The sequence below is a fragment of the Thalassolituus oleivorans MIL-1 genome, from assembly GCF_000355675.1.
Taxonomy (GTDB): Bacteria; Pseudomonadota; Gammaproteobacteria; order Pseudomonadales; family Oceanobacteraceae; genus Thalassolituus; species Thalassolituus oleivorans.
The window spans coordinates 2,702,649-2,933,334 of the sequence record NC_020888.1 but is presented as its reverse complement, the minus strand read 5'-3'; the positions used below and the strand labels follow the sequence as shown (position 1 = coordinate 2,933,334).

204 protein-coding genes, 2 tRNA genes and 1 other RNA gene (1 of these 207 running past the window's edge) are annotated in these 230,686 nt (G+C 46.3%); 126 read left to right on the top strand and 81 right to left on the bottom strand.

The window, feature by feature from the left end; all coding sequences use genetic code 11:
- Positions 1-1,166, bottom strand: the 5' portion of a protein-coding gene (locus TOL_RS13425) for a protein adenylyltransferase SelO (protein ID WP_015487894.1). The gene continues 352 nt to the left of window position 1, outside the view; only the first 1,166 of its 1,518 coding nucleotides appear in the window; the start codon lies at positions 1,164-1,166; its stop codon lies beyond the left edge, outside the window.
- A 152-nt stretch (positions 1,167-1,318) separates the two neighbouring features.
- Between TOL_RS13425 and TOL_RS13420 the strand changes: the two genes are divergently transcribed.
- From TOL_RS13420 to modC, 4 genes are all read left to right on the top strand, one after another.
- Entirely contained in the window at positions 1,319-1,834 is a 516-nt protein-coding gene (locus tag TOL_RS13420; RefSeq protein ID WP_015487893.1) for a hypothetical protein, read from the top strand.
- Between the two features lie 113 nt (positions 1,835-1,947).
- Positions 1,948-2,739 (top strand): molybdate ABC transporter substrate-binding protein, encoded by a 792-nt coding sequence (gene modA, locus TOL_RS13415; protein WP_231847989.1) that lies wholly within the window; start codon positions 1,948-1,950, stop codon positions 2,737-2,739.
- Between the two features lie 3 nt (positions 2,740-2,742).
- Positions 2,743-3,426 (top strand): molybdate ABC transporter permease subunit, encoded by a 684-nt coding sequence (gene modB / locus TOL_RS13410; RefSeq protein ID WP_015487891.1) that lies wholly within the window; start codon positions 2,743-2,745, stop codon positions 3,424-3,426.
- Positions 3,416-4,516 carry a molybdenum ABC transporter ATP-binding protein gene (modC, locus tag TOL_RS13405; protein WP_015487890.1) on the top strand — a complete coding sequence of 367 codons (1,101 nt, stop codon included), beginning with the start codon at positions 3,416-3,418 and terminating at the stop codon, positions 4,514-4,516. Before modB ends, modC begins: the two co-directional genes overlap by 11 nt.
- On the opposite strand, the gene TOL_RS13400 is transcribed toward modC, so the two are convergent.
- The 4 genes from TOL_RS13400 to TOL_RS13390 are packed head-to-tail and all read right to left on the bottom strand — an operon-like array spanning position 4,491 to position 7,974.
- On the bottom strand, positions 4,491-5,885 hold the full coding sequence (locus TOL_RS13400; RefSeq protein ID WP_015487889.1) for a DASH family cryptochrome: 1,395 nt from the start codon (positions 5,883-5,885) through the stop codon (positions 4,491-4,493). The genes modC and TOL_RS13400 overlap by 26 nt on opposite strands.
- Positions 5,886-6,092, bottom strand: coding sequence for a DUF2256 domain-containing protein (locus tag TOL_RS18810; protein ID WP_015487888.1), 207 nt, complete (start codon positions 6,090-6,092; stop codon positions 5,886-5,888). It lies immediately after the preceding gene.
- Between the two features lie 10 nt (positions 6,093-6,102).
- Entirely contained in the window at positions 6,103-7,632 is a 1,530-nt protein-coding gene (locus tag TOL_RS13395) for a cryptochrome/photolyase family protein (protein ID WP_015487887.1), read from the bottom strand.
- A gap of 57 nt (positions 7,633-7,689) precedes the next feature.
- Positions 7,690-7,974, bottom strand: a complete 285-nt coding sequence (locus TOL_RS13390) for a hypothetical protein (protein WP_015487886.1) — start codon at positions 7,972-7,974, stop codon at positions 7,690-7,692.
- A 101-nt stretch (positions 7,975-8,075) separates the two neighbouring features.
- Here TOL_RS13390 and TOL_RS13385 point away from each other — a divergent pair, with 101 nt between their 5' ends.
- The 5 genes from TOL_RS13385 (at position 8,076) to TOL_RS13365 (ending at position 14,325) form a co-directional block, all read left to right on the top strand.
- Positions 8,076-9,353 (top strand): 3-hydroxyacyl-CoA dehydrogenase, encoded by a 1,278-nt coding sequence (locus TOL_RS13385; RefSeq protein ID WP_015487885.1) that lies wholly within the window; start codon positions 8,076-8,078, stop codon positions 9,351-9,353.
- Complete coding sequence (locus TOL_RS13380; RefSeq protein ID WP_015487884.1) at positions 9,353-11,149, top strand: acyl-CoA dehydrogenase C-terminal domain-containing protein; 1,797 nt, start codon at positions 9,353-9,355, stop codon at positions 11,147-11,149. The genes TOL_RS13385 and TOL_RS13380 overlap by 1 nt, the downstream gene beginning before the upstream one ends.
- 76 nt (positions 11,150-11,225) lie before the next feature.
- Complete coding sequence (locus TOL_RS13375) at positions 11,226-12,389, top strand: iron-containing alcohol dehydrogenase (protein WP_015487883.1); 1,164 nt, start codon at positions 11,226-11,228, stop codon at positions 12,387-12,389.
- 44 nt (positions 12,390-12,433) lie between these two features.
- Positions 12,434-12,874: an acyl-CoA thioesterase gene (locus tag TOL_RS13370; RefSeq protein WP_015487882.1), complete on the top strand. Its 441-nt coding sequence runs from the start codon at positions 12,434-12,436 to the stop codon at positions 12,872-12,874.
- A 23-nt stretch (positions 12,875-12,897) separates the two neighbouring features.
- The gene (locus tag TOL_RS13365; RefSeq protein ID WP_015487881.1) at positions 12,898-14,325 is read left to right on the top strand and encodes an aldehyde dehydrogenase family protein; all 1,428 of its coding nucleotides are present in this window, start codon (positions 12,898-12,900) and stop codon (positions 14,323-14,325) included.
- A 166-nt stretch (positions 14,326-14,491) separates the two neighbouring features.
- On the opposite strand, the gene TOL_RS13360 is transcribed toward TOL_RS13365, so the two are convergent.
- Together TOL_RS13360 and TOL_RS13355 are read right to left on the bottom strand one after the other, a co-directional pair.
- The gene (locus TOL_RS13360; RefSeq protein ID WP_015487880.1) at positions 14,492-15,451 is read right to left on the bottom strand and encodes a methylenetetrahydrofolate reductase; all 960 of its coding nucleotides are present in this window, start codon (positions 15,449-15,451) and stop codon (positions 14,492-14,494) included.
- A 176-nt stretch (positions 15,452-15,627) separates the two neighbouring features.
- Positions 15,628-16,746, bottom strand: coding sequence for a fatty acid desaturase (locus TOL_RS13355; protein ID WP_015487879.1), 1,119 nt, complete (start codon positions 16,744-16,746; stop codon positions 15,628-15,630).
- A gap of 91 nt (positions 16,747-16,837) precedes the next feature.
- Between TOL_RS13355 and TOL_RS13350 the strand changes: the two genes are divergently transcribed.
- A complete protein-coding gene (locus tag TOL_RS13350) occupies positions 16,838-17,839 on the top strand; it encodes a helix-turn-helix transcriptional regulator (protein WP_015487878.1) in 1,002 nt (333 codons plus the stop codon).
- Between the two features lie 14 nt (positions 17,840-17,853).
- Here TOL_RS13350 and TOL_RS13345 read toward each other — a convergent pair whose 3' ends face one another.
- The 9 genes from TOL_RS13345 to TOL_RS18475 all read right to left on the bottom strand — a co-directional run bounded on the left by TOL_RS13345 (position 17,854) and on the right by TOL_RS18475 (position 28,168).
- On the bottom strand, positions 17,854-18,534 hold the full coding sequence (locus tag TOL_RS13345; RefSeq protein WP_015487877.1) for a Fe2+-dependent dioxygenase: 681 nt from the start codon (positions 18,532-18,534) through the stop codon (positions 17,854-17,856).
- Positions 18,535-18,551: 17 nt separating this feature from the next.
- Complete coding sequence (locus TOL_RS13340; RefSeq protein ID WP_015487876.1) at positions 18,552-19,667, bottom strand: alpha-hydroxy acid oxidase; 1,116 nt, start codon at positions 19,665-19,667, stop codon at positions 18,552-18,554.
- Positions 19,668-19,743: 76 nt separating this feature from the next.
- Positions 19,744-22,074 (bottom strand): TonB-dependent receptor, encoded by a 2,331-nt coding sequence (locus TOL_RS13335; RefSeq protein WP_015487875.1) that lies wholly within the window; start codon positions 22,072-22,074, stop codon positions 19,744-19,746.
- Positions 22,075-22,076: 2 nt separating this feature from the next.
- Positions 22,077-22,868 carry a TonB family protein gene (locus TOL_RS13330; RefSeq protein ID WP_015487874.1) on the bottom strand — a complete coding sequence of 264 codons (792 nt, stop codon included), beginning with the start codon at positions 22,866-22,868 and terminating at the stop codon, positions 22,077-22,079.
- Positions 22,865-23,305 carry an ExbD/TolR family protein gene (locus tag TOL_RS13325; protein WP_015487873.1) on the bottom strand — a complete coding sequence of 147 codons (441 nt, stop codon included), beginning with the start codon at positions 23,303-23,305 and terminating at the stop codon, positions 22,865-22,867. The genes TOL_RS13330 and TOL_RS13325 overlap by 4 nt, the downstream gene beginning before the upstream one ends.
- Positions 23,295-23,732 (bottom strand): ExbD/TolR family protein, encoded by a 438-nt coding sequence (locus tag TOL_RS13320; RefSeq protein ID WP_041588505.1) that lies wholly within the window; start codon positions 23,730-23,732, stop codon positions 23,295-23,297. Before TOL_RS13320 ends, TOL_RS13325 begins: the two co-directional genes overlap by 11 nt.
- The gene (locus tag TOL_RS13315) at positions 23,729-24,403 is read right to left on the bottom strand and encodes a MotA/TolQ/ExbB proton channel family protein (RefSeq protein ID WP_015487871.1); all 675 of its coding nucleotides are present in this window, start codon (positions 24,401-24,403) and stop codon (positions 23,729-23,731) included. Before TOL_RS13315 ends, TOL_RS13320 begins: the two co-directional genes overlap by 4 nt.
- Positions 24,404-24,475: 72 nt before the next feature.
- A complete protein-coding gene (locus tag TOL_RS13310) occupies positions 24,476-26,260 on the bottom strand; it encodes a sensor domain-containing diguanylate cyclase (protein ID WP_015487870.1) in 1,785 nt (594 codons plus the stop codon).
- A gap of 174 nt (positions 26,261-26,434) precedes the next feature.
- Entirely contained in the window at positions 26,435-28,168 is a 1,734-nt protein-coding gene (locus TOL_RS18475) for a sensor domain-containing diguanylate cyclase (RefSeq protein WP_158505924.1), read from the bottom strand.
- A gap of 580 nt (positions 28,169-28,748) precedes the next feature.
- On the opposite strand from TOL_RS18475, the gene TOL_RS13300 reads away from it, so the two are divergent.
- The 8 genes from TOL_RS13300 (at position 28,749) to TOL_RS13265 (ending at position 42,732) form a co-directional block, all read left to right on the top strand.
- A complete protein-coding gene (locus TOL_RS13300; RefSeq protein ID WP_041588504.1) occupies positions 28,749-30,653 on the top strand; it encodes a sensor domain-containing diguanylate cyclase in 1,905 nt (634 codons plus the stop codon).
- Positions 30,654-30,962: 309 nt separating this feature from the next.
- Positions 30,963-33,332, top strand: a complete 2,370-nt coding sequence (locus TOL_RS13295; protein ID WP_015487866.1) for a type I restriction-modification system subunit M — start codon at positions 30,963-30,965, stop codon at positions 33,330-33,332.
- A gap of 207 nt (positions 33,333-33,539) precedes the next feature.
- Positions 33,540-34,919 carry a restriction endonuclease subunit S gene (locus tag TOL_RS13290; protein ID WP_015487865.1) on the top strand — a complete coding sequence of 460 codons (1,380 nt, stop codon included), beginning with the start codon at positions 33,540-33,542 and terminating at the stop codon, positions 34,917-34,919.
- Positions 34,916-35,608 carry a hypothetical protein gene (locus tag TOL_RS13285; RefSeq protein WP_015487864.1) on the top strand — a complete coding sequence of 231 codons (693 nt, stop codon included), beginning with the start codon at positions 34,916-34,918 and terminating at the stop codon, positions 35,606-35,608. Before TOL_RS13290 ends, TOL_RS13285 begins: the two co-directional genes overlap by 4 nt.
- Before the next feature lie 17 nt (positions 35,609-35,625).
- Positions 35,626-37,311 carry a DUF262 domain-containing protein gene (locus TOL_RS13280; RefSeq protein WP_015487863.1) on the top strand — a complete coding sequence of 562 codons (1,686 nt, stop codon included), beginning with the start codon at positions 35,626-35,628 and terminating at the stop codon, positions 37,309-37,311.
- Between the two features lie 380 nt (positions 37,312-37,691).
- The gene (locus TOL_RS13275) at positions 37,692-38,297 is read left to right on the top strand and encodes a type IV toxin-antitoxin system AbiEi family antitoxin domain-containing protein (protein WP_015487862.1); all 606 of its coding nucleotides are present in this window, start codon (positions 37,692-37,694) and stop codon (positions 38,295-38,297) included.
- A gap of 49 nt (positions 38,298-38,346) precedes the next feature.
- The gene (locus TOL_RS13270) at positions 38,347-39,294 is read left to right on the top strand and encodes a nucleotidyl transferase AbiEii/AbiGii toxin family protein (RefSeq protein ID WP_015487861.1); all 948 of its coding nucleotides are present in this window, start codon (positions 38,347-38,349) and stop codon (positions 39,292-39,294) included.
- Between the two features lie 141 nt (positions 39,295-39,435).
- A complete protein-coding gene (locus TOL_RS13265; protein ID WP_015487860.1) occupies positions 39,436-42,732 on the top strand; it encodes a type I restriction endonuclease subunit R in 3,297 nt (1,098 codons plus the stop codon).
- A 71-nt stretch (positions 42,733-42,803) separates the two neighbouring features.
- On the opposite strand, the gene ssrA is transcribed toward TOL_RS13265, so the two are convergent.
- Positions 42,804-43,159: a transfer-messenger RNA gene (gene ssrA, locus TOL_RS18805) on the bottom strand.
- Positions 43,160-43,280: 121 nt separating this feature from the next.
- A complete protein-coding gene (smpB, locus tag TOL_RS13260) occupies positions 43,281-43,763 on the bottom strand; it encodes an SsrA-binding protein SmpB (protein ID WP_025264886.1) in 483 nt (160 codons plus the stop codon).
- 109 nt (positions 43,764-43,872) lie between these two features.
- Here smpB and TOL_RS13255 point away from each other — a divergent pair, with 109 nt between their 5' ends.
- Genes TOL_RS13255 through TOL_RS13245 form a run of 3 tightly spaced genes read left to right on the top strand, consistent with a single transcriptional unit; the run spans position 43,873 to position 46,114 of the window.
- Positions 43,873-45,366, top strand: coding sequence for a sodium-dependent transporter (locus TOL_RS13255; protein ID WP_015487858.1), 1,494 nt, complete (start codon positions 43,873-43,875; stop codon positions 45,364-45,366).
- Positions 45,367-45,393: 27 nt separating this feature from the next.
- On the top strand, positions 45,394-45,825 hold the full coding sequence (locus TOL_RS13250; RefSeq protein WP_015487857.1) for a type II toxin-antitoxin system RatA family toxin: 432 nt from the start codon (positions 45,394-45,396) through the stop codon (positions 45,823-45,825).
- Entirely contained in the window at positions 45,818-46,114 is a 297-nt protein-coding gene (locus TOL_RS13245) for an RnfH family protein (RefSeq protein WP_015487856.1), read from the top strand. Before TOL_RS13250 ends, TOL_RS13245 begins: the two co-directional genes overlap by 8 nt.
- Positions 46,115-46,176: 62 nt before the next feature.
- Here the strand turns inward: TOL_RS13245 and TOL_RS13240 are convergent, their stop codons facing one another.
- The gene (locus TOL_RS13240) at positions 46,177-46,575 is read right to left on the bottom strand and encodes an outer membrane protein assembly factor BamE (protein WP_015487855.1); all 399 of its coding nucleotides are present in this window, start codon (positions 46,573-46,575) and stop codon (positions 46,177-46,179) included.
- Positions 46,576-46,664: 89 nt separating this feature from the next.
- Here TOL_RS13240 and fur point away from each other — a divergent pair, with 89 nt between their 5' ends.
- Positions 46,665-47,069, top strand: coding sequence for a ferric iron uptake transcriptional regulator (gene fur / locus TOL_RS13235; protein ID WP_015487854.1), 405 nt, complete (start codon positions 46,665-46,667; stop codon positions 47,067-47,069).
- Positions 47,070-47,159: 90 nt separating this feature from the next.
- Here fur and recN read toward each other — a convergent pair whose 3' ends face one another.
- Positions 47,160-48,833: a DNA repair protein RecN gene (gene recN / locus TOL_RS13230; protein WP_015487853.1), complete on the bottom strand. Its 1,674-nt coding sequence runs from the start codon at positions 48,831-48,833 to the stop codon at positions 47,160-47,162.
- A 150-nt stretch (positions 48,834-48,983) separates the two neighbouring features.
- Here recN and grpE point away from each other — a divergent pair, with 150 nt between their 5' ends.
- From grpE to dapB, 4 genes are all read left to right on the top strand, one after another.
- On the top strand, positions 48,984-49,556 hold the full coding sequence (gene grpE, locus TOL_RS13225; RefSeq protein ID WP_025264889.1) for a nucleotide exchange factor GrpE: 573 nt from the start codon (positions 48,984-48,986) through the stop codon (positions 49,554-49,556).
- Between the two features lie 119 nt (positions 49,557-49,675).
- The gene (dnaK, locus tag TOL_RS13220; protein ID WP_015487851.1) at positions 49,676-51,586 is read left to right on the top strand and encodes a molecular chaperone DnaK; all 1,911 of its coding nucleotides are present in this window, start codon (positions 49,676-49,678) and stop codon (positions 51,584-51,586) included.
- A gap of 213 nt (positions 51,587-51,799) precedes the next feature.
- Complete coding sequence (gene dnaJ / locus TOL_RS13215; RefSeq protein WP_015487850.1) at positions 51,800-52,936, top strand: molecular chaperone DnaJ; 1,137 nt, start codon at positions 51,800-51,802, stop codon at positions 52,934-52,936.
- A 138-nt stretch (positions 52,937-53,074) separates the two neighbouring features.
- Positions 53,075-53,878, top strand: coding sequence for a 4-hydroxy-tetrahydrodipicolinate reductase (gene dapB, locus TOL_RS13210; protein WP_015487849.1), 804 nt, complete (start codon positions 53,075-53,077; stop codon positions 53,876-53,878).
- 59 nt (positions 53,879-53,937) lie between these two features.
- Here the strand turns inward: dapB and TOL_RS13205 are convergent, their stop codons facing one another.
- Positions 53,938-54,675 (bottom strand): SRPBCC family protein, encoded by a 738-nt coding sequence (locus tag TOL_RS13205; protein WP_015487848.1) that lies wholly within the window; start codon positions 54,673-54,675, stop codon positions 53,938-53,940.
- Positions 54,676-54,815: 140 nt separating this feature from the next.
- Positions 54,816-55,427, bottom strand: coding sequence for a TetR/AcrR family transcriptional regulator (locus TOL_RS13200; RefSeq protein ID WP_015487847.1), 612 nt, complete (start codon positions 55,425-55,427; stop codon positions 54,816-54,818).
- A gap of 562 nt (positions 55,428-55,989) precedes the next feature.
- On the opposite strand from TOL_RS13200, the gene carA reads away from it, so the two are divergent.
- Genes carA through greA form a run of 3 tightly spaced genes read left to right on the top strand, consistent with a single transcriptional unit; the run spans position 55,990 to position 60,882 of the window.
- Complete coding sequence (carA, locus tag TOL_RS13195; RefSeq protein WP_015487845.1) at positions 55,990-57,138, top strand: glutamine-hydrolyzing carbamoyl-phosphate synthase small subunit; 1,149 nt, start codon at positions 55,990-55,992, stop codon at positions 57,136-57,138.
- A gap of 16 nt (positions 57,139-57,154) precedes the next feature.
- Positions 57,155-60,373, top strand: a complete 3,219-nt coding sequence (gene carB, locus TOL_RS13190; RefSeq protein ID WP_015487844.1) for a carbamoyl-phosphate synthase large subunit — start codon at positions 57,155-57,157, stop codon at positions 60,371-60,373.
- Positions 60,374-60,405: 32 nt separating this feature from the next.
- Entirely contained in the window at positions 60,406-60,882 is a 477-nt protein-coding gene (greA, locus tag TOL_RS13185) for a transcription elongation factor GreA (RefSeq protein WP_015487843.1), read from the top strand.
- Between the two features lie 80 nt (positions 60,883-60,962).
- On the opposite strand, the gene TOL_RS13180 is transcribed toward greA, so the two are convergent.
- Positions 60,963-61,982, bottom strand: coding sequence for a fatty acid desaturase family protein (locus TOL_RS13180; RefSeq protein WP_015487842.1), 1,020 nt, complete (start codon positions 61,980-61,982; stop codon positions 60,963-60,965).
- Positions 61,983-62,102: 120 nt separating this feature from the next.
- Here TOL_RS13180 and TOL_RS13175 point away from each other — a divergent pair, with 120 nt between their 5' ends.
- Positions 62,103-62,906 (top strand): PaaX family transcriptional regulator C-terminal domain-containing protein, encoded by an 804-nt coding sequence (locus TOL_RS13175; protein ID WP_015487841.1) that lies wholly within the window; start codon positions 62,103-62,105, stop codon positions 62,904-62,906.
- Between the two features lie 14 nt (positions 62,907-62,920).
- Here the strand turns inward: TOL_RS13175 and TOL_RS13170 are convergent, their stop codons facing one another.
- From TOL_RS13170 to TOL_RS13160, 3 genes are all read right to left on the bottom strand, one after another.
- Positions 62,921-63,439, bottom strand: a complete 519-nt coding sequence (locus tag TOL_RS13170; RefSeq protein WP_015487840.1) for an acyl-CoA thioesterase — start codon at positions 63,437-63,439, stop codon at positions 62,921-62,923.
- Positions 63,440-63,570: 131 nt separating this feature from the next.
- On the bottom strand, positions 63,571-64,689 hold the full coding sequence (locus TOL_RS13165; RefSeq protein ID WP_015487839.1) for a beta-ketoacyl-ACP synthase III: 1,119 nt from the start codon (positions 64,687-64,689) through the stop codon (positions 63,571-63,573).
- Between the two features lie 153 nt (positions 64,690-64,842).
- Positions 64,843-65,148: a YhbY family RNA-binding protein gene (locus tag TOL_RS13160; protein WP_015487838.1), complete on the bottom strand. Its 306-nt coding sequence runs from the start codon at positions 65,146-65,148 to the stop codon at positions 64,843-64,845.
- A gap of 98 nt (positions 65,149-65,246) precedes the next feature.
- On the opposite strand from TOL_RS13160, the gene rlmE reads away from it, so the two are divergent.
- The 14 genes from rlmE (at position 65,247) to pnp (ending at position 80,486) form a co-directional block, all read left to right on the top strand.
- The gene (rlmE, locus tag TOL_RS13155) at positions 65,247-65,867 is read left to right on the top strand and encodes a 23S rRNA (uridine(2552)-2'-O)-methyltransferase RlmE (protein WP_015487837.1); all 621 of its coding nucleotides are present in this window, start codon (positions 65,247-65,249) and stop codon (positions 65,865-65,867) included.
- A 72-nt stretch (positions 65,868-65,939) separates the two neighbouring features.
- Positions 65,940-67,862 (top strand): ATP-dependent zinc metalloprotease FtsH, encoded by a 1,923-nt coding sequence (gene ftsH, locus TOL_RS13150; protein WP_015487836.1) that lies wholly within the window; start codon positions 65,940-65,942, stop codon positions 67,860-67,862.
- Between the two features lie 119 nt (positions 67,863-67,981).
- A complete protein-coding gene (folP, locus tag TOL_RS13145) occupies positions 67,982-68,824 on the top strand; it encodes a dihydropteroate synthase (RefSeq protein WP_015487835.1) in 843 nt (280 codons plus the stop codon).
- Positions 68,817-70,151 carry a phosphoglucosamine mutase gene (glmM, locus tag TOL_RS13140; RefSeq protein ID WP_015487834.1) on the top strand — a complete coding sequence of 445 codons (1,335 nt, stop codon included), beginning with the start codon at positions 68,817-68,819 and terminating at the stop codon, positions 70,149-70,151. Before folP ends, glmM begins: the two co-directional genes overlap by 8 nt.
- A gap of 97 nt (positions 70,152-70,248) precedes the next feature.
- Entirely contained in the window at positions 70,249-70,992 is a 744-nt protein-coding gene (gene tpiA / locus TOL_RS13135) for a triose-phosphate isomerase (protein WP_015487833.1), read from the top strand.
- A 27-nt stretch (positions 70,993-71,019) separates the two neighbouring features.
- The gene (gene secG / locus TOL_RS13130) at positions 71,020-71,418 is read left to right on the top strand and encodes a preprotein translocase subunit SecG (protein WP_015487832.1); all 399 of its coding nucleotides are present in this window, start codon (positions 71,020-71,022) and stop codon (positions 71,416-71,418) included.
- Between the two features lie 21 nt (positions 71,419-71,439).
- A tRNA-Leu gene (locus TOL_RS13125) sits at positions 71,440-71,525 on the top strand.
- A gap of 267 nt (positions 71,526-71,792) precedes the next feature.
- Positions 71,793-72,251 carry a ribosome maturation factor RimP gene (rimP, locus tag TOL_RS13120; protein ID WP_015487831.1) on the top strand — a complete coding sequence of 153 codons (459 nt, stop codon included), beginning with the start codon at positions 71,793-71,795 and terminating at the stop codon, positions 72,249-72,251.
- 22 nt (positions 72,252-72,273) lie between these two features.
- Complete coding sequence (nusA, locus tag TOL_RS13115; protein ID WP_015487830.1) at positions 72,274-73,770, top strand: transcription termination factor NusA; 1,497 nt, start codon at positions 72,274-72,276, stop codon at positions 73,768-73,770.
- A gap of 26 nt (positions 73,771-73,796) precedes the next feature.
- Positions 73,797-76,346: a translation initiation factor IF-2 gene (infB, locus tag TOL_RS13110; RefSeq protein WP_015487829.1), complete on the top strand. Its 2,550-nt coding sequence runs from the start codon at positions 73,797-73,799 to the stop codon at positions 76,344-76,346.
- A gap of 88 nt (positions 76,347-76,434) precedes the next feature.
- A complete protein-coding gene (gene rbfA / locus TOL_RS13105; RefSeq protein ID WP_015487828.1) occupies positions 76,435-76,833 on the top strand; it encodes a 30S ribosome-binding factor RbfA in 399 nt (132 codons plus the stop codon).
- Between the two features lie 21 nt (positions 76,834-76,854).
- Positions 76,855-77,829, top strand: coding sequence for a tRNA pseudouridine(55) synthase TruB (truB, locus tag TOL_RS13100; protein ID WP_015487827.1), 975 nt, complete (start codon positions 76,855-76,857; stop codon positions 77,827-77,829).
- Between the two features lie 84 nt (positions 77,830-77,913).
- Positions 77,914-78,183: a 30S ribosomal protein S15 gene (rpsO, locus tag TOL_RS13095; protein ID WP_015487826.1), complete on the top strand. Its 270-nt coding sequence runs from the start codon at positions 77,914-77,916 to the stop codon at positions 78,181-78,183.
- Between the two features lie 200 nt (positions 78,184-78,383).
- Complete coding sequence (gene pnp, locus TOL_RS13090) at positions 78,384-80,486, top strand: polyribonucleotide nucleotidyltransferase (RefSeq protein ID WP_015487824.1); 2,103 nt, start codon at positions 78,384-78,386, stop codon at positions 80,484-80,486.
- 70 nt (positions 80,487-80,556) lie between these two features.
- On the opposite strand, the gene TOL_RS13085 is transcribed toward pnp, so the two are convergent.
- Positions 80,557-81,654, bottom strand: a complete 1,098-nt coding sequence (locus TOL_RS13085; RefSeq protein WP_015487823.1) for a TauD/TfdA family dioxygenase — start codon at positions 81,652-81,654, stop codon at positions 80,557-80,559.
- Positions 81,655-81,768: 114 nt separating this feature from the next.
- The gene (locus TOL_RS18470) at positions 81,769-83,457 is read right to left on the bottom strand and encodes a S8 family serine peptidase (RefSeq protein ID WP_015487822.1); all 1,689 of its coding nucleotides are present in this window, start codon (positions 83,455-83,457) and stop codon (positions 81,769-81,771) included.
- A 461-nt stretch (positions 83,458-83,918) separates the two neighbouring features.
- On the opposite strand from TOL_RS18470, the gene TOL_RS13075 reads away from it, so the two are divergent.
- On the top strand, positions 83,919-84,857 hold the full coding sequence (locus TOL_RS13075; RefSeq protein WP_015487821.1) for a hypothetical protein: 939 nt from the start codon (positions 83,919-83,921) through the stop codon (positions 84,855-84,857).
- Between the two features lie 11 nt (positions 84,858-84,868).
- On the opposite strand, the gene TOL_RS13070 is transcribed toward TOL_RS13075, so the two are convergent.
- The 3 genes from TOL_RS13070 to TOL_RS13060 all read right to left on the bottom strand — a co-directional run bounded on the left by TOL_RS13070 (position 84,869) and on the right by TOL_RS13060 (position 87,529).
- A complete protein-coding gene (locus TOL_RS13070) occupies positions 84,869-85,165 on the bottom strand; it encodes a hypothetical protein (RefSeq protein WP_015487820.1) in 297 nt (98 codons plus the stop codon).
- A 66-nt stretch (positions 85,166-85,231) separates the two neighbouring features.
- The gene (locus tag TOL_RS13065) at positions 85,232-86,053 is read right to left on the bottom strand and encodes a PhzF family phenazine biosynthesis protein (RefSeq protein ID WP_015487819.1); all 822 of its coding nucleotides are present in this window, start codon (positions 86,051-86,053) and stop codon (positions 85,232-85,234) included.
- A 105-nt stretch (positions 86,054-86,158) separates the two neighbouring features.
- Positions 86,159-87,529: an MBL fold metallo-hydrolase gene (locus tag TOL_RS13060; RefSeq protein ID WP_015487818.1), complete on the bottom strand. Its 1,371-nt coding sequence runs from the start codon at positions 87,527-87,529 to the stop codon at positions 86,159-86,161.
- A 143-nt stretch (positions 87,530-87,672) separates the two neighbouring features.
- Here TOL_RS13060 and TOL_RS13055 point away from each other — a divergent pair, with 143 nt between their 5' ends.
- From TOL_RS13055 to TOL_RS13045, 3 genes are read left to right on the top strand one after another with little or no spacing between them, the layout of a single operon-like run.
- The gene (locus TOL_RS13055) at positions 87,673-89,190 is read left to right on the top strand and encodes a thymidine phosphorylase family protein (RefSeq protein WP_041588502.1); all 1,518 of its coding nucleotides are present in this window, start codon (positions 87,673-87,675) and stop codon (positions 89,188-89,190) included.
- The gene (locus tag TOL_RS13050; RefSeq protein WP_015487816.1) at positions 89,190-90,083 is read left to right on the top strand and encodes a ribose-phosphate diphosphokinase; all 894 of its coding nucleotides are present in this window, start codon (positions 89,190-89,192) and stop codon (positions 90,081-90,083) included. Before TOL_RS13055 ends, TOL_RS13050 begins: the two co-directional genes overlap by 1 nt.
- Positions 90,080-92,524: a phosphoketolase family protein gene (locus tag TOL_RS13045; protein ID WP_015487815.1), complete on the top strand. Its 2,445-nt coding sequence runs from the start codon at positions 90,080-90,082 to the stop codon at positions 92,522-92,524. The genes TOL_RS13050 and TOL_RS13045 overlap by 4 nt, the downstream gene beginning before the upstream one ends.
- Positions 92,525-92,557: 33 nt before the next feature.
- Here TOL_RS13045 and TOL_RS13040 read toward each other — a convergent pair whose 3' ends face one another.
- From TOL_RS13040 to TOL_RS13030, 3 genes are all read right to left on the bottom strand, one after another.
- Positions 92,558-93,295 carry an oxygen-binding di-iron domain-containing protein gene (locus tag TOL_RS13040; protein WP_015487814.1) on the bottom strand — a complete coding sequence of 246 codons (738 nt, stop codon included), beginning with the start codon at positions 93,293-93,295 and terminating at the stop codon, positions 92,558-92,560.
- On the bottom strand, positions 93,295-93,897 hold the full coding sequence (locus TOL_RS13035; protein WP_015487813.1) for a hypothetical protein: 603 nt from the start codon (positions 93,895-93,897) through the stop codon (positions 93,295-93,297). Before TOL_RS13035 ends, TOL_RS13040 begins: the two co-directional genes overlap by 1 nt.
- Positions 93,898-93,963: 66 nt before the next feature.
- Positions 93,964-95,208: an alpha/beta hydrolase family protein gene (locus TOL_RS13030; protein WP_269450313.1), complete on the bottom strand. Its 1,245-nt coding sequence runs from the start codon at positions 95,206-95,208 to the stop codon at positions 93,964-93,966.
- 141 nt (positions 95,209-95,349) lie between these two features.
- Here TOL_RS13030 and rpe point away from each other — a divergent pair, with 141 nt between their 5' ends.
- From rpe to cmoB, 6 genes are all read left to right on the top strand, one after another.
- A complete protein-coding gene (gene rpe / locus TOL_RS13025; RefSeq protein WP_025264907.1) occupies positions 95,350-96,024 on the top strand; it encodes a ribulose-phosphate 3-epimerase in 675 nt (224 codons plus the stop codon).
- Positions 96,017-96,742 (top strand): phosphoglycolate phosphatase, encoded by a 726-nt coding sequence (gene gph, locus TOL_RS13020; RefSeq protein ID WP_015487810.1) that lies wholly within the window; start codon positions 96,017-96,019, stop codon positions 96,740-96,742. The genes rpe and gph overlap by 8 nt, the downstream gene beginning before the upstream one ends.
- Entirely contained in the window at positions 96,735-98,261 is a 1,527-nt protein-coding gene (locus TOL_RS13015) for a DNA recombination protein RmuC (RefSeq protein ID WP_015487809.1), read from the top strand. Before gph ends, TOL_RS13015 begins: the two co-directional genes overlap by 8 nt.
- Before the next feature lie 248 nt (positions 98,262-98,509).
- On the top strand, positions 98,510-100,303 hold the full coding sequence (locus TOL_RS13010) for a sensor domain-containing diguanylate cyclase (protein ID WP_015487808.1): 1,794 nt from the start codon (positions 98,510-98,512) through the stop codon (positions 100,301-100,303).
- Between the two features lie 79 nt (positions 100,304-100,382).
- Positions 100,383-101,108: a carboxy-S-adenosyl-L-methionine synthase CmoA gene (gene cmoA, locus TOL_RS13005; RefSeq protein WP_015487807.1), complete on the top strand. Its 726-nt coding sequence runs from the start codon at positions 100,383-100,385 to the stop codon at positions 101,106-101,108.
- A 6-nt stretch (positions 101,109-101,114) separates the two neighbouring features.
- Complete coding sequence (gene cmoB, locus TOL_RS13000; RefSeq protein ID WP_015487806.1) at positions 101,115-102,143, top strand: tRNA 5-methoxyuridine(34)/uridine 5-oxyacetic acid(34) synthase CmoB; 1,029 nt, start codon at positions 101,115-101,117, stop codon at positions 102,141-102,143.
- Here cmoB and TOL_RS12995 read toward each other — a convergent pair whose 3' ends face one another.
- Positions 102,144-103,187, bottom strand: coding sequence for a tRNA dihydrouridine synthase (locus TOL_RS12995; RefSeq protein WP_015487805.1), 1,044 nt, complete (start codon positions 103,185-103,187; stop codon positions 102,144-102,146).
- Between the two features lie 167 nt (positions 103,188-103,354).
- Here TOL_RS12995 and TOL_RS12990 point away from each other — a divergent pair, with 167 nt between their 5' ends.
- From TOL_RS12990 to TOL_RS12980, 3 genes are read left to right on the top strand one after another with little or no spacing between them, the layout of a single operon-like run.
- A complete protein-coding gene (locus tag TOL_RS12990) occupies positions 103,355-103,600 on the top strand; it encodes an OadG family protein (RefSeq protein ID WP_015487804.1) in 246 nt (81 codons plus the stop codon).
- A 59-nt stretch (positions 103,601-103,659) separates the two neighbouring features.
- Positions 103,660-105,426 carry a sodium-extruding oxaloacetate decarboxylase subunit alpha gene (oadA, locus tag TOL_RS12985; RefSeq protein ID WP_015487803.1) on the top strand — a complete coding sequence of 589 codons (1,767 nt, stop codon included), beginning with the start codon at positions 103,660-103,662 and terminating at the stop codon, positions 105,424-105,426.
- A gap of 9 nt (positions 105,427-105,435) precedes the next feature.
- Positions 105,436-106,608, top strand: a complete 1,173-nt coding sequence (locus TOL_RS12980) for a sodium ion-translocating decarboxylase subunit beta (RefSeq protein WP_015487802.1) — start codon at positions 105,436-105,438, stop codon at positions 106,606-106,608.
- Positions 106,609-106,743: 135 nt separating this feature from the next.
- Here the strand turns inward: TOL_RS12980 and TOL_RS12975 are convergent, their stop codons facing one another.
- Positions 106,744-107,025, bottom strand: coding sequence for a peptidylprolyl isomerase (locus TOL_RS12975; protein ID WP_015487801.1), 282 nt, complete (start codon positions 107,023-107,025; stop codon positions 106,744-106,746).
- Positions 107,026-107,140: 115 nt separating this feature from the next.
- Between TOL_RS12975 and TOL_RS12970 the strand changes: the two genes are divergently transcribed.
- The gene (locus tag TOL_RS12970) at positions 107,141-107,452 is read left to right on the top strand and encodes a DUF3301 domain-containing protein (RefSeq protein WP_015487800.1); all 312 of its coding nucleotides are present in this window, start codon (positions 107,141-107,143) and stop codon (positions 107,450-107,452) included.
- A 28-nt stretch (positions 107,453-107,480) separates the two neighbouring features.
- Positions 107,481-107,723 (top strand): GNAT family N-acetyltransferase, encoded by a 243-nt coding sequence (locus TOL_RS12965; RefSeq protein WP_041588501.1) that lies wholly within the window; start codon positions 107,481-107,483, stop codon positions 107,721-107,723.
- Positions 107,724-107,791: 68 nt separating this feature from the next.
- Here the strand turns inward: TOL_RS12965 and TOL_RS12960 are convergent, their stop codons facing one another.
- A complete protein-coding gene (locus TOL_RS12960) occupies positions 107,792-108,517 on the bottom strand; it encodes a glutamine amidotransferase-related protein (RefSeq protein ID WP_051052416.1) in 726 nt (241 codons plus the stop codon).
- Complete coding sequence (locus TOL_RS12955; protein WP_025264918.1) at positions 108,517-108,774, bottom strand: DUF3820 family protein; 258 nt, start codon at positions 108,772-108,774, stop codon at positions 108,517-108,519. The genes TOL_RS12960 and TOL_RS12955 overlap by 1 nt, the downstream gene beginning before the upstream one ends.
- Positions 108,775-109,075: 301 nt before the next feature.
- Here TOL_RS12955 and TOL_RS12950 point away from each other — a divergent pair, with 301 nt between their 5' ends.
- Positions 109,076-111,748, top strand: coding sequence for a bifunctional diguanylate cyclase/phosphodiesterase (locus TOL_RS12950; RefSeq protein WP_015487796.1), 2,673 nt, complete (start codon positions 109,076-109,078; stop codon positions 111,746-111,748).
- A gap of 26 nt (positions 111,749-111,774) precedes the next feature.
- Here the strand turns inward: TOL_RS12950 and ppnP are convergent, their stop codons facing one another.
- Positions 111,775-112,056, bottom strand: a complete 282-nt coding sequence (gene ppnP / locus TOL_RS12945; RefSeq protein ID WP_015487795.1) for a pyrimidine/purine nucleoside phosphorylase — start codon at positions 112,054-112,056, stop codon at positions 111,775-111,777.
- A 247-nt stretch (positions 112,057-112,303) separates the two neighbouring features.
- Between ppnP and TOL_RS12940 the strand changes: the two genes are divergently transcribed.
- Positions 112,304-114,187 carry a DEAD/DEAH box helicase gene (locus TOL_RS12940; RefSeq protein ID WP_015487794.1) on the top strand — a complete coding sequence of 628 codons (1,884 nt, stop codon included), beginning with the start codon at positions 112,304-112,306 and terminating at the stop codon, positions 114,185-114,187.
- Between the two features lie 366 nt (positions 114,188-114,553).
- Here TOL_RS12940 and TOL_RS12935 read toward each other — a convergent pair whose 3' ends face one another.
- The 9 genes from TOL_RS12935 to urtA form a co-directional block, all read right to left on the bottom strand.
- Entirely contained in the window at positions 114,554-114,928 is a 375-nt protein-coding gene (locus tag TOL_RS12935; protein WP_015487793.1) for an FmdB family zinc ribbon protein, read from the bottom strand.
- 15 nt (positions 114,929-114,943) lie between these two features.
- Positions 114,944-116,176, bottom strand: a complete 1,233-nt coding sequence (gene fmdA, locus TOL_RS12930; protein ID WP_015487792.1) for a formamidase — start codon at positions 116,174-116,176, stop codon at positions 114,944-114,946.
- The gene (locus TOL_RS12925; RefSeq protein ID WP_015487791.1) at positions 116,169-117,242 is read right to left on the bottom strand and encodes an AAA family ATPase; all 1,074 of its coding nucleotides are present in this window, start codon (positions 117,240-117,242) and stop codon (positions 116,169-116,171) included. Before TOL_RS12925 ends, fmdA begins: the two co-directional genes overlap by 8 nt.
- A 16-nt stretch (positions 117,243-117,258) precedes the next feature.
- A complete protein-coding gene (locus TOL_RS12920) occupies positions 117,259-118,305 on the bottom strand; it encodes an aliphatic amidase (RefSeq protein ID WP_015487790.1) in 1,047 nt (348 codons plus the stop codon).
- A gap of 23 nt (positions 118,306-118,328) precedes the next feature.
- Entirely contained in the window at positions 118,329-119,018 is a 690-nt protein-coding gene (urtE, locus tag TOL_RS12915; protein WP_015487789.1) for an urea ABC transporter ATP-binding subunit UrtE, read from the bottom strand.
- Positions 119,019-119,028: 10 nt separating this feature from the next.
- Complete coding sequence (urtD, locus tag TOL_RS12910) at positions 119,029-119,793, bottom strand: urea ABC transporter ATP-binding protein UrtD (protein WP_015487788.1); 765 nt, start codon at positions 119,791-119,793, stop codon at positions 119,029-119,031.
- Positions 119,780-120,964, bottom strand: a complete 1,185-nt coding sequence (gene urtC / locus TOL_RS12905) for an urea ABC transporter permease subunit UrtC (RefSeq protein ID WP_015487787.1) — start codon at positions 120,962-120,964, stop codon at positions 119,780-119,782. Before urtC ends, urtD begins: the two co-directional genes overlap by 14 nt.
- Before the next feature lie 13 nt (positions 120,965-120,977).
- The gene (urtB, locus tag TOL_RS12900; RefSeq protein WP_015487786.1) at positions 120,978-121,904 is read right to left on the bottom strand and encodes an urea ABC transporter permease subunit UrtB; all 927 of its coding nucleotides are present in this window, start codon (positions 121,902-121,904) and stop codon (positions 120,978-120,980) included.
- A 73-nt stretch (positions 121,905-121,977) separates the two neighbouring features.
- On the bottom strand, positions 121,978-123,231 hold the full coding sequence (urtA, locus tag TOL_RS12895) for an urea ABC transporter substrate-binding protein (RefSeq protein WP_015487785.1): 1,254 nt from the start codon (positions 123,229-123,231) through the stop codon (positions 121,978-121,980).
- A gap of 274 nt (positions 123,232-123,505) precedes the next feature.
- Here urtA and TOL_RS12890 point away from each other — a divergent pair, with 274 nt between their 5' ends.
- Together TOL_RS12890 and TOL_RS12885 are read left to right on the top strand one after the other, a co-directional pair.
- Positions 123,506-126,919 (top strand): ATP-binding protein, encoded by a 3,414-nt coding sequence (locus TOL_RS12890; protein ID WP_041588500.1) that lies wholly within the window; start codon positions 123,506-123,508, stop codon positions 126,917-126,919.
- Complete coding sequence (locus tag TOL_RS12885; RefSeq protein ID WP_015487783.1) at positions 126,906-127,814, top strand: response regulator transcription factor; 909 nt, start codon at positions 126,906-126,908, stop codon at positions 127,812-127,814. Before TOL_RS12890 ends, TOL_RS12885 begins: the two co-directional genes overlap by 14 nt.
- Before the next feature lie 15 nt (positions 127,815-127,829).
- On the opposite strand, the gene TOL_RS18465 is transcribed toward TOL_RS12885, so the two are convergent.
- Entirely contained in the window at positions 127,830-128,411 is a 582-nt protein-coding gene (locus TOL_RS18465; protein WP_015487782.1) for a TetR/AcrR family transcriptional regulator, read from the bottom strand.
- Between the two features lie 196 nt (positions 128,412-128,607).
- On the opposite strand from TOL_RS18465, the gene TOL_RS12875 reads away from it, so the two are divergent.
- From TOL_RS12875 to TOL_RS12865, 3 genes are read left to right on the top strand one after another with little or no spacing between them, the layout of a single operon-like run.
- Positions 128,608-129,219, top strand: coding sequence for a glutathione S-transferase family protein (locus tag TOL_RS12875; protein WP_015487781.1), 612 nt, complete (start codon positions 128,608-128,610; stop codon positions 129,217-129,219).
- Between the two features lie 52 nt (positions 129,220-129,271).
- Entirely contained in the window at positions 129,272-129,943 is a 672-nt protein-coding gene (locus TOL_RS12870; RefSeq protein WP_015487780.1) for a glutathione S-transferase family protein, read from the top strand.
- A gap of 45 nt (positions 129,944-129,988) precedes the next feature.
- Positions 129,989-130,567 (top strand): NADPH-dependent FMN reductase, encoded by a 579-nt coding sequence (locus TOL_RS12865; protein WP_015487779.1) that lies wholly within the window; start codon positions 129,989-129,991, stop codon positions 130,565-130,567.
- Positions 130,568-130,635: 68 nt separating this feature from the next.
- Here TOL_RS12865 and TOL_RS12860 read toward each other — a convergent pair whose 3' ends face one another.
- Positions 130,636-131,589 carry a helix-turn-helix domain-containing protein gene (locus TOL_RS12860; protein WP_015487778.1) on the bottom strand — a complete coding sequence of 318 codons (954 nt, stop codon included), beginning with the start codon at positions 131,587-131,589 and terminating at the stop codon, positions 130,636-130,638.
- A 199-nt stretch (positions 131,590-131,788) separates the two neighbouring features.
- Between TOL_RS12860 and TOL_RS12855 the strand changes: the two genes are divergently transcribed.
- From TOL_RS12855 to TOL_RS12840, 4 genes are all read left to right on the top strand, one after another.
- On the top strand, positions 131,789-133,195 hold the full coding sequence (locus tag TOL_RS12855; RefSeq protein WP_015487777.1) for an ethanolamine ammonia-lyase subunit EutB: 1,407 nt from the start codon (positions 131,789-131,791) through the stop codon (positions 133,193-133,195).
- Positions 133,192-134,067 (top strand): ethanolamine ammonia-lyase subunit EutC, encoded by an 876-nt coding sequence (gene eutC, locus TOL_RS12850; protein WP_015487776.1) that lies wholly within the window; start codon positions 133,192-133,194, stop codon positions 134,065-134,067. The genes TOL_RS12855 and eutC overlap by 4 nt, the downstream gene beginning before the upstream one ends.
- Before the next feature lie 64 nt (positions 134,068-134,131).
- Positions 134,132-135,535 carry an ethanolamine permease gene (gene eat / locus TOL_RS12845; RefSeq protein ID WP_015487775.1) on the top strand — a complete coding sequence of 468 codons (1,404 nt, stop codon included), beginning with the start codon at positions 134,132-134,134 and terminating at the stop codon, positions 135,533-135,535.
- A 123-nt stretch (positions 135,536-135,658) separates the two neighbouring features.
- The gene (locus TOL_RS12840) at positions 135,659-136,141 is read left to right on the top strand and encodes a LabA-like NYN domain-containing protein (protein WP_015487774.1); all 483 of its coding nucleotides are present in this window, start codon (positions 135,659-135,661) and stop codon (positions 136,139-136,141) included.
- Positions 136,142-136,186: 45 nt separating this feature from the next.
- Here the strand turns inward: TOL_RS12840 and TOL_RS12835 are convergent, their stop codons facing one another.
- A complete protein-coding gene (locus tag TOL_RS12835; RefSeq protein WP_015487773.1) occupies positions 136,187-136,603 on the bottom strand; it encodes a GFA family protein in 417 nt (138 codons plus the stop codon).
- 352 nt (positions 136,604-136,955) lie between these two features.
- On the opposite strand from TOL_RS12835, the gene TOL_RS12830 reads away from it, so the two are divergent.
- The 6 genes from TOL_RS12830 to TOL_RS12805 all read left to right on the top strand — a co-directional run bounded on the left by TOL_RS12830 (position 136,956) and on the right by TOL_RS12805 (position 144,966).
- On the top strand, positions 136,956-138,005 hold the full coding sequence (locus TOL_RS12830) for a 2Fe-2S iron-sulfur cluster-binding protein (RefSeq protein ID WP_015487772.1): 1,050 nt from the start codon (positions 136,956-136,958) through the stop codon (positions 138,003-138,005).
- 26 nt (positions 138,006-138,031) lie between these two features.
- Positions 138,032-139,192 (top strand): alkane 1-monooxygenase, encoded by a 1,161-nt coding sequence (locus tag TOL_RS12825; RefSeq protein ID WP_015487771.1) that lies wholly within the window; start codon positions 138,032-138,034, stop codon positions 139,190-139,192.
- A 123-nt stretch (positions 139,193-139,315) separates the two neighbouring features.
- Positions 139,316-141,664 (top strand): ATP-dependent helicase, encoded by a 2,349-nt coding sequence (locus TOL_RS12820; RefSeq protein ID WP_015487770.1) that lies wholly within the window; start codon positions 139,316-139,318, stop codon positions 141,662-141,664.
- A gap of 193 nt (positions 141,665-141,857) precedes the next feature.
- Positions 141,858-142,343, top strand: a complete 486-nt coding sequence (locus tag TOL_RS12815; RefSeq protein ID WP_015487769.1) for an FKBP-type peptidyl-prolyl cis-trans isomerase — start codon at positions 141,858-141,860, stop codon at positions 142,341-142,343.
- 432 nt (positions 142,344-142,775) lie between these two features.
- Positions 142,776-142,988 carry a glycine zipper family protein gene (locus TOL_RS12810; RefSeq protein ID WP_015487768.1) on the top strand — a complete coding sequence of 71 codons (213 nt, stop codon included), beginning with the start codon at positions 142,776-142,778 and terminating at the stop codon, positions 142,986-142,988.
- A gap of 202 nt (positions 142,989-143,190) precedes the next feature.
- Positions 143,191-144,966 carry a VRR-NUC domain-containing protein gene (locus TOL_RS12805; RefSeq protein WP_051052414.1) on the top strand — a complete coding sequence of 592 codons (1,776 nt, stop codon included), beginning with the start codon at positions 143,191-143,193 and terminating at the stop codon, positions 144,964-144,966.
- A gap of 7 nt (positions 144,967-144,973) precedes the next feature.
- Here TOL_RS12805 and TOL_RS12800 read toward each other — a convergent pair whose 3' ends face one another.
- Both TOL_RS12800 and leuA read right to left on the bottom strand, forming a co-directional pair.
- Complete coding sequence (locus TOL_RS12800; protein WP_015487766.1) at positions 144,974-145,351, bottom strand: cyclophilin-like fold protein; 378 nt, start codon at positions 145,349-145,351, stop codon at positions 144,974-144,976.
- A 91-nt stretch (positions 145,352-145,442) separates the two neighbouring features.
- Positions 145,443-147,140, bottom strand: a complete 1,698-nt coding sequence (gene leuA, locus TOL_RS12795; protein ID WP_015487765.1) for a 2-isopropylmalate synthase — start codon at positions 147,138-147,140, stop codon at positions 145,443-145,445.
- Positions 147,141-147,450: 310 nt separating this feature from the next.
- Here leuA and TOL_RS12790 point away from each other — a divergent pair, with 310 nt between their 5' ends.
- From TOL_RS12790 to TOL_RS12770, 5 genes are all read left to right on the top strand, one after another.
- Complete coding sequence (locus TOL_RS12790; protein WP_015487764.1) at positions 147,451-147,954, top strand: Lrp/AsnC family transcriptional regulator; 504 nt, start codon at positions 147,451-147,453, stop codon at positions 147,952-147,954.
- 118 nt (positions 147,955-148,072) lie between these two features.
- Positions 148,073-149,701 carry a sensor histidine kinase gene (locus TOL_RS12785; protein WP_015487763.1) on the top strand — a complete coding sequence of 543 codons (1,629 nt, stop codon included), beginning with the start codon at positions 148,073-148,075 and terminating at the stop codon, positions 149,699-149,701.
- A 100-nt stretch (positions 149,702-149,801) separates the two neighbouring features.
- Positions 149,802-150,161, top strand: a complete 360-nt coding sequence (locus tag TOL_RS12780) for a translation initiation factor Sui1 (RefSeq protein ID WP_015487762.1) — start codon at positions 149,802-149,804, stop codon at positions 150,159-150,161.
- The gene (locus tag TOL_RS12775; RefSeq protein ID WP_144055375.1) at positions 150,161-150,709 is read left to right on the top strand and encodes an NAD(P)H-dependent oxidoreductase; all 549 of its coding nucleotides are present in this window, start codon (positions 150,161-150,163) and stop codon (positions 150,707-150,709) included. Before TOL_RS12780 ends, TOL_RS12775 begins: the two co-directional genes overlap by 1 nt.
- Positions 150,702-152,540 (top strand): monovalent cation:proton antiporter-2 (CPA2) family protein, encoded by a 1,839-nt coding sequence (locus tag TOL_RS12770; protein WP_015487760.1) that lies wholly within the window; start codon positions 150,702-150,704, stop codon positions 152,538-152,540. The genes TOL_RS12775 and TOL_RS12770 overlap by 8 nt, the downstream gene beginning before the upstream one ends.
- A 34-nt stretch (positions 152,541-152,574) precedes the next feature.
- Here the strand turns inward: TOL_RS12770 and TOL_RS12765 are convergent, their stop codons facing one another.
- Positions 152,575-152,970: an acyl-CoA thioesterase gene (locus tag TOL_RS12765; protein ID WP_015487759.1), complete on the bottom strand. Its 396-nt coding sequence runs from the start codon at positions 152,968-152,970 to the stop codon at positions 152,575-152,577.
- A 108-nt stretch (positions 152,971-153,078) separates the two neighbouring features.
- Here TOL_RS12765 and tadA point away from each other — a divergent pair, with 108 nt between their 5' ends.
- Entirely contained in the window at positions 153,079-153,600 is a 522-nt protein-coding gene (tadA, locus tag TOL_RS12760) for a tRNA adenosine(34) deaminase TadA (RefSeq protein ID WP_015487758.1), read from the top strand.
- Positions 153,601-153,617: 17 nt separating this feature from the next.
- Here tadA and mltF read toward each other — a convergent pair whose 3' ends face one another.
- Entirely contained in the window at positions 153,618-155,057 is a 1,440-nt protein-coding gene (mltF, locus tag TOL_RS12755) for a membrane-bound lytic murein transglycosylase MltF (protein ID WP_015487757.1), read from the bottom strand.
- 328 nt (positions 155,058-155,385) lie between these two features.
- On the opposite strand from mltF, the gene purL reads away from it, so the two are divergent.
- From purL to TOL_RS19440, 3 genes are all read left to right on the top strand, one after another.
- Complete coding sequence (gene purL, locus TOL_RS12750; protein WP_015487756.1) at positions 155,386-159,261, top strand: phosphoribosylformylglycinamidine synthase; 3,876 nt, start codon at positions 155,386-155,388, stop codon at positions 159,259-159,261.
- Positions 159,262-159,447: 186 nt separating this feature from the next.
- A complete protein-coding gene (locus tag TOL_RS12745; RefSeq protein WP_015487755.1) occupies positions 159,448-159,669 on the top strand; it encodes a hypothetical protein in 222 nt (73 codons plus the stop codon).
- 39 nt (positions 159,670-159,708) lie between these two features.
- On the top strand, positions 159,709-159,834 hold the full coding sequence (locus tag TOL_RS19440; RefSeq protein ID WP_015487754.1) for a hypothetical protein: 126 nt from the start codon (positions 159,709-159,711) through the stop codon (positions 159,832-159,834).
- Positions 159,835-159,902: 68 nt separating this feature from the next.
- On the opposite strand, the gene TOL_RS12740 is transcribed toward TOL_RS19440, so the two are convergent.
- A complete protein-coding gene (locus tag TOL_RS12740) occupies positions 159,903-160,628 on the bottom strand; it encodes a phosphoadenylyl-sulfate reductase (protein ID WP_015487753.1) in 726 nt (241 codons plus the stop codon).
- A 600-nt stretch (positions 160,629-161,228) separates the two neighbouring features.
- Here TOL_RS12740 and TOL_RS12735 point away from each other — a divergent pair.
- From TOL_RS12735 to tnpC, 4 genes are read left to right on the top strand one after another with little or no spacing between them, the layout of a single operon-like run.
- Positions 161,229-161,447, top strand: coding sequence for a hypothetical protein (locus TOL_RS12735; protein ID WP_015487752.1), 219 nt, complete (start codon positions 161,229-161,231; stop codon positions 161,445-161,447).
- 11 nt (positions 161,448-161,458) lie between these two features.
- Positions 161,459-161,758 carry an IS66 family insertion sequence element accessory protein TnpA gene (gene tnpA / locus TOL_RS12730; protein WP_015487751.1) on the top strand — a complete coding sequence of 100 codons (300 nt, stop codon included), beginning with the start codon at positions 161,459-161,461 and terminating at the stop codon, positions 161,756-161,758.
- Positions 161,745-162,101, top strand: coding sequence for an IS66 family insertion sequence element accessory protein TnpB (gene tnpB / locus TOL_RS12725; protein ID WP_015485607.1), 357 nt, complete (start codon positions 161,745-161,747; stop codon positions 162,099-162,101). Before tnpA ends, tnpB begins: the two co-directional genes overlap by 14 nt.
- Positions 162,102-162,124: 23 nt before the next feature.
- On the top strand, positions 162,125-163,756 hold the full coding sequence (gene tnpC / locus TOL_RS12720; RefSeq protein ID WP_015487750.1) for an IS66 family transposase: 1,632 nt from the start codon (positions 162,125-162,127) through the stop codon (positions 163,754-163,756).
- A gap of 26 nt (positions 163,757-163,782) precedes the next feature.
- Here the strand turns inward: tnpC and TOL_RS12715 are convergent, their stop codons facing one another.
- The gene (locus TOL_RS12715) at positions 163,783-164,007 is read right to left on the bottom strand and encodes an adenine nucleotide alpha hydrolase family protein (RefSeq protein ID WP_015487749.1); all 225 of its coding nucleotides are present in this window, start codon (positions 164,005-164,007) and stop codon (positions 163,783-163,785) included.
- A 600-nt stretch (positions 164,008-164,607) separates the two neighbouring features.
- On the opposite strand from TOL_RS12715, the gene TOL_RS12710 reads away from it, so the two are divergent.
- Complete coding sequence (locus TOL_RS12710) at positions 164,608-165,138, top strand: hypothetical protein (protein WP_015487748.1); 531 nt, start codon at positions 164,608-164,610, stop codon at positions 165,136-165,138.
- Positions 165,139-165,234: 96 nt separating this feature from the next.
- On the opposite strand, the gene TOL_RS12705 is transcribed toward TOL_RS12710, so the two are convergent.
- Entirely contained in the window at positions 165,235-166,041 is an 807-nt protein-coding gene (locus tag TOL_RS12705; protein WP_015487747.1) for an ion transporter, read from the bottom strand.
- A 126-nt stretch (positions 166,042-166,167) separates the two neighbouring features.
- On the opposite strand from TOL_RS12705, the gene TOL_RS12700 reads away from it, so the two are divergent.
- Complete coding sequence (locus tag TOL_RS12700; protein ID WP_015487746.1) at positions 166,168-167,340, top strand: APC family permease; 1,173 nt, start codon at positions 166,168-166,170, stop codon at positions 167,338-167,340.
- 49 nt (positions 167,341-167,389) lie between these two features.
- Here TOL_RS12700 and TOL_RS12695 read toward each other — a convergent pair whose 3' ends face one another.
- Positions 167,390-169,129 (bottom strand): Na/Pi cotransporter family protein, encoded by a 1,740-nt coding sequence (locus TOL_RS12695; protein WP_041588499.1) that lies wholly within the window; start codon positions 169,127-169,129, stop codon positions 167,390-167,392.
- Positions 169,130-169,347: 218 nt separating this feature from the next.
- Here TOL_RS12695 and TOL_RS19180 point away from each other — a divergent pair, with 218 nt between their 5' ends.
- From TOL_RS19180 to TOL_RS18455, 7 genes are all read left to right on the top strand, one after another.
- Entirely contained in the window at positions 169,348-169,869 is a 522-nt protein-coding gene (locus tag TOL_RS19180) for an MFS transporter (protein ID WP_025264957.1), read from the top strand.
- Positions 169,870-169,915: 46 nt separating this feature from the next.
- Positions 169,916-170,254 carry a hypothetical protein gene (locus TOL_RS19175; protein WP_015487743.1) on the top strand — a complete coding sequence of 113 codons (339 nt, stop codon included), beginning with the start codon at positions 169,916-169,918 and terminating at the stop codon, positions 170,252-170,254.
- 168 nt (positions 170,255-170,422) lie between these two features.
- Complete coding sequence (rpsP, locus tag TOL_RS12685) at positions 170,423-170,674, top strand: 30S ribosomal protein S16 (protein WP_015487742.1); 252 nt, start codon at positions 170,423-170,425, stop codon at positions 170,672-170,674.
- Positions 170,675-170,698: 24 nt separating this feature from the next.
- The gene (gene rimM / locus TOL_RS12680) at positions 170,699-171,223 is read left to right on the top strand and encodes a ribosome maturation factor RimM (protein ID WP_015487741.1); all 525 of its coding nucleotides are present in this window, start codon (positions 170,699-170,701) and stop codon (positions 171,221-171,223) included.
- A 41-nt stretch (positions 171,224-171,264) separates the two neighbouring features.
- Positions 171,265-172,020 (top strand): tRNA (guanosine(37)-N1)-methyltransferase TrmD, encoded by a 756-nt coding sequence (gene trmD / locus TOL_RS12675; RefSeq protein ID WP_015487740.1) that lies wholly within the window; start codon positions 171,265-171,267, stop codon positions 172,018-172,020.
- 11 nt (positions 172,021-172,031) lie between these two features.
- A complete protein-coding gene (gene rplS / locus TOL_RS12670; protein WP_015487739.1) occupies positions 172,032-172,385 on the top strand; it encodes a 50S ribosomal protein L19 in 354 nt (117 codons plus the stop codon).
- Between the two features lie 146 nt (positions 172,386-172,531).
- A complete protein-coding gene (locus TOL_RS18455; protein ID WP_015487738.1) occupies positions 172,532-173,392 on the top strand; it encodes a DsbC family protein in 861 nt (286 codons plus the stop codon).
- 855 nt (positions 173,393-174,247) lie between these two features.
- Here TOL_RS18455 and TOL_RS12660 read toward each other — a convergent pair.
- Positions 174,248-175,054, bottom strand: a complete 807-nt coding sequence (locus tag TOL_RS12660; RefSeq protein WP_015487737.1) for a pseudouridine synthase — start codon at positions 175,052-175,054, stop codon at positions 174,248-174,250.
- A 30-nt stretch (positions 175,055-175,084) separates the two neighbouring features.
- Positions 175,085-175,948 carry an alpha/beta fold hydrolase gene (locus tag TOL_RS12655; RefSeq protein WP_015487736.1) on the bottom strand — a complete coding sequence of 288 codons (864 nt, stop codon included), beginning with the start codon at positions 175,946-175,948 and terminating at the stop codon, positions 175,085-175,087.
- Between the two features lie 190 nt (positions 175,949-176,138).
- Here TOL_RS12655 and TOL_RS12650 point away from each other — a divergent pair, with 190 nt between their 5' ends.
- Both TOL_RS12650 and TOL_RS12645 read left to right on the top strand, forming a co-directional pair.
- The gene (locus TOL_RS12650; protein WP_015487735.1) at positions 176,139-178,949 is read left to right on the top strand and encodes a WD40 repeat domain-containing protein; all 2,811 of its coding nucleotides are present in this window, start codon (positions 176,139-176,141) and stop codon (positions 178,947-178,949) included.
- A gap of 22 nt (positions 178,950-178,971) precedes the next feature.
- Positions 178,972-180,537 (top strand): cation:proton antiporter family protein, encoded by a 1,566-nt coding sequence (locus tag TOL_RS12645; protein ID WP_015487734.1) that lies wholly within the window; start codon positions 178,972-178,974, stop codon positions 180,535-180,537.
- Between the two features lie 52 nt (positions 180,538-180,589).
- Here the strand turns inward: TOL_RS12645 and TOL_RS12640 are convergent, their stop codons facing one another.
- The gene (locus TOL_RS12640; RefSeq protein ID WP_015487733.1) at positions 180,590-181,006 is read right to left on the bottom strand and encodes a hypothetical protein; all 417 of its coding nucleotides are present in this window, start codon (positions 181,004-181,006) and stop codon (positions 180,590-180,592) included.
- Positions 181,007-181,106: 100 nt separating this feature from the next.
- A complete protein-coding gene (locus TOL_RS12635) occupies positions 181,107-182,486 on the bottom strand; it encodes a PhoH family protein (protein WP_015487732.1) in 1,380 nt (459 codons plus the stop codon).
- 1,190 nt (positions 182,487-183,676) lie between these two features.
- On the opposite strand from TOL_RS12635, the gene TOL_RS12630 reads away from it, so the two are divergent.
- The 3 genes from TOL_RS12630 to TOL_RS12620 all read left to right on the top strand — a co-directional run bounded on the left by TOL_RS12630 (position 183,677) and on the right by TOL_RS12620 (position 187,925).
- Positions 183,677-184,693 (top strand): hypothetical protein, encoded by a 1,017-nt coding sequence (locus TOL_RS12630; RefSeq protein ID WP_041588498.1) that lies wholly within the window; start codon positions 183,677-183,679, stop codon positions 184,691-184,693.
- A gap of 1 nt (position 184,694) precedes the next feature.
- The gene (locus tag TOL_RS12625) at positions 184,695-185,690 is read left to right on the top strand and encodes a putative solute-binding protein (RefSeq protein ID WP_015487730.1); all 996 of its coding nucleotides are present in this window, start codon (positions 184,695-184,697) and stop codon (positions 185,688-185,690) included.
- 120 nt (positions 185,691-185,810) lie between these two features.
- Positions 185,811-187,925, top strand: coding sequence for a TRAP transporter large permease subunit (locus TOL_RS12620; protein ID WP_015487729.1), 2,115 nt, complete (start codon positions 185,811-185,813; stop codon positions 187,923-187,925).
- 405 nt (positions 187,926-188,330) lie between these two features.
- Here TOL_RS12620 and TOL_RS12615 read toward each other — a convergent pair whose 3' ends face one another.
- A complete protein-coding gene (locus tag TOL_RS12615; protein ID WP_015487728.1) occupies positions 188,331-189,050 on the bottom strand; it encodes a cyclic di-GMP-binding domain-containing protein, MshE-related in 720 nt (239 codons plus the stop codon).
- Positions 189,051-189,471: 421 nt separating this feature from the next.
- Between TOL_RS12615 and trxB the strand changes: the two genes are divergently transcribed.
- Positions 189,472-190,428, top strand: a complete 957-nt coding sequence (gene trxB, locus TOL_RS12610) for a thioredoxin-disulfide reductase (RefSeq protein ID WP_015487727.1) — start codon at positions 189,472-189,474, stop codon at positions 190,426-190,428.
- Here the strand turns inward: trxB and TOL_RS12605 are convergent.
- The 4 genes from TOL_RS12605 to TOL_RS12590 all read right to left on the bottom strand — a co-directional run bounded on the left by TOL_RS12605 (position 190,425) and on the right by TOL_RS12590 (position 194,671).
- A complete protein-coding gene (locus tag TOL_RS12605) occupies positions 190,425-191,261 on the bottom strand; it encodes a M48 family metallopeptidase (RefSeq protein ID WP_015487726.1) in 837 nt (278 codons plus the stop codon). The two genes, trxB and TOL_RS12605, sit on opposite strands and share 4 nt — an antisense overlap.
- On the bottom strand, positions 191,258-191,710 hold the full coding sequence (locus tag TOL_RS12600; protein WP_015487725.1) for a YbjQ family protein: 453 nt from the start codon (positions 191,708-191,710) through the stop codon (positions 191,258-191,260). The genes TOL_RS12605 and TOL_RS12600 overlap by 4 nt, the downstream gene beginning before the upstream one ends.
- Positions 191,710-192,030: a YbjQ family protein gene (locus tag TOL_RS12595; RefSeq protein WP_015487724.1), complete on the bottom strand. Its 321-nt coding sequence runs from the start codon at positions 192,028-192,030 to the stop codon at positions 191,710-191,712. The genes TOL_RS12600 and TOL_RS12595 overlap by 1 nt, the downstream gene beginning before the upstream one ends.
- A gap of 124 nt (positions 192,031-192,154) precedes the next feature.
- Positions 192,155-194,671 (bottom strand): acyl-CoA dehydrogenase, encoded by a 2,517-nt coding sequence (locus TOL_RS12590; protein WP_015487723.1) that lies wholly within the window; start codon positions 194,669-194,671, stop codon positions 192,155-192,157.
- 360 nt (positions 194,672-195,031) lie between these two features.
- Between TOL_RS12590 and TOL_RS12585 the strand changes: the two genes are divergently transcribed.
- From TOL_RS12585 to TOL_RS12575, 3 genes are read left to right on the top strand one after another with little or no spacing between them, the layout of a single operon-like run.
- Positions 195,032-196,270, top strand: a complete 1,239-nt coding sequence (locus TOL_RS12585) for a hypothetical protein (protein WP_015487722.1) — start codon at positions 195,032-195,034, stop codon at positions 196,268-196,270.
- Positions 196,263-196,973 carry an OmpA/MotB family protein gene (locus TOL_RS12580; protein ID WP_015487721.1) on the top strand — a complete coding sequence of 237 codons (711 nt, stop codon included), beginning with the start codon at positions 196,263-196,265 and terminating at the stop codon, positions 196,971-196,973. Before TOL_RS12585 ends, TOL_RS12580 begins: the two co-directional genes overlap by 8 nt.
- Positions 196,970-197,431 (top strand): hypothetical protein, encoded by a 462-nt coding sequence (locus tag TOL_RS12575; protein WP_015487720.1) that lies wholly within the window; start codon positions 196,970-196,972, stop codon positions 197,429-197,431. The genes TOL_RS12580 and TOL_RS12575 overlap by 4 nt, the downstream gene beginning before the upstream one ends.
- Before the next feature lie 19 nt (positions 197,432-197,450).
- Here TOL_RS12575 and TOL_RS12570 read toward each other — a convergent pair whose 3' ends face one another.
- From TOL_RS12570 to TOL_RS12560, 3 genes are read right to left on the bottom strand one after another with little or no spacing between them, the layout of a single operon-like run.
- Positions 197,451-198,068, bottom strand: coding sequence for a carboxymuconolactone decarboxylase family protein (locus tag TOL_RS12570; protein WP_015487719.1), 618 nt, complete (start codon positions 198,066-198,068; stop codon positions 197,451-197,453).
- A 5-nt stretch (positions 198,069-198,073) separates the two neighbouring features.
- Entirely contained in the window at positions 198,074-198,964 is an 891-nt protein-coding gene (locus tag TOL_RS12565; protein ID WP_015487718.1) for an alpha/beta hydrolase, read from the bottom strand.
- An 11-nt stretch (positions 198,965-198,975) separates the two neighbouring features.
- Positions 198,976-200,064, bottom strand: a complete 1,089-nt coding sequence (locus tag TOL_RS12560) for an MBL fold metallo-hydrolase (RefSeq protein WP_015487717.1) — start codon at positions 200,062-200,064, stop codon at positions 198,976-198,978.
- 95 nt (positions 200,065-200,159) lie between these two features.
- On the opposite strand from TOL_RS12560, the gene TOL_RS12555 reads away from it, so the two are divergent.
- On the top strand, positions 200,160-200,831 hold the full coding sequence (locus TOL_RS12555) for a TetR/AcrR family transcriptional regulator (protein ID WP_015487716.1): 672 nt from the start codon (positions 200,160-200,162) through the stop codon (positions 200,829-200,831).
- A 30-nt stretch (positions 200,832-200,861) separates the two neighbouring features.
- Here TOL_RS12555 and TOL_RS12550 read toward each other — a convergent pair.
- The 5 genes from TOL_RS12550 to flgA form a co-directional block, all read right to left on the bottom strand.
- A tRNA-Arg gene (locus TOL_RS12550) sits at positions 200,862-200,937 on the bottom strand.
- A 41-nt stretch (positions 200,938-200,978) separates the two neighbouring features.
- Positions 200,979-201,713, bottom strand: a complete 735-nt coding sequence (locus tag TOL_RS12545; RefSeq protein ID WP_015487715.1) for a flagellar brake protein — start codon at positions 201,711-201,713, stop codon at positions 200,979-200,981.
- A 23-nt stretch (positions 201,714-201,736) separates the two neighbouring features.
- Positions 201,737-202,207: a flagella synthesis protein FlgN gene (locus TOL_RS12540; protein WP_015487714.1), complete on the bottom strand. Its 471-nt coding sequence runs from the start codon at positions 202,205-202,207 to the stop codon at positions 201,737-201,739.
- Positions 202,208-202,220: 13 nt separating this feature from the next.
- Complete coding sequence (gene flgM / locus TOL_RS12535; RefSeq protein ID WP_223248714.1) at positions 202,221-202,553, bottom strand: flagellar biosynthesis anti-sigma factor FlgM; 333 nt, start codon at positions 202,551-202,553, stop codon at positions 202,221-202,223.
- Positions 202,554-202,616: 63 nt separating this feature from the next.
- Positions 202,617-203,312, bottom strand: coding sequence for a flagellar basal body P-ring formation chaperone FlgA (flgA, locus tag TOL_RS12530; RefSeq protein WP_015487712.1), 696 nt, complete (start codon positions 203,310-203,312; stop codon positions 202,617-202,619).
- A gap of 122 nt (positions 203,313-203,434) precedes the next feature.
- On the opposite strand from flgA, the gene TOL_RS12525 reads away from it, so the two are divergent.
- The 10 genes from TOL_RS12525 to TOL_RS12480 all read left to right on the top strand — a co-directional run bounded on the left by TOL_RS12525 (position 203,435) and on the right by TOL_RS12480 (position 214,220).
- Positions 203,435-204,364, top strand: coding sequence for a chemotaxis protein CheV (locus TOL_RS12525; protein ID WP_015487711.1), 930 nt, complete (start codon positions 203,435-203,437; stop codon positions 204,362-204,364).
- A gap of 27 nt (positions 204,365-204,391) precedes the next feature.
- Positions 204,392-205,210, top strand: a complete 819-nt coding sequence (locus TOL_RS12520; RefSeq protein WP_015487710.1) for a CheR family methyltransferase — start codon at positions 204,392-204,394, stop codon at positions 205,208-205,210.
- A 179-nt stretch (positions 205,211-205,389) separates the two neighbouring features.
- The gene (gene flgB / locus TOL_RS12515) at positions 205,390-205,797 is read left to right on the top strand and encodes a flagellar basal body rod protein FlgB (protein ID WP_015487709.1); all 408 of its coding nucleotides are present in this window, start codon (positions 205,390-205,392) and stop codon (positions 205,795-205,797) included.
- 2 nt (positions 205,798-205,799) lie between these two features.
- Entirely contained in the window at positions 205,800-206,249 is a 450-nt protein-coding gene (gene flgC, locus TOL_RS12510) for a flagellar basal body rod protein FlgC (protein ID WP_015487708.1), read from the top strand.
- A 10-nt stretch (positions 206,250-206,259) separates the two neighbouring features.
- The gene (locus tag TOL_RS12505) at positions 206,260-207,048 is read left to right on the top strand and encodes a flagellar hook assembly protein FlgD (protein WP_015487707.1); all 789 of its coding nucleotides are present in this window, start codon (positions 206,260-206,262) and stop codon (positions 207,046-207,048) included.
- A gap of 21 nt (positions 207,049-207,069) precedes the next feature.
- Positions 207,070-210,690 (top strand): flagellar hook-basal body complex protein, encoded by a 3,621-nt coding sequence (locus tag TOL_RS12500; protein WP_015487706.1) that lies wholly within the window; start codon positions 207,070-207,072, stop codon positions 210,688-210,690.
- A 380-nt stretch (positions 210,691-211,070) separates the two neighbouring features.
- Positions 211,071-211,817: a flagellar basal body rod protein FlgF gene (locus TOL_RS12495; protein ID WP_015487704.1), complete on the top strand. Its 747-nt coding sequence runs from the start codon at positions 211,071-211,073 to the stop codon at positions 211,815-211,817.
- A gap of 13 nt (positions 211,818-211,830) precedes the next feature.
- Complete coding sequence (flgG, locus tag TOL_RS12490; protein ID WP_015487703.1) at positions 211,831-212,616, top strand: flagellar basal-body rod protein FlgG; 786 nt, start codon at positions 211,831-211,833, stop codon at positions 212,614-212,616.
- Between the two features lie 18 nt (positions 212,617-212,634).
- A complete protein-coding gene (gene flgH / locus TOL_RS12485; RefSeq protein WP_015487702.1) occupies positions 212,635-213,312 on the top strand; it encodes a flagellar basal body L-ring protein FlgH in 678 nt (225 codons plus the stop codon).
- Between the two features lie 455 nt (positions 213,313-213,767).
- Positions 213,768-214,220, top strand: coding sequence for an REP-associated tyrosine transposase (locus tag TOL_RS12480; protein WP_015487701.1), 453 nt, complete (start codon positions 213,768-213,770; stop codon positions 214,218-214,220).
- A gap of 431 nt (positions 214,221-214,651) precedes the next feature.
- Here the strand turns inward: TOL_RS12480 and TOL_RS12475 are convergent, their stop codons facing one another.
- Together TOL_RS12475 and TOL_RS12470 are read right to left on the bottom strand one after the other, a co-directional pair.
- Positions 214,652-214,954, bottom strand: a complete 303-nt coding sequence (locus TOL_RS12475; RefSeq protein ID WP_015487699.1) for a hypothetical protein — start codon at positions 214,952-214,954, stop codon at positions 214,652-214,654.
- Entirely contained in the window at positions 214,951-216,048 is a 1,098-nt protein-coding gene (locus tag TOL_RS12470) for a flagellar basal body P-ring protein FlgI (protein ID WP_015487698.1), read from the bottom strand. The genes TOL_RS12475 and TOL_RS12470 overlap by 4 nt, the downstream gene beginning before the upstream one ends.
- 516 nt (positions 216,049-216,564) lie before the next feature.
- On the opposite strand from TOL_RS12470, the gene flgJ reads away from it, so the two are divergent.
- Genes flgJ through flgL form a run of 3 tightly spaced genes read left to right on the top strand, consistent with a single transcriptional unit; the run spans position 216,565 to position 221,858 of the window.
- On the top strand, positions 216,565-217,626 hold the full coding sequence (gene flgJ, locus TOL_RS12465) for a flagellar assembly peptidoglycan hydrolase FlgJ (protein ID WP_015487697.1): 1,062 nt from the start codon (positions 216,565-216,567) through the stop codon (positions 217,624-217,626).
- 2 nt (positions 217,627-217,628) lie between these two features.
- A complete protein-coding gene (gene flgK / locus TOL_RS12460; RefSeq protein ID WP_015487696.1) occupies positions 217,629-220,610 on the top strand; it encodes a flagellar hook-associated protein FlgK in 2,982 nt (993 codons plus the stop codon).
- Between the two features lie 9 nt (positions 220,611-220,619).
- Positions 220,620-221,858: a flagellar hook-associated protein FlgL gene (gene flgL / locus TOL_RS12455; protein WP_015487695.1), complete on the top strand. Its 1,239-nt coding sequence runs from the start codon at positions 220,620-220,622 to the stop codon at positions 221,856-221,858.
- Between the two features lie 485 nt (positions 221,859-222,343).
- On the opposite strand, the gene TOL_RS12450 is transcribed toward flgL, so the two are convergent.
- The 3 genes from TOL_RS12450 to TOL_RS12440 form a co-directional block, all read right to left on the bottom strand.
- The gene (locus TOL_RS12450; protein WP_015487694.1) at positions 222,344-223,003 is read right to left on the bottom strand and encodes a metallophosphoesterase; all 660 of its coding nucleotides are present in this window, start codon (positions 223,001-223,003) and stop codon (positions 222,344-222,346) included.
- Complete coding sequence (locus TOL_RS12445) at positions 223,000-224,355, bottom strand: O-antigen ligase family protein (RefSeq protein ID WP_015487693.1); 1,356 nt, start codon at positions 224,353-224,355, stop codon at positions 223,000-223,002. The genes TOL_RS12450 and TOL_RS12445 overlap by 4 nt, the downstream gene beginning before the upstream one ends.
- A 534-nt stretch (positions 224,356-224,889) precedes the next feature.
- Entirely contained in the window at positions 224,890-225,582 is a 693-nt protein-coding gene (locus TOL_RS12440) for a hypothetical protein (protein WP_015487692.1), read from the bottom strand.
- Between the two features lie 803 nt (positions 225,583-226,385).
- Between TOL_RS12440 and cysC the strand changes: the two genes are divergently transcribed.
- From cysC to TOL_RS12415, 5 genes are all read left to right on the top strand, one after another.
- Entirely contained in the window at positions 226,386-227,000 is a 615-nt protein-coding gene (gene cysC, locus TOL_RS12435) for an adenylyl-sulfate kinase (protein WP_015487690.1), read from the top strand.
- 31 nt (positions 227,001-227,031) lie between these two features.
- Positions 227,032-228,018, top strand: a complete 987-nt coding sequence (locus tag TOL_RS12430; protein ID WP_015487689.1) for a hypothetical protein — start codon at positions 227,032-227,034, stop codon at positions 228,016-228,018.
- A gap of 219 nt (positions 228,019-228,237) precedes the next feature.
- Positions 228,238-228,531, top strand: coding sequence for a hypothetical protein (locus TOL_RS12425; RefSeq protein WP_015487688.1), 294 nt, complete (start codon positions 228,238-228,240; stop codon positions 228,529-228,531).
- Between the two features lie 120 nt (positions 228,532-228,651).
- Positions 228,652-229,389: a putative capsular polysaccharide synthesis family protein gene (locus TOL_RS12420; protein ID WP_015487687.1), complete on the top strand. Its 738-nt coding sequence runs from the start codon at positions 228,652-228,654 to the stop codon at positions 229,387-229,389.
- Positions 229,374-230,630 (top strand): hypothetical protein, encoded by a 1,257-nt coding sequence (locus TOL_RS12415; RefSeq protein ID WP_015487686.1) that lies wholly within the window; start codon positions 229,374-229,376, stop codon positions 230,628-230,630. The genes TOL_RS12420 and TOL_RS12415 overlap by 16 nt, the downstream gene beginning before the upstream one ends.
- The last annotated feature ends 56 nt before the right edge of the window (positions 230,631-230,686 follow it).

Genomic DNA, 230,686 nt, shown 5'->3' with positions numbered 1-230,686 from the left:
GCGTCAGGGTTTTCAGCCAAATCGCATAAGCGGCGGAAGAATAGGGTGTAGTCCATTTCAGCTTCTGTGAGGGCAGATAAGAGTGACTCAATGAGCGCTTGATCGGTTTCTTGTTCCGTCGCTAAGCCTAATTTTTTACGCATAGCCTGTAGCCACGCCTGTTGTTGCCATACTGCAAAGTCTTGCAGTACCTCGGTAACTTGAGCAATGGCTGTTTTTTCATCGTCATTGATCAAGCTAAGTAAGGTCTCGGCTAAGCGAGCCAGATTCCACTGACCTATGGCGGGCTGGTTCTGATAAGCGTAACGGCCGTTACGATCAATATAGCTATAAACGGTATTGGCCTTGTAGGTATCCATAAAAGCACATGGGCCGTAGTCAATCGTCTCGCCGCTCACCGTCATGTTGTCGGTGTTCATGACGCCGTGGATAAAGCCTAGCTGCATCCAGTTAGCGATAAGCTCAGCCTGCTTATGACAAATTGCGGTAAAAAGTTGCAAGTAACGGTCGTCGGCTTGGTTATTAATTTCAGGATAATGGCGCGCTAATACGTGATCAGCCAAGGTACGAAGGCCATCGATATCGCGGCGTACGGCAAAATATTGAAAGGTGCCAACGCGGATATGGCTAGAGGCAACGCGGGTGAATACTCCACCAGGTTCGCGTTGTTCGCGTATGACATGCTCGCCGCTGCTAATCGCGGCCAAAGCACGGGTAGTCGGTACGCCCAGAGCGTGCATGGCTTCACACATGACGTATTCACGTAGCACAGGACCAATCGGTGAGCGACCATCGCCACCACGCGAGTAGGGAGTGCGTCCTGCGCCTTTAAGCTGAATATCACGGCGTTGCCCGTCGCGGTTGATGACATCACCGAGTAATAAGGCGCGTCCATCGCCTAGCTGAGGATTTAACTGACCAAATTGATGGCCGCTGTACGCCATCGCTAACGGATCTGCCCCGTCCGGTAGCTGGTTGCCACTGAATAGTAGCGCCAATTCGTCGTTGCTTTTACCGTTGAGTTCGATGCCAAGCTCAGTCGCTAAGTCATGGTTGAATAGAATGAGCGCAGGGTTGGCTACCGGCGTAGGCATTGCCCTGCTGTAAAATTGGCTGGGCAATGTGGCGTAGATGTTAACAAACGGAATAGTCAAAGAAGCAGACACAGGCAAGTCCCGAAAAAGGGTGTAGCGACGAGAATAAAGACGAACACCGGCAGCGTCCAGTCTTCATCTTGTCTTAGGGAGGGGAAGGTCTGGACTTTACAGCTAAACCGAAACTTGCCAATGTGAATAAGCATTCGTGGTGGATCGTGGGTATGACGCAGCAGCAAAATAGTGAAGCAGAAAAAATTGAACTCGAACATCAAGCCGCCAAGCTATTTATGCGCTGGTATGAGCATGATACGGGTAAGCAAATTCGTCATTTGTGGCATAACAAACCCATTAAACCGGATGTTTCTTGTCGATTTGAAGGAGCACGTTTAGATATCGAAGTTGCGCATTTATATGGCAGCGAACAAGAAGCGATGCAGATATTAGGACGAGAACTGAGTGAGCAGACTCGTTACGAATTACACCAATTGCAGGCCGTTAGCGACCCTCATTCACGTTTATTGAGCGCGCTGAATCGAATTTTGGCGAGCAAGGCGAGTAAACATTACAAAACCAAGCGCGTATGGCTGTTAATTCGTAATGCACACCCAGCCTGGAGCACCGATGAGATTCGCGCTCTTCAGCATAATATTGAAGTACCAGTTGATCATCCATTCGAACAAATTTGGATACTCGGAGATTTCCAAGGTCACACCGGCATTGTCCAATTATATCCTTAGTCTTTTATTCGCGGCTGCATCTCGGACGCACAAGCGTGTATAGTTATTTCACTCCTTTTTTGTGACCAATATATTTGATGTTAAAGATATTTTCTTCTTTAGGTTTGCGCACTGTGAGCGGTCTGTTACTGGTGCTAGGTTTAACCTTGAGTGCTGTTGCCTTAGCCGAATCTCAGGTCGATAATTCTGCTCCTCTCACTATTGCAGTTGCAGCAAATTTTTCTGCCCCGATGAAGCTCTTAGCCTCAGAATTTGAACAGCAAACAGGGCGTCCCGTGCGTTTAAGTATTGCGTCTTCCGGGAAGTTATTCGCGCAAATTCAGCATGGCGCTCCATTTGATGTCTTTCTTTCTGCGGATCAAGATAAGCCGCAACGCTTAGTCGAACAGGGGTTAGCTGTCAGTGGTAGCCAATTTACTTATGCGGTAGGTGAGTTGGCTTTATGGAGTTCGCAGCAGCACATAGATCCAGAACAAACGCTACGCCAAGGCAATTTTCGTAAGTTAGCGATAGCTAATCCTAAACTCGCGCCCTATGGCCTAGCGGCGGAACAAGCATTGGTTTCGCTGGACTTAACAGAGGCGAGCAAAAGTAAAATCATTTTCGGCGAAAGCATTGGTCAGGCATTTCAGTTCGTTGCCTCAGGCAGTGCTGAATTAGGTTTTGTTGCGCGTGCTCAAGTGATTGCGGCGGGTTCAAGTGATTCACTTTCTAAGGGGAGCGTGTGGTTTTTGCCCAATAACCATTATGCTCCAATTCGACAAGATGCCGTACTCTTGGTTAGAGCAAAGACAGACAGCGGAGCAGGACAGTTTTTAGAATTTCTGCAGTCAGAATATGCAAAAAATACGATTCAGAATTTTGGTTATGGAAGTATTAGTGTCGATGCAAAAGGTAGTCAATAATCTATGTTGTTAGCGCCCAGTGACGTAGATGCGATTGTGTTAACGGCGAAATTAGCCAGCGTTGTCACGTTTCTGCTACTGCTGATCGGTACGCCATTGGCATGGTGGTTGGCACGGACGTCGTCGATATTCAAAACGCCAGTGTCGGCCTTAGTGACCTTGCCATTGATTTTACCGCCCACGGTATTAGGATTTTATTTATTAATTGCTATGGGGCCAGAAGGTCCTTTAGGCCAATTAACCACGGCTCTTGGTATTGGCTTATTGCCTTTTACGTTTTCTGGTTTAGTCATTGCCTCCGTGTTGTATTCGCTTCCTTTCGTTGTGCAGCCGATTCAAAATGCAATGGAGGCGATTGGAGAACGTCCTTTAGAAGTTGCTAAAACATTGGGGGCGGGAGCATGGGATAGATTTTTTACCATTGTATTGCCTTTGTCGCGCCGCGGTATCATCACCGCTACTGTTTTAGGTTTTGCACACACAGTAGGGGAGTTTGGCGTTGTGCTTATGATCGGCGGGAATATTCCCGCCGAGACTCAAGTGCTATCGGTGCAGATTTATGATCACGTAGAGTCTCTACAATATGGGCAAGCGCATTGGTTATCGGCATTAATGTTGGCTTTCTCGTTCATCGTATTAATGACCATGATGTTATTTAATCGCAAGGGGTTAGCACTTGGACGCTAATATTCGTGTGCGCATAAAACACACCTTAGGTCATTTTACATTGGATGTAGATCTGAGCTTACCGGCCTCGGGAATTATTGCGATTACTGGGCCATCGGGTTCTGGTAAAACAACCTTATTACGCTGTATTGCCGGTTTAGAGCAGGCCCAAGGTGACGATAATTGTATCTCCTTCGCTGATCAAATATGGCTGCAAGGTTCTAAACAGAGTATCAAAACTGAACAGCGACCGCTGGCTTATGTTTTTCAAGAGTCGAGCTTACTGCCGCATTTAACCGTTGCTGAAAACATAGATTACGCCGCTAAACGCAGTCGTCGTCGTAACTGCGAACCGTTGGGTGCGCAAGCGCGAGCTCATATTATTAAGTTATTGGATATAACCGCATTATTAGCGCAATCTCCTGAGCAATTATCGGGTGGTGAACGTCAGCGAGTCGCCTTAGCTCGAGCATTAATTGCCAATCCGCAGGTGCTATTACTCGACGAGCCATTATCAGCCCTCGATATGGAACGTAAGCAAGAAATTCTGCCGTATTTAGAGGAAGTCGGTAAGGTATTTTCAGGACCTATTTTATATGTCAGTCATGCCATGGATGAAATAGCGCGACTGGCGGATCACCTTGTGATTTTGCAAGCCGGTCGGGTTTTAGATGAAGGCCCATTAGCATCAACTTTAATGCGAGTTCATAAGCCTATTATTTGGGGCGATGATGTTATGAGCGTATTGCAAGGGCAAGTTGCACTGCGCGACGAAGATTTTTATCTAACCCGTATTGACGTTGATGGCTCTCCTTTTTGGTTACGTGGTTTAGATAAAAATTTAGCAACCGAACAGCGTATTCAGGTTCTGGCGCGGGATATCAGTGTCGCTGTAGCCGAACCTGGGCCGAGTAGCATCGTTAATTGCATTGTTTGTGAGCTAGAAAGTATTTTCCCACCCGAGCGCGGTGAAGTGCTTTTGCGTTTACGTTTACCGCGCAGCGAGCAGCGCCTACTGGCGAGCATTACGGCTAAATCCTTACAGCAACTTGCACTCATTGAAGGCCAAACGCTATGGGCACAAATTAAGTCTGTGGCGTTATTGAAATAGAACGAGTCGCCACGACAGGGCTAGGGTAATAAGGTATGAGTTTCGTTTTTGTTTGATGGTTAAGAATATCGTCTAACGACTGTTGCGATAGCTCGGGTAGCCAGTGTTGAATATGCTGCAGCTCGGGGTCATATTCTTGCAGTTGCTTATTGATATTAAATTGGCGTTGCGGTCTTGCATCGTGGCCAACACCGGCTAGGTACGCCCAATTCCCCCAGTTGCTAGCGACATCAAAATCAATAAGATGCTGTTCAAACCAACGCGCTCCCCAGCGCCAATCAAGTTGTAATTGGTGAATAAAGTAACTCGCCATATTCTGGCGTAAACGATTCGAGACAAAACCAGTTGTGCGTAATTCAACGAGCCCAGCGTCAATCATAGGAATGCCTGTACTTGCCGCACACCAAGCTTGCCAATGTTTTTGTACTATATGCTCGGGTATTTTTTTAGGGGTTACCGTGTCAGTGCGTAAGCCATTTTTTTGAAACAAGCGGTCGCCATGGTGACGCATCGACCAATGAAAATATTCACGCCACAGCAGTTCTAACTTTAGCCACTGGCTATGTTCATCGGCTTGGTAGGCCGCTTCGTATTGTAGAATTTGATGCCAAATATGCCTAGGTGATAGGCATCCCCATGCTAAATATGGACTTAACTGGCTGCTAAAGTAATCGCCAATAAGTGCATTACGAGTGGCTTTATAGTGCTGAATTGATTTATTTTCCCATAGGTAGTCTTTTAAATGCTGCTTACCACTGCGTTCGCCGCCATTTCGTTTTAGTTGAATACCCGTATCGCTGTGTTCTTCAGGCCATTGCGCGGGTGCCCATATAGGCAGCACAGTATCTCGAAGTTTTAGGGGGAGCGCCTTGATATCTTCGGCCACTTTAAACTGCTGCGGATGCTTTTCTATCGTTCTTCGAAATTGACTAAAAGTTGTCGGCCAGTGACTTAGAAAGTCCGTCATTTGCGCAGGTGAGAACAGTGTGTAGGGTTCATAGCACTCAATCTGGATGCCAAGCTCTGCGATACGTGCTAGCCAGCCGGCTTCTTCTGGCGCTTGGGCGGAAGCCGTAATTAAAGTAAATGCTTGCTCTAGATATATTTTTTGCAGTAGCTCAACCGGATCGCCAAATAGAATAGTTAAATCAAATGTGTGCTCATCGAGAGTGCGGTGTAAATCGATTAAGCTGCTGCGTAAAAAACGAGCTTTTGCCGCGCCTAGTCTTGTCATGCCTTGAGCATCTATATCCAGCCATTCTTTGGGCATAATATAAATAATGCTTAACGGCTCATTTTTGGCTCGCGCGAGGTAAAAGCCGGGATGATCGTGCAAGCGTAAATCGTTACGTAGCCATAATATTTGCATTTAAAATTCCTCCTCAACCTGAGCGGCAGCGCATAGATTAGGTGGTGTGATAGCAGCTTTGTGCAAAGTACTCTTCGCGCTGCGTTTACAGCGCTCGCTACAATATTTTACTTCGTCCCAGCTGCGTGCCCATTTACGTCGCCAGCAAAAGGGTTGTTGGCAGTGCGCGCAATCTTTTTTGGGTAACAGAAGTTTATGATGAGTCATAGGGTATTTATTAAAGTTCGTCTATATGGCTGAGAAGGTATTCTGCGCGATTGAGTATTGCCTGCTGTTTTCCCGAGTCCATTTTCTCAAAGCTACGATAAATCATGGTCATGCGCGGATTGCCATTAAATTGCTCTTTATGGCGTTGAATGAAATGCCAGTACAAGCTGTTAAACGGGCAGCTATCGTGCTCTGTCGACGTTTTTATCGAGTAGTGACAGCCGCTACAGTAGTTCGACATTTTATGAATATAATTACCTGAAGCCGCATAAGGCTTACTGCCTAAGTAGCCGCCGTCTGCATGCATTACCATTCCCAATGTGTTGGGTAGCTCTACCCAATCGTAGGCATCGGCATATACTGCTAAATACCAGTCACAAACGTCTTCTGGTTTGATCCCTGCAATAAGTGCGAAATTACCGGTTACCATTAAACGCTGAATATGATGGGCATACGCATGGTTAAATGTGGTCTTGAAGGCATCGCTCATGCACGCCATTTTGGTATCACCATCCCAATAATAGCGTGGTAAATCGCGCGTATTACCGAGTTTATTTAAGTGCGCGTACTGGGGCATATTTAGCCAGTAAATACCGCGAACATATTCGCGCCAGCCAATAATTTGGCGAATAAACCCTTCTGCCGCGTTCAGTGGTACATGATTGTCTTCGTAGGCTTTTAGCGCGGCTTGGCATACTTCCAATGGCAGCAACAAACCACAGTTGATATAGGGTGATAGCAAACTGTGGAATAGCTGGTGTTGATCTTTCGCCATGGCATCTTGATAGTCACCAAAATACGGTAAGCGAAAACGCACAAAATGCGCTAATGCTTCGAGTGCTTGCTGGCGAGTCGTTGCCCACTCAAAGGTATCTATGTTGCCGGGGTGATGGGAGAACTCCTCAGTTACGAGTTTGATCACCGCTTTATCGATGTCGTCCCGAGCGAATGCTATTGGGTCGGGTAACGAGGGATCACCATTCCAGCGCTTGCGATTGTCGGCGTCGTAATTCCAGTCACCGCCTTCCGGCTTATCGCCTTGCATGAGCAAGCCTGTTTTACGGCGCATGTCGCGATAGAAATATTCCATCCGTAACTGCTTACGACCCTGTGCCCACTGTGCGAATTCTGCCTGAGAGCAAATGAAGCGATCATCAATATAACATTCTACCGGGATGCCTAATTGTTGTTGCCAAGCATTACTTATAGCGTGTTGTAGGCGGTATTCACCGCATTCGGTGGTGATAATGGCGCTTGCACTAAATTCTGTGGCGTACGATTGCACCACGCTAAGCAAGGTAGAGCAGGATGACTGCGCGTCGTACTCGTGGTAGTCGACTTGCCAACCTTGGTTGCGTAATTCTGCAGCGAAGTGGCGCATAGCACTGAAAATGAGTGCAATTTTTTGCGGATGATGCGGCACATAGCTGGCCTCCGCTGCGACTTCCGCCATGAGGATACGGTCACAGGTAGGATCAAGCACGCGCAGACTGGCCAGCGAGTGTGTTAGTTGGTCACCAAGAATAAGGCCGATACGCATAATTATACAAATACACAGTTATTGTACAATTACTGTATAACTAAATGGGCTGAGATGCTAGTACAAGGCAGATTCTGCTGCCTGTCTTTGCCACTGAGAAGTCAGATTCGGATCAATTGCCTCGCGTAATGGCTGTTCTGGCTCTAGTGCCTGTGCGGTTGGTTGCATACCCTGAGTAGTACGAACCATTGCTGATCGTCTGATATTGCACTCTAGAGGTTGGAGTATTACTAATGTGTGTTGGCTTAGTAATGGCTGCTCAGCCATACGTACTGCAGCGCATTCTTGCAGGAGTGCAGCGAATACCGGCAATAAAATCAAATCAGAGTTGCATATATTCATAGACACAATAAGTTATAGCACTAACTTTGATTTCAACCGACCAGAGGGTTGCGCCCGAGTGTCGGGTCGTTAATTTTAATTACGGAAAAAGTGAGCCAGACATGACCCAGAATTTTCAAGCCGCCACAGTCGAACAAGTTGCGGTAATTGGTGCCGGTACCATGGGGCGCGGTATTGCCATATCTTTCGCTAACGCCGGCATTAACGTAACGCTCCTCGACTTGAATGACGATGTGCGTGCCCAAGCAATGGATTATATCGGTAAGATTTACGCACAAATGGTTGAGCGTGAACGCATCACCCAAGAACAGATGGATGCGCGCTTGGCGTGCTTCAGTGATACCGGCAGCTATGCGGATATCGCTCATGTGCAATTAGTGGTTGAAGCCGTGTATGAAAACTTGGCTCTGAAGCAAACTATTTTTCGTGAGCTCGATCGCGTGGTAAATGCCGACGCCATCTTGGCGACCAATACCTCCTACCTTGATATTGATGCCATCGCGGCCGAGACCTCGCGTCCAGAAAAAGTGTTGGGTATGCATTTCTTCAGCCCTGCTCACATCATGAAACTACTGGAAATTGTGCGCGGTGCTAAAACCGATCCTGCCGTATTAGATTTAGTGGAAGCTCTGGGGGCTCGTATCGGTAAAGTGGCCGTCGTGGCTGGCAACTGTCATGGGTTTATCGGTAATCGTATGTTGGAACCGTATGTCTTCCAATCTCGGCGCTTATTGCTTGAAGGTGCGTTGCCGCAGCAAGTCGATCAGGCGCTAGAGGCGTTTGGTATGGCCATGGGGCCCTTCCGTATGTACGACGTTGTTGGTATCGACTTGGAGTGGCGTTCGCGCCAAATGGCCGAAGTGAAGTTCGAGCAAGGTTCCGCTGACGAGTTAAACGTCCGTGTTGATGATCGTTTATGTGAGATGGAGCGCTTTGGCCAAAAGAATGGCAAAGGTTACTACCGCTATGAAGCTGGCAGTCGCCAAGCCTTGCGTGATGAAGACGTTGAGGCTCTGGTGATCAGCACCTCAATTGAAGCGGGTTTTGAGCGTCGCAGTATTAGCGACAATGAAATTGTAGAGCGTTGCCTCTTAGGCTTAATTAACGAAGGTGCGCGTATTTTGCAGGAAGGCATTGCTAGCAGCAGTGCAGATATCGACAAGGTATATCTTAATGGCTACGGCTTCCCAGCGGAGCGCGGTGGTCCTATGGCATACGCCGATGAACGTGGTATTGCCAATGTGTATAACGCATTAAAAGCATTGGAAGCTGAGCATGGTGAATTCTTTAAACCGGCCGCTTTGCTACAACGGCTTGCAGAACAACAGCGTTGCTTCGCCGATGTGAATTCTTCTGACATAAATACGGAGAGCAAATAATGACAGCATTTAAAGCCCCATTGCGTGATATGCGTTTTGCCCTGCACGAAGTGCTGGATGTTTCTTCGCACTATGCCGCCATTGGCCGTAGTGATTTAAACGCAGAATTGGTTGATGCCGTATTGGAAGAAGGCGGGCGCTTTACCGCTGGCGTTTTAGCTCCGTTAAATCGTTCTGGCGATGAAGAAGGTGTGACGTTTAATAATGGTGAAGTAAAAACCCCTGATGGTTTTCCTGAAGCTTATCGCCAGTTTTGCGAGAATGGCTGGGCCTCAATGACAGGGCCAGAAGAATACGGTGGTCAGGGTCTACCTGTGTCGATGGCTGCGCCCTTTCACGAAATGATGATGGCCGCCAACTTGTCGTTCCGTGTTTATTCGGGTCTGACCGAAGGCGCTGTATTAGCGCTAACAAAGCACGGCAGTGAAGCATTAAAGGATGAGTACTTACCGAAACTTGTGTCGGGCGAGTGGTTGGGCACTATGTGTTTAACCGAACCTCACGCCGGTACTGATTTAGCCCTACTGCGAACCAAAGCTGAACCGCAAGCGGATGGCAGTTATGCGGTGAGTGGTACTAAGATTTTTATTAGCGGCGGCGAACAGGATATGTCGTCGAATATTATTCACTTGGTATTGGCTCGTCTGCCCGATGCACCCGCCGGTGTAAAAGGGATTAGTTTATTTTTAGTGCCTAAATTTTTACCAACCGAAGCGGGCGAACCGGGTGAGCGTAACCCGGCGGTGTGTGGCTCGGTTGAACATAAAATGGGCATTAAAGCCGCCGCTACTTGTGTGATGAATTTCGATAGCGCGAAAGGCTGGTTGATTGGTGACGAAAATAAAGGCTTAGCCTGTATGTTCACTATGATGAATGACGCGCGCTTTCAGGTAGGCTTACAAGGCCTTGGTATCGGCGAAATGGCGTATCAAGGGGCGGTAGAATACGCTCTTGAGCGCTTGCAGTCGCGTGCCTTAAGCGGCCCGCAGCATCCAGAATTAGCCGCCGATCCTATTATTGTTCATCCTGATGTTCGCCGTATGTTACTCACGCAAAAAACCTTAGTAGAAGGCTGCCGTGTATTAGCGTATGACGCTGCTTTGGCTTTGGATATTGAACATTTTCACGACGATGCTGCAGAACGTAAATTAGCCGGTACTCGTGCTGCCTTGCTGATACCTATTGTTAAATCCTTTTTAACTGACATGAGTGCCGAAGCCGCTAATATCGGTATGCAGGTATACGGTGGGCATGGCTTTATTCGCGAATGGGGTATGGAGCAATTAGTGCGTGATGGCCGTATTACCCAAATTTACGAAGGCACCAACGGCATTCAGTCGCTGGATTTATTACGTCGTAAAGTGATGGGTGATCAAGGCGCAGAATTGACGCGCTTGCAGGATGAAATTGATGCTTTCTGTCAGCAACAGGAGAGTAATGTGGCGCTAGCCAGCTTGTTAACTCCTTTGCTATCCGTCAATGCTCATTGGCGCTCATTGGCCGCGGATATTATGCAACGCTCAGCTCAAAATCCCGAAGAAATTGGCGGTTGTGCTACTGATTTTATGCAATTTTCTGCGTATGCACTGCTAGCCTATGCATGGGCGAGAATGGCAACCGTGGCGGCGAAACGTGCGCAAGAAAACCCAGAAGATGTGGAATTTTATCAGGCTAAAATTGCCTCAGCACGTTTTTATGCCGAGCGTATTTTACCGCGTGCTGATATGCATCGTCAGGTATTGAAAACACCGCTTGATAGTCTATTTGGCTTAACCGCTGAGCAATTTGTACGTTAAATCACGTGGCCTAAATTAAGCGCAATTATGCGTTTAATTTAGGCTTAGTAATTTCTAGGTGAGGTATAACAATAATATGACCAATTTTACCTTTTCAACGACCCGAACCATTATTAACGAAGCAGGCGCAGCTCGTCGTTTAGCGACGATCTGCGAAGAGCAGGGCGCGCGCAGTGTGATGTTGGTAACCGATGAGGGCATTATCGGTGCTGGTTTGTTGGAACGTATTCTCCCGAGTTTTCAGCAATCTGCTCTACAGTTAACCGTCTTTAAAGATGTGGAAGCTGATCCGTCAGATACAACTGTTATGGCCGCTACAGAGGCAGCTCGTCGCGCTAACGTCGATTATGTTGTAGGTTTTGGCGGTGGTAGTTCTATGGATGTCGCTAAGCTGGTGGCTTTACTTGCTCATCCGCAATGCAAACAACCATTATCTGACATGTACGGCGTGGGTAATGCTCGTGGTGTACGCCTGCCGTTATTGCAAGTTCCAACAACGGCGGGTACTGGTTCAGAAGTCACGCCAATTGCGATTGTCACTACGGGCGCAACGACAAAAGCCGGTGTGGTATCAGCCGTATTGCAACCGGATATTGCGTTACTTGATGCGGAATTAACCACAGGTCTGCCGCCACATGTGACAGCAGCCACGGGCATTGATGCCATGGTGCATGCCATTGAGGCCTATACTTCGGCGGTGAAGAAAAACCCAGTATCTGATTTGCTTGCGAAAGAAGCATTACGTCTACTTTCTAGCAATTTAATGGTGGCAGTTAAAGACGGCAATAATATTCAAGCGCGTAGCAATATGCTGTTAGGCGCGTTGTACGCTGGCCAAGCCTTTGCCAATGCGCCGGTTGCTGCGGTACATGCCTTAGCCTATCCGTTAGGTGGACACTTTCATATTCCGCATGGTTTAAGTAACTCGCTGGTTTTGCCTCATGTTATGCGCTTTAACGCGCCTAAAGCTGCGCAGTTGTATGCAGAATTAGCCCCGGTTGTTATGGGCGACGCAGCCAATGTTGGCAGCAATGAAGAAAAAACCGCAGCACTTATTACTTGGTTAGAGCAGCAGACCATCAATACCGGATTACCAACGCGATTGCGGGACTGTGGTATTCGTGAAGACGCGGTTGCTATGCTTGCCAGTGAAGCCATGTTGCAAACTCGGTTGTTAGGGAATAACCCGCGTGAAGTTACCGAGGCCGATGCGTTAGCGATTTATCAAGCAGCGTACTAATACGGGTGCTAACCAATAATAGGATTTTAGCAATAGGATGATTAATGACTACTGAAACTAAACCGCTTAAACGCAGCGATTATCGTGAGTTTTATCCGATTGTGACGCGCTGGATGGATAATGATATTTATGGTCATGTGAATAATGTGACGTACTATTCCTATTTCGATAGTGCAGTAAATCGTTATTTAATTGAGCATGGTGGATTAAATATTCATGATGCACCAATCGTTGGTTTTGTGGTGAATTCACACTGTAATTACCTAGCACCTATTGCTTATCCTGATGCCATAGACGTTGGCTTGCGAGTTAATAAATTAGGTAATAGTTCGGTCACCTACGGTGTTGCTATTTTTAAGCAAGGAGACGAACAAGCCTGTGCATACGGCGATTTTATTCACGTATTTGTTGAACGTGCGGCTAATAAAGCAGTCCCAATCCCTGAATCCATTCGTACAGCGCTAGCAGCCTTGGTTGTTTCTTAAACGGGCTAATAGAGGAGAAAATTATGCAAAAGATCTATCCGTACTATTTAGCGAATGAAGCGGTTTATGCTAATACCGATTTAAAAGTCACCGATAAATATAGTGGTGAAGTTGCCTGTGAAGTTGCATTGGCAACGCCAGATGTTCTCGATCAGGCTATTACAGCCGCAGTTGCCGCTACCGAAGCTATGCGCAAAATGACGGTATATGAACGTCAAGCGGTACTCGAACATTGCGTAAAACGTTTTACCGAACGCAAAGACGAGCTAGCACATGCCTTGTGTATCGAAGCGGGTAAGCCTATCAATGACGCTATTGGTGAAGTCACTCGTTTAATCGACACCTTCAAAATTGCGGCTGAAGAAACGCCGCGCATGTTAGGTGAGACGCTGCCGCTGGATATTAGTCCTCGGGCTAAAGGCTATCGTGGTATGACCCAGCGAGTGCCCATTGGGCCTTGTGCATTTATTAGCCCATTTAACTTCCCACTTAATTTGGCGGCACATAAGGTTGCACCTGCTATTGCGACGGGTTGTCCGTTTGTTTTAAAGCCAGCCAGTATGACGCCAGTAGGCGCCTTGTTAATTGGCGAAATTCTAGCGGAAACGAATTTACCTAAAGGCGCATTCTCTATTCTGCCGTGTCGTCGTGACAGTGCGGATTTGTTAACCGAAGACGACCGTTTAAAGTTATTAAGCTTTACGGGCTCGCCAGATGTGGGTTGGAAGCTGAAAGCTCGTGCTGGTAAAAAGCCTGTTATTTTAGAGCTTGGTGGTAATGCGGCCTGTGTTGTTGATAAGGACTGGGATCTGGATGATGCCGTTGCTCGCGTCATTATCGGTGCGTTTTATCAGTCGGGTCAGAGCTGTATTGGAGTTCAACGCTTATTTGTCCATAGTGACGTTTACGCTACTTTTAAAGAAAAGCTAGTGGCGAAAACTAAAGCGCTTAAGAGCGGAGATCCTAAAGATAAAGAAACTTTTATCGGCCCTATGATCAGTGAAGGCGAAGCTAAGCGTTTGCATGGCTGGATTGAGTCGGCAATAGATAAGGGCGCAACCTTGCTTTGCGGTGGTCAGCGCAATGGCAATATGTTGCAAGCGACGCTGTTAGAAAATGTTGATGCTAATTGCGAGCTGAGCGCAGAAGAAGCGTTTGGCCCAGTGGCCATATTAGAACCGTTTGATGATTTTGATGCGGTATTAAAACGTGTTAACGACAGTCGCTTTGGTTTGCAGGCTGGTATTTTTACTCGTGATTTATACAAGGCTCAGCAAGCTTGGGATGAGCTTGAGGTGGGTGGCGTAGTGATCGGCGATGTACCAAGCTGGCGGGTTGATCACATGCCGTATGGCGGCGTTAAAGACTCAGGTCTGGGTCGCGAGGGTATTCGTTGGGCAATGGAAGATATGACCGAATTGCGTTTGATGGTGATTCGCACTCCGCAATAAGTGTTTGCACATGGAAAAATTGAGCCGCTTCAGCAATGAAGCGGCTTTTTTATACCTATCAATATAAAAAAATATGTCATTTTTATTAAAGTATAAACGCTCTGTTTTATATCGAAGCGCTGAAATTATAATGGCTAGAAATAACGTCGTTGAAGACTCAAATTAATTACAACGCTTTGCGGCGTTCTTCTAAGCCAGTATCGAGTGTTTTCTTAAGTAGCGTAAACAGTTCAATAGATGCATCTATTTCCGTTTTACGATTTGTCAGGCTTTCGATGTTTAGACCTAACGGCAAGTTAAGTGGTAAACATTCGGCCAAAATATGTTGCAAATTGTTGTGACAAATCTTGATCGATTCTGCCAATGGATCTTCTGCTGCCATCATTTCTTGGCGAGTGCTCTCAGGTACTGAGATTCCCAGCCATTCCATAAATTCTAACGTCTTCAAGCTACCGCATGGGGTAAAGGTCAGAATAATACGTTGAGGCTCGACACCTTGCTCAGCACATGATTTTGCATAGCTCGTAAGCAAATCAATGGTAGCGTTGGCATCATAAACGGCTTGCGAGATAAAAAAGGTACAGCCTTGCTTACCTTTATTGAGCAAACGGGTGTGCTCATTGCCTTTGGCTGCATGACGTTCGGCAATGGTAACACCGCCAAGGTGGTAAGGCGCTTCATGGGTCGCTAGCACTTTATAGGCTTCTGGTAGTGATAGGCGTATATCTCCTTCAGAGGATGGCGCGCCAACCAATACGATATCGCGCACGCCAAATTCATTCCAGGCACGCGTTAACCAGTCTGAGAAATCACTGGCGTTGCGTTGCGCAACACTCTTATAGGTGATCACAGGATGGCCTGATTTTTCGCGGATAATACGTGAATAGGCGCAAGGATCGAATGTTTGCATAAATGGAAATGGACGCGGTTTATTCGTACGACTGCTTTCATCTTGAATGTCATAAACGATCATGCCGTCGTAATCTAGTGCTGATAAGCGCTCTAATAGTTTCTCTGCTATCTCATCAACACGTTCGTTTGTAGTGCTGTCTTTTGGCGGAGTTGTGCCGACAAAGTACACACCTTGATGGATATTCTGGAAATCTTCTTGTAAACGGGAGCCCATGAGCGACCTTCTTTCTAAATACGATAACGATGCAGCATTCTAACAGTGAATGGCCTAGATGTGACCGTCGTGGTCTTGAATGTTTCGAGGTTGAACGTGAGTGGCGCTAATAGTGCAGAGCAAAATCCATAAAAAAGCCGCACCAGAGGGTGCGGCTTAGTTCAGCAGCGGGGCTATCAGGCGTTAGCAGCCTCGTTGATGCCGGCATAATGTTCTTTAGTATGCATGCGATTAGCACGGCTGAAGGTGCCCATGTCATTGAAGCGAATACCTTGTTTGCGTAGCACTTCGTGTGATTCTTTTGTCGCCAGATGACGAATATAGAATGGGTCACGTACCACGAAGTGGTGAATCGCATGGGTACTGCCAAAGTTGAAGCAGAAAGCTTGAAGTGGCAGTAGATACCAAGGATTCATAACCTGGCACTGCTCGTGAATAATGCCAGAGCGGTTATCGCCATAGTAATGCATGTTGGATGAAATAAAGTGCAGGCAGAAGGTACGCAGTACGTTCGGTGCAATCAGAACAACCACCAAACCGGTTACCCAATCTTGTTGCGCCAGCAGCCATTGCGGCCATGCAATCTGTGCATCCAGTGTCCAAGCAATGCCATTAGCCAAGTGAAACAACACGAACAGGTGCCAAATCAAATACAGGGTGGTGCCTAGTGGTGTAAAAGAAGCGGCTGCAATGAGGCGCAAATTCTTTAGATCTTTATGGTTCACCTTGCCTTCCTTCAGCAAGCGACGAGGCTCAATGAAGTACTTAGGGATGCGCAAGTAGAACGCCAGCATGTTATCGCCAACCATAAGGAGACGACGGATTCCCCAGCTTTCGCCATTGGTAATCCCGCGTTCCTCTAAGTCTGTCTCAGTCCCAGACACTTTATGATGATGTAAATGCGTGTGACGGCGTACCCATGGATTTTGGGTCAGCGGACGCGCTAAGTAAACACCCGCCATCATGACATGATGCCAAAATGGGGTTTTACGGAAGTACATGTAGTGGATCAGGTCATGTTCCAGCTCATGTAAAAGAGATGTCCAGAAGGCGCTCAGTACGATCACCATCCAAACTGGCATAATGCCTTCAAAATAGAGCCAGCCGTTGAGCACCATGCCCAATATGCTGGTTAAAAAGATACCCATTCCTACCGCATTTTGATGCTTTACTAGGCTCGGGTGGTTATTACGAACGCGATCACTCACCGCCATCAGTTCACTTTGAATTTGACGGTCTTTTTGTTTGGCTGCCTTTAACGAATCGGCGGAATTGAGGCCAGTTGTCGATGACATAGGTATACTCCTGTTAATCACAATAACAATGTACCGTGCAGAATCGGGTGCTGCCTTGCCCATGCTGCCAATCATTTGACCGGAGATGCCAATGTCGATGGAAGGCAAAGCCGTTGCCATGTTCTTGCGCCCACTTGCCAGCTTGCTGGTAGCGCGCAACATAGCCCCTGAGCCGATATTTAGCCAGTTTGGGATTAGCTTGGCGGATACCCGCAATACTGAAGCTATGGTCGATACCACTAAGTCTTATGCCTTGTTGGATGAGGTTGAGCGCTTACTCGATGACCCGTCGCTGGGAATTAATATGGCGCGTGAGAGCGAATACTCGACCTTTGGTGGTTTGGGCTTAGCATTATCTGCCGGTGGCAGTTTGTTGAGTGTGTTGCAGCGTATTGTGCGTTTTCATCGTTTAATCAGTAATGTCGTTAATCTTGAATTGGATATTGAGGACGACCGAGTGGCTATTCGATTTGTGCCGAATGAAGGGTTTGAGCCGCATCACCAAGGTATTCAATTTGTTATGGCCAGTCTTGTCCGTATGGTGCGTATTCGAATTGACGCAAAATTAAATCCAATTGAAGTGCATGCTCCAGCGATTAATGAATTATTTTTAGATCGTATGAGCCGCTATTTTCGCGTTAAGGTGCAAGCGGCGGATCATTTTACATTGGTATTTGCACGCCACGCTGTTAATGCGGAACTGCAATCGAGCGAGCCTCAAATGGCGGCGATGTTAGATGCAACACTGAGTGAGCGATTAGCCCAGCAAGAAAAGGGTTCATTGGTTATTCAGTTATCTCTATGGGTAGAAGGGCAGTTGCCCGAAGGAGAGCCGTCATTAACGGATGCTGCAGAACAATTTCATATGAGTGTACGTAGTTTACAGCGGCGCTTAACGGAAGAAGACTTAACATGGCAGAAGTTATTAGAACGTACGCGCAGAACATTGGTTGAACGGCACTTACGTATTCCTGGTACGAGTGTTACGCAATTAGCGTTTTTACTCGGATTTTCTGATGTTAGTGCTTTTTCTCGGGCATTTAAAAAATGGTATGGCGTATCGCCGAGTCAATTTAATAAGCCGTCTGAATAGGTGGCTTATACTTTTTACACGCTGGCCCAGCCGCGCAATAAGTTGTGGTAAAGGCCACTCAAACGTCGTACTTCATTATCGGCACTGCCCCGGTCTTGGGTTAATACCTGAATAGATTGGTCTAATTCAAATAATTGCTCACGTTGAATGGCATTCGCGACCATGCTTTGTATCCAAAAGAAAGCCGCTAAGCGCTTACCTCGGATTACAGGTTTGACTTCATGCAAGCTGGTGGAGGGATATAAGATTAAATCACCAGCGTTTAATTTCACCTCTTGCGCACCGTATTGAGTTTCTATGGTCAATTCGCCGCCATCGTATTCATCGGCATCACTTAAAAATAACGTTGCGGAAATATCGGTACGCATTGCTTGACCGTCGGGCAGTGTCATTATGGCGCTATCAATATGCAAGCCGTAATGACCACTATTCTGATAACAATTAAAACGAGGCGGAAAGATTTTTTGCGGTAACGTCGCAGAAATAAACAAAGGATGTTGCCGTACTGCATCCAGTACCGCTTGAGCTAATTGCTGGGCTAGAGCACTGGTTTCATCAAGCTGCAGGTTGGCTTTAACATTCGCCGCTATACCGCCAGCGGTGCGTATTCCCTCGACCCAAGGCGCTTGTTCGAGCGCTTGGTGTAAGGCTAACGCATCGTCGCGGCGAATGATGTTTTCGATTGGCAACAACATGTCTAGCTCCTTAATTATTAAGCTTGACGCGTAAAAAGTGATTCGGCATTAATGTTTTCGATGTTACTACAGCCTGCCAATGCCATAGTAATTTCAAACTCATCACGCAGTAATTTCAGCATATGAGCGACGCCGAGTGCCCCCGCTGTTGCCAATGCCCATAATTGTGGGCGACCAATCAGTACGGCGTTAGCACCCAGAGCCATGGCTTTGAAAATATCACTGCCGCGTCGAATGCCGCTATCCAACAATACGGTGAAATCATCTCCAACGGCAGCTCGAATAGCGGGAAGTAATTCAATGCTGGCGGGTAAGGTATCAAGTGTACGGCCACCATGATTCGATACCACAACACCATCGAACCCTAACTTTTTTAACAGGATTGCATCTTGCGGATGGCTAATTCCCTTAGCTATTAAAGGCAATTTAACCTGCTGCCGTAACCAGACTAAATCGTTTTGGTTGGGTGCATCGCTCATAAAACCGTTAAGAATAATGCTATCGCTTGGATTTAACGTTTTAGTGGCGGCTTGCGGCAAGTCGCGGAGATTAATATTGATATCGTTAGGCAATAAAAATCCGGCTCTTTGAGGGCGATTTCGTAAGCCGTTAACCGGTGCATCGAGAGTAATAACAATAGCGCTGTAACCGCTATCAATAGCGCGATTTATTAATTCTAGATTGGCGTCTCGGCAAGGCTGCCAATACAGTTGAAACCAGTGTGGCCCGGCATGTTGGGCGATATCTTCTAGCCGTTTACTGGCAAGTGTACTCACAATCATAGGTATATTCAGCGCGGCGGCTGCTTGTGCTGTGGCTATTTCGCCATCAGCATGAATCAGAGTTTGATGAGCGACGGGCGCCAATAATATTGGATGGGATAAGGTTTGTTTTAGACGGCCTGAAAATAATTCAACCTGTGTGCTGCTATGAGAAAAATCATTCAGTACACGGTTGTAGATCGACATTGCATCAAACGCTATACGATTACGGTCGAGCGTAATATCGTCGGCTACGCCAGCATTGATATATTCCAGCACATCGTAAGCTAATGCCTCGCGAGCGTAACGCTCGTAGTCGCTCACACTAACGATATCAGTAGGGATATAATTGAGCGACGCTGTGTGGTTCATATCTCACCGTATTAATCGTAAAATAAAAAACACCGAGCACTGAATGCTCGGTGTTTCGCTTGCTATCGCTTATGAATTAAAACTCATAGGCTACCGTTAGTTGCGCATTGCGTGCATCACCAATGTAGGCAAAGGCGCCACTACGATAGGCCGTTAAGTAGTAATCTTTATCCGTGAGGTTTGCCACGTTAACGCGGGCATTCAGTTGCTCGTTAAATTCATAACTCGCGAACGCATCAAAGATGGTATAAGACGGAACACGAAGATCTTCACTGGCCGTGCTGTCTGGCTGGCCAACATACACTTCACTCGAATGATTCGCGGCTGCACCAAAACTGAATTTATCGGTTAGCTGATAACGCACTTGAGCAAAGGCAGAACGGTTTGCAAAATTGGCTAAGCGGCCACCAGGTTCTACAGGTTCGCCACCTGACGTTGCAGCGGTTTTTAGAATTTCCGACTTCATTAATGCCATACCTAACTGAGTGCTCAAGCGTTCGGTAATGTTACCGACTAGTGAGAATTCAACCCCTTTAACTCGGTTCTTACCGGTATTATAGGTGCCTGCGGTATCGTAATCAGTGCCTTCCATTACGTCGTCTTTGGTTACTTGGAATAAGGCAGCCGTTGCTAGTAGTTTTTCATTGAGTAAGTTCCACTTGGTACCTAGTTCAATATTCTCTACTTTTTCTGGTTTTGCTTTGTCGACGCTTTCTGCGCTTGAACACAAACCGCCGTAACCGCAGTTACCACCCACATCAGACTCACCACCATTAATGTTGGCCGACGTACTGTACGTTAGGTAAACATTACCGTTATCGGTAATGTCATACATGGTGCCTATGTGACCGTTCCATAGGGTATCGTCGTATTCATAAGTGGTATCTGAGCCATCTCGACCGGTAACAATATTCTTGTATTCAAAGGTATCAGCGCGCACGCCAGCAAATACGGAAAATTCATCGGTGATATCAATAGTGTCCATAACATAAAGTGAAATGGTATCAATTTGGTAGTCGGAGTCGGCAGCACCCTTATTGATATTACGACCCATTAAGGTATCGATGTTATCAATGTAGTTGCCATTTTCATCCTGTAAACAATAACCATTGGAAACACCACCGCGACCAGAAACCAGACAGTTAGAGTCGCCTTCATTAGTAACGCTATAAACACCATTTAATACATCGTGTTTAGAGTATTCACCACCCACAACAAATTGATGAGCCATCCCAGCAATTTCAGTATCAATGAAAAGGTTTAATTGATTGGCAAAGTATTCTACTTCTTGCCAGCCTTGGTGCGTGCTTAGTGAAATGGTGGCTATGTCACCTGCAGGATCGGTAACATCGCGACTAGTTCCACGAGCACCGGTAACGACGTAGCCGTTATTGGTGGTGCCATGACGCATAGAGTTTTCTATACGCAGGTTATCATTGAGCTCGTATTCAGCACGTAAAGTAACGGTATCAACGCGAGATTTAATAAAATCCTGTTTTTGTGCGTAGGCAGGAATATCGTCATTCACTTTTCCTGTCGTTCTATCAATGTAACTACCAATATCATTATTTTCGAACGCACTTAAGTGGTAGTAGTCAGCGATGATTTTTAGTTTATCAGTCGCTTGGTAAGCGCCAGATAATGCTAGACCATTGCGTTCTTTATCGTTTGGATCACGATCAGGAATCTCCTCATAGCTATGTAATACGTTGGCACGTACGGCTAAGTCGTCGTTAATACTTCGGTTGGTATCTAAAGTAATACGACGGTAATTATCCGTACCTAATCCAGCTTCCACTTTGTTGAAGTCGTATTCGCTGCTGGCTTGTTTGGTAATGCTATTCACTGCACCACCTGTTGAGCCACGGCCTGCAAACGTTGAACTTGGCCCTTTGGTGATTTCAACTTGTTCTACCGCAAAGCTCTCGCGTGTTGTCATACCAGGATCGCGCAGGCCATCGACAAACACATCAGAACGAGCTTCGTGGCCACGAATAACGTAGCGATCACCGAAGGCATTACCGTTTTCTCCAGTACCTAAAGTAATACCCGGCTGCGCGTCCAGTATGTCCTTTAGGTCACTCCGACCAGATTCTTGAATTTGAGTCTGGGTCAGTACGGTCATTGTTTGTGGTGTCTCAGCAATATCTTTGACATGACGGCTATCGCCAGAGACTTTAGCTTTATATGGAGCGCCAGGCTCGGCGTATGGATTGGTATCCACGGTGCGCTCTTCAACCTGCATGGTATCAAGCATGATGGTATCGTCAGCCATTGCCATATTCGCAAGAGGCAGAGATCCCAATAGTAATGCTGGCAACCCTATGCTCAATGTAGTGGCGCCGGGTGCAAGTCGGGTGGTGCGCAGCGTCAGCTTACCGCTGCTCTTTGCTGTTTTCTTATCCATGATTAGTCCCCAAATGATGTGTTGGTAATAAGCGTGAAATCGATCGGCATAACGAGTGGTAGCTCCATCCGTCCCGGTGCAAAGTTATCCGGCACCGGCGGTAGAGGATTCGCGTCGTCGAACATTTTTAATGCTGCGGCATCGAGGTAGGGATATCCGCTAGAGGTATCCACCTGACGATTTAGCACATTGCCTTGTCGATCCATGGTGAAAGCAATACGGACTATGCCTTCTTGCTTTTCTTTTTTAGCCGCAGACGGATAGCGCTTATATTTTGCTAACCAACGATTAAGTTGGTTTTTGTAGTTTTTTGCGCTGCCGCGTACACCGCCGCTTTGACTCTGCTCGGCTTTCCCCGTTGCTTTAACGGCAGCTTGTACTGGTGCCGCTTTTACTTCCGGTTCTGGCAGAGTTTCTTCTCTCTCATCATTTGGTTGCTCAACAGGAATTTCTTCTGCTGGTGATTTTTCTTTCGGTTTTATTTCTTCAACTTTAAAGCTGTTATTAGCTAAATCTTTTGCTTCGATTATGGGTTTCTTTTGTATAAGTTTTTTAATTTCTATCGGTTTTTCAGGTATTTTTTTCACGACCGGAGTCGGGCGTTCTAATTGTGTTAAACGCTCTTGAATATCGGCATAAGAGCCAAGTTGGCCAACGCCTAAGTCGATGCCCATCTCACCGGTATCCATCGCATCACCTTCAGATGTGTTGGCGTTTACCGAGATGGCATACCAAACGGCACCGTGCAAAATAAGCGCTGTAGAACCCGCTAAAACCCAACGCAAAGCACTCATTGTTGGGTCGCCATAGTGAAAAGCTTTATCTCGATATTGCTACTGTCACCCAAGGCGTTTAGTAAAATATCCAGCTGCTTGGCAGTTGCTCTACCATCGGCAAAAAGTGCAATCTTGGCAGTTGCGTTGTCGCTAACTAAGCTGGTTAGTTGCGATGGCAGAACGGTTTCACCATTGAGCTTGAGTTCACCATTAGCGTGCAACTCTAAGCGCATGGGCAAGGCATCGGCGGTTGTTAGTTGCGTGCTCTTAGGTAATTCAATTTCTTTGTTGGGCTGAGCTTTTATTTGCCCTGCTACCATAAAAAATATAAGCAATAAAAACACAATATTAATCAGTGGAATCATATTGTCGTCGGATTGCTGCTTACTGTTGGTAAACGAAAATAATGAAAGATCCCTCGCAGATGTTTCGGATGGCGCTAAGTTAACCTTCATTTTCATCACCTTGGGTCGTGCTTTTGATCGCCTGACTAGTATGAATAGTGTTAAAACCGAGTTGTTTTAACTGTTCGTACGTTGCAATTATTTGACTGAGTGATACAGCCTCTTCAGCGCTTAAAATGATAGGTTTAGTTAACGCTTCGCCTGTGAGTTGCATCGGTAAATCGCTTATATTAATAGGTCGTTTTAGCGTGTCCGTAAGTAATCCGATATCATCGCTGTATACAATAATTACCGGCGGTACATCGTCCTTAGCAGCTTGATGCGTACTCGGTATGGTTAGGTCAAGCATCTGCCACTGACTAAAACTCGATGTCAGCATAAAAAACATGAGTAAAATAAATACCACATCAATGAGCGCGGTTAAGCTAATCGGTCTAGCACGCCGCGCTGAGGTACTTAAAGAAAACATATTATTCATGACGCGCTACGCTGACTCACAGAAGTTGTAGCGGTTTCGCTGGCTGTGTGACGGGCGAAGTAGGTGAATACTTGGCCAATATCATCCTGCAAATTATGTACTTGTTGCTCTGCTCGACGTTCAAATAGGCTGTGAATAAGTGATACGGGAATCGCCACACCAAGACCAACCGCTGTGGTCAGTAAAGCTTGCCAAATACCACCAGATAGAACCGCCGGATCAACTTGAGCGCCGGCAAGTTCCATTGCCTTAAACGCTTCAATCATGCCGAGTACCGTGCCAAATAGACCGAGTAGGGGTGCTAACGTAGCGATGACCTCAAGCGGGCGTAGGTAGTTACTGTATGCATGTGCCACATCACGAGCTTTGCGGATAACTTCGGATTGGGTATCGTTTTTCGACAGAGTTTGCTCTTGAAGTAGCTCTACGGCATCGCCGATAAGCTGGCTATGCGGGTTGCGTTGACGCTGTGCAAGTAGACGTAATTGTTTCAGTTCCCCCATTTGCAAGTGAGCCAGCAAGCGCTTTGGCGTGCTATTGCGTGCGGGCAATTGCACAAGCGTTGCTGCCAACTTGAGCAGAATTAGAGTGGTGGCAGCGATCGAGAATAGAATGAGAATGGCAACCACTGGGCCGCCGATAGAATCAATGAAATTAAGTAATGTGATCATAGTATGCCTCCCGAGCTAACTGGAATGCATACTAATGCTAATGAGAATCTATATCAATAGCATTCGTAAATATTATGAAGCGATTGCAACCTGGTTGCGGCCATTGTTCTTAGCTTGATATAGCAGGTCGTCGGCGTCTTTTAACAGCTTTTCCCAATTCTCTCTGTCGATAGGTATTTCGGCATGTACTCCGATACTAACCGTCATGGCTTCGGAATGTCGGCCCTCGGATACTATCGTCGATACGAATGCTTTACGTATACTTTCGGCAATATTAAGCGCATCGGTGATGACGGTATCGGGCAGCATGACAATGAATTCTTCGCCACCGTAGCGTGCAACTAGATCGGTAGGGCGGTGAATATTGCCGCGTATGAGTTGTGCCGCTTTTATTAAACATAGGTCGCCAAAGGCATGGCCATTGAGATCATTTAGACGTTTAAAGTGATCAATATCTATCATCAAAATCGCGATCGACTTTTTGTATCGAAAGGCTTCGTAGTAGTTATCGATGTAAACTTTATCGAAATGGCGGCGGTTATAAAGGCTGGTTAGTGGATCGGTAATGCTTAACCGTGCCAACTGTTCATTCACAGCCTCTAATTCTTGAGTTCTCTCACGTACTTTGTTGTCTAGTTTTATATTGGTATCAAGCTGAACTTCTAACAATTCTTGCTGAGTAGAAATACGTAATTCTTTTTCTTGGTTGATCTTGTCGGCGAAAGCAATAGACAATAAAGCAAGCTCAACAATAGAGCCAATGGCAATACCTTGCCCACCAATCACTGTGGCATTTACCATTCCCGTAATATCGAATAGATACCATGCAATAAAAATCAAATTGGCGAGCCAAGCAATTGTAAAAATTCGGGCAGCTTTTACGCCTCTCATCCAGCCCTTGATGCCTATGTAAATACCGGCGGTGACCGCACTTAAGCCAATAATATGACCTAAGGTTAAGACGGTGGCGTAAGGTAGTGACAGACTAACTATTGTTAATAAGGTGACTAAAATAAAGAGAGTGACGCCAATTGCCTTATCTAATTTTGTTCCCGTATTTTCTATATCGACAAATTTCAATACGAAAATAACCGCGGTGAGTTGCATAAATGGTGTTAGAAATATAATCACTTCATTGTTAAAGCCAGGATTATCAGGCCATAGATACTTAAATCCGAAGCCAAATAAAGCAAACTGTAGTGCGCCTGCTGCGGTTAGGTAGACAAGGTATAGAAAGTAAGTGAAATCCCTCGTGGCAACCCAGATGAAGGTATTGTAAATCAACATGATGGCCATGATGCCGAAGTAAGCACCTCCCCATAAATACATGGATCGCTCATCATCCGCCGCTTTCGGATAGGTGATGATATCCAAGGGCATCATAAGAGGCCCAGGGGAAGCGACTCGAATGTATACATCAATACTTGCCGGATTGGCCGCTGTAGCTGTTATCGGAAAAAGATAAATTCGTAAATCAATTGGCCGCTCAGAGAATATTCTTTGATCTCCGCCTTGAAAGTGTTTTATGACGTTATCTTGTTGTAAATAGTAAACGTCAATGTAGTCGTGATGAGGATAATTCAGACGAATGTAAGTTTGTTCTTTGAGTTTATCCAGCCCTGTTAGGGTTATTCTGAACCATGCGGGGTTGTCAGAATGACCTAAGTTACCTTTAACACCTTGCGGTGCTAGCCATCTCTCATCGGCTAACTCTGTTTGGGCGTAGATATCGTCATTCTCGGCGATTGTGTGGTATTCGAGATGGGATAACAGATCAATTTTGTCTTTGATATTGGATATATCGAGTACTTCGGTGCTGTGGGCATTAATACTTAAGCAGAGAATGACCACGCTCATTATTAGCGAGCGGAATAGTTGCCAAAATGACGCTACTACTTGGCGTCGATTAGACTTGTCATCATGAGGGCGGATATCGGCATTCCTTTTGATCTAGTGCCATGTAACGATAGTTGAGAGTGGTGTAGTGTCAATCCTGTTTCGAGCTTATGAGAGGTATCCGCGTTCTGGTATTCAATATGTTTCGACAACCTGATTGCGGCCATTCTCCTTAGCTTGATAAAGATAGTTATCAGCGTCTTTGAGCAACGCTTCGTGTTGGTTTATGTTGGTCGGCATGGTAAAGGCTAAGCCTATGCTAACGGTCATGCTAGCAGCCACTCGACCATCTCTGACAATTGTATTGGCAAAGGCGTGGCGCAGTGATTCGGCTACCTGTTTTGCTTGGTTGTATTTCACGTTTGGAAGAACAACGATAAATTCTTCGCCGCCGTAACGTGCACAAATGTCTGGCGGAGAATTTAATGCCTGACGGATTAATTCTCCCGCACGAATTAAGCAGCGATCACCGAATACATGGCCATATTCGTCATTTAGACGTTTGAAGTGATCGACATCTATCATGAGTACTGCGAGTGATTGTTTGTTTTTAATCGACTCTTTGTAGAGACGTTCGTACTCTTGATCAAAATGACGTCGATTAAACAGCCCTGTTAGGCCATCCGTGGTACTGAGATATTCTAATTTACGATTCGCTTGTTCTAGTGCTTTGGTGCGTTGCTTTACTTTATGATCAAGATCTTCATTCATGGCCCGCTGCACATTAATTAATGTGGCTTGGGTATGTAGGCGCAATTCTTTCTCTTGATTCATGCGGTCAGCAAAGGCGAAAGATAATAGCGATAGCTCAATAACAGAGCCTATTGCTATGGCATAGTTTCCATAGGTGGTGGAATCAATCACAGCCATTAGGTCAAGTAAGTACCAGCCGATAAACATTAAGTAGATTAACCAAGCGGTAGCAAATAGCCGTGCCGCTTTGAAACCCATAAGCCAGCCTTTAACCCCAATGTATAGTCCGCAACCAACGCCAACCAACCCGACTATATTGACGACGGAAATAAAGGTCGAAAAGCTCATAAAGAAGCTTGCAAATAGCATGCTGACGCAACATGCCAGTAAGGAGTATCCAGCAAAACGGTCGAGCCGTGATCGCATACGTCGTAAGCGAATAAACTTTATAACAAATAATACGGCAGAGGTTTCCATTAACCCTGAGGTGAGCATAATCATAAAGTTATTACTCAATATTTCAGGATTTTTCCAAAGGTACTGGAAGCCAAAACCAAATAAGGTGAACTGCTGCGCTGCTACTGCAGCCATGTACATGAGGTAGTAGAGGTAAGTGCTGTCGCGCAGCGAAGTATAAATAAATGCATTGTAGACCAGCATGATAATAATCACGCCGAAGTATAAGCCAACGAATAAAAGTAATACTGACTCATCCTTTACCGCTTCCACTTGAGTGAGTAACTCAATTGGAACCATCATAGGCCCTTGAGTCTCTATGCGTAGATAGACATCCACCACCTCACCCATTGGAATTTTGACCGGCGCTAAAAATGTACGGTGATCTACGGGACGGCTTGCAAATGTGCGTTCATCTCCACCTTCAAAGTGACCAATATTTTGCTCGCCATGCTGTAAATAAAGATCGATATAGTCGTGGTGGGGGTAGTTTACTCTTAGAAATATGGGTGTAGAGAGAAGATGGTTCTTAATGATTTGGGTATGGAACCAAATCACGCGTTGGCTATGCCCGAAGTTACGATGCTCTTGCTTTGATACTTGCCAGTCTTCATCACTTAGGGATTGAATGTCGGCCAAGGTTTGCTCAGGTGACGCAGCGGTATAGCGCAAAGTAGGGATTAAGTTGAGGCGTGTATCAACCGCCGCAATATCTGTCACGGCAGCTACGGGTGATGCTCCCACCAATTGGCAGGCCAGAACGAGCAACAGCCCAAAAATGAACTGAAGTCTAACTTTTGTGTATTCGTTCACCCAGTGGCTAGCAGCGGGATCAACTCTAATTCTTGCTCTATGCATTGGCGTATAATGTCTTGTTGTCGATCACTATTATTATTCTTATTACAAACCTAGTTTAATCAGTAGAGCCACTGTTTTCTGTAGTGTATCGAGCGATCTAGGTAAGTATTTGTAACTGGACATAGGTAAAGTAAGATCACGATCAGAGAAAAAATCTAACTTCAATGGCGCATCTTGTGTACTTATAGAATATGCCATGTATTGGCGTAATAATGCACATTAAGTCACATTCTGCGGAGTTAAATTCGGGCTTACTTTCCCTTTACTTACTACCTGTGAGCTGTGTCACGAACGGCACAAAAGCAACGATAGGCAGCATTAGGAATGGCTTGAGTAAAGTGTGCGATGCTTCCGGTTCGGCGTTAATTCCTCAACTATACTTAGAGCCTTTCTGCCTTTTGTACTAAAGAGGGCGACGTTATAGCGACGACTTGGAATTTTAATGCGCTACTTACTCACAATGTTGGTTGTATGGATGATGTCGACCACTTCTATCGCCGCTACTAGGATTGAGGTCGATAGGCTGAGCGATAACTTAGCGTTAGGGCAATATGTCGATACCGTGCGCCTTGAACGGGATGATTCGGGGTTAACAGATTATGTACGTAATGCTGATTTTGTAGCGGGAGAGTATGAAGCGCTTAACTTTGGGTACACCCAGCAGCGGGTATGGCTCAAGTTTGAACTTTCAAACGCCTCTGATCATGATATTGAACGTATTTTAAATATTCGTTATCCCTTAATCGATCGTCTGTATCTATATAATGACAGCACGACGACTCCGCTCTATACCCTTGGTCGGTTTTACGCAAATGAATTCGACCAAGCACTCCATATTCCGGCTTCCTATTTTGTTATGCCGTTGGTCATTAAAGCGCATAGCACCGAAACCTATTATCTTAGTGTCGATAGTGACAATTCTATTGCACTACCGATTTATCTGACGACGACACCAGCGCTCGAACGGCAGGCATTTCAGTATGCCGTTAATATTGTTTTTTATTTTGGTTTGGTCGTTACCAATATCTTATTTGCATTTTTCATGACCTTGCTGTTAAGAGACCGCGAGCAGCTCTATTACAGTTTATTTATGGTGAGTTATCATTTTCTTTTCTTTGCCGTATTGGAAGGTATGCCACATACCCTTTTCGGTATTGATTCGTTATTCATAAGTCGAGATATCATTCCTTATATTTTAAGTATCTCAATGACTATATTTACAGTGTTTGCCGCGTCATATTTAAAGCTACGTAAATACGCTCCTAAAGCTTATAAAATGGCGAAAGCTCTAACCGGAATTATGCTGCTTTCCTTAGTTTTGTGCTTTATTTTGCCTTCTTATTACGCCATTAAATTGACAACTCTTACGTCTATTTTGGTTGGTGTTTTTTATGCATCGGTCGTCAGTAATTTTATTCTGCGTGGGCGTCCAGGTGTTAGATCATTTCTACTGGCTTGGGGGACGGGTGTTGCCGGTGCAATAGTGTATGGAATGAAAGTATGGAACTTGGTTCCGGTTAATTTCATCACCAGTTACGGTTGGCATATAGGAACATTAATCGAAGCGGCCGTATTCTCCTCTATGATGGCCTATCGTGCAGCCCGAGACCGAAAGGAACGCTTGGAGTTTTTGCATCAGCTCAATAAAAAAGAACGTGATTTACGTCATACACAAGAGCGCTTATTGGAATCTGAAAGTGCTGCAAAAGCGGATCTAGAGCTACAAGTAAAACAACGTACCCGAGACTTATCGAATATCTTGGCTCAGTTAGAAACCGAGAATCGTTCGCTGGCCGAATTATCCATTAACGATGGCTTAACCAAGGTACGCAATCGCAGATACTTTAACGATATCTTTCCACAAATGTGGAGTGATGCGATAGCCGATCAAACCCCAATTAGCGTTATATTGCTGGATATCGACCACTTCAAAAAGGTGAATGACGACTATGGTCATATCAGTGGTGATGATTGCCTTGTTAAAGTAGCCGGTATCATGCGCCAGTCGGTTAATCACCCGATAGATGTTGTATGTCGTTATGGTGGTGAAGAATTTGTTATTATCTTGCCGGATACTACCCAACAACAAGCCTTTGCTCTTGCCGAAAACATGCGTAAAAATATCGCCAACACCATTATTTCCAATAACGAACGCGCCTTTAGAGTAACCTCCAGTTTCGGTGTTGGTGGGTTAATTCCGACAGAAGAAATAGCGCCCGAAGACCTGATTGCTCAATGCGATGCCGCGCTCTATACCTCCAAGCGCAACGGCCGCAACCGCGTTACTGTGGCCGATGATATTGCTACAAGTGGAAAAGCCGAAGCGGCTGATTTTACAAAGCTTTAACCTCAAAGGCGATTGGAACACCGCTTGGGAAAACCCAATATTTCAAGGGGAAGTTCAAACGGCAGTGAATGCCATGTTTGAGTGATATTTAAATGATCTAGGCGAAGCCCTAGCGCGCAAGTGTTAGGGCTTTTTTGTTAGAGCCTTTGAGGAATGCTGCTTTAGGCAATCGACCAGAGTCCAAAAAGCAATGCTTATATTACTTCTGGTGCCAAAGCCTGTTGGCCTAGCCCCTACATTGCAGTAAATTACAGGCTATTTGTCAGGCGGCTCATCAAGCGGCCACATTGCCACGGAACTGCACACCTAATGTCAGAGCAAACACAAACCCCGAACAACCTCGCCGCCTACTGCTGGTCGATCGCCGATTTACTGCGTGGCGATTTCAAACAAAGCCAGTATGGCCGCATCATTCTGCCATTTACCTTATTACGCCGCCTTGAAGGCGTGTTAGAAGCCAGCAAAGACGCCGTACTCGCGGAATATGAGCGGGTAAAAAATCTCAACTTGCCCGAGGAAGCACAAGAAAAACTGATACTTAGGGCCACTCAAATCGACGGCCAAGGCCTTAGCTTTTTTAACACCTCCAAGATGGATCTGTCCAAACTGGGCGAAGCCGGCATTAAGGCCAACCTAGAAAGCTATATTCAAGGTTTCTCGAAAGATGCGCGCGAGATATTCGAATACTTCAACTTTGCCGAGTTCATCGGCCAGCTCAACGACGCAGACTTGCTCTACAAGGTGGTGCAAAAAGTCCGTGCCACCGATTTAAGCCCCAAGGCCATCTCGAATCACGACATGGGCCTCACCTTCGAAGAGTTGATACGTCGGTTTGCTGAAGGCTCAAACGAAACCGCCGGGGAGCACTTCACCCCGCGCGACATCGTGCGCCTCACTACGGCCTTAGTATTTATGGAAGACGACGATGCCTTATCTAAGCAAGGCATCATCCGCACTATCTATGACCCCACCGCAGGCACCGGCGGATTTTTATCCTCAGGTATGGAATACGTGCTCGAATTAAACAGCGGCGCAAAAATGATTGCCTATGGCCAAGAGCTAAACCCAGAAAGCTACGCCATTTGCAAAGCCGACATGCTGATCAAAGGGCAAGAAGTCGATAACATCAAACTTGGCAACACCCTCTCTAACGATCAGCTTTACGCCAATAAGTTTGACTACATGCTGTCTAATCCACCCTTTGGTGTCGATTGGAAAAAAATCGAGTCCACCATCAAAGACGAAAATACTCTTAAGGGCTTTGATGGGCGTTTTGGCCCCGGCTTACCGCGCGTATCGGACGGCTCGCTACTCTTCTTAATGCACTTAATCAGCAAGCTGCGTGATAGCAGTGACGGCGGCGGTCGCATTGGTATTATTCTGAATGGTTCGCCGTTATTTACTGGCGGTGCAGGCTCGGGCGAAAGCGAAATTCGCCGTTACATATTAGAGGCCGACCTACTCGAAACCATCGTGGCTCTGCCAACGGATATGTTCTACAACACCGGCATCGCCACCTATGTGTGGGTGCTGTCGAATAAAAAATCGCAAGAACGTAAAGGCAAAGTCCAACTTATTAACGGCGTAAACCTGTGCGGCAAAATGCGTAAATCGTTAGGGTCGAAACGCAACGAAATGAGCGCCGACGACATCGCCACCATTATTCGTACCTTTGGTGCCTTTGAGGTGGTGGACGCTCGCCCAGTATCGGACTTTGTGGGCGAAAAACCCGCCGACGTGAAAAGCAGCCGTGGCCGCCAAGCCGCGAATCCAAAGGCCGAGGTAGTTAAAACCTTCGCCAGTAAAATTTTTGCCAACCACGAATTTGGCTATCGCCGTATTACCATCGAGCGCCCACTGCGCGAAAGCTATCAGTTTAGCGACGAGCGCCTTGCTGAGCTGCGGTTTGCCAACAAGCCGTTAAATGCGCCAATGAAATGGATTTACGAAACCTACGGAGATCCTTGGACTGATGAGGTTCAAGGTGAAGGGTATGGCCAGCTAACAGAACACGCAGTAGAAATACGCGCCTACCTCAAAAGCCATTACAGCGAGCTAAAAGAGAAGCAAATAAAAGACCTGCTCGACAGCAAGCTCTGGCTCGATTGCCTACAAACCTTTTTATTGGGCAAGTCGCTCCAATCCATCATCGGCACTGAACAGTGCGATGATATGAATGGCTATGATGCGGTGCTGAATAAAGCCTGCAAAACGCTGAATATTAAACTCGACGCGAAAGAAAAAAAGGCGATCACCGACGCGGTAAGTTGGAAGAATCCAGCGGCAGAAAAAGTCATCAAAAAGATTCACAAAGCAAAAGCGAACCCGCTTTATGGTTTATTTGAAGTAGAGCGTGATGGCAAAAAGCAGACGGTAGAATACAAACCTGACGGCGATTTACGCGATAACGAAAACGTAAGCCTAGACCCAACACAAACAGTTAATGCATTAAACGAAGCCTATTTTATTAAAGAGGTACAACCCCATGTGCCGGATGCCTGGATAGACGCCAGCAAAATCGATGCGAAAGATCAGCAGGTCGGCATAGTGGGTTATGAAATTCCGTTTAATCGCCATTTTTATCAGTATCAACCGCCAAGGGATTTGGCCGAGATCGACGCGGATTTGGATGCGGTGAGTGCAGAGATAATGGAATTATTGCGGGAGGTGCACTCCTGATGGTTCTTCACCGCGATACCCTATGTTATTTCCGCGAAATCGACTTTACAACAAGGGTCAGCCTTCGGGCATCGACTTGCTCGACACGCCGTGAATGCGTCCCTGCAGGCTTGACGCCAGCATCCATGCTGGCGACAGCCGTGCAAGCCTTCACCCGAATGCAGACCTGCCTATTCGCCAGCCTCGAAACCGAGATGGAGAAGGTGTATGGATAAGGTGGGTTTGAGCGACAAGTATAAGACGTATCCTGAGTACAAAAACATCAACTTGGGATGGTTGAGTCAGATACCGATTCACTGGGATGTAAAAAAGCTAAAATATCTAGGTGAATCAATAATAGGGTTAACATATGCTCCTGAAAATGTTGTTGGAGAGGGGGATGGAATTTTAGTTTTAAGATCCTCAAACATACAAAATAAGAAATTAGAATTTGAAGATAATGTTTATGTTAATAAAAAAATTCCGGGAAAGTTAATTACACGTGAAGGAGATATATTGATTTGTGCTCGAAATGGTAGTCGTGCACTAATCGGAAAGAATGCTCAGATTACTAAAGATGTTGCAGGGGTTAGTTTTGGTGCCTTCATGTCGATATTCAGAAGCCCATACAATAACTATTTATCAAATGTATTTAACTCACCTTTATTTGAATATCAATCGGGTTCATTCCTTACGGCAACGATAAATCAGCTAACGACGGGGAATTTGAATAGTTTTGAAATTCCTTTGCCTACAGAATTGGAAAGGGAAAAAATCGCCAACTTCCTCGACCACGAAACCGCCAAAATCGACACCCTGATCGACAAGCAGCAACAACTCATTAAACTGCTCAAAGAAAAGCGCCAAGCCGTCATCAGCCACGCCGTCACCAAAGGCCTCAACTCCAATGTCCCTATGCGCGACTCGGGAGTGGAGTGGTTAGGAGAAGTGCCAGAGCATTGGGATTTCGTCCCTATTAAACACATAGTAGAAATTCCGGTTACTGATGGACCTCATGAAACTCCAAATTTTATTGATGAGGGTGTACCTTTTATCTCTGCAGAAGCGGTATCTGCCGGTAAAATCGATTTTAAAAAAATCAGAGCTCATATTTCAGAAGAAGATAATGAACGATATTCTTTAAAATACTCACCAAAAATACATGATATTTACATGGTTAAATCAGGAGCAACAACTGGTGTAACTGCTATTGTTGAGACTCATGTGAATTTTAATATATGGTCTCCTTTAGCTGTGATTAGATGTAAAGAAGATTCTTCCCCATATTTTGTTCTTAATTTTATGCGTTCAATAAATTTTCAAGAGGCCGTTGAGCTAAATTGGAGTTTTGGGACACAGCAAAATATAGGTATGGGGGTGATTGAAAACCTAATTGTTACAAAACCTCCGCTTGTTGAAGCTATTGAAATAGTTGAAAATTTAAAAATTAAATGTAGCTTATATGACTCTGTTATTGGAAAAGCATTGAATCAAATTGATTTAATGAAAGAACGCCGCACCGCTCTAATCTCCGCCGCTGTCACCGGCAAAATCGACGTTCGGGAATGGATCGATTTGGATGTTAGTGTAGGCAAGGAGGAAGTATGACTTCAACACTTATTTTCGATAAAATTGAGCAACTTAAAATAGATATCGATTCCGATGATGGATTGAAAGTAAAAAGGAAATACGTGTTTGGCGCTTCTTTTATGCTCGTTATATTGGGCGTGTTAGGTGGGAAGGTTACAGAAGTTAATATTGGTATAGCAAAGTTCGAATCCTTAAATTTGAAGGCGCTAGAATTTTTTTTGATTTTTTGGGTTTTTGCTTGTTTGATTCGCTATTACGGATATGCCAAAAATCATCAACGAAAGATCAAAAATATTCTTCATATGAGGTTGTTAAAAGACCCTTACTTTCTTAAGGTGTGCCAGTATTCTGATGAGGCTTCAGGCCTGATCTATGATTATGCACCTAGTGATTTCTACTCTCTTGAAATCGGATGTAATAATAATGGCTATTCTGAGTCGACATACATATCCAGATTCCCTATGTGTCGAGAAATATCATACATTTGGTCAATTGATGGAATTTTTGAGCCTGATGCTAAGGTGGTGAATATATGGTTAGATATAGGAAAGAGAGAATATATTAAAGTCATTTTTCTTGAGTTGAAGTACAAGTTTTTTAGATTTCTTGATCGTGAGTATCTAGATATATATGGGGCATATATATTCTCCATTGTAGCTTTGATGGCTTACGTTTTTCGTGATTTTATCAGTGCATTTATAAATTAAAAAGGTGAAGGAATACTATGAAAAAGCAAACATTAGAAGCACATGAGTATGCGCTAGCAGACGTTTTTTGCGATAAGTACGAATTTGAGATCCCGGGATATCAACGCCCTTATTCTTGGCAGGTGGAGCAGGCTACTACACTTGTTGATGATCTTTTATTGTTTTTGGAAGATCAGCCCGAGAATATTAAAGATGCTGATCCATATTTTTTAGGCAGCCTTGTATTAATTAAGCCCGATGGCCCTTCTTCTCAAGTAGTTGATGGTCAGCAACGTTTGACAACACTTACTATTCTCATGTCTGTTTTGAGAACAATAATGACAGATGGCTTTTCAAATAGTCTAGATATGAGAATATTTCAAAAAGGTGATGAAGCTTTAATGACTGATGATAAACCAAGATTAAAGACCAGATCACAAGATCAAGATTTTTTCTTCAAGTATATACAAGAATCTAATCGTTTGGATGAACTTTTTTCCCTAAATAAAAAATTAAGTGATAGTCAAAGTAATATTTTAAAGAATGCATTGGCTATGCATAGATTGCTTGAGAAAAATGACGAAAAAGTTTTACAGAGGCTTACTAAGTTTCTTATGACGGGTTGTTTCGTGGTGGTGGTAACTACGCCTAATGTTGAATCTGCTTATCGCATATTCTCGGTTATGAATGATCGTGGGCTTGATTTAAGTCCAACGGATATTCTGAAAAATCACATTACTAGTAAAATATCTGGGAAAGACGGAAAGCAGGAAAACTATACTAAAAAATGGGAAGATATTGAAGAACGAATAGGAAGAGATAATTTTAACTTTTTGTTTAGTCATATCAGAATGATTGAAATGCGCACTAAATCACGGTCAAATGTTGTGGCTGACTTTAAAAATGAAATAAAACCTGAAAAAAACCCTGAAAATTTTATTGATAAAAAACTAGTTCCATATTCTGAAGCTTATTCTGATATTTTGGATGAAAATTATTCGGGTACATTATATGTGGAGGATATCAATAACTCTTTCAGGTGGTTAAATAGGATCGATAATAATGATTGGGTTCCCGCTGCTATTTATTATCTTTCCAAGTATAGCAATGATGCTGAAAGGCTATTGAAGTTTTTTAGACTTTTAGAGCGGTTGGCTTCAATTTTGATGATTAATCGTGTTGCGATAAATAATAGGATTTCGCGTTATGCAAAGTTAATTGCTGTAATTGATGCAGGTACTGAATTTTCAGAATCATCACCATTGCATTTAGTTGATTCTGAAAAAAAATCTGCTTTACAGCAAATTAATGGGCCTATTTATGAAGTCGGACAAATAAGAGTGATGGTTTTATTACGTTTGGATTCTGAAATTAGCGATGGTATGGCTGTATATGACCATCCAAGGATAACGGTAGAGCATGTGATGCCTCAACACCCTAATAAAGATAGTCAATGGAAAAAGTGGTGTCCAAGTGTACTTGATCACGAAAATTTGGTTCATTGTCTTGGAAATCTAGCGTTGCTTTCTCGCACTAAAAACAGTGCAGCAAATAACTATGAATTTGAAAAGAAAAAAACAGCTTATTTCAATCCTAGAAATGGTCACTCGGCATTTGTATTAACTAACGAGATAATTAAGGAAAAAGAATGGACGCCGACAGTGATTGAAGCTCGGCAAAAGCGTTTGGTGAACAAATTGATTGAAGTTTGGGATCTAAACTAGCTGTTATATTTAAGCAATAGTATCGTTTTTAGTAATTTTTTTAATGAAAAAGGATGTCAGTCAATTCTGATTCTCTCTTGTTTTTGTATTAAATATTTTATCTATCTGGTAATGCTAAATAGATGTTTTGGGAGCACTCTACTAATGTGCTCTAAGAAGTGAAACGATAAGAGTAACTTCTACCCATCTTCTAGATGCCGATGATAGCGGGTAATGAATAGATAATACCCAAATTGGGTTTGATCACACCCAAATGGGTCTCTTCTTATTTGTTCATGGATGTCGATAGTACAAACACTGTTAGTTGTCGTTATGCGGTTGCATAAATTAAAGTGTCGGCATATATTTACAAGTGCCGACATTTTAAGAATTTATGCCTTATGTCTAAAACCTCAAAACGCCAACAAGTGATCAATCTCGCCATACAGCGAGGGGTTATACGTCCGCGCGATTTGCTGGCTCACGGCTTGCCCAAAGACTACTTAAACATTTTAGCGCGTGAAGGCGTGTTGTTTAAGCTGGGCCGTGGTTTGTATCAATGGCCAGATCGTGAAGCCAGCCGCCACAAGTCTTTGATTGAGGTCGCTAAACTGGCACCTAATGGTGTGGTGGCGCTGCTGTCTGCTTTGAGTTTTCATGGCTTGGGTACACAAAATCCTTTTGAAGTTTGGTTGGCAATTGACCGCAAGTCGCGCCGTCCTCGTATTCATTATCCGCCGGTGCGCTTTGTCACTATGTCTCATGAAGGTTTGGTTGAAGGTGTTGAGCAGCATGAAATCGATGGCGTAATGGTTTCGGTTTTTTGTCCGGCGAAAACCGTAGCCGATTGTTTTAAGTACCGTAATAAGATTGGGTTAGACGTCGCCCTAGAAGCGCTAAAGGATGGTTGGCGTGCACAAATGTTCACGATGGATGATCTGCTTAGGTACGCCAAGGTGTGTCGTGTGGCGAAGGTTATGCAACCTTATATGGAGTCTTTGGGTTGACTCTTTGCGCGATATTTATAAGCAAGGTACATAAGGAGAATGGCCTTTGGTGACTAATAAAGCGGCGTCGATACGCCAAAAACTGCTGAACTTATCGCGCGAACGCGGTGAGTCATTTGATTTCGTGTTACAGCAGTATGCGATTCAGCGGCTATTGTATCGTTTGAGTGTGTCGGAGTATCACGATCAGTTTCTTTTGAAAGGGGCGATGTTATTTTCGGTTTGGACGGGAGATCTGCATCGTCCTACTAAAGATATTGATTTGTTGGGTTTTGGATCAAACGATACTGATGTACTAGTAAATGATTTCAAAGTCATTTGTGCTATAGAAGCCGATGATGGTTTGATCTTTGATATTGAATCCATTCAAGGTGTTCGAATTAAGGAAGACTCACTTTATCAAGGTGTGAGAGTCACAGGGTTTGCTCATTTAGAAAAAGCGAAAATAGGTTTGCAAGTTGATATTGGTTTTGGCGATGCTGTCACGCCTAATGCTAGGCTGGCAACTATTCCGTCATTTTTAGATTTTCCTGCTCCTATAATGAAGATCTATCCGGTTTATACGGTGATCGCTGAGAAGTTTCACGCGATGGTGGCGCTGGGTCTGTTCAATAGTCGTATTAAAGATTTTTATGATATTTGGATGATTGCTATTCATGGCTTACAGGAAGGTGATTTTTTACTCGGCGGGGATGCTCTCGATGGGACTGCTCTTGATGGTACTCTACTAGTCTCTGCCATTAGATCGACGTTCAATCGGCGGAATACGGTGATGAGCACAGAGATGCTGTCTGTTTTTACGGCTGAATTTATGCAAGATACGAACAAACATAAACAGTGGAATGCCTTCTTGAATAAAAATCGAATCGTCAGTGATCAGTCTTTTGAAAATATACAGCAAGGGTTACGACGTTTTTTAGAGCCCGCTTATCAAGCAGCCGCCCTAGGCGCTGAATATCCTTTCAAGTGGGATGTCAGTGAAGGGAAATGGAAATAAGTCGACGTTAGTTCCGCTATGTATTTCGTTCATTTTGCTTAGTTTTATCATTAGGGTAGGTGGATGCAGCAAACGAAAGACCGTACGATTAGGTGATGTCGCATTAAGTAACGTGAACTAAAAACAATAAGGGATTAAAGAATGGCCAGTGCCAGTGAATTCGCATTTCAAAACGAAATGATTCAGCAGTTGGTGGCGAATGGTTGGTTGCTGGGTAAGCCCGAGCACTACAATCGTGAGTTGGCACTATATTCAGAGGATTTGCTGGGGTTTGTGAAAGACACCCAAGATGAGCAATGGCAAAAATTCTGTGCCTTATACCCTAATGATCCCGATACTAAGTTTTTAGAGCGTGTTGCTGCTCAGCTAAACAAGGCTGACCCCAATGCAGCTGCGTCGTTTTCGAATAAAGAGCTGCGCTCCTTTGGTACGTTAGGGGTGTTGCGTCACGAGCTGCGTGATCGCGGTACGCGTTTTAGCCTGTGCCAATTTAAGCCCGAGCACGACCTAAACCCCGATACGCTAGCCCGTTATCAGCAAAACCGTTTACGCGTGGTGCCAGAGCTGGTCTACAGCCCTTGGGCGACGGATGAGCATGAAGCCGAGGAAGGCACTCGTTCTAAGCGGTGGCGCATCGACTTAGTCCTGTTTGTGAATGGCTTGCCAGTGGCGACGCTAGAGCTGAAATCTGAGTTTAAGCAAGCCGTGCAAAACGCCATCAAACAGTACAAAACCACCCGCTTTGCCATTGACCCCACCACAAAAAAGCCCGAGCCGCTATTAACCTTTAAACGCGGTGCTTTGGTGCATTTTGCTGTGAGCCAATACGAAGTGTATATGGCGACTCGTTTAGAGGGCGATACGACTTTCTTTTTGCCTTTTAACAAAGGGACGTCAACGGGTGGCGCGGGTAACGACGTGCCTGCGGATGTAAACCAGTATGCCACCGAATACTTGTGGAATGAGGTATTACAGCCCGATAACTTGCTGAATATTCTCGCCCGTTTTGTGCATTTACAAATTGAAGAAAAAGAAGACTGGGAAGGGCGCAAGTACAAAAAAGAGGCGCTGATATTCCCGCGTTATCACCAGTGGGATGTGGTCACTAAGTTGGTGAATGCCGCACGCACGGAAGGGCCGGGCAATAAGTATTTAATTCAGCACAGTGCCGGTTCGGGCAAGTCGAATTCTATCGCGTGGTCGGCGCACCAGTTATCGGCGATTCACACTGGGGAGGGCAATAAGCTGTTTGATTCGGTGATTGTGGTGACAGATCGAACGGTACTGGACGATCAGCTGCAAGAAACGATTTCGCAGTTTACCTCGGTCGAGGGCACGGTGGGGCGCATTAACCGCAATGAGGGCGATGGCTCTAAATCGGAAAAACTCGCCAAAGCACTCGAAACCTCGCAGCCGATTATTATCGTCACCATTCAAACCTTCCCTTATGTGTTAAAAGCCATCGAAAACAGCGTCAGCTTAAAAGAGCGCAATTATGTGGTGATTGCCGATGAAGCGCACAGTTCGCAAACCGGCAGTACCGCGCGCCAGTTAAAAGAAGTGCTGATGATGGACGCCACAAGCGACGAAGAAGAACTCTCGACCGAGGATATTCTCGATGCTGCTGTGGCTTCACGTCGTGCGTCTAAAAATCTCAGTTATTTAGCCTTTACCGCCACGCCTAAAACTAAAACGCTTGAGCAGTTTGGTCGTTTACCTAAGCCGAATGAAGCACCATCTAAAACCAACAAGCCCGAAGCCTACCATGTGTATTCGATGCGCCAAGCCATCGAAGAAGGCTTTATTTTAGATGTGCTGAAAAACTACACCAATTATAAAGTTGCCTATAACTTAGCCATGAAAATGGCAGGCAGCGATCAAGAGGTTGAAAGCAAAAAGGCCAAGGTCAAACTGAACCAGTGGGTGCGTTTGCACGATTACAACATTAGCCAAAAAGTGCAGGTCATTGTCGAGCATTTTAAAGATAACGTGATGGGTTTATTGGGCGGACAAGCGAAAGCTATGGTCGTGACCAGCTCGCGCAAAGAAGCCGTGCGCTACAAGCTCGCTTTTGATAAGTACATTGCTGAGAAGGGCGCTGCTGGCTTAGGTTCAGGAGCAGGAGCAGAAAAACGTTATGCCAATATTCACGCAATGGTGGCCTTCTCTGGTGAGGTGGAATACAACGAGAAAGACCCCAATGCTACGGCATTACTGGGCGAGAAATTCACCGAAGCCAATATGAACACTAATCTCAAAGGTCGTGATATGCGCAAAGCCTTTGATAGCGACGATTACCAAGTAATGATTGTTGCCAACAAGTTTCAAACTGGCTTTGATCAGCCCAAACTCTGCGCTATGTACGTTGATAAAAAACTGGGTGGGGTTGAGTGTGTACAAACACTGTCGCGGTTAAATCGTACTTTCCCGAGTAAGGCAGAAACTGGCACTTTCATTTTGGACTTTTTTAATGAGCCAGACGATATTCTGTCTGCCTTTCAGCCGTATTATCAAACTGCTGAATTGGCCGATGTATCCAACCCTGATTTGATCTTTGATTTATCCGACAAGCTGCGCGCTTCGGGTATTTTCTTGTGGCAAGAAGTCGAGCAGTTTTGTAACGCCTTTTATGTAAAAAGCAAAAGCAATGCGGCCATCGCGAACATCTGCAAGCCTGCGGTTGAGCGTTGGCAAAAACGCTATAAGTCAGCCATTGAGGCATTTAAACAAGCGAAAGAGATGTTTGAGCGCACTAAGCGCACGAATGATCCGGTGTTAATTGCGAATGCCGAGAATAGTTTTAAAGAATGTAAGCAAGAAAAAGACGCGCTAGAAATCTTCAAGAAAGACTTGGGCACGTTTGTGCGCTTTTACGAGTTTATGTCTCAGATTGTGGACTACAACGATAAAGATTTAGAAAAACTCTGTTTGTATGCACGTAATTTGCGCCCTATGTTGCGTGAGGTCGTTGAAGAAGACGATGACATTAACCTGAATGATGTCGTGTTAAGTCACTATCGTTTGTCGGTAATTCGTCAACAAGATTTAAAGTTAAAAGAAGACTCAGCAGATTATAAATTAGTGCCGGGCGAAGGTTTGGGGTCAGCCAAAGCAAAAGACAAAAAAGAAGAGTTTTTGTCGCAAATAATTGAGCGTTTAAACGAACTCTTTATTACCGATCAGTTAACTGAAAACGACATGGTGAACTATGCCTACACCGTGCGCGATAAACTCAGTGAGAATATTCAGGTCATGCAACAGATTGCCAACAACAGCCCAGAGCAAGCGATGTTAGGCGATTTTGCGAAAGCGATTGATGATGCCATTTTGGATAGTAGCGCAGCGCATCAAAACCAGATGATGCAGTTACTGTCAGACCCAATCAAAGCGAAAGGATTTTCTAAGTTAATTTATGATTTGCTGACTTTGGCGGTGTGAGGTGTCTCGTTCGATGGAGTAATAAAAAAGGCCCGATACCAAAATACGGTATCGAGCCTTTTTCTTTAATATGGTGGAGATGGCGGGATTTGAACCCGCGTCCGCCAATCCTCCACTAGAGGATCTACATGCTTAGCCGTCTCTATTAATTTAGTTCGTCACGGGCCGAGGGGCAGGCCGTTCAGAACGAGCTCGATTAAGTTTAACTCTTTGGCTACGAGCGAAGCCTCCAAGCGATCCTATAAGACGTCGCCCTCGTCCCCCGGCTATAGGAACCCGAGTTCGGAGGTAAGCGGGCTTAAGCCGCTAGTGCGTAAGTTTCGTCGTTTGCGACTATAACTATGTATAACGTTTATTTACGAGATCGCTATACACTCTCGGCATGCACCCATAGCTTTGTAATCAACGTCGAATCCTAATCATCCCCAGATTCTTCGCCTAATCAATCGCCTTAGGTCGTAGTGTTTAATGTGGGGGCGGAGTTTGATTTTTCAACCTTGCCCTGTATTCACATTAGTCGTGCAGCGTATCACAAGCCTTGCTCGCTGTCAGCGAACAGAGTGCTTCATGATGCGTTCTTTTTGTTTGGCCCAGTCGCGATCTTTTGAGCTATCGCGTTTGTCGTGGCTTTGTTTCCCTTTGGCTAGGGCAATCTCGGCTTTGATGTTTGGACCTTTCCAATAAATCGCGGTACAGACGCAGGTGTAACCCTTGGCCTGAATTTTTTGTACCAATCGATCAATTTCACGGCGGTGCATCAGCAACTTACGCTCGCGTCGCGGCTCGGTCACAATGTGCGTTGAGGCCTGCTGCAGCGGCGAAATCAATGCACCGTGTAGCCAAGCTTCACCGTTGTGAATTTGGACAAAAGAGTCGACGAGTTGGCATTTGCCTTCACGCAGGGATTTTACTTCCCAGCCGGTAAGAACCAGACCTACTTCGAGTTTGTCTTCGAGAAAGTAGTCGTGACGGGCTTTTTTGTTCTGTGCGATGGTGCCGCCACCGGACTTAGGTTTTTTGTTTGTGCTCATGGCGCTGATTATAACTGACACTGTGGTGAAAGGGCAGTAGGTAGCCTGCGCCCTTGAGCGTAGGGGGTAAATCCCTGACAATACGCGCATTACAAGAAAGGATAAGAATATGACGGCAGATAAGCGCGGTATGCACGGCATCTGGAGCAGTCGCTGGACGTTTATTTTGGCTGCGACAGGATCGGCAGTGGGTTTAGGGAATATTTGGAAGTTCCCCTACATTGCTGGTGAGAACGGCGGCGGCGCATTTGTATTGGTGTATTTACTATGCATTTTAACCGCAGGCATTCCGATCATGATGGCGGAAGTGCTACTTGGTCGTAAAGCGCGCATGAGTCCGATTCATACCATGGAGCGCCTCACAGCGACGGCAAAAGCGCCGCGTATGTTTGCCGGCATTGGTTGGATGGGGGCTGTGGCTGGGTTTTGTATTCTGTCATTTTACAGTGTGATTGCAGGCTGGACTGTGTATTACACAGTAAAGATGGCGACCGGCACATTTACTGGCATTAGCGGTGAGAATGCAGGGGCTGTATTTAGTGACCTGCTCGCTGATCCTCAGTCGTTAATGCTTTATCACACAATTTTTATGGTATTAGTCGGGGTTGTGATTGCGCGTGGTGTGCATCGCGGCTTGGAAAATGCAGTGCGTATTATGATGCCGCTGTTGTTCATTATGTTGATACTGCTTTTAGGCTACAGCTTGACGACACCGGGTTTTAGCCAAGGGTTTAACTTCTTATTTAGCTTTGATTTCAGCAAGTTGTCGCAAGAAAGCGTCGTCGTAGCTTTAGGACACGCGTTTTTCACTTTGAGCTTAGGTATGGGCGCGATCATGGCCTACGGTGCTTATATGCCAGCAGATGCATCACTGGGTAAGACTGTTTTGGCTGTGGGTATTCTGGATACAATAGTGGCATTAGCCGCAGGTTTAGTGATATTCCCGATTGTATTCACTAACGGTTTAGAGCCGGGTGCTGGCCCAGGGCTGATGTTTCAGACCTTGCCTATCGCCTTTGGTGGATTGCCTGGCGGCGTACTGATTGGCACAACGTTCTTTGTTCTTGTCGTGATCGCGGCGTGGAGTTCTGCTATTTCTATTGCTGAGCCTGCGGTCGCTTGGTGTGTCGAGAAGGGTGTTGGTCGCGGCCGTTCAACCTTCATTGTCTGTGCGCTGGCTTGGTTTTTAGGTATCGGCACGGTTTTCTCGTTTAATGATTGGTCGAATAATCAATTTTTCGTCCATGTGACACCAACAGTAGCGGAGCAGGCTGATGCAACGAGTGTCCAGTTGCCCGAGGCTGAGTGGTTTGCCTATGCCGATGTCTCTGAGTTAGAACGGCTATACCCGCCGACCGAAAGCGTTAACTTTCAAATTACAGGCAAGACATTCTTCGACGTACTCGACTTTTTAACCGCCAACATTCTGTTACCACTAGGTGGTGTGTTGATTTCGCTGTTTGGGGGTTGGTTTTTGAGCCGTCGCAGCGTTGCGGATGAAGCTCGGGTTAATAACACCGCGATTTTTGAAATCTGGCGTTTTATGATTCGGTTTGTATCGCCTGCAGCGGTGCTGTTTGTATTTATCCACGGCATCTTATGATGCTTCTGGCAACCAAAAGGTAAGCGAATGACGACTATTACGCGCAGTGCATTAGTGATGCATACCGCGGAAGAAATGTTTGATCTAGTAAATGATGTGCGCCGCTATCCCGAGTTTTTGCCGGGTTGCCAAGCGACAGAGGTGCTGGATGAAGATGACAACTTTATTGAGGCGCGTCTGACAATCAGTAAGGCTGGATTGCAACATAGCTTCAGTACTCACAATGACCTTGTACGCCCGGAGCGTATGGATATTCGATTACTGGAAGGACCTTTTAGTCGTTTTACGGGTACTTGGCGCTTTCAAAAACTATCGGATGAGGCTTGTAAGGTGTCGTTGGATATGGAATTTGAAATGGGCAATTTTATCACTGGGGCTGCTATGGGGGCCCTGTTTAAACAAGTTGCTGGGGCTATGGTTGACTCTTTTGTAAAACGAGCGAATGAGATTTATGGCTGAGAAAATTCAGGTCGAGGTAGCCTACGCCTTACCTCATAAGCAAAAAATTGTTGCAGTTGAAGTGCCTGAGGGCACGACCTTGTTAGATGCGGTACGTCTGTCGGGTATTGAAGCCGAATTTCCCGAGTTGGTATTAGCGGATGCTAAGTTTGGTATTTTTGGTAAGGCTGTACGTGATGCGGAAGGCGAGGTGTTGCGCGCTGGCGACCGTGTAGAGATTTATCGCCCGCTGATTATTGACCCTAAGCAAGCGCGCGCTAACCGCGCAGCAAAGGCGGCGAAAGGCTAAGGCTGGTGGTGAGTGCGGCACAAAAAAGCCCACTCACCGTGGGCTTGATTTGCAGCTAGTACCTAGAGGTCGGTAGGTACGGTATTAAGATTTCGTTCTTCTTCTGGTAGTGAGTTGAGCTGGTTCGTTTCATTGAAATCTTCAGCAGGTAAGTCGCCAGAATAGTGGGTATAAAGACCTTGGTCATTGAAGTGAATGACTACATGGTAGTCTTTCACTACCTTATCGCGTTGCTCTAAGGTATAGATGTAATCCCACTGTTTTTGCTCAAAAGGGTTACGCATTACAGGGTTGCCCATTACGTAACTTACTTGGCGTTGATTCATGCCAGGCTTGAGTTGGCTTAGCATCTCAGGGGTAACAATATTGCCCTGTTGGACGTTGAGCTTGTACACACCGGGAAAAGTGCAGCCGGAAAGGGTTGCAAAACCAAGTAAACCGGTCAGAATTAGGGCTCGCATGATCAGGGTACTGTCTCTTTGGTTGCTTTCAGCTAGGACCACGATGATACCTGATAATTCAACTTGCTGTGAAATATTCGAGGAAGGCAATGTCCGATCAAAACGTGGAATTGCGCAAGGCAGGCCTGAAAGTCACGCTGCCACGTGTCAAAATTCTTAGTATCTTGGAGAGTGATCCAGATGCTCACATGAGTGCAGAAGATGTTTATCGCGCGTTAATTGAAGCGGGCGAAGATGTCGGTTTGGCGACGGTATACCGTGTATTAACCCAGTTCGAAAGCGCTGGGTTGGTTACTCGTCATAACTTTGATGGTGGTCACTCGGTGTTTGAGTTGGCGCGAGGCGAACACCATGATCATATGGTTAACGTCGATGATGGTACTGTTATCGAGTTTACCAATACGCAAATCGAACGCTTACAGCACGAAATCGCTGAACAGCATGGGTTCGATTTGGTTGATCACAGCTTAGTGCTTTACGTTCGTAAAAAATAAGCTGGCTGTCATTTTAAAAAACCGCACTGCATTACTGCAGTGCGGTTTTTTTTATGGGCGCTACTTTTATGTTAAAGGTCACAGTGCCGATTACGAGCGCACCAACGCGAGCATCTCTGAGGCATGCGCCAATGTCTGGCTGGTAATTTCGATCCCGCCTAACATACGAGCGAGTTCTTCCGCTCTTTGTTTGCTACTTAGCTCCCGAATACGCGTATGAGTGGCTTCATCACCACTGACCTTACTGACTTGGAAGTGCTGATGCGCTTGGGCGGCCACTTGCGGCTGGTGAGTGACGCACATAACTTGGCTATTGTTACCGAGTTTACGCATTAGTCGACCAACACGTTCCGCAGTGCCGCCACCTATACCAACATCGACTTCGTCGAAAATTAGGCTTGGCACTTTACTGGTAGCAGCGGTGACGACCTGAATCGCTAAGCTAATACGCGATAATTCACCGCCAGATGCTACTTTTGCCAATGGGCCTGCAGGCATTCCCGGATTGGTCTGCACGATGAAGTGAATGTCGTCGATGCCATGGCTTTGTGCTTGCTTAATATCTTGGGGAATTACTTGGGTGATAAACCGTGCTCGCCCGAGAGATAACGCCTCAAAGTGGGCTTCAATATCTTTATCCATTTGTGTTGCGGCATGGATGCGAGCATTGCTTAAGGCTTGAGCTTCGCTTAAGAAGGCTTGGTAGAGCGATTCTACTTCAGCTCGTAATTCTGCTAAATCCTCATCTGACAACGACAAAGCAGCGAGCGCTTGTTCCTGTTCTTGCCAATGTGCATACACTTGTTGAGCATTAATGTGATGCTTGCGCGCCATCGTGTAGATATCGCTTAAACGACTTTCGATTTGCTGTAAGCGATGCGGATTGATATCGACACCATCTAGATAGCGCTGTAATGAATTACCGGCTTCTTCTAATTGGATATGCGCTTGCTGTAAGAGATCACGGGCTTCTTCTAAGTGCGGATGGCGATCATCAATTTGTTGCAGCTGATGAATCGCTTGATAGACCATCTGAGTGGCGGCTTGCTCGCTGTTATCGTCACCTAGGCAGGCAATAACCGCAGATTGACCGCTTAATAGCGTGTTTTCGGCATTGGCTAAACGTTTGTGTTCGGCTTCAAGTTCATCCAGTTCAAGTTCACCAATTGCCAGTTCACGTAACTCTTCAACTTGATAGGTTAATAGCTGACGTTGAGCTTGAAGCTCGGCGCTTTCTTCCTGCAGGCTTTTGAGTTGGCGATATTGCGTTTGCCATTGGCGATATAACCCACTGACTTTGGTCGTTTGTTCCGATAGCCCAGCATAGCTGTCGAGCAGCTGTCTCGGGGTGTCTTTTTCTAGCAAGCGTTGGTGAGCATGCTGTGAATGCACATCAATTAAGTGGCTAGCGATTTCTTTTAAGTCGTTAGCAGGCACAGGGCGGCCATTTATGTAGCCGCGTGAACGACCTTCAGCCGAAATTATTCGGCGTAAAATAACTTCGTCATCGCTAGGGAAATCATAGCTTTTTAACCAAGCTTGGGCGTTGCTATTGGTCTTAAATGTGGCGCATACCTCGGCTTTGCTTGCGCCTTTGCGCACGCATCCTGCTTCTGCTCGTTGGCCTAAGGCTAAACCTAAGGCATCGAGCAAAATGGACTTACCGGCACCCGTCTCGCCAGTAATAACCGACATTCCTGCACCGAACTCTAATTCCATGTGTTCGACGAGGGCGAATTGATGAATGGACAGATTTGCTAGCATGGTATGCGCTCCAGTATCTGAATGGATATACAGTGTTTTTATATACAGTGGTGCTTATTGTCAAGTGAAGTTTTGAACAGCGCCCTTGAAACACAATTTGTGACCCCCATATAGGAGTCAGATTTCTTGTATGTGAATGAGGATAGATACATGTCAGACGAGCAAAAGGTTCAAGACGAGACCCTGGAACAGGTAGCCCCTGAGGTTGCTGCTGAAACCGAGGACGCAGCGGACGCTTCGCCTGAATCAACGGCTCTGGCGGATGCTCAGAAAGAGATAGCTGAGCTCAAAGAGCAAATGTTGCGTACCCAAGCGGAAATGCAAAACGTACGTCGCCGTGCTGAGCTTGATGTCGAAAAAGCACATAAGTTTGGTTTGGAAAAATTCGCCGCTGAGATGGTGGGCGTCGTTGATAATTTAGAGCGCGGCCTAGCTGCAGCGCCAGAAGAGGAAGCGACGAAGGCAATTCGAGATGGCATTGAAATGACCCTAAGCGGTTTTATTTCATCGCTGGCTCGCTTCAATGTTGATGTGGTTAATCCCGAAGGTGAAACCTTTAATCCTGAGTTTCATCAAGCAATGTCAATGATTGAAAATCCGGATTTGGCCCCAAATACTGTGATTGCAGTGATGCAGAAGGGCTACACATTGCACGGTCGTTTATTGCGTCCAGCGATGGTGATGGTCAGTAAGGGCGCGGCACAAATAGACGAAAAAGCTTAATTTTTGTACTGGTATAGCCTTGAAATAGAAATTCCAGCACCAATATAGAAGTCATCGAACAACACAATTAATCATTACAATATTTGGGCTTTGCGCCCAGAGATTTGGAGAGTAATAGTATGGGTAGAATTATCGGTATTGACCTCGGAACCACCAACTCATGTGTGGCAATCCTTGATGGCGACAAACCAAAAGTTATTGAAAACGCAGAAGGCGATCGTACCACTCCTTCCATCGTTGCGTATGCCGACGAAGAAGTTTTAGTAGGTCAATCGGCTAAGCGTCAGGCGGTTACTAACCCGCACAACACTTTATTCGCAGTTAAGCGTCTAATTGGCCGTAAATTTAAAGATGACGTTGTACAGAAAGACATCTCTATGGTGCCGTACAAAATCATTGAAGCCGATAACGGCGATGCATGGGTTGCTGTACGCGATCAAAAATTCGCACCGCCACAAATTTCGGCAGAAATTCTGAAGAAAATGAAGAAAACCGCCGAAGATTATCTTGGCGAAAAGGTAACTGAAGCGGTGATTACTGTTCCTGCTTACTTTAACGATTCACAACGTCAAGCAACTAAAGATGCGGGTAAAATCGCAGGCCTAGACGTTAAGCGTATTATCAACGAGCCAACCGCGGCTGCTTTAGCGTACGGTATGGATAAAACCGGTGGTGACCGTACTATCGCGGTTTACGACTTAGGTGGTGGTACATTCGATATTTCTATTATCGAAGTTGCTGATGTTGATGGCGAAAAGCAATTCGAAGTATTGGCGACTAACGGTGATACTTTCTTAGGTGGTGAAGATTTCGACTTACGTTTGATCGAATATTTAGCAGCCGAATTTAAGAAAGACACGGGCATTGATTTGCACAACGATCCTTTGGCCTTGCAACGTCTGAAAGAAGGTGCGGAAAAAGCCAAGGTTGAGTTGTCTTCGTCACAACAAACTGATGTGAACTTGCCATACATCACGGCTGATGCGTCAGGTCCTAAGCATTTAAATGTGAAAGTGACTCGCGCGAAATTAGAAAGCTTGGTTGAAGAGCTGGTTAAGCGCTCTATGGATCCTTGTGCCATGGCATTGAAAGATGCTGGCCTGAGTGCTTCTGAGATTGATGAAGTAATCTTGGTTGGTGGCCAGACCCGTATGCCTATGGTGCAGAAAGCGGTTGCTGATTTCTTTGGTAAAGAGCCACGTAAAGACGTAAACCCTGATGAAGCGGTTGCCGTAGGCGCAGCAATTCAAGGTGCGGTTCTTTCAGGCGACGTGAAAGACGTATTACTGTTAGACGTAACACCGCTGACTCTGGGTATTGAAACCATGGGTGGCGTTGCTACGCCAGTGATTGATAAGAACACCACGATTCCTACTAAGAAATCACAAGTGTTCTCAACCGCTGAAGATAACCAAACAGCAGTGACGATTCACGTTGTGCAGGGTGAGCGTAAGCAAGCGGCACAGAATAAGTCTCTTGGTCGTTTTGATTTGGCTGATATTCCGCCAGCACAGCGTGGTATGCCACAAATTGAAGTGACGTTCGACATTGATGCCAACGGTATCTTGAACGTAAGTGCGAAAGATAAGGCAACGGGCAAAGTTCAGTCTATCGTGATCAAGGCGTCTTCAGGTTTGAGTGATGAAGAAATCGAGAAAATGGTAGCCGATGCTGAAGCTAACGCTGAAGCGGATAAAAAGTTTGAAAGCCTAGTGCAAGCTCGTAATACAGCGGATGGTTTGATTCACGCAACTCGCAAAACTCTAGAAGAAGCTGGCGACAAAGCCACTGCTGAAGAGAAATCTGCGATTGAAGCGGCTATTACAGATCTTGAAGCTGTATTTAAAGGCGATGACATCGCTGAGATCGAAGCGAAAACCAATGCGCTAACAGAAGCCTCTGCTTCTTTGGCTCAGAAGTTGTACGCAGAACAAGCTCAAGCAGCCGAAGGCGCTAAACAAGGTGATGACCAATCAGCTCAAGATGATGATGTGGTTGATGCCGAGTTTGAAGAAGTGAAAGACAAGTAATCGGGGCCGCAGGCCACTGATTGACAGGGGCGCGGCAGTCTTCATTGAGGGCTGTCGCGTTTTTTTGCTTCATTAGTTTGAGTAAAAAGTTTCCTAGTTATTACGTGCCGGTACTCTGTGTATTGGGCAAAACCGAACACAAAACTGCACTGAATAATCCCCCCTTAAGGCGTAAATCGCGGTCGTCTGGGTGGCAGTACAACAGGTGATGACATGTCGAAGCGAGATTATTACGAAATATTAGGCGTCAGTCGCGACGTTGAAGGTAAAGACCTGAAAAAGGCTTACCGTAAGTTGGCCATGAAATATCATCCGGATCGTAATCCTGATGACAAAGATGCCGACGCAAAATTTAAAGAAGCTACCGAAGCTTATGAAATTTTAGGCGACGAGAAAAAGCGCGCTGCTTATGATCAATATGGTCATGCCGGTGTAGATCCAAATGCCGCTGGTGGCGGTGGTTTTGGCGGCGGTAGCGGTAACTTCAGCGATATCTTCGGTGATGTTTTCGGTGATATTTTTGGTGGCGGTGGCCGCGGAGGTCGCGGTGGCCCACAGCGTGGTTCAGATCTACGTTACACGATGGATTTATCACTAGAAGAAGCGGTTCGTGGCGTTGAGAAAAAGATTCGTGTTCCAACGTTAACGGCTTGTAGCACTTGTGATGGTAGCGGCGCTAAGCCGGGTACTAAGCCAAAAGTGTGTGGCACTTGTCATGGTCAAGGCCAAGTGCGTATGCAACAGGGCTTTTTCTCTGTTCAGCAAACTTGTCCGAGTTGCCGTGGTCAAGGCACCATGATTGAAGATCCATGTACTAGCTGTCATGGTCGTGGTGTTAAAGAAGAAACCAAAACACTGTCGGTTAAGATTCCGCCAGGTGTGGATACCGGTGATCGTATTCGTTTGTCTGGAGAGGGCGAAGCGGGTGCCATGGGCGGGCCTGCTGGCGACCTATATGTACAGGTCAGTGTGCGTGAGCATGAGTTGTTCCATCGTGATGGTCGTAACCTATACTGTGATGTCCCTATCAGCATTGTTGATGCGGCGTTGGGTGGTGAGTTAGAAGTACCAACACTTGATGGTCGAGTGAAGCTTAAGATTCCAGCCGAAACTCAAAGCGGTAAGTTGTTCCGTTTGCGTGGCAAGGGCGTTGTTCCTGTGCGTGGTGGTACGGCGGGCGATTTACTTTGCCGCGTACAGGTAGAAACGCCGGTGAATCTAACATCAGAGCAGAAAGATCTGTTGTTGAAATTCCAAGCGTCTCTTAATGGCGAAAAGGGTGGTGATAAGCACTCTCCGCAAAAGAAAACGTGGTTTGAAGGCGTGAAGCGTTTCTTTGAAGAAATCTAACGCCTGATTGACTGAGGTGCTAGCTCGATTGATAGGCATCAATCGAGGTCAACTAGCGCCTCTGTCTCGCATCACTGTTAAATTCCCGATATCCTTACACCTTTTCATAATTCCTATTTTCAATTCTGGAACCCTGTCATGACACGTATTGCTATTACCGGTGCCGCCGGACGTATGGGGCGAGTGCTGATCGAAGCAGTCAACGCCGATGAACAAGCGCAAGTAGGCGCAGCTATTGTACTAGCGGGTGATCCAATGGCAGGGGTTGATGTTGGCGCTATCGCTGGTTTGGGATCAGTGCTAAATGTTGCGGCTACTACGGATCTAAGTTCGGTGATAGACCAATTTGATGTGTTGATTGATTTCACTTCGCCGGAAGCCACTATGGCGAATGTTGAACTTTGCCGCCAAGCAGGCAAGTGCATTGTTATCGGTACAACGGGATTAACCGAAGCTCAGAAGGCTGGTTTAAAAGAAGCTGCGGGTGATATGGGCATTGTCTTTGCCCCTAACTATTCGGTTGGCGTCAATCTCTGTTTGAATCTCCTGCGTATGGCAGCCTCTGTTATGGGTGATGATAGCGACATAGAGGTGATCGAGATGCATCACCGTCACAAGGTTGATGCCCCGTCAGGTACTGCTTTGCGTATGGGAGAAGTGGTTGCAGAAACCATGGGATGGGATTTAAACGAAGTGGCTTGCTATGGGCGTGAAGGTCAAACTGGCGCGCGTCCACATAAGCAAATTGGTTTTGAAACCATTCGTGGTGGCGACGTTGTCGGTGATCATACGGTGATGTTTGCAACTGAAGGCGAGCGTGTTGAGATTACTCATAAAGCGCAAAGCCGTATGACCTTTGCTAAAGGTGCGGTACGTGCCGCTAAGTGGATTGGTACTCAGCCAGCTGGTTTATACGATATGCAGGATGTACTTGGCTTTTAATGTTAAGTGTAAGAATAAAAAAACGCCGGCTTAGCCGGCGTTTTTGTTTAAAGCATAAGTTATTCAGCTGCTGTTGGCTTGCTTAGCAAGTTCTTTAGTTCGTCGCGAATGGGATCAAAAGAGGAAGTTAAATCGTCAATAGAGGCATTGCTGTAATCCCAATGCTTATCTTCAAGTAAATCGCGCATATTGCGTAGCGTTACCTTAGGTGCACTTTTGGATACCATATTGGCTATCCAACTTGGTAAGCCGCCTGATAAGTCTACGAATGTGGTGAAGCGAATTTTAGTATTGCCATTCGGTAGGGGAGTAACTTCGAATAAATTATTAAATTCGCTGATTTGCACCATGCCCTTTGGAGCTGGAACCACATCTGGAACATTCGTGCTTTGTATATTAATCACGCCATCTTTGATCGACATCTTATTGATAAGGGTGACATAACGATCAGCTACCGGCCAAATGCCAGAATATTCCATGTATACATATTGATTCAGTGCTCGATCACTTTTTTGACAGTGAAACACCCAGTCAGATAAATCATCGGAATTCTCTAATGTCAGTAAAACGTGCAAAGCAGGTTGCGGGATGATGATTTCTCCACGGAACTGTTGAACATCTGCTCCTTCTACTTTACGACGCCAAGTGCTGACTTCGCCAATATCATCACCAACCTTGCCGGCTTTCCAAGGAATATTATCATTAATGATGGTGGTTTTAACGTCACTAGAACTTGCTGTGAGTGAAAAAGTGAGGGCGGTAATTAACGTAATGGTGGTTAAAAACAAAGAGCGCACAGTGATTTTCTCGATAATGTGATGGACACAAGTAGGTGCCGTTACTATTTGCGGCCATCCTAACTAACGCGCGGGGAGTCGTCTATAGAAGGAGGCTAACATGGCGCGAACCATGTCAGCCTAAGGAGTGGATGAGTACTTTATGACTCGCGGATGCCTATGATGTGGTTAAATCCACGCTCTACCATTTCTTCCATGCCGTCGGGTTTGCCCATAGGGCTAAACACCATAGATACCAACATGTGAGCGTTGCCAATTGCCCATCTGGCACGTTCAATTGGTGCTAAACCATCAATGAGTAGGCCTTCTTTAATCGCGAGCTCTACTTGAGCTGTGATGATTTCGAGTAGGCGAGTTTGAAACTCGATATAGCGCGGCCACGTGTCCTCTCGTACAGAAGCACTCCACTCTAGCCATACTTTGATGTAATTTGAGTTTTCTTCGCAGGCCCTAAGAAACGCTTGGATGTGGTTCTTTATGCCATCCACTGGATTTTCTGCATCCTCGTACACGCGTTCTGCTAAGTTTAATAAAAAGCTTTCAACTTCATCGAGTACCGCACCAACAAGTGCTTCACGAGTGTTGAAGTAGTTAAAAACCGTTGCGACGGATACCCCGGCTTGTTGGGCAATTTCGGTATGGCCACCACGTCCAATGCCGCGGCGAGCAAAGACTTCAATCGCATCGTTTAGTAATAATTTCTTTCGTTCGTCTGGTTGTAAGCGTCGACGACCTTCGACAGCAGCAGGCATGCAGCATCCTCTTTCCTTGTTAATTACTAACTATGCAAAAAGCTCACCTAGGAGAATTGAGCCTTTGGTAACTCGACCGTCTAGCTATCGGCCTGAATCGATGGCTAGATCTTTGGGTCATCCTATTTTGTCGGTACGTAAAGTCATAGTTTATATAGGGTCATAGTGGCTTGGCCCGAACTTAGTTGGAAGTACGAACTACCATTTCTGATAACTAAGTATGAATTTTTTCTGGTAATGGCTTGTTAAGCATTGTCCTGATGCGACAAGTTACATATTTCAACGAAACAAGTGGTCATAAGGTGCTAATTCGGTGCAGTTTGGACTAATGTCCTAAGTGCCATTTTAAATGGACACAAGCGCCCCTTTTTAGTATCATTTAGGGTTAGTTCTAGTGTGTATCACGGCAGTCGAAAAGACGCCGAAAAAATCAGTGAAAAGCGGGATGGAGTCAGTTGATGTCGCCATTCCGCTTTTTTACGACTGATGGTTTTGCCACGTCCAGTCTGGGCCTGCCTGATGCAGACGCACGCCAGTTTATTTACAGTTCGGGGAATGAGTCTTGTCTACGCCAGCGATTCTAGCTCTTGAAGATGGCAGTATCTTCAAAGGCATCAGCATTGGTGCTGAAGGTCAATCTGTGGGGGAAGTGGTATTTAACACTTCCATGACCGGTTATCAGGAGATCCTTACCGATCCTTCCTATGCCAACCAGATGGTTACGTTAACCTATCCTCATATTGGTAGCTACGGCACCAATGATGAAGATGAAGAGTCATCCGCAGTCCATGCTAAAGGTTTGATTATTCGTGATTTGCCTTTGATCGCATCTAGCTTTCGCAGCCAGCAGCCGCTGGATCAATATTTGAAATCGCACAATGTGTGTGGCATTTCTGACATCGATACTCGTCGTTTAACACGCATCCTACGAGAAAAAGGGTCACTAAGTGGTTGTATCTTAGTGGCAGACGATTCGCACAGTGACGCTGGCATCGCTCGCGCCATTGAAGCCGCTAAAGCCTTCCCTGGCTTAAAAGGCATGGATCTAGCGAAAGAAGTGACGGTGAAAGAAGCTTATCGTTGGACGCAAGGCGACTGGACACTAGGCCAAGGTTTTAGTGAACAAACAGCCCCTAAGTACAAGGTTGTTGCTTTCGATTATGGTGTTAAGCGCAATATTTTACGCCTTCTAGCAGAGCGTGGCTGTGACCTAACGGTTGTACCAGCGCAAACCTCTGCAGCTGACGTGCTAGCCATGAATCCGGATGGTGTATTTCTATCTAACGGCCCTGGTGACCCAGAGCCATGTGATTACGCGATCAAAGCGATTCAAGAAATCTTAGAAACCAATATTCCTGTTTTCGGTATCTGTTTAGGTCACCAGTTGCTGGCTCTGGCATCAGGTGCGAAAACTGTAAAAATGGGTCATGGTCACCACGGTGGTAACCATCCAGTTCAAGATATTGATACTGGCCGAGTGATGATTACCAGCCAGAACCATGGTTTCGCAGTGGATGAAGCAACGTTGCCGGCGAACTTAGTAGCAACTCACAAGTCATTGTTTGACGGTACGTTGCAAGGTATTCGCCGCACTGATAAGCCAGCGTTTAGCTTCCAAGGTCACCCAGAAGCGAGCCCAGGTCCGCGTGACGTGGCGCCGCTGTTTGACCACTTCATCGAATTGATTAAAACCGCCAAAGCCGCGCAATAACAGGATTGACTGAGTAATGCCAAAACGTACTGACATACAAAGTATTTTGATCATCGGCGCGGGCCCGATTGTAATCGGCCAGGCGTGTGAGTTTGACTATTCTGGGGCGCAGGCTTGTAAAGCACTGCGTGAAGAGGGTTACCGTGTAATTTTGGTGAACTCTAACCCTGCAACGATTATGACCGATCCGTCGATGGCGGATGCAACCTATATCGAACCGATTACGGTTGAAGCGGTTACTAAAATCATCGAAAAAGAGCGTCCAGATGCTTTGCTACCAACAATGGGTGGCCAAACGGCGCTGAACTGCGCGCTCGGTTTAGAAGCGGCAGGCGTTCTGGAAAAATTCGGCGTTGAGATGATCGGTGCTAATGCCGATACCATCGACAAGGCCGAAGATCGTAGCCGTTTCGATAAAGCGATGAAGAAGATTGGTTTGGAATGTCCGCGTGCGGGCATTGCTCACAGCATGGAAGAAGCACGCGAAGTGCAAAAAGAGCTAGGCTTCCCATGCATCATTCGTCCGTCATTCACCATGGGTGGAACGGGCGGCGGTATTGCCTACAACAAAGAAGAGTTCGAAGAGATCTGTACTCGCGGTTTGGATTTGTCGCCAACCAATGAGCTGCTGATCGACGAATCTCTGATCGGTTGGAAAGAATATGAGATGGAAGTTGTGCGTGATAAAAACGACAACTGCATCATCATTTGTTCTATCGAAAACTTCGATGCAATGGGTGTTCACACCGGTGATTCGATCACAGTGGCTCCTGCGCAAACACTGACGGATAAAGAATACCAAATCATGCGTGATGCCTCTTTGGCAGTGCTACGCGAGATTGGTGTTGAGACCGGCGGTTCTAACGTGCAGTTTGGTTTGAATCCAAAAGATGGCCGTATGGTCGTGATTGAGATGAACCCACGTGTATCTCGCTCTTCTGCCTTGGCATCGAAAGCAACGGGTTTCCCGATTGCAAAAGTAGCCGCCAAGTTAGCGATTGGTTACACCTTAGATGAACTGCAAAACGATATTACCGGTGGTCGTACGCCAGCATCGTTTGAGCCGTCAATCGACTATGTGGTCACTAAGATCCCACGTTTTACTTTCGAAAAATTTCCACAAGCTGATGGTCGTCTAACTACTCAGATGAAATCTGTAGGCGAAGTGATGGCGATTGGTCGTACGCAGCAAGAATCTTTGCAAAAAGCGCTGCGCGGTTTAGAAGTGGGTGCGACGGGCTTTGATCCGAAAGTGGATTTAAACGATCCCGTATCGCGCGACAAAATTGTTTCTGAATTACGTACTCCTGGTGCTGATCGTATTTGGTACGTTGGTGATGCTTTCCGTGCTGGCATGAGTGTTGACGAAGTTTACGAACACTCATTTATCGACCCTTGGTTCTTAGTTCAGATTGAAGATCTGATCAAAGAAGAAACGGCCGTTGCTCAGAGCAGCTTACAGTCGTTAGATGCGGCTCGTATGTTTAAGCTGAAACGTAAAGGTTTCTCTGATGCACGCTTAGCTGCTTTGATGGGGATTTCTGAGAAATCACTGCGCAAGCATCGCCAAAAAATGGGTATTCGCCCAGTTTATAAGCGCGTAGATACTTGTGCGGCAGAATTCGCCACTGACACTGCTTACATGTACTCAACGTACGAAGAAGAGTGTGAATCGAATCCAACGGATCGCGAAAAAATCATCGTATTAGGCGGTGGTCCTAACCGTATCGGTCAAGGTATTGAATTCGACTATTGCTGTGTGCACGCAGCATTGGCAGCGAAGGAAGAAGGGTACGAAGCCATCATGGTGAACTGTAACCCTGAAACCGTATCAACCGATTACGATACCTCTGATCGTCTGTATTTTGAGCCTGTTACCTTAGAAGACGTGCTTGAAATTGTTGATAAAGAAAAACCTAAAGGCGTTATTGTTCAGTACGGTGGTCAAACGCCGCTGAAATTAGCCGAAGAATTAGAAGCTGCTGGTGTACCTATTATTGGTACTTCACCAGAGGCGATTGACCGTGCAGAAGATCGTGAACGCTTCCAGCAAATGATTCAACGCTTAGGCTTGAAGCAGCCGGTTAACGCGACGGTAACGTCGGCAGATCAAGCTGTTATAAAGGCTGCTGAGATCGGCTATCCATTGGTTGTTCGTCCGTCCTATGTATTGGGTGGCCGGGCTATGGAAATCGTTAATAACGAAGCATCGTTGCGTCGTTATATGACCGAAGCTGTGAAAGTATCCAACGAATCGCCAGTGCTGTTGGATTACTTTTTGAATCGCGCGGTGGAGGTCGATATCGACGCCATTTGCGACGGTGAACAAGTCGTTATCGGCGGTATCATGCAGCATATCGAACAAGCCGGCATTCACTCTGGTGACTCTGCGTGTTCTCTGCCTCCGTACAGTTTGCCTGCCGACGTTCAAGATGAAATGCGCAAGCAGGTAGCTGCAATGGCATTAGAATTGGGTGTAGTTGGTTTGATGAACACTCAGTTGGCTTGGCAAGATGGTGAGATTTATGTGATTGAGGTTAACCCTCGTGCATCACGTACTGTTCCGTTCGTGTCGAAGTGTATCGGTCTTTCATTGGCAGCTATCGCTGCGAAAGTCATGATGGGCAAGAGCCTGAAGGAATTGGGCTTCACCAAAGAAATCGTTCCGCCTTACTTCTCAGTAAAAGAAGCGGTGTTCCCGTTCAATAAATTCCAAGGCGTGGATCCAATTCTCGGCCCTGAAATGAAATCGACCGGTGAAGTAATGGGCGTAGGTAAAACCTTCGGCGAAGCCTTCTTTAAAGCACAGCTGGGTGCTAGCGCAAGTTTGCCGAACACTGGCCGCGTCTTTATATCGGTGCGTGATGCTGATAAAGCGGGTGTTGTTGAAGTTGCTAAAGGCTTTGTCGAACGTGGTTTCTCATTAATCTGCACCGATGGTACATGTCGTGTACTTAAGGCAGCTGGTGTCGAATGTAGCCGTGTGAATAAAGTGACCGAAGGTCGCCCACATATCGTCGACATGATTAAAAATGATGAAATTGCGTTAATTGTGAATACGACTGATGGTTCTCAAGCCATTGCAGATTCTGCGGATATTCGCCGCAGTGCACTACAACATAAGGTTTACTACACCACTACTTTGGCTGGTGCAGAGGCGGTTGTAGAAGGTCTGCGTTCTGATGGCTTGAAAGAAGTCCATCGTTTACAAGAGCTGCACGCAACCATCGTTTGATGGTTGCTGCGATATTTTAAAGGGAGAGCATAATGCAGAAATATCCCATGACTGTTGAAGGCGAAGCAACATTGCGTGCCGAGCTACAACGTCTAAAGACGATTGATCGTCCGCGGGTTATCGCTTCAATTGCTGAAGCTCGTGAACATGGTGATTTAAAAGAAAACGCCGAATATCATGCTGCGCGTGAACAGCAGGGTTTTATCGAGGGGCGTATTCAAGATATCGAAGGCAAGCTGTCGAACTCTCAAGTAATTGATATTAAATCGATTCCTCATAGTGGTAAGGTTTTGTTTGGTACTACGGTAACTATCATTAACTGTGCGACTGATGCCTCTGTGGTGTATCGCATTGTTGGTGAAGATGAAGCAGATATTAAAGCGAATCGTATTTCTATTTCTTCACCAATTGCGCGTGCCTTGATTGGTAAAGAGGAAGGTGATGTTGTCATCGTGACCATTCCTAGTGGAACCGTTGAATACGAAATCGAAGAAGTGCAGCACATCTAATATTGATGGTGTTGAATAAAAAAGCCCGCTAAGCGGGCTTTTTTATTGGATTTTTCACGTATTGCTTGTCAACTCAGCGTTTATTTATTGGATGCTGCTAAGCGTATAACTTGCCAATAAGTTGGTGGGGTAGGTATCGCTTGTTTTTCCCGCAATAAACGATGCAGTTTAGGCAGTTGCCAGTAGGGGACAGAAACTAGCGCATGATGCTCAATGTGGAAATTCACATTAAAGGGAGCAAACAAAGCTCTGCCTATAATGCCTGCCTTTGTCGTACGGGTATTTTTTAGCATATTGCCACTGCGTTCGGTCATAGCATGTTCCGCGATCGACCGAACTCTGATGCACAACGGGTACGCAAATAGATACCCAGCCCACCATATAAAGAACAGTTCAGTTAGATTTGAAAAATACATTGTGAGAAAAAATATACTGTGGAATATCAGTGTTCTTCGGCTCTCTTTAACAAATGTCCATAAATAATCTGCTCTTGATTGGCCATTGCTAGGCAATTTTTCCACGGTACCTGCGACATTCCATTTGAGGATGCCTGCATTCATCATGCCTAGGCCAATGAGTGATTTGATACCTGTGATTCCTGATATATCGCGCAAAAATTTACGCATCATGGATGCAGGACTGGTTGGAAAGCCATCACAGAGGGGAAGGTCTACATCCAGTTCTGTACCTGTGTGTACATGGTGCAGCGCGTGATGACGGCGGTATTTTGCGATATCCAGAAATATAGGAGCAGCGCATAGCCAATTACAAACGGAGTCATTGAACTTCTGCGTTTCGAATAAACTGCGATGTGAGCCTTCATGGCTGAGAATGGCGAGCCCGAGTATTCGTCCGCCAATCAAGGTTATGGAGACAATCAGTAACGGCAGGCTCCACCAAGTGAATGCATCAATAGCTAACTCGGACATAAAGAGTGCCAAGGCGATAGTGGCCCAGCAGCCTGCTATGCCAAACCAGCCCCAAGCATCAGAACGTCGATGTAGGGATGCAATCACCTCTGGTCCGAGCAGTTGGGTTAGGGTGTCGCGTGCAGACTTGCGTTCTAAGCCTGTTTCAAAATCGTCGTGTGTATTGGTCATAGTATTTGTTCCAGTGTTATCCGTTTAAATTACACTCAATAAAACAATGTGTCAAATTCTGTAATGATAAGGGTTTGAGTCATTGTGGTAACATGTGAGTATCTTAATTAGGCCGATTCTATGTCTGTTCGAGCACAGCCTCATTCCGCTAAAAAACTCATTCTCAATCTTGTTAAAGCAGCTGATCAGCCTATTTCAGCGCCTACTCTTGTGCGCATGGGTGCCTTGTTCGAGTTAGAAGCGAATAATATTCGAGTGACCCTAAATCGCTTGGTGGCTCAGGGCTTACTTATTTTGAGTGACCAAGGTGGCTATATCTTTGGTCAAGAGGCGCAGGTTTTTGCGGATCAGCAGAAGCGATGGCATGCGTTAGAGCAAAGCCTCAAACAATGGGATGGTAGTTGGTTAGCAATTTATGTGGCCAATCTTGGGCGGCGTGACCGCAAGCAACTACGCAAGCGTGAGCGCGCAACTACGCTTTGGGGCTTTCGCGAATTCGAGCAGGGATTATTGATTCGACCAGATAATCTTAAGATTGATATCGCGATATTGAAGCAGAATCTCGTTGAGCTAGGGCTGGAACCCCAAGCTTGTTTATTTCGTGCATCAGAACTTCAGTGTGAGCAGCTGCCGAGTGATTTGGCGCTTTGGCCGTTACAGCAGCTGAATGATAAGTATCTAGAACTCACCGCAGAAATGCAGTTGTGGCTTACCGATTATGCGTCGAAAAGTCTGCAGGATGCAGCGCGAGAGTCATTTTTAATCGGTGATAAAGTATTGCATGAAATTGCTTATGACCCCCGACTACCGGGGGAGATGATCAATAGTGCTAGTCGCCAAAATATGGTCGAAACCATGATTCAATTTAACGCCGTTGGCCGAGCTATTTGGTCGGAACTTATCGCGACAGTTGGTAACGACTAGCCTCTTAGGTTGTTTTAAGGGCAGCGTACCGTCGGTAGATCATTTAAGTCTGGATCATCGTCGCGCTCAATGGCTTTCATCATTTCTTGTAAACGCTGACGTGCTTGGCGACGTTTCACCGCTTTGTTGTAACGGCGAATTTGAGTTTCGTCTTTAAGTTCTAATTCGGGCACCGGCGTTGGCTGGTTGTTCTCGTCCATCGCCACCATAGTGAAATAGCAGGTATGCGTATGCTTTACTGTTTTCCGGCGAATGTCTTCTGCAATCACTTTAATACCAATTTCCATCGAAGTACGACCGGTATAGTTGATGGTCGCAAGGCAGGTGATCATCTCACCGATGTGAATTGGTTGTTTGAATAGAACGTTATCGACCGACAGAGTTACAGCGTATTGACCGCTGAAACGCATTGCGCAGGTATAGGCAACTTTATCGAGGAGCTTAAGTAATTCGCCACCATGCATATTGCCAGAAAAGTTGGCCATACCAGGTGTGACCAGTTCGGTCATTTCAGTTTGGATAATTTGCCCCACAGCGACATCTCCTGAGGTGATTAAGAGCGCGGATTTTGACAAATTTTTAGCAGGTTGAAAGGTTTATTTTGCTTATGTCTAGAATGTCCTCGAAAAATGCCCCGAAAACGGGGCATTGATCTATTCGTTGGTCAAACTTTCTCTACCAGTAAACTACCGATGGAATAACCAGCACCGAATGAGCAGATCAAACCTTTCTCGCCTTTTTGGATATCGGCTTTATTGCGATGGAAAGCAATCACAGAACCTGACGAGGCTGTATTAGCAAATTCGTCTAGTACGATTGGTGTTTCTTCTGGCTCGGGCATGCGTCCCAATAGTTTCTTAGCTGCAAACATGTTCATTGTTAGGTTGGCTTGATGCAACCACATGCGTTTGAGTTGACTAGCTTCTAAGTGATTCTCAGCTAATTGCTCAGAAATAAAGTTAGTGACTAGAGGTAATAATTCTTTAAATACACGTTTGCCTTGCTGGCTGAAAAACGCACGATCTTCAGGCAAATTATCGAAGCAATGGTCAGTGTAGTTACCGTCGCAACGAATATTGTCTGAAAACTGAGTAAATTGCTTAGTATTCAAAATACGGAAAGCGCTATCAGAAGTGCAGGTTTCTTCCGGCTCAATAATCACAGCTGTAGCAACATCGCCGAAAATAAAGTGGCTATCGCGCGACTTTAGATTGACTTGCGGTGTGGTGAATTCGGGGTTCACTACGATGGCGCACTTTGCTAACCCTGCTTTTACAGAAGCGTAAGCCGAGATTAAACCAAAGGTTGCTGAGGAGCATGCAATGCCCATGTCGTAAGCAAAGCCTTTAATCCCCAGCTTTTCTTGAATTTCAACGGCAATTGAAGGATAAGCGCGCTGGTGATTGGTTGTCGCCACAATCAGCATATCGATGTCGGCTGCAGTTTTACCCGCTTGTGCCATCGCTTCTTTCGCTGCTGCAATACCCATGGTCACACATTCTGGCTCATCGCCTTCGTAGCTTGGTTTAAAGCGTGGATGCATCACGGTTGGATCTAGCATGCCTTCTTTATGCATGGCATAGCGTGATTTGATACCAGACGCTTTTTCAATAAATTCGCTACTTGATGTTGGCAAGGCTTCTACTTTGCCCATCTCGATTTGTCCAGCGTGCTCATCATTAAAACGATGTACATAACTATTGTATGCATCAACTAATTCATCGTTGGTGACAGTGTGAGGCGGAATGAATAGGCCTGAGCCGGAAATAACAATCTGAGACATGACGATAGGAAACCTTTATTTTTAATGCATTATCCCCCGAACTGAACGGGGTTCCAACACTCATAGCCGTCAGTGCTGGAAGTTGTCCTAAAATGAGGGATGCGCCGCGCCAGCGCTCACCTCGTTAATGCTGACAATTGTAACAGCAAAATTTTATAAGCGTTTTAGATTCGAAAGATTCGGCTTTGCCTTTGGATTACGGCGTATTAATAGTGCCGTATTACCAATTTGTTGTACCAATTCTGCTTTCGAGATTTTCAGTACTTCGGCAATAACTTCTTTCTTTAATTCACGGTCACCGACAGAAACTTTGATTTTAATCAGTTCGTGGTCGTCTAGAGCACGATTAAGTTCCTCGATGACACCTTCCGTCAGACCATTACTGGCGATGGTCACAATCGGGTTTAACTGGTGGCCAATGGCCCGGTATGCTTTACGTTGTTCGTTGCTTATAGCCATATCGATTCGGTCGCTATGTGGTTCGGTGTTAGAATCCTGTGGCGACGTCGGGGCCGCTACGGCCCGATAGTATACCTGACCCTGGAGCAAACACCGCTATGGCGCGATCAAAAACGAGTGCAGACTGGCTAAAAGAGCATATAGACGACATTTATGTGCAAAAAGCTCAGCAAGATGGTTACCGCACGCGTGCCAGTTATAAGTTAATAGAATTAGACGAACGCGATCAGTTGTTGCGTTCTGGGATGACCGTAATTGACCTAGGGTCGGCTCCTGGCGGTTGGTCGCAGGTAGTTGCACAACGCCTTGGTGATAAAGGGTTGGTGATCGCATCCGATATCCTACCGATGGATGCTATCGCTGATGTAACCTTTATTCAGGGCGATTTCACCACGGATGAGGTTTTTGATGAGTTATTAACGGCGATTAATGACCGTCCAGTGGACCTTGTAATTTCCGATATGGCACCCAATATGAGTGGTATGGCCTCCATTGACCAACCAGGCGCTATGTATTTAGTAGAGCTTGCGCTTGATATGGCGCGTCAGGTTTTGAAACCCAATGGCACTTTTGTTGCCAAAGTGTTTCAAGGTGAGGGTTTTGATGAATACCTTACGGATGTTCGCTCTTCTTTTACAAAAGTGTTGATTCGTAAACCAAAAGCATCGCGCCCACGTTCGCGTGAGGTGTACATTGTGGGTAAAGGTTTCCGTCCTTAGCGAATGCTTGCTAAGCTAAGGGCAATAAATCGGCTGGGACGTTCCAGCCAGACTAAAGAGGTGGTGCCGCGCATGGCAAAGAATTTCATATTGTGGGTAGTTATAGCTGCCGTCTTGATGATGGTATTTCAAAGCTTTAACCCAACGACTCGCGGAACCGAGCTGTCGTATTCTGATTTCATGAAAGCCGTCCAAAATGGTCAGGTTCAATCTGTCACCATTTCTGGTCAGTCCATCACAGGTAAACAAAAATCAACGGATCAGCGTTTTGAGACCGTTTTACCAGCCTTTGATGACAAATTGATGGATACCTTGTTGGCAAATAATGTCGATGTGGTAGGCGAAAAGCCTGAGAAACAAGGTTTCTTGTCGCAACTATTATTAGCGTCCTTGCCGATTCTGATCATCATCGCCGTGTTCATGATCTTCATGCGTCAAATGCAAGGTGGTGGTTCTGGGCGTGGCGGCCCAATGGCATTTGGTAAGAGCAAGGCTAAGTTGCTGAGCGAAGATCAAATCAAAACGACATTTGATGATGTAGCTGGCTGTGATGAAGCCAAAGAAGATGTAAAAGAGTTGGTCGAATTTTTACGTGATCCGGGCAAGTACCAGCGTTTGGGTGGTCGAATTCCCCGTGGCGTATTAATGGCGGGACAACCGGGTACCGGTAAAACACTGTTGGCGAAAGCGATTGCTGGTGAAGCACGTGTTCCTTTCTTCTCCATCTCTGGTTCAGATTTCGTAGAGATGTTCGTTGGTGTCGGTGCATCTCGTGTGCGCGACATGTTTGAGCAAGCGAAGAAGCAAGCACCTTGCATTATCTTTATCGACGAAATTGATGCCGTAGGCCGTTCTCGTGGTGTGGGCATGGGTGGTGGTAACGACGAGCGCGAACAAACTCTGAACCAATTATTGGTTGAGATGGATGGCTTTGAAGTGAACGACGGCATTATTGTTATCGCCGCGACTAACCGTCCAGATGTTCTTGATCCTGCGCTATTACGTCCAGGACGTTTCGACCGTCAGGTCGTTGTGGGTTTACCCGATATTCGTGGTCGTGAGCAAATCCTCAAAGTACACATGCGCAAAGTACCGATTGGTGATGATGTTAATGCGTCTGTGTTGGCTCGCGGTACGCCGGGTTTCTCTGGTGCTGACCTTGCCAACTTAGTTAACGAAGCCTCTTTGTTTGCTGCGCGTGCGAATCGCAATACCGTTGGTATGGAAGAATTTGAACAAGCGAAAGATAAGATCCTCATGGGTGCCGAGCGCAAAACCATGGTCATGTCAGAAAAAGAGAAAACCAACACGGCGTACCACGAAGCAGGTCATGCCATTGTTGGTCGTATCGTGCCTGAGCATGATCCGGTTTATAAAGTGTCGATTATTCCTCGTGGCCGCGCCCTTGGTGTAACTATGTTCTTACCAGAAGAAGATCGTCACTCAATCAGCAAGCGCGGTATCGAAAGCAATATTTGTTCTCTGTACGGTGGTCGTATCGCCGAAGAGATGACGTTAGGTAAAGACGGTGTTACTACCGGCGCTTCTAACGATATTGAACGCGCAACCAAATACGCTCGTAACTACGTCACTAAGTGGGGCCTGTCCGATAAATTAGGTGCTCAGCTGTATAGCGAAGACGAGCAAAATAGTTATTTGGGTAGTGCTGGTGGCGGTCAGATGTCTCATCTATCTGACGAAACTGCGCGAGTGATTGATGCAGAAGTCAGACACCTACTTGATACTTGCTATCAGCGCTCGGTTAAGATTCTTGAAGAAAATCGCGAGAAGCTTGAAATGATGAAAGATGCACTGATGGAATATGAAACCATTGATGCCGATCAGATCGACGACATTATGGAAGGTCGCAAACCGCGCCCACCTAAGTCGTGGACAGATACGGGCTCAGGTCCATCTGCTCCTGCGGAAGCGAGCCGTGATATGGCCAAAGATGATGACGACTCGGTCGGTGATCCGGCGAGTGAGCAAAGCTAAGCATTGGTTGGCTGAAGAAGGCGGCTTTTAAGCCGCCTTTTTTGTTGGCTAGAAATGCATGAATTACCGAAAGTATTCGAGAAAGTATTCGAGTTAGCTAAATCAAGAAGGACGAAACATTGCGTTTACAGTGTGGTCAGCGGCAGCTGGATTTATCAGAGCCTAGAATTATGGGGATATTAAATGTCACCCCAGATTCGTTTTCTGATGGTGGTTTGTTTGTTCGCCCTGAGCAAGCGTTACGACATGTTGAGCAAATGATCGCTGATGGTGCGGCGATTATCGATGTCGGTGGCGAATCCACTCGTCCGGGAGCCGAGCCGGTTGCGACGGCGGAGGAATTGCAGCGCGTAATCCCTGTGATTGAAGCGATTGCTCGTGAATTTGATGTTGCCATATCTGTTGATACCAGTAGCGCCGCCGTGATGCGTGAAAGCGCAGCAGCGGGCGCGCATATCATTAATGATGTGCGTTCTTTGCGTCGTGAGGGGGCCTTAGCAGCGGCTGTCGCTAGTCGTTTACCTGTGTGTTTAATGCATATGGTGGGCGAGCCAACGAATATGCAAAATAATCCCCATTACGATGACGTAGTGAGTGATGTTGCTGATTTTTTGCAGCAACGCGCTGATGAATGTGAGCAGGCTGGGATGAGTAAGGATCGTATTTTAATAGATCCCGGTTTTGGCTTTGCTAAGACCTATGAGCATAATTACCAGCTGCTTAATCAATTAGAAAAGATTACAGCGCTTGGTTATCCCCTGCTTACTGGATTGTCGCGCAAGCGCATGATTGCTGCAGCTATTGGTGGACATTCTAGTCCGGAAGATCGGGATGTTGGTAGTGCAGCAGCAGCGTTGTTGTGTGTATTAAAAGGTGCGCGGATTATTCGTGTGCACAACGTAAAAGCGACAGCCGATGCTGTCAGTGTATTGCAAGCCACTCTAGGAGAGGGCAATGAGTAGAAAGTATTTTGGTACCGATGGCGTGCGCGGTCGAGTGGGCGTTGCGCCGATTACTCCGCAATTTATTATGCATCTGGGATGGGCTGCGGGTAAGGTGTTTGCGCAGCAAGGCAAAAGCCGCATTTTAATCGGTAAAGATACGCGAATTTCCGGCTATATGTTTGAGTCTGCTTTAGAAGCAGGGCTTTCGGCGGCTGGCGTTGATGTCGGTTTATTGGGGCCTATTCCAACGCCAGGTATTGCCTATTTAACCCGGACTTTCCGTGCGCAAGCCGGCATTGTGATCAGTGCCTCGCACAATCCTTATTACGATAATGGTATTAAGTTTTTTTCGGGTGACGGCACTAAATTACCAGACGAAACTGAATTACAGATTGAGTCCTACCTTGATTTGCCGATGGATTGTGTGGAATCAGATCGGTTAGGTAAAGCGGTGCGCATTAATGATGCGGCGGGTCGATATATCGAATTTTGCAAAGGCACAGTGAACTCCTTGAATTTACGCGGCCTACGCGTGGTGCTGGATTGCAGCCATGGTGCTACTTATCAAATTGCACCGGCGGTATTCTCTGAATTAGGGGCTACGGTTATCACGATTGGTAATCAGCCCAATGGTATGAATATCAACGATGGTGTCGGTTCAACGTCGCCAGAAGGATTGCGCGCTAAGGTATTGGAAGAAAAAGCCGACCTTGGTATTGCCTTCGATGGCGATGGCGATCGCGTTATGATGGTCGATCATTTGGGTGAGTTAGTTGATGGCGATCAATTGCTGTTTATTGTCGCTACTCATGCTCAAGAGCAAGGTCGTTTAAAAGGCGGCGTTGTTGGTACGCAAATGAGTAACCTAGGTCTTGAATTAGCTCTAAAAGAGCAAGGTGTTGAGTTCTTGCGTGCCAAAGTCGGCGATCGTTACGTCATGCAAATGCTAGCAGAAAATGGTTGGCGTTATGGCGGCGAATCATCCGGTCACTTATTGTGCTTGGATTCGAACAGTACGGGTGATGGTATTGTTTCAGCATTGCAGGTGTTGCTGGCATTACGTGATACCGGTGTTGGTTTGCACGAGTGGCAAAAGCGCATGAGTAAAATGCCACAAACTATGATTAACGTTCATCGTAGTCGTAATATCGATGTGATGAGCGACGCAACGATTCAAGCAGCGATTGCCGCAACGGAAAAAAAGTTGGCCAATCGCGGGCGCGTATTATTGCGCCCTTCGGGTACTGAGCCTTTGGTGCGGGTTATGGTTGAAGGTGAAGATCCTGTGGTAACTCAATTGTTAGCCCAAGAATTAGCAGAAGTGGTTGAGCGGGCATTGGCGTAACTTCTTTTACTCTAAGATGCTTCAATTAGCGGCTCTGGCTTGTCTATGAGGGGCATCTTAGATAGTATCTGCGCTCTTTGAATTTTGAGGGGACCCCATGCGTCGTTTACTGGTAGCCGGTAACTGGAAAATGAATGCTTCCGTCGCTATGACCGAGCATTTACTGTCCGCGATCCGGGATGCTGAGATCGATACATGTGATGTGGCTGTTTTTCCACCATTCCCTTACCTAGCATTGGCACACAGTACTATCGCAGATGCGCCCATTCGCTTGGGTGCACAGACGTGTAGTCTTGAGCAAAGCGGCGCGTTTACCGGCGAAGTAGCAGTGTCTATGCTATCTGAGTTTCAGGTGGCTTTGGTCTTGGTTGGTCATTCTGAACGACGCAGCCTGTATGGCGAAACAGATAAAATTGTTTTGTTGAAGACATTGCGTGTGCTTGAGCAAGGTATGACTGCAGTTGTGTGTATCGGTGAGACGCTAGAAGAGCGCCAAGCTGGTAATGAGCGTGAAGTAGTTGAGACTCAGCTGAGATTATTGCTTGATGAATTGTCAGACCAGCAATGGCAGTCGGTTGTTTTAGCGTATGAGCCAGTATGGGCAATCGGTACGGGTGAGACAGCAACGCCAGAGCAAGCACAAGCGATGCATCGCTATATTCGTAGCTTGTTGCAGCAGCGTAGTGCTGATATTGCGAATACTACACAGATTTTGTACGGCGGCAGCGTAAAGGCTGCTAATGCGGCGGAGTTATTCTCCCAGCCGGATATTGATGGTGGATTGGTCGGCGGTGCCTCGTTGGATGCCAATGAATTTCTTGGAATTTGTCGAGCTAAATAAAACTCGATAACGATAAATAGGTAGGTTATGGAACAAATTATTTTAATCGTTCACATTGTATTGGCGCTTGGTATCGTCTTTTTTGTGATGATTCAGCAAGGTAAAGGTGCGGATGCAGGTGCTTCTTTCGGCAGTGGTGCATCGCAAACTGTATTCGGCAGCCAAGGTTCTGGTAACTTTTTAAGCCGTTCAACGGCTATTTTGGCAACTGCTTTCTTTGTGACCAGCCTAGGTTTGGCGGTATTCGCTAAGCAGCACGCGACAAAAGCATCGGATTTAGGTATTCCAAGCCAAGAAGTGATAGAAACACTTGAGCAAGATACCCCTGTTGTGGAAGAATACGCGCCGTCTGTTGATGCGCCGGAATTAGACGCATCAGTATCTGGCGAAGCGCCAGAAGTAGAGACGCCTGAACAGACGAAGTAATTCGTTTAGCAGGATTGCAGTGCGGATGTGGTGGAATTGGTAGACACGCCATCTTGAGGGGGTGGTGAGCATAGCTTGTGCGAGTTCGAGTCTCGCCATCCGCACCAATTATTCTAAAAAGGCGAACCTAGTTCGCTTTTTTCGTTTAATACGCCTATAATGCGCGAGCTTTGAAGAGCATATCAAAGAGCCCCTCCAGTCAGGGGCTTTTTAGTAATTGCACTTCCCGGTGACTCAAAAAACCGGATAGCGGTGAAACGTCACAGAAGTCTGCGTAAGCGGGCTTCAGTCTGCGTAAAAGCAGTAGCGGACTGGGCACATGTTGCCCAGTTTTTGTTTGTGTTGGGAGAGAATTTCTCCCGCAGGAGTTAGGCTTGTCAAAAGATACACAGTTAACAGAAATGATTGGCCCAGTGGTCGAATCTATGGGTTTTGTCTACTGGGGACTTGAGTTTTCAGCTCAAGGACGTCATTCGCTGTTGCGTGTTTTTATTGATCACGAAGATGGCATTAACGTTGATCATTGCGCGAGCGTCAGTCGGCAAATTAGTAGCGTCTTGGATGTTGAAGATCCTATCTCTCAGGAATATACCCTAGAGGTATCTTCTCCTGGTATGGATCGTCCACTGTTCACATTAGAGCAGTACGTTGCTTATACAGGTCACATTATAGATGTGCGCCTGCGTATGCCGTTTGATGGCCGTCGCAAATTTAAAGGTCAGCTGGTTGGTATCGAAGAGCAAGATATCGTGATGCGTGTAGACGATCACGAATATTTGCTACCTATCGAACTAATCGATAAAGCTAATGTTGTTCCACAATTCAAGGACTAAGGTTGCAGAGCGAGGCTAGAAGATGAGCAAAGAAATTCTCCTGGTCGCGGAAGCGGTATCCAATGAGAAGGGCGTTTCAAAAGAAATTATTTTTGAAGCAATTGAATCGGCCCTGGCAGCGGCTGCCAAGAAGCGTTATGACGATGAAGACGCTACCATCCGCGTTGATATTGACCGTAAAACCGGCGATTACGAAACATTCCGTAGTTGGTTGGTGGTTAGTAATGATGTAGTTCCTGGATTGGGTGACGAACTAACCCTGCAGGAAGCACACGAAATTGATACAAATCTGCAACCTGGTGATACCTACGAAACTGTTGTGGATAATCCAGATTTCGGTCGTATTGCTGCCCAAGCGGCAAAGCAAATTATCGTACAAAAAGTACGTGAAGCTGAACGTGCGCAAATTGTTGAGCAATACCAACATCGCGAAGGCGAACTGATTCACGGCACCGTGAAAAAAGTAACACGCGATAACGTGATTGTTGATTTGGGTAATAATGCCGAAGGTTTACTACCGAAAGAGCATTTAATTGGTCGTGAAATTATGCGTATGGGCGATCGTGTTCGCACCATTTTGCATTCTGTTCGCCCAGAAAATCGTGGTCCGCAATTAATGTTGAGCCGCACTGTGCCGGCCATGTTAATTGAACTGTTCCGTATTGAAGTGCCTGAGATCGCTGAAGAAGTGATTGAAATTAAAGGTGCTGCTCGTGATCCAGGTTCACGTGCGAAAATCGCGGTTAAGTCAAACGACAAGCGCATTGATCCTGTCGGTGCTTGCGTTGGTATGCGCGGTGGTCGTGTGCAAGCGGTTACCAACGAACTTGGTGGTAATGAGCGTATTGATATTGTTCTTTGGGACGACAACCCAGCGCAGTTGGTTATCAATGCTATGGCACCGGCTGATGTTGCTTCCATCATTATGGATGAAGAAACGAACAGTATGGACGTCGCAGTGGCTGCCGATAACTTGGCGCAAGCGATCGGTCGTGGCGGTCAGAACGTACGTTTGGCATCCGAGCTGACTGGCTGGGAAATCAACGTCATGACCGAAGAACAAGCCTCTGAGAAACAAAACGAAGAAGCCTCTGGTTTCATCGATAACTTCATCAATGTGCTGGATTTGGATGAAGACTTCGCCACTTTGTTGGTTGAAGAAGGCTTCACCACTTTAGAAGAAATAGCATACGTACCAATGGAAGAAATGCTGTCCATTGACGGTTTAGATGAAGACGTTGTTACTGAACTGCGTAATCGCGCAAAAGACGTACTGCTGACTCAAGCAATTGCTTCTGAAGAGAAATTGGAATCTGCAGAGCCTGCAGAAGACCTTCTTACAATGGAAGGTATGGATAAGCATTTAGCGTTGGTACTTGCCAGTAAAGGCATTTGTACGATGGAAGATCTTGCCGAGCAATCCATCGATGACCTGCTGGATATTGAGGCGATGACTGAAGAACAGGCTGCGAAGCTGATCATGACAGCACGCGCGCCTTGGTTCGAAGGCAACGACTAATCACTCGCTCGGCATAGGAGATACGTATGGCTGAAGTAACGGTAAAAGAACTCGCCGACGTGGTAGGGACCAGCGCAGAGCGCTTGTTGTCCCAGATGAAAGAAGCGGGGTTGCCACAGACGGCTGAAAACCAACAGGTTTCAGACGAGCAGAAGCAGTCACTGTTGCTGTTTCTGAAAAAGAGCCACGGCGAAGAATCAGGTGAACCTAAAAAAATCACTTTGAAGCGTAAAGTAACGACCACGTTGAAAACGGGTCAGGGCGGCAAAAAGGCGGTCTCTATTGAGGTTCGCAAAAAGCGCACTTACGTGAAGCGTGATGAAGTCGATCCTGCTGTTGAAAAAGCACGCTTAGAAGAAGAAGCGCGTTTAGCGGCAGAAGCACAAGCAGCCGAGGCGGCGAAGGCCGCGGCATTAGCTGCCGAAAAAGCAGCTGAAGAAGCTAAAGTAGCGGCAGCGCCTGTCGTGGCTGATAAGCCGGCGGCGGCAGAGCCAGCGACGAAAGCATCAGAGCCTGTAGCGAAAGCGAAAGTTAAAGCCAAAGAAAAAGCACCTGCCCCTGAAACTGAAGATGCAGCGCAGAAACGTGCCGAAGCCGAACTTGCTCAACAGCGTTTGGAAGAGTCACGTAAGAAAGCGAAGGGCGGCGAAAAGAAACGTGTTGATGATAAGCCAGAAAGTCGTTTCAACGACGGTGGCAGCCAAGACAAGAATCGTCCGCGTCGTGCTAAAACTAAGCTTAAGAGCAATCGTAGTTCGTCTTCACGTCATAACCAAAATGCGAATAACGAGCACGCGTTTACGCGTCCTACCGCACCGGTTGTGAAAGAAGTTGAATTACCAGAAGCAATTACGGTTGGCGATCTGGCATCTAAGATGTCGGTTAAAGCTGGTGAAGTGATTAAGGTTCTGATGAAAATGGGCGTTATGGCGACCATCAACCAGACGCTTGATCAAGACACTGCAACCTTAGTGGTTGAAGAAATGGGTCACACCGTTTCTAAGTTAATTGCTGATAACGCATTAGAAGTAGCCGTAACTGAATCGGTTAATTACAGCGGTGATGAGTTACCTCGCGCTCCTGTCGTAACGGTAATGGGTCACGTTGACCATGGTAAAACATCTTTACTGGATTACATTCGTCGCACCCGTGTTGTACACGGCGAAGCGGGCGGTATTACCCAGCATATTGGTGCTTACCACGTTGAAACTGACCACGGTATGGTGTCGTTCTTGGATACTCCAGGACACGCGGCGTTTACCTCTATGCGTGCTCGTGGTGCTCAATCCACAGACGTTGTTATTCTTGTTGTTGCCGCCGATGACGGCGTGATGCCACAAACAGAAGAAGCCGTTCAGCACGCGAAAGCGGCTGGTGTGCCGATTGTGGTTGCGATCAACAAAATGGATAAAGAAAGCGCCGATCCAGAACGTGTTAAGAGCGAACTGGCTGGTCGCGATGTATTGCCAGAAGATTGGGGCGGTACAGTGCCATTCATACCAGTATCAGCGCATACCGGTATGGGCATCGATGAATTATTAGAAGCCGTTCTGCTGCAAGCTGAAATTCTAGAATTGAAAGCGCACTTCACCGGCCCTGGCCAAGGTGTTGTTGTTGAATCGCGTCTTGATAAAGGCCGCGGTCCAGTAGCGACTCTATTAGTACAGAACGGCATGCTGAAGAAAGGCGACATCGTTTTAGCGGGTACTTGCTATGGTCGCGCTCGTGCATTGTTGGACGAGAATGGCGAGCAAACTGCTGAAGCTGGCCCATCAATCCCTGTAGAAATTTTGGGCTTGAATGGTACGCCAGATGCGGGCGACAACTTTATGGTTGTTGAAAGCGAGAAGAAGGCACGTGAAGTGGCTGAATTCCGCGAATCTCGTATGAAAGAGATCGTTCAACAGCGCCAGCAGGCTGCTAAGTTGGATGCCTTGTTCAGTGGTATGGGTGCTGACAAAGTTGAAAACCTGAACGTGGTGCTGAAAGCAGACGTTCGTGGTTCGCTAGAAGCCTTGATTAGTTCCTTGCAGAAGTTAGGTACTAGTGAAGTTAAAGTGAATGTTGTTTCGTCTGGTGTCGGTGGTATCACTGAAACTGACGTAACCCTCGCGGTTGCTTCGAGTGCAGTGGTGTTTGGTTTCAACGTACGTGCTGATAATGCAGCTAAGCGTATCGTTGAAAACAGCGGCATTGATATGCGTTATTACAGCGTAATTTACGATCTGCTTGATGATGTTAAACAAGCCATGGCTGGTTTGTTGGCACCTGAGTTGCGTGAAGAAATTACCGGTATTGCGGAAGTACGTGATGTATTTAACTCACCTAAGTTCGGTCAGATTGCTGGCTGTATGGTGACGGATGGTACTATCTATCGTAATAAGAAAATCCGTGTTCTACGTGACAACGTAGTTGTGTATGAAGGCGAATTGGAATCGCTACGTCGTTATAAAGACGATGTACAAGAAGTACGCAACGGCATGGAATGTGGTATCGGCGTGAAGAACTACCAAGACGTTCGCCCTGGCGATCAGATCGAAGTGTTCGATGTGCGTGAAATCGCACGTACGCTATAACACTCGGTTGTTGTAAACCAAAGCCCGGCCATGCCGGGCTTTGGTGTCTCTGAATGACAGAGTTAAAGCTCTGCAAGGAAAACCAAAAATGCCAAAAGACTTCAGTCGTACCTCGCGTCTGGGTGAACAGATTCAACGCGAAGTAGCGCGTATGATTCAATTTGATATGAAAGATCCACGCCTTGGCTTGGTGACTTTAAACTATGTGAAAGTTGCAAAAGATCTAGGGTATGCCGATTTGTATTTCACGGTAATGGGTGCGCGTGGCGAATCAGATGCCGAAATTCGTACTCAAACCTCACGTATTTTAAATGATGCCGCCGGTTATTTGCGCAGCGAGCTAGCGCGTATTTTAACTACGCGTGTCACACCGCAATTACGCTTCCATTACGATGAAAGTATGGATCGTGGTCACCATTTAACGGGTCTGATTAAACGTGCAATGGCAGAAGATGCGCTGCATGAAAAAGACAGCGATAAAGATTAACGAAATACGTTTAGGATAGGCATGGGCAGAAATAGCTCTCGACGCAAAAAAGGCCGTGATATTAGCGGTATCATCGTGGTGAACAAACCTTATGGGGCGAGTTCAAACCACGTACTACAGCAAGTTAAAACTCTGTTCAACGCCAATAAAGCTGGTCATACGGGGGCACTTGATCCGTTAGCAACAGGGTTATTGCCCATCTGTTTAGGTGAGGCAACTAAGTTTTCGCAGCTGTTATTGGAATCCGATAAAGCGTACGACACGACCGCGACCTTAGGCGAAATCCGTAGCACCGGCGATGCTGAAGGCGAGGTGCTAAAACAAGCCCCAATTCCCGTGTTAGCTGAAGATGATATTGAAGAGATATTGACCAAATTCCGTGGCAATGTTGAACAAGTTCCTCCGATGTTTTCGGCACTCAAATTGGACGGTAAGCCGTTATATAAGCTGGCCCGTAAAGGCGTGATGAGTGATGAGGAAATGCGTGCCGTTGCTGAAAAGAAACGCCGCACGATTCAGATTAACTCCCTAGTCTTAAATGAGTTCGGCACGGATACGATTCAGCTATCGGTGCAGTGCTCAAAGGGTACTTATATACGCACCCTAGTTGAAGATATCGGTGAAGCTATTGGCTCTGGTGCATATGTGAGCCGCTTACATCGCACTCAATCTGGCCCCTATCATGCTGAGCAAATGGTGACGTTGGAAGAGTTAGAACGTATCGCTGAAGAAGGTGGCCAAGCCGCTTTAGATGCGTTACTTCTACCAGCTTACACAGCATTGCCAGAAAGTTGGCCGAAAATTGAACTAAATGAAGCCGATGCTACGAAAATCCTGCATGGACAAGCCGTCAGTACTGGCTTAAAGGACACGCCTTCAGTACAATTATGGGCCGTTGGATCTGGTGTTTCTGAATTGCTTGGCATTGGCCGCATCAAAAACAAAGGGATACGTCCGCAACGCTTGTTGCAGGAGCGAATTCCTAAACTAGACTGACCGCTGCCGTAGGCAGACTGCATACCACTGTTAATGTGCACGGTGGTGATGTAATAAAACGCACATTCTTAGGAGTTATGACAGATGGCATTATCTGCTGAAAAGAAAGCTGAAATCGTAAAAGAGTATCAAACTGCTGAAGGTGATACTGGTTCTCCAGAAGTTCAAGTTGCTTTGTTGACTTTCAACATCAACGGCCTGCAAGGTCACTTCAAAGACCACAAGAAAGATCACCACTCAAAGCGCGGTTTGATCCGCATGGTAAACCAACGTCGTAAGTTGTTGGATTACTTGAAAGGTAAAGATGCGAACCGTTACTTAGAGCTGATCAAGCGCCTAGGTCTGCGTCGCTAAGATGCCTTCAGCAAAAGCCCCTCGGGGCTTTTGTTGTTTCTGGCTAGTCACGACTCAACTATTTATTTAATCGCGTAGACTGTGGTGCCAACCCCACAAATGATTGTGGTGGTGCTTCTACCCATAATTTTTTCTTAGAAATTATGGGTAGAAGTACCGGCAGTAGCGCAAAGACTTTAATCCAAAGGAAGCCTTTATTAATGAGCAACAAACCTGTCGCAAACATTAAAACATTTGAATTCGGCGGTCAGACCGTCACGCTAGAAACTGGTCGTATCGCCCGTCAAGCAGATGGCGCAGTATTGGCAAGCATCGGTAAGACCCAAGTATTAGCTGCTGTTGTTGCAGCAAAATCGACCAAACCTGGTCAAGATTTTTTCCCTCTTTCTGTTCACTACCAAGAAAAAATGTACGCCGCTGGCCGTATTCCTGGTGGTTACCTCAAGCGTGAAGCGCGTCCATCAGAAAAAGAAACTCTGACTTCTCGTTTGATCGACCGTCCAATTCGTCCACTGTTCCCAGACGGTTTCATGAACGAAGTTCAGGTTATCCTGACTGTTATGGCCTCTGAAAAAGACGTTGATCCAGATATCTGTGCCATGATTGCTGCGTCTGCCGCACTGTCTATTTCTGGTGTACCTTTCAATGGTCCTATCGCTGGTGCGCGTGTTGGCTTCGTTGAAGATCAAGGCTACATGTTGAACCCAACATACAGCCAGCTAGAAGATTCATTGTTAGACATGGTTGTAGCCGGTACTAAAGACGCCGTATTGATGGTGGAATCTGAAGCCGACGAACTGACTGAAGACGAAATGCTAGGCGCAGTATTGTTCGCTCATAATGCATTCCAGCCTGCCATTACAGCGATTGCTGAGTGGACTGCTGAATTGAATGTACAGCGTTGGGATTGGACTGCAGAAGCTAAAAACATACCGTTGTATGACGCTGTTAAAGCGCAAACTGCTGCTGCAATCAGCGAAGCCTATACTATCTCTGACAAGATGGCGCGTTACGGCAAGCTAGATGAAATTAAGAAAGAAGCCGTTGCTAAATTAGCAGCAGCTGAAGGCGAAGAAGGTTTCTCTGCGGATGAAATCGCTGACATGATTGGCGAATTAAAGTACGAAATCGTACGTCAACGTAGCGTTGATGGTCACCCACGTATCGACGGTCGTGACAACGATACTGTTCGTGGTTTAACCATCGAGACCGGTGTTCTTAACACCACTCACGGTTCTGCTTTGTTCACTCGTGGTGAAACTCAAGCGATCGTTACGACGACTCTTGGCTCTTCACGTGATGCGCAGATGATCGACTTCTTGCATGGCACTAAGACAGATCCATTCTTGTTCCACTACAACTTCCCTTCTTACTCAGTGGGTGAGTGTGGTCGTATGAGCCCTCCGGGTCGTCGTGAAATTGGTCACGGTCGTTTGGCTCGTCGTGGTATTCAAGCCATGATGCCGTCACATGATGAGTTCCCGTACACCATTCGCGTGGTATCTGAGATCACTGAGTCGAACGGTTCGTCTTCAATGGCGTCTGTTTGTGGTGCATCTTTGGCGCTGATGGATGCTGGTGTTCCAATCAAAGCCCCTGTTGCTGGTATCGCTATGGGTCTGATCAAAGAAGGCGAGAAGTTCGCTGTTCTTACCGACATCTTGGGTGACGAAGATCACCTTGGTGATATGGACTTTAAAGTTGCCGGTACAGATGAAGGTATCACTGCATTGCAGATGGATATCAAGATTGAAGGTATCACTGAGCAGATTATGGAAATCGCTCTAGAAAAAGCAAAAGCTGCGCGTTTGACCATCCTTGAGCAAATGAATGCGGTTATTGCTGAGCCTCGCACAGAATTGTCTGCCAACGCACCGACGATGTCGGCAATGCGTGTACCATCAGACAAAATCCGTGACGTGATCGGTAAAGGTGGTGCGACTATTCGTGATATCACCGAGAAAACCGGTGCATCAGTTGATATCAGCGATGACGGCTCTATTAAAATCTTCGCAGCGGATAAAGCTAGCGCAGACGCCGCTATTGCTATGATCCAAGCGATCACGGCTGAAATCGAAGTCGGCGTTACTTACGAAGGTAAAGTAAGCAAGATCGTTGATTTCGGTGCTTTCATTACCGTACTTCCTGGCAAAGATGGTTTGCTGCACATCTCTCAGATCAGCGAAGATCGCGTAGAGAACGTGGCTGACTTCTTAACTGAAGGCCAAATGGTAAAAGTCCATGTAATGGACGTTGATCCAAAAGGTCGTGTTAAGTTGACCATGAAAGGTGTTGAACAATAAGTTTAACGCTGACATAAAAAAACCGCCCTAGTGGCGGTTTTTTTATGTCTACTTCATATGGCTGAGTGTTTTACGCTACGGCTTGGCCATTTAATGTTTGCTCAACCATGTGCTCAGTGGAGTTGAATGGGTTCGCTTGAATTTGTACAAGCTTACGATTGCCTTGCTCGCCGTTCATACGCCAGTGGCCAACACGAACATTGTCAATAAAGGCGACATCGCCTTTTTCCCATTCCATCAGCGTTGCGCGATTAAAGATGCTGGCAAAGAACTCGTATTGTTCTGCTTCTGTCCAATTGAGTGAGTCGCCTGCTTCGTTAGCTAAATCCCAAGTGAGATTCATGCTTTCAGCAACGTTATCTTTCTTGAAGTCGCCGCGGTTAGTAAATATTTCTTTTGCTGCAGCATGTACTTGGGTATTCGTGTTGCGCGCAAACGCCCAAGGTTGAACACAAATAGTTTCTGTATTGGGTATTTTACACGCGGCAGGGCAGGGCTTTGATGTCATCACAGCATAACCATCCGAGCGCAGCGTTACTTTTAACGGGCTTTGCTTTAATAGCTGGCGATCAAACCAATTTAATTTACGCGCGCTGACATAGGAAAATGTATTCCAGCCCTGACGAAATTTTTGCTTTAGTGGCTCTGACAAACTCTCATACACTGAAGCTAGATCGACCATGCCAGTTTCCGCTAAGTAGGGTGAAGGCTCGAAGCAGCACAGGGCAAGATAACGTGAGCGTTCGACTAAGCCACCGCCTTCAACATGTGGACCTTGAATCGTGTCCTGAACTGGCCCAAGTTGGACGGTTGCAGTGCCTAAATAACGACGGTAGTCGCCAGCACCAAGCAGTTTTTCGGAATATTTTCTCAACCAATTGGCAATGAATTTTGGCGTGCCTTTAGAATTAAAAGCATTCCATGCTTCGAATCCCATTCCTTGGGTTACTAAATTGTGAAAATCTTCATCGAGTAATTCTTTCGAAAAACCACGAAACAAGATGCCACCACGTTCAGTGATCTTTGCCTCAAAATACGCTTTGTGATTCTGTAAGATAGTTAATAGCTGATCTTTATAATCGGCGCTTTGTGGCGTAAATATGGTTAAAAACTCGTGACTATTGTCTTCTTTTACCAAGGATTGAAGTGGCAAGTCAGTAGAGCTCATATTGGTTTCCTATGGGTGATCATATTTTTATTAGTATTTTGGGTTCACTGCGACTGATCTTAGTCGCAAGTAAACTTACATGGGTAGAGTATTTCATCTACCCAAGTGTTCATTTTATTGCAGCTCTTCTTGCTGCAGTGTCGCGCGAATCATTGCACCGCGATTCCCCGCGACGCTATCAATAACGGTTAATGTCCATATCCCAGCAGATGCAGTGGCACTCGTCATACGATATACGGCGGTAGTACCGTTTTGCCCCATACGAGTTAAAGCCATCTGGGTATTATCAGGAGTTTGCGCAACCACAGATAACTCTGAGTGATTAGGATGATCAATGATGACCACTAACTCAATATTCTGACCGTCGTTATTAGTCGTAATATTAACGTTAGTCACGCCGTCAATGTTCCGTCTTGGCGTACTGCGAGCGTCGGCCAAAACAGTTACACCAGATGTTCTATAGCTTACCGTTTCCCATGTTTCGACTGGAGTGGTTCCACCCGAGACATAATTTACAGCGGCTTCTGCATCTACAATGCCTGCGCCACAACCAGAACAGGTGCCAGGAAATGCTCGTGCTGTTGCTTGTAGTGCATCTGTAATTTCTGTAACAGTTGCGTTCGGATTGGCTGAGCGCATCAGAGCGACAACACCAGCGACATGCGGAGTTGCCATCGAGGTGCCTTGATATTCAGCGTAAGTAGCGCCTGTGCTAGCGCGAGTGCCGCTATCAATGGTGCTTAAAATACCATAGTTGCCACTACCGCCGGGTGCGGCGATATCAACAATGTCACCGTAGTTTGAGTAACTTGCGCGAGCGCCGTCACGCCCCACCGCCGCGACTGTGATCACATTATTGCAGTTAGCTGGTGTGGAACCGCTGGCGTTCACATTTTCGTTACCTGCCGCAACGACGACGACCGCGCCTGCATTAACGGCCTCATTGACGGCATCTTGCATGTAGGTTGAACACGTACCTGCACCACCCAGACTCAGGTTGATCACGTCCGCTGGGTTATTGTTGGCTGTGGTGCCAGAAACGGCTGCACCGGATGCCCAAATAACAGCATCGGCGATATCGGAAAGATAACCACCACACGCACCTAAGGCACGTACGGGTACGAATTTAGCACCGGGAGCAACACCGCTAATACCGGTTGCATTATCGTTAATGGCGGCAGCGATGCCTGCGACATGAGACCCATGCCAAGAGGAATCGCTAGCATAACCACACATCCAGTAGGTCGAGTAATCACCTTCATCACGAGCATCATCATCGCGACCGTCACCATCACGAGCGGTATTCGCCGTGGATATCATGTCGTAACCGGGTAGGCGATTAGCGTCTAAATCTGGGTGATCAATGTAGCCTGTATCAACGACGGCAATAACGGCACCGCTGCCCGTTGTAATATCTTGTGCAGCCTGCGCATTGATCCCGGCAGCGTCTTCAAATAAAGCCCACTGCTGACTGTAATACGTGTCGTTTGGTACTAAGGAGGCGTATACGCGAATGTCATTTTCTACATAGTCAATGAACGGCAACTCTTGCAGACGAGTGATTAAATTATTTAATTTGGCATCGCCATCGGGGACATTGATTACCCAGCGTCGGGCATCAAGCATTTGGCGCTTAACCGTTAGGGTTGGAAAATCAGCTATCAGTCGATCAGCAAGTTGGCTTTCACCGTGTTTAGTGGTGATGATCAATTGACCAGCATTACTCGTGGCTGACAAGCCCGTAGCTGCGATTACGAGTGCTGCGCATAGCAGTTTACGTGAAGACTTCATTGTATTTTGCATTAAAACATCCCTATACGTAGAAAATAGACTATGAAGATTCAACATAAGCGCTGAATTTTCGGTGGTAATAACACGTGCTCTAAGCCTTTAAGTACATATTTATTGCGAGTCAATCAGGCCTGAAATAGCGTTTTGCGGACTGGTTCATCGTTTGTAATGTACGATTTTGTTTAGAATCTAAGCCATAGATTGTAATTCAGTATTCTAACGGAATAGGTGAATAGTTTGGCTGAAAAAGTAGGTGATTTGGCTTAGATTACATATTGGCCGCTCATGTCCTATGCTATAATCGGCAGAATGAAGCGGTTGGGACTATGATTGATAGGCACCGCTGCATTATTAGATATTACTTCCGTAAGAAGAGCGTAGTGGTTACGCAGTAGTGATGCCTCAGGGGATCGAGTACGACGCTAAATTTGACGCCCCGGCGGACAAGATAAAAACAATAAAAGGCGTTTATTATGTTTTCAATCCGCAACAGTCCTTTGCTTGTTGCATTATTGGTTTTTCCCGCTTTGTTAGTGTGGTTAGGCCAGTATTTATGGCAACAAACTACCCCCTCTTCCGACATGCTGCAGCTTCCGGCGACTTCAGCAGGGTCAACCATTGTTGGCGCCGAGGGGAGCGAGTCCTTTGATCCTTCCGATATTCCCAGTTGGAGTGGTGATGCTAGCGAGCGTAATTTAGCGAGCAGCGATAGCCGTTTAATTATTGATAAAGATTTTATTGTTGCTGGTGAATCGGTACAACTTCGATTACAAATCCCGCAGTTCCGTTTCCGTCGCAGTGAACCCGTTGCCGCCTTTTTGCAAATAAGCAGTGCTTCCCCTGATGCTATCGCTGCCATCCAAGATGTCTCCTTGCGCTTAACGACAGAGCAAGGCAATACGTTACGCGATATCACGCCGCCTTGGACACACGACACTACTCGTTTGCATGGCATGGTATCTGTGTTACCTGATGATTCTTGGCCGGATCGCTTACAAATCGTTGCTACTGTAATCACTGGCGGACAACAAGCGTTACGCCAAAAAGCAGATATCGAGCTGTTCAGTCCGGCGGCAACGATTACTGGCACCGAACCTGCGTATTTGAAGGATGATGAGTGGTTAATCCCTGTCACTTTGCTTGTGAATCAGCGCGGAGTGGTTAGTTTGTCGTCTAGCCTTACAGAGGAAACGGGAGCCTTAATTACGCACTTGAACAGTCGTGAGCATATGGCCGCATCAGGTACTATGCTGATTCACGTACGATCTTCCTTGATAACCCCTAGTCATCTGAAAACCAATTTGGTCTTGCGTGATCTACAGGTTCGTTTGATTCCTGATCGCCAGTCGGCGCCGTTAGGAATTGGTGATTCAGTGCAACCTTATTTCGTCTTAGCGCCATTCCAGCCTTGAGGTAACACGCCTTAAACTTGAGTGTCGACGAAGCGCCCGCGGCGAGATTCACTACCTTGGGCTGCTGTTTGCATAAAGGCATCGGTTGGAGAGCGACGACCATCATTGCTGCTGCGTTGTTGATATAGAGCTTCTAGTGTTTCATTGTCGGGCCGAGCTGGTAAATATTCTGCTTCGGCTGACGGTGCTTTCGGAGTGTTGCGATTACTGGGTTGCTCAATCGGACGCGAGCGATCCTCTGGGAGGATTCCAGAACGATTAATCGTAGAAGGGCTACTGAAGGGTAGCGAAATAATACTGTCGCTCATGCAATCACTATAGCTGGCTCTTATCAGGGCGCAAAGTGTCTCTACCTAAATGTTTTACTTGATATGCTAGCTTGGCAGGCGAATAACACCCTGAAGGTAGTGGTACGTTTGGCCGCTAATCAATACGCGTTCATCAATGACTTCTAGGCTAACTTCGCCGCCGCGTTTGGATAGCTGACGGGCTTTCAGTACATCGCTGTTTAAGCGCTCGGCCCAATACGGAGCTAAGGTACAATAAGAAGAGCCGGTAACAGGATCTTCATTCACTCCTTGGCGCGGCGCAAAGAATCGGCAGACAAAATCCAATGCTTCGTCATCTGCTGGCGCGGTCACCATCACGGCAAAGCTATCTATCTTGGCCAATAAGGCGAAGTCAGGAGCACAAGCGGCTACGGCAGCTTCATTCTCAAGTTGTACTAAAGTATCGCGCGAGGCACTTACGCTGATGATGGTTTGGCCTAGCGCTTGCTCTAGTAGATCAATAAGCGCTTGGTCGGTTACTAGGGTGGCGTCGCGTCGCGGAAAATCGAGTTCAAAAGTTGGTTCGACGTCATCAATCACATTAACCACTAGCTCTCCGGCTAAACAGCGGAAGGGGATTTGATCACGCTCATCACCTAAGGCCAGTGCAATCACATGTGCTGCTGCTAATGTCGCATGTCCACACAAGTCCACTTCCGTTGTCGGCGTAAACCAACGTATGTGATAGACATCGTCTTGATCCAGCACGAAGAACGCGGTTTCAGCCAAATTATTCTCGGCGGCAATGTCCTGCATAGCGGCGTCGCTTATCCATTCGCGCAGGGGCACAACTGCCGCAGGGTTGCCACTGAAGCGGTTCACGTCGGGAAGAATAAAGGCATCGACCTGATAGAGAGGTAAATCCATGTGCGACCATCCGATCGGCTAAGAAAGTAGGCCGCATGCTACCAGATTTAGCCGCTTAGGTACGTTTGAATAGGTACGTTTGAACGTCCTTATTGTATTGCTTACTTAATCCAGAAGAGCGACATCTAAATATTCTGGAACGTCAACCTGCCAGCCAAACCTATCTTTCAAGTGACGGCGGAAGCAATCCGATGCGCTGGCTTCTCCATGGGTAATAAATACCTGTTTTGGTTTACTGGGCATTTTTTCTAACCAGCGTGTCATTTCGGCATAATCAGCATGGCTAGAGAGCGCATCTAAGTTATGGATTTCAGCTTTCACGCCGACGTATTGGCCATGAATTTTTACGCTCGTAGCACCGTGAGTTAGGCTGTCGCCGCGAGTTCCCGCCGCTTGATAACCTAAAAATAAAATGCTGTTTTTATGGTCACCTAATAGGGTTTTTAAATGGTGAAGTACTCGTCCGCCGCTTGCCATACCACTGGCAGAGATAATAACGGCAGGGTATTTACGTTGATTTAAAGCAATCGATTCTTCGACCGTTTTTACGTAGTGAGTCATTTCGTCGATGCGATGACAGTCATCTTCGGATAATTTATGCAAATCGTGGAAGTTGTAAAATAATTCGGTAGCACGAATAGCCATCGGACTATTTAAATAAATAGGCACATCAGGAATCCGATGCTGATGTTTTAATCGTTCAATAATGTGAAGCGCCAATTGGGCACGGCCTACGGCGAAGGCGGGCATTAATACGATACCGCCGCGCGACATCGTTTTATTTATCACGTCGGCAATGGCTTGCTCGGCATCAACTTGTTCATGCAAACGATCACCGTAGGTGGATTCTAGAACCAAGTAATCGGTTGCTGGTAGCGGTTGTGGCGGGTATTGGATGAGATCGTTTTCACGCCCAACATCACCACTAAAGGTTATGCTCTTGCCTTGATATTCAAGGCGAATAGCGGATGCGCCTAAAATGTGGCCTACCGGAATTAATTGTGCGGTCATGCCACCAGGAAGACTAAGAATTTCATCAGCGGCAACATCTTTAATCTGTTTTAAAACTTTACGCGCATCTTCTTCAGTATATAAAGGCTCGGCTGGTTCATGTTTAGAGAAATGCTTGTAGTTAGCATAACGTGCATCTTCTTCTTGCAAATAGCCGGCGTCTGGCAGTAATACCTTGCATAAGGCTTTAGTCGCGACACTGCAATAGATAGGGCCGTGAAAGCCGCGCTTCATAAGTGCCGGTAAATACCCAGAGTGATCAATATGGGCATGGGTTAGCAGTACTGCATCAATGGCCGACGCTTCAAACGGGAGTTCGCTCCAGTTACGCCGACGAACGTTTTTGATGCCTTGAAATAAGCCGCAATCAATCAGAATCTTATAGCGATCATACTTCACCAAGTATTTCGATCCGGTAACGGTACCCGTTGCGCCAATAAATTGTACTTGAAAGGGAGATTGCATAAGCATCCTTATCGATTCGCTAATAAGTCAGAAACCCCACCATAGAATGATTTGCTGAACCGTTCGTTGATACAGGGCAATGCTTGCTCGGATTCTACTCGTTAGACTGAGTTGCTATTCATATAGATCATTGGCAAGCGGTTATGGAAACACAATTCGATTTTTTACAATTGCATCGGATGGGGATTGATACGCATCAGGAGCCTGTCGTTTACATGCGCCGCGACTGTCATGTCGCAACCTCAGAAGGCTTTAATGCGATGAGTCGTATCCGTGTGAACACGGCGCAGACTAGTATTATTGCAACGCTGGTTCTTGTTTGCTCGGATTTGTTATCGCATCAGCAAGCGGGATTGTCGGAGGCGGCCTGGCGTTTATTGCACTGCCCAGTCGACGGCGAGTCGGCATGGTTTCATCATGCCCAGCCTGTGGATTCTATGTCTCAGGTACGCGGCAAACTTTATGGTCATCGGCTAACCGCCGCCAGTGCGAAAAATATTATTACTGATATTCGCGCAGGTCGTTACAGCGATATTCAGCTTGCAGCGTACGTGACGGCTTGCGCTGGCGATCGTTTAAATTTAGATGAAACCATCGCGATTACCCAAGCAATGGTGGCCAGTGGTGAGCATTTCGATTGGGGTATTGACCAGGTGTTAGATAAACACTGCGTTGGCGGTTTACCCGGTAATCGTACCACTCCGATTGTTGTCGCTATTGTTGCCGCCAATGGCTTAGTGATGCCAAAAACCTCAAGTCGCGCGATTACGTCGCCTGCGGGAACCGCCGATACGATGGAGGTTCTGACCAACGTCAATTTAAGCTTCGATCTGATGCGCGAGGTCGTGCAAAAAGAAGGCGCCTGTTTGGCTTGGGGTGGTTCTGTGAGTTTGAGCCCAGCGGACGACATGATTATTCGTGTTGAGCGGGCTCTGGATTTGGATAGCGAAGGTCAGTTAGTCGCCTCGGTTATTTCGAAAAAAGTCGCCGCAGGTGCTAAGCAAGTGCTGCTTGATATTCCTGTCGGGCCTACCGCTAAAGTGCGTTCTGCCGAAAAAGCTCAGCGTTTACGCCAACTACTGGAAAGTACCGGTCGGGCGTTAGGTTTGGATGTGCGTACTATTATTACGGATGGGTCGCAGCCAGTAGGGCGAGGTATAGGCCCAGCACTAGAGGCTCGCGATGTTCTGCAAGTATTGCAAAATGATGGTCATGCTCCACAAGATTTACGTGATAAATCGCTGTTATTGGCTGCGCACTTATTAGAAATGGGTGGCAAAGCAGAGGTCGGTCATGGTTTAGCTTTGGCACAAAGCACTCTGATTAGTGGCCAAGCATGGGATAAATTTCGCGCGATTTGTGCGGCTCAGGGTGGCTTAAAATTGATCGAGAGCGCCGATTTTAGTCATTGTGTGCGCGCCACATCAAGTGGGGTAGTGGCCTATATTAATAATCGTTTTATTGCGCGTTTAGCGTCGTTGGCGGGAGCACCCAATGCTCCGACAGCTGGCATGGATCTGCATGTGAGGCTCGGTGACGATATTAATCAAGGTGATCCATTATTTACCTTATATGCCGAAGCGCCGGGTGAACTTGCGTATGCTTTAGACTTTTTAGACGGGCATACCGATGTTATTCGCATTGAGCGGGAGATGGTGTAATGAAGCTTATATGCGCTGATGGCCATTTAGAGTTAGCTAATTCGTTAGGCAAATTATTGAACGCGGAAGTGATTACTCCAGAGCATCGTTTATTCCCTGATGGTGAACATTATTACCGATTAGATGGCGATTTTTTTAATGAAGATGTGGTGTTGCTTTCACACTTACATCAACCAAATGAAAAAGCGATAGGCCTATTGTTTTTAGCGGGGCATTTGCGTGATGTCGGCGCGAGGAGTGTAGGTTTAGTCGCTCCTTATTTAGCTTACATGCGACAGGATATTCGCTTTAAAGAAGGAGAGTGTATTACCTCGCGTTATTTTGCTGGCTTGATAAGCAATGCATTTAATTATCTAGTAACGATTGATCCACATTTGCATCGTTATCATAGCCTAAATGAAATTTATCGTATTCCGAATCGTGCATTACACGCGACGAATCTTATCGGCGAGTACATTAAAAGAATGATTCCTAACGCTTTAATTATTGGTCCTGATGCTGAAAGTGCACAATGGGCAGAAGGCGTTGCGGAAGCAGCTCAGTGTGAGTTTTTAGTGTTTGAAAAAACGCGTAAAGGTGATCGCGATGTCAGTGTCGCTATGCCCGATCTTAGCTGCTACGCCGATGCGCAGCCAGTACTGGTGGATGATATTATTTCAACCGGAAGAACCTTAGTTGAAACCGCTGAAGGTTTAGTCGAGGCCGGTTTACGCCCTGCGATTTGTATTGGCGTTCATCCGGTATTAGCCGAAGGTGCAGAAATAACATTAAATAATCCCGCCATCGCTAATTGGTTAAGTTGCAATACTATTCCACATGCAAGTAATGCTATTGATGTTTCGTACTTACTAGCGCCCGCAATAGCAGCCATGATGGCGGAGATAATTCTATGATGCATATTTCTAATTCAGGGTCTCTGCAACAAAGTGCCGACGGCTATCAACACCATGCGGATATGATGCGAGTACAGCAGCATCGCCGCCATGATGCCGTGTTCGATCAATGGGCTCAAGGTTGTGGTGTTATCGAGCATACCGCGGCGACGCAATTAGCCGTTTTCGAATTGGCCGCTAATTTAGAAGAAACAGGAAAGATAAATAATAGACAAGAATGCTACGAAACCTTAATTGCCCTCGATGAAATTGTAAATCAAGGCTTGTGGTTAGTGGTGCACATGACCTATGCAAAAAATATTTATTTAGATGGTCGTGATTTGCAAGCCGATGATTTTAAACGCGACCCACAAGGACATACCGGCGGATCACTAAATATGGTGCCCGCTTATGCTGCAATGATGGCCTTAAATAGCTTAACTGGCCAACATCGAGATTGGTTAATGGGGCAAGGTCACTGTATTGCTGCAGTAGACGCCTTGCAGCTATTAACAGCAACCGCATTACCCGAACGCCGTCGTCGTTATCCATTAACGGATGATGGTTTGTCGGCATTTGTGCAGGATTTTTATAATTATCGCGTAGCGCCAGACGGTAAGCCTGCGTCGCCTTTGGGAAGTCATGTCAATGTGAATACCGCTGGTGCACGCATGGAAGGTGGATATTTAGGCTTTGCCGGTTTGCAATATGTGCATCAGCCATTACCGGGTGAACGTTTAGTTGCGTTTTTAAGTGATGGTGCGTTTGAGGAGCAGCGCGGTAGTGATTGGGCTGCTCGTTGGTGGCGCGCTGAAGATAGTGGCTTAGTGTCGCCCATAATGATTGCTAATGGACGTCGTATTGATCAACGTACGACGGTTGATCAACAAGGCGGAAGTGATTGGCTATGCGAACATTTACGTCACCAAGGATTTGCGCCTTTTGTTATTGATGGTCGCGATCCTGCCGCGTTTGTTTGCGCTATTTATAATATGGAGCAGGCGTTAGAACAGGCGGGAGATGCAGTAAAGGCGGGCGATGCTGTTTATCCCGTGCCACTGCCGTATTGCATTGCTGAAACCATCAAAGGATTTGGCTTTCCGGGAGCGGGAACCAATGCTGCTCATGGTCTGCCGTTGGGTAGTAATCCACGCCGTGACCGCGATGCATTACGTTTTTTTCAGCAAGGTGCGCGCGCATTATTTCAACCAAGAGAGACGTGGGAACTAGCAGCCGCACGTTTGGCCCAGCCTCGGCGACCAATACGTCCTGTAGCGGTTACGGTTAATCGCAACGACCCGCACTGGCATCACGACGCTATTTCGCCCATGGCGGCGTTAGACAGCTATTTTGTTGACTTGGTGGAAGTGAATCCGCAATTGCGTGTGCGCGTTGGTAATCCGGATGAATTATCATCGAATCGCATGAACCAAACGCTCGATTTATTAAAGCATCGCGTGACTACCCCCGAGGTTGGCAATCCAGAAGCAATCGACGGTTGTGTTATTACCGCACTCAACGAAGAAGCTGTTGTCAGCGCCTGTTTAGCGAACCAAGGCGGCTTAAATTTAGTGGTGTCGTACGAAGCGTTTGCGGCAAAAATGCTAGGAGCATTGCGCCAAGCATTAATTTTTTCCCGACATCAAAAAGAACAGGGCGATCCTGCGGGTTGGCTAGGACTGCCGGTAATCAGCACGTCCCATGTTTGGGAAAATGGTAAAAATGAACAGTCGCATCAAGATCCGGTATTGGCTGAGGCTTTGCTGGGAGAAATGACGGACATGGCCCGCGTGGTATTTCCCGCGGATGCGAATAGTGCCATGACCTGTTTAAAAGCGTGTTATGGCGATCTTGGTAGTGTTTGGAATTTGGTTGTGCCTAAGTCCGTTATGCCGGCGGTATTCAGTGCGCAGCAATCAGCGCAACTGGTCAGAGACGGCGCTTTATGTGTTGTTGGTCATTGTGGTGCTCCCTTGCAGTTAGTCGCTTGTGGTGCTTTTCAATTGCAACAGGCCTTGCGTGCGAGTGAGCGCTTACAAGAGCGCGGAGTCTCTCATTCACTGGTGTATGTATTAGAACCAGGACGTTTTCGTTTACCGCGTGATGGTTATGAAGCCGAGGTTATGGCCGACGAGGAAGTCACCACATCTCTTTTCCCTCACACGGTTCAGGCACGGATTATTTTGTCGCATATTCGCCCAGAAGTATTTTTGGGGCATGCGCGCTCTTTAGATTTAGGGCCACGTCGTTGTGTTGCATTAGGTTATGTTAATCAAGGCGGAACTTTAGATTCCGACGGATTATTATTTGCTAATCGTTGCACTTGGGCTGATGCATTAATGACGTTGGCGAGAATTTCTAATCATAAGGCAGATGATTGGTTAAGCCATGAAGAGCAAGCAGCTATACGAGGTGAAGGTGATCCATATGCCGTTATTCGTGATCCGTATCCAGCTCAGTAATGGCTGGATATGAATAACGAGGAGGCTAACGCTTTACCCCCGAATGGCTGTGCCAACGGGCAACGCTTCAAACCAGTCCAAAAATTCATGGACAAAAGGCGGCTTAAATAAGCGCCCATGCTGTGGTGCCATAATATTAATATCAAGACCGCGCACCCGACGAATCCAATCTAACTTAGCTTCGTTAGAGGGCATCCAGCGTTGGTGAAATTTACGCATTTTCGGTGCGTGACGCTCCATTGAATCTACCCATAAAGGCGCATCATTTTCTTCGAGTGCTGCGCCGACATCGCCACTCATTAAAATTTGCGCTTTCGGATCCCATACATGGAAGTTTCCCGATGAATGTAAATAATGAGCAGGTATAAATTGTAGTTGAATATTGCCCAAGGTGATCGTCATTCCCTCATCAGGAATACCGCAATATTCAATGCGCTCCATGCCAAAATGACGAATAAATCCTTCCCATAACCACGGCGAATATAGTTTTGCATCCGGCAGAGCTTGATCCCATAAACCCAGCGACGAAATAATATCGGGGTCTTGGTGCGAGGCGAATAAATGCGTTATTTGATCGGCAGGAGCGAACTTCAATACCGACGACAGCATAGGCGCGAATAACTCAATACCGCCGGGATCAAGCAGCATAGTGTGTTTGCCGCTTTGAATTAAATATTGGTTGGTATCAATAATCCCTTGGGGCTTTTTGGGATCTCGGCCAAACATGATCCAGCGGTGGTCGCCATCTTCATATAGTGTGGTTGCAAGCATTAGGCTCTCCTTCCTTTGTTGCTTTGGCTGAGTAGTGCATTTGCCTTGGTTAAGTGAGCGCCAATTTGTCCGGCAGTTGCGCGAATAGTATCGGCTATCACCTCCAGTTGACGGCGAAATTCGCCCGCTGAAGATGCCTCAACGTGACTAGACGTCGCGATGAGGTTGGCCGTGCGAATTTGTTTACGGCTTTCTTCCAGTTGATCCGTTAGTAAGCTAATGCCTTTTTGTAGCTCAATTGAAAGCGCAAGCTGCTTCGCTTTGCATTCATTAATACTGACGGTCAGTGAGTTTTGATAACGGCTGTTTTGGGTACATACCCAATCGAAATGCTTGCTAGCCATATCGGCGCGCCAAGCGTTGACGGCTTGCTGCGACAAGTGTTCGGCCAGTACATTAATATTTTGCGATTGGCGAATAATAGTGCTGGCCAATTCTTCAATAAAATCTGTGATTGCACGGAATCCGACCGTACGAGAACCCGCTCGTACGGCAAGTGCACGGGCATTTTTGGCGGTTAGCGCCAATCCTCGCGCTTCCAGCATGGCCTGATGCAATTCTGCTGAAATTGCTGCGGCAGTAATAAAAACAGGTGCGGACACAGTCCCTCCTTTGACAAGCGTCTTGCTGTCGGTGGTAGCAGTATAGGAGTCATTTCAAGGTTGCGCTTAGCGTGACGAAATTTCTGTACCCGCAGCATGGGTTTTTAGCCAACCACGAATGCGACGTGTCGCAAGATCACTATTGTTGGCCGATGTCGGCAAGATGATCTGTTGATACTTGCGCATGTGTTTATGGGCCATAGCGCCGGCGCGTTGTTGTAACTGAAATGGCGTTTCGCGATTGTCGGCAGTTACTAGGTCAAGCATAGGAATGTCTAAGCCTTCGAGACGCTGGTTTAGCTGGATACGGCTTAAACGATGCTCGCGCGCATCCACCATAATGAGGGTGATGCCTTTGGCATTGTTCGAATCACGTTGCTGTTGCTGCACATAATCAGCCGCCCAAGGTGCGCTTTCACCCGAAGCAATAACGACAATATTCAGTTGACCGCGTTGATTTAAAAAATTAATTCCGGCTTGGATTTGTTCGCGCACTTGCTGTCGATAGCGGTCATCGGCGCTGGGTTCTGTTGTCACATCATCTTCAACTGGCGTTGCCGACTGTGGTAAGGCCGGCAGACGTTCTAGCCGGGGCAGTGGCGCATTGTTCTCAGCCGCTAAGTCTTGCGGTGTGGTATCCAGTTCATCGCTTTTACTGATCCCTGCTGAATCTATGGGATCGGGTTTTATTTGTGGATTTGCCGTTGTGTCAGTTGCGCTGGTGGCTGGGGATTCGCTGGCTCCAGCGTCGCTATTCTCATCCTCTACAACAGCAGTCGTTTCGCTACTAGTTGCAGAGTACTCACTACGGGACGGTATGGCGGGGTTGGGTGTCATCGGCATTTCAATGGCTAAGGTATTCCAGCCGTAGTCAGGTAACTGCTCTCGCAAGGGTGTAATTAGGGTGGGCCATTGGCCGTGCTGATCGATATCGTGAAGTATCAGTATGCCACCCTGAGCTTTGCCGTTGCGTTCGGGTAAATAGAGTCCATAAAAGGATCGCTCGCCAGCTACTAGCATGACGGCTTCGTTATCTCGTTGGTATAAGGATAAGTATGAAAGAACACTGCGATGCCGGTTGGCATCGGGATAGGGAATGACGCGCATGCTGGCAGGTGTTGCCGCTGTTTCGTCTTCTTTCGGCAATGTTTCACCGTCGCTAGTCGAGTCATTATTGGTTGCGTCTGTTGTGGTATCGCTCGCAGCGGCTTCCGCCGCGTAACTTTGTTGAGACACGCAGGCTCCCGCTATTAGCAGGGCGAATAGGGCTGCTAACACCAAACAAGTAGGCTTTCGGTTGACATTATTCATCGCAGACATAGGGCGATATTCCACTTAAAACTGAGCTAGATGTTTGTACTCAGCAAGAAGTGTTCCTACGACGGCGGTAGTGTGTCTGACGTCAAGGCATTACAATGCCCCCAACGCTCAGTTATCGAAAGGTTTGCCCTCATGAAGGAATGCTTGATTGCTCCGTCTATTTTATCTGCGGATTTTGCGCGCTTAGGCGAAGAAGTAGAAAACGTATTAGCCGCGGGTGCGGATGTGGTTCATTTCGACGTTATGGATAACCATTATGTCCCTAACCTTACCATCGGACCTATGGTCTGTAAGGCGTTGCGGAATCATGGTATTACCGCACCGATTGATGTGCATTTGATGGTCAAGCCAGTCGATCAGATGATTGGCGATTTTGCCGAAGCCGGCGCGACCTATATTACTTTCCACCCTGAAGCCTCAGAGCATATTGATCGTAGCTTGCAGTTGATTAAAGCGGCGGGTTGTAAGGCGGGCTTAGTATTTAATCCAGCAACGCCGCTGCATTATATGGACTACGTCATGGATAAGCTCGATGTGGTGCTGCTGATGTCGGTTAACCCGGGCTTTGGTGGTCAGTCATTTATCCCTAATACGTTAGATAAATTACGTGAAGCGCGTGCGAAAATTGATGCGTCGGGTTTCGATATTCGTTTAGAAATTGATGGTGGTGTTAAGGTAGATAATATCGCCGAAATTTATGCGGCCGGTGCCGATATGTTTGTTGCCGGTTCTGCGATTTTTAATGCGCCGGATTATAAAACCGTGATTGATAAAATGCGCTCCGAGATCGCCAGCGTTAATGCCTGATCGCGATTTTTCCGTCCAATGGAATAGCGCTGTTCGTCAGCGCTTTGGCGATACTGGCCCTGAACTAGTGCTGCTGGATCTGGATGGCACCTTAATTGATAGCGTGCCTGACTTAGCGGCGGCGGTGGATACTATGCTGGCGGCTTTGGGGCGAGAGCCTGCAGGTCAACAACAAGTAAGCCATTGGATTGGTAACGGTGCTGATATGCTGATTCGACGTGCACTCAGTTGTGGTGACGAAGATGCCGCTAATGCATTGACGGCCAGTGAACTACAGACCCCACGTCAGTTATTTGATACAGCCTATTTATCCACCCTGCATCAAGCTACGGGTGTTTTTCCTGGTGTCTCGGACTGGTTAGAGCGTGTTACGACGCCGAAGATTTTAATCACCAATAAACCGCGTTTATTTACCGTACCACTCATTGATTCACTGGGTTGGACGGGGCATTTTTTGAGGCTGATTTGTGGTGATGACTTCAGCGAAAAAAAACCTTCACCAATGCCGCTATTCAAAGCCTGTGAATTTGCTAATGTGACCCCGAGCAATGCACTGATGATTGGCGACTCACGCCATGATATTGGAGCGGCTAAAGCCGCAGCTATTTGTTCTGCTGCCGTCACTTATGGTTACAACCACGGCGATGATATTGCGCTTAGCCACCCTGATTATTTACTGAATAGCCTGTTCGATTTAATGGAGCCAAAGAATGCCTGAATGGTTTAATCAGTACCCAAGTCAGATCGTTATTGCCTTGCTGGCGTTAGGATTTATTGCGGCTGGTGGCTTAGGTTATCTGCTGCGTGGTCGCAAGGTTGCGCGCCTGAGTGAAGAATTTCAGAGGGTGCAGCAAGCTTTAATGCAAACTCAGCAAGAATATCAACAAGAACAAGAAAGATATCAAGTATTACAGCAAGCGTCGCAGCAACAATTGGCGCAACTGCAAAGTTATCAAGTGGAAGAAGCGCGTCAGCAAGAGCGAGTAATAGCCCAGCAGCAGCAATTAGCACAGCAACAAGCGAAATTAGAGCAGTTAGAGCACACTCTGCGTGACAGTCAGCAGCAGTTGCAGCAAAGCCAAACGCAATTGGCGACCGAACAAGAAACTCGTCTGCAACAACAACAGCATGCCGAAGAAAAGTTAGCCCTGCTGCAAAGTAATAAAGAAGAGATGTTGAAAGAGTTCGAATTGCTTAGCCAAAAAATCTTCGAGCAAAAAACCAAACAATTCACCGAGCAAAATCGCGTCGGTTTGGATACGGTATTAACACCGTTTAAAGAGCAGCTCGAAGGGCTAAAAAAGAAAGTCGAAGATGTACATATAGACGACGTACGTGATCGCACGACGTTAAAAGCACAAATTACCGAGCTGCATCAGCTTAATAAGCAGATGACTACAGAAGCTCATGCATTGACGACGGCTCTACGTGGCGAGAAAAAGACTCAAGGTAATTGGGGGGAGATGGTACTTGAACGAGTACTAGAGCGTTCTGGTTTACGCGCGGGCGAAGAGTATCAGCGTGAGCAGAGTATGCAAAATGATGAAGGCCAACGCTTTCGCCCGGATGTGATTATTAACTTACCAGAAGGTAAGCACATCGTTATCGACTCTAAAGTCTCGCTGAATGCCTACACCGATTATGTCGCCGCAGAAACTGATGAGGCGCGAACACTTGCGGCGCGCCGTCATACTGATGCCATTCGCAACCATATTCGTAGTTTGAGTGAAAAAGCCTATCAACAGCTGGAAGGTATCAACTCGCCAGACTTTGTCTTCTTATTTATGCCGATTGAACCCGCCTTTATGTTGGCGTTTCAGCATGATGAAAGTCTATTCAATGATGCGTTTGAACGTCGTATCGTGGTCGTTACACCAACGACCTTGTTAGCGACGTTGCGCACAGTTGCCAGTATTTGGGCAATAGAACGCCGTAACAAGAGTACCGAGAAACTGGCAGAGCAAGCGGGCAAGATATATGACAAGCTAACCATTGTTGTTGATCGCATGGAAACCTTAGGTAAACAGCTGAATACGGCACAAGGCACTTGGGATAGCGCTTGGAATTCTTTAAAAACGGGACGTGGTAATCTGTTTAGCCAAGCGGATCAGTTTTTGAAGTTGGGGGTTCGGGTTAAAAAAGAGTTGGCCAAGAACCTCGTAGAAGAAGCGAATGACGAGCATGATTTACACGAATCTATGCGTCTTAAGCCTCTTGTCGTCGACAGTGACGACTGATCAACGACAGTTAAACGGTTTTTTATTACCAGCAACGGCCTCCAATAAGTCATGTCCTAGTTGGCATGATCCCCCATTGTCCTAGTAGGCCTTTTGTAGCCATTTGTAACCTTACACTAGCAGGGCTGGCGCTCTTTCAGTAAGCGACTAGAATCAAAAAGCATACATATTCTCACATTTGTGCAGTTTGAGATGAGAAGGTCTGTTACATGCTGTCTCACTACTGGATCTAATTCGCACACATTCATATGGATATATCGCCCCCATCACAGCAGGCTTTAAAGTTAAATTGGCAAGCGTTCCAGAATCTAGGCGCTAGAGCTTTGGCTTTGCTGGTGCTGGCGGTTGCTGCTGCGGTATTACTCGGCTGGATTGCTGCTATTCCGACGATTACTCGATTTGCTGATGATTTTCCCGCCATGGTGTTCAATACCGCGCTGTTTTTTGCTTTATTGAGCTTAGGTTTGATATGCGATCGCCATGTCGTCTTTGGTTTTTGTAGCAAAATAACGGGGACTATTGTTTTCGTTTTATCCGCGCTGACCCTGCTGCAATACTGGCTTGATATGTCACTCGGTATTGATGAATGGTTTTGGTCGGATGACTCAGCCGATCCTTTGTCTTTACGCTCGTCTCCGTCGACCTGCTGGACCTTCATGCTGTTATCAGGGTTGATGATGGTCGGGAGTATTCTTAGACGTCATTCTCACAATCTGGTCATCGCCTTAATTATTTTGGGTGCTCTTACCCCAACCACTGGGGTCGTTATATATATTTATGATTATTCTGACTTAGCCAAAGTTGACGCCTTTTCGACCATGGCGATCCACACGAGTGTGTCGTTCATCTTGTTGTATATGGCGGTTGCTATGGGAGTAGGGCGCCGTAATGGAGCCGATCATTATCCCGATGATGGTCCGGGTTTTCGCCAGTTTAGACGTCTCATCTTGCCAACCTTATTTATCCCATTAGGTACGGGAGCTGTCTTGCATCAACTGGTTAACCAAGAGTATTTAACAGCATCATTTGGTTTGGCCATCATGGCGTCTGGTTTTTGCCTGACCATTGTTTCTGTTCTTTTATGGAACTCGCGGCGCGAAGACGAGTGGTTTGATTCCATTAATCAAGAAATTGAAGCGCGCGTGGGGGCGCAATCTCAATTAACTATGCTGCTAGATACTATATCTAAAGGCGTATTATTCGTGGGGAGAGACGGCAAAATTAAGTTAGCTAACGACGGTGCCTCGCAATTATTTGAATTCCCTGTTGAGTATTTGCAAGGGCGACACATACGTGAGCTACTTGCATCATCCGCCCATGAAAGTTTTGATAAACATTTCGATCATTTTATAAATTGCCAAAATCGTACGCATTACACCCATCAGCCTTTTCGTATCAGCGCCCGCAATGCCAGTGGTGATGAATTTCCTGTTCTTGCCAGTGTTGGTTATCTCTCTGAAGCGAAAGACAATGGTTTTGGTGTTTTGCTCCTCAATGGCGAGATGATTGAGCGACAAATGGAACAGCTGCGTCATAAAGTTCGTACCGACCATCTTACTCTTGTGGGTAATCGCAGTAGCTTTGATGCTCGAATGGATGAACTAAATGCTTATGGTTCAAGGTCTGAACAAGCGGTAGCATTAATCATGGTTGATATCGATCATTTTAAGAAAGTGAATGATCGTTTTGGTCATGCTGCTGGTGATTCTATCCTCAGTGATTTTGCCCGAGAGGTTGAGGATAGCTTACGTTATTCCGACTCCTTATACCGCTACGGCGGTGAAGAGTTCGTGATCGTTACCATTGGTGCGTCTTTGCCTCATGTTCGCATGCTGGCAGAACGTATCCGCATGCGCGTAGAAAGCTATCCATTCCCATACAAGACCAAAACAATTCATATTACGTGTAGCTTAGGTGTGGCTGTCCGCTTGCCTGAAGAAACGTTAGAGCATTGTTTAGAGCGTGCCGACAATAGCTTATTTGTGGCTAAAAATACCGGTCGCAATCGTGTCGTTGTTAATGAACGCCATGATATGAATTGAGTGGCATCCGTTCGCCAGTTCTGGTTGTCGCACTGTGCTTGGGCTAGAATGTCGCACTTTTGTACAGCTAGGCTGACCTATGAGCGAACGCGATAACATCTATCAAGCACCGCACGGCAAAGTAGCAGACTTTGCCTTTGATGCCGCGGTCGCGCGCGTGTTTCCCGATATGATTCGTCGTTCTGTGCCCGGTTATGCCGAAACCGTTGCTATGTCTGGGGTTATCGCCGGTCAATATGCGCAAGCTAACTCCAACTTGTATGATCTAGGCTGCTCTCTTGGCGCCGTTACATTGGCGATGCGTCATGGTGTGCGAGCCACAAATTGCCAGATCATAGGTATTGATAATTCGGCATCCATGTTAGAGCGTGCCGAGCATTATTTAGCCTTAGATGACGCGCATGTACCGGTCCATTTTGTTTGTGCGGATATTTGTAATTATCCACTCGAAAATGCCTCGGTTACCGCATTAAATTTCGTCTTGCAATTTATTCCGTTAGAGCACCGCCTAGAATTATTAAAAGATATCGCCGCTGCAACTTTACCTGGCGGTGCATTAATCTTGTCTGAAAAACTGGCTTTTGACGTCAATGAACAACCGGTGCAGGATGCTCTGCATTTAGATTTTAAACGCGCCAATGGTTATTCTGATCTGGAAATTGCGCAGAAACGCAGTGCCATTGATAACGTATTGATTCCGGAAACCGAAGATGTGCATATTCAGCGTTTAAAAGCCGCTGGTTTTTCTCAGGTCATTCGTTGGTATCAGTGTTTTAATTTTGCCTCATTTTTAGCGATTAAATAATTTATTATGAACACCGATGTATTGACAGCTGATATAGCGAGCTCCGAGTCTTTATTGCCTTGGTTTGACGAATTACGTTCCTTTTTAAATGAAGGTAAGTTTGCGCCTTGGGGGGCTGTTGTTGAACAACAATTGCAAGGTGTATTGCACGACAATGAACACGGTGATCAGCGTCGTTGGTTAGATGCCTTGTACTCCCTGCCTGACTTGGAACAAGTGAATTGCGATTTAACGGCGCATGATTTGGCTCTGACGAGTACTAATATTTCCAATGAACAACAAGCGGCGGTTTTAGCCGCGGTGCAAGGGCTGATTCCTTGGCGCAAAGGCCCATTTCAATTCTTTGATACACACATAGAAACTGAATGGCGCTCCGATTGGAAATGGGATCGTGTAGCACCACATTTATCGCCATTGCATGGACGTGTGGTGCTCGACGTGGGTTGTGGTTCGGGTTACCACATGTGGCGCATGTTAGGTGACGGCGCTGCGCGCGTGATTGGTGTTGACCCATCGCGGTTATTTTTAATGCAGTTCCAAGCGGTAAAAAAATACGCTGAAGTGGCATTGGGTAAACTTCCCGCTGACTTATTGCCGTTAAAAATGGAAGATGTGCCGCCACGATTAAAAGCCTTTGATACGGTATTTTCGATGGGTGTTTTATATCATCGTAAATCGCCGATTGATCATCTGCAGGAGCTGCGCGATACCTTGCGTCCCGGTGGTGAGTTGGTATTGGAAACGTTAGTCATTGATGGTCCTTTAGGTGAAGTACTAATGCCCGAAGACCGTTATGCCATGATGCGTAATGTTTGGTTTTTACCTTCGCCTGAAACTCTGCTGTTGTGGTGTCGTCGAGTAGGTTTCAAGAATGCGCGCATCGTCGATTTGAACCAAACATCGCTGCAGGAACAACGTTCCACTGATTGGATGACGTTTAATTCGCTAAAGGATTTTCTCGATCCTAGTGATATCAACAAGACTGCTGAAGGCTATCCGGCACCGCTGCGTGCAGTGGTGATTGCGGAAGCTTAGCTAGCTATCGATTCTTTCCTGCAAGGCTGCAAAAAACGCAGCTCTGTCGCGCTCACGTTTCACATCCTCGAATACCTGAGCTAGCTCCGCAGATTGGATCGAAAAGTAATGCAGCCATTGCTTCATTCGATCCACTAACTGCTTATCGGTAATATCCGGTAGTTTGGTTGCCAATAAAGGCAGTAGCGCTAAATGTTGCTGCCATGTCATAGGCACATGATCTGGCTGTTTAATGCGCAGGGCCAAATCGGGTGTCGAAACTAACCCACGGCCAATCATGAGTACATCGGAGCCACTTTCCTGTTGGCACTGTGCGGCTTGGGCGGGTGTCCATATTTCGCCATTGGCGAGCACAGGGATGGTAACTACATCTTTTATCTGTTTAATCCAATCCCAGTAGGCCGGTGGTTTGTAGCCTTCGGTTTTGGTGCGCGCATGTACGGTGAGCCACTGGATGCCGCCACTAGCGAGAGCCTGAGCATTTTCTATTGCTAAGGTTTTGTCGTTAAAGCCTAAGCGCATTTTGGCACTGACAGGGATGTGGTTAGGAACCGCTGCACGGACTTGGGTTGCAATGCGGTGCAGCAAATCGGGGAATTGCAGTAATACTGCGCCACCCATGCTGCGATTGACGGTTTTAGCAGGGCAACCAAAATTTAAATCAATGGCGGGAGCGCCCAAGCTTGCTGCAACGGCAGCATTCGCTGCCATCATTTCGGGATCGCTGCCCAATAGCTGCACATGTACCGGAGTTCCCGCCAATGTCTTACCGCTATTGTGCAGTTCCGGGCACAGACGATAGTAAACTTTTGCTGGTAGCACTTGTGTCGTAATGCGAATGAATTCAGTTACGCAGTGATCTATGCCGCCAACAGCGGTTAATAACTCACGAAATTCGCCATCCATTAGGCCTTCCATCGGCGCTAGCGCAATGTAAGGTCGATCTTGTATGGAAAAGGGAAGCGTGCCAGTAAACATGGGGATACGTATTGCAACTGAAGGCGCGCGAGTATACGCATCTAGGCCTTTTTCTGCTAGCCACATACGCTCTAGCCTGCATAACCAAGCCTTTTGGCTTCTTTATGGCAGTTGCTTTAAATTGGTCTTTTCAGTAATCTACGTCGGCTTGTCAAACCTATTGGCAGGGTTTTTTCTGCTCTAACGAAAAGCCTAGTACAAGTATAAATACGACATTACAAGGAGCCCCCTGCATGTCTGAGCCTAGTCTCGTATCTCAGGGTTTGGAGTTAATGATCTTCGGTATGGGCGTAGTATTCGTGTTTTTGACGATGCTAGTGTTCGTAACCGGCTTCATGTCCAAGCTGGTAACTAAACTGACGCCTGAGCCTGTAATCGTTCCCGCTAAAGTGGTAACTAAAAAACAGCCAGGTGTAGATCCGCAATTGTTGAAAGTACTTTCAGCTGCGGTAAAAGAGCATCGCGCGCGCCAAAAGTAGCATGCGGTATATAACAACCCATACGTTTACAACGTTAACGGAAGAAAAGGCCATCATCCATGTCCGATTCTAAGAAACCTTTAGGTATCACAGACGTCGTTCTTCGCGACGCACACCAGTCTATTCTGGCCACCCGCATGCGCATTGATGACATGCTTCCTATCGCTGCCAAACTCGATCAAGTCGGCTACTGGTCACTTGAATCTTGGGGCGGTGCAACGTTTGACTCTTGCATCCGCTACCTCGGTGAAGATCCATGGGATCGTATCCGTGAGTTCAAAAAGGCAATGCCAAAAACTAAGCAACAAATGTTGCTTCGTGGTCAGAACTTGCTGGGCTATCGTCACTACGCTGACGATGTTGTGGAGAAATTCGTAGAACGTGCTGCTACCAATGGTGTAGACGTATTCCGCGTGTTCGATGCAATGAACGATCCGCGCAATCTTGCGACTGCTCTAAAAGCAGTTAAAAAGAACGGCGGTCATGCACAAGCGACCTTGTCTTATACCACTAGCCCAGTTCATACACTGGAAGCATGGGTAAGCTTGGCAAAACAAATTGAAGATATGGGTGCAGACTCCATTGCTATTAAAGATATGGCTGGTGTACTGACTCCATATAATGCATATGAATTGGTTTCTCGCCTTAAGGCTCAGACCGACCTTGAAGTTCAGTTGCACGCACATGCGACGGCTGGCTTGTCTGATATGACTATTCTGAAAGCCGTTGAAGCCGGTATTGACCGTGTTGATACTGCCATCTCCTCAATGTCGATGACTTATGGTCACACGGCAACGGAATCGGTTGTTGCTGCTTTGGCTGGTACTGATCGCGACACAGGGATCGACCTGTTATTGCTAGAGGAAATTGCTGCTTACTTCCGTGAAGTTCGTAAGAAGTATTCTAAGTTTGAAGGTGCTCTACGCGGCACTGATTCTCGTATCTTGGTTGCTCAAGTACCAGGCGGTATGTTGACCAACATGGAAAACCAACTGCGCGAGCAGGGTGCTTCTGACAAGTTCGACGAAGTATTGAAAGAAATCCCGCGCGTGCGTGAAGATCTTGGTTTTATTCCTCTAGTAACGCCTACTTCTCAGATCGTTGGTACTCAAGCAGTACTGAACGTTTTGACGGGTGAGCGTTACAAGTCGATCTCAAAAGAAACTCAAGGCATCCTGAAAGGTGAATACGGTGCGGCTCCTGCGCCTATGAATGCCGAGTTACAAGCTCGCGTTCTGGATGGGAAAGAAGCCATCACGTGTCGTCCAGCCGATTTGATCGATGCTGAAATGGATCAAGTGTTAGCAGACGTTAAGAAACTGGCTGAAGAGAAAGGCTTCAAGTTGGCTGAAAATGCCATCGATGACGCGCTGACTCTGGCTATGTTCCCGCAGGTTGCGCCAAAGTTCTTGGCCAATCGTGGTAATCCAGATGCGTTCGAACCAGCACCAAGTGCTGCAGGTGCTGATACCTACACGATCAACATTGATGGCAACGAGTACGTTGTTAAAGTTAATGAAGGTGGTGATGTTACAAATCTTGCTCCGGTGAATGGCGCACCTATGTCTATAGGTGGTGCTTCTTCAACGGCTGCACCTGTTGCTGCGGGTGGCGGTGATCCAATTACTTCGCCATTGGCAGGTAATATTTGGAAGGTATTGGTTCAGCCAGGTGATGAAGTTGCAGAAGGCGACGTCGTACTGATTCTGGAAGCCATGAAAATGGAAACTGAGATTCGCGCACCGAAAGACGGCACCATTGGCAGTGTTTCTGCCAAAGAAGGTACGGCCGTTAAAGTGGGCGACACTCTGTATACCCTAGGTTAAGGAGCTGTCATGCATAGTTTGATTAACCTTTGGCACGACACTGGTTTATACCAGATGGAGCTAGGGCAACTAGCAATGCTTTGCATTGGTTGTGTGCTGCTGTTTTTAGCTATCCATCCTAAGTTCCAGTTCGAGCCTTTGCTGTTGTTGCCGATTGCGATTGGTACCATTTTCGTAAACATCCCTGGTGCTGACTTTTATGCTGGCCCAGTGATCGCTGCGGATGGTCACCTCGATACTCCGGCAGGTTTGTTGTATTACATTTACCACGCAGGTATTGAAACCGGTTTATTCCCACTGCTCATTTTCATGGGTGTTGGTGCAATGACGGATTTTGGTCCTTTGCTGGCTAATCCAAAAACCTTATTGCTCGGCGCTGCTGCACAGTTTGGTATTTTCGGTACCTTGTTTGGTGCGGCCTTCTTCACTGATATTGGTGTGATGGACTTCTCCCTGCAGCAAGCGTCCGCTATCGGTATTATCGGTGGTGCTGACGGCCCAACCTCGATCTTTATTGCATCTAAGTTGGCTCCTGAGCTATTGGGTGCAATTGCGGTTGCTGCATACTCTTACATGGCATTGGTGCCTATGATTCAGCCACCAATCATGAAAGCGTTGACGACCGAATCTGAACGTAAGATCAAAATGAGTCAGCTGCGCGAAGTGAGTAAGGGTGAGAAAATTATCTTCCCGATTACTTTGCTGGTACTAGTTGCCTTGTTGTTACCATCAGCTGCGCCCCTTTTGGGTATGTTCTGTTTTGGTAACTTGATGAAAGAGTCGGGTGTTGTTGATCGTTTGAGCGATACAGCGCAAAACGCCTTGATCAACATTGTGACTATTTTCTTAGGCTTGGGTGTTGGTTCGAAAATGAGCGCTGATAAGTTCTTAAACTTCGATACCTTAAGCATCTTGATTCTAGGCATGGTTGCCTTCTGCATGGGTACTGCCGCAGGCGTTATCATGGCGAAGATCATGAACAAGTTCTCGAAAGATCCTATCAACCCATTGATTGGTTCTGCGGGTGTATCGGCGGTGCCGATGGCGGCTCGTGTATCCAACAAAGTGGGCTTGGAAGCGAATCCACAGAACTTCCTGCTGATGCATGCTATGGGCCCTAACGTGGCTGGTGTGATTGGTTCGGCGGTTGCTGCGGGTGTGATGATTAGCTATTTCGGTTAATCGTTAGCGCGATGAGAAAACGGCTCACTTAGTGGGCCGTTTTTTATTCTCCCATGATATCGTGAGCTTGGATTTTGCTCGTAGGAGCGGGTGTAGTGAACAGAACCCGCGGTAAAATCTAAACACAAATCAAAATCACTGCCGATAAATCGTCTCAATCAAATGCCAGCCAAACCGTGTTTTGATAGGCCCTTGTACTTTCAAGACGGGTCCTTCAAACACGGCTTCATCAAACGCTCGTACCATATCGCCGCGGCTAAACTCGCCTAGCGAGCCGCCGTTCTTTTTAGAAGGGCAGGTTGAATACTTGCGTGCTAGCTTGTCGAAGTCTTCGCCTTCTTTAAGTCGCTTAAGTAAGGCGTTTGCTTCATCTACCGTTTTAACCAGAATGTGACGAGCACAGGCACGACGAGCCATAGTAATCTCCGAGTCAGTTTAATTGAGGTATTATACCTGCCAATGGCTTGTATCGTGTCTTGAAAATACGCCGCTTCATACCGATATAGTCTATACCCCTTGCAGGAGTTGCTTCATGTTATTGCTGATCGCTGTTTGTGCAGTATTTGCCGTTCTCTATTTAGGTTGGAGTCGGCAGCAGCGAGCACGTTCGTTAGCGTTGACCCGAGTAAAGCGCCAGTGCGAAACGGATGCTTTGCAGTTACTGGACGATACGTTAATTCTAGAAAGTATGCGGTTTAAATGGCGCAAAGATAATACGCCAGTGTTATGTCGCTGCTATGCGTTTGAGTTTACTTCTACCGGTGACGAACGTTACGCCGGTTACATCCAGCTAGAGGGATACCGCGTTGCTTCGTTACAGCTTATGCCACATCGAGTTCAATAGAAGTGAACGCGACTAATTACCGGAGAATATGATGGTAGTACATCAGCCAGAGCAGACTCGTTTCATTATCGAACAAGATGGGCATACCTGTTTACTTGAGTATGCGCTCGAGGGGCAGAATATTAATTTTACCCACACGTATGTACCTTTCCGTTTGCGCGGCAAGGGTTTAGCAGAGCAACTAGTTGAAGTAGGACTGGCTTGGGCTAATGCAGAACAATTAAACGTTAAAGCAAGTTGCTGGTACGTTGCTAAGTTTTTACCTCAATAGAATTAATCGGAATCTTTTATTTTATGCCGATTAAAATATTGCAGGGTATGTTATTACTGGATCAATTATTAACGTTGTAACTGTATAAATTCTAAAATCCAGGCACCGATATCATCAGCGTCTGTCGGCTGATCTAAACTCGAAAATCCCGCATCTAAAATCTCATCGCCGATAGCTGCGCGCCGGCGTTCTAGCAAGCGCACAAAGTATTCAGCGGTAAACTCTGGGTGACCCTGAAAAGTTAATACGCGGTCGTCGATAAAAAAAGAAGCGTTATTGCAAAAACGACTTCCAGCTAGACGTTTCGCTTTTGGGGGTAATTGTTCTACTTGATCTTGATGACTATAAATGAGGCGCATATGACTGCGTTGGTCGTTTAGCCAAGCAGGACGGTGTTCTATGGTTGTCATATGTACTCCAACGCCCCATCCTTTGCTGCTTTTTTGAGCGTAGCCGCCTAGGCTATGAGCAATAACTTGATGGCCAAAACAAATCCCAATTAGGGGAGCTCCTTTATCGTGAGCTGCTTTGATCCAGTTACTCAGTGGCTCAATCCATCGTTCGTTATCGTACACGCCCGTTTTGGAACCAGTAATTAAATACGCATCACACTCGTCGAAGGTTTGTGGTAATTCACCTTGCTTAACCTGATAGTGACGGTACTGAAGCTCGTGAGACCTTGACGGCAGGCTATTAAAAAAATGCCGAAACATGGTGCCGTAACTCTTATAGTCTTCTAGAAGGTCAGAATATAGATCGTCTGTTTCTAACAGGCCAAGGTACTTCATAGTCATTAATGCAGCGTGTCGTCTGTTGAGTGTTGATGGTTAGGTGGATTGTTCTTCCGCAGCGGAGTGAGAATATCCTCTAATCCATGAATTTTTAATTCTAGCGCAAGTGCTAGGAGTTGGCCCAGCTGTCCTTGAGGGAAGCCCTTATTATTCATCCAGAGTAGGTATTCTTCTGGAATATCCATTAGGACACGACCTTGATACTTGCCGAAGGGCATTGTCGTTGTGATCAGTAATAGCAGATCATTCTTATCAAACACAGTTCGTCACCCTTGATAGTTGCCTACCATGATGAGGTGGGCCGGCTGCTCAAGCAAGCCAAAATTACTAGTAAATATCGACCTTACAGGATAACTTATGTCGCAAATTGACATTATTGGTGAGAAAATTGTGCCTATTTTTATAATTGTCATTATGGATGGTCTACACTGTTTTTCTACGACAATGATGCATCGTGGCAAAGTGCCATCTAGTTTTCCCCGAGTTGTATAAGGGTTTGTGAGGTCGGCACTTGAGTAAAATAGCCCCCGTTGGCGAGTGTGAGATTCGTGGAGTAGTTGCATGAATGCCGTTAAACCGGTTCTAGATTCTTCTTTTGTTAGTGAAGGGTGGTCTCGGATTGAGCGTGAAGCAGAAGAAGGAATTTCACTAGGTGTCGTTCGTTCAGAAAGTGGTGAAATCCGTCTAGAGACAATTTTAGAACGTTGCTTACGTGTTTTTTTAACCACACGAACTGAAACGTTACATGCGGATATCGAAGGTGCGCTGCTTCATATTGCTCGTTATTTGAAGGCGCGGAGCGCATTGGTTTTCGTTGCTGATGATGGTGAATCTGTTTCTGAATTATTGGTTAGTATCGGTGCAAAAGACGTTGAGGAGCTGCCACAACTCCTCAACAACTATTGGCGTAATGATTTAAATACCGAACGGCACTATGAAATGGGCGGTTCGAAAGTCCTTAGACGTGCGGCAGCGATACCTGCGGATGTAGAATTACTAAACCTTTTAGACTCTGATAATGCTATTTTGCTTCCAGTGAGCGGTCAGGAAGGCGCAGTTGGCTTTCTGTTAATTAGTTTTGAGCAAAATCAGCCGCCATTGAGTAATCGCCGTCAAGCATTACTAGCTACCTTCGCGCAGCTTTGTTTTTTAGTTCAAGACCGTCTCACTATGATGAGCCAGCTAGAGGATAGAGAGCAATTACTAAGACAAACTGAGCGCTTAGCGAATATTGGTAGTTGGCAAGATGATGTGTTGAACGATGTCATTGTTATTACGCCCCAAGCTGCGGTGATTTTTGAACAAGAAGAAACGTTAACAACGGTGAGTTTGTCTCGGTTTTTTGAATATGTGCATCCTGATGATAGTGAGCGTGTAGCGCAAACTTTAACTGAGAGTATGCAGCAGCATAAACCGTCCGACATGATATACCGAATCGTCACTGAATCTGGCACGGTGAAAGTTATCCATGGTCGTGCCGAAGTTATTGTTGATGATAGTGGTAAGTTAGTTGGTCGAGTTGGTTCTATTCAAGATATTACTGAACAACAAGCGAAAGAACACCGCTTACGACAAGCAATGACCGTGTTTGAATCGACGATGGAAGGGGTGGTGATCACCGATTCGCAAAACCGAGTTGAGGCAATTAATCCTGCATTTACTTCCATTACAGGCTTTGAAGAAGCTGATGTCCTTGGCCGATCAATTTCCTTACTAAATTCGGGCCGTCATTCCAAAACCTTTTATGAAGGTATTGCTAGATCCGTCCAGGAACGTGGTTACTGGCGCGGTGAAATTTGGAATCGTCGAAAAAATGGTCAGATTTATCCGCAGTGGCTAACGATTACCGAAGTGAAAGATGCGCAAAACCGTGTCACTAATTATGTCGGTGTTTTTTCCGACATGTCTCGCATCAAAGAATCAGAAGAGCAATTGGAGCACTTATCTAATTATGATTCGCTTACCAATTTACCGAATCGTGCTCTGCTATTAAGCCGTCTTGAAGGGGCTGTTAATGTAGCAACACAGAAGGGTCGTAAAGTTGGTGTTATTGCCATTGACCTCGATCATTTCAAACATATTAATGACAGCCTTGGCCATCCCGCGGGCGACCGTTTGTTGCAGGAATTTGCTCAGCGTATGCGCCAGCGTTTGCGTGATAGCGATACCGTTGCTCGCCAAGGTGGTGATGATTTCGTAGTGGTGTTAGAAAATGTTATTTCTCATGAGCAGGTGAGTAACGTTGCTGACATTATTTTGAATCTATTACGCACACCATTTGATGTTGGCGTCGGCCAAGAGCTTTATATTGGTGCCAGTTTGGGGATTACATTATTTCCAGATCATGGCTCAGATGTGACTCAATTATTGAGTAATGCTGATGTCGCTATGTATCAGGCGAAGCAGCATGGGCGTAATCATTATCAGTTTTATTCAAATGATATGACTCAAGCGGTGTCGGATCGTTTAGAACTTGGCAATCAGTTGCGCGGTGCATTGCAGCACGACAATGAATTACAACTCTATTATCAACCTCAAGTTTGTTTAATTGATGGCCATATTGTGGGTGTTGAAGCCTTAATGCGGTGGCATCATCCACAAGAAGGTATCATTGCGCCAGGTCGTTTTTTACCCGTTGCCGAAGATAATGGCTTAATGCCTGAGTTGGACGGCTGGGCGTTACGTGTGGCCTGTCATCAAATTGCCGTCTGGCAAAATGAAGGCTTCGAACCCATGATCGTTGCGGTGAATATATCCCAGCCAACCTTTGTTGCCGGTGGTTTGGTCGAGCGTTTACGGCGCTTGCTGGATGAAACACAAATTGATCCTAGTTGGTTGGAACTTGAAATTACCGAGGGTGCTTTACTAGAGCCAAGTACTCAAGTTCTCGACACTATTAATGGCTTAAAAGAGCTTGGAGTGATGTTGGCGGTTGATGATTTTGGTACGGGCTATTCTTCGTTAGCGTATCTGCATCGTTATCGGGTTGATAAATTAAAAATCGACCGCAGTTTTGTACAAAGCGTTGAGGACGAAGACGAAGGTCGCGTCATTACTACAACCATTATTCATATGGCGAAAGGTTTGGGATTACAGGTGCTGGCGGAAGGTGTGGAAACGGAAGCTCAATTGAATTTCTTGCGTGACAATGGTTGCGAAAGTTACCAAGGATTTTATTTTAGTAAACCCGTGCCTGTAGCTGAGTTAAAGTTAGAAAAAACTAAAGGCCATTAAATGGCCTTTAGTTCTTTTTAAGCGGCTTACTCGTAAGTGCAGAAGTAAGCGGTTTGACCAGCCATACGCACTTGAAATTTTACGTTGGCGGCAACTTCAAATGAGTCGCCTTGGTTAAAGGTTGCCCATTCAGTGGCGCCAGGCAGCAAAGCATCCATAGAACCTGAAACAACCGTCATTACTTCTTTCTGGCTCGTGCCAAATTCGTAATCGCCCGCTTCCATTACGCCGACAGTGGCCGGTAGAGTCGCGGTTTGCAGAGCGATTGATTTTACTTTGCCGTCAAAATATTCGTTAACTTTCAGCACGATACGTACTCCTATTAAGTGAGGTCGCGATTATACGCATCCTATGGTGCTTTGCAGAGAGGCAGAGTAGGGTTATCACGTAAATATTTCGTTTACATGAAAAAAACCTGAGCAGTGGCGTAAAATTTCCTATATACTTTGCGCCCTTTTGAACAATGATGAGTCGGGCTCACCCGTGTCAGCAGCGTGTTAGCAGAGCTAACCAGTTAGCGGCAAAGCCCTTCCCCGTCTGCACACAGGTGACAATATGACCGATACAATCAGCACAGGCTTCGCAAGCCTGGGCCTTCCTTTTCCTATTCTTCGCACTCTAGAAGAGTTGGGTTACGAAACTCCTTCTGCTATCCAAGAACACAGTATTCCGCCATTGCTTGAAGGCAAAGACGTACTGGGTATGGCACAAACCGGCACCGGTAAAACGGCTGCGTTCGCATTACCTATCTTGGCTCGCACTCAAGCCGACTTTAAAAGCCCACAAGTATTGGTGTTAGCACCAACGCGTGAACTGGCGCAACAGGTGGCTGAAGCCGTTAAAACCTATAGCCGTCACATGCCGGGCATTGAAGTAACTGCTATTTATGGTGGTGCCGATTACGGCAGCCAGCTACGTGATTTGAAACGTGGCCCACAATGGGTTGTTGGTACTCCTGGCCGTGTAATGGATCACTTACGTCGCGGTACGTTGAGCTTGGCTGATATTAAAGCCGTTGTTCTAGACGAAGCGGACGAAATGCTGCGCATGGGCTTTATCGACGACGTAAACTGGATTCTGGAACAAACCCCAGCCAGCCGTCAGGTTGCTTTATTCTCTGCGACTATGCCGCGTGAGATTCAGCGTGTTGCTGAAACTCACCTGAATAATCCAGTACAAGTAAAAATCGAAACCAAAACGACGACCAACGATAAAATTCGTCAGCGTTATTGGTTTGTCGGTGGCGCACATAAAAATGATGCGTTATTGCGTATTGCCGAAACCGAAGAATTTGACGCCATGATGGTGTTCGTACGTACCAAGCAAGCAACAGAAGAAGTTGCAGAGTTTATGGTCAGTAACGGCTTTAAATGTTCACCATTAAACGGTGATATTCCACAAGCACAACGCGAAAAAGCGGTAGAACGCTTAAAAGCAGGCCAGTTGGATATTATTGTTGCAACTGACGTTGCCGCTCGTGGTTTGGACGTTGAGCGTATCAGCCACGTTATCAACTACGATATTCCACAAGATACCGAATCCTACGTTCACCGTATTGGTCGTACTGGTCGTGCCGGTCGTAATGGTGAAGCCATTGTCTTCGTACGTGGCCGTGAAAAGCGTATGTTGCGTGATATCGAACGTGCTACTCGTCAGCCTATTGAAGAAATGCCACTACCATCGGCAGAAATGGTTAACGAAAAACGTCGTGTTATGTTCCAAGCACGCGTTTTAGATAGCCTGCACCCAGAGAAAAACAAAGTGTATCGCGAAATGATCGAAAAGATCTTGAGCGAACACCCGGTGGATGCGATGGATGTTGCAGCCGCGATTGCTCGCATGGTGCAAGGCGATAAGCCATTGTTCATCGACGAACAAGAAGATGCACGTGCACAAAAACGTGCGCAAGAACAAAATAGCCGTGAATCACGCGACCGCCCAGAACGTGGCGAGCGTCGTGAGCGCAGTGGTGAACGCGAACGTGGTGCTCCACGCAGCAAAATGCCAGCCAGCGCTTCGCCTATGCCATTAAAAGGTAACCCTGATATGGCGATGGCACGTTACATGGTTGGCATTGGCTACGACGATGGCTTGAAGCCAGGTAACCTTGTTGGCGCTATCGCGAACGAAGCCGATTTAGAAAGCCGTTTTATTGGTCACATTGAAATTTTTGAAAATTATTCTGTGATCGATTTACCAGCAGGTATGCCAGAACCAGTGATGAACACCCTGCGTAAAGCACGCGTATGTGGTCGTCCTTTGAGCATCAAGACTTACAAAGAAAGTGACATTCCTGAATCAACAGGTCGCTCTGCTCCACCGCGTCGTGCGGGTGGCTCAGGCAAGCCTGGTGGTGCTGGCGGTCGTGGCAAGCCACGTAGCAGTAATGATTCACGTGGTGATTCACGTCCTCCGCAGCGTAAGCGTCGCGAAGCGTAATTGTTAGTGAATTAAATTAAGCGGTCTTCGGGCCGCTTTTTTTTGGATGCTGTTTATGGTTTTTTAGCTGCTGGCGCAGACGCACGAGACGATATGCTTGAAGCTTGATGAATTCGAAGCGGATTTTTGATTTGTAGGAGCGATTCAACGAACGCTTTTTGTTCGTAGTCGCGATGTAATTTTCCGCGTATTAATTCGTCACTGCTCGCTGGCGCTCCCTGAGTGACTCCTACAGAAAAGAATACATTTTCTATTCATATTGGGCTTGCTCTAGGGAAAAAAACCTACGGCGTTAGCCGCAAAAAACAAAAAAGCCCCGGCGAACCGAGGCAAAGGGCATTGCGGGGTATGTCTAATCCCTAGACATTAATGACTTATCATCCACGGGCGCATAGACGGAAACATTTTATTTCCATCAGCGGTCCACAATAAATTGCTCGGGCGTTTCGGCGCGCAGCCACAACCTTTGTGTTTGCCGTGTGCGGCACGCTCTTGCTTTTCTTTTTCCCGTTCATGAAATTGTGTTGAGGTCATGAAGTCGGGTTCATGTTGCGCTTTTTCATTACGCTCCATGGCTTCTTTTTTCTCTTTAATCATGGCCGCAATATGCGGTGGGATCATCACAACACGCGCAGATAACTGCGCACATTGTGGGCATTTAGCCGGATGATCGTGGTGTTCCATTGACGCAAGTTCTTGGAAAACACCATGCTGAGTGCATTTATAATCGTATAAAGGCATGTTTAATTCCCCTTATTAATCCAAATCAGGCGCTAGTGGAATATCGACCGAGCCGTCGAGGAATTTAGTCGGGCCATTAGCGTTAGGCTTAATATCGAATTTAAAGATATCGGTTGGTAACCATAAGGTCGCACAAGAGTTCGGTACGTCGACCACGCCGCTAATGTGACCTTGTATCGGTGCACAACCAATAATGGCGTAAGCCTGAGCACGCGAGAATCCGAATAGCTCCATGTAGTTAATGGCGTTCAAACAGGCTTGGCGATACGCAACGGTGGTATCTAAGAAGTGCTGCTTGCCATTTTCGTCAACAGAAATACCTTCGAAGATTAAATAGTCGTCGTACTTAGGTACTAATGGGCTTGGCTTAAAGATTGGGTTTTTAACCTGGTATTTAGCCATACCGTCTTTAATTAAATTCACACGCATGTGAATCCAGCCAGCCATTTCAATTGCACCGCAGAAGGTGATTTCGCCATCGCCTTGGCTAAAGTGTAAATCGCCAACCGATAGACCGGCTTCATCTACATATACTGGGAAGTAGATTTTTGCGCCACGGGTTAGGTCTTTAATATCGCAGTTACCACCATGCTCGCGTGGCGGTACGGTACGAGCACCTTCAGCAGCTGCTGCAGCTTTATCGTCGCCTTGCATGCGGCCCATGTGTGCTGTCGGTGCATACGGCAAGCAAGCAAGTGTTGGCGTACGATCTGGATCAGTGTCGAACAATTCTTTTTCACGCGTGTTCCACTTATCCAGCATATCGCGTGATGGCAAGCAACCGATTAGGCCTGGGTGTAAAATACCAGCAAATTCAACGCCCGGTACGTGACGTGAACTGGTGTAGATACCGTTGAAATCCCAAATGGATTTTTGTGCTTCAGGGAAGTGTTCGTCTAAAAATCCACCGCCGTTCTTTTTAGAAAAGAAGCCGTTAAAGCCCCATTGTTGTTCGGTAAATGCACCGATGTCTAAAATATCGACTTCTAATAAATCACCGGGCTGTGCGCCTTCAACAGCAATAGGACCAGATAAAAAGTGCACTTGAGATAAATCGACATCACGCACGTCAGAAGCGTCGTCGTCGTTCTTGATCTGTCCGCCTGTCCAGTCAAAGCATTCGACGATAAAGTCATCACCGGGTTTCACCTTAGCAACCATAGGAATGTCAGGGTGCCAGCGATTGTGAACATTATCGTGATCGTACGCTGATTTACTTAAATCGATTTTAATAATGGTATCAGTCATGGGTCTTCTCCTGTGACGGCCGAGAGGCCACTGGTTTACTCGTACGTGAAAATTCGTTGAGTAAGGTCGGTTGAAACGTAATTTTATTGGCTGTAGCAGTACCGAAGATAAATCGACATTGATCATCCGCAGCGCTGAGTAAAAATTGAGCGAGTGGCTCTAATACAAGTGCTTGGAACTGTCGTTGAATATCGCGAGCTCCATAGCGTTTGTTAAACCCAGCAGAGCACACTAAGGTGCGCGCAGATGGGTCAAGTTCGATAGCAATATTGCGGGCTTTTAAGCGTTGATTAAGTTCCGCTTCTAAGTTTTCGATGATATCCGGAATGGATGTCATGCTAAGATCGTTAAAGCAATTAACACTGCCAATACGATTGATAAATTCGGGATCAAAATGACGCTCTAACGCTCTAATAAAAGTTGCCTTTCTAGACTTCTGAGAAAAGCTTTGTCGAGCTTTGGATATGAACGTCTTAGTTTTTATCGCGCCAATATTACTGGTCATGAAAATCAAAGTATTATTAAATTTCAGCGTTTTCTGACCGGATGCGAGGGTGAGTGAACCGGAATCCAATATGTTCATTAAGCTACGAACCACTTCGGCACTTGCTTTCTCGATTTCATCGAACAAAACGATGCCGGGACGGGTACTCGTGCCTGCAATGTGGTCTTCATTAAATAATGAATAATTTTCTTTACTACCAACATAACCCGGGGGCGCACCAGTGATCGCTGCGCTGTAATGGCTTTGCGATAGGGTATTCATATCAATGCGACAAAAAGCCTCGCTATTACCATGAATGGCTTTAGCGACGGTGCGGACAAATTCCGTTTTTCCCACACCTGTCGAGCCTAAAAATAGGGTGCTTAATAGTGGCTTACGATCATCTTGCAGCCCTGCTTTAACCACGCTGAGCTGACGCTTAAAGCGAGTGATGGTTTCATCTTGGCCGATAATTCTAGCGCGCAGAGCGCCTTCGATCTCACTAGGATCGAATACAAAACGCGACGTACACAAAGGTTGTGCACGGCGATTTTGTTCGAGTTTATCGGTGATAAATACCACGGCTCTCGTCCGGCGATTACTCGCCGGCCTCCCGTTCACGTTCGCTTACGGGTAGGTTTCCGACCGGACAGTCGGCTACGCCAATGGTGTCACGGGTCATCGCTTCGACGTCGCGCTGGGCTTTTTCTGCATCCATTACCCAAGTGCGGTAAAACTCAAATGGGCAGTCGGCGATGCCTTTATCACCATCACCGGAGGCGTGAACGCCGCTATAGCCGCGGTGCAATAATTTGAATAAATGATTTTGCGATTGATCGTTTTTGCGCGCGTCACGAATTTGTGAAACTGAAAGTTGAGCATATTGCACGCCCATATCTTCTTCGCCACACTCTCCTAATGTACGACCATCAAATCCTATTAAAGCAGAGTGCCCAAAGTAGCTATAAACACCATCAAAACCGGTGGCATTAGCAACCGCAACATAGCAATTGTTAGCCCATGCCATGGTTTTCGCCATCATGACTTGCTGCTCTTTGGCAGGGTACATATAGCCTTGGCAGCGAACGATTAATTCGGCACCGCGCATGGCACAGTCGCGCCAAATCTCAGGATAGTTACCATCGTCGCAAATAATAAGGCTGATTTTCATGCCTTTAGGGCCTTCGCTCACGTAAGTGCGATCACCGGGATACCAGCCTTCAATTGGGCACCAAGGTATGCACTTACGATATTTTTGAACGATTTCACCTTCGTTATTAATCAAAATTAGAGTGTTGTAAGGTGCTTTGTGAGGGTGTTCTTCGTGACGTTCGCCAGTCAGTGAAAAAATCCCCCAGGTATTGGCCTTTTTACAGGCGGCAGAAAAAATAGCGGTTTCGTCTCCCGGAATAGTAGCCGCAGTAGCCATCATTTCATCATGGTCGTACATGATGCCCATGGTGCTGTATTCGGGAAATACAATTAGGTCCATGCCAGGCAACCCCTGCTTGATACCGACAATCATGTCGGCAATATTGGCAGCGTTGGCTAATACTTCTTCCTTGGTATGTAGGCGTGGCATCTTGTAGTTAACAACTGCAACACCAACGGTATCCGGACTACTAGAAATATCACCGTGTCTCATGATGGGCTCCTAAAAGTAAATAATTAAACCGATAAATACTTAGCAATACTGGCTTGGTCAGCCTCGGCAATTGGTACGTCGTGTACAATTTTTCCTTTTTCGATAACCAAAATCCGATCGGCAATATCGAGCGCAAAACTTAGCACTTGCTCCGAAACTAAGATGGATAGGTTGCGCTGATCGCGAATTTTCTTCAGCGTGCGTGCCATTTCTTTAATAATGGATGGCTGAATCCCCTCGGTTGGTTCATCCAGTAGTAGTACGCTCGGATTACTCGCAAGTGCGCGAGCGATAGCAAGTTGTTGCTGTTGGCCACCAGAAAGGTTGCCGCCGCGACGATCTTTCATTTCGAGCAGTACTGGAAACAACTCATACAGGTCTTCAGGTACGGTGGATTTGCCGGTAACGGTTAAGCCAGTTTCGATATTCTCTTGTACCGTTAAGGTTGAAAAAATCATTCGACCTTGTGGCACAAAACCTAAGCCGGCGGCTACACGCTGATGGCTTTGTAAGCCAGATAAGTCGTTGCCATTTAAGGTAATCGTGCCTGCTTTGCTCGGAATCATGCCAATCATTGACTTCATCATGGTGGTTTTACCCATGCCATTACGGCCAAGTACCGCGATGATTTCTTTTGGCTTTAACGTCAAGTTCATATCTTTGATGACGTCACTCTGGCCATAAGCCACACCATAATCTGCTAATTCAAACATACGGTTATCCTCAATGGCCGAGATAAACTTCAATGACTTTTGGATCGGCTTGCACGCGTTCCATCGAACCTTCCGACAGAACTTTGCCTTGATGCAAAACGGTTACACGGTCGGCGATGTCCGCGACAAATTGCATGTCGTGTTCAATTACCAGTACCGAACGATCTTTAGTTATACGGTGTAATAAGTCGGCTGTTTGTTTGCGTTCGGACACTGACATTCCAGCAACAGGCTCATCGAGCATGAGTAATTCAGGATCCTGAATTAACAACATACCGATTTCTAACCATTGTTTTTGCCCGTGACTTAGTAGGTCGGCTTGCATATTTAATTTGTCGCCGAGAAAAATCATCTCGGCAATTTCTTTTACTTTATCCTTTACTTCTTGGTCTCGTTTGAAGAACAAGGCTCCCCAAACATTGCGACCGCGAGGGAAAGATAGCTCAAGGTTTTCAAAGACGGTCAAATCTTCATAAATCGAAGGGTTTTGAAATTTACGACCAACACCCGCATGAACAATTTGGTGTTCATTGAGCTTGGTTAATTCTTTGCCTTTGAATTTAATTGATCCTTCAGTCGCCTTAGTACGACCACAAATTAAATCGAGTACGGTTGTTTTACCGGCACCATTAGGGCCGATAATGACGCGAATTTCTTGTTCTTCGACGTAAAGCGATAAATCGTTAACTGCTTTGAATCCGTCAAACGAAACGGTTAGCCCTTCAATACTGAGCACGAAATCTTTTTGCTCTATATGCTTATTAGTTTCCAGCATGGCTAGGCTCCTTTACTTGGGCTTCATTGGATTCAACAGAGTGCTTTTTAGTCGCCATAGTTGGAGTTTCTTCATCTTTTGGCGTGCTACCAAACTTCTTCGCAAGCCATGGAGAAATATGGCTTTGATATACACCAGCAATACCGTTCGGGAACGCCATTACCACACCAATGAAGAGTGCGCCCATGGCGAATAGCCAAAGTTCTGGGAAGCTTTCTGAGAAGGTTGTTTTGGCGAAGTTAACGATTAATGTTCCGTAAATAGCGCCTAATATTGATAGACGACCGCCAACAGCACAGAAAATCACCATCTCAATAGAGGGCACGATGCCGACGAAAGAAGGCGACATAAAGCCCACTTGTAAAGTGAACATCGCGCCGCCAACAGCCGAGATCGCTGCTGCTAAACAGAAGATGAAAATCTTAAAGTTAGATACGTCGTATCCAGAGAAGCGCACACGGTCTTCACGTTCGCGCATAGCGACAAGTAAGCGACCTAATTTGCTTTTCACAACATAACGCGATGCGAAAATAGCGCCGAACAATAACAAGCCGTTGATGAAGTACAAAACATACTTGGCTTCATCGGTACGAATATCCCAGCCATTTAAGGTACGTAAGTCGGTAATGCCGTTCACACCTCCGGTGTAACCTTGTTGACCGATAATAAGAATGGTCAAAATGGCGGCTACTGCTTGGGTAATAATGGCGAAGTAAACACCACCTACGCGACGCTTAAACATGGCAACGCCAATGATGTAAGCGAATATGGCAGGGATAATAAATACGGCAAGTACAGTAAAGGCAAAGCTATGGAATGGTTCCCAAAACCAAGGTAGTTCGGTTATTTGGTTCCAATCCATAAAATCGGGTATGCCCGGAGTCGATTGGATTGCGGTTAATTCAGGAGTGGATGCCTGAAGTTTTAAATACATGGCCATGCAATAGCCACCTAAACCGAAAAATACTCCTTGGCCTAAACTGAGTACGCCGCCATAACCCCAGCACAGTACTAATCCTAAAGCCACAAAAGCGTAAGTAAGGTATTTACCTACTAGATTGAGGCGAAAGATATCCATTGTTAGCGGCATGATTACAAAGATAATCGCTGCCAGAATAATCAGGTGAGTGATGTCACCTTTCATTAAAAAATCGCGAGCTTTGGTTAACATAATGTACGACTCCTTAGCGGCGAATCTTGAGTGAGAATAGGCCTTCAGGGCGAAGCATCAGAATTATCACTACCGTCAGTAGTGTTAATACTTTGGCCATCGAACCACTTAAGAAGAATTCCATTGTCGATTGAGCTTGAGAGATGGTGAACGCAGAGGCGATAGTTCCGAGTAGGCTAGTCGCGCCGCCGAATACAACGACAAGGAAAGTATCAACAATATAAAGCTGGCCAGAGGTTGGACCGGTAGACCCCACCATAGTGAAAGCAGATCCGGCAATGCCAGCGATACCGCAACCAAGGGCAAATGTCAGACGATCGACACGGCCGGTATCAATACCAACTGCAGCAGCCATCGGACGATTTTGTACTACTGCGCGGGTTTGTTTGCCTAGACGCGACTTTTGCATCATTAACCACACACCAGTGGAAATAACGATGGTTAAAATCATCACGAAAATACCGTTAATAGGCACTTCGATCATGTCGGTAACTTGATAAGAACCCATCAGCCAATCGGGTAGTACAACACCTACTTCACGCGCGCCGAAAATGGTACGGTAAAGTTGCTGCATGATCAGGCTTAGGCCCCAAGTTGCTAATAGAGTATCGAGAGGACGCTTGTACAGGTGGCGAATCATCGCCCATTCGACAAAGGCCCCGAGTGCCCCCGTGACAAAAAACGCTATTATCATGGCGACAAAGAAATAAGCTTCGTAAATACCTGGCAGGTAATTAGCGAATACATTTGAGGTTAAGTAGGTAACGTAAGCTCCGAGAATCATAAATTCGCCGTGAGCCATATTAATAACACCCATTTGGCCGAAAATAATCGCCAGACCGAGTGCCATCAAAACAAAAACTGAGAATAAAATTAGACCGGCAAATCCTTGCATAGCAAAGATGGAGGTCAGTTCGGCTGCGCTATATTCAGCAAACATAGGTAATCTCCCGGTGGAAAAAATAAAGCTAAGTAGTAAGTAGCGGCTCCAAGGTAGGAGCCGCTGTTGTTACTTACTGGTATCCGGCAGGGAATGGGTTAGGTTCAATTAGCTCTGGGCTTTCATAAACTACGTCATATTGGCCGTCTAACTTTGCATGACCGATGCGTGTTTTAGACCACAAGTGATGGTTTTCATGCACTTTAACGTAGCCTTCAGGAGCTGCTGTGATTTCGATACCTGGCAAGGTTTCTTTGATTTTATCAATATCGAAGGAACCGGCTTTTTCAACCGCTGCTTTCCAGATCCAAGGGCCAAGGTAGGCTGCTTGAGTTACGTCACCGATAACGATGTCGTCGCCATACTCTTCTTTAAATGCCGCAACGAATTTTTTGTTGTTTTCGTTAGGCAGGCTTTGGAAGTACTTCATAGAGGCATAGATGCCTTCGATGTTTTCGCCACCGATACCCAAGATTTCATCTTCAGTTACTGAGATGGTTAGGAATAATGGCTTTTCTTTGCCCATTTCAATACCAGCGGCTTTTAGCTGCTTGTAGAACGCAACGTTAGAACCACCAACGACTGAGATGAATACAACATCAGGCTTTTTCAGTTTGATTTTGTTGATAACAGAGTTGAACTGAGTGTGGCCTAATGGGTAGTACTCTTCGCCAACCGTTTTAAGACCCAATTTTTCGATGTGCTTGCGCGCGATCTTGTTAGATGTACGTGGCCAAATGTAATCTGAACCTAGTAGGTAGAATGATTTTGCACCTTTAACACGTGATGCCCAGTCGATACCTTCAAGGATCTGCTGAGTAGCTTCTTGGCCAGTGTAAATAACGTTAGGAGACTGCTCCAAGCCTTCATAGAAGGTAGGGTAGAACAACATACCGTTGTACTGTTCCATTACTGGTAAAACAGCTTTACGTGATGCTGATGTCCAGCAACCCATGATGGCTGCAACTTTATCGCTCACCAATAATTTTTTGGCTTTTTCAGCGAAGGTTGGCCAATCGCTAGCGCCGTCTTCTTGGATATACTCGATCTTACGACCTAATACACCACCCATGGCATTGATCTGTTTAATCGCTAATTTCTCAGCTTGTACAGAACCTGTCTCACTGATGGCCATAGTACCTGTCACTGAGTGCAGGATACCCACAGTTACCGTGTCGTCGGTAACGGCTAAGCCTGTGGTGTTGACCATATCAGCATTGGCAAAGTTGGCGTTTGCCAACATCACGGCCGCAGGAATGGCGAGTAAACTTTTAAGTAAGGTACGGCGACGAACACCGCTGGTAGGGTTAAGCGTTTTTGAGCGCATGGTGTAGCCTCTCTGACGTTTGTGGGTTCGGAATGGGAACACCGTTAGAATGCAGAAAGTCACGAAAGCAAAGAATTCGCTATTCGCACCATAGGCATACGTCATTTAACGCATAGTGGTTGGCACAGGATGTGATTACTGTCTTGACGCATGGGCGTGCGATTGATAGAAGTTGTTCTCGCGGGTCAAAACTATAAGGCATTGCAAGGACAGCATTCCAAAAATAACGGCTGTGAAGTAAATGTTACATTTGCAGCTAGGGGCATGTTCTACAATGAGCGATCAACAGGTCTTTAAGGCTCGACGAAGTTATAATCGTTGGGTCGCGAATCAGACTCTCGAAGATTTTGCATTACGCTTTACCGCTAAAAGTGCGCGACGCTGGTCGGCAGCTCGGGTATCGAATACGGCGTTAGGTGCTATTTCATTTTTAGCCTTAGAGGCAATCGGAGCTACGGTAACCTTACTGTATGGTTTCGATAATGCGTTTTATGCCTTTATGGCAGTCTCTTTAGTTATTTTCTTAACGGCTATTCCAATCAGCTACTACGCGGCTAAATACGGCGTTGATATTGATTTACTTAGCCGTGGAGCTGGTTTTGGTTATATCGGCTCGACCATTACGTCACTGATCTACGCATCATTTACTTTCATCTTCTTCGCACTTGAATCGGCCATCATGGCCTCCGCATTGGATATTCTGTTTGGTCTGCCATTGATGTTTGGCTATTTACTCAGTGCCATTATTGTCATTCCTTTGGTAACGCACGGCATTACTTTAATCAGCCGTTTCCAATTGTGGACTCAGCCAATTTGGTTGGTTCTGCAGTTAGCCCCATTTGTATTTATCCTGTGGCATGAGTGGTCAGCTACTCTGACGTGGGTGCAATTTACTGGGATCGAACGAGTAACTGAAAGCGCACCAATTGGTAGCGGTGGCTTTAATTTGGTCTTTTTTGGTGCTGCATCGGCCGTTATTTTTTCCTTAATCGCGCAAATCGGTGAGCAGGTCGATTTTCTTCGGTTTTTACCAGAACCCGATAAAAAGCATAAGTTACGTTGGTGGACTGCGCTAATGGGCGCAGGGCCAGGCTGGATTGTTGTTGGTTTTATTAAATTACTCGGCGGTTCCTTTTTAGCCGTGCTGGCGTTGAGTCACGGTTTGAACGTCAGTGATGCCAGTGACCCTACGCAAATATATCGGGTCGCATTTGGATATTTGTTTGATTCACCCATGGTCGTGATGGCGGTTACGGGTGTTTTTGTGATTCTTTGTCAGGTCAAGATTAACGTAACTAATGCCTATGCTGGCTCTATTGCGTGGTCTAACTTCTTTTCGCGCTTAACGCACAGTCATCCCGGGCGGGTAGTATGGCTGGTGTTTAACGTCATGATTGCCTTGTTGCTTATGGTGCTGGGTGTCTATGAATCACTCGTCCATATCCTTGGTATCTATGCCAATGTGGCCGTGGCTTGGGTTGGAGCACTGGTCGCAGATTTAGTGATTAACAAACCATTGGGGCTGAGTCCGAAACACATAGAGTTCAAGCGCGCCTACTTATACGACGTTAACCCCGTTGGTTGTGGCGCTATGATCTTGGCTTCATTACTCGGTATTATTTGCTATGTCGGAGTTGTTGGTCCGGAGGCACAGGCCATGGCGCCGTATGTTGCCTTGCTAACTGCGTTTGTTACCGCGCCTATTATTGCGTTCGTGACCAAAGGACGCTTCTATCTTGCGCGTGAAATTATACCTATCGTTCCGGTTAATCCGCACTCGATGCTGACTGAGTGTGTCGTCTGTGAAAACACCTTTGATCTTGAAGATATTGCGCAGTGCCCTGCTTATGGCGGTCATATTTGCTCGCTTTGCTGTTCCTTAGAAGCTCGCTGTCATGATCAGTGCAAAGAAAAGGCACGTCTTGGTGATCAACTACAATCTTTGCTCGAAACAGTATTACCTGTCTGGTTAGTCCGGCGTATGAATCCTCGCTTAATGCAGTTCAGTGGTTTTCTTAGCATCATTGCTTTTACTGTCGCCGTACTGTTTTGGCTGGTGTATCTCCAGGTGCCTACTGCGGATGCTGTGCAATCTATGGTCGGCACAACGCTAGTGCAAGTGTATTTTCTGTTACTCATTATTATTGGCGTATTGATTTGGTTATTTGTATTAGCGAATGAAAGTCGGCAATTTGCGTTAGATGAATCCATGCGACAAACCGAATTACTCACTCAAGAAATCAGTGCGCATGAGGCAACGGATCGAGCCTTACAGGATGCCAAAGACTTAGCAGAGGCGGCTAACCGTGCTAAAAGCCGATATTTAGGCGGTATTAGTCATGAATTACGCAGCCCATTGAATTCGATTTTAGGGTATGCGCAGTTACTAGAAAAAGACAAAAACCTTGATACTTCTCAGCTAAGCAAAGTGAAACTCGTTCGTCGCAGTGGTGAGCATTTAGCGGATTTGATCGAAGGCTTGCTCGATATATCTCGTATTGAAGCAGGACGATTGGAGATCCGGCGCGAAGAAGTGGCTATCCGTAGTATGTTGCAAGAACTGGTGGATATGTTTTCGCTACAAGCCGAGAATAAAGGTATCGCTTTTTATTATCGACCATCGCCGCATCTGCCGGCTGTGGTCACGACAGACGAGAAGCATCTACGCCAAATTCTGATTAATTTATTATCCAATGCGGTTAAGTTTACTCATAGCGGATCGGTAACTTTATCTGTGCGCTATCGTAGCCAAGTCGCCGAATTCTCTGTTGAGGATACGGGGGTCGGGATAGACTCTAAAGAAATGGAGCGAATATTTCAGCCATTTGAACGTATTCGCAAAGCAGGACAACCGCAAATGCCCGGTACTGGCCTAGGTTTAACCATCAGTAAATTGTTAACCGATATTATGGGTGGCGAAATCACACTAAAAAGTGATCCAGGGCAGGGGAGTCGTTTTAAGCTGTCGCTCATGTTATCGAGTGTTTCTATGCCTTTGCAGCGGACAACTCAGGTACGAGAGATAGATTCTTATCATGGTCCGCAGCGCACCGTCATGGTTGTCGACGATGATGCATCGCATCGGGGGTTAATTAGTGAAATTTTATCACCGCTTGGCTTTATAGTGCTTGAAGCAACCAACGCCTTCGCCTGTTTAGAGGCGATTGATACTGTATCGGTCGATCTATTCTTCCTCGATATTTCTATGCCCGAGATGACGGGTTGGGAGCTAGTCAAAGAATTGCGCCACAGAAATATTACCGCACCTATTATTATGGCGTCTGCGGATGCAGAAGAAAGCCACGAGCACAATCAGAGACAAAACGGCACAGATAATGTCGAGCGTTTAAATGACGATTATTTAATTAAACCGATTCGTGATCAGGTATTGCTCGATAAACTGGCTGCAGCGTTGTCCTTACAGTGGATTTATAAAGATGATGTACCCGTTAATGAAGTAAAGACTGCAGATGCCGAGATTATTGATATTAGTCATGCCGATGCGCGCGAATTAATCGCGATGGCAGAATTGGGTTATGTTGATGGCGTGGAGAAGATTTTAGTGCGCATTGAAAGCTCGGGAGAGCACCCAGTTTTTGTCCAGCAAATGAAACGCTACCTTGCGTCGTACCAGTTTGCGACCATCATTTCTACTAACCAAAAGGTGTTATCCCGTGATCAGGCCTGAATCTAAAGGAATCGTGCTGGTTGCGGATGATGCAGCAGAATCTCTCGCTATGATGAACGAAGCGCTGACGTCTGCGGGATACACAGTATTACTCGCGATGGATGGTACTCAGGCGCTGAGTATTACCGAACGTATGATACCAGACCTAATTTTGTTGGATGCCATTATGCCAACGATGGATGGCTTTACGGCTTGTGAAACATTAAAAAAACGCAATGAATTGCACGATATCCCTGTGATTTTTATGACAGGCTTGAGCGATAGTGAGCATGTCTTGCGTGGCTTAGAAGTAGGTGGTGTCGATTATATTACTAAGCCCGTGAACATAGATGAGCTGTTAGCTCGCGTGCATGTGCATTTGAGTAATGCGCGTAAAACACGCAGTGCACGTAGCGCTCTGGATGAAATGGGGCAACCAGCCTTTGCTTGTAATATTCACGGGGAAATGCTCTGGAGTACGGTAAAAACCCGAGAGTTATTACAAACGCTCGGGAGCTCAGAGAGTGAACTAGAAACGTTAATTCGCAGCGATATAGCACCTTGGTTAGCAAGAGCACCCGAGCGTAATAGTCATAGTAAATTAGAGCTGGGAGCGCATTCGCTGCAAGTTCGCTATTTAGGCCGACCGTCGCCTGCTGAATATTTATTACGATTAATTAACGACGATGACAATGTATTACAAGCTGAATTGCGCCAGAAGTTTTTATTAACTGAACGCGAAGCCGAAGTGTTGATGTGGTTATCGCGTGGCAAAACCAATCGTGATATTGCGCAGATTTTAGCCATGAGCCCACGCACAGTGAATAAGCATTTAGAGCAAATATTTCCTAAGTTGGGCGTCGAGAACCGTGCCAGTGCAACCGCTGTGAGTTTAGGTTTTTTAAATTCTTTATAAAATACGATTGCTTGGCTACCAAGCTTCAATATCGGCAATTAAAAAGTCGGCTATGGTGGTCATTGCTTCTATGCCCTGATCACGGCGAGTATTAAGTAATAAGCGGGTTTGTGCGGCAATAAACTGCGCAGCGGCCTCCGGTTTAAACTGACGTTTGAACTCATTTTCCGTCTGGGCTTCTATAATACGCTGCAGCAATAGAGTTTGTTGCTTTTCTATGGCGGTATGCAAATTCTGGAGTGCAGTATCAGACATTGGCGTTTTCGCTTGCAGGCTGTTGAACATTAAGCAACCGTTGTTAGCATTCGTTCGTTGTAGCTGATCACGAAACTTCTGACAAAAGGCAGTTAAAGCTGCTTTGCCTTTATGCTCCTTTAGCGGCATTTGCATAAATTCAAATACCACCGCGATATAGCGCTCCAGCGACAATTCAAATAAGGCTTGTTTGTTACCAAAGGTCTCATAGAGGCTGTAGCGATTGACACCCAAGTGCTTCACCAGTTGTTCCATCGACAGGCGTTCAAAGCCCTGCTGCCAAAACAACATCATGGCTTGTTGTAATACCTGTTCAGGATCAAAACTGCGCGTTCGCGCCATAGCAACTGCCTCGACTGATTATTTTGAATATGGTCATAAGTTCTCTTGACCTGTCCCATCGCTCTCGGCTAGTGTAATACAGAATGAGCATTCTGATAAGGTGTGCTTTGAAATTATTGCATTGATAGCTAACCGTCAAAGGTATCTATTGATCGTGCATCAATCCGCGCTCGTTAGGGCATGTAGAGGAAGTTCCATGAAACTGTATGACAACAATCAAGCGCCAAACCCTCGTCGCGTTCGTATGGTACTGGCAGAAAAAGGTATTCCGGACGTAGAGATCGTGCCGATAGAGTTGGGTGCTGGGGGGAATCTAACCCCAGAATTTTGTGCAAAAAATCCATTTGGAAAAGTGCCTGTATTGGAGCTTGATGATGGTTTTTGCCTAGCAGAAACCGGTGCTATTTGTCGTTATCTCGACGAGCGCTTTGATGGCGGAAGCCTGTTTGGTAAGACAGTAGAAGATCGAGCTCGTATTGATATGTGGGATCACCGCATGGAGTTAGGCTTAGTCATTAGCGTGGCAATGGGCTTTCAGCATCTCAGCGGCTTTTTTAAAGACCGCATGACGCCGGTAGAAGCTTGGGGCAAAGAATGCGTAGGGAATGTATTGAAAATTCTACCGATCCTAGAAAAACAGCTGGCGGATAATACTTGGGTTGCTGGGAGTGAGTTTTCCATCGCCGATATTACAGCCATCTGTGCGATAGATTTTGCTCGTGTTATTAAAATACGTATCGGTGATGAATACCCTTCGATTCAACGTTGGCATGCGGCTATGAAAGAGCGACCATCATATACAGCATAAAATGTAGTGGTTATTAGCTGCACTGAGGCAGCTAACACATGAGGACATAGTGATGTTAGAGCTATACAGTGCAGCAACGCCGAATGGTTGGAAAGCCACGGTGTTACTCGAAGAACTGCAACTTCCGTATACGTTGACGCCGATTGATTTAGGCAGTAACGCACAGAAAGAAGCATGGTTTTTAAAGATCAATCCGAATGGTCGAATTCCTGCGTTAATTGATCATGGCGAAGACAATTTTGCGGTATTTGAATCGGGCGCAATTATGATTTATCTGGCTGAAAAGGCTGGTAAATTACTGGGCAATAACGCTAAAGAAAAATCTCAAGTGATACAGTGGTTAATGTTTCAAATGGGCGGGGTTGGTCCTATGATGGGACAAGCCAACGTCTTCTTTCGCTATTTCCCTGAAAAAATTCAACCGGCTATTGATCGTTACCAAAACGAAGGTCGGCGATTGTTGACTGTACTGGATTCAGCATTAGCAGAACGTGACTATTTAGTTGGCGAAAATCGTGGAGAATACAGCGTTGCCGATATCGCTAACTGGTGCTGGGCTCATACTTACGAGTGGTCGGGTATTGATATTTCAGGGCTCGACAACCTGCAGGCTTGGATTCAACGAATTCGTGAGCGTCCTGCGGTGCAAGCCGGTATTCGCTTGCCTGCTCGCGGCGATAAAGATACGGTTACGCAAACGGGGCAGACGATTATTCAAAAATAGCTTGATGATCGGCCCTTTGATTTTTCAAGTACGGTAGGAATATTTATGTCTAAAATCGCCATTGTTAGCGCAAGTCACCGCGCTGACTCCCAAAGCTTGCGTATTGCTCATCATTTGAATGATGAGCACCTAAATGGCGAAGCCAGTATCGTCGATCTAAATGAAGCGGACTTACCGCTATGGGATGGCAGTGCAGCAACGGCAACGGTGGTCGCTGTACAAAATACGTTACAGCAGGCTGATGGCTTTATTTTTGTTATTCCTGAATGGCATGGCATGGCGCCTGCTGGCTTAAAAAATCTTTTGCTATGGTGCAATGCCAGTCACCTAGCACATAAGCCGACCTTACTCGTTGGTGTCTCGGCTTCGAGTGGCGGTGCGTTTGTGATCGCTGAAATGCGCGGCAGTGGCTATAAAAACTCTAGGCTTCTTTATACTCCCGAGCATTTGTTACTGCGCAACGTCGGGACTTTATGGACGGGTGAAAACTCTAAATCAGATACGTATTTACATGAGCGTGCGGCGTTTGCCATCGATCAATTACAAACCTATATAACGGCACTGGCACCGCAGCGTGAATATTTATGTTCGCGCTTTAAAGAGTACGGTAATGGTATGTCGTAAGATTTCATTGAAAAAAAAGCCCCGACAGTCGGGGCTTTTTATTGTCTGTTAGTTGAAATTTATAAATTTCAACTGTGTTTCACACGCTTAACCGTTTCGGATGGATTTTCACCAAACAGTTGCTTGTAGTCTTTTGCAAATTGTCCGGGGTGCCAAAATCCCCAGTTCGCTGCGACAACAGCCACTGAGCTGTCTGACAATGGGTCGCTCAGATTACGTCGAACACGGTTCAATCGCGCTGTGCGCAAAAAGCGCAGTGGGCTTATGCCTAAAATAGTTTCAAAGCTGTATTGCAGTGTGCGACGACTGACGTGCGTTAATTCACATAGCTCGGTCATAGTGACGGGTGCATCTGCATGGGTTGCTAAATATTCTTTAACGCGATCAACGACGGCCTTTCTATGCGCGTAGCTGGGAGCTGGCGATGAGGACGGTGTCTCTTCCTGTAAAAGCCGAAGTAGCCCCATCGTCACCACATCTTGCTGCATTTGATTATTTAATCCATTGGCGTTGTGGTTTAACACTCGTTCCAATAAATAACGTACATCATCTAGCGTTTTTTGTTGCACGGTTAGACGCGGATATTCGTTGAAAGACAAACCTTTAAGAGCTAAACCTTGAATCTCGGCAGCTTGTAATAGCACATCCTGTTTCACCACGATGCCGTAGATATCATATTTTTCTGGCGTCATTAATTCAAAGTCGCAGCTGCCAGGACGGCACATGAGTTGATCATTGCCAATCACTAAGCCGTTAATACGACTATCCGATGGCCGTGCGGGAATCCCCAGCCAGATAGAGTCTGCCCAGACATTACACTGCTGACGTAAAGAGCGATTGGTATGCTCTTTAAATACCTGCAAACCCTCTAACGTTACTTCATCAATACGACCATAAAAGCTGCCATCACTTAATTGATCGTATTCTTGCTGCCAATTTGTCAGGTTGTGGGCATGTTCGTCTGCGTCCCTTGCTTCACTGATGCACTTCTCCGGTGCGCTCAGATGTGGTTCGTGCTGCATGGGTGAGCGTTATTGCCTCTATTTAATGACTTCGCAATAAGTTTACGGCCTTTGATATTCGCTAACCACCTGATTTTCCAGCGAAAACAAAGGTTTGCCAAAATTTGATAGTCGGTCGGAATATATATCGCATCTTCCACATTATAGAAAAGTGGACTCTGTAAAAGAGTACAGCAAGTTTCGTTCCTGAGGTGAACACATGAGTAAGTCATATTGCTACACGCTGGGTAGCAAGACCTATCAATTTCGCAATCTTGCCGAGTTAATGGCAAAAGCAACGCCTGCGCGATCTGGTGATCGTTTAGCTGGAGTGATTGCGTTATCGGCAGAAGAACGTGCAGTCGCACAAATGACGTTGGCCGATGTGCCATTAACAACCTTTTTAAATGACGTACTTATTCCTTACGAGAGCGATGAAATAACCCGCCTTATTATTGATGAGCATGATGATAAAGCCTTTGCGCCTATTGCTCACTTAACGGTTGGCGATTTCCGTAATTGGCTGCTCAGTGATCATGCAACACCCAGTGTTTTAGCCAGTATTCGTATGGGTGTTACGCCAGAGATGGCCGCGGCTGTCAGTAAAATTATGCGCAACCAAGATTTAATTCTAGTTGCTAAAAAATGTCATGTTACTACTGCCTTTCGCAACACTATAGGTTTGCCGGGGCACTTATCAACTCGTCTACAACCGAACCATCCAACCGATGATGTAAATGGAATAGCCGCCAGTATTTTAGATGGCTTGCTTTACGGTAGTGGTGACGCCGTTATTGGTATTAATCCGGCAACAGATAACGTAGCGCAGGCAATTCAGCTCATGAATTTGATGAGTGATGTGATTGAGAAGTATGAAATTCCGACTCAATCCTGTGTGTTAACTCACGTTACTAATACCATTGAATGTATAGAAGCCGGAGCCCCGGTCGATTTAGTGTTTCAGTCTATCGGTGGTACTGAAGCAACGAATTCCAGTTTTGGTTTTAATTTAAATACCCTCGCTGAAGCCCAAGACGCCGCTCTGAGTTTACGACGCGGTAATGTCGGTAATAATGTTATGTACTTTGAAACAGGTCAGGGCAGTGCGTTGTCAGCTAATGCGCATCATGGTTTAGATCAACAAACCTGCGAAGTGCGCGCTTATGCTGTGGCACGAAAATTTAAACCTTTATTGGTCAATACTGTTGTCGGCTTTATTGGCCCTGAATATTTATTCGACGGTAAAGAAATTACCCGTGCCGGACTAGAAGATCACTTCTGCGGAAAATTACTCGGTGTGCCAATGGGCTGCGATGTTTGCTACACCAATCATGCCGAAGCTGATCAAAATGATATGGACAACTTACTTACTTTATTAGGTGTTGCTGGCTGCTCGTTTATCATGGGGATTCCCGGTTCTGACGACATCATGCTGAATTATCAAACGACATCATTTCACGATGCGCTATATGTGCGTCGTGTGTTGGGCTCACGTCCTGCCCCTGAGTTTGAACATTGGCTAACGAAAATGCAGATTATGAAAAATGCCAATCAGCATATTTTAAATGATTCATTACCTGAGCCTTTTGCACGTTCGCTAAAAGCTTTGCCGGGAGGTGGCTTGTGAGCGACATTAACGAACATGAAGAAAATGGCAAAGTCGTCAATAACCCATGGCGGCGCTTGCGCGAATTTACCGATGCGCGAATCGGCTTAGGCCGTGCCGGTGTTAGTTTGCCCACCAAAGAGATGTTAGCTTTTCAGTTATCTCATGCTCAGGCGCGTGATGCAGTGCATTTTCCGCTGGATGCCGAAGCTATTTGCCGTGATATCAAAAGCTTAGTAGGGCTAATTCCTAATCAAAAAACACTTGGTTTGCATAGCCAAGCCGTAGACAGAATCACGTATTTACAACGCCCCGACCAAGGCCGTGCACTGAGTGACGAGTCGCGGCAAAAACTAATTCAATTTATGGCTAATAACTTAGATAACAGCCCCACTGCGCCTCATGCTGAGCCTGAATACGATCTTGCTATTGTTGTTGTCGATGGACTGTCGTCGTTAGCGGTGCAAAAAAATGCGGTGCCGTTTATTGAGCAGCTATCTGAACTACTAATAGCCGAAGATCAGCCATGGTCACTCTCACCGATCACCATTGTAGAGCAGGGCCGAGTAGCGATTGGGGATGATATTGGTGAGCTACTCAATGCCCGCGCGGTGTTGGTATTGATTGGTGAGCGTCCGGGGTTAAGTTCGCCCGACAGTTTAGGTTTATACCTAACATGGAATCCTAAATCGGGTCTTAACGACGCCAGTCGTAACTGTATTTCCAATATTCGTCCTGCCGGACTGCAATATCCAGAAGCGGCGCGTCGTGCTTTATATTTATTGCGCGAAGCTCGACGTTTGAAGCTTTCGGGCGTGAATCTAAAAGATCGTACTCAAGATGATGTTATTGAGCATCACGTTGAACAGAAGAACTTCCTGCTTTCTGAATAGAGCGGGATGGCTTTTTACCCATTTAAAAACTGATTTAAAAATTGCACAGAAAAGAGGGTTAATCATGTCGAATGAAAATCAAGAGTATCTTGCCAAACGGCAATTAAAGCGCGGCACAGCAGGCTGGATTCTTCTAGCAGGCTTAGGTGTTTCATATGTTATTTCCGGTGATTTCGCCGGTTGGAACTTTGGTATTGCCGAAGCCGGTTGGGGTGGTTTTGCTATCGCTGCGGTATTAATGGCGATTATGTATTTAACCTTAGTGCTGTCGCTGGCTGAAATGTCGGCAGCGATTCCCGCCGCTGGCGGCGGCTACAGCTTCGCTCGTCAAGCAATGGGACCTGCCGGTGGATACATGACTGGGTTAGCTGTTTTAATCGAATATGCCTTAGCGCCTGCCGCTATCGTCATATTTATCGGGTCGGCGGTGGAGTCTTTAATTGGGGTGAATGGCCCCTGGGTATATGCCGCATTTTATTTAGTATTCGTCGGTATTCATTTGGCGGGTGTAGGTGAAGCGCTAAAAGTTATGATGGTGATCAGCGGTTTGGCGGTATTTGCGATCATCGCGACGGGCGTTGCGCTTATTCCAAGTTTTGATTCTGCGTTGCTATTTGATATTGCTGCTACGGATGCGGCTGGCGCGAGCGAGATGTTACCGCTCGGTTGGTATGGTGTTTGGGCAGCTTTACCTTTTGCTATGTGGTTATTCTTAGCAGTAGAAGGTGTACCTTTGGCTGCTGAAGAAGCCAAAGATCCGGGTAAAGACGTGCCTAAAGGTATTATCGGAGCCATGATCTTCTTGTTATTTACTGCGCTACTGGTAGTTGTGTTAGTTCCGGGTGCCGCAGGTGCTACGGCAATGGGTGCCAGTGCGGTGCCTCTAGTGGATGCATTGAATGCAACAGGTAATGCAAGTTTAGCGACTCTGGTAAACGTGCTTGGTCTGGCAGGTTTGGTTGCCTCTTTCTTCTCAATTATCTATGGCTACAGCCGTTTGGTTTTTGCGCTTTCTCGTGCTGGATATTTACCAAAAGCATTATCGGTAACCACTGAACGTAAGGTGCCAGCGCGCGCTTTAATCGTCCCGGGTATTTTTGGCTTCTTAGCCTCGTTGAGCGGCGAAGGTGATCTTATGTTGGCGATGGCGGTTGTCGGTGCAACTGTGTCATATGCGTTAATGGCGCTTAGCCATATTTTATTGCGTATAAAACAACCTGAGTTAGTGCGCCCTTATAAAACTCCAGGTGGTATTGCCACTTCTGGTATTGCTTTGGTCTTGTCTTTGATTGCATTAACGGGTGTCTATGCTTTTGATCCGCGCGCATTCTTCTTCACCATCGTATTGTTCGTCATTGGTGCCGCTTATTATTTCGGTTACAGCAGTAAGCACTTAGTTGCTAAATCAGCGGACGAAGAGTTTGCTATGTTGGCTGAAGCTGAGTCGGATTTAGCCGTAGCTGGTTGATTATAGTTCTATTGGCATCTGCTTTAAGGCCGCTATTTAGCGGCCTTTTTTTGGAATTTTAGTCCGGTCGGGAAAGTGGTGTTATGCTAGTCGTTAATTTCAGATAGTTTGAATGGACATTCCATGGCAGAACGTATTTCGATTTTCGTCGATGTGCAAAACATTTACTACACCACGCGTCAGACCTTCGGTCGTCATTTCAACTATCAGGCATTTTGGGATGAAATTACTCAAGGCCGAGAGGTCGTGCGTGCCGTCGCTTATGCGATTGATCGTGGCGATGCCGCGCAAATGAATTTTCAGCGTATCCTGCATCAAATTGGTTTTGAAGTACGGCTAAAACCTTTTATTCAGCGCCGCGATGGTTCGGCCAAAGGTGACTGGGATGTGGGTATTACTATTGATTTACTTGATGCCGCGCCTAAATCTGATCTTGTTGTATTGTTATCTGGCGACGGCGACTTCGATTTAGCATTGGAGCGCGTAAAACGAGATGGGGCTAAAACGGTAGTATATGGCGCGGCAGCATTAACGGCTCAGTCACTCATTAATGCTGCGGATGAGTTTGTGTCGATTAGTGAGTCATTATTGTTAGGGCGTAAGTAAACTCTCGCATTCAGTTGCTCGACTATTTTTGTTGTAACGTCGCGTTTAACTATCGCTTTGATATTCCTCAAATACCGGCAAGTCTCCTGATTCACACGACCATTCTATGCGTGAAGTCCAAAAAATATGTGCTTGTGGTTTCATTGCTGGGGCGCTATCTAAAGTGCCCGCTGGTATAACGGCAATCCCCATGTTCGGGCGAATCTTTGGTAGCGGGCTTCCGCATTCGCTGCAAAAATAATTGGTAAAGCGCTCCGCTTCCGGCACCTTAAAATGCTTAATGAGATGTTCGCCCTTCGTCCACTGATAACTTTCTAGCTCGACCATTAAGTTTGATGCATTGCCGGTTCCGCTAGCTTTGCGACAGCGACTGCAATGGCAGTGGTAAAAGCGTATAGGGTTGCCATTGATTTGATAGCGAACTAATCCGCATAAACAACCTCCGGTAAAAGATGTCGTCATCGTATTCTCCTGTTGTTAGCCAACTAGATTTGACCTCATTGAGCGTTAAGGCCTTTTACAGCCTTAGTATCCTAGCTCAATAACTTGATTTAGATCAGTGTTCTTAGCATAAAAATTCTCGCGTTAGATCAGTGGCTGGCACGGGCTGACAGAGTGCTGCAATGAGGTCTATCACTGTGCAGATTCTCTATTTCTTATCTCCTAGTAAGACATTTTGGTCACTAATACGGCCATAAAATTCTATTGAAGCCGTCGTCTGTGGCGAGAAATAACCTTACCCAATACAATTCTCATGGTAAGATTGTCCTACAATAATACAGGATAGGAACTATTCCTATGTGTGGGGATATCCATGTTTGGTCTATTTAAATCGGCTCAACCAAGCAAATTAACCATCGAAGGCATTGATGGTGAGTTTGAGGTGAAGCCAAAGGAAACCATTTTGGCCGCGGCGCTGCGGCAGGGCGTGCGCTTTCCTCACAGTTGTCGTGTGGGTGGATGCGCAACATGCAAATGCCAGCTAAAAATTGGAAAGGTCAAAGAACTAACATCTGCCGCTTATATTCTTAGCAAAGAAGATTTGGATCAGTCGTATATTTTGGGTTGCCAGTCGATTCCCAAAGGGGATGTGACCATTCGAATTGATAGTTTGGTTGACGGCGTAGGTGCGGCTCCAGTGGCTACCGCTGGACGAATTATTGGCAAAGATAAATTAACTCACGACATCGTAAAAATTGATGTTGAGTTAGATAACTCGATGACCTATCTAGCTGGGCAATACGCTTTGTTATCAGTACCTGGATTAATTGATGCGCCGCGTAGTTATTCGTTCGCAACACCAACGGGTAATCAGGGGGGACGATACCTGACATTTTTTATTCGCGAAGTTGCGGGTGGTGAAATGTCGACTTGGATGAATGAAAGCGCCGAGACAGGTCAATCTATTGTAGTTGAAGGGCCTTATGGCGATTTTTATCTGCGCAATAGTGATAAGCCATTAATTTTGATCGCTGGTGGCAGTGGTTTGGCTCCTATATTGGCCATTCTTGAAGATGCCTTGCAGTTTAAAAATCCGCGTGATGTCACTTTCTTATTTGGTGCGCGTACTCAAAACGATTTGTACTGCTTAGATCAAATTATTCGTATCCAAGATAACTGGGCGGGTAAGTTTGAATTTATTCCAGTTCTATCGGCAGAGCCTGAAGAATCAGACTGGCAGGGTGAGCGCGGTTTTATTACCGAGTCACTGAAGCGTTTTGCCGGCCCTAATAAACAAGCATACCTCTGTGGTCCTCCGCCTATGTTGGATGCGGCTGAAGCAGTTTTAAACGACGCTGGAATATCGATAAACGATGTTTTTAGCGACAAGTTCTTAGACCGCTCTTACGGAACTAGTAAGTAAAAATTTATAAATAACAGGAAAAAAATATGTTTCACTATTTGAAATACTTTCTCTTTCATATCATTGGATTAACTGCGGCCAGCTTCTTATTTTTAGGAGACGGTTGGGTTATCTATGGTCTTATTGCTGTGTTCTCTACTTACATCGTTCTTGATGCTGTATTGGGCGATGACACAACGGTACCAAAATTTAAACATCCAGTTATTTTGACAACGCAGTTGTGGTTTGCGCTACCGCTACTGGCTCTCATTACATTTGCATTTTTATGGCAGGTGAGCAGTGCTGATCTGTTCGGGGCTGGTGCGTTGATTCAGTCGGTGACCGGTATTGATGTTCTTGCCAGTCGCGCTGAAGGTGGAGCCGGCGTTGCTTTTGCTGCGATTATCCTGACGGGTTTAATGATCGGTTTGATCGGCACCATTACGGGTCATGAATTAACTCACCGTACGTGGGATCCAACCTCTTTGTTTATTGGTCGTTGGTTATTAGCATTCAGTTTTGACGTTGCGTTTGCTATTGAGCACGTATATGGCCACCATCGTTATGTGAGTACTACCAAAGATCCAGCCACTGCTCCTCGTGGCCGTAATGTTTATTATCATATATTAAGATCTACTATTAGCGGCAATATCAGTGCATTGCATTTGGAAAAAGAGCGCCTAAATAAAACAGGGCATTCAGCATTTTCACTTCGCAATTCAGTATTACGCGGTTATTTAATGAGCGCTTTTCTTGTTGCGCTAGCCTATCTTGCCGGTGGTGTTGAGGTGATGTTGTTATTTGTCGCCGCTGCTTTGTTTGGTAAATCACTGCTAGAGATTGTTAACTACATGGAACACTACGGTATGGTACGTAACCCAGAGACCACACCGGTTCAGCCGCGCCATTCGTGGAATACCAATAAGCGCTTTAGCTCATGGACAATGTTTAACTTGACGCGTCACTCTCATCACCATGCTCAAGGTGAAGTGCCATACCACGAATTGCGTCCGTATCCAGAAGCGCCAATGATGATTAATGGTTATTTGACCACTATTGTTGTCGCTTTGATTCCGCCTCTATGGCACGCCTTAATGACGCCAAAAGTTCAACATTGGGATAAGCATTACGCAAGCGAAGAGGAAAGAATCTTAGCGCAAGAAGCAAATGCTAAGAGTGGTATTCGAAGCCTGATGAAGGCCGCCTAAGCTGTAGTTTGATCGTATCGAGGCTCCGTCAACTGGCGGAGCCTTTTTGTCTCTGTTCTAACAGCACTAGCCCTTAGCCGCTAAACCTCCTACCATTCGGGTTTTACTGTCGGAAACCCACGCGTGTCTCAGCACCTACCACCTCAAAACGTCTCTAATGCCAGCGGTTTAACGCCGCAGCAGCAGGCTGTTGTGGCCCATGTTCAAGGCCATGCTCGGGTTGTGGCTGTCGCTGGAGCGGGCAAGACGACGACGTTAGCTCACTTTATTCAAGCTAGAGTCGCACAGGGTGTGCCGCTGCGGCGTATCTTAGTGCTGATGTATAACAAGGCGGCGCAGGTTGAGTTTCAAGCCAAGCTTAAGCACGTCATGCCCAATCAGCCGATTCCCGATATCCGTACCTTTCATTCCCTCGGGTTGCGCTTGTATCAAAAATTGATAGAGCGCGGTGCCTTACCAGCATTTCAGGGTAAGCCGCTATCCGATGGTGAAATGGAACCTATGGTTTGGCGGTTGTTGCAGCAACTGGCCGATGACGAAACCAAACAAGATATTCTGTCGCAGCGTAAAAAATGGGTAGAACCAGCGCTCAGTTTCATTGATTTAGTAAAATCGGGTTTCTTGCCGCCAGCTGATGTCTTCGATAGCTTAGATTTACCGCCGCAGTGTCGTATTTTCATCGAGCTGTTTTATCAATTTGAAGACTGGCGTAAACAGAACCGCCGTATTAGTTTTGCCGACATGATTTACGACCCGGTGATGTGTTTCCGCGCTCATCCCGAAATCGCCGATATTTTTGCCGGTCATATGCAGTGGATCTTAGTGGATGAGTATCAAGACATTAACGATATTCAGCAAAACCTATTGCGCGTATTACACGGTGGTCGTGGCTCGGTCATGGTGATCGGTGACCCTGATCAAACCATTTATGAATTCCGTGGCTCTCGCCCAGAGTTTATTGTTGAGCAGTTTGATCGCGAAATGGGCGATGTAACTTGCTATCAGTTACCGCATACCTTTCGTTATGGTCATCGCTTAAGTTTAATGGCGAACCATTTGATTCATCACAACAATGAACGTGAGCCGGTATTGTGTTTGTCTCATGTTTCAACGCCAAATACGCGCGTGCAATTGCATCATGCGCGCTACGAGCCGGCGCTGACGCTAACTCTTATTCAAGAGGAAGCCAAGCAGCGACCACTAGAAGATATTGCCGTTATCAATCGCTTATGGGCCTTATGTGCGCCAGTAGAACTAGCTTTACTGGCGGCCGGTATTCCTTATCAGTTAGATAATGCTCAGTCGGTATTAGAACGCTGGGAATTACGTATTTTTTGGTTATTGTTAGAAATTGCGTCAGGCGAATTTAATCGCCGTGATTATGCCGCGCGTGAAGAAGCCTGGTTGCATGTTCTCACCACGCCGTATCCGAAAATAAAACGTCAGGTATTGGAAGATTTAGCACGACATTTAGCGCAAGTAGATAACAACTTGGGCGAGGCCATGTTTCGCGCTATTCCCGATTCACTCAGCCAATGGCAAAAACAGCAATTAGAGGCGCGTGCGCAGGTATTAGCCAATGCCGAAGTCGGCAAATTATCGGCTTATCGCTTATTAAAAGATTACGTCGATTTAACTGAGTTTGAACAAGGTATCGAAGATAGCGCATTTTCGGCACAGCAAATTGAAGATCGATTACAGACCATTCGCGCATTTTTACGTTTTATTCGTGAACTGGATAAAAGCAGTGAGGACACCTTGGCGTATTTACGTGAATTACGCCAGCAGCGTCGAGAACAGCGCCAAGCTACTGGAGTGCTACTTACATCAATCCATAAGAGTAAGGGGCGTGAATGGCCCGTGGTAATTATTCCAGGATTAAATGCCCACTATTACCCCTATGCGCCGGAAGGCGAGTTCACAACGGCCGCTAGTGAAGAAAGCGAGCGGCGATTGTTGTATGTGGCTATGACTAGAGCGCGAGAACAGCTGCATTTGCTGGCGCCAGCGCCATCCGCAAAACCCGCACGTGATACCACCTCGCGTGATTGGCCTAGTCGTTTTGATCGAGAAATGGCCGTGGAACGCTGCTTAACCTTGATGAAAACACTAGAGCAGGGCGGTGGTGAAATCGAACTGAACCCGCAATTCGGTGCGCTTGCGGATTGGGTGCCACAATACCTAGAGCATTTATCAAGCAGCGGTATGGCGACAAGTGAGCTTAAATTCACGATGGCTGCGCCTAAGCCTAATACCCAGCGTTCCTCCGTTCGTCCGCCGGCTAATGGTGGCGTTGTCGATCAGAAATTTCCTGGTAAGCAAGGGGTGACGCGAGTCACTCACGATTCGTTAGGTACGGGCGTTTTAATATCTCAAGACGATCAATATGTGAAAATTCGCTTCGACGGTGAGCAGGGGGTGCGCACCCTAAGTCGAGATGTGGCAGCTGATTATTTGAAATTTCATTTCTAATATTTTTACGCCCTTTGCCTTCTAGATACGCGTGTTGGCTGATTTTGATCGGGTACACGGGGTGATACTCATCTATTCACTTGTTATACTCTACTACCTTCGTAGAGACCGGCCGCTGTTGGAAACCCCTCAAGTCGCCTTTGCGTAATGCAAATACACGCCCATCGGGGCCACGACAACGGACAAAAACGCTATGACAATTGCACAGCACAAGGTCGTCACCATTCATTACAAGGTCGTTGATGTCGCCAGTGGCGAAGTGATCGATTCTTCTGAAGGCGGTGCGCCAATGACTTATCTACACGGCTTTCAAAACATCATTCCAGGCTTAGAACAAGCATTGGAAGGTAAAGTAGTGGGTGATGAGTTCGAAGTACAAGTAGAGCCAGCTGACGCCTATGGCGAATACAGCGATGAGCGCATTCAGCAAGTACCGGTAGCGGCATTTGAAGGTGTTGAGCAAGTTGAACCAGGCATGGCATTTACTGCACAAACTGAACACGGCCCAATCAACTTGATCGTTACTGCGGTTGAAGAAGACATTGTGACCGTTGACGCTAATCACCCTCTAGCGGGTAAGGCTTTGGCTTTCTCGGTTAAAGTTGAAAGCGTTCGCGATGCAAGTGAAGAAGAACTGGCTCATGGCCATGTTCATGGCGAAGGTGGTCATCACCACTAAAATGTCGGCCATTTCGATGGCCACATAAGACCGGCAGCGACGGTTGCCGGTTTGCCGTTCTGTTCTGCCCAACTCCTCTAAAATATCTTATTTCCGCTGTAATCTTTTCGCAAAGATGCCAATTGAGACAACTTGTCTTGGTCACACTCGTAAATCCTGTCTATCTGAAGGATTCTGGTGCATACGACTAACGTCGTGCCATCAAAAGCAGCACAAACAATCTGATTTAAGTCAGTAAATTGTCAAAAAATGTCTATTTCGCCGAATGGAACCTGTCTTATTTACTCTGGTCACATTGACCGCGTAAAAGCATCTGATATAACTTTTTAAGTGAGGCAACTCACACAACAGGACGTAAGCGGGACAAAAATAGGCTCAGGACAAAAGTCTTGATCTAGGATGTCTTACAGGAACGATCCGGAGGATAAACATATGAAAGACGAACGTTTAGCTCGTTATCGTAATAAAGCGTTAGTAACCGGAGGTTTGGTAGGTGCTGGCCTAGGCATGATCATTGGCGCAACTACTGGAATGTCTCTTGAAGCTACTGCTACTGGCTTCATTGGTGGTTGGTTAGTTGGCGAGCTAGTGAGTTATGGCACGACGCCGATAGAGCCGCATCATCAGCCAAAGAAAAATAATTAATTAAACTGATAGGCCGTTGATTGCATGGTATTAGAGATGCTCTAAAGCGTATCTTTGATACGGTGCGGGTGACCTTGGTTGGTATTTCTTTGTCGCTGTTTTGGCTGACAGGAGGTACCGCTAATCGTACACTTTAGGGCGGCGGCGTATCAGTATCCCACTAACCACATGTTGCCACTCGGATGTTTAGGCAGTGGACAACATGATGGTTAGCTCAATATCACAATTCTCAACCTCTACGACAACGATTTCTACCAGTTCGGTTGAACTGAAACCAACTTACTATTTAGATAACTTTTTACATCTTATTCATCACGTCAATAGCTTATATCGAGACCTCCTATCGGAATACGAGTGCAGTTTTATTGATGAGTTTTTACAGTTGTCTATTGCAGCTCAATGCCTATATGTCAGGTTGTCTGGTCGTCGAGGTGATCTCTTTCGAATTGATAAAATTCATTATGAAGAGATAGCCGATATTCCCTCTGCAGTTGCTGAATTAACAACAAGTCGTTATTTCGGTGTATTTCAACCAGAACAATTAAGTGCTGATTTCGATGATGGCGAATGGCTGGCGTTATTTACTAAAAACGAAATGGAGCAATGGTTGTCCTGTGGGAGGCGCTTTCGACGCGATGAGCTTGAACAGCTTGTATTGCAGCAATTAAATCGAACCCCACAGCTGATTACTCAGTGGATAAAAAGTCCTGTGGTTTGCGTTTATGGTGAGCAAGAACTTCAGTCTTTTCGGCTTTTATTCTTTGGTAATTTACAACAAAGCTTAACCGATTTTGTGTTGCGTGATTTAGGTATTTATCGTTACCAAGCCTACGCGTTAGAGCAACCTTCGCGCTGGTGCCAATCAAGGGTGATGTTAGAGCATCATCTTGAGTATTTTAATACTCTTGAGATTATGGGAGATGTTAGCCAATACCAAGCTGATGCTTTATTGGCATGGTCGCAGGCCTTCCCTGTTGCTGTAGATGATGAATTATTAAAACGTAAACTCGATCGCACGCGGTTGTTAATCGCGCGTCAACTGGAGCGATTAGCGGATTATGATGGTGCACTCAGTTTATATGCTGCTATCGCACTGCATCCGGCACGCGAGCGTAGCTTACGCTTACTGGTTAAGCTTAAACAATGGGAGGCTGCGTTAGCTCTAGCCGTTAAAATGAATGCAGCGCCAATGTCTGAAGAAGAATTACAGTTTCTACACAGTTTTGTACCGCGTGCATTTAAACCAGTCGATATTTTTACAGACCCAAATACGGCTGTTAGTTTGATCAAAGAGTTAACGAGCAAACCGATTGATATTTCAACACAAACGATCTATTTAGCAAGCGAGCAAAGATCGCGACTGGGAGTCGAGATTGCGGCCTTGTCTTACTTGCAAGAACAATATCCGTGTCAGGCTTATTATTGCGAAAATGCACTCATTCCTAGTGTTTTTGGTTTGTATTTTTGGGATGTGATTTTTGCACCGATTACGGGTGCTTTTTATCATCCTTTTCAAATACGTCCTGCAGATTTGTACGACGATGACTTTATTGCCAAGCGCCAAACGCTGTTTGCTCGTCGTTGGCAGCAACTTGAGCAGCAAAGCTTGGTGGAGTTTGTAGATGACCTAGCGGCTAGCTTTACCTTGCATCAAGGTAAAGCTAATCCATTTGTTCATTGGGAGTTTTTAACAGCAGAGTTTTCTGATGGCTTGTTAGTCAGTGCGTTGCAAGCCATTCCGCGTGTTCACTGGCTAGCAATGTTTCGTTTTATACTAAAAGACTTACGTCATCATCGCAGCGGTTTGCCTGATTTAATTGTGTTTAATAGTACGAATAAAAACGAGCATTTATACGAACTGATAGAGGTGAAAGGCCCTGGCGATACCTTGCAGAAAAACCAGCAAGCTTGGCTGCAATGTTTCGCCCGCGCAGGTATTCCTGCCAGTGTGTTGCATGTTCGTGATGGGCCAAAGTAAGGCTAAATTAACCTTCGGCAAACTCGACGCGCACACGCGTACCGGCTTTTACCGACTTTAATTGCGTTACTTCATCTAAGGCATCGCCACAAATATTACAAGGATAAGACAATCGTATTTCATTACCTTGTGATGTGGGTGTCTTGCCAAATGCTATGGCTAAACAGCTGCCATCAGACCAAAAAGCAATGTCTCCGGGTTGCACGATATTGGTCGCTTTATCTTCGGGTGTTACTCGTATCGGGCAATCGAACAATACTTGAGCCCCTCGAGTTTGGATTGTCGATTCAAAGGGTACGGCTTTGAGTAAAGCATGCGCTGTTGGTGTGCGACGTAAGGCAATGCGGATAGTTACTTCGTCAAAATGAAGGGCTAGCAGCGTCATGAAGGGCGTCCTATTGCGGCTGACAACGGCAGAAACTCCCGTTCGTACGAGAATTCCTGCCTCTGCTGCTAGTGTAGCCCGTCAGTTAAATTTAAGCTGCTTTTTCATTGCGAATTAACGCAATATTTAATGCAGAAACAATGGCTTGTAGGCTTGCCGATAACGTGTCGGCATCCTGTGCTGCAGCGCAATAGCGTTGTCCTGCAACATTCACCTGAACCATGGCCATTGCTTGCGCATTCGAACCTTCGGTTAACGCTTGCTCTTCAAACTGCACCACTTGTACATCGACGCCGGTGGTTTTGTGTAATGCATCAGTAAAAGCGCTAATGCTGCCTAATCCATGTCCGTGCACGGTTAATAATTGGCTGCCATCGTGCAGGCAGGCTTGAATACGATGATGCTCGCCGTTTTCTAGGTTGCCATGCTCGGTTTGATAGCTGGCTAGCATATAGCGCCCATCATTAGGCATAAAGGCCTTACGGAATACCTGCACAATGGTTTGTGGTGATATTTCACCTTGCTCGGTTTCTGCTAAGGCTTGGATGTGTTGAGCCAATTCAATTTGCATCCAGCGTGGCAAGGTAATACCCAACTCTTGCTCCAATAAATAAGACGCGCCACCTTTACCCGACTGGCTATTCACTCGGATAACCGATTGGTAGTTACGTCCCAAGTCTTGCGGGTCAATGGGCAAGTAGGCTACATCCCAGAAGGCATCATCTTCTTGCACCGCTAAGCACTTGCGAATTGCATCTTGATGGCTGCCAGAAAAAGCGGTGTAGACCAATTCACCTAACCAAGGGTGGCGAGGGTGCGTTGGAATATTCGTGCACGCTTCGACCGTAGCGATAATATCGTCAGCGGCGCTGATATCTAATTCTGGATCAATGCCTTGGCTGTATAAGTTCATCGCCATTGTCACTATGTCCATATTGCCAGTACGTTCGCCATTACCTAACAAAGTACCCTCAATACGATCAGCTCCGGCCAGTAAGGCTAATTCTGCAGCCGCAACGGCACAGCCACGATCGTTATGCGTGTGGATGCTAATGGTTAAGCAATCACGTTTTTTGACGTGGTCGCAAAACCATTCGATTTGATCGGCAAAGACATTCGGCATTGCCGACTCAATGGTCGCTGGTAAGTTGATAATGGTCTTGTTATCAATGCTTGGTTGCCAAACATCAATGACTGCATTGCATACTTCGACTGCAAATTCGACTTCGGTACTAGAAAAGCTTTCTGGCGAATACTGGAATACCCATTCGGTTGCAGGGTACTTCAGTGCTTCGCTTTTCACTTTTTCCGCGCCGTGCCGGGCAATCGCGACGATACCGTCTTTATCTAATGAAAATACTTTTTCGCGCTGCACGGGAGACGTCGAGTTATAAACGTGGACAACAGCACGACGAGCACCTTCAAGCGCTTGATAGGTACGCTCAATCAGTTCGTCACGGGCTTGGGTTAATACTTGAATCGTAACGTCGTTTGGAATTTGGTTTTCGGTAATCAACCAGCGCACAAAATCAAAATCTGGCTGTGATGCAGCAGGGAAGCCAACTTCGATTTCCTTAAACCCCATACGCACTAATAAGCCCCACATCTGCTGCTTTTGTTGTACAGACATAGGCTCAATTAAGGCTTGGTTGCCATCACGTAGATCCACAGAACACCACAGCGGTGCGTTCTTGAGCGAGCGGCTTGGCCAACGACGGTTGGGCATTTGCAATGCAGGGAATGGACGGTATTTACGATGATTAAACCGTGGATTGCTTGATGTGCTCATGATGGGTCCTTGTGCGACTTACCGTTTTGTGGCTTGGCTCGCTGTATTCGGTTTGGTTGATTAGTCGCTGTTGGCAGATATTGGCTTAGCCTTGTGAGCGTTACCATCTATGGCCCTTGTGGGGACATTCACACAGATTCACCTGGTTGGGTTGTTCTGCTCTGCCTTAACAGTGTGAACACAGTATATGCGCAGTTTGAGCAAATATGATTGCGAACTTGCTTTGCTTTTGCGGTATTTTTAGCATTAAAATGCGCATATATACTTAATGTTAGTTAAAAATGTCTTTAATCTTAAGAGGTAACGGACTATGGCTTCAAATAGTTATGAACGCGTGAAATTGGATCGTGCGGATCAGCGCATTTTGGAGTTACTGCAAGTGGACGGTAGTTTAAGCAACATCGAACTTGCAGATAAAATCGGTTTGTCGCCATCGCCATGCTCTCGTCGCGTGAAGGCACTTGAGGATAGTGGCTTAATTCAAGGGTATCGAGCTCATCTAGATGCCCGCCGTTTGGGTTTGGATCTGCTGGCCCTCATTCAAATCAGCATGGATCGTCATACCCCCGAGCGTTTCGATAACTTTGAAGCGCAGGTCACTGCCTGCGCAGAAGTGTTGGAGTGTTACCTAATCACCGGCCAATCTGCCGACTATGTGCTCAAGGTACTGGTTGAAGACATGCAGGCGTACCAAGAGTTCTTGTTGGGCACGTTAACGCGTATTGAGGGTGTGAGTGGTGTTCATTCTAGTTTTGTGATGCGCAAGGTCCTTGATAGAACCGCGGTTGCCATCCCTAAATTCTCTCGCAATTAGGCACTGCTTTACGGTTACTGAGTAACTATTGTGACTTGCGTTGTCTTTAAGTTACTGATGTGAGCGAACAACTAAAGCCCGTCTATACTTTGAGTACTTATAAAAGTAGGGGCTAGTTTTGGCTCAGCAGACTGCATCATCCATTGAGAAGAAGCTCACTCTATACGTAGTGCTGTGCAGCGTACTGCTCGGTTTGCTGTTTAGTGGCGTGCAGATTGGTACAGATTACGTAGTAGAGAGTCAGAGGTTTGACGAAAATGCCCAGCGTCTGATTAATGGTCAGCGAGTTCCCAGCGCGTTAGCACTATACAATTACGACTCCGGTTCGATGAAAGCTATCTTGGATAGCTTATTAGTCAATCCAGCGGTTCTCGCAGCCCGTATCGTTGAGAGAAAAACAGGTTATGAAATCTCTGCTGGTGCTGCCCCGAAAGACATCCCCTCTAATAATATCGTGCGCGCATACTCCGTCGTTCTATACGAGCCAGAGGCATACAGTTCTCTTAAGCGTGAAATCGGAGAGCTAATATTACTGGCTGATGAAGAGCAAGTACGTAAAGGGTTTGAAGGACGCGCCTTAACTACGTTATTGCTGGATATTTTACGCAACATTGTTTTGGCTTTTGTTTTAATTCTCGTCTTTCGAACTCGTTTAACGGGGCCAATTAAGCGCTTGGCGGCTCGATTATTAGATGTGGATTTGCAGGCGCCGTCGCTATCGTTGGAGGTTGAAAACGCGCTGAAGTACACAGAGTTAGATGATCTGGCGTGTAAAATGAACGATTTATTACGTGCAGTAAACGACGAAATAGCGCAGCGCAAAAATGCAGAGTCGCGAGTTCGCCTGTTAAATGAGCAGTTGGAAGAAAAGGTAAAAGATAGAACCAAGGAATTGCATGCAAGTAATCACCAGTTACAAAATAGCATTGATGAATTGCAGCGTACGCAAAACCTACTACTGCAAGCACAGCGCATGGCGTCTCTGGGGCATTTGGCCGCCGGTATGGCGCACGAAATTAATAATCCAGTCGCGATTGTTTATAGCAATATCGCCACATTAAGTGAGTACCTAACCGAATTAATTAAATTGGCTGAACAATACAAGCAAGCAGAAAATCAAATTGGCGATGTATCTGTAAGAAAAGTATTAGCGAACTTACGGCAGAGTATTGATTTTGATTTTGTCCGTGAAGATGCACCAGATTTGGTTCGAGCTTCGAAAAGTAGTTTAGAGCGAGTGCGCAATATAGTAGGAGAGCTACGGACGTTTGCTAACAGCGATCAACAGGAAAAGTCGTCGTTAAATTTGAAAGCCGTGATGGATGAGTGTCTGAATGATTATGGCCTGTTAGACCACGATACTATTCGGGTATATGCATTATTGGATGGGCTTCCAGAAGTGAAGGCCGTTCGATCTCAAGTAATGATGGTGTTCGGCAAAATTTTGCAAAATGCGATTGATGCACTGTCGAAGGGAGGCACGATTGAAATTGCCGGCGAATATGACGATGAGTCGGTGTCTGTTTTTATTAAAGACACAGGGGTTGGCATGAGCGAAGAAGACGTTCGGTGCGCTATTAACCCGTTCTTTACTCGTAAAGAAATCGGTGCAGGCATCGGATTAGGGCTGACTGTAGCCTATAACCTGATGTTAAATCATGGTGGAGAGTTATCCATTAACAGTGAAAACGGTAAAGGTACGGTCGTCATTCTAAAGTTCCCTTTTACCGATGTATTGTTCGATTAAAAAATCCCTCGTATGTGTTGGTTTTGCTGGCATGTTTCGTTGATTCAACGGATAGTATCGGTTAGTTTTCCTCGTTCAAATACAGCAATAAGATGTACCCATGTCGAAAAAATCTTCTTCTGGCGGTTTAGTTTACTCTACTGAAATTGGTCGCACTTGCCCTGATTGTCGAGCTGCAGTTACAGACTGCCGATGCGGTCAAGATGAGCAGCCACAGGGTGACGGTATCGTGCGTGTTAGCCGCGAAACGAAAGGGCGTGGCGGTAAAGTCATGACCCTTATTACAGGCATCCCTTTGGTTGGTGCTGAGCTAAAAACACTGGCGAAAGATTTAAAGAAGAAATGCGGTGTTGGCGGTGCCTTGAAGGATGGCGTTGTCGAAATCCAAGGGGATCAGAGAGATATACTGGTGGCTGAATTAACTAAGCGCGGTTTTACCGTTCGTAAGTCGGGCGGCTGATGATGGCGAAAGCGCTGATCATATATGCCCATCCCGCTCATCAACGCTCTCAAGCGAATCAAACCTTACTGGATACCATTGCTGGTATTGCTGATGTAACGGTTCATGATTTATATGAGGAGTATCCGAACTTTCATATTGATGTTGAACGCGAACAGGCATTACTGCTTGAACATGACATCATTGTTTTTCAACATCCGGTTTATTGGTATAGCGCACCTGCTTTGTTACGAGAATGGCAAGATCTTGTATTGGTGTACGGCTTTGCTTATGGGCGCAGTAGTCAAAAACTAGTGGGAAAAGTATTTTGGCCTGTGCTTACTGCTGGCGCATCGCAGTCGTCTTATTCTGAAGAAGGTATTAATCGCCACACTTTGGCGGATTTCTTCATTGCTTATCCTCAAATTGCCCATCTATGTGGCATGCGCTATGAAAAGCCTTGCGAGATATTCTCAAGTCGTCAACAGACGCAAGCAGCGATACAAGATGTCGCGAACGGCTATCGCGACAAGTTAATTGAATTACTGGCGGGAATGACTCATGGCTGAAACCAGTTTAATGCATCAAGCATTAGTGTTCTTACTCGCTGCGGTTATTTCGGTCCCGGTTGCGAGTCGTTTAGGGCTCGGTTCTGTACTTGGGTATTTATCCGCTGGTGCGGTTATTGGTCCATTTGCATTCGGTTTAATCGGTAATGATATTGATGGCGTGATGCACTTCGCCGAATTTGGTGTCGTCATGATGCTGTTTCTGGTCGGCTTGGAACTGCAGCCGTCACTGCTATGGCGCATGCGCGTACCCATCGTTGGTTTAGGTGGACTACAGGTTGTGCTCACCGCCGCCGCGATTGCCGGTGTGGCGATGGCGTTATCTATGAGCTGGCAACATGCGACGGCGATCGGCATGATTTTAGCGCTGTCATCGACGGCCATTGTATTGCAAACCCTAAATGAAAAAGGGTTGATGAAAAATGATGCTGGGCAATCGGCATTTTCCGTTCTGTTATTTCAAGATATCGCCGTCATCCCTATGTTGGCGATATTACCATTATTAGCCGTTACCGATGTGGAGCACGTTTCAGCGAAGCATGGCTTACCAGGTTGGCAAGGTACGCTGCTGGTATTGGCGGTAGTTAGTTCGATTGTCGTGGTCGGACGTTTAGTTAGCCGCCATGTATTTCGCATTATTGCGGCAACCAAGTTACGTGAAACTTTCACCGCAATGGCATTGTTGCTGGTGGTCGGTATTGCCGTATTAATGGAATATATCGGTCTTTCACCGGCTTTGGGTACTTTTATTGCGGGTGTGGTTCTCGCAACAAGCGAATATCGCCATGAGCTAGAGGCTGAGGTTGAGCCCTTTAAAGGCTTATTGTTGGCACTATTTTTTATATCTGTTGGTGCCAGCATCGACTTTGGATTGTTTTTAGCGAATCCATGGCCAATTCTCGCCTTAGTACTGGGGCTTGTGCTGATAAAAATGGTGATCTTACTGTTGCTGGGGTGGGGCTTCGGTATGTCGGCGCGCAGCAACGCTATTTTTACCTTTTCGTTAGCACAAGGCGGTGAATTCGCTTTCGTTTTACTGAGTTTTACGTCTAGCCAAGATATTTTGCCGGCGGCCATTGTTGAGCCGATGGGGCTAGTGGTAGCGCTATCAATGGCCATTACTCCCTTATTGTTTGTGCTCAATGAGCGCGTGGTGTTACCTAAACTTTCGGGCAACGCTAATGTCAGGCCGACCGATACCATTGAACCACATGATGCCGAAGGAGAAGCTATATTGGTGGGCTTTGGTCGTTTCGGACAAATCGTCGGTCGTTTGCTGCGTATGAACGGTTTTAATATCACAGTACTTGAGCACAATGCGACTCAGGTAGATTTGGTGCGTAGCTTTGGTCATAAAGTATTTTATGGCGATGCTTCGAGAATGGAATTATTAGAATCTGCTGGTATCGCTAATGCACGGTTGTTAGTGCTCGCGATCGATGATCATGAACGTACGCTTGATACTGTCCATCAAGTACGTCGTCATTATCCTAATTTACGTATTCTGGCTCGTGCAGCCGGTCGTCGTCAGGCTGCTGAATTGCTGCATGCAGGGGCTGATCATGTCGAACGTGAAACGTTTGACTCAGCATTGTCGTTAGGCGAACACGCGTTAAAAAATTTAGGATACAGAGCCTATCAAGCGCATCGCGCTGCAATGTTGTTTAAGCATCATGACGAGCGAAATGTTCACGCGCTGACGGAAGTGATTGCTGATGAAAAGGCGTTCTTGACCATGGCAAAGCAACATACTGCCGATTTAGAGAAAGTGCTGCAGTCTGATGATGAAGTTGATAAAGGGATGCAAGATAGCGGCTGGGATCGCTCCTAATATACCAGCCGGAAATAGCTTCTTTTGTGGGCATTTAGAGAGTCACTAAATGCTCACTTAGTGCTTTTCTAATCGTTTCTGGAAGTGCGCAAGATACCTTGGCGGCGTGATCGTAATGCACCATTACGGCATTCCCGCGTGCACACAAACGCTTGCTTTGCCAAACCTCATGTTCGACCACAAATGATGTATTCCCTATGCGTCCTATAAATGTACGCACTTCAACATCTTGGCCATAAAAAAGTTCGTCGGTATATTCGACTTCAATTTTCGCCACAATTAAATGCCAGTCTTTAGGATTTAAATCGGGTGTAAAAAAGCGAAATATCGGCGTACGTGCATCCTCAAACCAGACGGGCAGTACGGTATTGTTTATGTGACCTAGGGCATCTGTATCAGCAAAGCGCGGTAGTATGTTTTGTGTCCACATAAAATAAACTCGTATTGGATTTAACCGACATTGTGCCATTTTGAGCAGTTAATACCAATTTCTCGCCCGCTTAACTACAATACCGCCAACTTATCCAAGCTGAATTTTATGTTGTCACTCATTGGTTTGCCCATCGTAGATGATGAAAGTGCTATGCGCTTAGCCTTGCTGCAAGCTCAGCAAGCTTTTGCTGCTGGCGAGGTTCCTGTGGGAGCTGTTGTGGTGTTGGATGGTGTTGTTATTGGTGCTGGATTTAATTGCCCAATAACGACGCTCGACCCGAGTGCTCATGCAGAAATGGTTGCTTTGCGTGATGCAGCCAAGCGTATTGGTAACTATCGAGTTACTGATGCCACACTGTATGTCACGGTTGAACCCTGCACTATGTGCTCTGGATTGCTTATCCACAGCCGTATCGGCCGTCTTGTCTATGGTGCGACAGAGCCAAAAGCCGGAGCCGTTGAGAGTGCGACCCAAGTATTTTCGCAACCTTGGTTAAATCATCGCCTTGATCTAAAGGGGGGGGTGCTAGCTGTCGAGTGTTCTGAAATTATGTCGGAGTTTTTTCAATTACGTCGCGATGCCAAAAAGCGTCTGAAGCAAGCATCATCAGTACCGTCTAAAGATTGATGGCATGTGCACAAGGATTATAGAAGCGGTGGCACTACAGTCACGTTTAAAGAAGATAGTTGTAGGGCATCACTGCCTTCACCAATCGTTGCGTACTGTTCGTCATTCCATACCAAGACATCGTAATAACGACGAATGTTTTGTACGTAGTTAACCGGCTCTTGGCCACGAGCATAGCCGTAACGCGTGTTGCGGTAATACCGACGCTGGCTTAGTAAAGGTAGGCTGTCTTTTACATCAATCCACAAGTTTGGATTTTTGCCTAACTGACTGGTGAGCTTGCGTGCATCGCTAAGATGCCCATAGCCGACGTTATAAGCTGCCAACGACATCCAAGTGCGATCTGGCTCTTGAACTTCATCATCAATACGACTGCGCAATTTGGCTAAATAACGCCCCCCACCTTCAATGCTTTGTAGTGGATCAAGGCGGTTTTCTATACCCAGTTCGCTGGCTGTATTTTGCGTTAGCATCATGATGCCACGAACACCTGTGTAACTACGTGCCTTAGGATTCCAATGACTTTCTTGGTATCCCATGGCTGCAAGTAGACGCCAGTCGAAATTGTTATCGTCAGCGGCTTTTTGGAAGTGGGCCAAATAACGTGGAAGTGCGCGTTGTGAGTGGCGCAAGAAACGCTGAGCGCCGACGTAATCGAATTGGCCAAGGTGTCCGTAAAAACGCTCGGATAACTCAGCCAGCACCGCGCCGGTTTCGGCTTGGTAGAAAAAGTTGAAGGCTTCTTGGGCTAAGCCATCGTCAGAATTTTGAGGAAAGCTCCAAGCAACGTTCTGTAGATCGCCTAGCGTGAACGCAACTTCCAAGTTCGGTAGATAGGTCTGCATCATTTGGAATTCATTAGAATTCACCATAGTGAAGTCTAGATCACCGTCCGACACCATTTGCATTAAATCGGACGCTTCCAGATCGGTACTTTCTTGCCAGCTTAAGCTTGGTAGCTCATCGCGCTGCCAGCGACGTAGGCTGCTAGCATGACGTGAATGGGCAGTAACCATTAAGCTGCTTTGAGCTAGATCATTCAACGACGTAGGGCGCTCTCCGCCGCGACGCATCACGATATACTCCGACACCGTCATATAGCTGGGCGAATAATGTAGCGGATAATCGGCAGTTTGTTCTTTGCTTAAACCGGCCGCTGCAAATTGTGCTTGTCCGCTTTCTAGAGCAGCCATTACGCCTTCAAGATTATCGGCAACTAAAATTTCTAACTCTAAGCCGAGATAATTGGCAAATGCCTTGGCGAGTTCATACTCATAGCCTGTGGCGCCATCACGATCATCGTAATAAGTAGTAGGGCTGTTACGCGTCACCATGACGACTTTGCCCGTTTTGTGTAATTCGTCCATACCTTGCGGGCGCACGTTGCCAGAGAGCGTAGTCACCGTAGTGAACGCTAGCAGGGCAATCGCTAAAAGACTTATTACGCCACGAAGCATGAAATTTCCTATAAATCGCACCAAAGTAGTGCATTGTTCATCTGGGGAGTCATTTTAGCGTGCGCACTGCTTAAAAAACAATCTATAAACGACGGGAACTTTTTCCGCACTTTCGGGTATAGCTTCACACTCTGCGCTAACACCTTGATATGACGTAACTTTTTGTAGTCAAAAATGCCGCGGAACAATCTGTTGCCATTGGTTCATTGATTACAATCTCAATTATTAAAAGCAAAGTAAGCAAAATCTGGTGTGAAACCGCCCGATCCAGTACAATTCCGCCTCATTTTTGCTTTGATATGCTCCCAACCTTTGGAGTCGAACCACGATGCTTGAGCTGCGTGGCGCCCCGGCGCTGTCTGAATTCCGTCTGAATAAAACCTTAAATAAGCTACAACAGGTGCTGCCTCATGTGAGCGCTGTGTATGCTGAATTTACGCACTTTGCAGACCTAAAAGCTGAACTCAGCGCTACCGAACTGACTGTGCTGCAACGCATTCTGCGTTACGGCCCTAAAGCCGATGTGCGTGAGCCTAGCGGCGAGTCGTTTCTCGTTATTCCCCGTTTTGGCACTATCTCGCCGTGGTCTTCAAAGGCAACCGATATCGCGCACAACTGTGGATTAGGTAATGTCCTGCGTTTAGAGCGCGGCATTACCTATTATGTAGAAGGTATTAGTGCTGCTGAGCGCGAAGTAGCCGCTGCGGTACTGCACGATCGCATGGTAGAAACCGTGTTGGAGAACAGTGAAGGCGCTGGCGCTATGTTTTCGCACGCACAACCCGCGCCATTAACTGAGATTGATCTTCTCGGTGGTGGTCGTGAAGCCTTAGTCGCCGCCGACCAAAATCTCGGTTTGGCATTAGCCGATGATGAAATCGACTACCTTGCCGACAGCTATCGCACCTTAGGTCGTAACCCGACCGATATTGAATTGATGATGTTCGCCCAAGCGAACTCAGAACATTGCCGCCATAAGATCTTCAACGCGACGTGGACGATTGACGGCGAAGAACAAGATAAATCCTTGTTCCAAATGATTAAAAACACCTACGAGTGCTACAACGAAAACATCTTGTCGGCATATAAAGACAACGCATCGGTTATTCGTGGGCATGTGAGTGGTCGTTTCTTCCCGAATCCAGATACTCGTGGCTATTCGTACCACGAAGAAGAAATGCACATATTAATGAAGGTAGAAACTCATAACCACCCAACTGCGATTGCACCGCACTCAGGTGCTGCAACTGGTTCGGGTGGCGAGATTCGTGACGAGGGTGCAACCGGTCGTGGTTCTAAGCCAAAAGCAGGCTTAACTGGTTTCACTGTTTCTGATTTAAAAATCCCAGGCTTCGAACAGCCTTGGGAAAGCCAATACGGCAAGCCGGATCGCATTGTTTCTGCACTCGATATTATGATCGATGGCCCTCTGGGCGGTGCGGCATTTAACAACGAATTCGGTCGTCCTGCTCTGTGCGGTTATTTCCGTACATTCGAATTAGAGCACGACGGTGAAGTGCGTGGTTATCATAAGCCAATCATGATTGCGGGTGGTTACGGCAACATCCGTGACGAGCATGTACAAAAAGGCGATATCCCTGTCGGTGCACGTTTAATCGCACTCGGCGGCCCAGCCATGCAAATCGGTTTGGGTGGTGGTGCGGCGTCATCTATGGCGTCTGGCCAATCCAATGCCGATTTAGATTTTGCTTCTGTTCAACGCGAAAACCCAGAAATGGAACGTCGCTGCCAAGAGGTGATCGACCGTTGTTGGCAGATGGGTGATGCCAACCCGATTGCCTTTATCCACGACGTGGGTGCTGGTGGTTTGTCTAACGCCTTCCCAGAGTTGGTATCTGACGGTGGTCGTGGTGGCAAGTTTGAGCTGCGTAACGTGCCCAACGACGAGCCGGGTATGAGCCCGCTGGCGATTTGGTGTAACGAATCTCAAGAACGCTATGTTATGGCTGTTCCTGAATCAGAAATGGATGTGTTTGATGCGATTTGCGCGCGCGAACGTTGCCCATATGCGGTGGTGGGTATCGCCACCGAAGAAGAGCATTTAACGGTTACGGATAGCCATTTCGATAACAAGCCTGTGGATCTACCGCTACAAGTATTACTGGGTAAGCCACCGCGTATGCATCGCGAAGCAACTACCCGTAAGGTGGCGGTTGATGCATTTGATGCAACCAGTATCGATTTGGCCGAATCGGCTGAACGTATTCTTAAGCTGCCAACCGTCGCCAGTAAGTCGTTTTTGATTACCATTGGCGACCGCTCGATCACGGGTACGGTTGCACGAGATCAGTTTGTTGGCCCTTGGCAGGTGCCTGTTGCCGACGTTGCGGTAACGACAGCGTCTTATGATGGATACGTTGGTGAAGCCATGGCAATGGGTGAACGTACGCCTGTAGCCTTGTTGGATGGCCCAGCGTCAGGTCGTTTGTCGGTTGCTGAAGCAATTACCAACTTGGCGGCTGCGCCGATTGCTCAATTGGCAGATATCAAACTATCCGCTAACTGGATGTGTGCGGCGGGTCACGACGGCGAAGATGAAAAATTGTATGCCACAGTGAAGGCTGTGGGTATGGAGTTGTGCCCAGATTTGCAGGTAACCATCCCTGTGGGTAAAGACTCTATGTCGATGAAAACGCGTTGGACTGAAGGCGCTGAAGATAAAGCGGTTACCTCGCCGATGTCGCTGATTATCACAGGTTTTGCGCCTGTATCAGACGCACGCAAGGTGATGACGCCACAGCTGAAAACCAACGTCGGTGAAACCGACTTAGTGTTAGTGGATTTGGGCCGTGGGCAAAATCGTTTAGGTGCCTCGTGCTTAGCGCAGGTGTATCAACAAGTTGGCCAACAACCGGCCGACCTTGATGATGCCGAAGATTTAAAAGCCTTTTTCGCTGTTGTTCAGGGCTTAAATAGCGATGATAAATTGCTGGCTTACCACGACCGTTCCGACGGTGGTTTATTCGCCACATTAACGGAAATGGCGTTTGCCGGACATTGTGGTATTGACGTTAAGCTTGATCTGTTGGCCGAAACCGAAGCAGATTTAGCCGCAGCTTTGTTTGCGGAAGAACTCGGTGCCGTCATGCAGGTTCGCCGCGATGACCTAGAAGAAGTGCTGGCGCAGTTCGAAGGCGCAGGCTTGGGTGAATGCACTCAGGTGATCGGCTCTATTAATGAAGACGACCAGATTATCTTCAGCTTCCAAGACGAAGACGTATTGAGCGAAAGTCGTGTGACTTGGCAGCGTTTGTGGTCACAAACTAGCTACGAAATTCAGGCGCGTCGCGACAACGTTGAATGTGCGAAGCAAGAATTCGATGCTCTATTAGACGCGGAAAACCCAGGTATTAATGCCGAATTAACGTTCGACATTAACGACGACATTGCTGCGGGTCTTGAAGGCCGCCCATGCGTTGCCATTTTGCGTGAGCAAGGTGTCAACGGCCAAATCGAAATGGCAGCGGCGTTTGATCGTGCTGGCTTTGATACCGTCGATGTACACATGAGTGATGTATTAAGCGGTGCAGTGACGTTTGAAAACTTCCGTGGCCTAGTGGCGTGTGGTGGTTTCTCTTACGGTGACGTATTGGGTGCCGGTGAAGGTTGGGCGAAGTCTATTCTCTTCAACGAGCAAGCACGTAGCCAGTTTAAAGCCTTCTTCGAACGTGAAGATACGTTCGCTCTTGGTGTATGTAACGGCTGTCAGATGCTGTCCAACTTGCACGAGTTGATTCCGGGTGCTGAACACTGGCCACACTTTGTACGTAACATGAGCGAGCAGTTTGAAGCGCGTGTTGCCATGGTTGAAGTACAAGAATCGGATTCCGTATTCCTCTCAGGTATGGCTGGTTCACGAATGCCGATTGCTGTGGCACACGGTGAAGGTCGTGCTGAGTTTGCTTCTGAAGACGATATCAACGAACTAGTCGGTCAAATTGCCCTGCGTTACGTTGATAACTATGGCCAAGTGACGCAGCAATACCCAGCCAACCCGAACGGCTCACCGCAAGGTATTACCGGTTTAACGGCAAACGAAGGTCGCGTTACTATTATGATGCCGCATCCAGAGCGCGTATTCCGTGCTGTTCAGAACTCTTATATTCCTAGCGAAGATTGGAGCGAAGACGGTGCGTGGATGCGTATGTTCCGCAATGCGCGGGTATGGTGTGAAGAGAATTGATTGATCGTTGAAATCAACTCGTAGGAGCGCATCGTATGCGCGATAAAAAAGGCCGCTTTTGCGGCCTTTTTTGTATTTTTCGAATTCAAGTGTCATAAAAACTTAATATTTCATTTCGCTAGGATTGTTGAATGGTGATATATTTTGTATATCATAAATATATCTTCAATCTTGTTGAGTTCTTTTGTGGATAAAACTAAGTCTGAATCCGCCCCTGATAAAAAGGAGACTGGTAGTAAGAAAAAACCGAAAGTTAAGAATGACGCCCAGTTGTTGATTCGCATCAATGGTGTTGAGCGCGATGAGTTTTTAGCTTTGTGTGACGATTTAGATACCAGTGCAGCCAGGGAGATTCGACGATTTATTCGTAGCTTTATTCGAGAACACCAAGAGACTGATGATCAATGAGGGCGTAAGCCAAATATTAAAGAAAAGAAGGGAATAACCATGTCTAAGAAAGTTTCTAAACAAGTTGTTAGTATCAAAAAAGAAATCAAAGCACGTAAAGCTAAAATTTCTAAGCAAGAAGGCAAGTTAAAAAGCTTGAAGAAAAAGCTTAAAAAAGTAGCGTAATTCCATGTTGCGTCAAAAAGCCTCGTTATAGACGAGGCTTTTTTATGGGTGTGGACTGGTCTATTAAATTAAAGATGAAGCCCGCATTCAGTTTTCTCTTTTCCTTGCCAGCGTCCTGCGCGGCCTTCGCCTTTAACTGTGCAATGTGAGCAGCCAATAGATTCATAACCTTCGGCAACCATTGGGTGGAAAGGCAGGTCATGAGTAGCAATGTAGGCATCACGTTCTTCTTTGGTGACATCAAGCATAGGATTGAACTTGATAATGCCTCTGCGTTCTTCAAAGATGTTCAGTGACGCTCGGTGATCCGATTGCCAGCCCATGAGACTTGAAATCCAAATATTGTAACGAGCTTTCACTTCCTCTAGCGGTTTGACCTTATTCACTGAACAGCATAAATCTGGATCGGTTTCCCACAGGTTTTCCGACAGTGAGTATGCGTGCAGATGCTTGTCGGGAGTTAGATCTGCAACCCTCAGATGGAAGCGGTCTATCAGATAGTCGCGGTACTCTAATGTCTGTGCAAAGTGGTAACCAGTATTTACGAAGTGGATCAGCTGCTCTGGTCGAATCGTTGAAATAATGTGCAAAAAGTAGGCTGAAGTCGCCGCAAATGACGAAGTTACCAGTATTTTGTCCGCAGCGAAGTCTTGGTAAACACGCTGAATGCGCTCTTCGAAGTTGAGTGGTTTGTACTCTTCGTTGAGCTTTTCGATGGCTTCTTTAGTCAGCCCAAGGTTGTTTGTACCTGCGGTGCTGATAATGTCGGCAGAAGTGATGTTTGCGGTATTCATTGTACTTCCTTGGGCTTTCGACCCACTGAATGGAAGGTGCGCGTTGCAGATGTTGAAAGATAGAGGCAACGATATCTGCCTATAGTAAACTGGCAAGCGATTACTTCAAAAGAATAAATAGTAAAAGTTTTATTTCTAAAAAGAATATAGGTGGCGATTGTTGGGCAGCCTCATTTGGCTTATTGGGTACGTGTGGCTCATCCCAAAATTCCTGAAATTTAGGTTTTGAAGGGATATTTTTTCTATTGTATAACTCGCGAAACCGATAAAACCTCCGAAAATAATTATCAAAATTTTCTTATTAGCCTCTAATTTCTGGTCAACATCGGCCTTCTATTATTATTTGGTTTTCGTGTCTAAGCCGTATTTTATTAAGGTTTTATCTCCATGTTACGCCGATTTAATATTGTGGCATTTTTAGTGTGATGTTCGATTTGATACTTAATGGACGTCTTTTGTCTCGCGTCTAATTTCGTCCGGACATTTTCAGTCTTTGGCTGATTTTTCTAAGAAATATTGGAACTCGGTAATCGTTCACCTGCCAGAATAGCTCTAATAAAAATTCACCACTTAGGTACGGAAGACAGGGAGGGTTATTGAATGGCTAGTTTACGATTCTTTGATTTTGGGTTGTTTGGGATATTGTGTCTGTTTGCTCTGGGGGCTGGTTTAGCTCAGGCTGACGATTCAACGGTACTTGACCAATCGAATGAAGACTTAGCAAAACGAGTAGGTATGCCGTTTTTGAACGTAAGCGCTCAAACAACCCCACCTAAAACCCACGCCAACATCCCTTTAAGCTGTCTTCAAATTATTTAACGAGACAGCTCATGACCAAATCGGAACAATGGCAACAACACCTTAATCTCTGGCACGCCAGTGGATTATCGCAAGTTGCCTTTTGCCAGCAGCACAACATAGCCGTTCATAATTTTCAGTATTGGCGAAAACGTTTGTCGCCCAAGACCGAGTTAACGAAAACCAAGGCTCTGATCCCTATCACACTGACGTCCTCGGCTCCGGCACGACTACGATTGGGCTCGCAGGTGTTGATTGAACTGCCAACCGAGGCTTTACCCGATCTCTTGGTGGCTCTTAATGATCGAGGACTTTTGTATGCTTCGGCCTAGCGCATCGGTTCAGGTGTATTTATACGCAGGCGCGGTGGATATGCGCAAGTCGATTAATGGCTTGTCCGCTCTGATTGAGCAGGAGTTAGAACTCAACCCCATGATCAATGCGCTGTTCGTCTTTTGTAATCGTAACCGCGATAAAGTTAAGCTACTGTACTGGGAGCGCAATGGCTTTGTGCTGTGGTATAAGCGGTTGGAAAAGCAACGCTTTAAATGGCTAAAGCCGACCGACACTGCATCCCTCTGTATTGACGGTTACCAACTGAATTTATTGTTGGATGGACTGGATATTTTTAATAATAAACCGCATGAAACGCTATTTTACTCTGCTATAAATTAACGGGTTTGGTATAATCCAACCCCATGAAAACACCACCGGCTGATCACTTACCTGACGATATTGTTGCGCTAAAACAACAGCTTTTAGCGCAGAGTCAGTTATTGCAATCGCAACAGAATCAGTTGGAAAAAAAAGAACAATTAATTCATCACCATCAAGTACTGTTAAATAAAAAACAATCACGTATCCAGTTTTTGGAAGAACAGATCATTCTGTTTAAACAGCGTCAGTTTGGTAAAAGCAGCGAGAAGAGTGATCAGCAAGCCGAATTGTTTGATGAAGTCGAACATGAGAATGATGCCTCTGCTCCTGAAATCGCAGAGTCCATTGATGCAGAAGTGAGCACCGCAGAATCAGCCTCTGATGCTGTATCGTCTGCGCCTAAAAAAGCCTCCGGCCGTAAACCTCTGCCTGCGGTATTACCGCGAGTACGTATCGAACACGATCTTGCTGAAGTCGATAAACGTTGTGAATGTGGCTGTGTAAAAACCTGCATCGGTGAAGACACCAGCGAACAACTGGATATTATTCCTGCTGTGGTTCAGGTGCTCGTTCATGCCCGCAAAAAATACGCGTGTAAGGCCTGCGAAAACGGCGTGCACATTGCTGAACTTCCGAAACAACCGCTTCCTAAGAGCAATGCCAGCCCAGGCTTACTCGCCCACATTGCGGTTGCCAAATATCAAGACGGTTTACCTCTCTACCGGATGGAAACCATTTTCAAACGAATGGGCATTCATTTACCGCGTAACACCTTAGCCAACTGGATGATCAAAAGCAGTGAATGTCTGCAACCGCTCTATAACCTGCTGAATGATCAACTTCTGGATAGCGACTACATCCACATGGATGAAACTCGGGTGCAGGTGTTAAAAGAACCGGATAAAACGGCCGAAAGTCTCAGCTACATGTGGGTCCGAAAAACCGGTGATCGAGAACATCCCATCATCTTATTTGATTACGCGAGTAGTCGACGTACAGACGTTGCAGCCTCGCTATTAGGCGACTATCAAGGCTACCTGCAAACTGATGATTACGCGGGTTATCACCGAATTGGGCAGCAAGAAGGCGTCACAGCATTAGGCTGCATGGCTCATGCTCGTCGTAAATTTATCGAGGCGCAAAAAGTCAGCCCTAGCCCGAAAGGGAAAGTCAGCAAAGCCGATATGGCGATCACCATGATCAAAGGGCTTTACGCTATCGAAGCTAGCATCAAAGACCAATCAGCCGAACAAAAATATCAAATTCGACAAGAAAAAAGCCTTCCCCAGCTCAATAAACTCAGAGCTTGGCTGGATAAAGCGTTGCAACAGACCCTGCCTAAAGGAAAAACGGGCGAAGCGTTAGCCTACCTTGATAAAAACTGGGATAAGCTCACGGTATACATCAGCGATGGCCGACTGAACATAGACAACAACCCAGTCGAAAATGCCATCAGACCGTTTGCGATTGGACGCAAAAATTGGCTGTTTAGCGATAGTCAACGTGGTGCAAAGGCCAGCGCCATGCTGTACAGCATAATAGAAACCGCCAAAGCGAATGGACTCGAACCCTACGCGTATTTACGTACGGTACTGACGCGATTGCCGCACTGTGAAACGGTGGAAGATATTGAAAAACTGCTGCCGGAAAATATAGAACTGGCGGTTATTTAAATTGGTAGGTGGGGTTGCTTGAGCGCTTACGTTGAAATAATGTGCAAAAAGTAGGCTGAAGTCGCGGCAAATGACGAGGTTACCAGTATTTTGTCCGCAGCGAAGTCTTGGTAAACACGCTGAATGCGCTCTTCGAAGTTGAGTGGTTTGTACTCTTCGTTGAGCTTTTCGATGGCTTCTTTAGTCAGCCCAAGGTTGTTTGTACCTGCGGTGCTGATAATGTCGGCAGAAGTGATGTTTGCGGTATTCATTGTAATTCCTTGGGCTTTCGACCCACTGAATGGAAGGTGCGCGTTGCAGATGTTGAAAGATAGAGGCAACGATATCTGCCTATAGTAAACTGGCAAGCGATTACTTCAAAAGAATAAATAGTAAAAGTTTTATTTCTAAAAAGAATATAGGTGGAGATTGTTGGGCAGCCTCATTTGGCTTATTGGGTACGTGTGGCTCATCCCAAAATTCCTGAAATTTAGGTTTTGAAGGGATATTTTTTCTATTGTATAACTCGCGAAACCGATAAAACCTCCGAAAATAATTATCAAAATTTTCTTATTAGCCTCTAATTTCTGGTCAACATCGGCCTTCTATTATTATTTGGTTTTCGTGTCTAAGCCGTATTTTATTAAGGTTTTATCTCCATGTTACGCCGATTTAATATTGTGGCATTTTTAGTGTGATGTTCGATTTGATACTTAATGGACGTCTTTTGTCTCGCGTCTAATTTCGTCCGGACATTTTCAGTCTTTGGCTGATTTTTCTAAGAAATATTGGAACTCGGTAATCGTTCACCTGCCAGAATAGCTCTAATAAAAATTCACCACTTAGGTACGGAAGACAGGGAGGGTTATTGAATGGCTAGTTTACGATTCTTTGATTTTGGGTTGTTTGGGATATTGTGTCTGTTTGCTCTGGGGGCTGGTTTAGCTCAGGCTGACGATTCAACGGTACTCGACCAATCGAATGAAGACTTAGCAAAACGAGTAGGTATGCCGTTTTTGAACGATGACGGTATGAGTGATATTGCCGCCCAAGGTATTCGCGACGATTATAATTATTTAATTGATGTTGCTGATGGTACTGGTCCTGTTGATCAAGCTCCTGAGAAGGGGATTACGGCCTTGTTTCAAAGTGTGCTTCCTATGCTTGATTTCCTTACTGATTATGAGATATCAGATGTTGAATATCATGATCCAGCTGCACCTCAAGTCGTGACTAATACCGATGGTACAATCACAGTTTTACTGCCTAAGCGTATAGGGCAAATTGCGTATCATAATATGGCTATTAAGGGTCTCGAAGATACGCCGCTTGGCGATCTCTTTTTTAATGATGTCACTACCGTTGAAGGTTCTAAACTAATTCTTACGCCTCGAAATATGTGATTCGCTTGTCGAGTCGTCATAGTTATTTCGGCGGTGTTATAAAACGTCCGCCGGAAATATGACCATGACTTTAGAGCGCGATCATTCTCGGCTATTTTATTTTTTGAGATTTATTATTAGAGCTTTTAGTTCTTGAATTTCGTCTCTTAATTCATTCAATGTAGCGCTGCCGTCTTCTTCGGCTTTCTCCGCTCGTTCTTTTGCGTGTTCATCTTCTAATACATTGACGACGATACCTATCACCATATTGAGAAAGGCAAACGCAGTGAAGAAAATGAATGTTAGGTAATAGCTCCATGACAAAGGGTAGACTGCCATGGTTTCGTACATCACATCAGTCCAGTCTTCGAAGGTCATTACACGGAATAGCGTAAGTAGAGAAATACTGATATCGCCCCACAATACCGGGTTAATTTCGGCAAAGAAGGTGGCACCAACGGCTGCGTAGATATAAAAAATGATGAACATGAGCAGTACGACATAGCCCAGCTGTGGCAGAGCGCGAACAAGGGAGTTAAGTAGGGTACGCAACTCAGGAATGATAGAGACCATTCGTAGTACGCGGAATACGCGCACCAAACGGCCAACTAAGGCCATATCGCTGTTATCAATAGGTATCAAGCTGACGACAACAACGAGAGTGTCGAACACGTTCCAGCCATTGTGGAAAAATCGTTTCTTATTCGGCTCTGCAATGAACCTTACGATGATTTCAAAAAGAAACAGAAAGGTAATGCCGACATCTAGCCAGAGGATAATTTGGGTGACAGCTGAAGGGATTGGATAGGTTTTTGCGCCAATCAACAAGGCGGAGAGAATGATGACGCCGACAACCAGCATCTCGAAAGTGCGATTGTCACGCAGTGCAATGGAGCGTTCTTGTATCTGCTGAATAGTTATCATGTTGATGCTTTGTCTGCCTAGTTATGACGATTAAAATGCAGATGGTATCCAGATTTTCGCTTAATACAATCGTATGAATCGAGGATTGTGCGAGAATGACGCCTTCTCTGTTCTGGCTAGTGTTTTATGAATGTCGCAATTCTGGTCTTGGTGGCTTGCGCAACGTTAGTTTTGTTTCTTGGACCTCTTCGCAATCAGCCCTTGTGGCGCGCTACGATTACGCCACTCGCTTCTATTATTGGTTCTGGTTTTTTAGTCCTAGGTCCTGTGCTTGCCCATGACTTTGGCTCATGGGCTCCGGTAGGAATGGCCGCCCTTTGCCTATTAGCTTGGAGTTTTGGCTCGGCAATTAGAGCGAATATCGCACGAATCGATACGGAGGAGGGCTCGGCGGGCGAGTGGAGCGAGCGCATCAGTGCTTGGGTGCTGTCTGTAGCCTATATGATATCGGTAGCCTACTACTTAAATTTATTAGGAAGCTTTGCGGTTAGTCTTACATCCTTTGATACGCCTCTCGTAGCGAGAGCCATTACGACTGCCGTATACCTCTTTATTATCCTGCTTGGTTGGACGCGCGGCTTCGGAGCATTGGAAGCCGTCGAGTACCCAGCGGTTGTTGTTAAGCTCGCGGTGATTACTGGGCTGATTTTTGCACTCGGACACAACATGTGGTCTGTTCATCAGCAGGATAGTTTAGTGTTTCCTGTTGCCGATATTCGTGGCTGGTATGCTGTTACCTTGTTTTTTGGGTTGATTGTAACGGTGCAAGGGTTTGAGACTTCGAGGTATCTGGGCGTTACGTATTCAGCCTCAGTACGAATTAAATCAATGAAAATCGCCCAGTATGTTTCTACCGTCATTTATTTAGTCTATGTCGTGTTATTAACCTATGCGGTGCCGATTTCAACCGAGAACGTCAGCGAAACTGAAATTATCCACCTAATGAAAAGCGTCGCACCAATTTTGCCTGTGCTCCTTTTGGTAGCGGCATTGGCGGCACAATTTAGCGCTGCGGTGGCGGATACCGGTGGGGCAGGCGGCTTGGTAGAAGAAGTAACGCACAAGCGAGTTAGTGAGCGTCAGGGCTATCTGCTTGTTTGCTTGGTCGGTTTGGTTCTAACTTGGCTTGCGGATGTATTCACTATCATAGCGTTTGCATCGCGTGCTTTTGCTCTCTATTACGGGGTGCAGTCATTTATCGCTGCGCGTAATAGCCTTGGTGGTTATCGGATTTTTTATGGCGCGTTAACCGTCGTGGGTTTCGCCGCGGCGTTGTTGGGGGCACCAGTAGAAGGATGATTAATAGGAAATTTAGGCTACCTCATTACAAGGTAGCCTATTGGGATATTTAGCGGTTTTGTCCAAGAATACGCATGGCCTTTAAGCGGCGGCCTGCTGCGGATTCATTCACATTTAAAACATGATCAGCAATACGCTCTAGACGATTCAGTACGTCAATAAAGGTAACACCGGCACGAGGCGAGTAATCTCCATTTTCCAAGCGAACATAGTGATTACCGCGATATTCGTCGCGCAGTTTGTCTACTTCATTTTCTAATACAATGGCATGGTCGAGATCGACTTCTTGCGGATCCATGGCCACATTCAAGTGCATATTGGTGATGACATCGCGCACCGCAATCATCATTCGTTCGATTTCTGCGGTCGCAACTTCTGGCCAGGCAGACTTGGTTTCGTGCATGCGTTCTAACAGCTTTGAAATCTGGAAATAGATGTCTGCGATGCGCTCCATGTCATTGATCATGGTTTGCATGAAACGCATACGTTCAGTGAGGTCGTGTTCTAGGTGGGTGCGTTCACTGATGCTAACGAGGTAGTCGGAAATTTCGATTTCAAATTGATCCGTTGCTTGCTCGTATTTTTGAATGCGTTCCATTAATTTTTCGCGTGCGGCCTTAGGGTCGAACAACAACTCATTAACAGAGTCGTGCATTTTTTCGAGCACATCGGCAAATTGCTGAATCTCTTTTTGCGCCTGTTCAATTGATAGGTTAGGTGAGGTCATAACCCCTGCGCTGATGTAGCGTAAGTGAAAATTATCTTCATCACTGCCGCTATCGGGCTGCAAATATTCTACTAGGCGCACGAGTTGTGGCACAAAAGCGAACAAAATGATGACGTTTAATACGTTGAAGGAGGTATGAAATAGAGAGAGAGCTAGGGTTGCGTTGGAACGTGCTCCTGGGTCGTCGCTTAACACGGATATTGGGTTGTTGGTAAAGGTTTGCACCGCCCAGTCGATGGCATCAAGTACAAAGTAAATCGATGCCATCATCCATATCACGCCAATGATATTGAACAGAAAGTGGAATCGAGCGGCTCGCTTAGCATGAACGTTGCCGACCATAGCCGCTAAATTGGCGGTAACGGTAGTACCAATGTTTTCACCCAGTACCATAGCCGCTGCAATCGGAAAGGAGATCCATCCTTCGAACAGCATCACCAGAGTTACAGCGGTTGCAGCGGAGGATGACTGCATGAGCAGCGTAAGTACGGTGCCAATAATGACGAACAAAACTAAGGAAAAGTAGCCGTAGCCAGTAAACATATCGAGAAACGCTAGGATCTCAGGATTGCTACGAATATCCGGTACGCCATTTTTAATGAACTCAAGGCCAATAAAAAGAATACCGAAGCCAACCATAGTTTCAGCAATGTTGCGCCAGCGGCTGTTTTTGGAGAATAGAAAAGCAAAGAAAATACCGATCATGGCAATGGCAATCGGGGTGATTTTCATCTTGAAGCCGAATAGGGCAACAATCCAGGCGGTAATCGTTGTGCCTATGTTGGCACCCATAATCACACCAGTGGATTCAACAAACGTTAGTAGGCCAGCGTTAACAAAGCTGACCGCCATAACCGTGGTAGTGGTGGACGATTGAGTAATGGCGGTAGTACCAAAGCCTGTCAGAACGCCGGTAAAGCGATTGCGGGTCATGCCACTTAAAATTCCTTTTAAGCGACTGCCTGCAATATTTTGCAAACCTTCGCTGAAAATCTTCATACCGAAGATAAAAATTCCTAAAGCTCCTATCAATTGTAGGAAGTCGAAGAAGGAGTAGTTCATAGGTCACCACTGAATTCGCGCTTAGAATTGTGTTGCCGAAGCATTGAGGCCGCGATTATAGCCGCAACTATTTCGCGAGCGGTGGCTTTTTCATATTTCTGTAACAAAAAATAATTCATTTAACGAATATTAATGCTGCCGTTGTTCCTAGTGGCTACTAGTGGTGGTGGCACCAAGGGCGTGAAAATACAGATAACGCCTATGTTAAGGCCGGTATCGTGACTAGTTGCCAAGCACAAGTAGGTCAGACAGTTGAGCCGGGTATGCGTCTATTAAGCCTAGTGACTGAGCTTATTTGGATTGATACCAACTTTAAAGAAACTCAAGTTGCTAATATGCACGTGGGTGATGTCGCGACTATTCATGTCGATGGCTTGGATGGTAAGAAATTCAACCGTCATGTCGATAGTTTCTTCGCTATTTTAGCGTCGCTTGCCTGCTCATCCGCATGGAATCTCGATTCAATGATTGTCTTTCGGGTATTGCAGGGTTTTACCGGCGGTGCACTGATTCCTATGGCCTTCACTCTCATCGTTACTTTGCTACCAGCCGAAAAACGACCGATTGGCATGGCTTTATTTGGCGTTACCGCAACGTTTGCTCCCGCGATAGGCCCGACATTGGGTGGTTGGTTAACTGAAGTCTTTAGCTGGCACTACATCTTTTACCTGAATGTGATTCCTGGCCTTGATTTCAGCGTCGTGTTTATTTCTTTTCGCTCGCAAGCAGTTGGCGAGTGAGCATCCACTGGTAAATCTGCGCTTATTTAAGAGCCGAGATTTCACCTTGGCCTGTATCTCTTACTTTGTTCTCGGTGTCGCGCTATTTGGCTCGGTCTATTTAGTGCCACTGTATTTGGCCGATTTGCAGCAGCGTATTGTTGTGGGCAGTCAAAATGCGCTGGAATATCTACGTCAATTGGGCGATATGTTGCAGGCCGGTGGCGGCAGTGCTGATCAGAGTTATGGTGTACTCATGGCTGAGTTACACACCCAAGCTATGGTGATGTCCTATAATGAAGCCTTCTTTGGCTTAGGTATCGCTTTACTATTGGCTTCGGTGGTGTCGCTGAGCATTCGACCTGCAGCAGCGCAGGCTGATATAGCCGAAGCCCCCGTGCATTAATCAATACTTGTGCTGGGAGTAGAGATTTTATACACTACGCGCCCTTTTAATAGGCCCCGTCCGTCTAGGTGATGTTCAACATTGAGCACATTGAAGTGGTTGGGAAGATAAACGACAAGCGATTCCAAAACTTGTCACTTGATAAAACGATCGGAGTGATCTGAATTTATGGTAGTTATCCGTTTGGCCCGTGGCGGCTCTAAAAAACGTCCTTTTTATCACATTAACGTAGCTGATGCCCGCTCACCACGTGACGGTCGCTTTATCGAGCGTGTTGGATTTTTCAATCCAGTTGCTCGTGGCCAAGAAGAGGCCTTGCGTCTGGATCTTGAGCGCGTTGACTATTGGTTGAGCAAAGGTGCACAACCAACAGAACGTGTTGAGAAATTGGTTAAAGATCTCAAGAAAGCTCAGGCTTAATTGTCAAACGCGGAGTTGTCTGTAGTGTCTGAAGAGAACATTTCAGTATTAGGAAAGGTCTCAACGGCATTTGGTATTAAAGGTTGGATCAAAGTGTTTTCATACACTGATCCGGTCACCAACATTCTGGATTACCCCATTTGGCAACTTAAGATTCAAGGCCGGTGGAAAGAATTCAAAGTGCTGCAAGGCAAGGCGCAGGGCAAAGGGTTAGTTGCACAATTAGAAGGTATTAACGATCGTGATCAGGCTCTAGCCATTGCTAAAGCTGAGATTGCAGTACCGACTGAAGCACTACCTGAACTTGAAGAAGATGAACATTATTGGTTCCAGCTGGAAGGGTTGAAGGTGGTAAACACCGACGGCGTGTGGCTGGGCCAGGTTAAAGAGCTTTTTGAATCTGGTGGTGGCAATCAGGTTATGGTGATCAAACCTTGCGAAGGCAGTGTTGATCAACGTGAGCGGATGCTTCCTTATGTGGATCAATTTGTTCTAGAGGTGGATTTGGATCGCGCTGAGATTCAAGTTGACTGGGACCCGGATTTTTAAACTTGGGCCCTCAAACAAGGGCTAAAGTGGAGTAATAACCGGTGTGGTTTGGAGTTGTGACTCTGTTTCCGGAAATGCTGCAAGCGCTGACTGACCAAGGTGTTAGTGGGCGTGCGGTAAAGCAAGATCGGGTACAGATTACGTGTTGGAATCCTCGTGATTTCGCGCATGATAACTATCAAACCGTGGACGATCGTCCGTACGGTGGTGGACCAGGAATGCTGATGAAAATTCAGCCTTTACGGGACGCTATCCATGCAGCTAAAGCAGCTGCTGGAGACGGTGCTAAGGTGATTTATATGTCACCGCAGGGCCGTAAACTGGATCAACAAGGTGTGCTTGAATTAGCGCAACAAGATAAGTTGATTTTAGTAGCCGGACGGTACGAAGGCATTGATGAACGTTTGATTGAACATGAAGTCGACGAAGAATGGTCTATCGGTGATTTTGTGTTGAGCGGTGGTGAGTTAGCCGCGATGACGTTAATGGATGCCGTGATTCGATTAGTGCCTGGTGTGTTAGGGCATGATCAATCAGCCCAGCAAGACTCCTTTATGGAAGGCTTGTTGGATTGTCCACACTATACTCGCCCCGAAGATTATGAAGGGCAGTTAGTACCCGAAGTACTACTTAGTGGTAATCACGAGAAAATCCGCCAATGGCGCTTAAAGCAGTCATTGGGCCGAACCTGGGAACGCAGACCGGACTTACTGGATGCGCTGGAACTGACAAACGAGCAACAAAAGTTATTGACAGAGTATCTGAATGAACGCGAAGCGCCTTCATCAGACTGTTAAGGAGCGAAATAATGAGCAGCAAGAACACAATCATTCAGCAGATTGAAAATGCACAGCTGAAAGAAGCACTTCCAGCATTTGGCCCTGGCGACACTATCGTTGTACAGGTAAAAGTGAAAGAAGGTACTCGTGAGCGTCTACAGGCGTTCGAAGGTGTAGTAATCGGTAAGCGTAACCGCGGTCTGAACTCTGCTTTCACAGTGCGTAAAATCTCTCACGGTGTTGGTGTAGAACGTACTTTCCAGACTCACAGCCCATTGGTTGATAGCGTTGAAGTGAAACGCCGTGGTGCGGTTCGTCAAGCTAAGTTGTACTACCTGCGTGAGCGTAGCGGTAAATCTGCACGTATCAAAGAAAAGCTTTAAGCTTTTCAGCGGGAAAAACGGGCCATTGGCCCGTTTTTTTTTGGTCTTTTTCTCTAGGCCTGTATGATGTTGGCAACTTTCTACGGGCCATGAACTTAGTTTGGCTCAGTCACTCAAACGCTTCATATGTTAGTGAGCAGATTTTTATGAAAAAGACCCTGATTGCCGCTGCGCTTGGACTATTAATTGGTGCAACGGCAAATGCTGAAATGACACTGAAGGACGCAGCAGAAGCCAAATTGGTTGCTGCTTTCGGACCCGACCTAAAAGTCCGGGAAGTAGCGCAGTTGGCTAAAGGCCAAGTACTAGAAGTGGTATTAATAGATGGCAGTGTCATGCATATGACGCCGGATTTAAGCTACTTCACTTATCGCGATGAATTGTATGAGTTGACCGCTCGTGGCGCTAAGAGTGTTACTGAATCTCGCCAAGAACCGATGCGCGCAGCGAGTTTGGCGGCGGTACCCGATCGTGACACAGTGGTCTTCCCGGCTAAGGGCGAGGAAAAAGCCATGATTAACATCTTCACGGATATTGATTGTGGTTATTGCCAAAAGTTACACACCGAGATTCCACGTCTAAATGAACTAGGTATTAAAGTTCGCTACTTAGCCTACCCACGCTCTGGTATTAAAGATCGTGAAACGGGGCAATTGACGTCATCCTACGAAAAAATCAATTACGTTTGGTGCCAAGCTGATCGCGGCACCGCGATGACTGATATGAAAACTACTCAGCGCGCTTTGAATATCACTGGCCAGCGCTTGTCTAAGGCGAGTAGTCCAGATCAGGCCAGCACTCTTGAAGGCGAGTACCGTGCATTACAATCGCAAATGACAGCAATGCTTGCGTCTAGCAAAGACTGCCATTCTCCGATTGCTGTCCAATATGAGTTAGGTCAGTCGGTTGGTGTCACGGGTACGCCTGCCATTATCACAGAACAGGGCAGTCTCATTCCTGGTTATATGCCAGCAGATGATTTAGCGAAGCGATTAGGCGTTTTATAACCGAAAAATCGGCATGTTTATCGCTTAAAGAAGCCCGCTTACTAGCGGGTTTTTTTGTTTGCGATTAAGTAACTTTATTGCTTGGCGCTCAGTGCACACGTTTTATTTAAGTACAAACGTTCATTATATCTTATTCAGAAAGAGTACAGGCCTGATATTAAGTGGCCTTGGAGCAAGTATTCAGAAGTTATGCAAAGGGTTATCCACAGGAGCTGTTTTGACTGATTTTCACCCTAAGTTAATTTTTTACCGAAAAGTTCAGAAAACTGCTTTACTCAGATCTTTTTCGGTGCGTCCTGCCCCATGATGATGCCTTCTTATGCACACAGGTATTTTAAAGTCGTATTTTCTTCATATTTGGCTTATAAAAAGTAAATATGTCTATTGATTTTTATAAGTCATTGAAAAATATAGAGTTTTTAGTAGATCAAAAAATGATCAATCTGTAGGGAGGCTAAGTATGATGGGGATTTGTTGCATTTTTCAAAGTCTTATCCACCAACTTATCCACAGAATCTGTGGGCAAAATTCATCGGACTATCTCCGCCAATTTGAGCAATTTTTTTTATAAAATGCGGTGTTGACTATTGACAGGGTATTGGTGACAAAAAGTTGGTTATACACATTTGCTATCTTCGTATTTTGAACTGTCATGAAAAAGTCAAGCGCTTGTAGTGTTAACTTTCAGTATTCATAACTCATTGAAAAATATAAGATTTTTTTGTGGTGTAAAAGCGAACAATTTAACTCAGGGCCTGTATTCATGGGCCTTAGAGAGAGTTTTCAAAAACTTATCCAGAAAGTTATCAACAGAAAATGTGGGTAACTCGCGGAAAGCCCGAAAATACGGGCCTTTTAGCTGTTTTCATCCTCTTCTGAATGCAATAAAAATTGGTCTAAAGAAGGGTGTGGAGGAATGTCTAATGTGGATTGTAGAGATCCAGGTAATGCGTCAAGCCAGTTGAATCGTTCGCATAGCTGACGCCAGATTCCATCTAGTGGTGCTGTGAATACTAATTCTTCTCCTGACGTCGGATGCACCATATTGAGCTGCCATGCGTGCAGCAATAAGCGAGGGGCGTTGAGTTGGTCGCGGAAGTAACGGCTGTGACGCCCTTTACCGTAGCGTGCATCCCCTATAATTGGATGTGCTAAGTGCTTTAGGTGACGGCGTAGTTGGTGCTTACGGCCAGTGTGTGGTCGGCAATCGACTAGGGAGTAGCGTGATTGCGGATATTTATCGATTTCTACAGGAATCTCGACGGTTGCTAAACAACTAAAGTCGGTAATGGCTTCTTGCTCTGGCCTGACACGCTCGTGCTTGGCGTATTTATCAACTGGCGGAGCCATGGCGTAATCTAGATGGATGAATTCCGGCATATAGCCGCGGGTAATGGCGAGGTAATGTTTCTCGACATCGCGTTCGCGCCATTGGTCGGCAACCAAGCTGGCGATCTCTGGACTACGAGCAAAAGCCAATACGCCCGATGTCGGCTTATCAAGGCGATGTACTGGATATACGCGACGGCCCAGCTGGTTACGAACGAGCTGTAATGCGAAGCGGGTTTCATGGCGATCAATTTCGCTGCGATGAACGAGTAAGCCACTGGGTTTGTTAATAACAACAAGGTCATCGTCTAAATAAAGAAATTCGAGTTCCATAAGCCTGTCTTTTTGTTGCAGGCGGGCACTTTACTCTGATTGATCTTGATCATCCAGAATACTGGTAATCGATTTAGATGAATGGCTGCGTAAAAAATGTAGGATTAAATCCAGCAAGTTTTGTGGATCTTCGAGGTGAGGGAAATGGCCGGTGCTCAGTTGTAAGTGGGTTACGTTACTTAGCCCAGCCGGAAGAGCCTTAACGGCCATACGATCATACTCACCATCAATCAGTAGGATAGGAAGAGTACTTAGCCAATCGGTTTCATAATAGCGGCAATGAAGTAGTTCAGGTAAAGCACGTAAACCATCATGAACGCGGAGCAGCTGCCATGTATCACGTAAAAATTGTGTTGATAGTCGGCTGTAAGGGCCTGTTTGCCTTTGCATATAATGCATAAAGCGCTTTTCATTAATAAAGGGTACTAAAGCAGGACCGATTGGCGTTGCCAGTAATCGCTCCAGCAAAGGCCAACGAGCGAGCGATGGTGGCAGGCGGGGAGCGATCAGCGTCATGGTATTAATCACCGCGCACTCTTGTGCTAGCGATAGTGCAATCAGAGCGCCATAGTCATGCCCGACGATATGAATATCTTCAATGTTTAGATGAGTTAATAAATCTGTTAACAGTTCGCACTGAGTGTGGATGTTGTAATCGTAGGGAAAGGGCTTATCAGAATCGCCACAACCGACAAAATCGAGTGCGGTAACTCGGTATTGCTGAGTTAGTAACGGCCATAGTGAATGCCAATCCCAGCTGTTGCCAGAGATTCCATGTAGTAGCAATACATCTGGGCCGCTACCGGCTTGGTGGTAGTTAACCTTGATATCTTGCCAATGAAACCATTGCTGTTGGCCTCGCCAAATATTGGGATTGAGGTCAGAACTTTCCATGCTGGCCGAGTAATCCTCATATAAGTGCCGCTATCGTTTCATCTCTTTGTATGAACACAGGCTATTATTGTTCTGCTTAGTAATTTAGGCCAGTGTTGATAATAGGGCAAGTAGGCCCGTGTTTGATCTTCATTTCTCTGTATGTGTTGATCCGTTATCATGAGTCAACTTTTATACAAGGAATGTCTTTATGGAGCAGCGTTTCGTTCTGTTGCTGGTATGTCTTTGGTCGTTTATGGCAGTGGCGGAACCGGTAGCATGGGATGGCACTGCCAAGTCTTGGCTAACACGCGGTAGTGAGCATTTTCAGATTCACTATCCTCAAGGCGAACAATATGAAGAAACTGCACTGCATGCGCTTGATCTTGCTGAAACGGTTCATAAGCAGTTAATTCCTTTTTTTGGCACTGTTCCCGCGACTAAAACGCAGCTCGTGTTGGTTGATGATTTTGATATCTCTAACGGTTGGGCGACATTTTCTCCTTTCCCGCAAATTCGGTTGTTCTCTTCGCCACCGCAAGATATTAACGGCTTAGAGAATAATGATGAGTGGATGGCTGCACTTATTCGTCACGAATACGTACACATCTTACATATGGAAATGGCTAGAGGAATTCCAGCTAACGGTCGTAAGGTATTTGGACGACTGCCCTTTTTCTTTCCTCATGCGTTAACGCCGCCTCTCTTTATTGAGGGATTAGCCGTGTATTTCGAAACGAATCCAACATTGGGTATTGGTCGTCTGCAATCGAATTTTTATGAAATGCAAATGCGTGCAGAAGTACGCAGTGGAGAATTTGATGAGCTTGGTGAGGCCGTAGCTTCGTTGCGTGAGTGGCCCTATGGCAAACATTATTTGTACGGTGCATATTTTATTGATTACTTAGTGCGTACTTATGGCGAGCAGCAATTACAGCGATATCTGCAGCAGTATAGTAAGCAGATTTTGCCGTATATCATGCAAAATGATGTCGCTAGAACTGTATTTGGAAAAAACTTTGCGCAGCTGTGGGATGACTTTCGCAAGGATATGCTGGTTCGATTTGCGGCGGATCCGGAGCAGACTTATGTGGAAGGTCGTTCAATTGCAGATTCAGGTTTTAGAACACTAGCAACAACGGTGTTAGGTGATCGGCTTTTCGTTAATTATGCCAATGACCAAGATAGAGCTGAATTACGCGTATATCCAATCGACAGTAATGCTCAAGCAGCCGATGGAGATTTTCTTACCTACACCAAAGGCATTACCGATTTAGACGTTAATGCAGAGGGTGTTATCGCCGCGTCAAGGCGTATTAGCTACAGTAGTGGTCGTTTAGAAAACGATATTTTTATTTGGCAGAATAGTGATTGGACTCGTTTAACCAGTGAGCAGCGGTTACGCAAAGTACGCTGGCTGCCAGAAGGTGAGCTCTTGGTCGCTAGTCGAATGGTTGCAGGTATCAGCGAGTTATATTTACTTAATCTCAGCGGTGAAATGTCGCTATTGTGGCGTGGTGTTGCGGGTGACGTACTGGGTGATTTCGATGTCAGTCCTGATGGTTTGTCCATCGCCGCGAGTATAAAGCGCCCAGATCAGGGCTGGAATTTAGAGTTATTTTCTATCGCCGATCATGTTTGGACACCGTTAACCAATAGCTTGTCGATCGAGTCGGCTCCAGAGTACACCCCCGACGGATCGTTATTATTCACCGCCGACTATGATGGCGTTTTTAATATTTATCTGCGCACGAGTGAAGGTGATGTTAGTCAGATTACGCAGGTTGAGTCGGGGGCGTTTTCACCGCGCTGGCGTGATGGTTCTGTGGTGTATCAACAATATACGGTGACGGGCTATCAGTTGCGCGAAATCCCCATGTTATCAGCATTGCCGCCCGCATTAACTGTAACGGATGTACCGATAGGAATGCATAATTATCCTAATCCTGTGTTGATATCAGCAAACTCATCAGATGCTGAACCATATTCTCCGTTGAAAACAGTGCGCCCTTATTATTGGCTTCCAGCATGGGAAATCACCGACACGAACAGTCGAGTTGGTTTGCAAACCGGCGGCATGGATGCATTAGGGCGGCATATGTATTCATTATTATTGCTGCGCGACGTTAAGCAAGATGTATGGGAAGGAAGCGCTTTTTATAGTTATGACCCACGTTGGACACTGAGTTGGGATCGCAGCCATAGCTATCGCTTTCCATTTTCTGAGGTGCTTGATCCTATTGTTATTCGCGATGATACCGTGCGTGGTGAGCGCAATTACCTACTACGCGGTATCGAAGATCAACTCTCGTTGAGTGCGGGCCTAAGCTATTCAAATAAAAGTTTAGTGCGTGCACCAGAAGATATAACAATTGTAGGTCCCCGTGACCTAAGTCAGGGGCTCGCAGGCTTGGCATTAACTTTCGATAATCGAGAAACCTACCTACAGTCTACCGGTGTAGGTTGGGGGCACAAAATTGAAATCGTTGCAGAGACGAATGACTTGCTCGAAAGTGCTTATAAAGGGGAGCAGTACCAAGCCGACTGGCAGTACAGCTTTAATATAGCGGGGCGGCACTCATTAACACTAAGTGCTGCTGGTGGCTGGGCAGACGATACCGCGGGTACATTTATACTCGGTGGTTTACCTCCGCAAGAAGATTTGCAGCGATTTGGTCGTGATGAATTATCTTTGTCGGGTTATCAGCAGGGAGCCGCGATAGGGCATTTTTATGACCGCGAACGTATCAAGTTTTCCGCTTGGCTAGGGCGCATTGAGGATAATTGGGATGTATGGCCAATCGGCGCTGGAGATGTGTCACTATCCTTGTACGCAGAATCTGGCGCTGCTTGGTTTAGAGGACAAGACAGAAAGGCATTGCCTGCCGTTGGCATGGAATTGAGTATTGAAGCTTTAATAGGCTATCGCCTTATTTTACCGATAAAGGCTGGGGTTGCTTATGGTATCGACGATACTTTAGGGGAAACTCAAACATACTTGCGCACTGCTTGGTATTATTAGTCGATAGTTATATAGGGGTTGTATGGAATATATTTGGATTTTAGTGGCGTTTTTATGTGGATTTATTGCGCGCCAGTTAACGATGCCGCCTCTTGTCGGGTTTCTTTTAGCGGGTTTCGGCATGAATGCCGCAGGTATCGAACCGCTAACTAATCTGCAAACGTTAGCCGATCTTGGCATTACCTTAATGCTCTTTACAATTGGCTTAAAGCTTGATGTTCGGGCTTTGTTGCGTACCGAGGTATGGGCTACTTCTATTGCCCATTCGGGAATTTGGTTTGTATTAGTGGCTGCACTTGTTCCTGTTCCTGCATGGCTTGGTATTGCACAGGTATACGATGTTTCATGGCAAACGGCCGGATTAGTGGCTTTTGCACTGAGTTTCTCTTCAACTGTTTGTGTTATTAAAATGCTGGAGGATGCCTCAGAGCTTAAAGTTCGTCACGGCAAGTTAGCGGTCGGAATTCTTATTATTCAAGATATTATCGCGGTATTGTTCCTTGTCGCATCGACAGGGAAGATCCCCTCTCCTTGGGCGTTTGCTTTGTTAGGACTTTGGCTAATTCGGCCAGTTATATATCAACTAATGAGCCGAGCAGGACACGGTGAATTATTACCCTTAATGGGATTTTTCTTGGCCTTGGGCGGTGCCGAACTTTTTCAATTAGTGCATATTAAAGGTGACCTCGGTGCATTAATGTTCGGCATTTTGCTAGCACCCCATGCAAAATCTGCTGAGCTGTATAAATCGTTGATGGGGTTCAAAGATCTATTTTTAATCGGTTTCTTTCTTTCGATCGGTTTTACTGCGCTTCCGACACTAGATATGGTGCCCGTAACCTTGGGCTTGCTCTTGTTATTGCTGGTGAAATTTGCTCTATTTTTCTTCTTATTTGTTGCTTTGGGTTTACCTGGGCGAACCGCTTATCTCACGTCCTTGGGGTTAGCAAACTATAGCGAATTTGGACTGATAGTGGCTCATCTCGGCGTTGAGGAGGGTTGGCTGAGTAACGACTGGTTAGTGATTATTGCTTTAGCAATGTCGTTATCTTTCATTATTAGCAGCTTTTTATATCGTAAAGCGCACCATATATACGCAGTGCAGAGGGATCTAATTAATCGCTTTGAACGCAAAGGAGCGCACAATGGTGTTAAATTACCGCAGAAAATCGACATCTTGATTTTAGGTATGGGACGAGTTGGTAAAGGCGCTTACCAGACATTAAGCCAAGATTTCGGTGGTGCGGTTTGCGGGGTAGAATCGGATTCTGATCGTGTGACTTATTTGCAGGCAAAGGGACTAAACGTTATAGCTGGTGATTCTGATGATATGGAATTTTGGCAGCAGGCAGCGAAGCGCAACATTCGCTTAGTTATGTTGGCTCTGCCGTCGCAAACAGAAATGCGCAGTACCTTAGAAATGATGCAGTTATCTGGCTATCAAGGACGTGTTGCCGCGGTAGCGCGTTATGAAGATGAAAGAGAAGAGTTACTCGCCTTAGGTGTTGATGTGGCGTTTAACTATTATTCTGAAGTTGGGTCGGGCTTTGCTGCAGAAAGTCGTCACTTACTAGAACCGCAAACATAAACAGCCGGCATGGTGTCATCCCGGCAGTCGAGTTTTATTCTAATCAGGCTGATTAAAAGAGGTTGAGAACAAGAGCTGCTTGCTCGCAGTTATCTTTCTCTTTTAAATCGTTTTTCTGCTTAGACTGATCCGATTTGATCCAGCTGTAACTGCTTGGTGAGCCCTTACAGATGGTTAGACCTAGTACGTTATTCGCCGACTTTACAAATACATTCATGTTCACTAAACCGCGAGTTCTTGAACGTAAATAGATTTTTTTCGGTGAAATGGTGTAGGCCCGTAGTCCATCTTTGGCGCTGATGCTCTGGCTGCTGCCTGCAGGCGCATTCACAAATACCGCATCGTCACGAATCTCGATACTGCTCCAATTGGAATCAGTTTCAAATTCCAATTCGTAAATTTTGTCTTCGGCAAATACTTGGGCACTAAAACTTAGGGCACATAATAAGGGTAAAACGATTGCTTTCATGTCAACCTTCCGTGGGTTCGGATGGTGGGTTTGGAAAGGGCCGGTTATTACCAGCCCCTTTTTATGCTCCTTAAAGTTATAGTTCAGCCTTTAGCAACCGTCAAAGATGACTCTCAGCATATTCTGCCAATGGTGACCGTGGTGAGCCCTCTAAATGAATCGTGCCTCCGTATGGAAACTCCTTAAACCGTTCAATTAAATAGGTTAATCCCGAGCTAATGGGATTGAGGTAAGGTGTGTCTATTTGCGCTAGGTTACCAAGGCACACGACCTTACTGCCCGCGCCTGCACGGGTAACGATGGTTTTCATTTGGTGTGGTGTTAAGTTCTGACATTCGTCAATTAAGATTAAGCTGTGCTGGAAACTGCGTCCGCGGATGTAGTTGAGCGATTTAAATTGTAGTGGCACTTTTTGCAAAATATAGTCGACACTACTTTTTGAGTGTTCGTCATCGTTATGCAGCGCTTCAAGGTTATCGGTGATCGCACCTAACCAAGGCTCCATTTTTTCGGCTTCTGTGCCTGGTAAGTAGCCAATATCTTCATCAAGTCCGCGAGTACTGCGTGTCGCAATAATGCGGCGGAACTGTTTAGTCGCAACTGTCATTTCAATAGCGGCAGCCAGTGCCAGTATGGTTTTCCCAGAGCCTGCTTGACCGCTGAGAGTTACTAAATGCACGTCGGGATCGAGTAGCAAGTGCAAGGCTAACGCTTGAGGGATATCTCTTGGTGTTAACCCCCAAGCACTTTGTCCCATAAGTTGCTCGTAGGGCAGGTCGCGAATCAACGCAAATTGCTCTCCTATTCGATCAACGCGGCCGATAAAACCTTTTTCATCAACGATAAAGCGGTTGGCATAGAGTTCTTCAGGTAAATTTTCCAATGGGATTTTATGATAAGTACCTGTCTCATCATGGAAAGTATCAACCGTTGTTTGTGTTTCCCAAAACGACCCTTCAACACGTTGAAAGCCCGTCTCTAGTAAGGACACGTCAGATACCATCTGATCGTTTTGATAGTCTTGCGCACCAATACCACAGCCACGAGCTTTTAAACGCATGTTGATATCTTTGGTGATGAGCACGACATCGCGGTGAGGACTGCGTTCTTGCAAAATAACTAGGCTATTAATGATTTTGTTGTCATTGAGGTTGTCAGGAAGGGCGCGGTGAGGAGCATCGAAACTATCGAGTAGGATAGAAAAGTGGCCGTAGGTGCCACCATCGGGGCGGATAATAGGAACACCTTTAGCTATTTCAGTCGGGCTTGCATCACCAATGATGCGATCAATTTGACGAATCGCCTCGCGGCAATCAGTGGCAATGGACGCTTTGCCCATTTTTAATTTGTCGAGTTCTTCCAATACAGTCATTGGAATCACGACTTGATGCTCCTCAAAGTTGAGGATCGCAACCGGATCGTGAATAAGAACGTTGGTATCCAGAACGTACAGCTTAGTGTCGGATTTACGCGCAGCCATAGTAGTACTCTCCTAATGAGCAGGGTCTGGTCAGACAAATAGGCGCAACGAATACAGGCATACTATTGGAGGTATGAGTAAGCGATGAGCAAGTTGGTTTAGGGGGTAGTGCGAGTGGGGTAGAGCGGTTTTTTCGAAGTGCGGAGGAGACACAGACGTTGCAACGGGTGTTCAGCGTCGTTGGAGTATGATCGAGGCAATGTCGTTTGCCCTGTGACCTTTTACTCCTGCCTACTAAGGGCAGTCTTGTGAAGTTCTCGTTCAGAAACGATACCTCCCTCCTTTGGGTGTTTAATCACTATGGCGCGAAGTTTGACCGTTGCCAACCCCTGATTTTCAGAGTGTGACTTTGTCCTCATTGCTGTGCAAAGACGAAAAGTAGTCGTTAAAGTTATCTTGTTGTGTGCATTTTTCGCAGGGATCGCTAAGCCGCATAGGTGTTGCCGAAGAACCTTCAATTAAGAGCAATATCTCTACTTTAAGTAGTTTTATTATCTAACGATCGTCCAGTTTCTATGAAGACTAAATCACACTATGCATAGCCGAATCCTATGTAGGACAGTTGTGATGATGGCGTGCGTTTCAAGACAGGGGTCTGTTATTTCTAATGTCTTAGCGGCGCGAAGGGTCCGATGATCAGGAGAGAGTATTATTGAATTCAGCTTGCTGGGCGTCTAAGAATATTTCTAACGCTCGTTCTAAGTTATCACCGTCGAATAAGTCAATGTAAAAAATTGCTCCAACTTTTCTCCTGCCCTGAGAATTCGCAAGGTTTAGGCGGCCTATCACAGCGCCGATGACGAGTATGGATAGTGTCTATTTAGAGTGCTAATACGTCATGGATAGGCTCTTTATTATGCTCTTAATGGCGCTTTATGACCCTTCTTGGTGGCGTAAAATGACGAGTTTACGTGGGTTGAATTCGTTGTTTTGCTTTGAAAAGTGCCATTCAATCCCACATGAAAGATCACTGTTTATGTTTCTAAATGTCGCATTTTGTGTACTTGTTGGCAGGTTTAAACCTTTTTGTGGCGTGAAAATGTCCATATGGTGTCACCCAAGCGTCCGGATAGCGGATTTGCAATGGTATTGGCGTAACAATCGGGATATCCTCCGGAGTGCGTTAATTGCCCAGATAGGTTACTATCTTGGCCATAATAACAACAAACTACTCATCCTATGGGGGCGTCATGTCGTTTCTCTCACGTATTGCAATCGTTATTGCTGCGCTTGCTTCAGTATCTGGCTGCAGCATCATTTATAAATCCACCGGTTGGGTGGTTTACGACTTAACTGATCGGCACATCACACCTTATACAATGACCGTTGATGACATTGGTGTAGCTTGTTCTACAACCCAAGGTCTGCAACCTATGGTCATGGCGTTTACACGTGTAACGTCAACGCCTGACCGTGCTTCTCTTATGATGAACATGATGGCTGGTTCATGTGCTGAAGCGGATGCGTCGGAAGACAGTCTTGCCTACATTCGTGCCTTTAAAGCGCAAAACATCAACGAAGCTAAAGATGCTCGCATCCGTGAAAAACGCGATTATGCAATTGCAGCAGCGCGTCAATACAAAGCCTACCAAAACATGGTGCACGAGTTTGGTGAGCCAGGCGGCAAAAAATGCCCAAGTTTAAGCAAGAAAGACCGCGTTTATTGGGCTCTTGGTAACTTAGCGGGTTTGCAAGCGGTTATGTCTGACTTGCGCGCTCAAAGCGTTGTTAACGTTCCTAAAGACATTGCTATGAAAACCGTTCGTGGTTTGCAGTGTCTGGATAATCAAGAATTTTGGGGCTTACCTTTAGCGGCCCAAGCTGGTTTGTGGATTTTGATGCCAGATACAGCGCCTGAAGGAGTCGATCCTTGGGTTGAAATGGCAGCAGCAGCTCGCGGTGGTTCAGATAGCGGTGTGCGTTTGTCTCACGCAGTAGAAGTTGTTATCGCTGATGGCTCCGGTAACCCAGAACAAGTACGTGATGCAATTCGTCGTCATGCAGCATCTTTAAAAGTAGACAAGCCAAACCGCGATTATCAATTGTTAGATTTAGTGGCATCGCGTCAAATTCTGGCAGTATCAGATCGGCTATGGACTGAAGGAACTGGTTCTCGTACTCCTGTTGGTGGCTTAGGCACTTTCTGGGATGACGAAAAGAAATCTGCGGCTCCTAGCCTGAGTATCGATGATCTTTTGGAGGATTAATATGCGTAAGCTTTTGTGTGTGGCAGCGTTAGCTGCCAGCCAACTTACATTCGCGGCAGCGGACGAACGAAAATTTTGTATTTATGATCCACTAGGTGCCAACGGCAACTTGTATGGGTTAATGAAGGAATACCGTGAGTTCGCTATACAGCAAAATGTAAACATTCATTTGCGTGCCTACACAGATGAAAAAATTGCTTCTGATGATTTCAAAGCAGAGCAATGTGATGCCGTTATGCTGACAGGCGCTCGAGCTCGTCCATACAGCAAATTTGCATCTACTATTGAAGCGATTGGCGCGGTACCAACAACTAGCGTTATGAGAAATTTGGTTAACACCATTTCTCAGCCTGGCGCTGCTAAATATATGGTCACTGGTGATCGCTACGAAGTCGGTGGTGTGATTCCGGCAGGCCCGATTTACTTGTTTGTACGCGATCGTAGCGTCGATACCGTAGAAGAAATGTCAGGCAAGCGTATTGCCACCTTAGAGTACGATGAGCCATCGGTAAAAATGGTAAACCATATTGGTGCGTCAATCGTTCCGTCAAACTCGGCTAACTTCTCTGGCAAGTTTAATAACGGTAGCGTGGATATCGCTTATGCACCTGCAATCGCCTATTCACCACTTGAAATGTACAAGGGGATTGGTACAAAAGGTGGGATTCTACGTTACAACCTTGCTTACTTAGATTTCCAAGTGCTTTTGCACAAAGAACGTTTCCCTGAAGGGTTCGGTCAAAAGTCTCGACTTTATGTCGCTGGCTTGTTTGATAAGGCTAATGCATTCGTAACACAGGATACGGCTGGTATCCCTGAAACTACATGGATTGATTTGCCAAAGGCAGACGTAGAAAAATATAACGAAATGCTTCGTCAAGTTCGTATCACTTTGCGTGATGAAGGTGTTTACGACGCTACTATGCTGACTTTACTGCGTAAACTCCGCTGCCGAGAAAATCCGGCAGAAGGTGAGTGCGTAGAAAATTTAGAATAAAAAGTTCCCCCTTATAAGTACTCTTAAAGCAACCACAGAAGTTGCGAGTGTGCAGAAGTTAGGGATAAGAACCGAAGCCGGCAGGCTTCGGTTCTTTTTAATCATCTAGAGGTATATTTCATGGAGCAAACAGTGCGTGTGGGGCACCGCACGGCGTACGAATGGCTCGCCGCTTTACCTGCCTTTGTGGTATTGGTTTTTGTAGTGATCCTTAATACAAGCCACACGATGCATGCACAGCTTTTACAGCTGGGTGAAGGCATCTGGGAAGGATATTTTACGCTGCGTCACGATCCTGTGACCCCAGACTGTAATCCTAATATCGATGTTGAATTTGAACTTAATAAAATTATTCAACAACGTGCAGCTGCACCTCAAGATGATTTCGATTTATTTGAGCCGGATCCAATCAATCCTGCTTTGATGCGTCAGTCGTTGCTCGCTGCTCAAGATCAGTGTCGTATCAAAGTTGAGCAATTTGAAGCAACCGATGGGCGCATTACTCCAGCCGTAAAATTGTTCCGTACCGTTGAGCTAGGTGTAGCCCGTTTTGGTGAAATGGGTTTAAGTGCTCAGCGCATTATGCTTGCAGTATTGGTACTCATATGTGGCTTGACGGCGTTATTCCGTCGTCATCACATAGCGCTGCGCCCTATGATAACCGTAATGGATTATCGGGTAGCATCCGGTGCGCAGTTAATTGCAGCAACGATTTTATTCTATTCCGTTTATAGCTTTAAAAATGTGGCCTTCTCTGCTGGCATTGCAGTCACCACTGAACACGGTATCTTGCATTGGTTATGGATCGGGGGCTTCGGCGTCATTCTGCTTTTGAGTTTGTTCCAATTCATATTCGTACCTAAGACAGCTAAACCAGGCGGGAGTTTCCTCAAAGCACAGTTGGCGGTTCCGCTATACGCAACTATGTGTATCATTTCCGGTACTTACTTTATCTCTGCTGGTCATAGTGCAGGTATTGGTATTTATCTAAACCAAATGATGGAGCTGTCACAACTATTCTTGAACGTCGGTTTATATGTTTGGATTGGTATGTTGCTAAAGCGTACCGAATTGGCAGGTAAAGTATTTAATATTTTCCGTCCATTCAAATTACCGCCAGAAATGTTAGCCGTTGCTGTTGTTGCACTTGCTGCAATTCCAACTGCTTATACCGGTGGTTCAGGTATTTTCGTTATCGCCGTTGGTGGATTGATCTACGCTGAAATGCGTCGTGCCGGTGCTCGTCGTCAGTTAGCGCTTGCAGCTACTGCAATGTCGGGTTCGCTTGGTGTTGTATTGCGTCCATGTTTACTTGTTGTGATTGTTGCAGCGTTGAACAATGAAGTCACAACCGATCAATTGTTTGGATGGGGCGTAAAAGTCTTTTTCTTAACAACTGCACTGTTTGCGATGATGGCGTTAATAACTCGCCAGGGTCCTCTGCGTCTAGACCCGCCAGAAAACGTTTGGCCAGAATTTAAAGCAGCTCTTAAGCCACTGTTCCCATATGTCATTTTAGTTGGTGTAACCTTGGTAGTTTACGCCTTATTGCTAAATGCTTATTTGGATGAATTCTCTGCCCCCATCATTTTGCCGGTATTACTGTTGGTCATCTTGATTTATGAGCGTTTAACTCAAGAGAAGACAGGTCGCGAAAACCTAAATATTGATTATCTTGAAAAGCGTCTAGTGGATTCTTGGGATGATGTTCGTAAAGGTAACGACTCTATTGAGAAGACCATACGTGAAGCAACCACAGAAACAACGGGACATATTGGTGCTCTGTTAATGTTGATGGGTATGTCGATCAGTATTGGCGGTGTAATTGAGCGCGTTGAGCTGATGTCTATGGTTCCAACTGAGTTTGGCTCTATTTGGGTTGCTATGACCTTGCTGGTTGCCATTCTTGTTGTGATTGGCATGATTATGGACCCATACGGTGCTGTAATTTTAGTAAGCGCGACCATTGCTACCATTGCATACGATAGCGGTATTGATCCTGTTCACTTCTGGATGGTTACTCTAGTGGCGTTTGAATTAGGTTATTTGAGTCCACCGGTAGCCCTCAACCACTTACTCACGAGGCAAGTGGTAGGAGAGGAAGAAGTAAGATTGTCGGCGCTGGAAGGTCACAACTTCTGGTATCGTCATGAGAAGATTTTATTACCTCTCGTGACAATGGGTCTGGCATTGTTAGTGGTTGCTTATGTACCGCTGATGATCGGATACGACTAATTAAATAAGTTGTATTGAGATTAAATACGGGAGCTTCGGCTCCCGTTTTTGTATCTGCCGGATACGTCAAACGATGGCGAGCAGTGTTGGTTGCATTCGAGTACCTGTAACTAGTCAAGTAAATTAGAAGTGGCTGATACTAAGCGTCAGATCGTATATCGCTTCGTCCCTCGGCTTTGAAGCTAAGTCTAAGTAACAGAAGTTACCTAGCTCTCACAAAATTCAGGGGTGAAGATCAGGCAATACTTGCTCGTAGATAAGCTATGAATATAGAGAAGTTTATAGCAACAGAAGCTTTGGGATTTTAAGCAGGGTAGGCTAGCGCAGAAGACGGCCCGGATAAAAAGCTAGGATAAAAAAAGGCCGCTAATAGCGGCCAAAAAAATCAATGCACATTATAAAGCTTTACTCGCGGAAGCGCAGAGTAATACTGGAACCTTCTGTTAGGCGAATATCATTGATGAACAAGTCGCCCATTGCTGGACCTTCAGCCCCTAAGACATTGAGGTTACGGAAAGCAATTTGGCCTATGCGCTTAGGTACTTGCACACTTAAAGAACCGTCGGCATTCAGTGTAGTGCGTGGCCCGTTGGGATCATGATATTCAACATCGCTAATTTCGTAGTCAGTTAGCAAGTTCAAGCCAGGGAGTAGGGATTCAAATGCGGCAACAACGGATGTCTCACCAGCATCTTGGTCGGATACCGTACCATTGATGATGCCAACCAACTTATCGTAATCACCATTTTGAAGACCTTGAGCTGTTACTTCGCCCATAGATTCTTCGTCCATAGCCTTCATGCCAATTCGCTGCCCCAGTTCCTCTTGAGAAACGACAGGAGCTTGTTCAACACTGGCATGGGCACTACCCATAAAAGGCTGTAGAGGTCCAAGCAGCATGGCGCTGATGGCAGCAATAAGGCGATAGCGAGACTGTTTCTTGAGCGCTCGCTGCAGCTGGCGATGAGTTAACCATCCTTGACGTACCATGACCTCTCCTAATCTTAGATTGGTCTCGGACTGCAATCGCAGCGCTTCATCCAGTTGTCGTCTGTTAATCAACCCCTTCTCTATTAGAAGAAGACCCAAACGAGACTTTTGCTGAACTTCTTGACGCTTTTGCATAATTGCAGACCTTTGTTTTTTTTAATCGATGCGTAACTGCTGTAGTAATCCTGCACCAAGGTCTTGGGCGCAACAACGCAGATTCATTGACACATCGGCCTATTACACTGTAACAACGCTTTAACTTCCTGATTTATTTATAGAATCACAGGAAATACTATTTTTGTAATGAGTTGTAACTGTGTATGAGAGGCAATTGTACGGAGCGCATATTTTCACTGATTCCCCACAACGAGCCAAAGCAGGGATATTGCTCGAATTGCGGTAGACCCTTGCCGGATTTCGAATGATCGTGTCGTTATCTGTCTTATAATCTTGTGCAGAATTTTAAGATTCACCCTTGTTACTTATCCATCGCGCCCATATCACCTATAATGCCGACACAAATTTTCACCTATCTTAATTTTGGAGGCTCATCGATATGAGCAATGCACGTCACGTAAAACTGCTGATTTTGGGGTCTGGGCCTGCAGGTTACACCGCAGCGGTGTATGCAGCTCGAGCTAACCTAAACCCGGTGATGATCACTGGCATGCAGATGGGCGGACAGTTAACGACCACTACTGAAGTCGATAACTGGCCAGGCGACACTATGGGCGTGCAAGGACCAGAGTTGATGGAACGCATGAAGGCTCACGCCGAGCGTTTTGAAACAGAAATTATTTTTGATCAAATCTCTGCGGTTGATGTCTCTAAGCGCCCATTTACATTAAAAGGTGATACCGGTGTCTACACCTGTGATGCTTTGATCATCGCTACTGGCGCTAGTGCTAAATACCTAGGTTTAGAGAGCGAAGAAGCATTCAAAGGCAAGGGCGTGTCAGCTTGCGCGACCTGTGATGGTTTCTTCTACCGAAATAAACGAGTTGCTGTTATCGGTGGTGGTAATACCGCAGTAGAAGAAGCGCTATATCTCTCGAACATCGCAAAAGAAGTGGTTGTTATCCATCGCCGTGAAGGTTTCCGTAGCGAAAAAATTCTAGCCGACAAGCTAATGGACAAGGCCGCTAACGGCAATGTCACTATCGAGTGGAATAGTGAACTTGATGAGGTGCTGGGCGACGATATGGGTGTTACGGGAATGCGTATTCGCAACCGTATGAGTGGCGAGAGCAAGGATATTGATCTTGAAGGTATCTTCGTTGCTATTGGTCACCAGCCTAACACCGCTATCTTCGAAGGCCAGTTAGAAATGAAAGACGGTTATATCGTGGTTGAAAGCGGTTCTAACGGTAATGCGACACAAACCAGCGTTAAAGGTGTGTTTGCAGCAGGTGATGTTAGCGATCACATTTATCGTCAAGCCATTACGTCAGCGGGTACTGGTTGCATGGCTGCACTTGATGCCGAGCGTTACATCGACGATCTACCCGCTTAATCTTCCGTTTCTAAGCTATCTGCTCCTCTCTTCATCCACGAGGGGAGGGGCGTTAGCTTTCCTTCAGTATCATCTTCGGCCTGTAATCGTTTTAAACGCTCACTAGTCGCAGGGTGTGTCTGCAAAGCCGATGCCCATAAGGGCATGTCCTCTTTACTTTGCATCTTGGCAAAAAACTCATCCGCACCTGCGGTATGGCCATAATAGGCACGCACTAACTCAATTGCTTGGTTGTCGGCAGCACGTTCCATGTCACGGCTAAAGCTCATCAGCGTCAAAAGTCCGGCAGACTGACTAAGTGGACTGATTTGGTCATGAATTCCTACTGCTGACATTAACAGTCCGGTGCTCACTTGCTCTAAGAATAAAATCATCGGGTGGCGTTTCTCGACATGAGCATATTCATGTGCGATCACCATTGCCAAAGCATTCTCTGAAGAAATGGTCTTCACTAATCCGCCGGTTACGTATAACTGTCCTGCGACCATGGCAAAGGCATTTGGGGTATCTTCATCGGGAAGCCAATGTACAGTAACAGGCAAGGGGTGAGGCTGACTTGCGCTCAATTGATTGGCCAGATCCTGCAGATAAGCTTGTTGTTGTTTCTGCTGTTCGTTTAATTTGGGTGCGGCTATGCCTGCAATCGAAGGTTCCCATTCAAAGGGGATTCTTGGGGCAAGCCAAAAAGCAGTCCAGGCAATTAGATAGATAGTTGCAATCAATAGCGCGCAAAGAGAACCCGCTAAAATTAAGAAGTCTTTGAGTGGATGCTCATAAGAATTATTAATCTCATCGGGTAATATAGGATTTTCTCTAGGAAGATTAGAGCTCACTGAGGAGCCCTCGGAATCATAGCTGTACCGTAGGCCAGTACCTCTACGGAGCCAATCGACTTTCCGGCTTGCTGGCCGATACGGCTGGTTTCGTATTTCACATTCAATACCGCTTGAGCTCCCACTTTCTTGGCCTCTTCTTGCATGCGAATGGTGGCTTCACGACGTGCACGATCCAGTAGGGATTCATAGGCACCAACGCGACCCCCAAAGACGTTTCTCAGTGCGGCAGCAATGGTCTTAAAGTAATCGACGGAAATGACCACACTTCCTGTGACTAGCGTACTACCGTGTTGTAAGTATTCCGGAGGAGGTAAACGCATGGGAATAACAAGAATACGGCGTAGCGCCTTCTCTCGCTCATGAATACGGCGGTAGTGGCGAGCTTCGGCCCAACGGCCAAAACCGTAGCCAAGCGCCAATAGCACCAGAAAAATCACCAATTGCATTAGCGATCCTCCAGGATAACCGCCGTACCGTAAACGAAAATTTCCGAAGCGCCTGCTGCGATGGATGACGTAGAAAAACGCACGTTGACCACTGCATTGGCACCGAGTGCTTGTGCTTGTTCCTCCAAGCGCTTGAGCGACTCATCCCGAGATTCCGACAGTAGTTCTGTATAACCTTTAAGCTCGCCGCCAAAAATATTTTTGAAGCTCGCCATGATATCGCGGCCAACGTGTTTTGCCCGAACCGTACTACCTTGCACCATACCTAGATGGCGAACGATGCGTTTACCGGGTACGACTTCCATATTGCTGATCAGCATGATTAATCCCTAAAAGCGTTAATTTAAGTCATCAAAGGTGCTTTATCATAACGGTCTTTGGTGCAAAAAAAAGCCCCGTTTCATACGGGGCTTTTACGTTACTAACACGAGTTAGAAAGGGATGTTATACCGCTTCTGGCTCGCTAGCATCGGCTTTTTTCTTACGAGTTGTTGCTGCCTTCTTTGGCGTATCTTGGTTCTCAGCAACAGGACCAAAATGTTCCAATGGGAAGTGATCAACATGAACCATGTCTAGAACGTCTTTTTCAAACGCCAACATGAACTCACCTTCATCAGCAGTCAGAATGCCCATCTTAACACCGTCGGTAATACGGCCTTCAATGCTAAGGGTGGCTTCATCGTACTTATCAGCTTTGAGTGCCGTACCAATCTTCTTGTATATAACATCCGCTTGTTCCACGCGATCCAACAAACCGTCGTATACCGCTAGTGGATTACGCAAGGTTTCTGCATAGCCATTGCTGATTGTTTCACCACGATAAGTACCTGCGATTAAACGTTCGCGAGTCTCATTGTGAGAAGTAACCAAATCAACGATCTTAGCGACTAGCTTGTCGCTAGGTGCTTTTGCTACACGGCCAAGAGGCATGGTTAGAACGCGTAATATCGCAGCAACAGGACGAGAAGGTAAGTTCTTAATCAAACCATCTTGTGCTGTTTCAAACTCGCTGAATAGCTTCTGGCAAGAATATTCCACCAAAGGTAAATCAGCTTTATGAGCACCTTGATCTTCCCAGTGCTTCAATACCATCGATGCTAGGTACATCTTGGACAGCATATCGGCCAAACGCGCAGAGATAAGCTCGCGGAATTTCAACTCGCCACCAAGAGAGAAGGCACACATATCAACCATCACCGCGAAGGATGCCGCATAACGGTTAATTTGCTTATAGTACTTCTTCGTTGGGCCAGTCACCGGCACGCTGGTAAATGCAGCGTTAGTTAGGTTCAGCACTGCAGAGCGAGAGAAGTTTGAGAAAATAAAGCCAAAGTGCCCGAATAAGGCTTTGTCGAAGGCTTTAAGATCATTTTGTTGTGCCGCATGCATTTCTGGCAGAACAAAAGGATGGCAACGAATCATACCCTGACCAAAGGTGATCATAGAGCGAGTTAGAATGTTGGCACCTTCAACCGTGATGGCGACAGGAACTGACGAATAGCCCGATTCAACGTAGTTTTTAGGACCACGAATAATCGCCTTACCACCATGAATATCCATGCTGTCGTTGGCAATATCACGCGCTATTTCAGTTAGGTTGTACTTAAGAATAGCCGATGGCACAGAAGGCTTGTGACCTTCATCAATTGCAATGGCGGTAACACGCGCACCGGCAGAAGCGGTGTAGGTATTACCGGCAATGCGCGCCAGCATTTCTTGTACACCTTCCAATTTAGAAATCGGCACATTGAACTGACGACGAATACGTGCATAAGCGCCGCTCGCAGCAATCGCGTATTTACCACCGCCCGCACCTGAGCTCGGCAGAGTAATACAACGGCCAACCGACAAACATTCAACCAGCATACGCCAGCCTTGACCGGCATTAGCAGCACCACCAATGATGAAATCTAGCGGAATGAACACGTCTTTACCGAAGATAGGACCATTCATAAATGGCGAGCCTACCGGCTTGTGACGGTTACCAATGTCCATACCTTCTAAATGACGAGGTAACAAAGCAACGGTAATACCGATATCTTTTTTATCGCCAATTAAACCTTCTGGGTCGAACATACGGAAAGCCAAACCAACCACTGTCGCAACAGGTGCGAGCGTGATGTAACGCTTCTCGAAATTCATTTTTAAACCAAGAACTTCTTTACCTTCCCACATGCCTTTGCAAACAACGCCGGTATCTGGCAATGACGTTGCGTCTGAACCCGCGCGTGGGCCAGTTAAACCAAAGCATGGAATTTCGCGGCCATCGGCTAAACGTGGTAAGTAATGATCTTTTTGCTCTTGTGTACCGTATTTCAATAACAGTTCGCCGGGCCCAAGAGAGTTAGGTACACCAACGCTAGTAAATGCAGCGCCTGAAACGGTTAGCGCCTGCAAAATATGAGATTGAGTTTGAGCCGAGAAACCAAGACCGCCATATGACTTAGGAATAATCATAGAAAGGAAACGTTCCTTCTTGATGTAGTCCCAAATTTCTTTTGATAAGTCACCGTTTTGCGCGGTTTCCCATTCGTTCAACATAGAGCAAAGTGTTGCTAATTGGTTGTCTATGAAGGCTTGCTCTTCTGGTGGAATGCTTGGATTTGGATGATCCAATAATGTATGCCAATCAGGCTTGCCTGAAAATAGTTCACCATCCCACCAAACAGTACCTGCTTCGAGTGCTGTTTTTTCAGTCTCAGACATCTTAGGTAGGATCTTCTTGTACAACGAGAAGATAGGGCGAGTAATGGTATTGGCGCGGAAGGATTCCAAGCTCAATACACCACAAGCGATAGCAACAAGCGCGGCAATGACAGCGATCGTAGTAGCGGCACCACCTACAAATGCAACAACAGCAAAAATGCCGAGCGAAATTGCCGACATCTTTAGCGGAGCACGTTTATAAGTAAGCGCAACGAGTACAGCAACGAGGAGTAAACTCCACACAGAACCAGTCATACGATATACCTCAAGTTTAAGGCTGAAAAAAACAGCCAAGATTTTTGCTTTAATTTCACCTGTCACCCCACAAGGCGGAAACTCACTTGCAGGGGTTAGCCATTGATTCTAACCAGTAAATTCGGTGTATCGCAAACATCATTTGCTAATTGGTTGACTGATTTACTCAGGTAATTGGTGCCTTAAATTCACTAATCTTACTGAGCATTAGCAGCGCTATTGCGTGCAGTTCAGTGATGCCTGTTTTCATGAGCTGATTGGCCGAAAATCCGACAGTTAAGACCAAAGAAGCGAAGTGGTAAATCTGAACTAAACTGTCAGATATCACGTTATTGATTCAAAAAGGCAGGACATATCGTTATGGCCGAACAGTTTTCTGGATGGACCCTAGGCCTCATCGGCATCATCCTAGTGCTTGGCGTTTTTTTTCATGCATTTCGCTATTCAGCGCGCACGGCAGAGATCGCACCTAACATTCTTACTAGCATCGGTATTTTTGGTACTTTTCTTGGTGTTGCCTTGGGTTTATGGGAATTCGATACCGGTGATATTCAAGGCAGTGTTCCTAAGCTTATGGACGGCCTCAAAACGGCTTTCTGGTCATCTATTGCCGGTCTATTCACTGCCCTGACGCTAAAAATACGCGCAGCCGTTGCGCAAACGGGACGCCGAGAAGCAAAACAAACCCGCGCTGCTAGCATCGACGATCTTGATACCTCGCTACGCATACTGGCTGACCAAGTTCGTACTCAAGGCGACGATACTTTTAGCCAACGTTTGCAAGTTAATCATCAACAAATGGTGGGTAAGCTAGATCAGGTGGTTGATACCTTAGAGAGCTATCAAGAGCGCATGGCCGAGGCCAATGCTAAAGCGCTGGTCGGCGCTATTAAAATGGTTATGAATGAATTTAACACCAAAATTAATGAGCAATACGGCGAAAACTTCAAACAGCTCAATGAATCCGTTATCGCCATGCTGGAATGGCAGCAGCAATATAAAGCTCAACTGAATGATTTAATTGGTGAGCAGGAACGTACCTCAGCATCAATGAAAGAAGCGAGTCATGCATTCGAGTATATGGTTGATAATGCCAACGCCTTCAATGGCATCTCAGAGTCGTTGCAAGATCTGCTAACAGGCCTTGAAACCCAACGACTCAACCTGCACTCCCAGCTTGGCAGTCTAGCCGACATGGTAAATCACGCGGCAGAAGGCTTACCAAAGCTCGAAGAGCGTATTTCTATACTCACCAAAGGCATTGCCGATACCGTGCAATCGCAACAACGCTGGGCCATCGAAGAGCTGGGTAAAATGCAGCAGACGATCAGCCAACAGTTACAAGATCAACTCGCCGATAGCGGTGCGCTACTGAAAGATCAACAACATGCGAGCCAACAGCACATGCAGCGTTTGGGCGAACGTTTAGAGCGCCAAGTGACTCAGTTAGATACCAGTATGGAAGAAGAGCTTAACAAAGCGTTGCGGGCGTTTGGTTTACAGCTTACCGCGCTGTCTGAAAAGTTTGTTAGTGATTACTCACCACTGACCGACAAGCTACGTTCACTGGTTCATATGGTGCAAAGCGTCGATGAATGAACAAGAATTTGGAACTGTAAAAGAAGACGAAGGCCATTGGGTAGCTGTATCCGATTTAATGGCTGGCCTAATGATGGTCTTCATGTTGGTTTCGGTGGTTTTTATGATTAACGTCGAAACCGAACGGGATAAGATTCGAGACGTTGCGATTTTATACGACCAACTTCGTACTCAACTGTATCGCGACTTAAACAATGAATTCGCTGCCGATATGCCTCGTTGGGGAGCGGAGTTGGATGAAGACCTCTCATTTCGGTTTAATAATACCGACGTATTATTCGATCGAGGTGAAGCCGATATTAAGCCCGAATTTCAAGCGATACTTAACGACTTCTTTCCACGTTATGTGCGTATTATTACCCAAGAGCCATACCGCGACGATATTCTCGAAGTGCGAATAGAAGGGCATACATCGACGAGTTGGTATGGCGCGAAAGACGAAGATGAAGCCTATATTCGCAACATGGATTTATCGCAAAAACGTACTCGCTCTACGCTTGAATACGTATTGGAATTACCAGCCGTTAAAGACAGTAAAAGTTGGCTTAAAAATTACCTAACCGCTAATGGCCTGTCATCGGCTAAGGTGATACGCGATGCCGCCGGTGTTGAAGATGGTGAGCGGTCTCGGCGAGTTGAATTCCGCGTGCGGACCGATGCCGAAGGCCGAATTGCCACCATTCTGGATCGTGTACAGCCATGAAGCTTTTTAACTTCACAGAAGACAATGACTTTAATCAGCTAAAAAAAATGATGGGTGCAGCTGAATCGGGAGACTTTACCGACTTTGATCCTGAGCATCAGCTAACATACGGTGAGCGTGAAACTCTTAAAAACGACGGTATGAAAGTATCTGGACAACAGTTACGCATATTGCGGGATAAGACCTTAGCCCTAAAAAACTCTCGTGTTTGGGTCAAGCACGAAGATGACATCCATATTGCCGGATGTCCAATCGTACAAAACTTACGTCATCAACCGCAGTCATTAGAATTAAGTACAGCACAGCCCACCAAACAACAGCATATTTGTATTGAATGCCTTACCGAGCTGCAATATTTGGGTATTGACCAGCGCCGCAGTCGACGTTTAGCTGATCAGGTTGATGAATTATTTTCGATGACACAGTTTCAACAAGATTACCCCGTGCATCCAATTTAATAAGACATTTAATTAATAATTAACGCGCCGTATATTTTTTTAACGTTTTTTCCAACTCTGCATCTAGCGGAATCCCCGACGAGTTAAGCACTCCAGCTAATCCTTGATACCAGCAAATCAGCATTAATAGTTCGACTTGGTGACGCGCACTGAACTCAGCGCTTAAGCCACTCCAAGTATCTTCGGCCACTATGTGATCAGAGATCAATTCATCGCAAGCTTTCAAAATTAAGCGTTGCTTCGGTGTCCAATCACTTGCGTTAGGGCCTTCTGGGATACGACGAATCTCTTCTTTCGTTAAGCCAGCACGAGTGCCGATATCCACATGTTGACCCCATTCATAGCGCGAACGGCAGAGCCAAGCTACGCGTAATATAGCTAATTCGGTATCACGACGATCCAGCTCACCAAACGGCATTAGTTTAGAGGCAAAACCCAACATTCCCCTCAATAAGCGCATGTTGTTCATCATCAACAACCAAAGATTGGCTGCTTTTAATTTTCCAAAACGTTCGATAGCCCACAGAAGAATACGTTGCAACAGGTTGGCATTTTCAGGGCTAACGGGCGCAATGTGCATGGTATTGGTTGATTGCCAGCCTTTAGTTGGCGTTAATAACTCATCTTCTGTGTGCATCGTAATTACCCTTTGATCGGAAAGTGTTGCTTTAGCCAAGCAATTTGAACGGCTACGGTTTGTTCAAACCATTCACCCACATAAATATCAAAATGGCCGGTGTCGAATTCCACCAACTTACCTTGTGCTAATTGCTTAGCGTATTTTAACGTAGGTTTTACTGGCGCTACTGTGTCCTTTAAACACGCAATGATTAAAGCAGGGCAGGTTACCTTGGCGGCTGATTGACCGGGGAAATAGCGAATAATATCGTACGCAAAACGGGCTGCGACGTATCCCGGAATCCTATGATTACTCGGTTTAATAGCCTCGTAACCAGTCAGCGCATCATGAGCACACATTAAGGCTGCAGAACCCGGCTTTCCAGCCAAATCGACCATAATAGGAGTCTTTTTAAAAGGACTGGTAATAATGTCGAAAAAGCCAAGCGTTGATACCTTGATTGAGCTAATTGGATTTAGCGCTAACGTTGATGCTAAACCATTAGTAAAAGGGCACTGCGACATAGAACCGGCAATACCAGGAACGCTAGCAGCCGTCGCCAGTGCATGACCGCCACTAAACGAGCTACCCCAAACAATCACCTTACTGGTATCAACTCGCTTTTCTTGCTGCGCAAATTTAACGGCATTTGCCCAGTCCTCTAATTGTTTTTTAACGTTGAGCAATTGGCGCGGCTCGCCGCTACTATCACCAAAAAAACGATAATCAAATACCAAGCAGGCGTAGCCTTGTTCGCAATATTTTTCCGCAAAGGCATCTAAACGCATGGTACGTACAGCCCCTAAACCGTGGGCCATGACAATGACAGGTGCTGGCTTAGTCGATTCGGGTAAATACAACCAAGCAGCGAGTTGCTCACCTTCGGACGGAATGGTGATATCTAAACGCTTCATAAAAACTCCCATTAAAAGTGGCGCATCACCCTAGGTGAAGCCTTATTAAGATCAAAAGCAAGAGTCGCCTGATGGCGCAACAAATTCATAGTTCCTAGTGTACCGGGAAGCGAAGTTTGATCGATACCCCACTCACGGTATAGGTTCCAGGCATTGGTAATAATACGTTCGGGAGAATCCCAAAGAGCAAAGGGCCGTTGATTAAAATCGTCACTTAATGCGACAAAACGTGCGGCCTCGATACTCGACATGCCATTGTTACTTTGGGCAAATAAATGCTCTTGCAAATATTCCCAGTAATCTAATAAATTTTGTACGTCTTTGCGTTGTGCGAAGGCACCATGTCCCGGCACAATTACAGTAGCATCAAATGCCAGTAACTGTTTTAACGCACTACATATATTTTTAACGGGTCCAGCCCACATAACCGGCGTAGCGCCAATAAATAAAATATCACCCGCATAGGCGACTTTTCTGTCGGGCACATACACAATAGCATCGCCGTCAGTATGCCCTGGGCCAACTTCATTAATAACGATATCAACTCCGCGAACATTTATGCATTTCTGACCACTAAAACCGTCGGTTGGTGGCGTAATATGCACTCCAGAAAAATCATACGGCGCAAACATAGATGACATGTAATGCGCAAATTTACGCACACTTCCTAATGGCAAACGTTTAAGAACTCGTCCAGCGTGCGTTAACGCGGTAAGCGATTTAGGGGAGTAATGGTGCATAGAGTGGATGCAGGCATTGGTCGCAATAATGGGGGTATTTGCAAACAGTTGATTGCCCCAGCAATGGTCGCCGTCGCCGTGGGTATTAATCACATACTCAATCGGTGAGTTTTTTAGTACACCATGAAAATGCTGCAGCATCTCTTGAGTGAATGCTAAATCCCAGCAGGTATCAATGAGCACTGACTCACCGCCACAATCGATTAAACCAATGTTGGTTTCACCCCAAGAGCCATTCGGCACCATCCAAGCATAGGTATCCGGCGCGATGCTATAGAGCCCCTCGCGAAAAAGAGGGATCTCACCAAAGCGTGTTAGCGTATTTAAAGGGCCAGACATCCAAACTGGATGGTCGTTCATAGCAATTCTCGGTTGTTTGGAACACTTGTTCCAAGGCATACTAGCAACTCGGAACACTTGTTCCAAGCATTTTTAGAAAATAACTAAGGTCAATAATGACGCATCCTAATGGGCGGCAAATAGCCAATCCTAGCCAACGGCAAATAGCCAATAGAGAAGCCCTACTCAACGCTGCCGAAGCCCTGTTTGCTTCATACGGCTATCATGCTGTGCCAGTGCGAGACATCACGGGTTTAGCTAAGGTTAGAGTGGCTGAAGTGAACGACTTGTTTGGTGGTAAAGAAGCCTTGTTTTATGAGGTTATCAAGCGTCGAGCTCCCATTATCAATAGCATGCGTCAAAATAATCTGAACGCCATTCGGCCAAATACCAGCACGGATGAACGGTTATCGGCGTGGATACAGGCTTTTCTCGATCCATTGCATGAGAAAAGCCAGGAAGGGGATGGGTGGCGAAATTACTTGCGCTTAGTGGCGCAACTGATCAGCTCGCGCTCGCCGATTCTGGTCAGTATTGCTGAATTTTATAATCCAATTGCGATTCAATTTGTTGGCGAACTGCTTAAGCTCTATCCAGCCTTGCCACAGGCAACGGCATTGCGTGTGCATCAATTTATGGTTGCGACTTGTTTCAGCGTATTTGCTGACAATTATCGAGTAAACACCCTAAGCCAAGGGCAAGTCACGAGTTCGGACTTCAGCGCTTCTTATAATCAAGCGTTGATATTTATTAATGCTGGGGCAAGGGCGATTATTGCGGGGGTGTGATTTAGCACGGCTGGCAATTAAATCTAACAATGGCCTCCCCACAGGGACTCGAACCCCGATCGTCCGCTTAGGAGGCGGATGCTCTATCCTGTTGAGCTATAAGGAGACTGCCGAGCATTCTACCGAACTGAAGAGGGACTGTCAGCTTTACAGTTCTTCTGTTGGTTGCTGCAGTTTTATTTGACGCTCTTCCCACTGGAATTCGGTTATTAAACGATCAAGGTAGCGTTGAGCGGCGGGAGATAGCAGGGTGAACGCAAAGCCACAATGGGTGTTGCCTTCTTCATTAATAACGATGTGACGGGCTTCTAGGCTGCAATCCATGGTGTTTTCGCGATTAAAGCGTACCCGTGCAACCGGAAATTGCTTTTGCTCTTCTAAGCGAGCTTTGCAGTCGCCTTCAAATTGCACTTTAAAGCCACTGGATGATAAATCTAATATACGTCCAATTAGGTCACCTTGTTCATCATTCATTTTAACTTTAATTAAAATCTGATGAGCCGGTGGCACGATCACGCGGTAGGCGGTGCGGCGCTGTAAATACAATACTTCTAATGGAAATTCTGCACGGTACTGTGCGTGTTCGGGGTTGTACTTTAAGCGCCCTGACATTCTGAATTCGATACGAACACCTTGGGTATCGCACTCAATGATAAAGCGTTTACCTGCACGAATGAGATCATTGCCGTGTTCAGGGATAACCTTATCCATGAAAAAGCTTCGAGTTTTAAAGATGGTATCCGTGATAGCTGAGTGAAAGACCTCTTCGCTGCCGTCGATTTTCACGGACACTGGGGTTTCTAGCAGCACGATTTTACGCAATGCACCGTATACGTCTTCAGCTTCCGTTAATACATATTCTTGGTTTGTTTGCTCGGGCATTCGGTCCTTTCCAGCATGATCAATCAGGCTTGAATACAGCTATTGCCTAGCGTAAGTCCGCTAGCCTTACCTTCATTATTATATAAGTGTGGATCATTATGCCGACCATGCAAGATTTTCAGTTGTTGCTGGGTGCGATATCGTAGCGAAAGTACAACTTCGCTTAGGCGTACCGATAGGTGCTGATTCTTTTCGTATTGATTAATGAGTTGTTGCCATAGAGAGGGGATTTCAGCGTGGACGGCAAGGTCATGCCGCTGAAGGCATTGATTGTTGTGCGGCAAATCTTGTTCGGTTAACCACTGCAAGCGCTGTTGCGCTTGCCGCTGCAGGTTAGCCAGTAGTGTTTGTTTTTCAGGAGTAAGATGTTGCAAAGCGTCCATATCTTTGGCTGACAGGGCGCTGAGTTCACGCTGGAGTACCGAATGCAGGGTGCAGGTGGTCTTGAGCTCGGTGTTCAATAACGCGGCAAAAAATTCAGTATCCGATTGCATGGCCCTAGCCTTTTCAGTTTAAACGCTCCTCAAAATCAAGCATTTTTCCTGCCAGCTTTTCATAATCAATCTTGTAGTCGCCATTTTGAATAGCAGAACGAATACGTTCGACGGTTGCATCATCTACGTCAGGCATGTCACGAATCTCAGCTTCTATCTGCTGGATGCTCTTGCTACTGGCACTCAGTTTCACCTGATCAGTGAATCCTGCGCTTTCCTTAGCTTTGGTATCCGGGTTAGTCGTTGGTGTTTTCACCGGCTCGCTACTGCGGGCTTTAGCGCCGCTGTCGAGTCCGTTAGTAAATTTATTGATATTCATAGCTATGTCTCCGAGCCAATTGTTCATCTTACACTCCTGCATTGTGGTTATCGGCAGCCCATTATCGAACTTTAATATTTTTTTGAAAAATTAATCGATCTGTACTAAATCAGCGCCCAAGACCTCGGCTGATAGTATCTTTTGTGAACGGTCATTGCGCACACGGATATGCTCGCCCAAGTGGCCGTCCGTCAGCGCAGTGCCCGCCATCTCTATGCGAATTCCAGGGCGTTTCAGGCGAATCGTTACGGGTTGGCCACGAGAAATGATGTCCGCAGCCTCTATCATATCGGGGCTAATCACAGTGCCAGTGCGCAAACTGCGCTTAGCTTCAGAGCCAACAACATCTGTAAGCGTCAAATAAAAACCCTTACCTAGCTCGCCTGTATCATATCGAATCAGTGAAACGTGCTCTGGTTGAAGGATTTCACCGTTTTTTATCGGGTTTTGTAGCACAGCAACCTCGCGGTAGATATGCAGTTGTAGCGCTAAATTTTGTACCCAATAGGGGTCTGCACAGCGCAGCTCAATGCCATTACGGCCCGGTTGTAGCGGGCGCATCAGATCAATGGTGGGTTCTTCTCGGCAATCAGGTAAATCGTATTGCGGGCTAATACTCGGAAACGACACCTCGGCTTCTTGCTCTTCAGTCGTTAAGCTTTGCCATTGCGCCAATATCCGGGCGCCTAAAGCCTCGCGCCAATTGCTCTCATTGGCTGCCGTTTCTGCCAGCGCAGCGCCCACAGTTAGTCCGGATAGGAAAAATCCCACAAATATCCGGTGCATTTTCCGGTTCTCTACTATGCTCAAGATGTTACTGAATAAAGATGTCATGAATCTGGCGCTTTGCTGAATCTAATTAACTCTTCAGCAAAGGTCGTGCCGGATTACAAACCGGAGAGGCGTACATGGCAGGTGTCTTAGAATCCGTCAACCAACGAACCAAACTAGTCGGTGAAAACCGCCTAGAGTTGCTGTTGTTCCGGGTCAGCGGACGTCAGATCTACGGGATCAACGTTTTCAAGGTTAAGGAAGTATTGCAATGCCCCAAACTCACCGTGCTGCCAGGCAGCAATCCGGTAGTGAGAGGCGTGGCGCATATTCGTTCAGGCACCATACCCATTATGGATATGAGCTTGGCAACGGGTAATGCACCCTTGCAAGATATCCAAAATGCCTTCGTGATCATTACGGAATACAACGGTAAAACTCAAGGATTTTTGGTGGCTGGCGTAGAGCGCATCATCAACATGAACTGGGAATCCATTCATCCACCCCCAAAGGGCACAGGTCGTGAACATTACCTGACTGCGGTAACCGAGGTGGATAAAGTACTGGTAGAAATCATCGACGTAGAGAAAATTCTCGCCGAAGTTTCGCCGGTCAATGAAACCATACGAGACGGCATAATCGATGACGGCGTGAAGTCGCGCGCCAGCGCTCGCAAAGTACTGATTGTCGACGATTCTAAAATCGCTCGTAAGCAGGTGAGCCGATGTCTCGAAAATATCGGTGTTGAGGTGGTGGCCCTAAATGATGGCCGCCAAGCGTGGGAGCATGTGCAAGCGATTGCGGATAGTGGAGAGCGCCTGCAAGACCATTACATGATGTTAATCTCGGATATCGAGATGCCAGAAATGGATGGTTATACCCTCACAACACGTATTCGCAGCGATAGCCGTATGGCTGGGTTTTATATCGTACTGCACTCGTCATTGAGTGGTGTATTCAATAAAGCCATGGTTGAAAAAGTAGGGGCCGACGATTTTATTGCGAAGTTCGATCCCGACATTTTGGCTGAACAAGTCGTACGTCAGGTAAATGCTGGTTCCCAGTGAGTGACAGAATGCCCTGGAGCATTTCCAATGAGCGGTGATGAATATCGCCGCTTCCAACAGATGTTGGAAGCGGCGAGTGGAATACTACTTGGCGACGGCAAGGAATACCTTGTTACCAGTCGCTTGCGTAAGCTAATTACTGATCGGGCTTTTTCTGGTCTTGATGCCCTTATAGCTGCCAGTCAGCGCGACCCTAGCTTGATGAATCATGTTGTCGATGCCATGACAACAAACGAAACTTTATGGTTTCGTGATGAACATCCCTACAAAATTTTTCGTGAACGAATGTTGCCCGAAATCGCCGCTAACGGTCGTTCGGTGCGTATTTGGTCAGCGGCTTGTTCTACAGGGCAAGAGCCTTATTCGTTGCGTATGGAAATTGAAGAATATCGCAAACGAAATCCCGGCAAGCTCAATCAAACGATCTCCATACTAGCAACCGACATATCCTCATCGGCGTTGGCGGTGGCTAAGGAAGGGCAGTATCCACATATCGCGATTCGTCGTGGGATGACTGATCCAATGCTCAGTGCCTACTTTCAAAAAACGCATGATGATATCTGGACCATCAACAACCTTGTTCGCAAAGATATCGAATTCCGTGCTTTAAACTTACAAGACAGCTTTAACAGCCTTGGTAAGTTCGACATTATTTTTTGTCGCAATGTTCTTATTTATTTTTCACCCGAAACCAAAACCAACATTTTAAAGCGCATGCACGCCTTGCTGCCTGTTGGCGGTTATCTAATGCTAGGGGCCTCTGAGTCTCTGCACAATCTTCCCGATTATTATGAAATGGTCGCCTGCCATCCGGGCATCGTTTTCCGCGCTAAAGCCCTGTCTTAATTACCGGCGGTAAAGCGGCAATGTCTAGTAAATAGACCCTTGCCGCTCAAGGGAAAACCCTTGCCGCTAGCCCTCCTGATTCAACGTCGAAAACCAATAACCTATTGAAAAATAAGTAAAAAATAAGTTGGTACGGGGTTTGCTCATGTAATTACACAGTCACTAATCGAGAGTGCAACATGGGCTCAATTAACTTTACTAACGCACTAGGAATAAACAGCTCGGCGATGCAGCTTCGCGCAGCACGAGCCGAAGTGTTAGCCAACAACCTAGCCAACGCTGATACCCCAGGATACAAAGCACGAGACTTTGACTTCCAAGCGGTACTGGCCGGTCAAACGCGTAGTAAAGATCAACTTACCCTTGCCCGCACGCATCGTGGTCATATCGACAATAACGGCGCTACAGAAGGCGAAGATGGCGAGTTGTTGTATCGCACACCATCACAGCCATCCATCGACGGCAACACTGTTGATTCTCAGATAGAACAAGCTCTATTTGCTCGTAACAGCCTGAATTACAACGCCAGTTTTGAATTTTTAAACGGCAAGTTCAAAGGCATTAAAGGCGCGATTCGCGGAGAATAATTATGTCATTAACTAGCGTACTCGACATCGCCGGAACCGGCATGAATGCCCAATCAATTCGTTTGAACACCACGGCCAGTAACATCGCAAACGCCGAGAGTGCTTCAAGTTCAGTTGATGAAACCTACCGTGCTCGCAAGCCTTGGTTTGCCGTACTCGAAAAAGAGCAAAGCAACATTAACAGTCAAGACGAAGCCTTTATGCAAAGCGCAGAAGGCACTGGCGCGGGTGTACAGGTGATGGGCATCGTCGAAAAAGATTCCCCGTTGCAAATGCGCTTCCAGCCGAACCATCCAATGGCGAATGAAGACGGCTACGTCTACTACCCAAACGTTAACGTCGTCGAAGAAATGACCGACATGATGTCATCTTCGCGTAGTTATCAAATGAACATCGAAGTACTAAAAACAGCAAAACAAATGCTGCAACGTACATTAACTCTAGGACAGTAAGGAGCTGACCATGGCTATTAACGACGTAAGCTCCAGTGCCTCGGTCCTAGACCAATACCGGACGCCGACTACCACCGAAGAAAAAACCAACGAGCTAGGCCGCAATGCCTTCCTCGAATTGATGGTGGCACAGCTAAACAACCAAAACCCGTTAGAACCCACCGATAACCAAGCGTTTGTCGCTCAGTTAGCGCAGTTCTCTCAGGTTGAAGGATTGGATAATTTAAATACCACTGCCGAAAGCATGATGTCGCAGTTTACCTCCAATGCTGCGTTACAAGCGTCGAGCTTAGTGGGGCAGTCGGTCATCGTCGAAGGCAACACTACCGGCCTGCTGTTGAGTGGCGGAGTAGTGAGTGGCTATGCCGATGTTCCGGATAGCGCCGCCGATATGACGTTATCTATCGAAGACGAAAACGGCGTACTGCTAGAACAAATTCCACTGGGTAACCACGATGCAGGATCCATGTCCGTGCGTTGGGATGGTTACAACCTCATGGTGGATGGCGACATCGTCAATCTGGATCGCAGCAAGCTAAATGCGCCGCAATATTTAACCGATGAAAACGGCGATACCATCTTGGATAGCAACGGCGAACCGGTTCCTGCGGTTTATGCCGCTGGTGAATACAACTTCAAGTTGAACGCCACCATCGGCGGTGAAGCCGAAGAATTAGATATGCAAATGAGCTCACGGGTAGACAGCGTAACCATGAGCGCAGGCGGCAGTGTGACCCTCAATTTAACTGGGGGGCAACGCGCCAGCATGGATCAAATCAAACAGATTTTAGACGCTTAATTTAGGCACCGGAGAACAAACATGTCTTTTAATATTGGTTTAAGTGGAATTCGGGCTGCCTCAACGGATCTTGAGGTAACAGGTAATAACGTTGCCAACGCCAGCACCATTGGTTTTAAAGAATCCCGTGCTGAATTTGCCGACGTATATACCAGCACTTTATTAGGCACAGGTCTAAAGCCTGTGGGTAGCGGCGTTATGGTGGATAACGTTCGCCAACAATTTTCTCAAGGTAATATCAGCGGCACAGAAAACGCCCTCGATTTAGCCATCGATGGAAACGGCTTTTTCGTGCTTGAAGACCGCGGCAGTATTTCTTACACCCGTTCAGGTATCTTTTCTCTAGATAAAGACGGTTACGTCGTTGCCAACAATGGCTCGCGCTTGCAGGGTTACGACGCCAATGACAGCGGTGTAGTTAGTGGTGTTTTAGGCGATATTCAAATTCAAATCTCCAACCAAGCGCCACGGTTAACATCATTAGCATCGTCGATATTAAACCTCAATGCGGGTGCCTTAGTACTACAAGAACAAGGTTTGCAATTAGTATCAAATGGTTTGGCCATTGGTGCTGCTGATGCCGGTATTGCCGAATCAACGCGTTCTATTTTGTCGGCGGCAGGACAGCCAACAACCGCAGGCACACCAGCGACTATGCCATTTGCGACCGATCTTGCCACGGTTGCTGCCGGTGCCGGTTACGGTGCCATTACAATGGATATCGACGTTGGCGATGGTGCTGGTGCGCAAACCGTCACATTAACCGGCTTAGTTGGCCCAACTACAGTCAATGCCATTTTAAGCGACGTGCAAGCAGCGCTTGATGCCACCTTTGGTTCACAGCAGCTGACTGCCACCCAAGACACCACGACGGGTGCGTTAGTGATTCAACGTGCAGGCTACAATGCCACTAACGGTACTAGCTTTGCTGCCACCAACACCGCCGCATGGGATGCTGCATTTGGTGCAAACAGCGGTGTTATTGCCGGAACCCAAGGCAGCACTTTATTTGTTGGTTCAACGCCGATCACCGCGGATTTCACCAGTATTCCAGGTACATCGACCACCACGCGCACAACCGCAACACCAACACTGAATATTGTCTCTAGTGATGCTGGCCAATTTGCCCAATTAACGGCTGACAATAACTACAGCTCACTCGACGTTAGTGCTGGTGGCGGTAACGTATTAGCCTTCACCATTGCAGCAGAATCAGGCGGCACATACCCAATTAATTTGAGCCAAGCCGCTTGGCTTGGTGCTGCTCCCGTAAGCTACAACGCTGTTTCAATTACAGAAGCCGTCGCTGAAATTAATACCCAAATTACCGCCACCGCCGGTGCTGGTAACGAAGAAGTGATTGCGGTAGTTAATGGTGGGAAAATTGAATTTCAAACCCAAGCACCAGCAACCCAAGGCGACTTTGTACAAATCGCCGATAACGCGGTTAGCTCAGTGGGCTACAGCCTGACAAGCTTAGGTTTTTTATCGAATAACCGCTTCGATGGTGGTGTCGAACCTGTACTCGCTAACAACGAATTTGTGCTCGAAGTAACCAGCACATCCGGTAATGGTGGTGGCCCATTCACCATCACCATTCCACCGGCAAATTATGCCTCGCTGGATGCATTAGCGGTCGCCATTCAACAACAAATTGATGTGTATATTGGTGCTGGTGGCTTAGCAGGAAAAGTGACCGTCGATGCTGTGGGCGGACAGCTAGTATTTACCAATAGCAACGTCGGTGCGGGCGAAGGCGTTTCTATCTCAGGAACCATCGCCGAACCACAAGCGGCAGCTGAATTAGGATTAGACAGCCTATTTACCGTAACCGGCCAAAACGAAGTGGATCGCTCCAACAGCTTTCGTATTAACTTAACGGTACCTGCGCCGGATTCTGAAAATCGCAGCGGCTCGGTACTGATTTCTCTCGATGAAGAATATCGCTCAGTACAACAATTGGCTTCCAGTATTAACCGCCAATTAAATAGCCAAGATGCCGACAGTTATATTGGTATACAAGCATCCGCGGTAGAAATTGAACCGAATGTTGTACCGCCGCAATTCACTCTAAAATTGAGCGCAACTACCGAGGGTGAGGCATCCATTATTTCCATCACCAACATCTCTGCTAATGGTCCAGATATATCGGCAGCCGAATTGTTTGGGATTTTACAAGTCAATCCAGATGACTCCAGCCTACTGGTAACCGGTATTGAAGGTGTATCAAACGAATACCCAGAACAAACCGTTACCCTGATTGATCCAGATGGCGAAGAGACCGAAATTACCTTGCCATTGCACAGTGAAGGTAACGAAATTGTCTCAATATTTAACCAACAGCCGGGCGTTACCGCATCCGCATTAACCACCATGAATATTCCGCTATCGGGGTACAACAGCCCAGGTAACGACCTAAAATTAACCGTAAATGGCCAAGTATTAGAATCCACATCACTGGCAGACATTGCCGATGAAATTAATAACTACCGTGCCACAACGTTACCCGGATTTTCTGCTGAAATTAGTGAAAATGGCGACCTCGTGATTTACAACGAAATTGGCCGAGATATTAATGTCTCTATCGACAGCGCCGTTGTAACCGACTCCATCACCATTCAAGGCGCCGACAATACAGGACCAGTGGTATTAGGTGGTTCAGCCACAGCCGACGTCGCCGCAGCCATTGGTGGGCAGGTTACCTTTATTCTTAACGAAGGGTATATTCTTGCGAACCCAGACCCAGTTGTCTCCGGTATTTTTGGCGCACTGAGCGAAGATGAATTCACTCCATATGTACTGAATTCGTTCGATCCACTGGATCAAGATACCTACAACAACGCAACCTCAACCACAATTTATGACAGCTTGGGTAACTCCCACGTCATGACCCAATATTTCGTAAAAGAACCGTTAGATGCGACACGCCCTAACGAACAAAATATTTGGGCAATGTACGTGTTAATTGACGGGCAAAACGTCGGTGATCCTGATCCATCACTGCCATTCCCAGAAAACTTAGACCCAACTGCAGCGCGTTTCGAAATCTTCTTTAACCAAGACGGTACACTCGACGAAATTGCCACCGGCGACATCTTCATCACCAACTGGGACCCAGTTGACGAAAATGGCGATCCAACGGGTGCATTTACCTCAACCAACGTGTTGGAAGGCGGTATTCCACTAATTGATCCACCGGTTAACTCCAACTTCCAAATTTCGTTGGACGGCTCCACCCAATTCGGTAGCAGCTTCTCCGTTAACGAAGTGAACCAAAATGGTTATTCAACCGGCCGCTTAACCGGCCTTGAAATCGACCAAGAAGGGATTATCTTCGCCCGCTTCACCAACGGCCAAGCACAAACATTAGGGCAGGTAGCACTGGCTAACTTCCGTAACCCAGAAGGCTTAACGCCAGTAGGGGATACCGGCTGGGCAGAATCGTTTGAATCGGGCGTACCGACGGTTGGTTCTCCAAGAACTGCATCCTTCGGCCAGATTCGATCATCGGCACTTGAAGACTCTAACGTAGACCTTTCAGAAGAACTGGTTGGCCTGATTATCGCCCAGCGAAACTTCCAGGCCAGCGCCAAAACCATTGAAACAATGGACCAGGTGACCCAGACCATCCTGAATATTTAATAGAGGTTGAACGGTAGGAGGTACTCATTGAACGGTAGGAGGTACTCATTGAATTGTAGGAGGTACTCATGGAATTGTAGGAGGTACTCATTGAATTGTAGGAGGTACTCAGGGAGCGAAGCGAGCAGTGCCGATAATCGCGACTACGAACAAAAAACGTTCATTGAGTCGCTCCTACACAAAAAACGTTCGTTGAGTCGCTCCTACCGATACACCACAAGCGGCATACACTTGCCGCTTCCCCCATATCTTTTCCTCCTTTGACGCGATAAAAACCGTCGAAAAATCCCTATCTAATTGATTTAAAACACAAAAATACACTTGGCACGCCCTCTGCAATGTTCTTAATAACGCAATAACAAAGAACAACGGGGAACACCATGGATCGAGCGCTATACATCGCCATGTCGGGAGCCAAACAAAATACACTTGGCCAAGCCGCGCACGCTAACAACCTAGCGAACGCCAGCACCACAGGTTTTCGCTCCGACTACACCCAAAGCCGAGCTATGGGCGTCTATGGTGAACACTTCCCAACTCGCGCCTACGCCATGACCGAACGCCCAGCGTCTGATTTCCGTCAAGGCCCACTGGTAGAAACAGGCCGCGCCCAAGATGTCAGCATTGAAGGCCCAGGTTGGTTCGCCGTTGTCGGCCCCGACGGTAACGAAGCCTATACTCGCGCAGGCGATTTAAGTGTCGATCCCAACGGCAGGCTCATCACCGGCACCGGCCTACAACTTCTTGGCGATGGCGGCCCAGTCGTACTGCCAGAATACGAAAAAATAGAAATCAGTCGCGCGGGCATTGTCACCGTACAACCCACGGGCGAAGTCCCCGCAGCCGTCGCCGAACCCGTACAACTAAAACTCGTAAATCCAGACATGCAATTACTAGAAAAAGGTGAAGACGGCCTGTTTCGCTTTCGTGACCCAGCCGTCACCCAAGCCCCAGCCGACCCTAACATCACCCTAGTCAATGGCTTTATTGAAGGCAGCAACGTAAACGCCGTCACCGAATTAACCAGCTTAATCTCGCTCAATCGACAGTACGAAATGGAAGTGAAGCTAATGAAAAGCGCCGACGAAATAAGCGCAGCCACCACACAAATACTGTCGAATCAGTAATAGGAGCTAACCAATGTTAAATTCACTATGGGTAAGCAAAACCGGCCTCGAAGCACAAGACTTGGCACTCACAACAGTGTCGAACAACCTTGCCAACGTATCGACCACCGGCTTTAAAAAAGACCGCCCCGTATTTGAAGACTTGCTGTATCAAATTCAACGTCAACCGGGGGCTAACTCATCCGCCGATAGTCGTCTGCCATCTGGTCTACAACTCGGTACCGGTGTACGCACAGCTGGGACACAAAAAATCTTTACTACCGGCTCGCTGCAACTAACCGACCAACCGCTAGACATGGCCATTAACGGCCGCGGGTTTTTCCAAATTCAAATGCCCGACGGCAATATTGGCTACAGTCGCGACGGCACATTTCATATCAACGCCGACGGCACCATCGTTAACGTTAACGGCTACCCGCTAGAGCCACAGATAGACATCCCCGACCAAACCAACCAGCTCACCATTAGCAAAGATGGCATCGTACAAGCCACCTTATTTGGTGACCCAACACCGCAACAGCTAGGCCAAATAGAAACCGTCGACTTTATTAACCCCGCAGGCTTGCAAGCGGCTGGTGGCAACTTATTTCTTGAAACCGCCTCAAGCGGCGCACCACAAGGTGGAACGCCCAACAACGACGGCTTCGGCACCATTGAACAAGGCGCACTCGAAAACTCCAACGTCGAAGTAGTAGAAGAACTCGTGAAAATGATCACCGTTCAACGCGCCTACGAAATGAACTCAAAAGTCGTCTCCGCAGCCGATCAAATGCTGCAATTCCTGACGCAAAACGTATAACAGATTAGGAGGTGCCTTATGTGGCGCATCGCATCAATACTCGTTATTTTATTGCCAGCCTGCACATCCGTTCCCATGGAGCGCGACGTATTTCCTGACGACCCAGACTTCGCCCCTGTATCCGCGCAAAGCCTAGCGCCACCACCTAATGCTAACGGCTCGCTGTATCAGGCGCGCTACAGCCTAGGTTTATACACCGACCAGCAAGCCACCCGTGTCGGCGACATCATTACCGTGATATTCGACGAACAATATCAATCGAGTAAATCCGCCGCCACCAACGCCGACAAATCATCGACCAACGACCTCGCCGTACCGAGTTTAATGGGCACAGTGCCAGGATTTAAAAACCTAAATCTCGACACCAGCACCTCAGCCGACCGAAAATTCAGCGGCAAAGGCGAAGCTGACCGTTCGAATAGTTTAAGCGGCCAAATAACCGTATCCGTTGCCGAAATATTACCGAACGGAATATTAAGAATTCGCGGCGAAAAATGGTTAACCCTAAGCGAAGGCGAAGAATATATTCGCATCCAAGGACTCGTCCGCCCGGCAGACATCACCCCAGATAACACAGTCGCCTCCAGCAAAGTCGCCGACGCACGTATCTCATTTGGCGGACGTGGAGCGCTTAACAACTCCACCAAACAAGGCTGGGCCGACCGCATATTAACCTCACCGTGGTGGCCGTTTTAACGAATCGCGACTACGAACAAAAAGCGTTCGTTGAATCGCTCCTACAGAATATCGTTCATTGAACATGTAGGAGGTACTCAAGGTAAAACTGTAGGAGGTACTCAGGGAGCGAAGCGAGCAGTGCCGATGAGTATGAGTATTGATGATCTTCACAGATGACATCGCGACTACGAACAAAAAGCGTTCGTTGAATCGCTCCTACAGAATATCGTTCATTGAACATGTAGGAGGTACTCAAGGTAAAACTGTAGGAGGTACTCAGGGAGCGAAGCGAGCAGTGCCGATGAGTATGAGTATTGATGATCTTCACAGATGACATCGCGACTACGAACAAAAAGCATTCGTTCAATCGCTCCTACAAGAATAAATCATTACTCAATCTGCACGAACCTTCTTGAAATTGAATCACTATTAAATTAAAACGATGAATAGGGACATAAATTCAAGGATTGAATATGCTCAAAGGGCACTCTAATTTACGCAAAGGCCGATTTTCAGAGTCTGGCCGCATTTATCTTGTAACGGCCACGACCAACGACCGCACACCAATATTCTCTGATCCTAAATACGCAATTCCAACCTGTAGATTTTTTACTAAACCAACCTCATTATTAGGTAATTCACTATTAAGTTGGGTGTTAATGCCTGACCACATCCACTGGCTAATAGAACTCGGTGAGAATGGCGATCTCAGTAAAACCATACAGCTACTTAAATCAGGTTCTGCACGAATAATTCGAGAGCGTGGATTCGGGAATAAAGTATGGGCCCCCGCATTTCATGATCGAGCGATACGTAAAGACGAAGATCTTAAACAAGCAGCGCGATATATCGTAGCCAATCCGCTGAGGGCCGGCCTGGTGAAGCGACTCGGCGATTATCCTTACTGGGATGCCGTTTGGTTGTAATCACCCCAGCATCGCGACTACGAACAAAAAGCGTTCGTTGAATAGCTCCTACAGAACACCGTTCGTTGAATATGTAGGAGGTACTCAGGGCCAAACTGTAGAAGGTACTCAGGGCTAAACTGTAGGAGGTATTCAGGGCTAAACTGTAGGAGGTACTCAGGGAGCGAAGCGAGCAGTGCCGATGAGGATGAATATTGATGACCTTCACAGATCACATCGCGACTACGAACAAAAAGCGTTCGTTGAATCGCTCCTACAGAACACCGTTGGTTGAATATGTAGGAAGTACTCAGGGCCAAACTGTAGAAGGTACTCAAGGTAAAACTGTAGGAGGTACTCAGGGAGCGAAGCGAGCAGTGCCGATATTTGACCCAGCCAGAAAAAAACCACCGCAAGCGGTGGTCAAGGAGTGGAGCCCTCAGAAAATCGTTTTAGTGCTGCAATATTTGACGATAACGATTGAGCTTATTTTGCCCTTGGTTATGTTCGACAATTTGTTTTTGCTCGTCCTGCAGTTGTTCTAGTAAACCTTGCTCTTCTTGCAGTAAATCTTCTAAAAATACCTGTTGTTCGCTGGTTAAATTAATCAGGTCGTTTATTTCGGCAAACCATTCTTGCATTAGTTCATTACGTTTATTAATTCGTTCTTCTACGCCTTCTTTAACGCCTTGGCGAATTAATGAGCGCAGTTCCAGCGAGAGATTTTTTACCTGTACGAACAGATCTTTTTTCATATGACAATTAACTCCGCTTTAAGCGCACCGGCTTGTTTCATTGCTTCAAGTATAGCCATTAAATCACCAGGCGCTGCGCCAACTTCATTAACTGCTTTGACGATATCGTCCAGCGATACGCCTGGACCAAATTTAAACATGCGGCTGTCTGCGCCGTTGTCGATATTGATGTTGGTTTGAGGTACGACGACGGTTTCACCTTCGGCTAAGGCATTCGGCTGAGAGACAGCAAAATCTTCGGTAATAGTAACGGTTAAGCTACCGTGGGTGACGGCTACGGGCTCGATCATTACGTTTTGGCCAATCACGATGGTGCCGGTGCGCGAGTTAATAATAACTTTGGCGCGTTCTTTTCCGGTTTCTACCACTAGATTTTCAATAACGGATAAATAAGCAACGCGCTGGCTTGTATCTCGTGGGGCGCTTACACGAATTGAGGTAGCATCGAGTGCTTCTGCGGTATTTGGGCCAAGCATGTCATTAATTTTATCGACCAATGCACGCGCGGTGGTGAAATCGGGTTGGTCTAAATTAAAAATTAAACTATCGCCACGGGCGAAATTATTAGGTACGGCTTGTTCTACCGATGCGCCATTTGGAATTCGTCCTACGCTCGGCACGTTTATTTTAATACTCGATCCGTCGTTACCTTCAGCACCAAATCCGCCAACCACTAAATTACCCTGTGCAACGGCGTAGATATTGCCGTCTGCACCTTTGAGCGGTGTAAAGAGTAATGCACCACCGCGTAAGCTTTTAGCATTGCCTAATGATGCTACGGTGACGTCTACGCGTTGTCCGGGTTTTGCGAACGGTGGTAAATCGGCGGTAACCGACACAGCAGCAACGTTTTTAAGTTTTGGATCGGTGCCTACTGGTAAAGTGATGCCGAATTCACTCATCATATTGAGGAAGGTTTGAGTGGTGAACGGTGCTTTGTCACCGGTGCCGTCAAGGCCCACGACGAGGCCATAGCCGACGAGTTGATTGCTACGAACACCAGAGATGCTGGTGATGTCTTTGATTCGCTCTGCGTAGGCCGTTGAGGCTGTTAGCAGTACGAGCATGACTGATAATTGACGCCAGATTTTCATTTTTATACCTGTTTTATCGGCAACAGCGCCGTTTTTTCCTCAATTACAGGTATGTATGCAGAAGGTGTGCCTATTCCTTACGTGTATTACAGATTCAAACATACCGTCTTCCCGTAGGAGCGATTCAACGAACGTATTTTGTTAGTAGTCGCGATAAATCGGCACTGCTCGCTTCGCTCCCTGAGTACCTCCTACAGATATTCCTGAGTACCTCCTACAGATATTCCCGAGTACTTCCTACAGACGTTCCTGGGTATCATCCATACATTCAAAATATATTATCTTCCCGTAGGAGCGATTCAACGAACGTATTTTGTTCGTAGTCGCGATAAATCGGCACTGCTCGCTTCGCTCCCTGAGTGCCTCCTACAGATATTCCTGAGTATCATCTATACATTCAAAATATATTATCTTCCCGTAGGAGCGATTCAACGAACGTATTTTGTTCGTAGCCGCGAAACCATCTTCCTCAAACTTGGCAAACTCTTTGCAATCTCCATTACAAAGGAGATTGTTATGATCCAAACCCAAACCAACGCTGCTAATGTTTTTACCGATCTGAATGGCCTTCAGGGCATCCGTAAGCTCGGAAAAGAAGACAAAGGCGCGGCATTAATGGAAGTCGCGAAACAGTTCGAGTCGATGTTTATCGGCATGATGCTGTCGTCTATGCGTGACGCGGGTAAGGTATTTTCCGAAGACAACATGTTCTCGTCTCCAGAGTCTGATTTTTACCAAAATATGTACGACGATCAGATGTCTGTATCGCTGACAGCGGGGCAGGGCACGGGTTTGGCCGAGGTGATACACCGTCAGCTCATGGTTCAGTACGGTGAGAACGGCGAAGAAAAACCGCTCGATTTCTCTAAATTAAACGACCGTCGTCAGTCCACGTCATTGGCTTATGCAATTAAAAAAGTTGATGAAGAATTAGAGCAAATCAAAGAAGACAGCAGCGCAGCCGCCAGCGCAAATCAAGATGCGCCCAATAGCGAAAATACCACAGCAATCGTTGCTAGCGGCGTTGGCAGTAAGGGGCAACAGTTTGCCACGCCTGCGGAGTTCGTTGCCGCTTTGTATCCACTCGCAGAAAAAGTCGGCGGTGATTTAGGTGTTGATCCAAAAGCCATCGTAGCGCAAGCGGCGCTCGAAACTGGCTGGGGTAAGTACATGATTGCCGATGAACAAGGCAACACCAGCCATAACCTATTTGGTATTAAAGCCGATCCTCGTTGGGATGGCAGCAAAGTAGAAGTCACTACTCATGAATACCGTAACGGTGTTCGCGTAAACGAGCGCGCTGAATTCCGCTCATACGCCTCATTAGAAGAAGGCGTGCAAGATTACGCTAACTTCCTACGTTCGGCTTCACGTTATCAAGATGCCCTAGATCAACAATTATCGGCTGGCGAATACGGCCATGCATTACAACAATCCGGTTATGCGACCGACCCGCAGTATGGCGCAAAAATCGAACGAATTTCAGACAGTGAATTACTCAATACCGTGCTGAAACAAGCACTCAATAATTCGCCAACTGAAATTTCGTCCACCGCCACACCGTCGGCAGGAGAATAATCATGGGCGATATTTTAAGTGTTGGTATTTCAGGTTTAAAAGCGCACCAAGCTGCGTTAACCATTACCGGTAACAACATTACCAACGCCGGAACCGAAGGTTATAGCCGCCAAGAAGTTAGCTTTGGCGAAAACGATTCCCAGTTTTCTGCCGGTGTATGGGTAGGTTCGGGCGTTAATGTCGATTCTGTTCGTCGCGTCTACGACCAATTTTTAACCGAACAAGTACGCCTTGATACCTCCACATTTAACGAATTTAACGCGCTCGCGGTCAACGCCTCACAAATCGACAGCCTACTGGCCGATGCGGGCACCGGTTTACAACCGGGCTTAGAAAACTTATTTGGTGCCCTGCAATCATCGGTTGACGATCCATCATCGCTCGCCGCTCGTGAAGTAGTCATCAGCGAAGCCAACAGCTTAATCGACCGCTTTACTACCATCTCAGATCGTTTAAATGCTCAAAACGACATTATTAACGGCCAAATGGAAGTCATTGCCGGTGAAATTACCACCATTGCTGAAGCCATCGCTGAGCTCAACGAACAAATCTCGTTTGCTACCGCATCAGCTCAAGGTAACGAACCCAGCGAAATGCTCGATCAGCGCGACCGCCTATTAAAACAATTATCAGAGTACGTAGAAGTGAACGTCGTCGAACAAGACGGTTCATCGATCAACGTATTTATTGGTAATGGCCAGTCGTTAGTAATTGGTAATGATTTTAACGAAGTATTTACCGACATTGGTGCCAACGACCCATCCCGTGTTGATATCTATTTTCGTAAAGGAAATTCCGTGCAAAACGTCACCCGTGAAATTACCGGTGGACAGCTTGGCGGTATTCTAGATTTTCGCGAACAAGTACTCGATCCTACTATGAATGGTCTTGGTCGCATCGCGCTCACCATAGCGCAAACAATGAACGACCAGCATAAATTAGGTATCGACTACGATGGCTTAAAAGGTGAAAACTTTTTTGAAGACATTAACGATCCATTAAAAACCTACGAGCGTGTATTGGGTGATCGTAACAATGCCCAACCGAACGACCGCATTATGTCGGTACATATTATCGACGCCGGTGAACTTACAACCAGCGACTACGAAGTCGAATTTCCAGGGCCAGACGACTTCACCTACCGCATAAAACGCTTAAGTGACAATAAAATATTAGAAACCAACTCCCTCAGTGGCGGCTTTCCCGACAGTATCGAAGTCGATGGTTTTGAAATTCGTTTTGAAAGTGGTTCGTTTCAAAAAGGCGACAACTTCTTACTGACACCAACGCGTAACGAAGCCGCAAAAATAGACATGAACATCACCCGCGCTGAGCAATTAGCGCTGGCGTCTCCTATTGTTACCGATGCAGCCATTGGTAACCGTGGTAGTGGTGAAATAACCCAAGGTGAAGTTTACGACACCAACACCACCTATCTAATGAATGAAGGCGAACTCGACCCGCCACTCATTATTCGATTTACATCGCCAACCACCTACGACGTATTGGACAACACCGACCCAGGTAATCCGATACCATTATTTCCACCATTAATGAACCAAACCTTTGTGCCGGGTATTAGCAACTCCATGTTGCCAGCCGACGAAGGCAAAACTGCATTTACCAGTTTTGGTGGCGTACTACCGACAAAGCCAACCTATCAGGCGGCATCCCCCGCTGCGATAGTCGACTCAGTTAATGGTTTCTTTCCAGAACGTATTGGTATCAGCTATACCAATCCAACGACCGGAAAAGTAACCACACAGCCCACATTAATTACCTCAATAAATGCTTCTGCAAAAGAAATTGCCCAAGCATTAAGTAAGCGCGACGGGGTAGAAGCATCGGCGCGTACCACCGTCGAAATAACCGGAATTACCAACGATCCTAACCCCTTCCAAGACATGGTGATTAGCGTTAATGGCATCGTGCTTACCGACACACTTGGCCCTAACCAAACCAAATACTCCAGCGGCTACCCAGAAGAAGTCCCAGATCCTATTACTCTTGATTTCTTAGCCGAACGAATTAACGCCAACATCGACTTTCAAGATCAAGGCTTAGTCGCACGCAGCGACGGCGCTAAACTAACCATTATTTCGCTCGATGGTGAAGACGTTAACCTAGAAATTACCGGTGATGTAGGAGACGGATTTTCCGTAGGCAACGGCGAATATACCGACCTTCGTGAAACCGGCAATGCCACCTTTACCGCATTGAGTGAATACGAAGGCTACGATTTTAGCGAAGGCGGGCCGTATACCTACGAATTTGACGTACCGGGGCAGGGCACTTTTAGTATCGAAATGACCGGCACTTACGCCACAGGCGATGAACTGCTTGATGGTATTCGAACCGAACTCGAAAACTCCGGTTACGTATTTTCAGGCAACCTAGACGTCGGCATTAACGAACGTGGAAAAATCAGCTTTACGCCGCGCTTAGAAATGAACGCAACCGGCATTAATGGCTCATCCAAGCTCACTATGGGTGGCCAACTAAAAGTCGTGCTCGACGAAAATTACAGCCTTAGCATTGCTCCGCCGGGCAATAATTTATTCGACACCGACCCCGTCGGCGAACCCGTGCATTTTGGTTTTGACGTTAATGTATCGGGCTTAGCCCAGGCCGGAGATGAATTTACCATCGAATTTAACACCGATGGCACCTCCGATAGTCGTAACGGATCGTCAATGGCCGCGTTGCAAACAGAAGACTCTATTAGCGGAAATACCAGTTATACCGAAGCTTACGCACGCTTAGTAGAAGTCGTAGGCTCAGTAACCAGTCGGTCGCAAATTAACCGCGACTCCGCCGAAGTATTATTGCGCAACTCGCAAAATGCAGTCGACAGTAACTCCGGCGTAAACCTTGATGAAGAAGCAGCAGCCCTAATTAAATACGAATTGGCCTACAACGCCAGCGCGCAGGTAATTCAGGTGGCACGGCAAATCTTCGACACATTAATTAGCACATTCCGATAGGAGCAGATTATGCGCGTCGCAACTTTGCAGTCATTTAATAGCGGCTTAAACTCGATATTGGATAATCAATCATCAGTTAATAAAACCCAGCAACAAGTATCTTCGGGTCGCCGTGTTTTAACTCCGGCTGATGATCCTATTGCCTCGACTAAAATTTTACAGTTGCAGCAAGATATCGCTCAGCGGGATCAATACGACCGCAATATGACCGCGGCAGAAAACCGCCTAAAACTCGAAGAAGCGACTTTATCGTCGATAACCGACAACCTAACGCGGCTACAAGAACTCACCGTTAACGCCGGTGGTGGTACACTCACGCAAACCGACCGCCAAGCAATCAGCTCAGAAATTAATCAGCTAGAAAAAAGTCTAGCCAGTTTATTTAATACCCGTGATCCCAACGGTGAATTTATTTTTGCTGGATTTAAAGGAAAAAATCCACCATTCGAACAACAAGCTAATGGTCGCTATGCCTATAAAGGCGACGAAGGTCAACGTTTCTTATCCATTGGCGACACCACCAACGTTGCTACCGGTGATAGCGGTAAATCATTATTTATCGACGTACGTGCCGCTAAAAATACGTTTACCACACAAATAAATCCATTAAATACCGGCGATGCTCAGGTGAATGCAGGGTTTGTAGTCGACGAAGAAGCCTACGCCGACTTCTATCCCGACGATATCATCATAACGTTTAACCAAGAATCCGCCATCAGCCCACCAGGGCCAAATTACACCGCACGCAGAGCCTCTGATAATCACGTTATCGAAGGCAAAGTAAATGTCGGCTACACAGGCTCGAAAGACATCGTAGTCGCAGGCGTCAGCATGACAGTGTATGGCAACCCAGAACCCGGCGACGAAGTGCTGGCAAAATCAACGCCCAAGCAAAGTATCACCGACACCGTATTTCGCTTACGCCAAGGACTGGATTCGCTGGAAGACAACCCAGAAGATTCAGCGACCCTAGATATCTTGATCGAAGACACCCTAACCAACCTCGCATTTGCACAATCATCAATATCCGAAGTGCGTAGCCAAGTTGGCGCGCGATTAAACGTCATCGACAACACGCGTAATTTAAGCGACGACGTAAAATTAGTAAGCCAAGCGGTACTATCAGAATTATCAGACGTGGATTTTGCCGAAGCCGTCAGCAGGCTATCGCTGCAAACGTTTTTATTAGAAGCAGCGCAGCAAAGCTACACCACCATATCGCGATTATCCTTGTTTAATCAGTTGTAGGAGCGATTAACCGAATGTTTTTTTGTAGGAGCGACTCAACGAACGTATTTTATGTAGGAGCGACTCAACGAACGTATTTTGTTCGTAGTCGCGATAAGCAGTGATTCTATCAACACCGCCAATCGGCACTGCTCGCTGTCGCTCCCTGAGTACCTCCTACAGTACCTCCTAAAGATTTCTTCAAATCTGATGAATCAATAATTCCTGTAGGAACGACTCAACGAACGCTTTTTGTTCGTAGTCGCGATAAACGATGATTCTATCAACGCCATTAATCGGCACTGCTCGCTGTCGCTCCCTGAGTACCTCCTACAGATTTCTTCAAATCTGATGAATCAATAATTCCTGTAGGAGCGACTCAACGAACGCTTTTTGTGTAGGAGCGACTCAACGAACGCTTTTTGTGTAGGAGTGACTCAACGAACGCTTTTTGTGTAGGAGCGACTCAACGAACGCTTTTTGTTCGTAGTCGCGACAGAACACCACTACAACTCTTTAATCACCAAATCATTACCGAGATACGCGCCGCGCTCGATATAAAACCGATTCCCTAACTGCAAATCGCCGCCATTCACATTATGCCCATGAATTAAATAATCAATTCCGTTCACCACGTGACGCGACTGGCACTGAAACTGGCTGCGCGACCAAATACACTTCTCTAACAACTCGGGCGTTAAATGGCCAAACTCTTGCCAATGTGAATGCGGATAATCAGCATGAATAATTCCGTAACGGCTACCGTCGCTGCCTTCTACCTCAATCGCCAACGGCAAGGCCTCAATCGCATCAAACCAATCATCCCAAAGGGCAGGGGAGGTTTGCGTAATCCAATCACCGCCATGATTTAACCATGCCATGCGATGACGGCTGCTTTTATAACGCATACCGTTAATCATCAAATATTCATGATTACCAATCACCGAAAAAAACCAAGGCTCGTTTAATAAATTAAGTGCCTCAGCCGACTCAGGCCCGCGATCAATTAAATCACCAACACAAATAACGCGATCTACAGCAGAGTTAAAATTAAGAGCCGCCAACTGATCATGTAATTTAGTAACATGACCATGCAGATCACCCACCACAAAATCACGGCCTTGAGTGTTTTTTTCTAATTTGAGAAGTGTAGCTTTTAATTTCATCCGTTATGAGCGCTCCGGCTCCTCCTTATTTCAGGTGCCTTCTCCGATTTGTGTGGAGTCCACCTAGCCACTGCAGCTAAAGCCAGCAACAGCACAAACATATAGGCATTAGCAGGGATCTGAAGGTTAAAATCCACCGCAGAATGAATCAGCAATGCAATAATCCCCATGCAAGCCCCGAATCCTACTCCTTTAAAGAGCTCACTGTTACGTTTAACCATCGCCATGATTGCCCACCAGATGCTGATCAACACCGCTAGCGCCAACAGCAAAAATGCCGGCAATCCAAATTCAGCCATAAACTGCGCATGATCGTTGTGCGCATTGTTGTAAATACGGTCGGCCTTAATGTCATCACTTTTATAAGCAGGATAACTATAAATAAACGTGCCCGCCCCGATCCCCGCCAGTAAATGATCGCGGGCAATTTGCAAGGTATCGCGGGTTACCTCATCGCGACTCTCGGTTTCAGACGTCGTGTTTTGCAAACGCTCCGCCACTTTTTCAACACCAAAAAACGTACCCACAATCGCAATATCAATCACCAGCAAGCTCGATAATAGAATTGTCGTCGACAACGTCTTATTGCGCATCAACACCAAGGCCAAGCCACCGGTAATCATCAAACTGGCAAAAAATGCCGTATTACCCATGCGTGAGCGCGTAAGCACTAAGGCAATCACCATAATCGCCAGCAATAAACGCAACAGCACCTTAGTGCTTAGCAACATGCGAACCAACTGGCGCAAACGCTGGCGAAACGATCCGCGATACTGAGTAGACTGAGCCAACAACAGCCCAATACCCAGCGCCAGCGCCATCTCTAAGTAGCCTGCCAAATGATTGCGGTTAATGTATGTACCCGTTGCCAAACCGCGATAAGCCGACTTCTCGATAAAAAAGCCCAACTCCCAACCAGTGAGTACCATCAGCGCACCAAAAACAGCCTGAAACGCCGCTGCCAACACCACAATCCAAATGGCCCGTGTTACCCGCCTGCGCGAATCTAAATTCAACAAAGCCAACGCAAAAAACGACGTAAGGCCAATGCCCTTTAATAAGCTTTGATACGTTTCAAAAACCGACACCGACGTCGGCCATAACCATTGGAAGAACACCCAAACCTGCACCGCAGCCAACAACCCCAACACCGGCAAAGCACGCGTAAACGCAACAGGAAGAGTCAAAGAAGGAAGATGATTAACCGATTGAAATAACAAACGCTCGCGCAAATCCAACGCCAGCAACACCATCGCCGTAACAGCAAACCAAGGCCACACCCAATCAGCAGCACCACCAAAAGGAAGGGGAAGAATAAACAGCAACGCCTGAAAACAGCCCCAACGGGTCATAAATCATCCTTGTTGAAACAAAAAACGAATATTACCACGTAGGTAGGAATGTTCATCCTGTAGGAGCGACTCAACGAACGTATTATATGTAGGATCGACTCAACGAACGTTTTTTATGTAGGAGCGACTCAACGAACGGTATTTCTGTAGGATCGACTCAACGAACGTTTTTTATGTAGGAGCGACTCAACGAACGCTTTTTGTTCGTAGTCGCGATAAACCTTGACCAATCGGCACTGCTCGCTGCCGCTCCCTGAGTACCTCCTACAGATTTCTTCAAATTTGATGAATCAATCTTTTCATGTAGGAGCGACTCAACGAACGTATTATATGTAGGAGCGACTCAACGAACGTATTATATGTAGGAGCGACTCAACGAACGTATTTTATGTAGGAGCGAAACTTTTTCGCGATTGGCGTCGCGGATAAACGGAACGCCGCCCGGATCGCTCCTACGGTGCCTGATTTCCACCAAACAACAGCCAAAAAAAAACCCGGCGAACCGGGTTTTTTACACTCAACTACCTAAACTAATTAGCCGCGATTTGCAGGGCTGATAGCAGGTGGAGGAGTAGGAACTGTAGGCAGAACGATTGGCGTTGGGTTAGTCGTTTGACCCGGCGCAGTACCGTTTTGACCAGGAGTATTACCCGCTAAACCAGGAGCAGTACCGTTTTGGCCAGGTGCATTCGGGTTACCAGCAGCAGTTGCAGCAGCAGATGCGATACCAGCAGACGCAACATCAGGAGAAACGCCAGCAGCCAAAGCAGCAGCAGTAACGGTAGCAGTGTCAGCGCCAGAAGCAGAAGCACCCTGAACAGCAACAATCGAAGGAACGCCAGCAGCAGAAGCAGCAGAGATCACAGAAGAAAGTGAAACACCGTTAGCAGTAGCAGCAGAAGAAACAGCAGCAACCGCATCTGCTTGGCTTACGCCTTCAACAGAAAGAGCAGCAGCCATAACAGCGTTAACGTCGGCACCAGAAGCGAAAGCAACGCTTGCCGCAGCAGTCATTGCATCAGCAACAGAAACGCCAGCCGCTTGCATTTGAGCCATGATGTCAGCATCACAACCGCCACCACAAGCAGCAGAAGCAGCCGCATAGGCTTCTTGTACAGACATGCCGCTAGCCAAGTTAGCAGCAATATCAGAACCATTCACAGCATCTTCAGCTGATGCAGTCGTGAATGCAGCAGCAAGGAGAATCCCTGTAAGTAATTTACGCATAGTCTTTATCCTTACGTGTTAAAGCTTAATTTGTGACCATTCTATAGTGAGTATCAACAACTGCCAACACATGCTTACAAAAAAAGTTAGTTAAAGAAGGCCAAACGTCGGCAATGTCATAAACCTTACAAAATATTTAATGAACAAAGGTTATTTATAAGCCGAATGCACCCGTAGGAGCGACCCCAACCCTGTAGGAGCGACTCAACGAACGCTTTTTGTTCGTAGTCGCGATCAACCCTGCCCAATCGGCACTGCTCGCTGTCGCTCCCTGAGTACCTCCTACATATATCTCCTCATTTGATCAATCTTTCCCGTAGGAGCGACTCAACGAACGTTTTTTGTTCGTAGTCGCGATCAACCCTGACCAATCGGCACTGCTCGCTATCGCTCCCTGAGTACCTCCTACAGATACCTCCTCATTTGATCAATCTTTCCTGTAGGAGCGACTCAACGAACGCTTTTTATGTAGGAGCGACTCAACGAACGTTTTTTGTGTAGGAGCGACTCAACGAACGCTTTTTGTTCGTAGTCGCGATCAACCCTAACCAATCGGCACTGCTCGCTGTCGCTCCCTGAGTACCTCCTACAGAATCCAGAGCACCTCCTACAGAATCCTGAGCACCTCCTACAGAATCCAGAACACCTCCTACAACCCCCCATTGAACACATTGACTGACTTACGTCTATTAACGCCACATTCCGGTGCATGCTTTGTTTCTTTCCCTGCCGTTCTTTAGTAATGTTCGCCCCTGTTACACGCCCTTACAAAACGCCAGTGGCTAATGCCAAGGAGACCTACAATGACAGCAAGCAATATCGTATGGCACGCATCCGCCGTAACGAAGCAAACACGGTCGGCTCTAAACAAACAAAAGCCATGCGTATTGTGGTTCACCGGTTACAGCGGTGCGGGTAAATCCACCATTGCCAACGCCGTAGAACAGCGCCTTGCCAGTCTCCAGCAGCACACCTATTTATTAGACGGCGACAACGTTCGTCACGGCCTAAACAAAGATCTTGGTTTTACCGATGAGGCCCGAGTGGAAAACATCCGTCGCATCGGCGAAGTCGCTAAACTCTTCGTAGACGCAGGCATCATCGTACTATCGGCATTTATTTCTCCATTCCGCGCCGAGCGTCAAATGGTGCGCGAACTAGTAGAAGAAGGGGAGTTCATAGAAGTATTCATGGACACCCCATTAGCCACCTGCGAACAGCGTGACCCGAAAGGCCTTTACCTAAAAGCACGCGCGGGCGAAATTAAAAACTTCACGGGTATCGACTCCGACTACGAGCCGCCGATCAACCCAGAAGTAACGCTCGATACCTCAAGCATGAGCATCGATGAATGTGTAGAAATCGTGCTAGCGCACCTAGTAAACGTGGGCGTGTTGCCCAACTATCGCGCAGCCTAAATAACAGCGCGCAGCATAAGGAACCCAGCACATGGCAGATTATGATCTATTTAATGGCGATGCCGACGGCATATGCTCACTCGTGCAACTGCGATTAGCCGAACCACGCATCAGCACATTAATTACCGGCATCAAGCGCGATATTAAATTGATGGGTCACATCCGCCCTGAAGCAGGCGACCGCATTACCGTGCTCGACGTTAGCATGGAAAAAAACCAAAAAGGTCTACACGCCGCCCTCGAAGCAGGCGCGACCGTATTTTATGCCGACCACCATCAAAGCGGTGACATACCCGATCACCCAGCCCTTAGCGCCCACATTAATACTGCCTCTAATACCTGCACGGCATTAATTGTGGATTATTACCTAGAAGGTAAATACCGCGACTGGGCCATCGTAGCCGCCTACGGCGACAACATTACCCAAGTAGCCGAAGAGCTAGCCAACCAAGCAGGCTACAACACCGCACAAAAACTCATGCTCGAACAACTCGGCGTAGGCATGAACTACAACGGCTACGGCGCCAGCCTAGACGACCTGTTTTATCACCCCGCCGAACTGTTCCGCATTGCCGTGCAGTACGATTCACCATTCGACATGATCGAAACACGCCAAGACGTCTACCGCACCCTAACCGTCGGCTACCAAGAAGACATGGACAAAGGCCTAAGCATTACCCCATACAGCGAAACCCACCCAGGCGAAGAAAAGGGTGCCGCTATGATGATACTGCCGAACGAACAATGGGCACGACGCATCAGTGGCGTACTCGGCAACGAACTAGCCAACCGCTTCCCGGATCGTGCGCACGCCATCCTTACCGAACTGCCAGAACCGCTAAACGGCGAAATGGCCTATTTAGTTAGCTTACGTGCCCCTAAAAACAACCTAACAGGTGCCGACAGCATCGCCGTTAAGTTTGGTGGTGGTGGTCGCAAAGGCGCAGCCGGTATCGACGTATTAGCCACCACGGATATGGATAAATTGGCTGATGCGTTAGCCGAGGCCTACGTTTAAGCTCAAATCAAAATTGCTGTAATAATGTGCCGTATTTTTGCTGAATGTCCCCAAATGTGTCAGGCATTGATTGAAGTGGTATAGCTGCAAGTAAGTCATTGATCACATTGCCCCTTTGCGCCAGTAAAGGCCGGTTGGCGTGTTCCAATTGTGGCCTAAATCTAGTACTGTTCGGCCTTCGATTTAACCCGCTAACCCCCGTCAGCAAGGAGAGTCTAGGTGTCTCAACACACCCTAGTAACAGGCAGGGCCACAAGGCTTATCAAGCTCGCTTTTGCGGCTGGGGCAAAGCTCAGTGCTGCTTTTATAGCCTTCGGGTTAACTGCGCTTGTAACCCGCAATATGTTAAACGACGAAGTGGGGCTGTTTCTTCTCGGATTCTCGCTGCTTGCAGTATTGTTGCAGTTTTTCAGTCTTAGGTTAGACAAGGTGCTTTGTTTTCTGAGCGCTCTCGGGGTTCGTGCTACGTCAAAAAAAGCTGCGCTGTGTTCAAGTTTGATTGTTCAGATATAGGTTGTTGTGGGTGTCGATTGGGGAATTTGAGGCTGTAGCTAGTGCTAATATATACGCATGAATGGTGTCTTAGTTACTGATTTTAATATGAAATTTAGAATCATTTTTAGGTGTTGAAATATGAATGATTTGGTTGTCTCTTATCAAATGGGGAAAGTTGGTTCGTCGTCTATAGTTGCTTCGATTCCTGGATGCAAGCAGTTCCACTCTTGGAGCTCTGAAGAGCCCATTATGTTTTTCTCCTCTCGAAATACCGGGAGCGGCTTGGGGCGGTTTAAGCAATATTTCAAATGGAAATTAGCTTATCGAAATTTGAGTAAATTGGTCGGTAGAGCGAAAGAAAATAATGGGCGAATTAAACTAATTATTGGAGTTCGAGAACCTGTATCTAGAAATATTTCGGGTTATTTTCAAAGTTTGATGAGTAGGGAAGAGGGAGTTGATCTTAGTCTGCTAATGGATATGTTTTATGCCTATTGCCCTCATCTATGTTCAGTGAAATGGTTTGATGTGGAATTAAGGCAGCGGTTAGGTATAGATGTATATAGCTATCCTTTTGATGTTGGTAATGGTTGGACGAGTTTTTCGGATGGGATTTACGATGTTTTTTTATATAGGCAGGAGAATTTGCGGGGACTTTCGAAAGAATTGGGTGACTTCTTGAATATTCCGGATTTTAAGTTGGTCGCAGTAAATGAAGGGGGCGAGAAATGGTCTGGTGATTTGTATTCGGATTTTTTGAAATCATTTACGCCATCGGAAGAGTATTTGGATCTGTTGTATAATACTGAGTACTTTCGCCATTTTTACGGAGATGCTTATAAGGAGGAAATGGAGAGGAAATGGTTGATTCGTTAAGTTCTAAGTTTTCGGTATTTGTATTTCTTGTATCAATAACATTTGTTATTTTTCTGTTATTTGATTCTTATTTGGGGCTGTATGGTGTCTTTCTTAGTTTAATATGTTTGATTGTCTGCCGTAGTTTTGTGACTATGATATTGGGGTTCTTGAATTTCTCTGTGTCTATAGCGTTCGATTACTATCTGCGAGTGTGGGGTTATGGTTATGAGTTCTATGATGGGCGGGGGGTAAGTGTTGAGTTGTTAGCAGCGATCTCGGTTCTATTGTTTTTGTATGTGCTTTTTCTCGATGTATATTTTGCATGTAGTCTGCGTGATCATAGCCTTAGGGGGGTTGTAATACCTCGATTAGAATATACGGCTCACAAAATTTTATATATTCCATTGTTATTGTCTGTAGGATTCTGTTCTGTATTTATATTTAAGAACTCTGGAAGTATGCTGTCTTCCGATTTTGATTTGCAGGAGTTGGAAAAGTATTCATTCTTGGAATATCTTTCTGTGGTAATATTTTTTCTACTAAGGGCTGATGTTTCAAAACGTCTAAGGAATTTAGCTTTCTTGGTGAGTTGTCTATTAGTTTTGTCCGCTATTATTGCATCCTATCGAATGGTTTCAATTATATATGTGATGTCGATTATTATATCGCTACTTCCTGGTAAGGCTATTAGTAGGTGGTTAATGTTGGCTTCCTGGGTTCTTTTGTATATTTTGATGGCGTTTATTAGTTATTATCGAGGCGGATCGTATGATATTGGTATTTCTCAAATTTTAGGTTATAAGGATTTTGGTTATCTCGACAATACTTTTAGTGGTGTTATAGAAACAGCCTTGATTTATAGTTCGATATATCAAAATTTAAACTTTATCGACAGATTCATGGAACTGATAGGTACGGTTTTACCTCTGCCAGGATCTTTGATTCCAAATCACATGATTTATTATTACGATTTGGCCAGTAAATATGTTGGGCGTATACCGGGAGGGGGGTTGCTCGCAGGTTTCGTTTGGTATTTTGACTATCTTTTACTTCTTTTTATAGTACCGTATTTTTATATGGTATATCGTAGGATTTTTCAAGGAGGAGGCCAATTTACTTTGGCTATGACTTTTGTTTTTTTTGTTTCTGTAAGTCGTTGGTGGCTTTATGGGCCCTATGTGTTATTCAAGTTTTTAGGGGTTTTCTTGATTTTTTTAGTTATTGAAAGAGTGGTCTCTCATTATGCAAAGGCCTATTAATAAATTTCAAATCCATGTGGCACTGAATTGTTTTAAGAATTCCTTTTTTCTTGGGG

Coding starts and splice junctions, on each gene's coding strand:
- tnpC (WP_015487750.1), top strand. CDS start 162,125: ATGAAAACACCACCGGCTGATCACTTACCTGACGATATTGTTGCGCTA.
- TOL_RS12980 (WP_015487802.1), top strand. CDS start 105,436: ATGCATAGTTTGATTAACCTTTGGCACGACACTGGTTTATACCAGATG.
- tnpB (WP_015485607.1), top strand. CDS start 161,745: ATGCTTCGGCCTAGCGCATCGGTTCAGGTGTATTTATACGCAGGCGCG.
- TOL_RS13350 (WP_015487878.1), top strand. CDS start 16,838: ATGTCGATGGAAGGCAAAGCCGTTGCCATGTTCTTGCGCCCACTTGCC.
- glmM (WP_015487834.1), top strand. CDS start 68,817: ATGAGTAGAAAGTATTTTGGTACCGATGGCGTGCGCGGTCGAGTGGGC.
- TOL_RS13030 (WP_269450313.1), bottom strand. CDS start 95,208: ATGAATAATGTCAACCGAAAGCCTACTTGTTTGGTGTTAGCAGCCCTA.
- TOL_RS12815 (WP_015487769.1), top strand. CDS start 141,858: ATGACAATTGCACAGCACAAGGTCGTCACCATTCATTACAAGGTCGTT.
- smpB (WP_025264886.1), bottom strand. CDS start 43,763: ATGAGCACAAACAAAAAACCTAAGTCCGGTGGCGGCACCATCGCACAG.
- flgK (WP_015487696.1), top strand. CDS start 217,629: ATGGGCGATATTTTAAGTGTTGGTATTTCAGGTTTAAAAGCGCACCAA.
- TOL_RS13050 (WP_015487816.1), top strand. CDS start 89,190: ATGAAGCTTATATGCGCTGATGGCCATTTAGAGTTAGCTAATTCGTTA.
- ftsH (WP_015487836.1), top strand. CDS start 65,940: ATGGCAAAGAATTTCATATTGTGGGTAGTTATAGCTGCCGTCTTGATG.
- TOL_RS13180 (WP_015487842.1), bottom strand. CDS start 61,982: ATGACCAATACACACGACGATTTTGAAACAGGCTTAGAACGCAAGTCT.
- TOL_RS12775 (WP_144055375.1), top strand. CDS start 150,161: ATGATGGCGAAAGCGCTGATCATATATGCCCATCCCGCTCATCAACGC.
- TOL_RS13060 (WP_015487818.1), bottom strand. CDS start 87,529: ATGCAATCTCCCTTTCAAGTACAATTTATTGGCGCAACGGGTACCGTT.
- flgA (WP_015487712.1), bottom strand. CDS start 203,312: ATGCACCGGATATTTGTGGGATTTTTCCTATCCGGACTAACTGTGGGC.
- TOL_RS13300 (WP_041588504.1), top strand. CDS start 28,749: ATGCGCTACTTACTCACAATGTTGGTTGTATGGATGATGTCGACCACT.
- TOL_RS13010 (WP_015487808.1), top strand. CDS start 98,510: ATGGATATATCGCCCCCATCACAGCAGGCTTTAAAGTTAAATTGGCAA.
- TOL_RS13070 (WP_015487820.1), bottom strand. CDS start 85,165: ATGAGCGACAGTATTATTTCGCTACCCTTCAGTAGCCCTTCTACGATT.
- eat (WP_015487775.1), top strand. CDS start 134,132: ATGTCGAATGAAAATCAAGAGTATCTTGCCAAACGGCAATTAAAGCGC.
- cysC (WP_015487690.1), top strand. CDS start 226,386: ATGACAGCAAGCAATATCGTATGGCACGCATCCGCCGTAACGAAGCAA.
- leuA (WP_015487765.1), bottom strand. CDS start 147,140: ATGAGCACATCAAGCAATCCACGGTTTAATCATCGTAAATACCGTCCA.
- rbfA (WP_015487828.1), top strand. CDS start 76,435: ATGCCAAAAGACTTCAGTCGTACCTCGCGTCTGGGTGAACAGATTCAA.
- TOL_RS12800 (WP_015487766.1), bottom strand. CDS start 145,351: ATGACGCTGCTAGCCCTTCATTTTGACGAAGTAACTATCCGCATTGCC.
- TOL_RS12650 (WP_015487735.1), top strand. CDS start 176,139: ATGGAGCAGCGTTTCGTTCTGTTGCTGGTATGTCTTTGGTCGTTTATG.
- TOL_RS12705 (WP_015487747.1), bottom strand. CDS start 166,041: ATGATAACTATTCAGCAGATACAAGAACGCTCCATTGCACTGCGTGAC.
- TOL_RS13160 (WP_015487838.1), bottom strand. CDS start 65,148: ATGGCTATAAGCAACGAACAACGTAAAGCATACCGGGCCATTGGCCAC.
- fur (WP_015487854.1), top strand. CDS start 46,665: ATGTCCGATCAAAACGTGGAATTGCGCAAGGCAGGCCTGAAAGTCACG.
- TOL_RS12475 (WP_015487699.1), bottom strand. CDS start 214,954: ATGAAAAAAGATCTGTTCGTACAGGTAAAAAATCTCTCGCTGGAACTG.
- dapB (WP_015487849.1), top strand. CDS start 53,075: ATGACACGTATTGCTATTACCGGTGCCGCCGGACGTATGGGGCGAGTG.
- carB (WP_015487844.1), top strand. CDS start 57,155: ATGCCAAAACGTACTGACATACAAAGTATTTTGATCATCGGCGCGGGC.
- TOL_RS12840 (WP_015487774.1), top strand. CDS start 135,659: ATGGCAGAACGTATTTCGATTTTCGTCGATGTGCAAAACATTTACTAC.
- cmoA (WP_015487807.1), top strand. CDS start 100,383: ATGAGCGAACGCGATAACATCTATCAAGCACCGCACGGCAAAGTAGCA.
- TOL_RS18455 (WP_015487738.1), top strand. CDS start 172,532: ATGAAAAAGACCCTGATTGCCGCTGCGCTTGGACTATTAATTGGTGCA.
- TOL_RS12960 (WP_051052416.1), bottom strand. CDS start 108,517: ATGACTATGAAGTACCTTGGCCTGTTAGAAACAGACGATCTATATTCT.
- TOL_RS13255 (WP_015487858.1), top strand. CDS start 43,873: ATGACGGCAGATAAGCGCGGTATGCACGGCATCTGGAGCAGTCGCTGG.
- flgH (WP_015487702.1), top strand. CDS start 212,635: ATGTGGCGCATCGCATCAATACTCGTTATTTTATTGCCAGCCTGCACA.
- oadA (WP_015487803.1), top strand. CDS start 103,660: ATGTCCGATTCTAAGAAACCTTTAGGTATCACAGACGTCGTTCTTCGC.
- TOL_RS12660 (WP_015487737.1), bottom strand. CDS start 175,054: ATGGAACTCGAATTTCTTTATTTAGACGATGACCTTGTTGTTATTAAC.
- rpsO (WP_015487826.1), top strand. CDS start 77,914: ATGGCATTATCTGCTGAAAAGAAAGCTGAAATCGTAAAAGAGTATCAA.
- truB (WP_015487827.1), top strand. CDS start 76,855: ATGGGCAGAAATAGCTCTCGACGCAAAAAAGGCCGTGATATTAGCGGT.
- TOL_RS13075 (WP_015487821.1), top strand. CDS start 83,919: ATGTTTTCAATCCGCAACAGTCCTTTGCTTGTTGCATTATTGGTTTTT.
- TOL_RS18470 (WP_015487822.1), bottom strand. CDS start 83,457: ATGCAAAATACAATGAAGTCTTCACGTAAACTGCTATGCGCAGCACTC.
- TOL_RS12940 (WP_015487794.1), top strand. CDS start 112,304: ATGACCGATACAATCAGCACAGGCTTCGCAAGCCTGGGCCTTCCTTTT.
- TOL_RS12525 (WP_015487711.1), top strand. CDS start 203,435: ATGGCAGGTGTCTTAGAATCCGTCAACCAACGAACCAAACTAGTCGGT.
- tadA (WP_015487758.1), top strand. CDS start 153,079: ATGTTGTCACTCATTGGTTTGCCCATCGTAGATGATGAAAGTGCTATG.
- TOL_RS13165 (WP_015487839.1), bottom strand. CDS start 64,689: ATGTCTCAGATTGTTATTTCCGGCTCAGGCCTATTCATTCCGCCTCAC.
- TOL_RS12495 (WP_015487704.1), top strand. CDS start 211,071: ATGGATCGAGCGCTATACATCGCCATGTCGGGAGCCAAACAAAATACA.
- TOL_RS13265 (WP_015487860.1), top strand. CDS start 39,436: ATGGCCAGTGCCAGTGAATTCGCATTTCAAAACGAAATGATTCAGCAG.
- rplS (WP_015487739.1), top strand. CDS start 172,032: ATGAGCAGCAAGAACACAATCATTCAGCAGATTGAAAATGCACAGCTG.
- TOL_RS12855 (WP_015487777.1), top strand. CDS start 131,789: ATGAGTAAGTCATATTGCTACACGCTGGGTAGCAAGACCTATCAATTT.
- TOL_RS13320 (WP_041588505.1), bottom strand. CDS start 23,732: ATGAATAATATGTTTTCTTTAAGTACCTCAGCGCGGCGTGCTAGACCG.
- TOL_RS12635 (WP_015487732.1), bottom strand. CDS start 182,486: ATGGCTGCGCGTAAATCCGACACTAAGCTGTACGTTCTGGATACCAAC.
- flgC (WP_015487708.1), top strand. CDS start 205,800: ATGTCATTAACTAGCGTACTCGACATCGCCGGAACCGGCATGAATGCC.
- TOL_RS12830 (WP_015487772.1), top strand. CDS start 136,956: ATGTTTGGTCTATTTAAATCGGCTCAACCAAGCAAATTAACCATCGAA.
- TOL_RS12430 (WP_015487689.1), top strand. CDS start 227,032: ATGGCAGATTATGATCTATTTAATGGCGATGCCGACGGCATATGCTCA.
- TOL_RS13065 (WP_015487819.1), bottom strand. CDS start 86,053: ATGGATTTACCTCTCTATCAGGTCGATGCCTTTATTCTTCCCGACGTG.
- TOL_RS13395 (WP_015487887.1), bottom strand. CDS start 7,632: ATGCGTATCGGCCTTATTCTTGGTGACCAACTAACACACTCGCTGGCC.
- TOL_RS12600 (WP_015487725.1), bottom strand. CDS start 191,710: ATGCAATTGGTGATTTTTCTGGTGCTATTGGCGCTTGGCTACGGTTTT.
- TOL_RS12970 (WP_015487800.1), top strand. CDS start 107,141: ATGTTATTGCTGATCGCTGTTTGTGCAGTATTTGCCGTTCTCTATTTA.
- tpiA (WP_015487833.1), top strand. CDS start 70,249: ATGCGTCGTTTACTGGTAGCCGGTAACTGGAAAATGAATGCTTCCGTC.
- TOL_RS12875 (WP_015487781.1), top strand. CDS start 128,608: ATGAAACTGTATGACAACAATCAAGCGCCAAACCCTCGTCGCGTTCGT.
- TOL_RS12780 (WP_015487762.1), top strand. CDS start 149,802: ATGTCGAAAAAATCTTCTTCTGGCGGTTTAGTTTACTCTACTGAAATT.
- TOL_RS13375 (WP_015487883.1), top strand. CDS start 11,226: ATGACCAATTTTACCTTTTCAACGACCCGAACCATTATTAACGAAGCA.
- TOL_RS12595 (WP_015487724.1), bottom strand. CDS start 192,030: ATGCTGATCAGCAATATGGAAGTCGTACCCGGTAAACGCATCGTTCGC.
- recN (WP_015487853.1), bottom strand. CDS start 48,833: ATGCTAGCAAATCTGTCCATTCATCAATTCGCCCTCGTCGAACACATG.
- TOL_RS12770 (WP_015487760.1), top strand. CDS start 150,702: ATGGCTGAAACCAGTTTAATGCATCAAGCATTAGTGTTCTTACTCGCT.
- rpsP (WP_015487742.1), top strand. CDS start 170,423: ATGGTAGTTATCCGTTTGGCCCGTGGCGGCTCTAAAAAACGTCCTTTT.
- TOL_RS13015 (WP_015487809.1), top strand. CDS start 96,735: ATGCCTGAATGGTTTAATCAGTACCCAAGTCAGATCGTTATTGCCTTG.
- urtE (WP_015487789.1), bottom strand. CDS start 119,018: ATGTTTGAATTAGCAGATTATGGTGTGGCTTATGGCCAGAGTGACGTC.
- flgG (WP_015487703.1), top strand. CDS start 211,831: ATGTTAAATTCACTATGGGTAAGCAAAACCGGCCTCGAAGCACAAGAC.
- TOL_RS13400 (WP_015487889.1), bottom strand. CDS start 5,885: ATGCAAATATTATGGCTACGTAACGATTTACGCTTGCACGATCATCCC.
- TOL_RS13310 (WP_015487870.1), bottom strand. CDS start 26,260: ATGAGCGTGGTCATTCTCTGCTTAAGTATTAATGCCCACAGCACCGAA.
- TOL_RS13240 (WP_015487855.1), bottom strand. CDS start 46,575: ATGCGAGCCCTAATTCTGACCGGTTTACTTGGTTTTGCAACCCTTTCC.
- TOL_RS13340 (WP_015487876.1), bottom strand. CDS start 19,667: ATGAACCACACAGCGTCGCTCAATTATATCCCTACTGATATCGTTAGT.
- TOL_RS12545 (WP_015487715.1), bottom strand. CDS start 201,713: ATGCCCGAGCAAACAAACCAAGAATATGTATTAACGGAAGCTGAAGAC.
- mltF (WP_015487757.1), bottom strand. CDS start 155,057: ATGCTTCGTGGCGTAATAAGTCTTTTAGCGATTGCCCTGCTAGCGTTC.
- trxB (WP_015487727.1), top strand. CDS start 189,472: ATGAGCAATGCACGTCACGTAAAACTGCTGATTTTGGGGTCTGGGCCT.
- TOL_RS13380 (WP_015487884.1), top strand. CDS start 9,353: ATGACAGCATTTAAAGCCCCATTGCGTGATATGCGTTTTGCCCTGCAC.
- infB (WP_015487829.1), top strand. CDS start 73,797: ATGGCTGAAGTAACGGTAAAAGAACTCGCCGACGTGGTAGGGACCAGC.
- TOL_RS18465 (WP_015487782.1), bottom strand. CDS start 128,411: ATGGCGCGAACGCGCAGTTTTGATCCTGAACAGGTATTACAACAAGCC.
- TOL_RS13370 (WP_015487882.1), top strand. CDS start 12,434: ATGACTACTGAAACTAAACCGCTTAAACGCAGCGATTATCGTGAGTTT.
- TOL_RS12695 (WP_041588499.1), bottom strand. CDS start 169,129: ATGAACTACTCCTTCTTCGACTTCCTACAATTGATAGGAGCTTTAGGA.
- TOL_RS13420 (WP_015487893.1), top strand. CDS start 1,319: ATGACGCAGCAGCAAAATAGTGAAGCAGAAAAAATTGAACTCGAACAT.
- TOL_RS13335 (WP_015487875.1), bottom strand. CDS start 22,074: ATGGATAAGAAAACAGCAAAGAGCAGCGGTAAGCTGACGCTGCGCACC.
- TOL_RS12860 (WP_015487778.1), bottom strand. CDS start 131,589: ATGCAGCACGAACCACATCTGAGCGCACCGGAGAAGTGCATCAGTGAA.
- TOL_RS12590 (WP_015487723.1), bottom strand. CDS start 194,671: ATGACTGGTTCTGTGTGGAGTTTACTCCTCGTTGCTGTACTCGTTGCG.
- nusA (WP_015487830.1), top strand. CDS start 72,274: ATGAGCAAAGAAATTCTCCTGGTCGCGGAAGCGGTATCCAATGAGAAG.
- TOL_RS18810 (WP_015487888.1), bottom strand. CDS start 6,092: ATGACTCATCATAAACTTCTGTTACCCAAAAAAGATTGCGCGCACTGC.
- TOL_RS13280 (WP_015487863.1), top strand. CDS start 35,626: ATGAAAAAGCAAACATTAGAAGCACATGAGTATGCGCTAGCAGACGTT.
- TOL_RS12440 (WP_015487692.1), bottom strand. CDS start 225,582: ATGCGTAAATTACTTACAGGGATTCTCCTTGCTGCTGCATTCACGACT.
- TOL_RS12890 (WP_041588500.1), top strand. CDS start 123,506: ATGAGCGATCAACAGGTCTTTAAGGCTCGACGAAGTTATAATCGTTGG.
- flgJ (WP_015487697.1), top strand. CDS start 216,565: ATGATCCAAACCCAAACCAACGCTGCTAATGTTTTTACCGATCTGAAT.
- TOL_RS13040 (WP_015487814.1), bottom strand. CDS start 93,295: ATGCTTGCAACCACACTATATGAAGATGGCGACCACCGCTGGATCATG.
- TOL_RS12520 (WP_015487710.1), top strand. CDS start 204,392: ATGAGCGGTGATGAATATCGCCGCTTCCAACAGATGTTGGAAGCGGCG.
- TOL_RS12560 (WP_015487717.1), bottom strand. CDS start 200,064: ATGAACGACCATCCAGTTTGGATGTCTGGCCCTTTAAATACGCTAACA.
- TOL_RS12865 (WP_015487779.1), top strand. CDS start 129,989: ATGTCTAAAATCGCCATTGTTAGCGCAAGTCACCGCGCTGACTCCCAA.
- TOL_RS12570 (WP_015487719.1), bottom strand. CDS start 198,068: ATGCACACAGAAGATGAGTTATTAACGCCAACTAAAGGCTGGCAATCA.
- TOL_RS12630 (WP_041588498.1), top strand. CDS start 183,677: ATGTCGTTTCTCTCACGTATTGCAATCGTTATTGCTGCGCTTGCTTCA.
- TOL_RS12585 (WP_015487722.1), top strand. CDS start 195,032: ATGGCCGAACAGTTTTCTGGATGGACCCTAGGCCTCATCGGCATCATC.
- dnaK (WP_015487851.1), top strand. CDS start 49,676: ATGGGTAGAATTATCGGTATTGACCTCGGAACCACCAACTCATGTGTG.
- TOL_RS12975 (WP_015487801.1), bottom strand. CDS start 107,025: ATGGCTCGTCGTGCCTGTGCTCGTCACATTCTGGTTAAAACGGTAGAT.
- TOL_RS12920 (WP_015487790.1), bottom strand. CDS start 118,305: ATGAGACACGGTGATATTTCTAGTAGTCCGGATACCGTTGGTGTTGCA.
- TOL_RS12735 (WP_015487752.1), top strand. CDS start 161,229: ATGGCTAGTTTACGATTCTTTGATTTTGGGTTGTTTGGGATATTGTGT.
- urtD (WP_015487788.1), bottom strand. CDS start 119,793: ATGCTGGAAACTAATAAGCATATAGAGCAAAAAGATTTCGTGCTCAGT.
- TOL_RS12870 (WP_015487780.1), top strand. CDS start 129,272: ATGTTAGAGCTATACAGTGCAGCAACGCCGAATGGTTGGAAAGCCACG.
- flgL (WP_015487695.1), top strand. CDS start 220,620: ATGCGCGTCGCAACTTTGCAGTCATTTAATAGCGGCTTAAACTCGATA.
- TOL_RS12470 (WP_015487698.1), bottom strand. CDS start 216,048: ATGAAAATCTGGCGTCAATTATCAGTCATGCTCGTACTGCTAACAGCC.
- TOL_RS12805 (WP_051052414.1), top strand. CDS start 143,191: ATGATGGTTAGCTCAATATCACAATTCTCAACCTCTACGACAACGATT.
- TOL_RS13285 (WP_015487864.1), top strand. CDS start 34,916: ATGACTTCAACACTTATTTTCGATAAAATTGAGCAACTTAAAATAGAT.
- TOL_RS13275 (WP_015487862.1), top strand. CDS start 37,692: ATGTCTAAAACCTCAAAACGCCAACAAGTGATCAATCTCGCCATACAG.
- dnaJ (WP_015487850.1), top strand. CDS start 51,800: ATGTCGAAGCGAGATTATTACGAAATATTAGGCGTCAGTCGCGACGTT.
- TOL_RS12965 (WP_041588501.1), top strand. CDS start 107,481: ATGATGGTAGTACATCAGCCAGAGCAGACTCGTTTCATTATCGAACAA.
- TOL_RS13325 (WP_015487873.1), bottom strand. CDS start 23,305: ATGAAGGTTAACTTAGCGCCATCCGAAACATCTGCGAGGGATCTTTCA.
- TOL_RS13390 (WP_015487886.1), bottom strand. CDS start 7,974: ATGAATATATGCAACTCTGATTTGATTTTATTGCCGGTATTCGCTGCA.
- TOL_RS13345 (WP_015487877.1), bottom strand. CDS start 18,534: ATGTTGTTGCCAATCGAAAACATCATTCGCCGCGACGATGCGTTAGCC.
- TOL_RS19440 (WP_015487754.1), top strand. CDS start 159,709: ATGTCTAAGAAAGTTTCTAAACAAGTTGTTAGTATCAAAAAAGAAATC.
- purL (WP_015487756.1), top strand. CDS start 155,386: ATGCTTGAGCTGCGTGGCGCCCCGGCGCTGTCTGAATTCCGTCTGAAT.
- TOL_RS12420 (WP_015487687.1), top strand. CDS start 228,652: ATGAATGATTTGGTTGTCTCTTATCAAATGGGGAAAGTTGGTTCGTCG.
- TOL_RS13355 (WP_015487879.1), bottom strand. CDS start 16,746: ATGTCATCGACAACTGGCCTCAATTCCGCCGATTCGTTAAAGGCAGCC.
- modB (WP_015487891.1), top strand. CDS start 2,743: ATGTTGTTAGCGCCCAGTGACGTAGATGCGATTGTGTTAACGGCGAAA.
- urtB (WP_015487786.1), bottom strand. CDS start 121,904: ATGTTTGCTGAATATAGCGCAGCCGAACTGACCTCCATCTTTGCTATG.
- TOL_RS12575 (WP_015487720.1), top strand. CDS start 196,970: ATGAAGCTTTTTAACTTCACAGAAGACAATGACTTTAATCAGCTAAAA.
- TOL_RS12415 (WP_015487686.1), top strand. CDS start 229,374: ATGGTTGATTCGTTAAGTTCTAAGTTTTCGGTATTTGTATTTCTTGTA.
- TOL_RS13290 (WP_015487865.1), top strand. CDS start 33,540: ATGGATAAGGTGGGTTTGAGCGACAAGTATAAGACGTATCCTGAGTAC.
- TOL_RS13315 (WP_015487871.1), bottom strand. CDS start 24,403: ATGATCACATTACTTAATTTCATTGATTCTATCGGCGGCCCAGTGGTT.
- secG (WP_015487832.1), top strand. CDS start 71,020: ATGGAACAAATTATTTTAATCGTTCACATTGTATTGGCGCTTGGTATC.
- TOL_RS13330 (WP_015487874.1), bottom strand. CDS start 22,868: ATGAGTGCTTTGCGTTGGGTTTTAGCGGGTTCTACAGCGCTTATTTTG.
- greA (WP_015487843.1), top strand. CDS start 60,406: ATGCAGAAATATCCCATGACTGTTGAAGGCGAAGCAACATTGCGTGCC.
- TOL_RS12540 (WP_015487714.1), bottom strand. CDS start 202,207: ATGCAATCGGATACTGAATTTTTTGCCGCGTTATTGAACACCGAGCTC.
- TOL_RS12480 (WP_015487701.1), top strand. CDS start 213,768: ATGCTCAAAGGGCACTCTAATTTACGCAAAGGCCGATTTTCAGAGTCT.
- TOL_RS12450 (WP_015487694.1), bottom strand. CDS start 223,003: ATGAAATTAAAAGCTACACTTCTCAAATTAGAAAAAAACACTCAAGGC.
- TOL_RS12710 (WP_015487748.1), top strand. CDS start 164,608: ATGGCTAGTTTACGATTCTTTGATTTTGGGTTGTTTGGGATATTGTGT.
- cmoB (WP_015487806.1), top strand. CDS start 101,115: ATGAACACCGATGTATTGACAGCTGATATAGCGAGCTCCGAGTCTTTA.
- TOL_RS13365 (WP_015487881.1), top strand. CDS start 12,898: ATGCAAAAGATCTATCCGTACTATTTAGCGAATGAAGCGGTTTATGCT.
- TOL_RS12740 (WP_015487753.1), bottom strand. CDS start 160,628: ATGAATACCGCAAACATCACTTCTGCCGACATTATCAGCACCGCAGGT.
- TOL_RS12700 (WP_015487746.1), top strand. CDS start 166,168: ATGAATGTCGCAATTCTGGTCTTGGTGGCTTGCGCAACGTTAGTTTTG.
- TOL_RS13385 (WP_015487885.1), top strand. CDS start 8,076: ATGACCCAGAATTTTCAAGCCGCCACAGTCGAACAAGTTGCGGTAATT.
- TOL_RS13360 (WP_015487880.1), bottom strand. CDS start 15,451: ATGGGCTCCCGTTTACAAGAAGATTTCCAGAATATCCATCAAGGTGTG.
- TOL_RS13245 (WP_015487856.1), top strand. CDS start 45,818: ATGGCTGAGAAAATTCAGGTCGAGGTAGCCTACGCCTTACCTCATAAG.
- TOL_RS12580 (WP_015487721.1), top strand. CDS start 196,263: ATGAATGAACAAGAATTTGGAACTGTAAAAGAAGACGAAGGCCATTGG.
- TOL_RS12620 (WP_015487729.1), top strand. CDS start 185,811: ATGGAGCAAACAGTGCGTGTGGGGCACCGCACGGCGTACGAATGGCTC.
- TOL_RS13250 (WP_015487857.1), top strand. CDS start 45,394: ATGACGACTATTACGCGCAGTGCATTAGTGATGCATACCGCGGAAGAA.
- fmdA (WP_015487792.1), bottom strand. CDS start 116,176: ATGACTGATACCATTATTAAAATCGATTTAAGTAAATCAGCGTACGAT.
- TOL_RS13045 (WP_015487815.1), top strand. CDS start 90,080: ATGATGCATATTTCTAATTCAGGGTCTCTGCAACAAAGTGCCGACGGC.
- TOL_RS12990 (WP_015487804.1), top strand. CDS start 103,355: ATGTCTGAGCCTAGTCTCGTATCTCAGGGTTTGGAGTTAATGATCTTC.
- gph (WP_015487810.1), top strand. CDS start 96,017: ATGCCTGATCGCGATTTTTCCGTCCAATGGAATAGCGCTGTTCGTCAG.
- TOL_RS12715 (WP_015487749.1), bottom strand. CDS start 164,007: ATGAATACCGCAAACATCACTTCTGCCGACATTATCAGCACCGCAGGT.
- urtA (WP_015487785.1), bottom strand. CDS start 123,231: ATGCGCTCAAAAACGCTTAACCCTACCAGCGGTGTTCGTCGCCGTACC.
- TOL_RS12655 (WP_015487736.1), bottom strand. CDS start 175,948: ATGGAAAGTTCTGACCTCAATCCCAATATTTGGCGAGGCCAACAGCAA.
- TOL_RS12565 (WP_015487718.1), bottom strand. CDS start 198,964: ATGAAGCGTTTAGATATCACCATTCCGTCCGAAGGTGAGCAACTCGCT.
- grpE (WP_025264889.1), top strand. CDS start 48,984: ATGTCAGACGAGCAAAAGGTTCAAGACGAGACCCTGGAACAGGTAGCC.
- TOL_RS12995 (WP_015487805.1), bottom strand. CDS start 103,187: ATGTGGCTAGCAGAAAAAGGCCTAGATGCGTATACTCGCGCGCCTTCA.
- TOL_RS12445 (WP_015487693.1), bottom strand. CDS start 224,355: ATGACCCGTTGGGGCTGTTTTCAGGCGTTGCTGTTTATTCTTCCCCTT.
- rlmE (WP_015487837.1), top strand. CDS start 65,247: ATGGCGCGATCAAAAACGAGTGCAGACTGGCTAAAAGAGCATATAGAC.
- TOL_RS12645 (WP_015487734.1), top strand. CDS start 178,972: ATGGAATATATTTGGATTTTAGTGGCGTTTTTATGTGGATTTATTGCG.
- urtC (WP_015487787.1), bottom strand. CDS start 120,964: ATGTTAACCAAAGCTCGCGATTTTTTAATGAAAGGTGACATCACTCAC.
- flgB (WP_015487709.1), top strand. CDS start 205,390: ATGGGCTCAATTAACTTTACTAACGCACTAGGAATAAACAGCTCGGCG.
- TOL_RS12810 (WP_015487768.1), top strand. CDS start 142,776: ATGAAAGACGAACGTTTAGCTCGTTATCGTAATAAAGCGTTAGTAACC.
- TOL_RS12640 (WP_015487733.1), bottom strand. CDS start 181,006: ATGAAAGCAATCGTTTTACCCTTATTATGTGCCCTAAGTTTTAGTGCC.
- TOL_RS13175 (WP_015487841.1), top strand. CDS start 62,103: ATGTCTGTTCGAGCACAGCCTCATTCCGCTAAAAAACTCATTCTCAAT.
- pnp (WP_015487824.1), top strand. CDS start 78,384: ATGAGCAACAAACCTGTCGCAAACATTAAAACATTTGAATTCGGCGGT.
- TOL_RS12825 (WP_015487771.1), top strand. CDS start 138,032: ATGTTTCACTATTTGAAATACTTTCTCTTTCATATCATTGGATTAACT.
- tnpA (WP_015487751.1), top strand. CDS start 161,459: ATGACCAAATCGGAACAATGGCAACAACACCTTAATCTCTGGCACGCC.
- TOL_RS12555 (WP_015487716.1), top strand. CDS start 200,160: ATGACGCATCCTAATGGGCGGCAAATAGCCAATCCTAGCCAACGGCAA.
- TOL_RS12500 (WP_015487706.1), top strand. CDS start 207,070: ATGTCTTTTAATATTGGTTTAAGTGGAATTCGGGCTGCCTCAACGGAT.
- TOL_RS12790 (WP_015487764.1), top strand. CDS start 147,451: ATGGCTTCAAATAGTTATGAACGCGTGAAATTGGATCGTGCGGATCAG.
- TOL_RS13085 (WP_015487823.1), bottom strand. CDS start 81,654: ATGAGCTCTACTGACTTGCCACTTCAATCCTTGGTAAAAGAAGACAAT.
- TOL_RS13295 (WP_015487866.1), top strand. CDS start 30,963: ATGTCAGAGCAAACACAAACCCCGAACAACCTCGCCGCCTACTGCTGG.
- TOL_RS12765 (WP_015487759.1), bottom strand. CDS start 152,970: ATGTGGACACAAAACATACTACCGCGCTTTGCTGATACAGATGCCCTA.
- TOL_RS13055 (WP_041588502.1), top strand. CDS start 87,673: ATGGAAACACAATTCGATTTTTTACAATTGCATCGGATGGGGATTGAT.
- TOL_RS12615 (WP_015487728.1), bottom strand. CDS start 189,050: ATGCAAAAGCGTCAAGAAGTTCAGCAAAAGTCTCGTTTGGGTCTTCTT.
- TOL_RS13200 (WP_015487847.1), bottom strand. CDS start 55,427: ATGCCTGCTGCTGTCGAAGGTCGTCGACGCTTACAACCAGACGAACGA.
- TOL_RS12625 (WP_015487730.1), top strand. CDS start 184,695: ATGCGTAAGCTTTTGTGTGTGGCAGCGTTAGCTGCCAGCCAACTTACA.
- flgM (WP_223248714.1), bottom strand. CDS start 202,553: ATGAACAATTGGCTCGGAGACATAGCTATGAATATCAATAAATTTACT.
- TOL_RS12950 (WP_015487796.1), top strand. CDS start 109,076: ATGAATGCCGTTAAACCGGTTCTAGATTCTTCTTTTGTTAGTGAAGGG.
- TOL_RS12835 (WP_015487773.1), bottom strand. CDS start 136,603: ATGACGACATCTTTTACCGGAGGTTGTTTATGCGGATTAGTTCGCTAT.
- TOL_RS12505 (WP_015487707.1), top strand. CDS start 206,260: ATGGCTATTAACGACGTAAGCTCCAGTGCCTCGGTCCTAGACCAATAC.
- TOL_RS12935 (WP_015487793.1), bottom strand. CDS start 114,928: ATGCCTTTATACGATTATAAATGCACTCAGCATGGTGTTTTCCAAGAA.
- rpe (WP_025264907.1), top strand. CDS start 95,350: ATGAAGGAATGCTTGATTGCTCCGTCTATTTTATCTGCGGATTTTGCG.